Below are 225,698 nucleotides of genomic sequence, written 5' to 3' on the forward strand. Positions count from 1 at the left end.
GATGCCTCGACCGACATGTGCAGGGTCAGCTTGCCGGTCGCGGCGTCGCGGACATGCAGCCCGCTCTCGGTCAGCAGCAGCTGGCGTTCGCCGTCGATGGTGGCGATGGCACTGGCCATCTGGGCGAGCTGGTGGATGCGCGTCGGCCCGCCCGACAGCTTCCGTTCCAGCATCCGGCTGGCCAGGATGTCGAACCAGTAGAGCGTGTCGGTGGCCGGATCGTAGGTCGGCCCCTCGCCAAGCTCGCACACCTCGTCGGACAGGATGGTGGCCGCCATGTCACCCTGCCTTGCCGATGGCATCCCAGCCGGCGACGGCGGCATGGGCACGTTCGCCGACCTCGGCAGCGTTCATGCCGGGCTTGTAGAGGCTGGAGCCGAGGCCGAACAGCTGCACGCCGACCTTGGCATAGGCGGCGAAATCGACCTCCGACACGCCGCCGACGACACCAACCTGCGTCTCCCTGGGCAGCACGGCGCGGATCGCAGAAATGCCACCCGGACCGAGCACGCTGGCAGGGAAGAACTTCAGCGCCGAAGCCCCCAGGCGCAGCGCCAGGAAGGCATCGGTCGGCGTGAACACGCCGGGCATTGTCACCATCTTGTGCACACCAGCGCGGCCCATCACCTCGGCGTCAATGTTGGGGCTGACAAGGAGCCGCCCGCCGGCGTCGTTGAGCCGGTCGACATCCTTGGCCCATACCACCGTGCCGCCGCCGACAAGTGCCGCGGGCAGCGCCCGGGCCAGGATCTCGATGGAGCGGAACGGATCGGGCGAATTGAGCGGCACCTCGATCGCCTCGATGCCGGCATCGAAGACGGCGCGGCCAACCTCGAGCGCTTCCTCAGGCTTCAGTCCGCGCAGGATGGCGACCAGCCCACGGCCAAGCTCAGGGAATGGTGCGGTCGCGCTCATGAGGCCACTCCTTCGGCCAGCATCCTGTTGCGGCGGGCAGCCGCCACCAGCCCGGCCAGCACGGCTTCATCGGCATCGGCGACAGTCACCGCGATGCCGTCGAGGCGCATTGCCTCGGCATAGAGTGCACCCAGCGCACCGGAAACGACGAGCACGACGGGTGAGCCACGCCGTCCGAAGCGCCGGACAGCCGAGGCGATCTCGGCGCCGATCAGCAGGCCGGAAAGCGCCGCCGCCGCATCGTCCTGGCCGAGCCCGGAAAGCAGGCCTGAGGCACGGATGCCGAACAGCCGCGAAGCGATGTCGCCGTCGAACAGCGCCTCCTGGCACCAGTCGCGGAACACCTGGCTGTCGGGCGAAACCACCGCCGGCTTGTCGCCGATCGAGTGGCGCAGGATCGAATGCTCAGACAGCACCGAAAACATCTCACCGGTCGGCCAGGTGCCGAAGCCTGAAATCGCGCCGCCCTCGGCGATCACCCATTTCGAATGCGTGCCGGGCATGCAGACGAGATGGCTGCCCGATCCGATCAGCTTGGCTGTGCCGGCAAGCTGGGTTTCCTCGCCACGCATGACATCGGGCGTACGCGGATTGCGCTGGGCCAGCCCCGGCACGATGCGGACGTCGCGGTCCGTACCCGGAACCGGCACGGCGGCACCGAGAATGTCGCTGAGCGACGCCGGCACATCGACATAGGGCGCCTCGACCCAGCCCTGGCGGGCGCCGGCCATGCCGCAGACGATCGCCGGCAGGTCTTTGCCGGCACCCATGTCCTGGAGATGCCGGTCGAGCACATTGGCAAAGCCCTTGTGCTGCGCCGTCAGCAGGCCCTCGTCGCTGCGGCGCTCGTCCAGCACCGCGCCGGTGGCGTCGAGCAGCCAAACGCGCAGGCGCGTGGTGCCCCAGTCGGCGGCAGCGATGGTTGGCGTGGCACTCACAAGATACCTCCATCGACGATCAGCGTCTGTGCCGTCAGCATTTTCGAAGCGTCGGACGCCAGGAACAGCACCGTGCCGACCATGTCCTCCGGCAGCATCATCTTCTTGATGCACTGCCGGGCGATGTGTTCATTGAGCGACGTCTCGCTGACCCACAATTCGCGCTGGCGCTCGGTGATGACCCAGCCCGGCGCCACCGCATTGACCCTGATGTTGTCGGGACCGTAGCGGCCAGCAAGTCCCTTGGTCAGCCCGACGATCGCCGCCTTGGCAGCGGTATAGGCCGGCATGGTGCCGATATTGAGCATGTAGGAGGTCGAGCTAAAATTGATGATCGAGCCACCGCCGGCCTTGACCATGCCTGGCGCCACCGCCTGGATGGTGAAGAAGTGCGGCTTGATGTTCACCGCCTGGTTGTCGTCCCAGCTTTCTGGTGTGACGTCCGATACCTCGTGGCGCACGTCGTTGGCGGCGTTGTTGACCAGCACCGTCACCGAGCCGTGCTCCTCCTCGGCGCGGGCAACCGCACGACGCAATTCGGCGATGTCGCGCAGATCGGCGTGCAGATAGAGCGGCCGGTTGCCAGTCGCCTGCTCGATCTCGTCGCACAGCTCTAGGCTCGGCTTGGAGGCAATGTCGATGAAGGCAACCTTCGCGCCCTGCCGGGCAAAGGCTTCGGTCAGGGCGGCGCCAATGCCGGAGCCGCCGCCGGTGATCAGCACCGACTGGCCCTCGAGATCAGGAAATCGTGCCGATGGCATCATGAACTTTCCCTCGCACCGCGCCCACCACAAACAGGCAGGGTACGCCTCCGTTATTAGAGCATGATGCCCAAAAGTGGGAACCGGTTTTCGGAAAAGATCATGCTCCAGTAAGAAAATGGAGCCCATTCCGCTTCAATAGGAATGGTACAGGCGGAATGGCATAGGCCTCAGCGTGCGAAGGGCAAAGGAGCTCAGACGGCCCGAGCGTAAGGTACGCTGCGATCGCGGAGATAGCCAAGTGTCGCATCGGCGTCGGCGGGACGGCCGAACAGATAGCCCTGCCCGCCGGCACAGCCGAACTGCGTCAGACGTTCTGCCTGCGCTTCCATTTCAATGCCTTCGGCAACGACATCCATACCGAGGCCTTCGCACATCGCCAGGATAGCGCGGATGATATGCTCGGACGGACGATCTTCAAGGATCGAGGCGACGAAGGCGCGGTCGATCTTGAGCTTGTCGAAGCGGAACTCGCGCAGGCGCCCGAGCGACGACTGGCCGGTGCCGAAATCGTCGAGCGAGACGCGGATGCCGACGCGGCGAAGATCCTCAACGATTTTTTCCGCCGAAGCGGGATCGGTCATCAGGCCGGTCTCGGTGATCTCGATCTCGAGGCGGCGCGGGTCGAAGCCGGTACGCTCGAGGATCGACAAGATGTGCAGGCCGGTGTTCTGGTCGACCAGCTGCGACGGCGACAGGTTGAAGGAGAGGAACATCTCCTTGGGCCAGCTGCGCGCCGCTTCTGCCGCCTTGCGCAGCACCAGCTGCGACAGCGGGCCGATGATGCCGCGCTCTTCGGCGATCGGGATGAACACGGCAGGCGACACGAAGCCGAGATCGCGGTCGGTCCAGCGGGCGAGCGCCTCGAAGCCAATGGTGCGGCGGGTGTTGAGATCGACGATCGGCTGGAAATGCGGCGCCACCTCGCCGGCGGCAACGGCACGGCGCAGCGCCTGTTCGATGCGGGTGACGCGCTTTGCCGCCTCTTCCATCTCGCGGGTATAGACCACGACGCGGCCGCGGCCCGAGCGCTTGGCATGGTAGAGTGCGGTCTCGGCCTTGCGCACCAAGCTCTCTGTGGTGTCGTCGGCCGAATGAAACAGCGAGCAGCCGACCGAGGCCGACAGGCGCGCCGTGCGCTCGCCGACATCGTAGGGCGCCGACAGGATCTCGATCAGCATGCGGGCCTTATCGGCTGCAGCATCCTCAGAAAACACCAGCGGGTAAAGAAAGGCGAATTCGTCGGCGCCGATGCGCGCCACCGCCGAATAGCCGTCGCAAGCGGCGCGCAGGCGCATTGCCACCTGGATCAGGATGTCGTCGCCGGCACGGTGGCCAAACAGGTCGTTGATCGGCTTGAAGCCGTCGAGATCGAGAATGCCGACGGTGAAGGGTGCCGGGTCCTCGGCGCGGTCGCCGATCAGCCGTTCGACCTTGTCGAAGAACCGGCGCTGGTTGCCGAGCCCGGTCAAGGCGTCGGTGAAGGCCAGATCCGCCGTATCCCTGTCCGAATGGCTGACGCCGATTGGCATGCTGTGTCTCTGTTCTGCTGATGTTTGAAATCGTTGCAGCACATTGCCAGCAAAGCGTTTAGGAATTGTATTCAATCCGCCCGCTGTCCGGATTTCGACACCGCGTCGAAACCGGTTTCACCGCCAGCCGGTTTCGCCATGACGCGCGCGCATTTTCAACGGCCTGCGACACGCCTTTGGGCCATATAGCGGCGCCTTCAAAGCCACGACGCCGCCGCGCCATTGCATAAGGCCGGCAAATCGCTACATCCTCGTCACCAAAGCGCGGGATCGACTGTCCGGTTGCCGCGCAAACACCATCGACCAGCCGCGCCGGAGACCTCCATGCCGCTCAAGATCGCCGTCCAGATGGACCACATCGCAACCATCTCGATCGCCGGCGACACGTCGTTCGCGCTGTCGCTGGAGGCGCAGCGCCGCGGCCACCAGCTCTACCACTACACGCCGGACCGGCTGTCGATGCGCGACGGCAAGGTCTTCGCCCGCATCGAAAAGCTTGAGGTGCGCGACATCAAGGGCGACCACTTCACCTTGGGCGAACCGGTCCGTACCGACCTCTCTGAGATGGACGTGATCCTGCTGCGCCAGGATCCGCCCTTCGACATGAACTACATCACCACCACCCACATGCTCGAGCGCATCCATCCGAAGACGCTGGTCGTCAACGACCCGGCCTGGGTGCGCAACAGCCCGGAAAAGATCTTCGTCACCGAATTCGCCGACCTGATGCCGGAGACGCTGATCACCAAGGACCCACAAGAGGTAGCGGCCTTCCGCAAGGAGTTCGGCGACATCATCGTCAAGCCGCTCTACGGCAATGGCGGCGCCGGCATCTTCCACCTGCACGAGGTCGACCGCAATTTGTCCTCACTGCTTGAGATGTTCGGCCAGTTGTTCCGCGAGCCCTACATCGTCCAGCGTTACCTCGAGGACGTGCGCAAGGGCGACAAGCGCATAATCCTGATCGACGGCGAACCTGCCGGCGCCATCAACCGCGTGCCGGCCGAGCACGACGCCCGTTCCAACATGCATGCCGGCGGCCGCGCCGAAAAGACAGAACTCACGGCTCGCGAGCGCGAGATCTGCGCCCGCATCGGACCGTCCTTGCGCGAACGCGGTTTCATCCTCGTCGGCATCGACGTCATCGGCGACTACATGACCGAGATCAACGTGACCTCGCCGACCGGCATCCGCGAGGTCAAGAAGTTTGGTGGCGCCGACATCGCCGCGCTGTTCTGGGACGCAGTGGAGAAGAAGCGGGCTTGAGCGGCCCGATCCCACTTTTTGCTAGTGTCTCCCGAGTAGCCTGAGGCCGCCCAGCGTCGCGACAGCCATGCCCGCGCAATATGCTGCAAGCGGCCAAGCCGTGTCGCCGCCGAGCATGACCACCACAAGCGTACCGACGACGCCAACAATCAGGCTCTGGACGCAGAAGTAGAGCGCCACGGCCGTGCCCGCCGCATTCCCGAACTCCTGCAGCGCGCCATTCGCCGTCACCGAACCGGCGAAGACGATGCCTGTTGAAATCACCCACATCGGCACGACGAAGCTTGCGAACGACGGCGCGGCGAAGAACTGCCCGCAAACGAGCAAGGCGGCGCCGACGAGCAGCATGACCATGCCGCGTGCCAAGCTGCCCGCGATGCCCCAGCGCGCCACGAACAGCCTGGCGAACCGCGTGGTCACCATCATCGCCACGGCCGCCGTGGCGAAGGCGAGGCTGAAGCCGAGCTGGGAGAAGCCGGCACGGTCGATCAGCACGCGCGGCGCTGTCGAGAAGAAGACGAAGAACGCCCCCATCGCCGCACTGAAGCCCAGCGTATAGACCCAGAAGGCCGGGCTTTTCAGGATTGGCAGGAACGCCAGCCGGGCCATGCCTCCCGGCGCGGGCCGTGTCTCGTGCCAGCGCGGCAACGCGTTCAGCACGGCAACCACGGCGAGGACGCCGAGCGCGACAAAGATCGCCCGCCAGCCGAAGCCTCTGGCGATCAGCGCGCCGGCGATCGGGCCGAGCGCCGGCACGCACGCCAGCATGGCGCTGAACAGGCCATAGATGACGGCGCCCTCAGCGCGGTCGGCGTAGACATCGCGAACCGTGGCGAATGTCGCGACCAGCGCTGCCGACGCGCCCAGCGCCTGCACCACACGCAAGGCGACAAACAATGCCGCCGACGAGGTGCCAGCGAGCAGGAACGAGGCTGTTGCGAACAGCACTGCGCCTGATATCAGCACCGGCCGACGGCCGATCCTGTCGGAGACCGGGCCGAAGACGACCTGCCCCAACCCGAGCACGATCATGTAGAGGCTCAGCGTCAGCTGGACAATGTCTGATGTCGTGCCGAGGATCGCGGGCATCGCCGGCACGACCGGCAGATAGATATCCATGGCCAGCGAGGCCAGGATGTCGAAAGGCGCCATCAGCAAAAGGGCCGCTGGCAGGGAATAACTCCACGCGGGAGAGTTTCGCTTGGGCATGACAAAGCATCCGCTCAAATGAATTTCATCTGGCGGCGATCTGCCACTTCGTGTCTTGAAGGATGAGGGGCAGGGCGCCGCAACAACGTATCGGTGTCGTTGCGGCCTATCTGTCTGCGGACTTGACTGTGCCCATGTTCATGTCCCGCGAATGCTTATGCCATTGAAGGCTCGCGGGCCCAGTACCAGCCCGAGCCGTCTGGGACAACCCCCTGACATCAGGCAGCACGCGGGTTGCGCATGCCGATCGTGTCGGTCGCCTTGAATATCCGGAACGTGTTGCGCCCCGCGGACTTGGCCTGGTACAGCGCCGTGTCGGCCCGCACCAGAAGTTCCGAAGGCGTGCAGGCTTCAAACGGCGCGATGCCCACCGACGCACCGAGCTTCAGCGGCCGGCCGCCATGGTCGACCGGCTTGCCGAGCTTGTCGATGATGTCGCGCGCCAGTTCCGAAATCGCCGCAAGGTCGAGTTGCATCCCCACCAGCACGGCAAACTCGTCGCCGCCGATGCGCGAGACGAGCTCCACACCAGCGCAGGCGGCCTCGAGGCGCCGGGCCACTTCCTTGAGGCACTCGTCGCCGACAACATGGCCGAAGGTGTCGTTGATCTGCTTGAAGCCGTCGAGGTCGACGAGCAGCAGCGCGCCGAGCGCGGGGCGGTCATTGTCGCACGCCGTCAATCCCGACAGTTTCGACTGGAACTGGCTGCGGTTGGCGAGGCCGGTCATGACGTCGAACTCGGCGAGATAGCGGGTCTGGTCGGCCAGGATCTTCTCTTCGGTGATATCCTGCTTCATGCCGAAGATGCGCACAGCGACGCCATCCTCGCATTCGACGCTGGCGGTGATGCGGATCCAGCGGCGGTTGCCCTTCGCCGTGACGATTTCGGCGTCGAGGCCAAAGCCGGTGCGGTCCTCGATCGCCTTGCTGCGCCTGACCTGCAGTTCCGCTGCCGAGGCGGCCGTATAACACTTGACGATTTCGCCACGGTCGAGCGCTGCATCACGCGGCAGGTCGAAGAGGTCGTAGACCACGTCGGTCCATTGCAGCGCCTGGTCGGCGAGGTTGCATTGCCACACGCCGATGCGGGCGGCCGCCGAGGCGCGGTCGAAGATCTTCTGGCTGTGCGCCAGTGAGGCGGCCTGCTCGCGGATCAGCGCAGCCTGCGCTTCGAGCCTGGCCTCGAACTCGGCAATTGTGGCTGCGTCGCGCCCCCTGAGAACGGCCCGCCGCCCGACCTTTCGCAATGACGGCTTGCGCATCATGTGGATCGATTGCCCCTGTTTGTGGCACCACACTGGCGCACCAGCGCTTAATATTCCCTATCGCTAATGCCGCAGCGGCAATCAGGCCACGCATCAAGGTTAACGCAAGGCGAAGTTGCACCGCACCGGCAACATGTTCCCTAAATGTTCTTGCGTACTCCTACAATCTATGCTTGTCTTGTCGGGTCTTTGACGAACCGATTACGCGGACGAGGGGTAGCGCCCGCCGGATTTCGAAACAAACGTGCATGAATTTGCCACGGTGCAGCCGTGCGTCCTGAAGGACGAGCTGCGCTACAGGGAGGGGCAGCATGGTTTCGCGCGTGCGCACTGTCGCGTTCCAGGGTATCGAGGCGGTTCCCGTCGACGTGCAGGTGATGGTCGCGCCGGGCAAGGTCGGCATGCAGATAGTGAGCCGGATTAATTTCACCTAGCGAATGTCTAAGCGAGGTGATCGAGATCGCCCAAGTTCATGGGCGCCCCCCACTTGGACAGACTATCTCATTAATTTCCAAAGCTCTTTCGGAGCTCGTTTCGATCGTGGAACCACTCAACTGGTGTTCTGACTCGCCTTTGAGCCATCCTCATGTAAGGAATGCAAACTTTCGTCCATGGCTCCTTCCATTGGGACAACCTCTTATCGAGTTCCACCTGTTCGTCGATCAGGGCATCACGCTCCGCAGCGGAAACACTGCTTGCTTCAAGCCTCCGACCAATCCGAGACATCTGGGATGCAAGGCTTTGAAATCGCTCTATCTGTTCGCTCACTTCTGGGCCGAATAGGAACTGGGAATTCGACCACGCCGTTTGAAGCCGCACTTGGCAGTTGAAATGCGTGAGATTGCCGGTGCCTGCGATGAAGTTTCCAACTGCCTCGTTGACCTCTTCAAACACCCGAAGTCGCCTTTCAAAGAGGTCTAGAACAACCTTTTGGTGAGCGGTTCGCCATTGAAGAAATGCAACTAAGGCTGCGATCGAGGCAACAGCCGGGACCGTCAATCCTTGAAGCACTGCGACCCAAGTGGGAATTTGGTTCACTTTTAGAGTCCGCTTGACGGGTAGGGTAGTTTCGCAAAAGCCGCTAGGGCGCTGGGTATCAACCATTGAAGGGCAAGATATACACCCGTGGTTATCCCAATCAGAAGCAGGGCAGCCACAAGCCACAGAATTCGGTTCGGCCAAACCCTTTGTGGCGCCATAATGAGATTCCTCACCTCTCCGCTTTTGGTGCGGACATTCATGATACCGGGTAGGTCGTTGATCGTGTCAATCATTGACAGCGTAAAGCGCTCCCTTCCTGACAATGAGTCGACCATAAGGGCAAAGCGCCCGTCGGGCATGATGACTTCCTCATACTTTCTTGGATCCCAAATCTCATAGTGTTGGGGCTTCCAGTTCAGCACGATCTCAATACCTTCGACAGGCGCACGTCCTAGGTTCTGAAACCATATCTGTTGAGTTCGAACAGGGAAGAAGCCGTCATCGCGAAAGCGGGGCATCCGATAGAAGTGCTGGTGGGAAACAGCCCAAGCCAGCTTTCCGCGCGCCGTCAGCGTTCGGCCTACCGCCGCTGTAATCGCTGCGATTGTGAGCGCCTGTCCAATCCCAGATGAGAAAAAGTACACAACAAGCGAAAGCATGACCCAACTCCCGATGTCACAGGACGATGCCGCAAGGGCAGGGCATACGCAAGTCGGTACTAACCTGACTATTCGGGTATCGTTGGTTGTTCCTTGGATGTTTTTTTCTTCGGCGATCGCGGAGGAACTTTTCTCTTCACCTTGGCGATCTTTTCCGCTGCGGCTTTCTTCCTACTCGGGACAACAAAAGAATCATAGATGAAGCCTTCGAGAGTATCCATCAGCACGTTGAGGTCTTCCGTGGACGGTTTCCAACCACGATGCGCTGAAGCACTTCCGGCATCAACGAGAACATCGAGGTGCTCCCGCTCTGAATCCTTGATCAACTTCTTATCGACCATTTCACCCAGTTTCTTCTGGAAGGGCCGATTCGCGTCTATTCCAAGCACCTCGGCGGCAATATCGAAGCACGTTCGGATGCCAATAGCAGCTAACCTGTCCAAATCGTGATCAAGAGCGCCATATAACTCGAGCAACGCCGCATCGAGATCGTCGATGCCCTTAGTATCAATCGTGATGCCGCCGCTGCTCAGCCATTCTGGCCGTTCACGTTTGGACTTCGCTGGCCAGCTATTGATTGTCTCTTTGTGCTCTGTCTCTGCTTCACCGGCTTCGTTATAGTACTGATGGTAGTCTTCAGAATTGGTGCTGACCGTTTGAGCAAACACATGCTCACAGCCACGGCATACGAGCAGGTACCATTCTGTGTGCCATTGATAATATCCGCCCCCGTCCTCTCCACGTACTGAGTGATATCCCAGTACATCGCAGTTGCGATCACCGCGGCAGTTCGAGCAGTGCGCCTTGAACTTGCTGCCTATCTTTGTTTCCGTCGTCACATTCCCCCCCCATTTACCTGACAGGCGTGAGTCATTCGCTTGAACCAACGCCCGGGGTCACAACTCATCGTGAAGGTTTGAATTTCTGGCAGCCACTTCCAGCCAGGCGCCTAGCTCCGGGAAGTCGATTGTGCAGGTTGCAAGGATGCCATCGAGAAGCTGGTATTGCTCGTCAGGTGACCTGCGGTGTTTTGAACAGGCTAAGTAATAGTTCTTGCCGTCTCGCGGCAGGTAGACCACCCATTCTCCGGTCGCCTTCCCTTCGGCGAAGCGCCTTTCAACAGGCTCAGTCCAGCCAGCAGCAACCAACCGAGAAAGTATCGTTTCTTTCGGCTGACCTTCCGACAGTCGAATCGCTTCCATCACATGATTTACGCGTTCTCGCGTCGAAGCGGCGAGCAAATAATTGCCTGCCAAGAAACGCGCGTCGAAGAAGTGTTTGTGCCAAAGACCTAATAGGGGCGGCCGCTTGAACGGCGCCGCTGGTTTAGTGCGCATATCGTTGCTGTCACGCTCCATATCTCTGATGGTGCGCATGATCGAAGCACCCAGTTTAAAGCGACTTTCGTGAGCCATGATGGACAAGCAGAACGATAGGGATACCCGCGCTGCCAATTCCTCATTACGGAACATCTGACTTCTCAAATGCGTAAGTTCATCGACAGTACAGGAGTACATATCCCCATCACTGAATTGGAAGTGAAGCGTGCCGTTAGTGCGCATAGCCTATCTTGTGGGAGTGGGGGTAAGCTTGCTGGAGAACGAACTCAGCGGTGAGTGCGCCGTTCCGGATCAAAACGCTGCCGCCTAAGTATCAGATATTAGATATCTGCATACGATGGCAAATGGGAAAGTAGATTATGCCCCAAATTCCAGGGGGCCTGATAATGACTCATACTCTCGTTGAGCTTGTACCGAGACCGGTCTAAATAGCTCTCATGGCTTCAGATGCTTCTAAACCGCTGGCATATTCCTACATTCGAATGTCCACCGACATTCAATTGCGAGGCGACAGTCTCCGCAGGCAGGAGCAGGCCTCAAAGCACTATGCTGAGCAGCATGGGCTACAGCTGGTTGAAAACTTCAGGCTTGAGGACATTGGTGTATCGGCATTTAAGGGCGCGAATGTAACATCTGGGTCACTCGGCCGATTTCTAGGTTTGGTGAAAAGCGGTGTGATCGCCAAGGGATCCTACTTTCTGGTGGAGTCGTTGGACCGCATTAGCCGCCAACAGGTGCTCGATTCCGTGCCCGTGTTCTTCGACATAGTGAAGAGCGGGATCAACGTCGTCACCCTAGCTGACAATCACGTCTACAAAGCCGGCGATACTACGGTCGCTGACATCCTCTACTCGGTCCTGGTTCTCAGTCGCGCATATGAGGAGTCCAAAACGAAGAGCGTGCGTGTTGGTGCCGCTTGGGAAAATAAGCGGAAGAATGCAGGCAACAAGAAACTCACCAAGGTTGCACCGGCGTGGCTGTCGTTGCGGGAAGACCACACAAGCTTTGATGTGATCCCTGACCGTGCCGAAATCATCCGCCAGATTTTCCAGATGGCAGATGCAGGGCATGGCTCGTTCACAATTACAAGGCACCTCAATGAGGCAAACGAACCGACGTTCACGAAGTCAAACGGTTGGCACGAGTCCTACATCACCAAGATTCTCAACAGCCAAGCTGTTTTGGGAGAGTTCCAACCCCATCGCTACAATGAGCAGGGGGAACGCATCCCGCATGGCGATCCGATACCCAACTACTTTCCAAAGATCATAGAAGAGGACCAGTTCCTCAGGGTGCAGGCGTCTCGCCGCAAGAGACGGGTCGATGGTGCTGGGCGCAAAGGCCCCGAGTATCGCAACATTTTCACCAAGATTGCTAAGTGCGACTATTGCGGTGCGCCCATGAGGTTTGTCCACAAAGGGCAACCTCCCAAGGGAACGCAATCGCTCAAGTGTACCAATGCCGTACGCAGAATGGGATGCGAAAGCAGCAGTTGGAGATACGCCGATTTCGAGACTTCATTCCTTTATTTCGTCAGGGAGATTGACCTCACCGCCACATTGAAGGCAGCAGCTGAAACGTCGGATCGTGCATCATTTGAACAGCAAATTGCGGTCATTGAAGAGAAGCTGCACCAGCTAAAAGCCAAGCGTGAGAAGATATTCGAACTGCTCACTGAACCAGGGGCATCTACGAATTTCATCAGGGACAAGCTTGACGAGTGTGAACGTCAGATCACCGAATGTCAGGGACACATTGAGGAACTTCGTGCCCAGATGTCGGCGCGTCATACAATGCCAGCGATAACTGCAACCGAACTCGTGGCGTTGATCGAAGGAATTCAGGACATGTCGGCGCCCGACATATTCGAACGCCGCGCAGCCGTAGCAAATCGTCTCCGAACAATGATCAGCTCATTGCGGCTTGCAATAGGAGGTGCACGCCCGAAAATGGTCAAGGTCACCGACTTTCTTGACGACGAGGGGCTCGATCCGCATGAAAGGCAACAGCTCCTCGAAACGATTGATCGATCGAATTTCGAGGCAAAGCGATACAATCGCACCTTCATAGTCGATCTGGTGGATGGAACATCACGAAGGGTGATCATTAAAAACGACGATCCCACCAAGTTCGAGGCTGAGTTTCTCAGGGACGCGAGCGGTGCAATTTCGGGCAGTGACCGGGGAATGCCACTTGGCCCATCCAGTGCGTGGGACGAAGTGTTAAACGAGCCTGCTCCAGCTCAGTGACGAAATTTCTTCGTGGCTGAGGCTGTCGGCCTGTTCTCACGACTAAATAGTCGTGCCGGCTTCGCCGGTCCTTATCCTTAGAACAGCTAGAACCGCTTAGAACCCTTACCCATTTTTCCCTATTACATCGGTATTTGAACCGTACTGACGGCTATCCTCGTACGACTTCCCTTACCCAAATCCAATTTTCACCCGCCAAGCTGGTGGGTTTATATTCCCATGACAGAAGGTCAAAAGTGTTAGAAAGCAGTCACAGAAGCAATCCACGATCAATCACGTCTCAATATGCATGCTGGTTCGATGACAGGATCAATCAGTTCATCTCCGAGCACAAAGACAGGTTCGAGCCGTCACAGCAGTTCAAAAGACGTAACGGGTTTTTCATCACGATCTCGTTCGACCAGAATGCTCGCACCAATCGGCATGAAGATGCCGAAGGTTTCGAACAAAGGGTTGAGAAGTCGGAGCTGGATAGGTTCACGGACCTGTACAACCTAATCTGTCGTCAGATGCTGGGAAGCAATTATCATCGCCCCTCGTTCGATCCTGTTAGACCTCTAGCGATCGGTTGTCTGGATATGAACGGTTCCAGATACTGGAAGTCGATGGGACAGCTTGAAAACCCTCACATTCACTCGATCTGGATTTTGACCAATGAAACCAGTGAGGATTTCGAGAGGCTGATTGCCGACGAGAAACGGCTTCAACCCATCAAGGAACGGCTTTCGATCAGGGATCTAGATATCCAGGCACTGCATGATGATCGTCGAAACTCATCGAGAGCTATTCGTGTCAGCTCGTACACGGCCAAAATGGCAAGCACTGCGCAGATCAAGTGCATTAATAAGAACCCGCGTCTCGACCCCTATCACGCGATCACCCACGTCGGAGGTTTCGTCACATCTCAGTGGAAACTGTCTCTTGATGACGCAATTTCCAAGATCGCGCGGAACGAATGGCAGTTCTATGTCGAGCGGCCCAGGGGAGACCGAGTGTGGGTCAAGGTCGCGGTAAGCCGCTACGGCAACAAGTACCTGAAGACGGAAGAGGACGGGGATGAACCGAATAATCTCCTAAGTCTTCCTGAGTGCCCGTAAGAGGCTCTCTCCATCCTAGATAGCTCATCAACCGTGGCCATCCGCACTTCATTTAGGAGATGCGGGCGGCCTTCGCCCCCTGGTATGAAGGGCGCGCCAGCTGCATCTTGGGGTTGGCGGGATCGACGCAGCTGGCGCTGGGCTCTGTCAACGGCTTGGAGATTGGGCAAATCAAGCGGAGAGCTTGCCGGCAAATTAGTGACGACTAACGTAACGTCAACCAACCTAGGAGTGTCGGTTAAGTCACTTCTTCAACCGAGCATCTAGACGGGGCGAAGCATCGAAAGCGGCACTGCATAGAACGGGTAGCCACCATCAGGATCGAACGTAATCGCGATATGCGGCCTACCGGTCATTCGAGTGTCTGAATCGACCAAGCCATACGTGCCCTGAACGCATTGAAAAACCATAGTGCCCTTAGTCAGGGTCAGCGCTTCTTCGGGAAGCTCGAGCTGCTCGACCAGGACGTAGGCTTGAACGGTCATCCACATCGACACACTCCATTTTTGAGGGCGATGCGATCGCTGATTTTGGCGGTTTCGGCAACGTAGTGCTAGCGGGCCAATTCAGGTTGTAGTCGATATTTTTCGCTTCACTACTGGAAGTTGACGAGCGGCGCACCCATTTGGGGCGAACCAGCAGCCGGGGGGTCTAGTTTGGATATACTGAACGAGCAAACACATCGCCTATTGGTCAATTCAAGCGATCTGCCCGTCTCAGTTTTCAACTCCTTTTGTCGCCTTCTTCCCTCTCTCCGCTTTCTGATAGCCGGAGTCAGAAATGCTCCTGGCCAAAGCTGCCTAGCAGTCACCCTGCTATCCAAGCCTCAATCGATGCTATCCAAGCCTCAATCGATCCCTGCCTAGAGTTTTTGAAGATCCCTTCGCCGCTAATCCAATCGGCTTGGCAGCGACAGCTATCGCTTTCTTTCAAGACAAAGGAGCTGCCTATGGCGGAATGGCTTTCCCAACCCCTTAATGTCTCGATCAACAAAAAGCTAGTTAACAAGAACGACTCGAAAAGCAGCTACAATTACGTTCATTTTTGTCCCGCTATCTTCGATGCAACGGAACTCGCAGAGAGCATAGCGTCCGGATACGCTTACTCATATATTTTTGAAGGTAATTCGCGGGCGAAGAAAAACTTCATCGAAGCTAGTATCGTCTCTGTTGATGTAGACGACGGAATGACGCTCGATGAGGCGATGCAACATGAATTGGTCACCAAGTACGCCACTATCATTTATACGACATGTAGCCACACGGACGACAACAATCGATTTCGTATTATCTTTGTCTTAGAGAACCCTATCGATTCTTACGAGACGATCGAAGCATTGGCATCGTCCCTCGCGAGCCGCTTATCCGGCGATTCTAGAACGACAACCAGTGCCAACCTTTTCTATGGCAACACCAATGCCAACGTGTGGACGTTCAACAATGGGCTACCGGCTTATGTCGTGGATGAGTTGATTGCGGAGGCCGCTGAAGCGAAAACCCATTCCAATGTCCCACTTGGTCATGAGGGACGTTCGCAATCTGCCCCAGGCATTCTGAACCTTGACCAACTCATTCGGACAGCAGAGAGCCAAGAGTTGCCAGCGAGGGATATCATCTCCACGACCTCGATCTTTTGTCCATTTCATGAAGACAAGAACCCGTCGGCGGTTTTCAATGTGACGTCGACCGGCAGACGCAATGTGTACTGCTTTGCTTGCAAGAAGATGTTTACAGAGCGCTGGAACGCACCGAGTTATGATTTCAATGCGTTTGAGAAGGCAGTTCTCCGCCTGAAGGCAGGAGAGGAACTGAAGGTTCCAAACTGGGTATCGGAAACGGCGAAAGCGGCACTTTCGCGCGCAGATATCGATCTGCGGGACAACTACCATCTAGGCGGCATCAAGCCTGGCACAGGCTTGACCTTTGTCAAAAGCCCCAAGTCGTCTGGCAAGACATATTCGTTGGTGGAAATGGCACAAAACGCTCCCAGTGCGCGAATTCTTGTAATTGGCCATCGCCGCTCACTAGTGCGAGCTATGTGTAAGCGTTTGGAGCTGAATTGCTATCTCGACGTCAAGGCAAAGGGCGCGGCTTCAAATCAGGACCGTTTCGGTGTCTGCCTCGACAGCCTAGGCACCATAGATCTGAAAAAGCCATACGATTACGTCTTTATTGATGAGTCGGAGCAGGTCCTAGCGCACTTCTTCTCAGAGACGATGTCGGACAAGCGCCCAGCAATTGTGCGGCAGCTGATAAGCATCGTCAGAAGGGCATCAAATGTCTTGGCACTAGATGCTGATCTCTCCTGGTTATCCTACGCCTTCATGGCCGATTGGTTCAATCGGCACGCGATGCGGCCGATCTCGATTGTGCTCAATCAACACAAACCCGTCGCCCGATCGGTTGAATATTTTCAATCGCTTAATCATCTTGTCGGCGACCTAGTGACAAACCTTAGGGATCAGCAGCGCTGCTACGTCGTCTCAAACAGCAAAGCCTTCATTGACTCCCTATCTGCAGCGGTCGCGGTGAATGACCCAGAGATAAGATTTGTAAGTATCACTGCCGATACGGCGAAAATCAAAGGGGACGCCGCCTCGGCGTTCATAACCGATCCGCTCGCACAATCGCGTCGATATCAGCTCGTGCTGTCGTCGCCGGTGCTTAGCTCTGGTATCGACATACGTTTTGAAAATAGAGAAAAGTATTTTGACATCGTCTATGGGTTCTTTCAGGCCACGACCACGAGCCATCTTGATTGCGATCAGCAGCTCGCGCGCGTTCGAGATCCAGGCCGGATCAAGTTGTATCTGACCCCGCAAACCCAAAAATTAGAGACCGACATCGAGGTAATGAAAGAGGAACTTCGCGAGTCCCCCATATTCTCGTACCTTAAAAACTACGATGACGATGGAATCGTAGATTTTGATCCCGATGATGATCTGCTCAAACTTGCCTTGCCGGTTCACGCCCTGCAGAGAGCTTCCAAGAACCAGCTTCGTCAGAATTTCTTGGAATACAAGCGTCGGTTGGGATGGGAGTTCAATGTAGTTAGGACCAGCAAGGACCTGTCGATTCTTGGATCGGGCTATATCAAAGACGGCAAAGGTGAGACGAACGATCGATACACAGAGAGGTTGATGAATGCACCTCAGCTTAACGACTATGAAATCGGCTTGCTCACGAGCAAGCAGAAATCCGACGAAAAACTGACCCTCTCAGAAACGGATAGCCTTCGTAGGATCTATATCGAGCGCTTCTACCGCAGAGAGATTTTTCCCGGACTAATTGAGCTGGACAGGGAAAAGCGGCTCCGCGACAAGGTACGGATGTTCGAACGTGTCGTCGACACGAGATTCACCGAGGCTGATCGATCAGTTCTGCAAGCGCAACTGGCTTCCGACGGGGAGGCGATGCTCCTCACATCGACCCAAAAATTGAAAGTCTTCCTCCTCAAGGAAGCGCTGTCGCGCACCCCCGTTTTTGATGGGGCCAAATTCAACGCAGACGTCTGGTTTCATAGAAATGAATTGCGGGAGTTTCGAGACTTCGTATTGGGTAATAATGCGGTGTTCGAAGCTCAGTTTGGAAGGACTTTTGGTGATGTCGTCAAAGACAATGAAACCAAGGTTCTATCCGATTTACTCAGGTACGTATTCTTGCCTTTGCAGAAGGACCGTCGAACGGGTCCCAACGGAACTCGTCCCATGTACTACAAATTAGATGACATTAAATTGCACGGCCTGACTGTTCTTTCCCGGATACGTCACCACAATCCCATCAATCATGGAGATGAGATAGAAGTTTCTCGGTGACGGTGACGGATAAGATGTGCCTATATATAAAATAGGCATTTTCCCTATCCCTGACCATACATTCGTAACTCTTTCTCGCATCGATATAATGGGAGGGGAGAGTATTAGAAACTTATATTCTAAAGAAAAAGGGCATATCCCCTATCCCCCAAGCCTCGTTCGGTGTTCGACGTCATGAGCTTGCTCGTTGACCTTCTCGCCGCTGTGACCGGATGACCCTGTTGATCATCAGTAAGGGAGATCACAGATGGCACTCGAAGGTCTAAAGCTCGTTCAAGCTCCGAAGCGCAGTTCCCCTGACCCTGTTACCCAACGCCGGCTTCGGCTCGTTATGCAGGTCGAAAAACAGGTGACCCTGGTCGAATCCCATAAGCAGGGTCGGAAACCCCGTGGCCGTTGGTGGTCCATGGAACCGGATGGCAAGCCGATCCTGGCAATCAAATATGGCAAGGTTCCCTTGGAACTTGCCAAAGGCAAGCATGCGATTGCCTGCGATGACATGGATGATGTGATCGATGCCCTTCACAAGGCCAAGGCAGCGACCATTGATGGGGCGTTCGACGCTCAGCTAACGACTATCTCCGCCGAAGTCAGGAGCAGATTTAAGAAAGGTGCTGCGTCATAAGAAGCAGTTTGAGATCAGGCATCGAGCGCGACGATTGTTGCCTCGATGCCAGTCGCATCTACTGCCGTCTCGCTAACGCTCGAATTTGCTCTATCGCGATTTCAAGGTCCGTGTCGGAAAGCCCCTCAATCAAGAGCCGGGCCTCAGTCTCACTTCTGAACCGATCATCGGACGCCTGGCGTTCGGACCCGTCAAAAAAGGTTGTCACTGATACGTTCAACGCCTCACAGAGACGGATGACCGCGTCGAAATTGGGCGAGTTGATCCCCCTTTCCCACTGAGATATCGCATCAACTGAGCGGCCAGTGATCAAGGCTAGGTCATCCTGCGTCAGGCCTCTAAGCCTTCGCAACTCCTTCAATACGGCACCAAATCGATTGTTCGCTGACATGCAGCAGATGTGCGCTGTCCGCCAAAATCCATGAACCGAGTAAACTACGGTGCAGAGATATTTTACCGTATAAAACTACGGTTTTCGTTGATCCATCCACAAGGGTCCTGTATCCCTACGCTGGGTTGCATCCATCGATGCGCGTGTTCGTTGAGGGGCCTTTTATGGAAGAAGTAGCTACCAGTCAGATCGAGTGTCCGTATTGCTCGGAGCCGATCAATGCCAAATCCAAGAAGTGCAAGCACTGCGGCGAGATTCTCGACCCTCAGATGAGGGAAATCGAGCTTCTCAAGAGCCAGCGAAACAGCCCCCAGGTGTTCATGAACGCAGGCGGTGCAGCTGCCGCTGCTTCATCAAGCAATGGCGGCCCGGTAAAGCGGTTCCCCCACTGGCTGCACATCATCTTGACGATCGTTTCTGGCCTTCTGTGGTTGCCGGTGTACGTCCTGATGTACCTGTTCCGAAACCGCCGCTACTACTACTGACGGCTGGCTCATCAATCTCAACCAAGATTGGAGGAGGCGGATGAGCCTTCGGGAAATCATACAGATCGCGGCTTTGGGAACGATGATCGCCGTTCTCATTTCAGGTTCAGCCTCAGCACAAGGCAAGCCATTGTCAGCGCTGTCCAAGGGCGATGAGCTTTTCATCGAGTCCCAGTTTTCAAAAAGTGTGAAGTGGTGCTTCGATCATTGGCGAACGATGCTGATGGACCCAGCGAACGCTATGCGCACAATGGTCGACGTCGATATGCGGAACGGATCGATCTCGTTCGAGGACAAGGGCATGTCCCGCAAGGTTGTCTGCGAGCAGACCGGTATGCGAACCATCTTCGACGGCAAGGAAGAGTTCGAAAGCTATCCATGAGCGAAGAACGTGGCTATATTGCGCTTCTTCGATGTGGAGTAAAATCCAAGTGCAACAATCGAGGCTCTATTTCTTTATATTGTCGGCACTTCGAATTTCCTTTAGGCGCGAAGCTGGCACGATCAAAATTGTATTGTCTGACGTAGAAAGTATCAAGTCATGGGATGTGTACATAATCACCCCGGTGTTATTAAGAACTGCATCATCAAGGACAACCGTGTCTCTGAACCCTTTGCTATATCGCGTGTAGTGGCCAAAATTAAATCCTAAAAGACCTATAAAAAATGCGATGATTACAGAATCAGACAATATATTCTCAAATGTCATTATTACAGATCTATTTGCAATAGACGCAACCCTTACGGCTAACATAAAGAATGTCACAGCAGTTAATAACTGTATAAAGTGATAAACCCACTGCGGCGATTTAGATGTCCAATCACCGTAAAACTTCCCACCAAACGTCAATATAAGCATAGACGCAACTACAATCGTTGCGATTTTGCTCCGCGTTCCATTGCCGAACGCCGCGTCATAGCCAATCGCAAGATACGCATTGATAGAGATCAGTAATGACAACACAAATACAATAGCAATTAGGCCGATCTTGATAAGGTCTTGGTATTCAATGACCCATATCAGCCGCCAATCGAATACCATCAAATATCCAGTAATAAAAAGCAGCGAGCTGACGAGTCCCATCCCCGCAATCATCACTGTAAATAACGCCATATGTTCATTTGCAAACTTGAAGTAGGCTACAGCCCTAGATTCAGCGGTCTTAATCAATATGCACCCCCGATGACGTATCCTTGATCATGACCTAGCCGTTCTCGAAATTTATGTCTATGGAATAGGTCTAAAGCCAGGAATCAATGGCCATATTCGGTTCAGGAGCCGAATTTACAACAGCCTTCTCTCCAAGGCAGCTATGGTTTCACCAATCCTAACTGAGTCAGCACTATAGAGGCGACGCGTTCCGACTTTCGTCACGGTGACCAAGCCGGCTTCGACCAGGCACTTCATATGGGCCGTCACTGACTCCTGGGATATGCCAAGCTTCCTGGCAATCAGCTTGTTCCAAACACCGTCGACTGCAACGTCAAATCCGTCCTGCGACTCGAAGTGAGCGGCAGGATCTTTCAGGTATTCGAGAATACGGAGCCTGCTTTCGCATGCGATTGCCCTAAGCACTTTGATGTCCATCGCAATCTCCTTGACGGGGACTGGGTCGTCCCGCAAATCCGCGAAACGGGCAACGGAGCTATCAGGCGTAACGGATTTCTTGGCCGACACCGACCGTGCTTGGTAATAGGGGAACGGTGAGACAAGTTTTACTCGCAGTCGGCTTTGAGCTCGGCAATCCACCATCGCAAACGAGGTACACCAAGCTGTCGCTTGACCACGTTTTATGTTGTTTGGCCCTGATGTTAGTCGGAACGATACAAAATCAAGGCGAAGGGGGTAGAAATGGGCCTGACAAACCTGAGGAAGCAGCACGCGGTTGGACAGGGGTTCTTCCACTCAGCGGAGTTGCTTGAGAAGGGGGAACTCCGACTTCGCTATGTCTATGATTGCGGCGCCATGTCCAAATATGCAGGCCCGCGGTCCGATCGCATCAAGGAGTATCTGCATAATGCCGGCGCTCGGTCGAAACTCGACCTCCTCTTTATCTCCCACGTTCATGCCGATCATCTGAATGGTCTGCCGCAATTGCTCCATGCCACGACCGGGCTGCACGTGGACACAATTGTCCTACCCTACTTCAATCTGATGGAGCGCCTCATCGGCTACGCACGGGAGGCAATAGAAGACCCGGCGATGGCACGTGACGAATTCTACCGGGATTTCGTGATGAATCCTATCGAAGCACTGTCAGGTTTTCGCCCCAGGCAAATCCTGCTGGTACAGTCGGCCGGTGATACTAGCCCAGGTGCTCCTAGCTTCGATGACGGACCGGAAGGGCCTGTGCCGGATATAGCAGGGCTCCCTATCGACGGGAAAGGTGTCACCTGGAAGCCTATAGGGCGCGGGGCCTTCTACAATGGCGAGCAAGGCGCTGTGGGAACGCCCGCATCTGAAACGGTGGTTGTTACGGTAGCTGACAGCTTCGGGATCGCGGTGCCGAGTTCAGCCACGGGCGAGGGATTTTGGCTCCTATCTCCCTTCATCGACCCGGCGGTCGAGAGGCACCGAGGCATCTTCAAGGCCGCGCTGCTCAAGGCGCTAAATCACGGCCAGTTGCGAAAGGATCAGATCAAGAAGGCGAATTTTGACGCCTGGCTCGAAAACTCAGAAAATTTGAAGGATCTCGTAGTCAACAAAGTCAGCGACCTGGTACAGGCCTTTTCGGCAGTCGAGAAAAACCTAAACATTTCGTCGATGTGCCTATTCTCAGGGCCACTGCCGGACGGCGAAGCACGCCAACGATATCATGTTGGACGGTTCGGCAAGTGGGGAGCAAAAAGCGAGAGCGGGATCGGCTGGCTTGCGACCGGAGATTCCGATCTGAAAGCCAAGAAACGGCGGGTAGCTTTTCTTCGTCATTACAGCAAGGTGTTGCACGACGTCGCTACAATCACCCTTCCGCACCATGGCTCAGATAGTAATTTTGACGCCGAACTCCTGACGAGTGTAGGTCCCAGCTTCTGTGTGGTTGCAGCAGACACAGTAGGCAAATGGCGGCATCCCGGTACCGAGATCGTGCAAGCTGTAGCCTCATATGGCTGCTTTGTTTCCGTGGTCACCTCCAAGGAGGCTTCGGAGGTTGAAGAACGGGGAAAAAACTACTGAGGAAGCATGGAAACCTCGGATACGGTCCTGGGCGCGAGTGGCCACGAACTCGCGCTGGCTCGGTTCCACAGCTGAATGGATGACAATGGGCAACCCGCAACACTACGGAATTGAATTACCACAGCGCTGTTTGACGCTCATTGATGCACTGTGGGATCAAGCCAATCGAACATTTGGAGGCAGCCGGCCAGACCTGGGGCCTCTCACATCGACATTCCTGCTATCAATGTCGATCCCGATCTTGAATCTGCCTGTCGAGCGTATCGAACGTCAGGTAGCACAGGGGACCAATGAGGGTTACGCAGACGATAGGCACGTAAGTCGTGATGCAGTTGAGGCGTTTAGGAAAACTATTCAGCGCGGAAGATTCGGGCAAGCCCCTTTCTACACGCATGGTGCTTGGCACTTTTTCCAGCATCGCGGAGAAACAACAAATATTGCCCGCGGAGTTCCACCGGATATCGCCGTCGCTCTAGGGCAAAAACAGGCAGTGCTAGGCGCTGAAGCCATGCCCGCGAGCCAGTGGATCAGCATCCTGCGCAACGCCCTCGCGCATGGGGGAGTAGCCTACCTCGATGAGACTGGCCGAAGCAGCGATGACAAGCCGGTTAAGATGTACGCATTTGTGAGCGGGAGTTTTCGTTCGGGCGTCTGTCCCCACTCCCCCGGCTCGGAATGTCGCGGAGAACGACCGTCGTTGGTAGGACTTAATCTCCTCAGGATAACTGAAACCGACTACCGGGACTTCCTGGGGCTATGGGTAACATGGTTGGAGAAATCCGGAATTTCGTCAGTCGCGACGTCGAAGAATCGCGAAGAACCCTCCAGATAAATGTGTAGGCGCTGCAATCATCATTAAGATATGTACCCAAGCATATTCTTGACAGATTGGGGATAGAACTTGCAGCCATTGGCCGTGCGGTGACCGGAGGCATTCAGTTGGCGAGCGACCTCGCTGAACGTCATCGTCTCCCAACCTTCGGGCAGCGTGGACATCATATTGCCCGCGCGCTGTTCAGCGAGACGCCTATTCTCCAGGGCCAAGAAGCGACCGTTTCGACCGAGGACCTGGCCTCGTCGTTTCGCCTGAGCCAGCGCCGCCTTGGTGCGCTCAGAGATCAGCCGGCGTTCCTCTTGGGCAAGAGCGGCGAAGATGTGAAGCTGAAAGTCGGTCGCATGGGGCATCTCGACAACGACTAGGGGCACGCCCTTCTCCATCATCGTCGCAATGAAGCTGACACGCCGAGAGAAGCGATCCAGGCGGGCAATTAATAGCGATGCGCCTGCTTTTTTAGCGTGGCTCATCGCTTTTGCCAGTTCAGAACGTTGATCGTTCCTGCCTGACTCCACCTCAACGAACTCAGCGACCAGCGCCCCATGAGAGCCGGCAAACTCCCGAATCATATGCTGCTGCGCTTCCAGGCCGAGTCCAGACTTGGACTGCTTCTTCGTAGAAACCCTGTAATAGCCGACGTATTTCATGGCCAAGAGCGTCCTACACTTTCGACATTGCAGCAACGCTAGCCACATTAGAAATATCACTTTTCCGCGCAAAGCTGATCGACTCAGACAACGGCCAACGTTAGATTACCAAACGGTACCCCGTCAGAGGGTATTTTGCCCAAGACTCATTTCAACAAATCGTTGCGTAGCAGATGCACATTTGGCCGGAGCAATGACCTTCACACAGAGCTTTCTCGACGTGCTGGGGCGATGGCAGAGAGGCTGGAAGCAGGACCCCAAAAAGCGCACTGCTATTGCTCTTGTCATGTTGAACGAGGCGCGTTTACTTCCATGTCGCTTTCGTCGAAACGACGGCGTTCCTCTCTTTCGGAAGCGTCATCTCTATCGCCGCGAGGATCAGCGCGAGTTAGTCCCGTTGTTCGTCGGCGGAGTTCTTGACGAAGGCAGTCCGACAAGTTGGTCCACAGACATCGCATTTGCTGAGAAATTTGACCAAATATTCGATGAGTTCGACCCTGAGGCGAAGGCCGGGGCGATTTTTAGACACTTACCACAAGATGGCGAAATAGTGCTCAACATCCGGGCGCTGTGGGAAGATCCTGATTTTGTGAAGGCCGCCGAGGAATATCGGCAGTACGGAGGAGTGGGATCCGAAGCGATCTTCCATTTCCGCTATAACCGAGACCAGCATGAAGTAATTCTGCAGGCTCCCCTTCGCCTTGACGAAATCTTCGCCTTGAGCGGGCGAGGTGGAGCGGAAGAACTCTATGCAACGCTTGGGGTTCACAGTGACCACGAGAGAGATACAATCCAAAGTATGCTCGCTGCTGCTGATATCGACTTGGAAAGGCCACGTTTTCTCACACGGGACGCCTCTCATCGTGTCGTGGATGACGTTCTGGAGAAGTTCCGCGCCCGGGTTCAAGCCTGGCTCGCATTGAGGACGCCAGGCACTCAGTGTGGAAACCTTGAGAAGGCATTCGAATTTGGCAAGTCGCATGCAAGGACCGGTGTCCGATTTAAGGGGTGGTCCCGGCTTTTGGGGCGAGAGGGTTTGATGGTCGCCAAATGGTCCGACGGCACAGTCGTATACCGTCGACCCGATGGGGCATACTGGCTCTACTAGACGATGCGTTGCATCAAGCTTCGTTCGCAGAACGACATTTAGGAATTCTCGTCAAACATAAACGCTGGTTTATGTTTTAAGACCATCAGCTTGAATGAGAGTTCGAGACAGCACAGACTTGACATTACACTTCACACAGCGGCCCTGCGATCGCAGGGATAGCCGAAGTGGTTGATAGAGAGGATCAGACAGCAAGGATCGACACTGACTTTGTCACGACGTAGGCCTCGAGCGCTTCCGGTCCGCCTTCCGAACCGTAACCCGAGTCCTTCACGCCACCGAAGGGCATTTCGGCCACCGGCATGGAGGGTTGGTTGACCCACAGCATGCCGAGTTCGAGACGCTGAGCAAGCAGGTGCGCGTTCTTGATCGACTTGGTGAAGGCGTAGCCCGCCAGGCCGAAAGGCAGGCGGTTGGCTTCGGCGACCGCCTCCTCCAGCGTGTCGAAGCCGCGGATCGCGGCGACCGGGCCGAACGGCTCGTTGTTGAACACGTCAGCATCGAGCGGCACATCAGTCAGCACGGTGGGCAAGAAGAAGTTACCGGCACTGCCCACTCGTTCGCCGCCGGTCGCGATCTTGGCGCCCTTAGCGCGCGCGTCGGCCATCACCTTCGCCATCGCCGTGAGGCGGCGCGCATTGGCGAGCGGACCGAGCGTCGTGCCGGCGGCCAGGCCGTCGCCGAGGTTAAGGCCTTCAGCATGTTTGACCAACGCGCGCGAGAACTCCTCGCGCAGGCTGTTATGCACCAAGAAGCGGGTGGGTGAGATGCAGACCTGCCCGGCATTGCGGAACTTGGCGGCGCCTGCCGCCCTAACGGCCAGCGCCACGTCGGCGTCCTCGGCAATGATCACTGGCGCATGGCCACCGAGTTCCATAGTTACCCGCTTCATGTGCGCACCAGCCAGCGCCGCGAGCTGCTTGCCGACCGGAGTCGAGCCAGTGAAGGTGACCTTTCGGATGACCGGGTGCGCGATGAGGTAGCTCGATATTATGGCCGGGTCGCCGAACACCAGGCCCACGGTGCCGGGCGGCACGCCCGCATCGACGAAGGCCTGCAGCAGCGCGGCCGGCGAGGCCGGCGTTTCTTCCGGCGCCTTCACAAGGAAAGAGCAGCCCGTCGCCAGCGCGGCGCCGAGTTTACGAACGATCTGGTTGACCGGGAAGTTCCACGGCGTAAAGGCGGCCACAGGCCCGACCGGCTCCTTCAGCACCAGTTGCTGCACTTCGAGGTCGCTCGAAGGCACGATGCGGCCGTAGACGCGTCGGCCTTCGTCGGCGAACCATTCGATGATCCCGGCCGCAGCGAGCACCTCGCCGCGTGCCTCGGCCAGAGGCTTGCCCTGCTCCTGAGTCAGCAGGACGGCGATGGCATCGGCGCGCTCGCGTATCAACGCCGCGGCCTTACGCATCGTCGTGGCGCGGGTGGGCGCAGGTGTATTCTTCCAGGCTTCGAAGCCGCGCTGGGCGGATGCTAGTGCGCGTTCGAGGTCGGCTATGCCGGCGTGCGCGACCTTGCCGATCGCCTTGCCTGTGGCTGGGTTGATCACGTCGATAGTCTTGCCGCTGGCGGCCTCGGTCCATTGGCCATCGATCAGGAGAAGGGTGTCAATATAGGGGGTGGAAACGGTCATGAAAAACCTCTTCTGGGGGTCTTGGAACAAGACGGCCAGGGATTTGTCGCAAAAGGGGTTGAGCCTCAGCGAGGCTGGCAATCAGCCGACGATAGATAGCGAGACAGCAGAACTGTGATGCACAGCAGACAAAGCTATAACTTTGGAAGGATCCCGTGCCTCTTCTTGATCAGGCACATGATCTCGATCCGCGCCGGAACGCCTTGAATTTCATCTCTTGATCGACGAGCGATGGACAGTGGCGTGTTCGACGAACACACCGCGCTTGGTCATCATCTCTCGGATGTGGCGCAGGCTCAGCTGGTAGGCCGAGTGCCAGTGCACGCAGATCAACATCACTTCCGACTGATAGTACATCCGCTTGAGCACCTTGCATGACACTTCGACCATCAACATCAATCCGTTGCAAACAACAGCAGTTAACGACCAGCATCGGTTTACTGGCCTAGTGCGAAAGAACCTCCGGGTATCGCGCTCACTAGAGTTCGGGTGTATTCATGCTGAGGAGAAAGCAAGACTGCACGAGGTGTGCCCCGTTCGACGATCCTCCCTTGGTGCATGACGATCAGGTCGTCGCAGATCTGGCTAGCCACCCGAAGATCGTGAGTGATGAACACAATTGCCACATCCGTCTTGCGCTTGATGTCATCAAGTAATGCAAGGATACTCGCCTGAATGGAGACGTCGAGTGCGGATACGCACTCGTCCGCAACCAGCACATCAGGCTTTAGCATCAATGCGCGTCCGATCCCCACCCGCTGGCGCTGCCCCCCGGAGAATTCGTGGGGGAAGCGGTTCATGGCACTGGGATCTAGCCCCACGAGGTTCAGCGTCTGCTCAGCATCCCTGATGGCTTCGGCCAAAGGCACACCCTGAGCGAGTGGACCAGCCGTCAGGATGCGCCTGACGGTATGGCGCGGATTCAGGGATCCGAAAGGATCCTGGAATATCATCTGAATCTTTGAGCGCAACGGCCTGAACTCCTTCTCGGAGACTTGCGCGATGTCCTTGCCTTCGAACAATATGTTTCCCGAGGTGCTGTCATCCAGCTTCGTGATGAGGCGTCCAAGCGTTGATTTACCGGACCCCGACTCGCCGACGACACCCAAGGTCTGACCTCTGCGAACCTCGAAGCTGACGCCGTCAAGCGCACGGAAGCTCGAGTAACCCTTAACTAGGTTCATCACTTCGAGAACCTTGGGTGGTCTTGGCGCATCGCCCGGATCGTCGTCACTCGTGCGCAGTCGCGGAACAGCATTTATCAACGCCCGTGTGTACGGATGCGCGGGATTGCGCAGCACCACGTCGGCGTCCCCCTGCTCGACCACCTCGCCATGGCGCATGACCACAATCTTGTCCGCGATCTCCGCTACCACACCGAAATCGTGGGTGATAAAGAGCACGCCGATGTTCTTCCGAGCCTGAATGCTCCGTATCAGGTTCAGGATCTGAGCTTGGGTCGTGACGTCCAGGGCTGTCGTGGGCTCATCGGCAATCAGGATATCCGGGTCCAGTGCAAGCGCCATTGCGATCATCACGCGCTGACGTTGCCCTCCAGAAAGCCTGAAGGGATACTCGTACTGGATCGCTTCTGGAGCAGGCATGCCCACTTCCCGCAGTAGCGCGACAACCTTCTCGCTCCGAGTGGCAGGATCCCCGAAGCTGTGGGTCTCCAATACTTCGAGCACCTGGCGCCCGATCGGCATCAGAGGGTTTAACGCCGAAAGCGGATCCTGAAAGATCATCGCGATCGATTTTCCACGGAGTTTCCTGAGCTGAGTCTCACTCAGTCTCAACAGGTCGCGTTCACGATACTGAATCTCGCCTTGCGTGATCCTTATCTTGGGCGGAAGCAATCCCATAATCGTGTTTGCCGTCACGGATTTACCCGATCCCGACTCTCCCACAACACACAGGATCTCTCCTGGCATCAGATCGAAAGACACGCGGTTTACGGCGAAGCTTCGGTCCATGTTCCTGGGCAACTCAGCCGTCAGGTTCCGTACGGAAAGCAGCGGGGAAACCGCGTCTCTAGATAAATGTTGTAAAGAAGTCATTCCGGTAGGTCTCGCTGTCTGGACCTCATTGATCTGGCCCATTCAGTTGCCGGTGGTCACTCGAGCCGTAACTTCCATTTCGATTTTCAGAGCGGCCGAGGCCAAGGGCGTACACACGACGGTCGCCGTGGGCCGGATATCGGCGAAGAAACCGGAAATCGTTTCCCGCACCTTTGGCAGGTCACTGGCATTAGGGCAGTGCATTACGATTCGCACGATGTCCTTGGGGGAAGCTCCGGCCTTCGCGAGCACATTGGTGATATTCGCCACCATTTGCCGCGCCTGGCCTTCGACGTCATCGTCGATCCGGTTCTCATCGTAGTGATAGCCTGAGGTGTTCGACACAAAAATCCACTCGCCGTCGCGAATAGCGCGTGAGTAGTTCATGCGCTTCTCGGCAGCGGAACCGGCTTCGAGATACTGACGATTGGCATAGCCGGTGCGTGAGGTGATAGGCATTTGTTTTCCTTGTAGTGGAGGTTGGAAGAAGAAGTAAAAAGAAGCTTTTCGGCTCAGTGCGGATCTGTCCGCGGATCGAATGCGTCGCGTAACCCATCGCCGATAAAGGTGATGCTCAATACAGAGAGGGTGATTGCGATGCCGGGAAAATGGCCAGCCATGGTGCCGTTGTAAGGTACTGTTGCGCGCCATTGAGCATGTTTCCCCAGCTTGGCAACGGCGGCTGGATGCCATAGCCGAGGAAGCTGATGTACGCTTCCGCGAGAATGGACCGCGCGACGATTAGGGTGGACGCGACGACGATGGGTGCGACGACGTTCGGGAGGATCTCCGTCAGCATAATTCGCGTTTTCGAGACGCCCATCATGCGGGCTGCAAGTACGAATTCACGTTCCCGCAGTGACTTGACTTCCGGCTCGACGATCCGTGCGACTTCCATCCAACTCACTGCAGAGATGATCAAAACGATCATTAGTGGAGTTGGCTGAACGAAGACGGCCAACGTAAGCAATAGGAAGATTCCAGGGATCGCGAGAAATGCGTCAACGATCCGCATCAGAAAATTTCCCACTCGTCCACCCAGATAGCCAGCCGCGATTCCAACAGATGCCCCGACCATGCTGCTGAGAAACATGGCGACCAGGGCCACCAGCAAAGAGGTTTGCCCAGCAACGAGCAGCCTGACGGCGAGATCCCGTCCGAGCGGATCCGCACCTAGGAGGTGTCCTTGAGACAATGGAGCTGCGAAGCGTGCGCGAACGTCTACCGCCAGAGGATCTAGTCCCAGAAGGTGGGGACCTAAGAAGCAGGTGAGCAGCAGAAGGCACAAGACGGAAGCGCCTAAGATGGCAAGCTTGTGACGGCGGAAGCGCACGGCACCGCGGCCACTCCACCAACTCACGTTGCTCAGTTTAGGTTCGTTTGCTTTCAACACGAGATTCATCACTTGTTCAATCTGATCCGCGGATCGACCAATGCCACCACGATGTCCGCGCACAGGCTGCCGATCACGACAAGTACCGCGGAGAGCATCATTAGACCCATAATTACCGGGTAGTCCTTGTACCCAAGGCTGTCGATGAATAGGCGCCCCATGCCGGGCCAGGTAAAGACGGTCTCCGTCACCAGGGCACCACCGAACAAGGATGGGAGTTGCAGTCCGGCTAGGGGAATCATCGGTAACATTGCATTGCGTCCGATGTGCCGAAGGAGGATCGCGCGTTCCGACAGTCCCTTGGCCTTTGCCGTCTTCACGAAGTCCTGATTCATCACTTCAAGCGTTGCGGAGCGCATGTACCGACTCCACTGCGCGATCTCCACAAGCGCGAGCACCGAGACCGGCAACACGAGATGGTGCAGCAGGCCGACCAACGAGTGGTCCCCTACGGTGTACATGTTCCCGGCGGGAAACCAGCCCAGATTGACGGAGAAGACGAAGATGGCGACCAGCCCGAACCAAAACGTTGGAATCGACAGTGCAACCACTGAGAAGGTCGTCGAGACATTGTCGAACAAGCTTCGATGCCGCATAGCGCTCTTGAGTCCCATCCACACGCCGCAGATGGCCGCCACAGACATAGCAGACCCCATGAGGAGCAGTGTCGCGGGGAGATGACCTCCGATCACCTTCAGGACGGGCTCTCCGTCCCTATAGGAGACGCCCCAGTCCCCCCGCAACATGCGAAAGAGCCACTCGCAATACTGAACTGGAATGGGACGATCTAATCCCATCTGTGCCGAGATGCGAGCAAGATCCTCGCTAGTCATTCCTGGGGAGAACGCAAATACAGCGAGGGGGCTACCGGGAGCGAGCAACAACATTGAAAAGACGATCAGGGACACCAAGAAGAGCAATACGATCCCCTGGACTAACCGCGTAGAAAGGTACTGGATCATGAATACCTTGGACTCCTGTATTCTTTAGAAGCTATTGCCGCCCCCGATGCGTGCAGCACCTACACGAGCTTCCAACTGCCGATGTTCCAGGTGCTCACCGAGGCATTGGGATTGGGGGTGACGCCTTGAAGACGAGAATCGTTGCCATAGACGAAAGCCTGCTGGAACATCGGAAGGAAGGCCAAGTCCTCTCTGATGATCCGCTGCACTTCGTCGTAAATCTCCTTGCGCTTCTCGACGGAAAACGTAGCAACCCCTTCTTCGAGCAACTGGTCGACCTTGGGATTGGAGTACTGTTCAGTGTTCGCCCCGCCGCCGCCTTTGGCCGGTATCGCCTTTGAGTGGTGCTGCTCGGTCGTGTCGGGATCGCCGCCCACGAGAAAGGGTACGCCCGCGATCACAGCGTCGAATTTGGACTGGTAGTAGAACTCACCCCAAATGACCGCCGGCGGAAAGTTCTCGATGCGCATGTCAACACCGATCTCGCGCAGGGATTGCTGAATTAATTGCTGCACCTGTTCTCGAAGTTGATCGCCCGCCGTGGTTGACAATGCGAACGACAGACGGACATCGCCTTTTTGGCGCACACCGTCAGCTCCACGCTTCCATCCCGCCGCGTCCAGTATCTGGTTCGCCTTCTTGATGTCGTACTGGTGGTGGGGCAAGTTGGCGTTGTAGTAGATCAGCCCTTGAGACATGTACGACTCCGTCGACTTCGGAATGCCTTGGTACAACACTTCGATAATCGTCTTCTTGTCGATGGCGGCATAGAGCGCCTGGCGTACTGCGAGCTCGCGGAACTGAGGCCGTTCGTGATTGAGCTTGATCACCTCCACGCTCGCGGTGGACGCGATGGTGATCGTCTTCCCCGGCAGCGTCTTGGCTTCCGCGTAATGTTCCGGCGATATGTACTTGACCCCGACCGCAGTGATGTCTCCAGTCTTGAACTGGGTGTACTGAACCGTCGTGTCAGGAATGTACTTGATGACGACCTTGCTGATGTAAGGGCCCGCGCCAAAATAGGCGGTATTTGCCTCCAGTTCGATGCGATCGCCAGGTATGCGATTCCCCCATTTGAAAGGGCCGGTGCCGAAGGGCTTGCCGTTGAACGGCGCGGTGTTCTTGTCCGCTACTCCATCGAATGCATGTTTCGGGAGGATGAACGTCGAAGCCAGCTTGCGCAAATATGGAGCGTACGGCTTGGTCATCTTCCAAGTGATCTCCGTCGGAGATACCACATTGATGTCTTTCAGCAGGCTGTGCCCGCTGCGGCTGAAACTCCTGAACTTCGGGTCGACAGCGAGTTCGAGCGTGAACTTGACGTCTTCTGCGGTGAATGGCTGTTCGTCGTGCCACTTGACGTCGTTGCGCAGCTTTACACGCCACGATTTCCCATCCTGGGAGATGCCGCCGTTTTCAACTGTTGGAACCTCACTGGCGAGGGACGGGGAAATATTCCCCTCGCCATCGATGGTGAACAACTTGTCGAAGATGGCGAAGTGGACGCCCTTATCGGTCTCGACGCCAGGCATCAGCGGGTTGAAGTTCACGGGTTCCTGTGAAACGCCGATGACGATCTGTCCGCCGGCATGCTCTCCAGTTGCTGCAAGCGCTGACTGGATCCATGTGGGGTTCAAAAAGCCGACGCTACCGGCGGCGGCAAACAACTGCAGGGCGTTACGTCGATTGATACCGCCCAAGTTAGCGTCACAATTCTTTGACATTTTTCGTCCTCCTTACTGGATGTATTCCAATGATGGCGAAGCCGATCCCGGCTCCAGAAACTCTGATTCCGAATGCTTGAAGAACCTGCCTAGGCGGAAATGCGTTGGGTCGACGAGGGGACGGCGACCCATAACGAGATCGGCCGCCAGTGCGCCTGCCGCAGGGGCAGTTCCAAAACCATGCCCGGAGAAGCCACTTGCTAAGAACAGACCTGGAATGCGCCCGACCGGCCCGATCACCGGTAAGGAATCAGGCGTGACATCTATGTAACCAGCCCATCCCTGCACGATTTTGGCGTTTGCGAGAAAAGGAAAGTCCACGGCGATGTCGCGGAGTGCTTTGGCTTGATCGAACCAAAGGGACGGATCAAGCACCCGCTGTTGCTCGAACGGACTCACTTCCTCCGGGTTCCACTTGTTCATTTTAAGCTCGCGGAAGAATCGCCTGCCGAAGGAGAGACTGAGGTCCGGCCGCAACGCCGACGCTGCGAAGCGCTTCAAGTAGCGGAACGAATTGGGGACGATGTCCGCACGTGAGTTGTAGTTGCCCACGGTGTACCCGCCGTCGGCACGCCTACGGAATGCGAACTGCGACGAACCAAAGGTGAAATCAGGCCCATCGAGTGGCGCCGTGTAGACGGCCGCCGACTGGACGTCGAGCAACGGAAAGTCTACGCCGAGTTGGCGGCAGATGCGGTTCGACCACACTCCCCCGGCCACCACCACGGTCGGCGCTGCGACTCGCCCGCGCTCGGTCACCACGCCACTGATCTTGCCGCCTGCAGTTTCGATTTCCCGCACCGCACATTGCGTGATCACGCTAGCCCCCCTGTCACGCGCCGCTTGTGCGACTGCCGGTGCGGCAAGTTGGGGCTCGGCCCTCCCGTCGAAAGGACTGAAGATCGCGCCCGCCGCCTTGTACTTTGTAGTCGGGAAGAAGCGAGAAAGGTCGCTTCCGGACAGCACCTGCGACTGGAATGGAAGATCACGCAAGTGCTTCAACCAGTCGAGCCGAGTAGAGAGCTTCCGCTCGGTCAGTTCACTGAAGACGATTCCACACTTCTTGTAGCCCGTGGATCGGCCAGTCCGCCGGTCCAGATCACTCCACAACCGCAGGGACTCGATCATAAGGGGGATTTCCACGGGGGAGCGTCCCGTTAGTCTGACCCAACCCCAGTTCCGGCTCGACTGCTCAGCACCGATCTGGCCTTTTTCACACAGGACAACCTTCAGCCCGCGTTCGGCGAGTTCCAGCGCAGTGCATGCGCCGACGATTCCGCCGCCGACGACGACCACGTCGGCGGCATTTGGTAGCTTGGTGTCTTGCTCTAAAGCGAGTATCGTAGGTCCAGGCACTCTCTATCCTCTCAGGGATGGGCTTGAGGGCGTTGCGTCGAAAATTGCTGTACACATGCAGCGGAGTTGCCTATGGAAGACCGGCGACTGCCACTCTCATCTGCAATAAGTTTGCGTGAAGAGTGCCCAAAGTTGAATGCTTGAGCGTTCGCCATGCATGTTAGATCGTACGAAAATGGATCACCTTTCAGCCCTTGTTGACCTAGTGGACGCCCAATGCTCCTTGAGCGGCGCGGTCATAGCCAGCGGCGACTGGGGCATTCATCTACCATCTCCACGCTCGCTCAAGCTGCTGGTGATAAAGGCTCGCTTCTGGATTCAAGAAGAGGCCGAGGCGCCGTTCTGTGCGGAGCCCGGAGATATCGTCGTTGTGCAGAGTGGTCGTTCCTTCCTGATGGGGAGTTCTCCGCAGCTGAGGGTCGGCGGTATCGCGCGCATTGCCAGGGATGCCCTGATCGCGAAGGAGGTTTACTCCTCTCCCGAATGCATGGCGCTTTGCTGCCATGTTACCTTGCACACAGAGCGCGGGCGCTCGCTTCTCGCTGCCTTGCCAAACCATATCCTCGTCAGCGGCGGGGGATCGGAAGCCACGATCCTGCGGGCGCTCTACGAACAGCTGGTCACGGAGCTGCGGGAGCCCGGAGCTGGCTCCGAGCTTGCGGTCGACCGGCTAACCCAGCTGATCCTATTGCAGATGCTGCGGGCACACTCCTCTAACGAGGCCGGCAAATGCGCGGTGCCGCCCCAGGACTGGGTCAATGGACTGAAAGATCCTGGCCTGAGCAAAGCACTGAACGCGATGCGCAGGAGTCCTGAGAAGCGATGGACGCTCGATGATCTCACCAGGATCACTTCGATGTCGAGGACATGTTTTGTGGAGCATTTCAGGACGGCTATGGGGGAACCGCCCCTCACCTACTTGCGGAGCATGCGCATGGCGATGGCCGCAAAGGAGCTCAGAGACAGTCCTAAGCCCATCGCATTGATCGGGCGCGACCTTGGCTATGAATCGGAGAGTGCGTTCAGCACAGCGTTCAAAAAGACAATGAAGGTCTCCCCAAAGCACTACCGCGATCAACTGCCTCATAACTGACCTGAGCAGGTGCCGCTTGGGCGGCGACGGCGCGCAGGCGCGCGGTGTACTCGTAGAGACCGTCCTGTCTGTTCTCGACACCCAACTGCCAGATCGGAATGTTGTGGTTGGCCGGTCTTGCGGCGCGGGGATCGCGATCCAACAAGCGCCTCCGGTGGCACCCATAAGGTCAAACTTCAGCGCCATCCACAATGCGTGAAGATTATTCCACCTCAGGATGCAGATTGTCGGCCTGCCTGACAAGGCGGTGGCCGAAAGCCGCGAACGGGTGCAGGCCGCCCTGCACGCGTCCGGCCTGTCGATGCCGGCCAAGAAGGTCACCGTCAATCTCGCCCCCGCCGATCTACCCAAGGAAGGTAGCCATTACGACCTGCCCATCGCGCTCGGCCTGATGGCGGCCTTGGGTGCGTTGCCCGGCGATGCGCTCGACGCCTATGTCGTGCTCGGCGAACTGTCGCTCGACGGCACGATCACCGCAGTGGCAGGCGCACTGCCGGCGGCAATCGGGGCGAATGCGGAAGGCAAGGGGCTGATCTGCCCCGCCGCCAGCGGCCCCGAGGCGGCATGGGCGGGCGCCGATATCGATATCCTGGCGCCGCGCAGCCTGATCGCCATCGCCAACCATTTTCGCGGCACTCAGGTGCTGTCGCGGCCGGAGCCCGGTATTCGCCCGGCGGCGCGCGACCTGCCCGATCTCGCCGACATCAAGGGCCAGGAGAGCGCCAAGCGCGCGCTCGAAGTCGCCGCCGCGGGCGGTCACAACCTGCTGATGGTCGGCCCGCCTGGTGCGGGCAAATCGATGCTGGCGGCGCGGCTGCCGTCGATCCTGCCGCCACTGTCGCCAAAAGAGCTGCTCGAAGTCTCGATGATCGCCTCGGTCGCCGGCGAACTCGCCGAAGGCAAGCTCACCGACCGGCGGCCGTTCCGGGCGCCGCATCACTCGGCCTCGATGGCGGCGATGGTCGGCGGCGGCCTGAGAGCCCGGCCGGGCGAGGTGTCGCTCGCCCATCATGGTGTGCTGTTCCTCGACGAGTTCCCCGAATTCACGCCGCAGGTGCTCGATTCGCTGCGCCAGCCGCTCGAAGCCGGCGAGTGCATGATCGCGCGCGTCAATCACCGCATCACCTATCCGGCCCGGATCCAGCTTGTTGCGGCGATGAACCCGTGCCGTTGCGGCATGGCCGGCGAACCCGGCTATCGCTGCCTGCGCGGCACGCGCTGCCAGTCCGACTACCAGGCGCGCATCTCCGGTCCGCTGCTCGACCGTATCGACCTGCGCATCGAGGTACCGGCGGTCTCGGCTACCGACCTGATCCGCACCGGCAAGTCGGAATCGAGCGCCGATGTCGCCGCGCGTGTTGCCCGGGCGCGCACCATCCAGCGCGAACGGCTCGAACGCCATGGCGTCACCGGCGCCACCACCAACGCCCAATGCGCCGCCGGTCTCATCGAAGACATCGCCACGCCCGATGCGGCTGGACTTTCATTGCTCAGGGACGCCAGCGAAAAGCTCGGCTTTTCCGCCCGCGCCTATCACCGCGTGCTCAAGGTGGCGCGCACGCTGGCCGATCTCGACGGAAGCGAAACCGTCGGCCGTATCCATCTTGCCGAGGCTATTTCATACCGCATCAGTGTCGAGCGCATGGCCCAGGCGGCCTAGAGGAGCGCCGCTAGCCCGGCCAAGGTTCAGCGCTTGCGGGATCGGCGACGAGGCCTGGAAGAGACCTACTTGACCGAACCGACCATCGTTGTCTGGCCTTCGCGGATCGTCACCCAGCGGCCGGTGTTTTCCGCCGACTGGCGCTTGAGATAGTTGTAGCCGGTCTCGTCCCACTGCCGCACGGAGTCTGTCAGGTTGTCGAGCACGAAGTCGCCCTTGGAGGTACGAACAGTCAGCACCGCATGGCCTTCGCCGTCGGGCTTGCGCACCACGGTGATCAGCAGGTCGGACAGCGACACGCCTTCGCGGCTCAAGGTGCGGCGCTTTTCGAGCACATAGTCCTCGCAGTCGCCTTCGCCATTGTCGGGATAGGTCCAGACCTCGTCGCGGCCGTAGATGTCGATGTCGTTCATCGGCTTGATCGCCGCGTTGACGGCGATGTTGACGGCGACGATCTTGCGCCACAAGGCCCCGGTCATCTGGGCGGGGCCGGCATCGCGCTCCTTGATCGAGCATTCGGCCGGGTTGAGGCGACAGAAATCATAATGGCCGATCGGCTGCGAAGTCAGCCCGCCGGTAACCATCGGCTGGGACGCCGCCAAGGCCGTGCCGGCCGACAAGACAACGCCTGCCACCAGTCCGAAAAACACACCGGCACGCCCCGCTGCGCACCGTACGCCTGCTGCGGAAATCATCTGCCCCGCTCGCCCCTTTACATCGTTAATAAAACGTTAAGGTCGAGGGGCGTGCCGAGTCAATCAAAGCTCGCGGCAGATTGCAGACATGGTTACCGCGGCCGCCGCTAAGCGATAATTGTGCAACATAAAGAGCAAGGCCCGGCGTCTTGCGCCGGGCCTTGCTGTGGAAAAGTTGCGACCGCAGAAGTTGGCTGGCCGTCAGGCCTTGCGCACCAGGCGCGGCTTGGCCGCCTTGCGCGCCGATGCACCATAGCTGGTCATGAAGTCGACGATGCGCGGCACGATCTCGGCCCGGAAGCGCGAGCCGTTGAAGACACCGTAGTGGCCGACAGCCGGCTGCATGTAATGCGCCTTCATCTCGTCGGGGACGTTGACGCACAGATCGTGCGCCGCCTGTGTCTGGCCAAGGCCGGAAATGTCGTCATTCTCGCCCTCGACGGTGAACAGCGCGACGTTGCGGATCGCCGCGGTATCGACCGGCTGGCCGCGATGGGTCATCTCGCCCTTGGGCAAGGCGTGGCGCACAAACACCGTGTCGACGGTCTGCAGGTAGAACTCGGCGGTCAGGTCCATCACCGCCAGATATTCGTCATAGAACTCGCGGTGCTTTTCGGCGCCATCACCGTCGTTCTTCACCAGGTGCATGAAGAAGTCCTTGTGGGCGATGATGTGGCGGTCGAGGTTCATGGTCATGAAGCCCGACAGCTGCAGGAAGCCTGGATAGACCTCGCGGGCAAAGCCCGGCGCCGGCCAGGGCACCTGCATGATGACGTTGTCGCGGAACCACTCGATGCTCTTCTTCTCGGCGAGTTCGTTGACGGCGGTCGGGTTGCGGCGGGTGTCGATCGGCCCGCCCATCAGCGTCATCGTCGAGGGCACGAAGCGGTCGCCGCGCGCTTCCATGACGGCAATGGCGGCCAGCACCGGCACCGATGGCTGGCATACCGCCATCACATGGGTATCAGGTCCCAGCGCGTGGAACATGTCGATGACATAGTCGATGTAATCGTCGAGATCGAACTTGCCCTCTGTCACCGGCACCATGCGGGCATCGGTCCAGTCGGTGATGTAGACGTCGGCATGCGGCAGCATCGCCTCGACGGTGCCGCGCAGCAGCGTCGCATAGTGGCCCGACATCGGGGCGACGATCAGCAGCTTGGGGTCGGGGCGGCGGCCCGCCGGCAGGTCGCGTTCGAAATGGATCAGGTTGCAGAATGGCCGCGACCAGGTGACCTTCTCGGTCACCGCCACCGGCTGGAAGTTGACAGCCGTCTTGTCGAGACCGAAGGCAGGCTTGCCGTAGCGACGCGTCGTGCGTTCGAACAGCTCTGCCATCGCGGCAACGGAGCGGCCCAGCGGCATGTGCGAGAACGGGTTCAGCGGATTGGAATAGAACAGCTTGACCGCGTCGGCATAGGCGCGCGCCGGCTGCAGCGCAGCATGGGTCGATTCATAGAGCTGGTAAAACATGATGTCCTCATACGGCCATTCGGGGAGGCGAGCCGGCCGGAGGCCCGTCATGCAATGCAGCGAAGTTAACAAACATCTGCTGCGATGCAACATCTCATTCGGTGCGAAACAGGGTCATTGTTTAGGCCAAGCTGTTGAAAATCCGTTTCCAATGGCGCCGCCGGCTCAGCATCCGCCTGGCTTGACGTTGTGCAGCGCCGCAAGACCCCGAATCAGTCTTGCGCGCATGCGCCAAGCCGCCGCCAGGCCTTGCGGCCTGGAGCGACATGGCAATCGGGCGTAGCTGATGGGTCTTAGATGCCCTCGACCAGCATGATCTCGCCGTCGGCAAACTGTTGGCGGATCGACTTGGCGTGCTGGTACTCGGGCGAGAAGTAGCAGTTGCGCGCGTCTTCCATCGAGGCGAACTCGATGATGACATTGCGCGCGCGTCCCGGTCCCTCGACAGCTTCATGTGCGCCGCCGCGGGCGATGAACTTGGCGCCGAAGCGCTCGAAGGCCGGCTTGGCGGCGGCGACATAACCCTTGTAACCCTCGGGGTCGCGGACATCGACGCGCGCGATCCAATAAGCCTTGGTCATCATTTCCTCCGCGACGAGCCTCTTCAGGCGGCAGCCATTTCGGCCAAGATAGCCTGCGCCGCAGCCTTCCTGTCAACCGCGCCGACGATCGGACGGGCAACGACGAGGTGGCTCGAGCCGTTGCGGATGGCGTCAGCCGGGGTGACGACACGCTTCTGGTCGCCATGGTCGCTGCCGGCGGGGCGGATGCCAGGCGTCACCACGGCCATGTCAGGCCCGACGATGCGGCGCACCGCCGAGGCTTCGCTGGCCGAGCAGACGATGCCGCCCATCTTCGCCTGAAGCGCCTGCTCGGCCCGGCGCAGCACCAGCGTGTGCGGGTCGTATTCGTAGCCCGCGTCGATCATGTCCTTTTCGTCCATCGAGGTCAGCACCGTCACCGCCAGCAGGCACAGGTCGCTGCCTCTGGCGGCTTCCACCGCTGCCTTCATCGCCTTGGGATAGGCATGCAGCGTCAGCATGGTCATGCCCATCTTGACGATGTTTTCGACGCCCTTGGCCACCGTGTTGTCGATGTCCAGCAGCTTCATGTCGAGGAAGACCTTGGTGCCGCCGCTTGCCAACTCGCGGGCGAAATCAAGCCCGCCGGCAAAGGCCAGCTGGTAGCCGATCTTGTAGAAACTGGCGGTCCCTTCGAGGTCGCGCACCGCTCTTTCCGCGTCCTTGACGGTCGGCAGGTCGAGCCCGACGATCAGCCGGTCACGCATTGCTTCGATGCTCATGGTTCTACCCTTAGCGACATCATGATGGCTCGTTCGATCAGCGCCTGGCACAGCCGCTCCATGCCCTTGCGCAGGCGCTCCTCGCGGAAGTCGCCATTGTCGTCGAAAGCCTCGCCGCCACGCGGCACCGAAACCTGCGGCGAAATCACCTCCATCTGGATATGCGACAGCACCGCGCGCAGATGGTTGGCGCTGCGGATGCCGGCGAAATGGCCCTCCGAGGAGGAGCAGATCGCCACCAGCTTGCCGAGGAAGGGCTGCAGCCGCCTGCCGCCGTCGCTGCGCACGCGGCTGACCCAGTCGATGGTGTTCTTGAGCAGCGGCGGCATCGAGCCGTTATATTCGGGCGTGGCGATCAGCAGCGCATCGTGCGTGTCGATCAGGCGGGCGAGCTTGTAGGCGTTTTCCGGCACGCCGTCCCGTTCCTCGAGATCCTCGTCCATGATCGGCAGCGGATAATCGGCAAGCGAGATGCGCGTCACATCAGCGCCCTGCAGCGCCAGCTGCTTCTGCGCGATGTCAGCCGTGCGGCCGCTATAGGCTCCGCTTCTGACGGAGCCGGCAAAAACCAGAATTCGGGGCGTTACCGGCATTTCCCATCCTGTTGCGCGCCCGAAAGCGCGTTCAGTTGCATGGGGGTGGGTATAGGCGATCAGCCGGTCAAATCAAGCAGGCCGCTCAGTGCTTGCCGCGGCGATAGACCCAAAGCTGAGTCGGGGGAATGTTGCGGATGATGAAGTCGAAATGCTCGACGGTGTAGTTGCCCAGCCCCGGCGGGATCGGCGATTTCGGTCCGTAGGTGAGCTGGATCACCGGCCGGCCAGCAGGAATGCGCTTGAGCAGGCCTTCGAGATAGGCGACGCGGTTCGCGACCGGGAAATTGAGCAGCGGCACGCCCGAAACGACCGAGTCGAAGACAAGGTCCTTATTGTCGCCGAGCGTGTTGTCGAGATCGAAGGCGTCGCCTTCGATGACATTGACGCGCGGATAGAGGCGGCGCAGGTGCTGGACGAAATCGGCTGAATATTCAACCGTGTAGAGATCCTCGGGCTTCACGCCATGAGCGAGGATCGCCTTGGTGATGACGCCGGTGCCGGGCCCGACTTCCAGGACCGGCAGGCCCGACTTGGTGTTGACCACCGAAGCCATGCGCTTGGCGGTGACCGAGCTCGTCGGCACGATCGAACCGACGGCCTTGGGCTTGTCGATCCAGCCCTTGAAGAACTTCAGCTCGTCGTCGAACTTGGCCGCAAGGGTTTTGCGCAATCCGGAACCGCGTGGCATCGCTTCGATCTCCTCACCGCTGCTGGGGGAGAAATAACAGCTAAGTGGCTCAGCGCAAGCGGAAAGCTGGCTCAATTTCCGTTACGGCAGAAACATTCTCATTTATCGCCGAAGGACTCGAAAAAGTCCTTCATGCGCGAGAAGAAGCCGCTCGACTGCGGCGAATTCTCGGTCGAGGACAGCTTTTCGAATTCCTCGAGCAGCTCACGCTGGCGCCGCGTCAGGCTCTGCGGCGTCTCGACGGCGGTCTGGATGTAGAGATCGCCGATCTGCGGCTGGCGCAGCACCGGCATGCCCTTGCCCTTGAGGCGGAACTGGCGGCCGTTCTGGGTGCCTTCAGGCACCTTGACGCGCGTCTGGGTACCATCGAGCGTTGCCACCTCGAACGAGCCGCCAAGGGCGGCTGTGGTCATCGAGATCGGCACCTTGCAGTAGAGGTCGGCGCCGTCGCGCTGGAAGAACTCGTGCGGCTTGACCGACAGGAAGATGTAGAGGTCGCCCGACGGGCCGCCGCGCAGCCCGGCTTCGCCTTCATTTGCGAGGCGGATGCGGGTGCCGTCCTCGATACCAGAGGGAATGTTGACCGACAGCGAGCGCTCTTCGGTGACGCGGCCCTGGCCGGCGCATTTGCCGCACGGGTCCTTGATCGTCTGGCCGCGGCCCTGGCACTGCGGGCAGGTGCGTTCGATCGAGAAGAAGCCCTGGCTCGCGCGCACCTTGCCGTGGCCCTGGCACATCGAGCAGGTCACTGGCTGTGTACCGGGCTTGGCGCCCGAACCGGCACATTCGGTGCACAGGATCGAGGTCGGCACGCGGATCTGCGCGGTCTTGCCGGCAAAGGCCTCCTCGAGCGTGATTTCCATGTTGTAGCGCAGGTCGGCACCGCGCTCGCGTCCGCCTGACGAGCGGCGCTGGCGCCCGCCCATCATGTCGCCAAAGATGTCTTCGAAGATGTCGGCGAAGCCGCCGGCGCCAAAGCCCTGGCCGCCGCCATTGCCCATGCCGCCATTTTCGAAGGCGGCGTGGCCGAAACGGTCATAGGCGGCGCGCTTCTGCGGGTCCTTCAGCGTCTCGTAGGCTTCGTTGATTTCCTTGAACTTGTGCTCGCACGCGTCGTCGCCCGGATTGCGGTCGGGGTGGAACTGCATGGCAAGCTTGCGGAAGGCAGACTTCAGCTCCTTCTCGTCAGCGCCCTTCTGGACGCCCAGCGTTTCGTAGAAATCAGCTTTCATATCTTCCCGCTGTCTGGTCACTGCCTCGGCGCGATGCATCGCGTGCGCACCATCGGTGGTAATAGGCCCCGATTTAGTAAACCATGCGCCGGTATGCCATAGGCCGGGCGGCCGAAGCGGCAGTTTTCGCCAGAAAATCGGCTAATTTTGCACTCGTTGTGGCCTGGAGGCCGCTCAGGCGGCGTGACGCTCGCCAGCTTTGGGCTTTCCCGCGCCCAAACGGGCATTGAGATAGCTGCTCATCGGCCCCTCGAAACAGCGGTCCGAGGTCATCGCGACCACCAGCAGCATCACTGCCGGTACGAGCCAGAAGGTGTAGAAACCGACCACGTCAAGCGGCTCGACCAGCTTGCGCCACACCACGGCCAGCAGCAGCATCTCGATGACCGGATGGATCATGTAGATGCCGAACGAAACACGGCCGAGCGGATGCAGCGGCTTGAGATAAAGCGCACCATTGGGATTGTTGCGCTCGGCAAGGGCGGCCAGGAATGTCGCCACCGCCGGCAAAAGCACGATCACATAGGCATTCTGCTGCGTCGCCATGGCAGCGATCGCCAGGGCAAATGTCAGCCAGCCGGGCAGGTGGCTTGAAAGCTTAAGCCTGGAGTCGCGCACCGCCACCGCCACCATCGCGCCGAGCGCGAAATCGGCGAAGGCGCGATAGGCACCCCAGACGACCAGTCGGGCGCATCGAAGCAGCCTACCTGTACTTTCTTTCCTTATGCTTAAACTCGGGGCGCCAGTATTTTGGACAAAAAGAAAGCCCGGCGCGAAGGCCGGGCTTTCCGTTATTCTACAGGTCGATCGGATCAGGCCGACTTCTTCTTGTCGTCGTTGTCGTCGATCTCTTCGAAATCGGCGTCGACCACGTCGCTGTCCTTGGCCGCATCGGCAGCAGCATCGGATTCAGCCGCTTCCTTCTGCGAAGCCTCATACATCGCCTGGCCGAGCTTCATCGAAGCCTCGGCAAGCGCCTGGGCCTTGGCATTGATCGCCTCGGCGTCGTCGCCTTCGGTCGCGGTCTTCAGCGCTGCGATCGCATCGGAAATCGCGGTGCGGTCGGCTTCGGTGACCTTGTCGCCATACTCCTTCAGCGACTTTTCGCTGCTGTTGAGCAGGCTTTCGGCCTGGTTGCGTGCCTCGACCAGCGCACGGCGCTTCTTGTCGGCGTCGGCATTGACCTCGGCGTCCTTGACCATCTTGTCGATGTCGGCGTCGGACAGACCGCCAGATGCCTGAATGCGGATCTGGTGCTCCTTGCCGGTGCCCTTGTCCTTGGCCGAGACGTTGACGATGCCGTTGGCGTCGATGTCGAAGGTCACTTCGATCTGCGGCACGCCGCGCGGTGCGGGCGGAATGCCAACGAGGTCGAACTGGCCGAGCATCTTGTTGTCCTGCGCCATTTCACGCTCGCCCTGGAAGACGCGGATGGTCACTGCCGACTGGCTGTCTTCAGCCGTCGAGAAGACCTGGCTCTTCTTGGTCGGGATCGTGGTGTTGCGCTCGATCAGGCGGGTGAACACGCCGCCCAGCGTCTCGATACCCAGCGACAGCGGCGTCACGTCGAGCAGCAGCACGTCCTTGACGTCGCCCTGCAGCACGCCAGCCTGGATCGCGGCACCCAGTGCAACCACCTCATCGGGGTTGACGCCCTTGTGCGGCTCCTTGCCGAAGAACTGCTTCACGATCTCCTGGATCTTGGGCATGCGGGTCATGCCGCCGACCAGGACCACTTCGTCGATCTCGCCTGCCTTGAGGCCGGCATCCTTGAGTGCTGCCTTGCACGGCTCGATCGTGCGCTGGACGAGGTCGTCGACCAGCTGCTCGAACTTGGCGCGCGAAAGCTTCAGCGTCAGGTGCTTGGGGCCCGTGGCGTCGGCGGTGATGAAAGGCAGGTTGATCTCGGTCTGGGTCGTCGACGACAGCTCGATCTTGGCCTTCTCGGCAGCTTCCTTGAGGCGCTGCAGGGCAAGCTTGTCGTTCTTCAGGTCGATGCCCTGTTCCTTCTTGAACTCGGCCGCCAGGTACTCGACCAGGCGCATGTCGAAGTCTTCGCCGCCGAGGAAGGTGTCGCCATTGGTCGACTTGACCTCGAACACGCCGTCGCCAATCTCGAGCACGGAAATATCGAAGGTGCCGCCGCCAAGGTCATAGACGGCAATGGTCTTGCCTTCGGTCTTGTCGAGGCCATAGGCCAGCGCTGCCGCAGTCGGCTCATTGATGATGCGCAGCACTTCAAGGCCGGCGATCTTGCCGGCGTCCTTGGTCGCCTGGCGCTGGGCGTCGTTGAAATAGGCAGGAACGGTGATGACGGCCTTTTCGACCTTCTCGCCGAGATAGGCTTCCGCCGTTTCCTTCATCTTTTGCAGGATCATCGCCGAGATCTGGCTGGGCGACTGCTTCTTGCCGCCGGCCTCGACCCATGCGTCGCCATTGTCGCCATTGACGATTTCGTAAGGGACAAGCTTCTTGTCCTTTGCGGTGACCGGATCGTCATAGCGGCGGCCGATCAGGCGCTTGACCGCAAAAACCGTGTTTTCAGGATTGGTGACCGCCTGGCGCTTGGCCGGCTGGCCGACGAGACGCTCGCCGTCGCCGCTGAAGGCGACAATGGAAGGGGTCGTGCGCGCGCCTTCCGCGTTCTCGATGACTTTCGCGTCCTTGCCGTCCATGACGGCGACGCAGGAATTGGTCGTTCCCAGGTCGATACCGATAACTTTTGCCATTTTTACGTCTTCTCTCCGCTAAGCAGGCTCTCTGGACCCATAAAGGCGTTCCGACGAAAGCCCCTGTTCACTCGAAATGCCGCTCCGGGTACCGGTTTTCCGGGCCGAAGCGGTGGTGCGGCGTATATAAGAACAGGCTTCTGGCAGCGCAAGCGTTCTGCAACTTTCCGTGCAGGGGACTCGGCAAAAGCCTGTGGCAAGCTCATATTCGGGACATGAGCGAGCTTCACTCCATCAACCTTTTTGAGCACCGGCGCAACCGCGCAGTGAATATGCTGCAAACCTGGCTGCTCGGGGCCGGCAGCCTGCTCCTGCTTGGCGTCACCGCCTGGGTTTTTGCCGGCAGCACCGGCATCCTCTACGCGTTGGTCTTTGGCGCCATCTCGATGTGGGCGGTGCGGCGCATCAGCCCGCAGATGGTGCTGTCGATGTACAAAGCTCGCCAGGTCACCCCTGCCGATTTCCCCGCCGGCTTCCGCATCGTCGAGGAACTCGCCCGCCGCGCCGAGCTGCCGGCGGTGCCCAAGCTCTATGTCATCCCATCCAAGATGATGAACGCCTTCGCCGTCGGCCGCCGCGGCGATGCCGCGATCGCTGTCACCGACGCGCTCGCCCGCAACCTGACGCCGCGCGAACTGGCCGGCGTGCTGGCGCACGAGATCAGCCACATCGCCCATGAGGACGTGAAGGTGATGGCCTTCGCCGACATGGTGTCGCGCTTCACCTCGTTCATGTCGACCGTCGGGTTGGTTTCGCTGTTGTTCAACCTGTTCGGTTTTGCCGGCGGTTTCAGCACCCAGGTGCCGTGGCTGGCAGTGCTGGTGCTGCTGGCCGCGCCGACAGTCGGCGGGCTGCTGCAGATGGCGCTGTCGCGCACCCGTGAGTTCGACGCCGATCTCGGTGCTGCCTCGCTCACCGGCGACCCCGACGGGCTCGCCTCGGCGCTGACCAAGCTGGAGCGCGCCCAGGGCAGGGTATGGGAAAACATCCTGCTGCCCAGCGGCCGCATCCCCGACCCCTCGGTGCTGCGCACGCACCCGCTGACCGCCGACCGTGTCGCCCGGCTCAAGGCGCTGAAGACCGCCGAGATGCCGGACGAACTTGTCGCCGCCGCACCCGGCCTGCCGCGCACGCCACGCCCCTCGATCATCCCGAAGGTCCGTGCCCGTCCCGGCACCTATCTGCCACATGGTGCGCGCGGTTTCATCAACGCCGCCAATAGCGACTTCGCCGACGACTCGCGCCCGGCCTGCGATGCATCGCTCAACCCGCCCGATGGCGGCCGCCCGCGCATCCGCGTGACACGAGGTGGGGTCTGGTGGTGATCTGTTACCTTCGGGACAGGCAGTCCTATCTCCGGCCCTTCGCCGCGGCCGCCGCAGCATTCGCCGCGACCCAGACGACATGCCTTGCACCGCTGCCCTTGGTGCTGGCACGGACCTTGACCTCGTCGGTGACAAAGCCGCTTTCGTGCAGGCGCCGCGAAAACGACTTGCCGGGCCCTTGCGACCAGACCGTCAGCACGCCGCCGGGCTTGAGCGCGGTCTTCGCCGCGTAGAGGCCGGCATAGTTGTAGAGGCTGTCATTGGCGTCGCGCGACAGGCCCTCCGGGCCGTTGTCGACGTCGAGCAGGATGGCGTCATAGGCGCCCGTGCCCTCACCGATGAGCTTGCCGACATCGCCCACCACCACCTCGACGCGTGGGTCGTCGAGGCCGCCGGCGGACAGTTCGGCCATCGGCCCGCGCGCCCAGGCAACGACCTCGGGCACCAGCTCGGCGACGACGATGCGGGCATCCTTGCCGAACAAGGCAAGTGCTGCGCGAAGCGTAAAGCCCATGCCGAGGCCGCCGATCAGGATTTTCGGCTTCGAACGGCCACCGATGCGCTGATGGGCCAGTTTCGCCAGCGCTTCCTCGGAGCCGCTCAGCCGGCTGTTCATCAGCTCGTTGGTGCCGAGCATGATCGAGAATTCGGTGCCGCGCTGCTTGAGGCGCAATTCGCCGCCACCGGGGATCTTCGCGGTATCGAGTACGATCCAGGGAATCATCGGCGCTGGCTTTCGCTGTTGGACATCACGCGGCGCTCCCTAGCGCATCGGCCCGAAAACCGGAATCGGTTTTCGGGAAGCACGATGCGCAGCTTCAACAAGCCAGTGTGCAGCATGAACGACGAAAGCCTTCGCCGGTCGATCGAAGCAACCCTGACGGCCGATAGGCCTAGACCTGCTCCCAGCCATCATGTTCGCCGGCGCGGAAGATGGCGTCGATGACCTTCTGGTTGAGCACCGACTGCTCGAGCGAAAAGACATGGTCTCCACCGCCTTGCGCCGCGCGCACGAAGGTCTCGACCTGGAGCCGGTACTGCTGCGCGCCGGGGAAGCGGAACACCGTAGCTTCATTGTGGCCGGCATTGTGCAGCTCGACACGGTGGTGGTCGTAGAGCCCGGCGTTGAACGGCGAGTGGATCTCGATGAAACCCTTGTCACCGTGGAAGACCATCAGCTGGCGGTTGGCGAGCTGGGTCGAAAGGTAGAAGGAGAGCTCGAAATCGCCGAAATCGGCACGCACGCTCGAATAGATATCGGTGCCGAATTTCGGATCGCGCTCGATGCTTGCCTGCACCCGCACAGGCTCCTTGCCGGTCGAAAACCGCGTCGTGACGGTCGGATAGACGCCGATGTCGGGCAGGGCGCCGCCGCCGAGATCGAGCTGGTTGCGCATGTTGTTGGGGTCGACGTTGTAATAGGAAAACGCGCCCTGGACATGCTTGAGCTTGCCGATGGCGCCGGCGGCGATCAGGTCGCGCACCTTGAGCCACTGCGGATGGTAGGTGACCATGAAGGCCTCAGTGACAACGACCTTCTTGCGGTCGCGGATGGTGATCAGCGGAGCGATGTCCTCGGCCTTCAGCGCCAGCGGCTTTTCGACCAGCACGTGCTTGCCGGCCTCGGCTGCCCTCGCCGCCCATTCGAGATGCTGCGAGGTCGGCAACGGGATATAGACGCCATCGACCGCATCTGAGGCGAGCAGCTCGTCGTAGGAGCCAAAGGCGTGGCGTGCGCCAAAGCGGTCGGCCAGTGCCTTGGCCTTGCCGATGTCGCGGCTGGCGACTGCTGCCACCACGCCGTTGTCGGAATCGGCGATTGCCGGCAGCAGCTGGTCGCGGCCGATCTTGGCTGTCGAAAGTACGCCCCAACGAAACATCTCGTTTGCCTCCGGAAATGGCACGTGGCCCAGCGCCACCTGCCGAAGCTTGGCGGAAGCAGTGGCCAAACGCCAGAGCTTTCCCGGAGATTTCGTTCAGCTGCGGCGACCGTTGAACTCCATGTCGAAGGCGACGATGTTGGAATAGATCGGCGTGCCGACATCCATCTGGTAGCGCGAGCGGAACACATTGCCGCTGACATGGAAGCGGATCTGCCCGCCTTTCATGCCCTGCAGCTCAGCAGTGAATTTTTCGGTGTTGGTGTGGCCACGCGCCGTCAGCAGGCCGGTGATGACGGCCGAGTTGTCGCCGGTGCGCTTCACCGATGTCGAGCGGAAGGTGATCTGGCGCGAATTGACAACGTCGAAGACGGCGTCCGACTTCAGGAACGCATCGATGCGGCCCTGGCCGGTGCCGACGCTGTCGGGGTAGATGGTGATGTCGACCTTCGAACGGCCAATGTCGCCGCCGTCGATGCGGATCGTGCCCTTGAACTGACCGAAGGCGCCATCGAGACCGCCGCCACCGATCTTGCCGATGGCAAAGCGGATGCTCGACCCATCGGACGAAATGGCATAGCGCCCGGCGGCTTCGGACAACGCCACCGCAGAGGCGGTGCCGCCGACAAGGCCAAGCGCAACAAAGCTTACAACGCCAAGAACTCGCAAGGACATCTCATCATACTCCTGATGGCACGGCCCGTCTGAACCGCACACAGAGACAAACGAACGGGCCCCGGCGGCTATTCCGGCTTTCGCCGGCGGCTTGTGAAAAAGGGCGAAACCATCCGGACCAGCACGACATCACGCAGCCAGAAATGGTGCCTGACCGCTGCGAGAATGTGCAGCGCGACCAAGGCGATACCGGCATAAGCCAGCCATTTGTGGCCGAAGAGCCAGAAACGCTCGGCCTGCTCGGAAACGCCGAGCGGCAGATGCGGCATGACGAACAGGTTGAACGGCACCGACGGGATTTCGAGCACCGAGACCGACACCAGCACCCAGCCGGACAGCGGCACGACAAGCTGCGCGGCATAGAGCGCGAAATGAACTGCCGGCGCCATGCGGCGCTCCATCGGCCCGACCTCGTCGGGCAGTTCAGGGCTCAGATTGGCGAGCCGCCAGCCAATGCGGATCAGCACCAGCCCGAGCAGCAGGAAGCCGAAGGATTTGTGCAGCTGGATCAGATCGAAGGCAGTGCGCTGGCTGGCCATGCGAACCATCGTCCAGCCGAGCACGAACTGGCCGATAAAGATCAGCCCGATCAGCCAATGAAGAACGATTGCGGCCCAGCCATATCGGGTCGTGGTGTTGCGCAACATCGACGGCACCTCCGTCCCACAACGAATCTGGGGCGGAATTCGTCCCGGAACAGGTGCCTACCAGTCGAGGACCGTGACCTCCGGCCACATTTGCCTGGCGCGCCGGCCCTTGGCCTCGTGGGTGGCGCGGTTGTCGTTGCGATGGTTGGGCGTAACCCTGAAGGCAAAAATATCGGCGAGGCCGAAAGGCGCCCAGACTTGAGGCGCGCCATCGACAAGGGAGAGGCCGACAGCGTGGGTACACGAGGCGAAGTGTTCGAGCGACTCGGCGCTAGATCCCAGCGGGGCGCGAGCAGAGCCGAAATGGTCCTCGAACCAGAGATGGACGCGGGCCTGGTTGCGGATCTCGACCGGCAGCGGCAGATGCGCGAAGGCGTCGGCGCTACGGCGGATGACAACGTCCTCGGCCTCCCAGGAGAGGTCCGAGCCGTCGAAATAGAACAGGTCGATGTCGCGGGCGGCCGGTCAAATGGTTCCAGACGCTGTTGTAGAGCGCGCCCGAAACCAGCATCCATTGCGGCAGGTCAAGCTTCTCGGCCGCCGCAAGCGCGGGGCGGACGATCGGGTCGGCAAGGAGGATGTCGAGCAGGACCTGCCGCTGATCTTCAAACGGCAGGCCCCTGTAACGAAGATGCTCCATGCAGCTCCCCGAGGACGGTCAGCTCCGCAATGCGCCGCCGGTCTGCTTCTTGACGTTGTCGACGATGCGGGCGGCGAGCGCCTCGAAGTCCTGGTCGGTCAGGGTCTTTTCCTGCGGCTGTATCGAGACCTCGATGGCGATCGACTTCTTGCCTTCGCCGAGCGAAGTACCTTCGAAGATGTCGAACACCGACACGGCAGTGATCAGCTTCTTGTCGGCGGCGAGGGCGGCGCGGGTCAGCGTGCCGGCCTCGACGTCCTTGTCGACGACGAAGGCGAAGTCGCGCTTGACCGCCTGGAAGGCCGACAGTTCGAGCCTTGGCTTGGTCTTGGTCGGCTTGGCCTTGGGCTCGGGGACGGCGTCGACATACACTTCGAAGCCGCAGAGCGGGCCCGACACGTCGAGGCCTTCGAGCGTCTTCGGGTGGAACTCGCCGAAGGTGCCGAGCACAACCTTAGGGCCGAGCTTGATCACGCCGGAACGGCCGGGGTGATACCATTCGGGCGCCCCGGTTTCGATCTGCAGCCGGTCGACGGGTGCACCGCAGGCTTCGAGCGCCGCGATGGCATCGGCCTTGGCGTCGAACACGCCGACATTGCCTGAATTGCCCGACCAGTTGCGACCCGAGCCTTCGAGCTTGGCGGTGCCACGACGGACGCCTGCGGCAACGCGGCGCTGGCCGTCTGCCGTGTCGCTCTCATAGGTGCCTGAGACCTCGAACAAGGCGACATCGCCCAGGCCACGGTCGGCGTTGCGCTGGGCAGCAGCGATCAAGCCCGGCAGCAGCGAGGGCCGCATGTCGGACATGTCTGATGCAATCGGGTTCGACAGCTTGAGGTTTGGCTGGCCGCCACCGAACAGCTCGGCGTGCTTGGCCGGGATGAACGACCAGGTGACCGCCTCCATCATGCCGCGCACGGCGAGCGCGCGCCGCGCCGAACGGGTGCGGATCTGCAGCGTGGTCAGAATCTTGCCATTGACCGCGTCATGGGCGCCGAGTGGCTGCGGCGCGATGTTGTCGACGCCGTGGATGCGCATGACCTCTTCGACCAGGTCGGCCTTGCCGTCGACATCTGGACGCCAGGACGGCACGATGACATCGACCACATCGCCGTCGCCCTTGGGGCCGAAGCCGAGGCGGGTCAGGATGTCGAGGCTTTCGGCCTTCGACACGTCGATACCGGTCAGGCGCTTGATCTCGGACAGCGGCAGGGAGACGACCTTGGCCTTGTGGCCGGCATAGCCGACGACATCGGTTTTCGTCGGCTGACCGCCGCAGAGTTCGAGCACAAGCTTCGTTGCCAGCTCGACGCCCGGCACCATGAACTCGGGGTCGACGCCACGCTCGAAGCGGTAGCGCGCATCGGTGATGATGCCGAGCGCGCGGCCGGTGCGGGCCGTGGTGATCGGGTCCCAAAGTGCCGACTCGATCAGCACGTCAGTGGTGTTTTCGTCACAACCCGAATTCTCGCCGCCCATGATGCCGGCGATCGACTCAACGCCATTGTCGTCCGCGATGACGCACATCTCAGGCGTCGGGGCATATTCGCGTCCGTCGAGCGCCAGCACCTTGTCGCCCTCGCGGCCACGGCGGACGACCAGATTGCCGGCAACCTTTTTGGCGTCGAAGACGTGCAGCGGTCGGCCACGGTCGAAGGTGACATAGTTGGTGATATCGACCAGCGCGTTGATCGGGCGCAGGCCGATGGCGATCAGGCGCTGTTGCATCCATTTCGGCGACGGGCCGTTCTTGACGCCACGAACGAGCCTGAGCGCGAAGCCGGGGCAAAGCTCGGGCGCCTCGATCGTCACCTTGACCGGGCAATCGCCTTCGCCAGCGATCGGCGCAACCGCACCGTTCTTGAGCGTGCCGAGGCCGGACGCCGCAAGATCGCGGGCGATGCCATGGACGCTAGTGGCGTCAGGACGGTTGGGCGTCAGGTTGATTTCGATCATCGGGTCGTCGAGCTTGGCGTAAGCGGCGAACGAGGTGCCGACAGGCGCGTCGGCCGGCAGGTCGATGATGCCGTTGTGTTCGTCAGACAACTGCAGTTCGCGCTCGGAACACATCATGCCGTGGCTCTCGACGCCGCGGATCTTGCCGACGGAAAGTGTGACGTCGATGCCGGGCACGTAGGCGCCGGGAGCGGCGAAGGCACCAACCAGGCCGGCCCGCGCATTGGGCGCGCCGCAGACGACCTGCACCGGCGTGCCGGTGCCGGTGTCGACGGTCAGCACCTGCAGCTTGTCAGCGTCGGGATGCCTGCTTGCCGTCAGCACTTTGGCGATGACGAAGGGCTTGAGTGCTGCCTTGTCGTCGACGGATTCGACTTCGAGGCCGATCGAGGTCAGCCGCTCGACGATCTGTTCGAGCGACGCGTCGGTGTCGAGATGATCCTTGAGCCAGGAGAGGGTGAATTTCATGGGTTCACTCGTTTCGTGTCGTTGCGGTCGAGCACTTCCACCACCCGGAACCGCTCGCAAACCAAAATCATGTCAGGCGAGAAGCCGCCATTGCGGGCGAAATAGGCTTCGTGGGCCTGTCGCCAGTAGTCGTAGGACAGGTCGCCTTCGCCCTCGTCGCGGGCAAAGGCCGCATCGACCTCGTCGAAGCGGCGCTGGATCGCTTCGACGGTCTCGATCACGGCAGCGCGCCGGCCAATCCCGTCGAGTACCACGTCGCGGCGGCCGACTTCGGGCACCGGCTCGTCGCCGCCGTAATCGCGCAGCGCACCACAGGTTGCGGTCTTGCGGCCTGACAGCACCAGCGCCAGCAACTCGTCGGCCAGTTCGGGGCTATCGCCAAAGGCGAAAGTCACCGCATCGGCATACGGGTCGGCTGCTGCACTCATGCGCTCAACCCACCAAACAGCGTCGGCATGTCGAGCGGGCGGAAGCCGTAATGCTGGAGCCAGCGGACATCGGCGTCGAAGAAGGCGCGCAGGTCAGGCATGCCGTATTTCAGCATGGCGATGCGGTCGATGCCCATGCCCCAGGCGAAGCCCTGGTACTCGTCGGGATCGAGACCGCCATGGCGCAGCACGTTGGGATGAACCATGCCGCAGCCGAGGATCTCCATCCAGTCGCTGCCTTCGCCGAAGCGCACTTCGCCCGGCCGCGAACGGTCGCACTGGATGTCGACCTCGAGGCTCGGCTCGGTGAACGGGAAGAAGGACGGGCGGAAGCGCATCTTGACGGACGGCACCTCGAAGAACGCCTTGCAGAACTCCTCCAGCACCCACTTCATGTTGGCGATGTTGGCAGTCTTGTCGATCACCAGGCCCTCGACCTGATGGAACATCGGCGAATGGGTGGCGTCCGAATCCTGGCGATAGGTCTTGCCGGGAATGACTATGCGGATCGGCGGCTTCTGCGTCTCCATGGTGCGGATCTGCACCGGCGAGGTGTGGGTGCGCAAAAGCTTGCGCTCGCCATTCTGGTCGGGCGGGAAGAAGAAGGTGTCGTGCATCTCGCGCGCCGGATGCCCCTCGGGGAAGTTCAGCGCGGTGAAATTGTAGTGGTCGGTCTCGACATCGGGACCTTCGGCGATGGCGAAGCCGAGATCGCCGAAGATCGCCGCGATCTCGTCGATGACCTGGCTGATCGGGTGGATGCGGCCACGCTCGGCCGGTGACTGGCGCACCGGCAAGGTGACATCGACCTTTTCGGCAATCAGGCGCGCGGTAATGGCAACGTCGCGCAGCTCGGTCTTGCGGGCTGACAACGCATCGGTGACGCGGTTCTTCAGGCCGTTGATTACAGGTCCCTTGGCCTGGCGCTCGTCGGCACTCATCGCGCCAAGCGTCTTCAGGAGTTCGGAGACCGAGCCCTTCTTGCCGAGGGCCGAGACGCGCACGGCCTCGATCGCCTGCTCGTCGGAGGCCGAAGCGATGTCGCTCAGCAGCGATTGTTCGAGAGTTTCAAGATCGCTCATGGTCCAGTTCCGTTGCGGCCTTCGTGGCCCTTCGTTGCTGCAAAGAAAAACCCGCGCCAGCCGTGCCAGCGCGGGTTTCCCAAATCAAGTCTGTGATGCTTGGGAAGGCGCTGGTTAAGCAACAGCGCTTTCAAAAGCATTCGGGGTGGTGTTCTTGAGGTACTCAAGAGCAACCTTGGCCTTGGCAACGAGCACGGCGAATGCCTGGGGCTCGTGGATGGCCATGTCGGAGAGGATCTTGCGATCGATCTCGATGTTGGCCTTGTTCAGGCCGTCGATGAAGCGGCCATATGTCAGGCCGTGCTCGCGAACCGCTGCGTTGATACGCTGGACCCACAGGGCGCGGAAGTTGCGCTTGCGGTTCTTGCGGTCGCGGTAAGCGTACTGCTTCGACTTTTCCACCGCCTGCTTGGCAATGCGGATGGTGTTCTTGCGGCGGCCGTAGAAACCCTTGGCCTGCTCGAGAACCTTCTTGTGCTTGGCGTGGGACGTTACGCCCCTTTTTACACGTGCCATGTCATGATCTCCTTATAGCGCTGTCCAGGCCGAGGGCTCAGAGGCCGTTCGGCAGAAAATTCTTGATGACCTTCTTGGCATCCGGTTCAGCAAGAACCATCGTGCCACGGGCATCGCGAATGAACTTGTTGGTGCGCTTGATCATGCCGTGGCGCTTGCCAGCGGCGGCCGCCAGGACTTTGCCAGTCGCGGTGATCTTGAACCGCTTCTTGGCCGCGGATTTGGTCTTCATCTTGGGCATTTTGCTACTCCGTTCTTCAGGATTCCGCAGCCCCCGAAAGTGCCTCGAAATCCCTTCATGTTGTTGTTTTCAGGCCGACCAAAGCCCGAAAAGCAAATGAAACCGCCACGGCATGCCCTGCCGGGCGGTTCTGGGACGCGGCTATATACGCGGAAGCCGCGCAATGCGCAACACCCGCAAATGCCGCAATTACGATGAATCTCAGGGGTTCAGGGTATGCGGAACAGCACCGGCAGCGTGCCGATCACCTGGGCGTGGTCGATCAGCTCGAACACCGGCAGCGCGATGAGAAACACCAGCCCGTCAAGCAATGTGTTGAGCAGCAGCTTCGGACGGAAGCTGGCCGTCTCGCCTTCCTGATAGAGCGAGAGCTTCGGGAAAAAGCGCGGCACCCTGGCTACATAAGCCTGATATGCGGGACCGAATAGCTCGCCGAGGTGCCGCTCCTCACGCAGGATGACGATGTGGAAGGCCGCGGCGCAAAGGGCGGCGAAGCCGATTGTCGCGACGATCGAGCCCATCTGCGCGCCGACGCCGGCTGCGGCCAGCGTCGAAAAGACATAAAGCGGATTGCGGGTGATCGAGTACGGACCGCCGGTGACGACCTCGCCCGATTTGCGCCCGCCGATGTAAAGCGTGCACCACAAGCGGCCGACGATACCGAGGAAGATCAGCAGGATGCCAACCATCTCGACGACCTCGTGAACGGTAGTGTCGGGCGGGAAGGTCGACTGGCCGAACAGCAGCGCCGCGAACATCGCAACGATCATCGCGGCCAGCACGAGCCGGCGCATGCTCTGGTACCGGCCCAGCCCTGATGTGTCTTGTTCGCTCATGCCAGCCCAGCCACTAGCTGCCCCTGCACGGAGCAGGTCAGCCGTTCGGCGCCCTTGAGAAGGAAGAATGTCGCCCCGGCGGACGCCGGGGCATAAGTGCCTCGCGCGTCCCATTGGCCGCGCAAGGACTTTCAATGTGCGCATCGTGCTTTCCGATCATCGAATTCGATTTTCGGGCCGATGCGGCAAGGCATCAACGTGGCGCGAGCACCATCATCATCTGGCGGCCTTCGAGCTTGGGCTCGGCTTCGACCTTGGCGATGGTGGCAGTTTCCTCACGAACCTTGTTGAGGAGTTGCATGCCGAGCTCCATATGCGCCATTTCGCGGCCACGGAAGCGCAATGTCAGCTTGACCTTGTCGCCTTCCTCGAAGAAGCGGCGAACCGCCTTCATCTTGGTCTCGTAGTCGTGGCTGTCGATGTTCGGGCGCATCTTGATCTCCTTGATCTCGATGACCTTCTGGTTCTTGCGCGCCTCGGCCGCCTTCTTCTGGTTGGCGTATTTCAGCTTGCCGAGGTCAAGGATCTTGACGACGGGCGGCGTGGCGTTGGGGGAAATTTCTACGAGATCGAGGCCTGCCTCTTCGGCGGCCAGGAGTGCGTCGTTGATGGAAACATCGCCTCGGTTGGAACCGTCGACGTCGATCAGCTGGACCCGGGGAACCCGGATGTCACGGTTGGAGCGCGGGCCGTCCTTGGTAGGCGCGGCTGCTTTAAAAGGTCTGCGAATGGTCGTGGTCTCCTCGAGCCATTGACGTTGTCATGTTTGCGGACGCGCCAATGTGGGGAGCGCGCGGGCGAAGTCAATAACACAGCAATCGCAACAAATCACCTGCTTGTGCGCATGCGAACTGCCCCAAAAGAACGATTCTTGCGGCACTTTCCGCATCAGGCCGGCTGTGCCACAAGTCCCTGCCGAGGGGATTTGACATGACTGCAAGCGCGCCGGACTTCATTGAGGTGGACAACACCCGCATCGCCGTCAGGCATCAGGATGGGGCAGCGCCCGGCGTGGTCTGGCTCGGCGGCTACAAATCCGACATGCTCGGCACCAAGGCCGAAACGCTGGCCGGCTGGGCCACCGACAAAGGCCTGGGCTTCCTGCGCCACGACTATTCCGGCCATGGCGAGTCCGCTGGCCGCTTTGCCGACGGCACGATCTCGAAGTGGCTCAACGAGAGCCTTGCGGTGTTCCGCCAGTTCACGCGCGGACCGCAGATCCTAGTCGGCTCGTCGATGGGCGCGTGGATAGCGCTGCGCATGAATGCCGAGCTCAACAAGGCGGGTGAGGGCGACTGCGTCGCCGGTCTGGTGCTGCTGGCGCCCGCGCCCGACTTCACCGCCGAACTGGTCGAACCTGATCTCACCGATGCGCAGCGCAAGGACCTTGTCGAGAAGGGCTATTTCGAGGAACCCTCGGAGTACTCACCCGAACCCTATATCTACACGCGCGCGCTGATCGAGGACGGGCGGCAGAACCTGGTCATGACAGGGCCGATCCACACCCATTGCCCGGTGCACATCATCCAGGGACTTGTCGATCCCGACGTGCCGCACAGCCACGCGCTGAAGCTGATGAGCCTGTTGCCGGCCGACGATGCGACGCTGTCGCTGGTGCCGGATGGTGACCACCGCCTGTCACGGCCGCAAGACCTGGAGCTGATGACCCGCGCGGTCGGCGAAATGATTGCGCGAGTGGGTTGAGCCGATGCGCATATCGATCCCCGATTTCGGCATTCGTCGCGGCCATCGTCGGCTTTGGCGGCACGCTGGCCATCATCATCGCCGCCGCTGACGCCGTTGGCGCGACACAAGTGCAGACGGCGAGCTGGGTCACCGCGATCTGCCTCGCCATGGCCTTCGAGACCGCCTGGCTGTCGTGGCGGACGAAGATGCCGATCATCTCCGCCTGGTCGACGCCAGGTGCCGCACTGATCGCCGCCAGCAGCGGCTTCACCATCGGCGAAGCGGTCGGCGCATTCCTGGTCACCGGCGTGCTGCTGGTGCTGACTGGACTGATCAAGCCGCTGACGCAGCTGATCTCACGCATTCCCGCCTCGGTCGCCTCGGCCATGCTGGCCGGTATCGTCGTCACCTTCGCCATCAATGCGGTGAAGACGGTGCCATCCGATCCGTGGCTGATCCTGCCGCTGATCGCGACATTCTTCCTGATCAGGCTCTACAATCCGGCGCTTTCGGTGCTGGTGGTGCTTGTCGGCGGCGGCTCGGCGGCTTTCCTCACAGGCCGCGTTGGTGGGTTGCCCGTGCCGGAACTGTCGACGCTGACACTGATTACGCCCGAATTCACCGCCGCCGCCATTATTGGCCTGGCCGTGCCGCTCTACCTCGTCACCATGGCCTCGCAGAACCTGTCCGGCCTCGCCGTGCTGCGCGCCGCCGGCTATCACCCAGAACCCGGCCCGCTGATCGGCGTCACTGGCCTGTTTTCGGTGCTGTCGGCACCGTTCGGCGCCTCGACCACCAACCTTGCGGCGATCTCGGCGGCGATCTGCACCGGCCCCGATGTGCATCCCGACATGAAGGAACGCTGGAAGACCGGGCCGTTCTACGCACTCGCCTATGTCGTTTTCGCTGCCTTCGGCGCGTCGCTGGTGGCGATCTTCGCCGTGCTGCCATCGAGCCTGATCGTGCTGGTGGCGGGTCTGGCGTTGATGGCCTCGTTGGCCAACGCACTGGCCATCGCGCTCAAGGACGAGCACCAGCGAATGGCCGCAACGACCGCCTTCGTGGTAACGGCTTCGGGGCTGACACTGTTCGGCGTCGGCTCGGCATTCTGGGGCCTGGTCGCCGGCCTGATCGTGCTGGTGCTCGAGAGCCTCAAAAAAGGCTAGGATTTGCAAGGCTTTGTCCGGTTTTGGCCGACACCGCCTTGAATCGCCATTTTTGCTTTCCCATGTCGTTTGCAGCAGCTTTTTCCCTGGCTGCCTCGAACAAAGGAACGGCAATCTACTATGAACACGACTGCACTGATCCGTCCGGCCTGGACGCCGGCAACCATCGCATTGATGGTGATCGGCTTCATGGTGTTCTGGCCGCTCGGCCTCGCCATGCTTGCCTACATCATCTGGGGCGACCGGCTTGACGGTTTCAAGCGCGACGTAAACCGGGCAACCGACGGCATCTTCGCTGGCTGCCGCAAGGCCTCGTACCGGACCAATGCCCATACCGGCAACGTCGCTTTCGACGACTGGCGCGAGAAGGAACTCGAACGCCTGAACGAAGAGCGTCGCAAGCTTGAAGAGATGCGCGAAGAATTCGACGCCTATGCCCGCGAGCTGCGCCGGGCCAAGGACCAGGACGATTTCGACCGCTTCATGGCCAACCGCCACAAGCCGACGGCACCGACAGTTACGCCCAAGAAGGGCGGCAAATCGGGCCTGCTTGACGACTGAGGCCAACCCGAACCGTTGAATGCCAACGGCGCCGTGTATGCGGCGCCGTTTCTATTGCGCCGATGTCACTCGAATCATCTAGTCTCCCACCCCATGTCCTTTGGCTTCTTCCGCAAGCTGACCAAGCCAGCGCCGGCGCCCGTCCTGGAGCGGGATCACGTCGTTGCCGGCCGCACGCTGCCGTTGCGCATCGTCGAAAACGACCGGGCGCGGCGGCTGACGCTGCGCATCGACGCCGGCGGCCGCGGCCTGCGCATCACCGTGCCGCCCGGCCTGCGCCAGGGCGAAGTCGACCGTTTCCTCGACCGTCACCAAGGCTGGCTGGAACAGCGCCTTGCCAAGGTGCCAGATCGCCCGCAGGTCCGCCCCGGCATCAAGATCCCCATTCGCGGCACCCCGCATCTCATCATCCACGAAGGCGGAACACGCGGCACCGTGCGCCAGTCGCAGGACGAAAGCGGCCCGACGCTTCTGGTTTATGGCGACCGGACGCATTTGCCCCGACGCATCGCTGATTTCCTCAAGCGCGAAGCCAAGCGCGACATCGAGGCGATGGTGGCAACGCACTGCCAGGCCGCCGGCCGCCGCGCCAAGGCGATCCGCTTTCGCGACACGACGAGCCGCTGGGGCTCGTGCACGTCAGATGGGGTGCTGTCGTTCTCCTGGCGCATCATGATGGCGCCCACGCCCGTCATCAATTACCTCGTCGCGCATGAGGTGGCGCATTTGCGCGAGATGAACCATGGCCCGAAATTCTGGAAGCTGTGCGAGGAGTTGTGCCCCGACACCGAGCGCTGCAAGGCCTGGCTCAAACGCAATGGCGGGGCGCTGCAGGCGATACAGTTTGAGTGAGGGAGTAGGTAGTAGCTACGGCCGGCCAAGCGTTGGACTCGTCACCGGCACCCCATCGACCCCTCCTACTCACTGTCCGCTATCCGCTCCCTTTGAGCCACTCATCCATGAAATCCAGAAACACCTGCACACGTGGCGAGCGGAAGCGTCCTTTCGGCATCAGGCACCAGAGCGAGATTGTATCCGAGCGGTTGATGTCGGCGAGGATCTCGATAAGCCGCCCCTCGCGGACGGCCTGGCCGACGACGAAATCGGCAAGGCGGACGATGCCATGACCTTCGATCGCCAGGTCGAACAGCATGCCGACATTGTCGCAGGCAAAGCTGCCCTTGGGCAGAAACCGGACGACATCGCCGTCGGTAGCGAGCGGCCAGGTCGTGGGCGAGGCCTGCCCCGAGAGCGCGATGCAATTGTGTTGCGCCAGTTCGTGAGCCGTGTGCGGCGTACCGGCGCGGGCGAGATAGGCTGGAGCCGCGCAGATCAGCCGCCGGCCTTCCGCCAGCTTGCGCACTACAAGGTCGGACGCAGCTGACGGGCTGCCGCGAATGACGATGTCGACCTGCTCGGCGACCGGATCGATCAGGCGGTCGATCAGTGTGAGATTGACTGACACCTCGGGATAGCGCTGCAGAAACGCCGGCACGGCATGCAGCAGCGTTTGCCTGGCAAAGCCAGTGCTGGAGTTGATGCGTAGATGGCCTTTTGGCTTGCTGCGGGTCGACGAGACATCGGCTTCGGTGCGGCCGATAAGTTCGAGAACTTCGCGCGCCCGCTCCAGGAACAGTGATCCCTCCGACGTCAGCGCCAACCGGCGTGTCGTGCGCGTCAGAAGCCGGACACCGAGCCGGTCCTCGAGCCGGGACACCAGCTTCGACAGGGCCGACGGCGTGACGCGCAAATCATCTGCCGCCCTGGCAAAGGAGCCGAGGTCGACGATGCGCACAAAGGCGGTCATGTCATCCGATGTCGCCATAATCATGATCTCAAGTCATGAGTGTGCCTATATTCTAGCTGATTATGTGCGCATCTGGAAATGGTAGTCGAGCGGGTGAATTCTCTACGGAGGTTGTCATGCGCCCCGACACCGCAACACCACGACCAGCCGACCACGAACCGCCGGTGCCGATCGACTATCGCCACTTTCGCGCACTTGCGGTGATCGAGCGCCGGAAGGCCATTGTCGGCTTTCCAGGCGCCGTACGCCGCTGGATCAAGCCGATCTTTCGCAGGCTGTTCTCGACTTTTCGGCCTTTTCGTGCCAATCCCGGCCCATGGCTTTCGACATCAAAATCTGCGGCCTCAAGACCGACGAAGCGCTGACCGCAGCGCTCGACAATGGCGCGAGCCATGTCGGCTTCATTTTCTTCGCCAAGAGCCCGCGCCATGTTTCGCCCGAAGTCGCCGGACGGCTGCGCCAGGCAGCAAAAGGCCGGGCGCAGGCGGTTGCCGTAACAGTTGATGCCGACGACGCCGTCCTCGACGAGATCGTGGCTAAGATGGCGCCCGACATGCTTCAGCTGCACGGCAAGGAAACGCCCGAGCATGTGGCCGAGGTCAAGGCGCGCTACGGCCTGCCCGTGATGAAGGCCTTTTCCATCCGCGAGGCTGCCGATTTCGAGGCAATCGCACCTTATCGCGACGTCGCCGACCGCCTGCTTTTCGACGCCAAGCCGCCCGCCGGTTCGGAATTGCCGGGCGGCAATGGCGTTTCGTTCGACTGGCGGTTGCTCGCGGGCCTTGACGCCTCCGTCGATTACATGCTTTCCGGTGGCTTGAACGCCGCCAATATCGGCGACGCCCTCAGGCTCGCGAACCCGCCCGGCATCGACATTTCCTCGGGCGTGGAAAGCGCACCCGGCGTCAAGGATGCGGCGCTGATCGAAAATTTCTTCAGGGCCGTCCGGGCAGCCAGCGACCGCAGCGCCGCCTGATCAAGCCTCCAGCCGCAAGGAGATCGGCCGTGAACAAGCCGACTGAGCCCAATTCCTTCCGCACCGGACCCGACGAGCAGGGCATGTTCGGCATTTTTGGCGGCCGTTTCGTGGCCGAGACATTGATGCCGCTGATCCTCGAACTGCAGCGTCATTGGGACGAAGCCAAAAACGACCCGGCCTTCAAGGCGGAGCTGAGTGACCTGTCGACCCATTATGCCGGGCGGCCGTCGAAGCTCTATTATGCCGAAGGCCTGACCCGCCATCTCGGCGGCGCGAAGATCTACTTCAAGCGCGAAGACCTCAACCACACCGGCTCGCACAAGATCAACAACTGCCTCGGCCAGATCCTTTTAGCCAAGCGCATGGGCAAGACCCGCATCATCGCCGAGACCGGCGCCGGCCAGCACGGCGTTGCTTCGGCGACCGTCGCCGCGCGCTTCGGCTTTCCATGCTTTGTCTATATGGGCGCCACCGACGTCGAGCGGCAGAAGCCGAATGTGTTCCGCATGAAGCTGCTGGGTGCTGAAGTGCGCCCGGTCAGCGCCGGCCACGGCACGCTGAAGGACGCGATGAACGAGGCGCTGCGCGACTGGGTCACCAACGTGCACGACACCTACTACCTGATCGGCACCGCTGCCGGCCCGCATCCCTATCCGGAGCTGGTGCGCGACTTCCAGTCGGTGATCGGCACCGAGGCACGTGCCCAGATACTCGAACAGGAAGGCCGCCTGCCCGATATGATCGTCGCGGCCGTCGGTGGCGGTTCCAACGCGATCGGCCTGTTCCATCCCTTCCTCGACGACCGCAGCGTCAAGATCGTCGGCATCGAAGCCGGCGGGCGTGGCCTCGACGGCATCGAGCATTGCGCCTCGATGAGCGCCGGCCGCCCCGGCGTGCTGCATGGCAACCGCACCTACCTGCTGCAGAACGACGATGGCCAGATCCTCGACGGCCATTCGATCTCGGCTGGTCTCGATTATCCCGGCGTTGGCCCCGAACATAGCTGGCTGCGCGACAGCGGCCGCGTCGACTATGTGCCGATCCTCGACGACGAGGCGCTCGACGCGTTCCAGCTCACCACCAAGGTTGAAGGCATCATCCCGGCGCTCGAATCCGCGCACGCCATCGCGCATGCGGTCAAGGTCGCGCCGACAATGGGCAAGGACAAGGTGATGATCGTCAACCTGTCCGGCCGCGGCGACAAGGACGTGCATACGGTGGCCAAGATGCTGGGCATGGAGATCTGATCATGACGACCCGCATCGATCGCCGCATGGCGAAACTCAAGGCCGAAGGCCGCCCCGCACTGGTGACCTATTTCATGGGTGGCGACCCCGACTACCAGACGTCGCTGTCGATCATGAAGGCGTTGCCCAAGGCCGGCAGCGACATCATCGAGCTCGGCATGCCGTTCTCCGACCCGATGGCCGACGGCCCGGCCATCCAGGCTGCCGGCCTGCGTGCGCTGAAGGCCGGCCAGACGCTGGCCAAGACGCTTCAGATGGCGCGCGAGTTTCGCCAGGGCGACAACGAAACGCCGATCGTCATGATGGGCTACTACAACCCGATCTACATCTACGGCGTCGACCGCTTCCTCGAAGAAGCAGTCACCTCTGGCATCGACGGGCTGATTGTCGTCGACCTGCCGCCGGAAATGGACGCCGAGCTGTGCATCCCGGCACTCAAGGCCGGCATCAACTTCATCCGCCTGGCGACGCCGACGACCGACGACAAGCGTCTGCCCAAGGTGCTCGAGAACACTTCGGGCTTTGTCTATTATGTGTCGATGACCGGCATCACCGGATCGGCGCTGGCTGACACGTCAAAGGTTGCGGAGGCGGTCCAACGCATCAAAGCACATACCGACTTGCCGGTCTGCGTCGGCTTCGGCGTCAAGACCGCCGAGCAGGCGCGCACCATCGGCGCATCGGCCGACGGCGTGGTTGTCGGCACGGCGATCGTCAATGCGGTCGCCAATGTCATCGGGCCGAAAGGCGAAAAGACCGCCGATCCGGCCGAGGCTGTGGCGACGCTGGTCACCGGCTTGTCCCAGGGCATTCGCGCCGCACGCCTTGCTACCGCCCAATAAATACCCCATGTCCCCGGGACGAAGAGGACCGCTGCCATGAACTGGATTACCAATTACGTCCGCCCCAAGATCAACTCGATGCTTGGCCGCCGCGAAATGCCGGACAATCTCTGGATCAAGGATCCCGAGAGCGGCGAGATGGTGTTCCACAAGGACCTCGAGGAAAACCAGTATGTGATCCCCTCGTCGGGCCATCACATGAAGATTTCGGCCAAGGAGCGGCTACGCTTCTTCTTCGACGACGGCCGTTACGAGCAGATCGACAATCCCAAGGTGATGGTCGATCCGCTGAAATTCCGTGACGAGAAGCGTTATGTCGACCGGCTGAAGGACGCCAAGGCCAAGACCGGCATGGAAGACGCGATCCTGTCGGGAACCGGCAAGATCGAAGGCCTGCCTGTCGTCGTCACCGTGCAGGATTTCGCCTTCATGGGCGGCTCGCTCGGTATGGCCGCGGGCGATGCCATCATCCGCGCCTTCGAGGTTGCGCTCGAGAAGAAGCGCCCGCTGATCCTGTTTGCCGCTTCCGGCGGCGCACGCATGCAGGAAGGTATTTTGTCCCTCATGCAGTTGCCCAGGACGACGGTGGCGGTCGACCGGCTCAAGGAAGCCGGCCTGCCCTACATCGTGGTGCTGACCAACCCGACGACCGGCGGTGTCACCGCTTCTTATGCGATGCTGGGCGACGTGCATATTGCCGAACCCGGCGCGCTGATCGGCTTTGCCGGACCGCGCGTCATCGAGCAGACGATCCGCGAGAAGCTCCCCGAGGGCTTCCAGCGTTCCGAGTACCTGATGGACCACGGCATGGTCGACATGGTGGTGTCACGGCTGGAGCTGAAGTCGACGGTCGCCAACCTGCTCAAGATCCTGACCAGGACACCGGCTGCGGCCAAGGCTGCCGAAGCCGAGATTCTGCCGCCGGTGGTGCCGGTGCCGGAGCGGCGGCCGCAGGCCTGATCGCACAACAGCTGACGACGCCTCAGGGATTGCCATGACCACGCTCGAAGCCGATCTCGAAATCGAGCGCCTGTTGGCGCTGCATCCGAAAGGCTTCGACCTTTCGCTCGACCGCATCTCGCGGCTGCTCGAACGGCTGGGCAATCCGCAGGACCACATGCCGCCGGTGATCCACATCGCCGGCACCAACGGCAAGGGCTCCTGTGCCGCGTTCTCGCGCGCCCTGCTCGAAGCCCAGGGGCTTCTGGTGCATGTGCACACCTCGCCGCATCTGGTGAACTGGCACGAGCGCTACAGGCTTGCCGCCCCCGGCGGCGGCAAGCTTGTCGCCGACGATGTGCTGGCCGATGCCGTGCGCCGCGTCGGCGAGGCCAATGGTGGCGAAACGATCACCGTCTTCGAAATCCTCACCGCCGTCACCTTCGTCTTGTTCTCCGAGCATCCGGCTGACGTCTGCATCATCGAGGTCGGGCTTGGTGGACGTTTCGACGCGACCAACGTGATCAAGAAAGCGGCCTGCTCGGTGATCATGCCGGTGTCGATGGACCACGAGGCCTATCTCGGCGACAAGGTCGAACTGATCGCCGCCGAAAAGGCCGGCATCATCAAGCGCGGCTGCCCGGTCGTCATCGGTGCCCAGGAAACCGAGGCGGCGCAGCAGGTGCTGATCGACACCGCCGAACGGCTCGGCTGTCCGCTCGAAATCTACGGCCAGGATTTTGTCGCTTTCGAAGAAAACGGCCGCATGATCTATCAGGACCAGACCGGGCTGATGGACCTTGCGCCGCCGCGCCTGCCGGGGCGCCACCAGTTCGCCAATGCGGCAGCCGCGATCGCCGCGGTCAAGGCCGCCGGCTTCCCGGTCAACGAGCGTGCCGCCGAGAAGGCGATGGCCTCGGTCACCTGGCCCGGCCGCATGCAGCGCCTGCCGCTAGGCACGTTGACCAGCCTCGCGCCCAAGGGTGCCGAAATCTGGATCGACGGTGGCCATAATCCCGGTGCCGGCACCGTCATCGCCGAGGCGCTGACCGAGCAGGAAGAGAAGTTTCCGCGGCCGCTGTTTCTGATCTCCGGCATGATCAACACCAAGGACCAGACCGGCTATTTCCGTCCGTTCCACGGCATGGCGCGCCATGTCTATACCGTGCCGGTGGCGATGAGCGATGCCGGCGTTCCCAACGAGGAGCTTGCGGTGCGCGCCACCGAAGCCGGCCTGTCGGCGGAACCGGTGAGCTCGGTCGCCAACGCACTGATGTTGCTTCGCGACACCTGGGACGAGAGCGAGACCGCGCCGCGCATCCTGATCGGCGGATCGCTCTATCTGATCGGCGCGGTGCTGGCCGAAAACGGCACACCGCCAACCTGAGACCAGGCCAAGATCTGGATACAAAAAAGCCCGGTCAAGACCGGGCTTTTCCATTTGGAAAGATGCGAGCGATCAAACGTTGCCGCTGATCCAGTGCGACAGCGCCGTCTTGGGCAGCGCACCGACCTTGATGTCGGCGACTTCGCCGTCCTTGAAGATCATCAGCGTCGGGATCGAGCGCACGCCGAACTGGGCAGCGATCTCGGGGTTCTCGTCGATGTTGACCTTGGTGATCTTGACCTTGCCGGCGAGCTCGTTGGAAATCTCTTCGAGCGACGGTCCAATCATCTTGCAGGGGCCGCACCATTCAGCCCAGAAATCGACGACGACGGGCTCCTTGGCCTCGAGCACGCCGGACTTGAAATTGCTGTTGTCGATCTTGACGGTGGCCATGATGCCGATCCTCTTGCGGTTAGCTGTCGCGCCATATGTGGTAGTGCGCGGACCCGTGGTCAAGCAGTTGTTGTGTCACGCCTCGGTGAGTCGAACAAGCGCGGCGTCCATTGCCTCGGCCGGAATGGCGATCAGCAGCGGCGCCTCGGTGAACAGAAGCGCTGCCGAAACAGCCTTGCTGGGATAGAGCGGCTGAAGCAACGCGCGGTAGAGTGCAAGCTGCACGACATAGGCCTGCGGCACCTCGTCAATGGACTTGGGCGGCGGTCGGTTGGTCTTGTAGTCGACGATCAAAACCTCGTTATCGGTGACCGCCAGCCGGTCGATCTTGCCCGACACCGAACGCGGTTTTCCACGGACAGTGAGGCTACCCATGATCGACACCTCGGCGCGCGACGTCGAGGAAAACAGCGGCGCAAAACGCGAATCGTCAAGAATCGACAAAACAGAGGCTGCAGCAGCGGAACGTTCGTGCGTCTGCCAATCCTGTCCGACGCGGGCAAGGTAGCGTTCGGCGGCAGCCGCGCGATCCTCCTGGGCAAGGCGTGGCAGCATCTGCAGCAGGCGATGCAGTGCCGAACCGCGTGCAATGGCAAAGCCCGGCTCGCCATCGGCATCGAGCACCGGCGAGCGGCCGGAAATCAGCGGTTCGTGCGTCTCGTCGATCAAGGCCGAAGCGCCCGACGGCGACAGCGGGCGCGGCAGGTCCTCGAACGGCGGTGGCGCGGCGTAGAGACTTTCCGGCAAGGGCTTGATGGGCGTTTTTTCGCCAGCCTTCGGTTGCGCCGCCGAAAGAGGCGTCTTGGGCATTGGCGTGACACGGAAGCGATGGACGATCCTGTCTGATATGACGGGATGGCCACGCTCCTCGCTCTCTGGTGCCGCCGACAGCGCACGGCTGACGATCGAATGCCAGGTGTTCAGGCCCGGCTGGCGCTTGCCATGATAGCCGCAGACGATCAGCCGGTCTTCGGCGCGCGTCATGCCGACATAAAGCAGCCGCCGGTACTCGTCGTCGGCGAGATCCTTGGCCAAGACGCTGGCGCCTTTGGAAAAGGCGTTGGCGACATCGGCGCCGGCGCGCCAGAGATAGCCCTTGCCCTGCCAATGCCGGTCGCGCGGGACAAACGGCATCAGGCGCGGCAGATGCTGGTCGCTGAACGGAGCCGAGCCGCTATCGACCAGGAAGACGACCGGCGCCTCCAGGCCCTTGGCGGCGTGCACGGTCATGATGCGGACCTCGTCGCGCGTCTGGTCCATCTCGCGCTTGATCTCGGGACCAGCGTTTTCCAGCGTCGACAGGAAAGATTCCAAACCGGGCAGGCCGGTGCGCTCTTCCGCCAGGCAGAAATTCAGGAACTCGTCGAGGATGTCGCCAGCCTCCTGGCCGAGCCGCGAGATCATCTTCTTGCGCACGCCGTCGCGGTTTGGGCCGCCTGACAACACGCCCGAATAGAACTCGAAGATCGGCCGGAATGCGGCTTCGGTGGCCCAGGCTTCAAGCTGGTCCGCAACTGCCTTGAACCCTGCGTCGGTTTCCGCGTGGCCGCGCAGCGAGGCGATCAACGACCGCCCGCTTCCGCGCCCCGCGGCAAGCGCAAACAGCGCGTCTTCCGACAGGCCGAAGACCGGGCTGCGCAGGACAGCGGCCAGCGACAGGTCGTCCTCCGGGTGGATCAGGCAACGTCCGAGCGCGATCAGGTCCTTGACGGCGATGTGGCCAGGCAGGCTCAACCGGTCGGCACCGGCAACGGGAATGTCGCGTCGCTTCAGCGCGCGCGACAGCGCATGCACGAAGCGATCGCGCTTGCGCACCAGCACCATGACGTCGCCGGCGCGCAGGCGCTTGCCGGTACCTTCGATGATTTCGCGCTCGTCGAGCCATTTGCGGATGGTGGCCGCGACCTGTTCGGCGACGACGACGGCGGGCGCATGGGCATGGTCGATGGGCTTGCGCCAATCGTCGGGCTCATCGACCGCATCGGCGCCGACCGAGGGCCAGACCTCGGCATAACCTGCAGCACCGGCGCGGATCGCCTTGTGGTTCGGCGGCTCGGGCGCACGGGTGACGCCACGACGCACGCTCGTATCTTCAAAGACGCGGTCGACAGCCGAGAGCACGTCGTCGGTCGAGCGGAACGACCAGGTCAGCGTGACGTCTTCGAAGCGCGCATTGGCGTCGCGGATGCGGGCGGCGAATTCATGCTTGGAATTGTCGAAGGATTCAGGTGCTGCGCCCTGGAACGAGTAGATCGACTGCTTTTCGTCGCCGACGGCAAAGACGGTGCGGTGGACATTGTCGCGGGCGCTGAAACCGGAGAAGAATTCTTCCGCCAGCCGCTTCACCACTTCCCACTGGTCGGGGCTGGTGTCCTGAGCCTCGTCGAGCAGGATGTGGTCGATGCCCTTGTCGAGCTTGTATTGCACCCATGGCCCGGCGTCGGGCCGCGCCAGCAGGTTGACGGTGCGGGTGATCAGATCGTTGAAATCGAGGAAACCGCGCCCGGTCTTCAGCCGCTCGTAGCGGGCGATCAGCCAGTCGGCGATGGTGAGTGCTGCACAGGTCGCTTCCAGCATGCGGAAATGCGCGAGCCGGTCAGCGGCGTCGATGATTGCGGTTGCTGTCGCCGTGTAGCGCTCGGGCAAATCGGCCAGCCGGTCGAGCAGCGCCTTCTTGAAGGCGCTGGATGGATTGTAGGGGTCGCCATCGGCTTTGAGGAAGGCATCGCCCAGAAGTGCGAGGCGGCGGATCGGGTCGGCTTCGGCGTAGGCGAGGCGGGCATAAGGCAGGATGTTGTTGAGCACGCTGCGCGCGTCCGTCGTTTCAGCGGCCGCGGCGAAGGCGTTGAAAAAGGCCGGTTCGAAACCGGGCAAAGGCCAGATCGAAGCGGCGATGGCTTCGGCACTATCGTCAGGGGTAAAGCCGAACTCCTCATAGAGCCCACCAAAGGGCCAGGAAAAGTCCTGGATCTGGCCAATAAAGGCGCGAAGGCCATCGCGCTTGCGCACGATCTCGGCGAGCAGCGCATCGAGCCCGGCTTCGCCGCCACGCTCCAGCACCTTGGCGAAGGCCTCGGCCAATTCAGGATTGTGCTCGCCAGCACCGGTGACCATGTCGCGCCGGGCGGTGGCGAACAGCGTCGCCTCCATCTGGCTGTCGAGCATCTCGAAATGGGCGGCGATGTTGGCTTCAAGCGGGAACTGGTGCAGTACCGACTCGCAAAAGGCGTGGATGGTCTGGATCTTCAGCCCGCCAGGCGTTTCCAGCGCCTCGGCAAACAGCCGCCGCGCCCGCCGCAATTTGGCAGCATCAGGACGCGCGCCATCAAGTAGCGCGATGCGCTCGCCCAGCTCGGCGTCGGGCAGCATTGTCCACTCGGACAAATTGGCGAAGACGCGGTTCGACATATTGGCGGCGGCGGCGCGCGTATAGGTCAGGCACAGGATCTTCGAGGGATCGGTGCCGCGCAGCAGAAGCCGCATCACGCGTTGCGACAGCACGTGCGTCTTGCCCGAGCCGGCATTGGCCGACACCCAGACCGAATTGGCGGGATCGGAAGCACGCGCCTGGCGTTCGGCGGTCTCGGTGGGGACGAAGAACTTTTTCTTCATTCCTCGCCCTCCGCGCCGCCGTCACCGCCGGCCGACCATTCGAGCACGCGGGCGAGATGGTCGTAGTCGCCATCCGTCTCACCTTCGCGGAAGGGCAGGGCACGCGAGAGATAGCCTGTCGTCGGGTCGTTATAGTGAAGCAACAGCTGTTCCAGCTTTGTCCATGCCTCTTCGGACAGCTCGATGGCCGATTTCGGCTTCCTGTTGTGTTCGAGGATCGATTCCTCGAACACCTCGCCATTGGGTTTCAGCCTGACGAAGGCAAGCTGCGAGGGCTCGCGCTTACCAAGTTCGCGGAAGGCGCCACGGCGGAGCAGCGCACCTTCGAGCGCCAGCTGTGGCGAAATCAGCGTATGCGCCTGCGCCTTGGACGGCGAGGATCCGGTCTTGTAGTCGAGGATGTCGGCCATGCCGCCGGCGAGAATATCGATGCGATCGGCGCGGCCCGAAAGGCTTATGCCGGTGAGGCCGACCTCGACAGCCGAGGCACCTTCTTCGGCGTGGCGGCTGGCAACGGCCTCGGCGCGGCTGCGCTCCCACACCAGGATGTTGACCGCCAGTCGCTCGAAGCGCGGCCACCATACAGCCTCGACATCGGCGGGCAGAGCAGCTTCTGCGAAGCAGTGGCGCCCGGCGGCGATCAGCGCGTCGAACGCATTGGGCGCGCGCGGATCGACGATAGCAGAGGAAAACAGGTGCAGAATGTCGTGGAACAGCGTGCCGCGCTCGGCAGCACCGGGGTCGCGCACCAGCGGGTCGATGGCCGACAGGCCAAGGATACGCCTGGCATAAACGGCATAGGGGTCGCGGCGAAGTGTTTCGATCTCGGTGATGCTGAAGCGGCGCGGCCTGATCTCCACCGGCGGCCTGGGTTCGGGCCGGCCGGCGAAATCGGTCTTTTGGCCGGCATCGAGCGCGCGCGCCCAATGGAGCAGCTTTTCGCCGCGCTTGCGCAAGATCGCGGCATGGTCGGGACCGGTGTAGGTCAACAGCCGCTGCAGCCAGCGCGAGGGCACGGCGGGCGCGTCGCCCGACCGGGCCGAGCGCGACAAAACGACGTTTTTCGCGCCCATCGCCATCTGAAAGTCATGGGCGGCGAGGCCGATGCGGCGTTCCGGCGGCTCAAGGTCGATGCCGGTCTTCATGACGCGCGACATGAAGCGGTCGGCCTCGGCCTTGCGCGGCCAGCTGCCCTCGTTGAGCCCGCCGATAACCAGCGTGTCGACGGTCTGCAGACGGGCTTCGAGCGCACCCCAGATCGCAATGGCGCGGTCGGCACCTTGCGCCGGCTTGACCGCCTCGGGCGCGACCAGCGCGTCCATGACGTCGGGCCACTCGTCGGCGCCGAAGGTGAACGACGCCTGGGCTGCGACCAGCGAGCGCAGTGCTTCGGCGAGCTTGGCACCGGCGTCGCCGTCATAGAGCGTGCCAAGGCCGCCAATTTCGTCACGGCCGAGATTTTCGAGCGCTTCGACCGTGGCGCGGACAATGGCAGAGAGTTCCACCGATGCATCGCCGCGGAAGGTAAACAGAGGTGCCAGACCGGCGACGAGCCTTGTCGCGATGTCGCGGGCTTCTTCGATGCGGCGCACGGTGATGCGGTCGAACCAGAACGGCTTGCGCGCGCCGCCGGCGACATCGGTCATCCTGCTGTCGAAGGTTTCGGCGAGCCCGGCAATGTCGGGACGGCCGACGCCGCCGCGCAGCACGACAAGCTCGATGGTCTCAGCCGCGCGCCTGACGGTGGCGCGGTCGGCGCCAAGCCGCAGCAGCGGATGCTTGAGCAGCGACAGCACCGCCACCGGGTCGCCGGGACGGAAGGCGGCGTCGAGCATGGTACGCAAAAGGGCAGCGGGCGGCGTGTTGGCAAGCGGCATGCCGCCGGAATCGTCGGCCTGGATGCCGAAGCGGCGGAGCTCGGACGCGACACGGCGCGCCAAATTGCGGTCGCCGGTGACCAGAGCCGCGCGATGGCCCGGCTCGGCGACGGACTGGCGCAGGGCGATGGCGATGGCCGCCGCCTCGTCGCGTTCATGCGCTGCTTCGAGCAAGGTGACGCCGGCAAAGGCATCTGCGATCTCGGCATCGTCGACGTCGCCGCGCTTGTCGGCCCAGGCGTCGGTGGTTTCGGCCGGGCGCAGTGCTTCGCCGACGATGGCCGCCCGCCGTACCATGGCCTGGGCCGGCGTTCCGAGCTCGTCGACGTCGCCACGCAAAATGCCGATCTTGTCGATCAGCTTGGCCAAGCCATATTGCGGGTGGCCAAGCACCGACGCTTTCGCGCCGATTTCGGTGATCGTCTCATAGGCGCGCTGGTCCAGCGTGGCGTCCAGCCCCGGCAGCACCACGGCACCGCGCGGCAGGCGCGCGATCGCGGCCAACAGTTCGGCCGTGGCGGGAATCGAGCCGGTGGAGCCGGCGGCGATGACCGGACCGGCGGGCGGGTTGCGCTTCAGCCGTTCAGCCTCGAGGCGGATCAGCGCGCTGCGATGCGCCGCGGGGTTGGACTGGCCGCGCTCCTTCAGCATTTCCGGCCAGGCGCCGGTGACGATGGAGAGGAAGTCGAGGGTGACTTGCCACCAGCCGGACAATTCGCCTGTGACGAGCCCGGCAAGCCGCGACCAGTCGGAGCCCTCGGTCTCGATCTCGTCCATCAACCCGGCGAGGTCGCGCGCCAGCCAGATGGCATCGGCGGCGGAGGCGGGAACGACGATCTCTTCTTCGAACATCGCGGCGACATGGGCCGGCAACCGGCGCTTCCAGGCGCGCACCAGAGGTGCAAGCAACAACAGCCGGTCGGTGGACGAGATGGGGGGGGCAAGATCGAGCGCGCCGCTGCCTTCAGCCTCGAACGCCGCCTCGTCCTCATCGAACTCGCCCAGCGGCTTGATGACAGGCAGGATCGCCGAGCCACCGCCGGCGGCATCGACAAAGACGCTGCGCAGGGCGCGTGCAGCGCGCCGCGTCGGCACGTAGATGGTGACATCGGCAAGCGAGAGCGGATCGCCGGCGTAGCGGAAATCGGGGATCAACCGGCCGTCGAGCAACGCCTGCGCCAGCGTCGGCAGGAAGGGGATGCCGGGCGGTATCGAGTAGACGCGTGGCGACGCGCGGCCGCTCATAACGCTTCCGCCAATGCCCTTTTCACCGCGGCCTCGGCCTGCGGGATGGCGTCGGGCGTGCCGACGGTGATCCAATGGCCGTGCATATGCATGCCGAACAGGCGCCCAGCCGATATGGCCTCGTCGAAGTAGCGGTTGAGCGAGTGCGGCGCTTCGGAAGCATGGGCGAAGAGGCGCGGGTGAATGATCGCCGCCCCAGCGTAGATCAGGCCTTCTGGTGCACCCTTAGCGCGGCTCAAGGCTCCGTCCGGCGCGACCAGAAAGTCGGTGCCACCCGAATGGCCTGTCGCCTGTCCGAGATCCGCGAGCATGATCAGAATATCCATGCGCGACGCATCCCAGGCAAGGGCGAGCCGGGTCAGGTTCGGCGTGCCCTGGTCGATCCAGAAGGTATCGGCATTGATGATGTAGAAGGGGTCGGTACCAAGTTCAGCGCGCGCCTTGACGATGCCGCCGGCGGAGTCGAGCAGACCGTCGCTTTCGTCCGAAATGACAACGCTGGGTTCGTTGCGCCCAGCGACATGGGCGACGATCTGGTCGGGCAGATAGTGGACGTTGACCACCGCCTTTGCGACGCCAATTTCGGTCAGGCTATCGAGCCCCCAGTCGAGCAGCGTCTTGCCGGCGACACGCACCAGCGGCTTTGGCATGGTGTCGGTGATCGGCCGCATGCGCTTGCCGAGACCGGCAGCGAGAACCATGGCGACGGAGGGGATTTTCGCACCACTCACGTGTCGAATTCCTCGAGCAGGCGATTTTTCCGGTAGAAATCGCGCAAGCCGGCGAGTGCCGGATGGGCAAGGGCGCGACCGAGATAGTCGCGGATGCGCGGCAGGTGCGTGAGATATTGCGGCTTGCCGTCGCGGCGGTCGAGGCGAACGAAGATGCCGAGGATCTTCGAGTTCCGCTGCGCCGCCATGATGGCATAGGCCTCGCGGAACGCAGCTTCGTCGAAGCCGCCGGCGGCATGGCGCGCGGCAACATAGGCATCGACAGTCCTGCGTTCGATATCTTCCGGCACGGTAACGCGCGCATCCATGGCGAGCGAAGCGACGTCGTAGGCGATGGGTCCGATCAGCGCATCCTGGAAATCGACGATGCCGAGCCGGTCATGGCCCTGACGATCACCGCGCCAGATGATGTTGGGGGAATGGTAATCGCGCAGGACCAGCCCGTATTGTTTGTCGGCGAGGCGATCGAAGACGGCGTCCCAGGCAGCGCGATAGCCCTGGCGCAGGGCATCGGACGCCGGCGCGCCTGTGACAGCCGGCACATACCAGTCGACCAGCAGATCGACTTCGATCATCAGGGCGTCGCGGTCGAACGGCGGCACGTCATGGAAGACGCCAGGGGCTGCCTCCATATGTTCGGGCCAATGTTTCCCGTGAACCATTGCCAGAAGTTCGGCAGCCGCAACGTAGCGCTCGGCCATCGGTTTGCCATCTTGGTCAAGGAACGCGCCGGTGCCGAGATGCTCGAGCAGCAAGAAACCCTGGTCGAGATCGTGGGCGACGATGCCGGGCACCGAAACGCCGCCAGCGGCGAGCGCGCGGTCGATGGCGACAAAGGCTGCCACCGACTGCGCCGTATGGGCGATCTCGGCATAGGGCTTGCCATCGCGCACCGGCGGGCCGAGCACCAGCCGCGGCGAATTCATCAGTACCAATGGTTCGCTGCCGTCGCGCGTGACGGTCTCGTAGGCGCGGGCCGAGGCGTCGCCCATGAAACGTGCGCGGCTGGCTTCGCCCCATCCAGCGGCAACGAGAAACGCACGCATGGCAAAAGAGCGGGCGACACGGTCGAAGGCGGCGCCGTCGCCCGAAATGGTCACCCGGCGGCCATCGCCCTCATGGTCGAACGCAATGCGCAGGCTTGTATCAGGCATGGCTTCGGCCGCGCGTTGTGGCCATTCGACCAGCGCCACGCCCGAACCGATCGCCTCGTCGAAACCGAGCTCTTCCAGCTCATCAGGCGAGGACAGGCGGTAGAGGTCGAAATGATGTACCGGCAGCGGCGTGTCGTAGCTCTGCACCAGCGTGAAGGTCGGGCTCGGCACCTCGTGCACCGGGTCGCCGGCCAGCGCTCGGATCAGGCCACGCGCCAAGGTGGTCTTGCCGGCACCGAGATCGCCGTCGAGCAAAAGTACGTCGCCCGGCTTGAGCGCCAGCGCCAGATCCTCGCCCAGCCGCGTGGTCGCGACATCATCGGGGAGGAAAAGCTCCAGCGATCTGGCCGTCGTCAAAGGGCTTACTCCGCCGCGACCCGGACGCCGGCGGGCACGTCAGGGAACAGGCAGATGACCGTGGTGCCGAGATCCTTGCCGCTGTCGATGCGGACCGAACCGCCATGCAGTTCGACGAAGCTCTTGACGATCGACAGGCCGAGGCCGGCGCCACGTTTGCGGCCACCGTTGACGCGGGATTCGAAGCGCTGGAACATCGTGTCGAGCACTTCCGGCGGCATGCCGGGACCGTCGTCGTGAACGGAGAATTCGACACCCTCGGCGCGCTGGCGACAGGCGAGCGTGATCGTGCTCGTAGCAGGCGCGTAATTCACCGCATTGCTGAGCAGATTGTAGAGGATCTGGCGGACGCGGGTTTCGTCGCCATTGAAACTCTTGGGCGCGCCCTTGACCTCGATGGCGAGCTTGATCGAGTGCTCCTCAAGCCGGTCGGCGACGAGTTCGGCCGCCGCTTCGATGGCGCGGTCGACATGCACCTCCGATATGTCGAGCTGCATGATGCCGGCGTCGACAGTGGCAAGGTCGAGGATGTCGTTGACGATGGTCAAGAGCACGCCCGACGACGAACCGATATGCTCGACATATTCGCGCTGGCGCGGCGACAGCGGACCGGTGCCGGGCAACGACAACAGCTCGGTGAAGCCGATGATGTTGGTCAGCGGCGAACGCAGCTCGTAGGAAACGTGCTGGACGAACTCGTTCTTGATCTGGTCGGCGCGCTGCAGCGCCTCGTTCTTGTCCTTGAGCGCGCGCTCGACATTGACGCTGTCGGTGACGTCGACAAAGGTCAGCATCACCTGCCCGTTGGGCAGGTGGATGACGGCGTGCTGGAGCACCGAACCGTTCCTGAGCTCCGTCTGGCCGTGGCGGTCGCTGCGCTCGTCGAAGCCGGTGACAGCGGAGACGAAATCGCCCCAAGGGCTCTTTTCGGCACGGGTGTCGCATTCGGCGCGGATGGCCGAGATATGCGTGCTCTGCCGCAGCGCTTCAGGCGAAACGCCCCAGAGCTGGCCGAAAGCCGGGTTGAACAGGCGGATGCGGCCGTCAGGTCCGAAGACAACGACGCCTTCGGCGAGGTTGTCGAGGGTTTCGCCCTGCACGCGCACAGCAGTGGTGTAGCGGCTTTCGAGGTCGATCTTCTCGGTCAGGTTCTCGAACACCCAGGTGACGCCGCCCTTGGGCTGCGGGTTGGCAACCACGCGGATGGTACGGCCGTCGGGCAGGTGCCACAGATGTTCCTGCGGGTCGACGGCGCGATAGGCACTGAGCAGGTTTTCCTTCCAGCGCCGCCATTCCGGCTGCTCCGGCAGCTTGCGCTCGCTGCGCAGGCGGTCGAGCAGCAGCGCATTGTCGGGCGCGCTCGAGATATAGCCGGCGTCGAGATCCCAGAGCTTCTGGAAGGCGTTGTTGTAGAAACGCAGCTTCTGGCCGGCGTCGAAGGTGGCAACCGCGGTCGCGACCTGGTCGAGCGTGTCGGCGTGGCTGCGCACGACCAGGCTGTATTCGTCGCGGATGGCTTCGGCTGCACTCATGTCGGCGGCAATGCCGGCCGAGCCCTCCTTGCCGACTACGTCGGTGACGGCAAACATCTTGCGGTCGCCGTCGATGACGGTCGAAAGCGTCTGCTGGAACAGTGGCCGCGTCTGATGTTGCTGGGCGATTGCCTCGCGCGACTGGGTGCCAAGGAACTCCTTGCCGTCACGGATGGCAGCGGACGAATCCACCGCCTCGACGGCCTTGGCGAAGGCCTTGTTGACCCATTTCAGGCGGCCGTCGGCATCGCGCATCCAGAACGGCATGTCGATGGCATCCATCAGGCCGATCAGCGTTTCATATTCGGCGCTGAGGCGCTGGTTTTCAAGCTTCAGCCGCGCCTGGCCGCGCTGCGCCTCGGAGATCGAGACAAAGCGGACGATGACATGGGCGCCGCTCTTGCGGCCATGGACCTCAAGCGCAGCATTGGCATGGGTCTCGGCGATCAGTTCAAAGGCGGTGCCCTTGTCGCGCAGGGCGGCGATGGCGTTTTCGAGCGCTGCGGCCGAACGCGGCATCAGCCAGCGGCCGAAACCGAGGAAAGCAGCGCGCTCATCAGGCGCACCAGTCTCGATCGGCAACGAACCGACAAGCTCGGGCTTCTTGTTTTCGCTGGCCCAGACGATGACGCGCTGGTCGCGCAGATTGAGCAGCGCCTCGGAACGCTGCAGCGAGGCGTTGAGGTCGGCGACGCGGCCGCGCAGTTCGACATTCTCGGCACCCATACGTCCTTTTTCGCGGATCAGCGCGATGGCGGAGATCAGGGCAGCGCCCATGACGCCGACCAACACGGCGAGCTGGATGACTTCCGCGGTGCTCACGGGCAGGCTGGCAACGGCTGCCTGCTGGGCATGGGCAAAGCCGAAAGGCGTGCAAAGGGCAGTAGCGCCAAGCAGGACAGCGGCAGCGTGGCCGCCGAGCCGACGCATGGTCTGCCACCTGCCACTCGAATGGGCCATCTGCGAATCCTGGTGGCCGCCGGAAACGGCCTGTCCCGCTGGAAGCGGGTATTCCCCCGGCATGTCTTGTTCCTCTCCGCCGCCTGAATGCAAGACCGCCCTGAAGCGCCCCAATAATCCCGCCGAGGACGGGCGCGTGACGAATCACGTCACAATAACCGGTAGGCGAATCGCCGTGAAGCAGGCGTTTGCGCAAAAAGAGAAGCCGGGCGAAAGTCAATCGCCCGGCTTCAATATGTTGTATGTTTATACGCTATGGTTAATAGCGGTAGTGTTCCGGCTTGAACGGACCCTTCGGCGTGACACCGATATAAGAGGCCTGCTCATCGCTCAGCGTGGTCAGCTTGGCGCCAAGCTTGTCGAGATGCAGGCGCGCGACCTTCTCGTCGAGGTGCTTGGGCAGCACATAGACCTCGTTCTTGTACTGGCCGGGCTTGGTCCAGAGTTCGATCTGAGCCAGCGTCTGATTGGTGAACGACGCCGACATGACGAAGCTCGGATGGCCGGTCGCGTTGCCGAGGTTGAGCAGACGGCCTTCCGACAACAGCAGCATGCGCTTGCCATCGGGGAAGGTAACCATGTCGACCTGCGGCTTGACGTTGGTCCACTTGAGGTTGCGCAGAGCCGCGACCTGGATCTCGTTGTCGAAGTGGCCGATGTTGCCGACGATGACCATGTCCTTCATCAGGCGCATATGGTCGAGGGTGATGACGTCCTTGTTGCCGGTCGTGGTGATGACGATGTCGGCGGTGGGCGCAGCATCTTCCAGCGTGACGACTTCAAAGCCGTCCATGGCGGCCTGCAGCGCGCAGATCGGATCAACCTCGGTGACCTTGACGCGCGCGCCAGCACCCTGGAGTGAAGCCGACGAGCCCTTGCCAACGTCGCCGTAACCGCAGACGACGGCGACCTTGCCGGCCATCATGACGTCGGTGCCGCGGCGGATGCCGTCGACCAGCGATTCCTTGCAGCCGTACTTGTTGTCGAACTTCGACTTGGTGACGCTATCGTTGACGTTGATCGCCGGGAAGGGCAGCAGGCCCTTCTTCTGCAGCTGGTAGAGACGGTTGACGCCGGTCGTGGTCTCTTCGGTGACGCCACGGATGGCGGCCTTGTGCTTGGCGAAGAAGCCCGGCGTTGCCGCCATGCGCTTCTTGATCTGGGCGAACAGGATTTCTTCTTCTTCGCTGCCCGGATTGGACAGCACGTCCTCGCCTGCCTCGGCGCGGGCGCCGATCAGGATGTACATGGTGGCGTCGCCGCCATCATCGAGGATCATGTTGGTGGCGCCGCCATCGGTCCACTGGAAGATCTGGTCGGTGTACTGCCAGTACTCCTCGAGCGTCTCGCCCTTAACGGCGAACACCGGGATGCCGGATTCGGCGATCGCCGCGGCAGCGTGATCCTGCGTCGAGAAGATGTTGCACGAGGCCCAGCGGATGTCGGCGCCGAGTTCCTTCAGCGTCTCGATCAGCACTGCCGTCTGAATGGTCATGTGCAGCGAGCCGGAAATGCGCGCGCCCTTGAGCGGCTTTGCTTCGCCGAACTCCTCGCGGCAGGCCATCAGGCCCGGCATTTCAGTTTCAGCGATCTCGATTTCTTTACGACCCCAGCCGGCGAGCGAAATGTCGGCGACCAGATAATCCTTGCTACCCGTCATGGCTTGCTCCGATTCCTGTTTACTGCGCGCCGGCGCGGGAGGCTTGTGAGGGCGCGCGAAAGAACGGCCTGACTACCAGATCAGGCCGATATCGACAATGGGACATAAAGAAATCTTTATTCGTGCATGTCGCTGGGCGGGCAGGGAGCCCATCCGTGCCGCGATCAGCACTCCTCGCCGAAGCGCGCAGCGACCAGTGTGGCAAGCGCTTCCATGGCCTCATTGGCCTCGGGCCCGCTCGCTGTCACCCGGATCGTGCAGCCGGGGCTGGCAGCAAGCATCATCAGGCCCATGATCGAGGTGCCGCCGACCGAAATGCCGTCCTTCTCGACACTGATCGAAGCCTGGAACTCACCGGCAATCTGGACAAACTTGGCCGAAGCGCGGGCGTGCAGACCGCGCTGGTTGACGATGGCAAGGTCGCGGACGATGTGGCCCTGCTCGGGCGAGAAGGGCATTCCGCTCATTTGCCGCTCAACACCTGGCTTGCCACATTGATATATTTGCGGCCAGCCGCCTGCGCCTCGTCGAGCGCACCCGGCATGTTGTCGGCCTTGCGCACGCTGGTCAGCTTGATCAGCATCGGCAGGTTCATGCCGGCGATGACTTCGACACGGCCGGCTTCCATCACCGAGATGGCGAGATTCGACGGCGTGCCGCCGAACATGTCGGTCAGCACGACCACGCCTGTACCGGTATCGGCGCGGGCGACGGCATTGATGATGTCGCTGCGGCGCTGCGCCATATCATCGTCGGCACCGATGGAAACGGTCTCGAAATTCTCCTGCGGTCCGACGACGTGTTCCACCGCGTGGCGGAACTCCTCAGCCAGTTGACCGTGCGTCACAAGCACGAGTCCGATCATTCTGTCATGGCTCCGGTCATGGCCCTTTCACAGCCGCGCAGTACCTTTGCCGCCTCCTTGGGGGCGGGAGCGCTATCTTGTCGACGGCGAGGGCGTTTACAAGCCCCAATTTACGGCACGACATGCCATTTTGACGCAATGCAGCAAAAATGTTGGGCAGCCTCAGCCCAAGAACCCGGCGCCGAGCGAGGCAAGTATGGCGGGCACGGCCGCAATAATTTCGCGCTCCGCGAGCATAACCCTGGGCACCATGCAACCCAGAAGAAGCTCACTTGTGCCCTCGGGCAGCCGATCCACCTCATGCGCAGGAACGAGCCTGACAAGCAGGTCGACCGCGGCCGCGGCCTCGTGTTCGGCAGGTACCGGGCCGAGCCCCCTGACTTCGACGAGGCCGGCAATCGTCGACGGGGCGTGGCACAAGAGTCGTCCTTGGTAGGCAGAAAGAAAAACCTGGTCGTCGGAGACGAGCTTGGCGAACTGGCCGGCTGTGCGGAATTTTTCAACCAGCGCCAGAGCCAGTGACGATTTGCCGGAACCCGACGGTCCGGCAATCAACACGCCGCGCTCGCCGAGTACGATCGCCGTGGCATGCATGTTGATCGGCTGCACGGATCAGCTTTCGGCCGGGAAGGCGACGATGAAACGGGCGCCCTTGAGTTCGCCCGGCTTGGTGCCGGTGATGTTTTCGGCCGTCAGGGTGCCACCATGGGCTTCGACGATCTGGCGGCTGATCGACAGGCCGAGGCCCGAATTCTGGCCGAAGGCTTCGCCCGCCGGACGGTCGGTGTAGAAGCGTTCGAAGATGCGGTCGATGTTTTCGGCGCGGATGCCAGGACCGTTGTCTTCGACTGTGATGACGTTGAACTTGCCGACCCGGGCCAGCGAAATGGCGATGTGGCCATGGTCGTCGGGCACGAAGGAGCGGGCGTTCTCGATCAGATTGGTGATGACCTGGCCGATACGCAGATCGTGACCGGCGACATTGTAGTTCTTCGCACCGGCCGGCAGCTTGGCCGGGTTGAACTCGATCTCGACGGGTTTCTTGTGGCGGCCGGTATCGCGCGACACCGAAACCAGGTCGCCGATGAACTTCCTGAGGTCGACCTTGCTCGCATCTTCGCGGGCCAGTTCGGCATCGAGGCGCGAGGCGTCGGAAATGTCGGTGATCAGCCGGTCGAGACGGCGCACGTCATGCTGGATGACCTCCATCAGGCGCGCACGCGAACTTTCGTTCTTGGCAAGTGGCAAGGTCTCGACGGCGCTGCGCAGTGAGGTCAGCGGGTTCTTGAGCTCATGCGACACGTCGGCGGCAAAACTCTCGATCGCCTCGATGCGGGCGTAGAGAGCATTGGTCATGTCGCGCACGGCGACCGACAGATTGCCGATCTCGTCCTGGCGGTCGGAGAAATCGGGGATCTCCTCGCGGTTCTTGCCGCCGCGCCGCACGCGGTTGGCCGCCGCCGACAAGCGGCGCAGCGGCGTGGCAATTGTCGACGCCAGCAACATCGACAAGATGGCGGTGACCAGCGCTGCGACGCCGAAGACGCGCAGGATGGCCTTCTGCTCGGCAGCGACGATCTTGTCGATGTCGCCGCCTTCAGTCGACAGCATCAGCACGCCGAGCACGGCACGGAAACGCTGGATCGGCACGGCGACCGAAACGATCTGCTCGCCCTGTTCGCTGACCCTGACAATCGTCGCCGGACCGCCGGTCAAAGCCTGCACCACTTCGGGGAAGGCAGCGCCATTGCCACCGGGCAGTTCCTTGTAGACCGGCAATGAGCTGTCGACGAAAAAGTCGAAGACAAACTTCTGCGCCCGTTCGATCAGCGTCGGCTCTTCTTCCTCGACCGGCGGCAGGTCGTAGCGGAGGATCTGGTGGCGCGAGTCGAGCAACAGGTTGGCGTCGCGGTCGTAGATGCGGGCGCGGGTCCGGGTCGGCGAGATCAGGCGGCGCAGCAGCGGTGCCACGCGCTCGGGATTGATCGGGAAGTCGAGGCTGTCGAGCTGGTCGGTGCCAGGCCCGAGGCTCTCGCCGGCCTGCAGCTCCAGCAGCTTTTCGGGGTCGATCCTGATGGCGTCGGTCTCGACCGTTGCCGACGAGGCGATGGCGCCGGCGATGATGCCGCCCTGGGTCATCAGGCTTTCGACGCGCGCCTCGATCAGTGCGCCGCGAAACGCGTTGAGATAGAAGATGCCGGCGACCAGCACAGCCAATCCGGCAAGATTGAGAAACAGGATGCGGCGGGTCAGGCTCGAAAAGAAATAGTGGCCGAGCAGGCGGCTCAGGCGGATCCGGGTCCGGTCGAGAAACAACAAACGCCCGCGCGGCCGCTTGGAAGTGGCCGCCGGCTTCCTGATCTCTGCGTCCATCGCCATGTGATCTCAGCCCTCGCCGATATCACGCTTCGCGGAATCTGTAGCCGACGCCATAGAGGGTTTCGATCATCTCGAAGTCGTCGTCGACAGCCTTGAACTTCTTGCGCAGGCGCTTGATGTGGCTGTCGATGGTGCGGTCGTCGACATAGACCTGCTCATCATAAGCCGAATCCATCAAAGCGTCGCGGCTCTTGACCACGCCGGGGCGCTGCGCCAGCGAGTGCAGGATCAGGAATTCGGTGACGGTGAGTACCACCGGCTCGCCCTTCCAGGTGCAGGTATGGCGCTCCTGGTCCATCACCAGCTGGCCACGCTCGAGCGAACGTGCCTGCTGGGTTGGTGCCTTGGTCGCTGCCTCGCGAGCGCTTGCCCGGCGCAGCACGGCGCGGACCCGCTCGACCAGCAAGCGCTGCGAGAACGGCTTGCGGATGAAATCGTCCGCGCCCATCTTGAGGCCGAACAGTTCGTCGATCTCGTCGTCCTTGGACGTCAGGAAGATCACCGGCAGGTCGGTCTTCTGGCGCAGCCGGCGCAACAGCTCCATGCCGTCCATGCGCGGCATCTTGATGTCGAGGATGGCGAGGTTCGGCGGACGCGCCGCCAGGCCTTCAAGTGCCGAAGCACCGTCGGTGTAGGTCTCGACACGGTAGCCTTCGGATTCAAGCGCGATCGAAACCGATGTCAGAATGTTGCGGTCGTCGTCGACAAGCGCGATCGTTGCCATTTCCTGCTGCTCCCTCATGAGCGGGTGTCCCTTCCTGCTTCGAGCAGGGCTTGTGCAGGACAAATTAGGTACAAAATGTGGCATAGCCCCCGATCGAGGGGAGCGCAACCGCCATGCCTATGTGACTGCCTTATATGGGGCGGCGGTGCCAAAGCTCGAACAAAAAACTGCCGATCTTGCGTGGGCCGCCGCACCGTTCCCCATCTTTTAAACGATTTAGATAAATTTCAAAATTTTTAAATCGATTAATGATTTGAAATCGCTGATCTTTTCTGTTTCAGCCTGCCTCAGTCCCGTTGGGACAGCGGCGTCCGGCCCGTAGACCGGACACAGCGTCAAGGCTACGAGGCTTCACTAGATGACCGAAACCGGTAAGCGAAATCCCGCCTGCGGGATCGAAACGGCAGGGCTCAAAACGTCGGGCACCGTCCGTTACAACTTCGGCGCTGCATTTCTCACGGAAGAAGCGATCCGCCGCGGCGAGGCTCGCCTGACCGCCCACGGCGCACTCGTTGCCGAGACCGGCCAGCACACCGGCCGCTCGCCCAAGGACAAGTTCGTCGTACGCGACGAAAACACCGAAGCGCATGTCTGGTGGGACAACAACAAGCCGATCAGTCGCGCCCAGTTCGATGCGCTGCACGCTGATTTTCTGACCCAGGCTGCTGACAAGGACCTCTACGTCCAGGACCTGATCGGCGGCGCCGACCGTTCGCTGTGCCTGCCGACGCGCGTGGTCACCGAATTCGCCTGGCACTCCCAGTTCATCCGCAACCTGCTTATCCGCCCGACGGAAGGCGAGCTTGCGACTTTCGTGCCCGAGATGACGATCATCGACCTGCCGTCCTTCCGCGCGGATCCGGCCCGCCACGGTACCCGCACCGAAACCGTGATCGCCGTCGACCTGACGCGCATGATCGTACTGATTGGTGGCACCGCCTATGCCGGCGAGATGAAGAAGTCGGTGTTCACCGCGCTTAACTACCTGCTGCCGGCCAAGGGCGTGATGCCGATGCACTGCTCGGCCAATGAAGGACCGAACGGCGACGCCGCCGTGTTCTTCGGCCTGTCGGGTACCGGCAAGACGACGCTGTCGGCTGACCCCAAGCGCACGCTGATCGGCGACGACGAGCATGGCTGGGGCCCGGACGGCATCTTCAACTTCGAAGGTGGCTGCTACGCCAAGACCATCCGCCTGTCGGCCGAGGCCGAGCCGGAAATCTTCGCCACGACCCGTCGCTTCGGCACGGTGCTGGAGAACGTCGTCCTCGACGATAACCGCGTGCCCGACTTCAACGACGGTTCGCTGACGGAAAACACCCGCTGCGCCTATCCGCTCGACTTCATCCCGAACGCCAGTGCCAGCGGCCGCGCCAGCCACCCCAAGAACATCATCATGCTGACGGCCGATGCCTTCGGCGTGATGCCGCCCATCGCCAAGCTGACCCCGGCACAGGCGATGTATCACTTCCTGTCGGGCTACACGGCCAAGGTCGCCGGCACCGAGCGCGGCGTGACCGAGCCGGAAGCGACGTTTTCGACCTGCTTCGGCGCCCCCTTCATGCCCAGGCACCCCAGCGAATATGGCAACCTGCTGCGCCAGCTGATCGCCGACCATGGCGTCGACTGCTGGCTGGTCAACACCGGCTGGACCGGCGGTGCCTATGGCACGGGTTCGCGCATGCCGATCAAGGCGACGCGGGCGCTGCTGTCGGCGGCCCTCGACGGCTCGCTCAATTCGGTCGAGTTCCGCACCGATGCCAATTTCGGCTTCGCCGTTCCGGTCTCGGTGCCTGGCGTCGACGCCAGGATTCTCGACCCGCGTTCGACCTGGGCCGATGCCACCGCCTATGACCGCCAGGCCAGGAAGCTGGTGTCGATGTTCATCGACAATTTCGGCAAGTTCGAAAGCCATGTCGACGCCGCCGTGCTGGGCGCGGCCCCGCAGGTGCGCGAGGCCGCCGAGTAATCCGGCACTACCCAACGACTTCCCGCGAGGCCCGGCCAACAGCCGGGCCTTTTCTTTTTGGCCGCATCACGGCATGACTTGGCGCATGAGCGCCGACGACAAGATTTTCGTAGCCAATGACGTGGTCATCCATCCCGATGATCTCGAGGAGAATTTTATCCGCTCCTCGGGGCCGGGCGGCCAGAACGTCAACAAGGTGGCGACTGCGGTGCAGCTGCGCTTCGATGCCGCCAACGCGCCCGGATTGCCCGAGCGGGTGCGCGAACGCACGATCAAGCTCGCCGGCCAGCGCGCGACCAAGGACGGCGTCATCGTCATCGAGGCCGGACGCTACCGCACCCAAGAGCAGAACCGGGCAGATGCGCGCGCCAGGCTCACGGCACTCGTCGCCAAGGCGGCAGAGCCGCCACCGCCGCCGCGCAAGAAGACCAGACCGACAAAAGGCTCGGTCGAACGACGCCTCAAGACCAAATCCGGACGTTCGACAGTCAAGAAGCTGCGCGGTCGGGTCGACGGCGATTAAACCTCAATCCTGCTTCCAATTTGCTTTTGCAGATGCCAAGCTCGGGCAACTGCCACAGCAAGGGAGACCACGAATGGGCATGTTCGATTTCGTCAAGAATGTCGGCAAGAAGCTTGGTTTCGGCGATGACGAGGCACCGAGCGCCGATACGCTGAAGAAGGAACTCGACTCGCACAAGCTCGGCACCGACAACGTCCAGGTCGTGGTCAAGGGCGACACCGCCGTGCTGACCGGCGTGGTCAAGGATCAGTCGATCTTCGAAAAGGCTGTTATCGCCGTCGGCAACACGCTTGGCGTTTCCAAGGTGCAGGCCGACGAGTTGAAGGTCGTGGCGCCGGATTCGGGCCTCAAGCTCGACGGCAAGGTCGACATGACCGAACTGGTCAAGGCAGCGACCCCGGCCAAGGCGCCGGTGTTCTACACCGTCAAGAAGGGCGACAACCTGTCGAAGATCGCCGAGGCCCAGTACGGCAAGGGCAAGGCGTCGAAATACACCGTCATCTTCGAGGCCAACAAGCCGATGCTGTCGCATCCCGACAAAATCTATCCCGGCCAGGTGCTGCGCATCCCCGATATCGCCACGGCCTGATTCCGGCACATCTGATTTCAATGCGAACGGCGGCTTTCGGGTCGCCGTTTTGCGTTTTGGGTGGCATTGTCGGGTGAGTGAACTCGATCGGATTTGACCGTGCTCGTATTGCCCAAGGGCGTCCGCCATATGCCCGGCTTTCTCTCCCGCGAGGTGCAGGAGGGGCTGGTCGAAAGCATCCGTGAGGTGGTGAAGTCAGCACCACTCTACACGCCCGCAATGCCGAAGACGGGCAAGGAAATGAGCGTGCGCATGACCAATTGCGGCAGCCTCGGCTGGGTCACCGACAAGGAGCGCGGCTACCGCTACCAGGCAGAACATCCGGTGACAGGCGAGCCATGGCCGCCGATCCCTGAAGCATTGCTGGCGCTCTGGCGCGAAGTCTCTGCTTACCCGCACCCGCCGCAAGCCTGCCTGGTCAACTTCTATACCGACGCGGCCAAGATGGGCCTGCACCAGGACCGCGACGAGCGCGAGTTTGCAGCTCCAGTGGTGTCGGTGTCGCTCGGCGATGCCTGCCTGTTCCGGGTCGGCGGTGTCAGGCGCGACGACCGCACGGTGTCATTCAGGCTGGAGAGCGGCGACGTCGTCGTACTTGGCGGCGAGGGCAGGCTCGCTTTCCACGGTGTCGACCGCGTTTACCCGATGACGTCGGCGCTGCTCAAGAATGGCGGGCGGATCAACCTGACGCTGCGCCGGGTGACGCCAGCGTAGATCGCCAACGCCTCAGAGCTTGCGGATCGCCACTTCCTCGACGAGATGGCCAGCACCTTTCTTGAGGATCAGGTCGGCGCGCGGGCGCGTTGGCAGGATGTTCTCGCGCAGGTTCTTCAAATTGATGTTGGCCCACAGCCCCTCGGCGATGGCGCGTGCGGCATCTTCCGACAGCTGCGAATAGCGGTGGAAGAAGGACTGCGGATTGCGGAAGGCGGTTTCGCGCAGCCGCATGAAGCGGTCGATGTACCACTCGTGGATGATCTGCTCGTCGGCGTCGATGTAGATCGAGAAATCGAAGAAGTCGGAGACGAACGGCACAAACTTGCCGTCCTTGGGCAGCTCGCGCGGCTGCAGCACGTTAATGCCCTCGAAGATCAGGATGTCGGGCCGGTCGACGGTGACGAATTCGCCCGGCATGACGTCATAGGTCAGGTGCGAATAGACTGGCGCACGCACATTGGGCTGGCCCGACTTGATGCCCGAGAGGAAGCGCAACAGCGCGCCGACGTCGTAGCTGTCGGGGAAACCCTTGCGCTCCATCAGATTGTCGCGGCGCAGAACCTCGTTGGGGTAGAGGAAGCCGTCGGTGGTGACGAGATCGACCTTCGGGCTCGAGGGCCAGCGGGTGAGCAACTCCTTGAGGATACGCGCGGTGGTCGACTTGCCGACGGCGACCGAGCCAGCCATGCCGATGATGAACGGCGTCTTGGTGCCCTTCTTCTCCGAGTTGAAGAAACGCTGGCGCTGGCGAAACAGCTGCTGGCTGGTCTCGACATGGGCCGAAAGCAATCGCGACAGCGACAGGTAGATGCGCCGGACCTCGTCGAGGTCGATCGGCTCGTACATCGAGCTCAGCCGCGCTACCTCGTCCTGGGTCAGGGTCATCGACATGTCGGCGCCGAAGCCGGCCCAGTGCTCGGCCTTGAAGAACCAGTATGGAGAATACTTCTCCGTCGGCGCGAGTTGATCCATCGAACCTCCCCTGCGGGACCTGACCAGCGGTCAGCCCTCGTTCTTCCGCGCGGCCTTCTCGGCAATCCCGGACTGCGACGTGCGCCGCTCCAGCTCGGCCATCACATCCGCCATCGGAATGCCGGCAACAGCCAGCACGACGAGCCAATGATAAAGGAGATCGGCACTTTCCGAAACGAGGGCGCCATCGTCGCCCTTGACCGCGGCGATGACGGTTTCGACCGCCTCTTCGCCGAGCTTCTTCGCCGCCCGCTCCATGCCGGATTGGTAGAGCTTGGCGGTCCAGGAACTGGTGTCATCCGAACGCGCACGTTCAGCGACGATCTTTTCCAGGTCGGAAAGGGAAAATCCGCTCATCTTGGCCTCGGCTGTCAGGTCAACCAATGGGATCAAGCCGCATCGGCAGACCCGCTTTTGCCATGTGGGCCTTGGCCTCGGCAATGGTGTAGGTGCCGAAATGGAAGATCGAGGCGGCAAGAACGGCCGTGGCGTGGCCCTCGCGGATGCCTGATACCATGTGGTCGAGGTTGCCGACGCCGCCCGAAGCGATGACCGGCGCGCGCACCGCGTCAGCCACGGCACGGGTCAGGGCTATGTCGTAGCCGATCTTGGTGCCGTCGCGGTCCATCGACGTGAGCAGGATTTCACCGGCGCCAAGGTCGACGACCTTGCGGGCGAATTCGACGGCATCGATGCCGGTGCGCTCGCGCCCGCCATGGGTGAAAATCTCCCAGCGATCGGTCTCGTTGGCCGCCGAAACCTTCTTGGCGTCGATGGCGACGACGATGCACTGGTTGCCGAACTTGTCGGCGGCTTCGGCGACGAAGGAGGGGTTCTTCACTGCCGCGGTGTTGATCGACACCTTGTCGGCGCCGGCCAGCAGCAGCTTGCGGATGTCGGCGACCTGACGCACGCCGCCACCGACGGTCAGCGGCATGAAGCACTGCTCGGCGGTGCGGGCGATGACGTCGAAGATGGTCTCGCGATTGTCCGACGACGCGGTGATGTCGAGGAAACAAAGTTCGTCGGCGCCGGCCGCGTCATAGGCCTTGGCCGCTTCGACCGGATCACCGGCGTCGATCAGGTCAACGAACTGGACGCCTTTCACAACGCGGCCGTCCTTGACGTCGAGGCAAGGGATAACACGAGCTTTGAGTGTCAAAGGACGGCCTCCATTTTTGTTTGCGCGTCCTCGCCGCTTCGCGGCTGCGGGCGACGCGGGCTGTCCCTGACGTCGAGGCAGGGGATGACGCGGGCCTTGAGGGTCATGGCCGTTCCTCGAACAGGCCTGCTACAGGCTTCAACTCACCGCGCAGGATCGCCAGCGCCTGAGCCGGATCGATGCGGCCGTCATAGAGCGCGCGGCCGGAGATCGCGCCTTCGAGCTTCTTCGCATCGGGCATGGTCATGCGCACGATGTCGGCGAGCGAGGCGAGGCCGCCCGAGGCGATGACAGGGATCGACACGGCCTCGGCGAGGTCGATGGTCGAATCCCAGTTGATGCCGGCCAAAACGCCGTCGCGGTCGATGTCGGTGTAGATGATGGCGGCGACGCCAGCACCTTCGAACTTCCTGGCCAGTTCGACGACACCGAGGCTGGAGGCTTCGGCCCAGCCTTCGACGGCGACCTTGCCGCCCTTGGCGTCGATGCCGACGGCAACCTTGCCCGGGAATTTCCTGCAGGCTTCCTTGACCAAGTCAGGGTTGCGCACGGCGACGGTACCCAGGATGACGCGGGTCAGACCCTTCGCCAGCCAGGCTTCGATGTGATCGAGCGTACGGATGCCGCCGCCGAGCTGGACCGGGTTCTTCGTGGCCTTGAGGATCGCCTCGACGGCCGCACCATTGACGCTCTCGCCGGCGAAGGCGCCGTTGAGGTCGACCACATGCAGCCACTCGAAACCCTGGTCCTCGAAAGCCCCGGCCTGGGCGCCCGGATCATCGTTGTAGACGGTCGCCTGGTCCATGTCGCCGAGCTTGAGGCGCACGCACTGGCCATCCTTGAGGTCGATGGCGGGGAAAAGGATCATGTTCAGACGCCTTCGACGATGACGAACTTGCCGACGGAGGCGGCGTGGCGAAGCTTCACCACCTCCTGGTATGCGGGTGAATGGTAGCAGGTGATCGCCTGTTCGTAGGATTCGAATTCGACCAGGACATGGCGGTTGCCGGTCGGGCCTTCCGGCTGGTCGTACTGGCCGCCGCGCACCAGAAGCTTGGCGCCATAAGGGGCGATTGCCGCAAGGTTGGCCGCGATGTAGGCCGGATAGGCCTCCGGATCGGTGATCTCGACCATAGCCATCCAGTAGCCCTTTTTCGTCGTCATGGCTTCCACCTCAAGAAATTGGCGATGAGAGCAAGGCCCAGCGCCTGGCTCTTTTCAGGATGAAACTGCGTGCCGACAAGATTGTCGCGCGCGACCGTTGCGGTGACCCGGCCACCATAGTCGGCGGTCGCCAGAACCTGTTTTTCGTCAGTCGCATCGAGATGATAGGAGTGCACGAAATAGGCGTGCAGGCCGGTCGGTCCTGTCGGGATGCCGTCGAACACCGGATGGGCATGTTTCACGTGAATCGTGTTCCAGCCGATCTGCGGAATCTTCAGCGTCGGGTCGCTCGGCGTGATCTCCTTGACGTCGCCCGCAATCCAGCCAAAGCCATTGGTAACGGTCTTTTCCAGCCCGCGTTCCGACATCAGCTGCATGCCGACGCAGATGCCGAGGAAAGGATGCGCCTTGCGGATGGCGACTTCCTCGACGGCGTCCCACATGCCTTCCACCGCACGCAATCCACGCGCGCAGTCGGCATAGGCGCCGACACCGGGCAGGACGATACGGTCGGCGGTGAGAACGCGTCCGGCGTCCGCCGTAAGCTCGATCTCGGCCGAAATGCCGGCCTCGCGGGCGGCGCGTTCGAAGGCCTTGGTCGCCGAGCGCAGATTGCCCGAGCCGTAGTCGATGATGGCAACGCGCATGTCAGTTTCTTCCGGGATAATGCAGCAGGCCGAGGGCTCCGCCTGACGGTTGAGGGCGTGGGGCCGCATGCGAGATAGCCACGGCAGCCGCTGCCGGCTGTTCCTCGTCGGGCTCGCCAGCAAGGAGGTAGCGCGTCTCGGCATCTTCGATGTTGTCGGCTTCGATGACGCCCCACTGGTGCCAGCCGGCGCGGCGAAGGGCGGCTATACGCAAGGCACCGCCTTCGAGCCCGACATAGAGCGAGATCAGCAGCGGCAAAAGTGGTGCCGCGAAGGTCAATCCCGCCGCCTCGCTTGCAATCGCCAGCGCCATTGTCACGGCCAGCGTCACCGCGGCTTCGAGCCAGAGCCGTTGCCACAACAGCCAGAGCAGCGGGACGACAAAGCCGAAGACATAAAAGCCGTCGCGAACGAAGACGGCCGTTTCCGAAGCATTTTTTCCCGCCGAAACAGGCGGCTCCATGACGACATGGATGGCCATGGCTATCCCTTCAGGCTGCCCTTGGTCGAGGGCACTGCGTCTGGCTGGCGCGGATCGCTTTCAAGCGCCATGCGCAGAGCGCGCGCCACTGCCTTGAAGCAGGTTTCGGCGATGTGATGGTTGTTGGCGCCGTAGTGGTTGGTGACGTGCAGCGTGATGCCGGCGTTCTGAGCCAGCGCCTGGAAGAACTCGCGCACCAGCTCGGTGTCGAAGGTGCCGATCTTGGGCGCCGAGAAGGCGACGTTCCAGACCAGGAACGGGCGGCCAGACACGTCGATGGCGGCGCGCGTCAACGTCTCGTCCATGGCAAGGTCGATCGAGGCATAACGCATGATGCCGCGACGCTCGCCCAGAGCCTTGGACAGCGCCTGGCCGATGGCGATGCCGCAATCTTCGACAGTGTGGTGGTCGTCGATGTGCAAGTCGCCCTTGGCCGACACTTTCATGTCGATCAGCGAATGCCTGGAGAGCTGGTCGAGCATGTGGTCGAAGAAGCCAACGCCGGTCGACATTTCCGAACGGCCGGTGCCATCGACATGAACCGAGACGGAGATCTCGGTTTCCTTGGTCTTGCGGCTGACTTCGGCGGAACGGGGGGCCATTGGCGGATCCTTGTCCTCAAAAACGTCAGCCTAATAACAGCATGATCGGCCGATTGCCAATCACCGCGAAAGGGCATTTCGTGATGCGGCGCGTGGATTTGCATTCCTTGCGCCGCGTCATACATAAGACGCCAACTTCCACTCGTAACGCGCAAGCTGCCAAAGAGGGGCCGCGCGCCATCGGAGCAACATATGTCCAATGAACAGAGCATGCACGCCACAACGATTGTGACCGTGCGCAAGGGCAACAAGGTGGTCATCGCCGGCGACGGCCAGGTCAGCCTCGGCCAGACCATCATGAAGGGCAATGCCCGCAAGGTCCGCCGTCTCGGCAAGGGCAACGTGATCGCCGGGTTTGCCGGCGCCACCGCCGACGCTTTCACCTTGCTCGAACGCCTCGAAGCCAAGCTCGAGCAGTATCCCGATCAGCTGACGCGTGCCTGCGTCGAGCTCGCCAAGGACTGGCGTACCGACCGCTACCTGCGCCGCCTCGAAGCGATGATGCTGGTCGCCGACAAGAACGTGTCGCTGGCGCTGACCGGCACCGGCGACGTGCTGGAGCCGGAATTCGGCGTCATGGCCATTGGTTCGGGCGGCAACTATGCGCTCGCCGCGGCCCGGGCGCTGATGGACACCGACAAGGACGCCGAGGAGATCGCTCGCAAGGCGATGCAGATCGCCGCCGACATCTGTGTCTACACCAACCACAGCTTCGTGATTGAAACGCTCGATGCCGAGTGAGGCAGCCGCGCATTACGACTTCCGACCGGTGACGCGGGCCGACCTGCCTGTCATCAAGGCATGGTTGGTCCAGCCGCACGTCGCCGAATGGTGGAGCCACCCCGAAGATGAGATCGCCGCGATCGAAGAGCATATCGACAGCATATCGGTCGAGCCGCTGATCATCGAGTTGAACGGCAAGCCGATCGGCTACCTCCAGAGCTATGACCCGCATATGGAGGACGACCATCCCTACCAGGATCAGCCTTTCGGCACGCTTGGCCTCGACATGACGATCGGCGTGCCGGAACTGGTCAGCAAGGGCCATGGGTCGGCGATCATCCAGCAGTTTGTCGAAGAGCTGTTCGAGGAAGGTGTGCCGCGCGTCATCATCGATCCCAACCCGGCCAACAAACGCGCCATCGGCGCCTATGAAAAGGCCGGCTTCGTGGCTTTCGACACACGAACCTCGATCTACGGTCCGGCGCTGATGATGGCGCGCGACGCCGAAGAGGAGGATTTCGACGCGTGAGCATCGAGCAGGACGCGGCGGCGCAGCGCGAGCGGGTCGGCTGGTGGCTGTTGATTGCAGCGTTGCTCATCGCCGGGCAGGCGGCGGCGCTCTACTGGATGGGGCGGATTCCGATCTGCGAATGCGGCACGGTCAAGCTGTGGCACGGGGTGGTGCAAAGTTCGGAGAACTCCCAGCACATCTCCGACTGGTACACCTTCTCCCACATCATCCATGGCTTCCTGTTTTATGCACTGCTGACCTGGCTTGCGCCGAGGAGTTCGCTCGGTTTCCGCCTGGTGGCAGCGATCGGTGTCGAGGGAGCGTGGGAGCTGATCGAAAACAGCGACTTCATCATCAACCGCTACCGCGAAGGCACCATTTCGCTCGACTATTACGGCGACAGCATCCTGAACTCGGTGTTCGATACACTGGCCATGGTGCTGGGTTTTGTCATGGCAGCGCGGCTTCCCGTCTGGAGCGTCATTGTGCTGGCCATCTTCTTTGAAATCGGCGTCGGTTACGTCATCCGCGATAACCTGACGCTCAACGTCATCATGCTTGTCCATCCGTTCGATGCGATCAAGCAGTGGCAGGCGGGGACCCCATAATGAACAAGCTTTCGATACCGCCGGAAATGCTCGCCATATCACCCGAGGCGCTGCGCACCGCCATAGCAAACGGGCTGGTGACGGCCGATCAGGCACAAGGGTTGCGCGATCTGGAGCGAGCCAGAACGCCCGCTTTCGACGCCGAACCGCAGGACGACGAGAAGTTTCGTTTCATCAGCGGCTTCAGCGACATCTTCGTGACCATAGGGCTTGCGCTGTTCCTGGGCGCCCTCGGCTACTTTTCCGGCGACATGATCGGCAATGCCGGCATGTTTGCCGTCATCGCCGTGGCGAGCTGGCTTCTGGCGGAGTACTTCACCCGCAAACAGCGCATGGCGCTGCCCAGCATCGTGTTGCTTCTGGTCTATGCGGGAGCGGTTTTTGCGGCGATTGCGGAAGCCTTCAATCCGACCCAGAGCCTGGGCATGGGCCTCAGCAACCATGAGGGCTGGCCGTTCGTCGTTGCCGGTCTTGTCACCGCTGGCGCAACCGCGTTGCACTATAGGCGCTTCCGCGTGCCGGTGACCATCGCGGCCGGCGTGGCGGCTCTCGTCGCCTCTGCCGTCGGGGTCCTTTTCATGATGGCACCCGATTTCGCAGTCCAGGCTGCCAGGCCGCTGCTGCTGGCCTGCGGCCTTGCCGTATTCACGCTCGCCATGCGTTTCGACCTGAGCGATCCGCTGCGTCAAACCCGACGCACCGACATCGCGTTCTGGCTGCACATGCTGGCCGCACCGCTGATCGTGCATCCGTTGGTCAGCGGGCTCGTCGGCGAGGGCGGCTCGGACGCTGTCTCGGCCTGGAGCATCCTTGCGATCTTCATCGGACTGGCGCTCGTCGCGCTCGTCGTCGACAGGCGCGCGATCCTCGTCTCGGGCCTGTCTTACGCTGGCTTCGCCTTTGGCGCCCTTGTCGTCAAAGCGGGGCTGTCGGACAGCGTCGTGCCGCTGACCATGCTGGTGCTCGGTGCGCTGGTGCTGCTGCTCAGCGCCGGCTGGCATGCGCTGCGCCGGACCCTTCTGTCACTGCTGCCCGGTGCCCTTGCGCGCCGGCTTCCAGCCCATACATAAGCCCCAACTGAGTATTCGAGAGTATCGACATGTCCACATTCTCTCCCCGTGAGATCGTTTCCGAACTCGACCGCTTCATCATCGGCCAGAAGGACGCCAAGCGCGCCGTGGCAATTGCCCTGCGCAACCGCTGGCGCCGCCAGCAGCTGGAAGGCCAGATGCGCGAAGAGGTCATGCCCAAGAACATCCTGATGATCGGACCCACCGGCGTCGGCAAGACCGAGATTTCGCGCCGCCTCGCCAAGCTGGCGGGCGCGCCCTTCGTCAAGGTCGAGGCGACCAAGTTCACCGAGGTCGGCTATGTCGGCCGCGACGTCGAGCAGATCATCCGCGACCTGGTCGAGATCGCCATCGGCCTGGTGCGCGAAAAGATGCGCGAAGACGTCAAGGCGCGCGCCCATGTCAACGCCGAAGAGCGTGTGCTTGAAGCCCTCGTCGGCAAGACGGCAAGCCCGGCGACGCGCGACAGCTTCCGCAAGAAGCTGCGCGACGGCGAGCTCGACGACAAGGAGATCGAGGTCGATGTTGCCGACACCGGCAATGGCGGCATGCCCGGCTTCGACATTCCCGGCATGCCCGGCGGCAATATCGGCGTGCTCAACATCAACGACATGCTGCAAAAGGCGATGGGCGGCCAGCGCACCAAGACGCGCAAGACCACCGTCAAGGAATCTTACGCGCTTCTGATCGGCGACGAATCCGACAAGCTGCTCGACCAGGACGAGGTCGTGCGTCGGGCGCTTGAGGTGACCGAGAACGAAGGCATCGTCTTCCTCGACGAGATCGACAAGATCGCCCGTGGCGATGTTTCCGGCGGCCCTTCGCGTGAAGGCGTGCAGCGCGATCTGCTGCCGCTTGTCGAGGGCACGACGGTCGCGACCAAATACGGACAGGTGAAGACAGACCACATCCTGTTCATCGCCTCGGGTGCCTTCCACGTCTCCAAGCCCTCGGATCTTCTGCCGGAGCTGCAGGGCCGCCTGCCGATCCGTGTCGAGCTCAGGGCGCTTGAAAAGGACGACTTCCGCCGCATCCTGACGGAGACGGAAGCCAGCCTGATCAAGCAGTACATCGCCCTGATGAACACCGAAGGCGTTGCCCTCGAGTTCACCGACGATGCCATCGATGCGCTCGCCGGCATCGCCGTCGATCTCAACGCCAGTGTCGAAAACATCGGCGCGCGGCGCCTGCAGACAGTGATGGAGCGCGTCCTCGACGAGATCTCCTACGATGCGCCGGATCGCAACGGCACGACGGTGAAGATCGACGCTGCCTATGTGCAGAAGCATGTCGGCGACCTCTCGAGGAACACCGACCTGTCGCGTTTCATCCTTTAAAGGCCTGCGTAGGCCGGCTCGCCAAACGGCCGGCCGGTCGTTGCGACAGAGGCAAGATGTGGCCGAATGGAACCATCCGGCCACCTTTTGCTGTCAGCCGACGACAATATCCTCGACTAAGCGGGGGGCATTTCCTAGTTTGCCCTGACAAAGCTTGGGCAAACAGCAGCACATGAAACGCGTATTTCTCTCGGCATTTTTTCTGGCAGCAGCGTTCGGCGTTCCGCAGGCGTCGGCGGCGACAATTGTCGCGGCCGGCAATGTCCATGCCGAACAACCAGATGTGCCCGGCGCCTCGTCCAAGCGCACCAAGGCCGGCAAGACCACCTTCGATGCCAAATACCGCAAGGTCTACGCACTGCTGCAGAACGACACCGAGCTGCGCGGCAAGATCAAGACCGTGGCGCGCGCCTACGGCATCGACCCGATGCATATCGTCGGCGCCATCGTTGGCGAGCACACCTACAATGTCGACGCCTACGACCGGCTGCAGACCTATTACGTCAAGGCAGTATCCTACCTCTCCAGCAAGCTGAGCTTCGCTTATGAGGGCGAAGACATCTCCGACTTCATCAAACGTCCGGAATTCGCCGATTGTGCTGGAAAATCCGGCAGCTACGACCTGTGGGAGTGCCGCGAGGCGGTGTGGAACCAATCGTTCCGCGGCAAGACTGTCGGCGGCACGAGCTTTCCCAACGACCGCTTCAGCGCCACCTTCTTCCAGCCCTTCTATGCCGGCCAGACCTTCGGCATCGGCCAGCTCAATCCGCTGACCGCGCTGCAGATGAGCGATGTCGTGCACAAGGTGTCGCGCCTGCCCAAGCTCGACGAGGGCGATCCGAACGCCGTCTACAAGACGATCATGGATCCCGATCTGACGTTGCCCTATGTGGCCGCGACGCTGAAGACGTCGATCGACGCCTACAGGAACATCGCTGGCTTCGATATCTCCGGCAATCCTGGCCTCACGGCGACGCTATACAATGTCGGCAGCCCCGAAGCGCGTGCCTATGCGCTGAAAGCCGAAAACGAGCGGCGCCTGGCCGCAGGAGAACCGGCAAAGCTGCCGGAAGAGAACTATTATGGCTGGCTGGTCAATGACCGCCTCAACGAACTCAAGGCGCTGTTCTAGTTCTCGGAACTACCTGCGCTTCTTGCGCATGATCGCCTCGCGGACCTGGGCATTCAGCGCCGCAAGTTCCGCCTCGTTCAGCTCGTCGATCGCTGCAGCCATCAGATTGGCGAGCTCGGTTGCGGCAGGCGAAAGCCCGGCCGTATCGACAACGACGCGTGGATGCGAGCCTTCAGCCAGCTTCTGCAGCTCCTCGGCATCGTCCCAGATGACATTGAAATAGCCGATGATCTTCTGGATCATCGCCCAGGTCGGCACACCCCTATGGCCATGCTCGAGCGCCGAGAGATAGGCGGCGCTGACGCCAATGCTCGCAGCCATGTCCTTCTGGCTGACGCCGCGCTCACGCCTCAGCTCGCGGATGCGCTCGCCGAGCGGGGTCAATGGCCCGTCCTCCGCCGCAGCCGGATGTAGATCGCGCCCGAGCCGCCATGATGGCGGGCGGCATGATCGTGGCTCGACACCAGCATGCGGAAGGACGGCGTGCTCAGCCAGGCCGGAACCATGCGCTTCAGGACGCCGTCGCCGCCTTTGGAGTTGCCTTTGCCGGTGATCACAAGCACGTAGCGGACGCCGCCGGCATGCGCGCGCGCCAGAAAATGCAGCAGCAGCGAATAGGCTTCATCCTGGGTCATGCCATGGAGATCGACCCGGCCTTCGATCGGTAGACGGCCTTTCGACAGCTTGTCGCGTGTCGGCTCGTCAAGCGAATGAGCTACATACTGGCGCTTGGGTGCAGCAGCCGGCGCCGCCACCTGCGCAGCAACGGCCTTGGCAGGTGCCGGATCCGTCTTGGTGGCGACTGGGGCCGGTGGTTCGGGAATTTCAACGGCGCGGCGGCCCTTCAGCGGCGACGTCGTGCGGGCAATGACGTTCCACAGCACGCGTTCTTCGTCGCTCAGTTTGCCGTCGCGGCGTGCGCTCATGATCTGCCACCGGCCAACAGTAGTTTCGGCAGCAAGGCGAAGAAATCGGCATCGTTGCGGACGACTCCGGCAATCTCGCCGGCCTCGAAACCCGACCCCGCAAACAGATCACCGCGCGCCGGACCAGTGATCGCCGAACCGGTGTCCTGCGCGATCATCAGCCGGGCAAACGGTTTGCCATCGAAGGCCTTCAGGCCGGTGGCGGCGATGTAGAACGGCGTGCCGAAGGTGTGCAGCAAACGGTCTACGGCGACCGAACGGCCCGGCGTCAGCGGCACTTTCGCCGCGGCGATCGGCCCAAGTGCCGGATCATCGACCTCGGCGTGCCGGAAGAAGATGTAGGACCGGTTCTGCCGGAGGATCTCATCGACACGGTCAGGATTGGCTTTGAACCAGGCACGGATCGACTGCATCGTCACCTTTTCGAGCGGGATCTCACCAATTTTGGCAAGAATTCCGCCCGGGCCGGTAAAACGTTGGCCGGATTTCGCGGCATAGGTCACACGACGCAGCGACCCATCGGTCATGTTCAGCCGAGCCGCGCCCTGGACATGGACAAAGAACGCATCGACCGGATCGGCAAACCAGGCAATCTCAAGTCCCTTGCCGGATAGCGCACCTTGTTCGATCGCCGGGCGGTCGAAATACTCGACCAGCCCCTCGGGCGTTAGTCTCGCGAAAGCGAGGTAAGGGTCCATGCCGGCGGGGCGGTTCTGGTCGTCGATATCGACCAGGTCGGCCGGCCGCGACAGCAGCGGCACCCGGAAGACCTCTGTCTTGATGGCAGACGCATCGACTTCCGGCTCATAGAAACCGGTGACGAAACCACGCTCCCGGCCTTCGGGCGGAACCAAGGCAGGCTGGAAATGACGTTCGAAGAAGTCGCGGGCCTCAGCGCCATTGACTGCGGGCCGCTCGCGCGCTTCGGCGTAGGCCGGGGCAAAAGCGTCAAAAGCGACGCCAAGGGCGCCGCTGCGATAAGGTCTGGTCAGGACATGAAAGGCAGAGCGCCGGAAGGCATCGAAGGCGGCTAGCTGGTTATCTTCCAGCCAGCCGGGGAGATCGGCGAAACCGACCGGGGCGAATGCGGGCGAGAGCAACACGGGCTTCGCCCGCCACGCGGATCAGTCTTCTTCCTCGGTGGCGACAAGCTTCCAGTTCGGGTCGCGCGAGCGGGTGTCGCGGGCAAAGGTCCAGACATCCTTGACCTCGGCCACGGTCTCCGGATCGCCGTCGATGACCTCGCCGGCCTTGTCGCGCGTCGCCGAGATCAGCTCGCTGACGATGCGCAAGGTGACATGGGCTTCGCCACCCTTCATCTCGGCCGAGACGATGTCGGCCTTGTCGATGCCGACAAAGGAAGACTGGATCTTTTCCGAGCGGCCTTCACGGTCGGCGATCGCGGCAACAAAGCCGTCGAAGACTTCACGGGAGAGCAGGTTCTTGAGCGTTTTGCGATCACCGTCGGCATAGGCCATGACGATCATCTCGTAGGCCATCTTGGCACCTTCGACGAACCCCTTGGGCTCGAAGGAAGCGTCGGCATCCTTGATGGCGCGCAGGCCCTTGTTCAGGTCGGTACCCGGCTTGGCGAAGGCGTCGATCGCGACATAGGCATCTTCAGCCGGCTCGCCGGGCGCACGCTTGCGCTGCGGCAGCGAGACAACGTTCTCGGGCTTGCCATTGGCGTCCTGCGGCTTGTTGCGGGCTGCCGTATAGGGATCGAACGGCGGACGTTCATTGCCAGTGCGGCGTCCAAGCACGTTGCGCAGCTGGAAAAAGATCACCACCGCTGCGATCAGAAAGAAAATCGTGCCGAAATCGAAGAATTCCATATCTTCTGCCGATCCGTCCCTTGTTCGCGGCCGAAGCCAGCTTATGTGCCATTCGCCGGCGCCGCATCTGTGCTGCGCCCGTTAGCCTTGCATATAGAACGCATGCGCCGATCATTCAAATTAAAGGCGCAGCACCCTATCTAAAGATGTATGCACTATGCCTGTGACCGCATCTGGCTGTCACGTCAACTCTAACCGGATCGGATCGACGCTCTTAATGCTGCCCCTCCTTCTCCTTGCCCTGCCTTTGCTCGAGATTGCCGGCTTTGTAGTGGTCGGCAGCGAAATCGGCGTGCTTGCGACCATCGGCCTGATCCTGCTCAGCGGCATCGTCGGCTCGATCCTGCTGCGCGTCCAGGGATTTGGCGTCATGACCCGGATCCGTACCGAGATGGACGCTGGCCGCGACCCCTCCAAGGAACTCGCCAATGGCGCGATGATCGTTCTCGCCGGCATCCTGCTGTTGATCCCCGGTTTCATCAGCGACATTCTGGGCATCCTGCTGTTCCTGCCGCCGGTGCGGGCGCTGGCCTGGCGCTTCCTCAGCAAGCGGGTGCGTTTCAGCACCGATTTCGGCGGCTTTGCCCGCCGTGGCGGCCCAGTTCCCGGCAAGACCATCGACCTCGGCGAGGACGACTTCACCCGCCAGCCCAACCCGAATTCGCCGTGGCGCTCGATCCGCGACGAGTAGTCGAAGGGCTTCCAACGCCGGCAAAACCTTGTCTTGGCATGCCGAGCGTGCTAGCGAACCGCGGATTCCAATCCGGGCCGCGTCGCGGCCGAGCCAAGAGGACATGGGCTAATGGCCACGAATGAAGCGCCGGAAGGCGCCAACGGCAACGGTAACGCACAGCAGCCCACGCTCAACGTGCTGGCGCAGTATGTGAAGGATCTCTCCTTCGAAAGCCCCGGCGCTCCGAATTCGCTGCGCGGCCGCGACAAGGCTCCCGGCATCAACATCAACGTCAACGTCAACGCCAACCCGATGACGGACAAGCAGTTCGACGTCAACCTGACGTTGAGCGCGAAGGCCGCTTTCGACAAGGACGTGCTGTTCAACGTCGAGCTGGTCTATGGTGGTGTGTTCCGCATCGACGGCTTCCCGCAGGAGCACATGCTGCCGCTGCTCTTCATCGAGTGCCCGCGCCTGCTGTTCCCGTTCGCTCGCCAGATCATCGCTGAAGCGACCCGCAACGGTGGCTTCCCGCCGCTGATGCTCGACCCGATCGATTTCGCGCAGATGTTCCAGCAGAAGATCGCCGAGGAACAGGCCGCTTCCAAGGTCAAGGTCAGCTAAGACCGCACCTTAAAGACAGTGATTTGAAAAGCCCGGCCTCAGCGCCGGGCTTTTTTATTGGGCGGGGTTAGTTCGGTTCGGCAGGCGACAGCAGCTTCGCCCAAAGGGCCTTTTCGCCGAGACCGCCGACCAGCTTCTCATGGGCGGCAAGTTCGGCCTCGGTCAGCCGCGCCGGCAATGGCTCTGGCCGTGCGGCGACAATGATCTCGATCTGACGAGTCGAACCACCATTGCCGTTCGACTGGGAAAAGCTGTCCAGCACCAGCGCCGACTGCTTGCCGCCGATCAGCTCGATGTAGATCTCGGCCAAAAGCTCCGAGTCGAGCAGCGCGCCGTGCTTGGTACGGCGGCTGTTGTCGATGCCGTAACGACGGCACAGCGCATCGAGCGAGTTCGGGCCCATCGGGTGCTTGCGGCGGGCCAGCGCCAGCGTATCGATCAGCCGGCCCGGGTCGATTGCCGGCTGGTCAAGCCGCGCAAACTCGGCATTGATGAAGCCAAGGTCGAAGTTGCCGTTGTGGGCGACAAGCTTGGCGCCGTCGATGAAATCGATGAATTCGTCGATGATCTCGGGGAAGGTCGGCTTGCCCTCGAGGTCGGCGTTGGAGATGCCGTGCACGTCCTGGGCATCGGGATGGACCTGGCGCCCCTGCGGATTGATGTATCTGTGGAAGGTGTTGCCGGTCGGGAAGCGGTTGATCATCTCGATCGCGCCGATCTCGATGACGCGGTCCTCGCGTGAATCAAGCCCGGTCGTTTCGGTATCGAAAATGATCTCGCGCACGTGATTCTCCTTGCCGCGAGCATGCTCCAGCGGCTTGCAGCCGGACAAGGCCTAGGTGGACTGCCGTGTCGGCTTTCCCACCGTCAATTCACCGATGATGGCCCGCACCGCCTCACGCGCCGCGGCGAGGCCTTCGCCCGTATCGACTATGTAGTCGGCGCGCTTGCGCTTTTCAGCGTCGGGAACCTGCTTGGCGAGGATCGTTTCAAATTTCTGTTCGGTCATGCCGGGTCGCGCCAGCACTCGTTGGCGCTGCACGTCAGCAGGTGCCGTGACCACCACCACCTTGTCGACGCGGCCTCGACCGTTGGTTTCGAACAAAAGCGGGATATCGAGCACGGCGATCGGCGCGCCGGCGTTACGGCTACGGTCGAGAAAGGCGTTGGCATCGGCCCGGACCAGTGGGTGGATGATGGCCTCGAGCTTCTTCAAGGCGGTTGCATCGCCCAGCACGTGGCGGGAAAGTTCTGTGCGGTCGACGACGCCATCTCTGACCGTTCCGGGGAATGCCGCCTCGATCAAAGGTGCTGCCTCGCCAGCGTAAAGCCGGTGCACGGCTTCGTCGGAATCATGAACCGGTATCCCGGCGTCAGTGAACATCTTCGCCGTCGTCGACTTGCCCATGCCGATCGACCCTGTCAGCCCCAGAACGATCATTTCTTGCTGTCCAGGTCGGCGACGATCAGGTTGCGCAGCTCGGCAGTGACTTCGGGGCGATAGCCGAACCAGCGCTCGAAACCGGGTACGGCTTGATGCAACAGCATGCCCAGCCCGTCGACCGTCTGCAGTCCGCCCGCCTTGGCTGCAGCGAGCAGCGGGGTTTCGAGCGGCACATAGACGATGTCGGTGACGATGGCATGGTCGGGTAGGGTCGACGGGTCGGCCGGCAGGCCCTCATTGCCGTGCATGCCCAGTGCTGTCGTATTGACCAGCAGCGACGCATCACCAAGCAGTTCGGCGGTGGCCGCCTGCGGATGCGCGCTGACGCCTGCGCCGAACTGGTCGGCAAGCTCGCTGGCGCGTGCAAGCGTACGGTTGACGATGCGGATGTCCTTGAAGCCACGCATTCTGAGCGCGTGGATGATCGCCCGCGATGCGCCGCCAGCACCCAGCACGACCGCGACGTCGCCCTTTGCCCAGCCGGGCGCAAGGTGATCGAGATTGGCGGCAAAACCGTAAGCGTCAGTGTTGCCACCCCACAGAATGCCGTCCTCAAACCACAGCGTGTTGACCGCACCGATCTGTTCGGCCGCTTCGTCGCGGCGCTGGACCGCAGCGAATGCGGCTTCCTTGTGCGGGATGGTGACATTGCCGCCGCGCAGGCCTGCTGCCGCAAGCCCTGCGACAAAGGCCGCAAAATCCTCGGGCGCGACATCGATCGCGGTGTAGCTGCCGTCGATTCCGTAGCTCTTCAGCCAATGGCCGTGGATCATAGGCGAACGCGAATGCGCGATCGGGTGGCCGCAAACGAACGCTTTCAGCTCAGCCATCGATGGCCCCAAGCTCGCGCAGCTCGGCCAAAACAGGCAGCAGCGGCAGGCCGACAATGGTGAAATGGTCGCCTTCGACCTTTTCGAACAGCTGGATGCCTTCGCCTTCGATCTGATAGGCACCGACGCTCGACAGCGCCTTCTTGCCGACGTGGGCGAGGTGGCGACCAATGAAGCCCGGATCGAGCTCGCGCATGGTCAGCGAGGCGACCGCCACATGGCGCCACAAGGTCGCGCCGTCGCGTACCAGCACGACGGCGCTGTTAAGCTGGTGGGTCTGGCCGGAAAGCTTGAGCAGGTGGCGGCGCGCGCCTTCCATGTCGGCCGGCTTGTGGAATACCTTGTCGCCTAGCGACAGCGTCTGGTCGCAGCCGAGCACCAGGCGGCCCGGATGTTCTTCGCTGACGGCAACCGCCTTGGCCTCGGCCAACACCAGCGCCACTTCCTCCGGCGACGCCCCGCTTTCGGCCAAGGGTGCTTCGAGTGCCCGCTCATCGAGATCGGCCGGAATGGCCTCTACGGCGATGCCCGCGTTTTCGAGCATAGCTTTGCGAAACGGGCTGCCGGAAGCAAGAATGAGTTTTTCGGTCACGGGCTTTGCCTGAAAACGAACCGCGCGGGCGGTGTTGCTGGGTGTTTCGGGTCCTAGCGGCTCTTGTTGCGCAGGGCAACGATGGCGGCGGCCGTTTCCTCGATCGAGCGGCGGCTGACATCGATCATCGGCCAATTGTGCTTGGTGCAGATCTTGCGGGCATAGGCCAGCTCTTCGGTGATCGATGCGCGGTCGATGTACTCCTGCGCGTCGAACGCCATGGTCGTACCGAGGATCCGGTTCTGGCGCACATGCGAGATGCGCTCCGCGGTGGCGATCAGGCCGACGACCAGCGGCTTTTCTGCCTTGACCAGGCTGTCGGGCACGGGAACGCCGAGCACGATCGGGATGTTGGCGGTCTTGATGCCGCGATTGGCAAGATAGATGCTTGTCGGTGTCTTCGACGTCCTGGAAATGCCGATCAGCACCACGTCAGCCTGTTCCATGTCGGTCGGCAGCTGGCCGTCGTCATGCTCCATGGTGAAATTGAGCGCGTCGATGCGGCGGAAATATTCGGCGTCGAGCACATGCTGGGCGCCGACACGGCGGCCGGCCGGCGCACCGAGATAGGACTGGAACACCGAAAGCACCGGTTCGAGCACCGAAACGCAAGGCAGGCCCATCGTCGCACAACGGCTGTCGATGATGCCAGCAAGGTGCTGGTCGACGACCGTGTAGAGCACGATGCCTGGCTCCTCCTCGATGTCGTCGAACACCTTCATCAGCTGCTTTTCGGTGCGGATAAGCGGGTAGATGTGCTCGATCGCGCGTGCGTCCTTGTATTGCGCCGAGGCCGCACGCCCCGCCGCCAGAAGCGTCTCGCCGGTGGCGTCGGAAATCAGGTGCAGATGGAAGAAGCTTTGGGGTTTGTTCACAGCGGGCGCCTGGGTCTGTGGTCAAATGTGGATAAACGGGCAGTTCGGCCCGAAGCGGTCGGCGCGACTGTATCAGATGCCGACTTGTCCACAATTCGCTCTGCTGTCTGTTTCGATTCAGCGGCGGGGAGTATTGTGGGGATAGTTTTTTAGTCCCCGGCTGTCCACAGAATCAGCACCGCCAATGTGCTCGGCTAGAATCCTGATTCAAATCGACGAATCCGCCTCCTGCCCGAAGTTTTCCCCGCTGGCGAAAACGGCCGCGCGTCACTATGACAAGTGGATATCTTGGGCTGCCTATGGACAGGTCGTAATTCTCGATTCCAACAGACTCTAAGAATTAGAAGAATCCTTCGATATAAATTTTTGTTTATAGAAGGCTCAAGGAAAGGCAGACCTGATGCCCGTGAAACGCGCTCTGCTCCAAGTCCTGAAAGGCGAAAGCCTTGAGGTTCCACCGCTCTGGATGATGCGTCAGGCTGGCCGTTATCTCCCGGAATATCGCGAAGCGCGTAAGAAAGCCGGGAGCTTCCTCGATCTCTGCTACAATCCCGATTTCGCCGTTGAGGTGACGCTGCAGCCAATCCGGCGCTTCGACTTCGACGCCTCGATCCTGTTCTCCGACATTCTGGTCGTTCCGCATGCGCTCGGCCGCGATCTGCGTTTCGAGGAGGGCAAGGGTCCACTGATGACGCCCATTACCGCCGACGGTGTCGCTGCGCTCGACGGTTCAAAGTTTCACGTGAATCTCGAACCCGTCTACGAAACCGTGCGCCGGTTGCGCCGCGAATTGCCCGAGAAGACGACGCTGATCGGCTTCTGCGGCGCGCCCTGGACGGTTGCCACCTACATGATCGCTGGACACGGCACCCCGGACCAAGCACCGGCGCGGCTGTTTGCCTATCGCGAGCCGGAAGCCATGGCGCGGCTGCTGTCGATCCTTGCCAATCATTCGGCTGCTTATCTCATTCGCCAGATCGAAGCCGGCGCTGACGTCGTGCAGATCTTCGATTCCTGGTCGGGCGTGCTCGACGAGGCGACTTTCGAGGCCTGCTGCGTCAAGCCGGTCGCTGAAATCGTGCGCCAGGTTCGAGCGGTCTATTCCGATGTTCCGATCATCGGCTTCCCCAAGGGGGCTGGTGCTCAGCTCGACAGCTACAGGCAGCGCACAGGCGTCACCGGCCTCGGTCTCGACTGGACCGTGCCTTTGTCGCAGGCACAGCGTCTGCAGGCTGGTGGGGCGGTCCAAGGCAATCTCGACCCGCTCCGGCTCGTTGTCGGCGGCAAGGCACTGGAGGAGGGCGTGGACGGCATCCTGAAGGGGCTCGGCGCTGGGCCGCTGATCTTCAATCTTGGCCATGGCATCACGCCCGAGACGCCGGTGGCGCATGTGGAAGCGATGGTTCGCCAGGTGCGAAAGGCAAGCCAGCGATGAGCAGCAACGCCTCAGGACCGTCGAGCGGCGCGACAGCGGCCAAACGGGCCGTTATCGCCATCATTGTCCTGGTTGCGCTGACGGCCTTGCTTTTCTTCGCCGCACCCGACGGCTTCTATCCGTGGGCCAAGGCGATCCATATCATCGCGGTGATCTCGTGGATGGCCGGCATGCTCTATCTGCCGCGCCTGTTTGTTTATCACGCCGAGGCCGAGAAGGGCTCGGTGCAGTCGGAGACCTTCAAGGTGATGGAGCGCCGCCTGCTGCGTGCCATCATCAATCCGGCGATGATCGTTACCTGGGTGTTCGGTCTGTGGCTGGCTTGGAAGGGGTTCGGCTTCGCCGGCGGCTGGCTGCATGCAAAGCTTGGTGCCGTGCTGCTGCTCTCTGGCGTTCACGGCTATCTCTCGGCGTCGGTTCGCCGTTTTGCCGAGGACCGCAACGAAAAACCATCGCGGCACTGGCGCATCGTCAACGAGATTCCGACGGTGCTGATGATCGTCATCGTCATCCTGGTGGTTGTAAAGCCGTTCTGACGTCCTTAAATTTGCAGCACTGCGCCTTGCTCTTTCATTTCGGGAGAGCTAAAAGGCTGTTCTTCCTTCCCGCCATGCGCCGCCCCATTTTCATTCACTGGCCGCGCCCGGCGCTTATCGCAAAATGCCGATAGCCAACCCTCCCCACGCTCAGAGTCCGTCCATGCAGGAAACCAAACTCGCCGAATTCAAGAACAAGAAGCCGCCGGAGCTGATCGCTTACGCCGAATCGCTCGAGGTCGAGAACGCCAGCGTCATGCGCAAGCAGGAACTGATGTTTGCGATCCTCAAGAAGCTGGCCGGCCAGGATATCGAGATCATCGGCGATGGTGTGGTCGAAGTGCTTCAGGACGGCTTCGGCTTCCTGCGCTCGGCCAACGCCAACTATCTTCCGGGTCCGGACGATATCTACATTTCGCCGTCACAGATCCGGCGCTTTTCGCTGAAGACCGGCGATACGGTCGAAGGACCGATCCGCAGCCCCAAGGAAGGCGAGCGCTATTTTGCGCTGCTGAAGGTCAACACGATCAATTTCGACGATCCTGAAAAGATCCGTCACAAGATCCACTTCGACAATCTGACGCCGCTGTACCCAACCTCGCGGCTCAAGATGGAGGTCGAAAATCCGACCACCAAGGATATTTCGCCCCGCGTCATTGACCTGGTCGCGCCACTCGGCAAGGGCCAGCGCGCTCTGATCGTGGCGCAGCCGCGCACCGGCAAGACCGTGTTGCTGCAGAACATCGCGCACTCGATCACCACCAACCATCCCGAATGCTACCTGATCGTGCTTCTGATCGACGAACGTCCGGAAGAAGTGACCGACATGCAGCGTTCGGTGAAAGGCGAGGTCGTTTCCTCGACCTTTGACGAGCCGGCAGTGCGCCACGTCCAGGTCGCTGAGATGGTCATCGAAAAGGCGAAGCGCCTGGTCGAACATGGCCGCGACGTCGTCATCCTGCTCGATTCGATCACCCGCCTTGGCCGCGCCTACAACACCGTCGTGCCGTCATCCGGCAAGGTTTTGACTGGTGGTGTCGACGCCAACGCGTTGCAGCGCCCGAAGCGCTTCTTCGGCGCCGCCCGTAACATCGAAGAGGGTGGTTCGCTGACCATCATCGCGACCGCGCTGATCGATACCGGCAGCCGCATGGACGAAGTCATCTTCGAAGAGTTCAAGGGTACCGGCAACTCGGAAATCGTGCTCGACCGCAAGGTCGCCGACAAGCGCATCTACCCGGCGATGGACATCCTCAAGTCCGGCACGCGTAAGGAAGACCTGCTCGTGCAGCGCCAGGATCTGCAGAAGATCTTCGTGCTGCGCCGTATCCTCGCGCCGATGGGCACCACCGATGCGATCGAGTTCCTCATCGACAAGCTCAAGCAGACCAAGACCAACGCCGACTTCTTCGATTCGATGAACACCTGAGGCAGTCGGATCAACGGCGGCGAAGTGCTTCTTCCAGCTTCGCCGGATCGCTGATCACAGGCAGACAGGTAAGGCCGGTGCACAGATAGGCACCGGTCTTTTTTGTATCCGGGAGGATGTCGCCGGGCAGTTTTGCGCGGGTCGTGTCGTCGCCAAGTGCCAAAAAAATGTCGACGCGACGGGGGTCTGGATTCCGATTCGCTACCGAAACAAGCAATGACTGTGCTGGATCTTCGACAACAATCAGCTTTGACGGTTCAAGCGCCAGCACACAGGCGTTAACGATGCCGGCCTGGCCATATTGCTGGCTCTGGATACGGCCGGAAGCGTGTTCGGCGATCGTCCAGGCGCGTTGCTGAAGCGCGATATCCCCGGTGATGTTCGCCAGCCGCACCACAGCCTCGATGACTTGGCTCGTTGCCGATGGAATCGCCTCGTCGATGTCGCCTCGGATGCGCATCGGCACGTCGGCGCTGTCGGAAGCGGTGAGGTAATGGCCCGTCTTGTCGGCATCCACGTGCCAGCTTTCCAGCATTTTCAGGAAATGCGCGCCATGAAAGAGGTATCTGGCATCCCTGGTCGCTTCGAACAGGGAGATGGCTGCGTTGATCATCGCCGCATAGTCGCTCGACAAGGCCGGATAAAGCCGCTTTTCGCCGAGACTTGAGTGCGGCAGCCGGCCCTCAGGCGTTGCATAAGCCAAAATTGCAGCGAAAGCCGCCGCTGCCGCCGCCACCCAATCGTTGCGACCGAGGCTCCGGCCCGCTTCTGCCAGCGCTACGATGGCCAAACCGTTCCAGTCTGTAAGCGCCTTGTCGTCGCGGCCGGGGCGGATGCGCTCTTCCCGCTTCGAAAGCAGGCGCGATGTCAGGTCGGAAACCAATTCTCGGGCGTCGACCGACTGGTGTGCCTGTACCGCGGTCTGGTTGACAATCGGATCACCTTCCCACGTATCCGGCTTGGTGATTGTGAAGTATTTGAAAAACAACGACGAATCATCGCCTAGGGCGGTCGTGATGCTTTCCTCCGTCCAGGTGTAGAACAGGCCTTCTTCGCCTTCGCTGTCCGCATCGAGGCTGGATGCGAACGCGCCGTCCGGCAGGCGCATTTCGCGCAGCAACCAACCTACCGTGTCTTCGATTCGTATCCGGAACAGTTGATTGCCCGTTGCGGCATAAGCCCAATTGGCCTGACGGATCAGCTGGGCATTGTCGTAAAGCATCTTTTCGAAATGCGGCACGAGCCACTGCGCGTCGGTCGAATAGCGCGCCAAACCCCCACCGACATGGTCATAAATGCCACCGGCAAGCATATTTTGCATGCTGTCAGTGACGGCATCGCGATGATCCTGGTTGTCGGAGCGTAGCCAGGAAAGCCACAGTGTCTGCATGAAAGGCGCGTTGGGAAACTTTGGCGCGCCCCGAAGTCCGCCCAGATCGTGGTCGATCATGTCGTAAATGCCGGATGCCAGTGTCCTCGCCGTGTCGGTCAGGATCCGACCCGGCGCGCTTGTGCCGCCAAGGCGCTTGCCGACATGTTGGGCAAGCTCTGTAGCGCTCTGCAGGATGCTGGCGCGTTTACCGCGCCATGCGGCATCGACCGCATTCAAAACCTGGATGAAGCCGGGTCGCCCGTAGCGCTGTTCGCGCGGAAAATAGGTCCCGCCCCAGAACGGCTTGGCATCCGGCGTCAGGAACATGGTCAGCGGCCAGCCGCCTTGCTCGCCCATGCTGGCCAGTGCAGCCATGTAGATCTGGTCGATATCGGGCCGTTCCTCGCGGTCGACCTTGATATTGACGAAGAGAGCGTTCATGACCGCGGCAACTTCGCTATTTTCGAAGCTTTCGTGGGCCATGACGTGGCACCAGTGGCAGGCGGCATAACCGACCGATAGCAGAATTGGCCGATCAAGTCGCACGGCTTCGGCCAGGGCTGCCGGCGACCACGGGCGCCAATGCACCGGATTGTCGCCATGTTGGCGCAGATAGGGGCTACCCTCGTTGCGAAGCAGGTTGTCTTGCGGAAGCATGCGTCATCGGCCCAAAACAGTGATATCAGGCCCCAACCTAGGGCGCTTCCGAGAGACCGGCAAATGCTATTCACCGATTCGATCGCCGCACTTTCCAGCGGCCATTTGCCATCCGGCGTGGCGATTGTGCGCATTTCGGGACCAAATGTTCGATTCGCACTCGAAACGATCTCTGGATTGCTGCCCAAGCCACGTCAGGCGCACTACGGCGCGCTGCACGCGCCAGATGGCAAGCTCATCGACCATGGCCTGACACTGTTTTTCCCAGGTCCGAACAGCTTCACTGGCGAAGACTGCGGCGAGTTCCAGCTGCATGGCGGCCGCGCTGTGGTGGCTGCCTTGCTCGCTGAGATCGGCAAGCTGCCTGGCTTCAGGCAGGCTGAGGCAGGCGAGTTCACCAAGCGTGCCTTTCTCAATGGCAAGATGGACCTTCTGGAGGCCGAGGCCCTGGCGGATCTGATCAATGCCGAGACGGAAGCGCAGCGGCAGTTTGCCGTACTGAACTCCAGTGGTGCGCAAAGCGAACTCTATCTCGGGTGGCGCAAGCGATTGATTCACGCCCGCGCAATGATCGAAGCCGAGATGGACTTTGCCGACGAGGCTGACGTGCCGGGTTCAGTGTCGTCGCAAGTCTGGCACGACGTCAGCTCGCTCATCGACGAAATTCGGCGACACGTCGACGGCTACAACAAGGCTGAGATGATCCGAGACGGCTTCGATGTTGTCATCCTGGGCGCGCCAAATGCCGGGAAATCGAGCCTCCTCAACGCGCTGTTGCAACGCGAAGCAGCGATTGTCACCGACGAGCCCGGGACGACACGCGACCTGGTCGAAGCCGTTCTTGATCTCGAGGGTTTAAAGGTTCGCATTACCGATACCGCAGGCCTGCGCGAGCCGGCCGGCAAGGTGGAGGCGATCGGCATCGAGCGCGCCAAGGCGCGCGCAAAAGGTGCCGACCTGGTGTTGTTCCTTGAGGACATGTCAATGCCGAGTGAACTGCTCGCACCCGGCGATGTCCCTTTCATCGCCATTGGCACCAAACTTGACCGCCATCAGCTGGCTGCGGTTGATGCACGCTACATACACATGATCTCCACAACGACGGGGCAGGGGATCGACGACCTTCTCAAGATGATTGGTGAGCGCGCGCGCGATGCAGTGGGACAACGTGGCGATATCCTGCCTTCACGCTTGAGGCACGTTGAGCTGCTCAAGGACGCGCAAAACTATCTTGCTGCAGCACTTGAGGCTTCGGATGAGTTACTGGAACTGAAGGCAGAAAACCTGCGACTGGCCAGTAACCGAATCGGGAGACTGGCTGGTGCAGTCGACGTCGAAGACCTGCTTGACGTCGTCTTCTCCCAGTTTTGCATCGGCAAATGATTCACGTGAAACCTTTGGCGGTGGATACGATGATTCACGTGAAACATCGCGATTGACTCGCCATCGCGCGTCCAGGTTGTTTCACGTGAAACCATCAAGCCACCGATTCTCTTGACATGAGACGGAGTTGGAGACATCTGTCTCGGCAAATGTTTCCTGGAGACCGTGATGAGTGAAAGCTACGACGTTGTCGTGGTGGGCGGAGGCCATGCCGGCTGTGAAGCGGCATCTGCTGCTGCGCGCGCTGGCGCAAAGACTGCGCTCGTAACCCTTCGACGCGACACGATCGGGGTGATGTCCTGCAATCCGGCGATCGGCGGGCTCGGCAAGGGGCATCTTGTCCGAGAGATTGATGCACTGGATGGGCTCATGGGCCGCGTGGCAGACGCTGCCGGCATTCAGTTTCGCCTGCTCAATCGCCGTAAAGGTCCAGCGGTACGTGGGCCACGCACCCAGGCCGATCGCAAGCTTTACCGGCTGGCGATGCAAGCCGCCATCGCCGAGCAACCAAACCTCACCGTCGTTGAAGCCGAAGTATCTGATTTTATTATAGATAATGGCCGCTTGAGCGGCGTCGTGCTTGGCGACGGCCGCCAGCTCGCCTGTGCCGCGGTGGTTCTGACCACTGGCACATTCCTGCGCGGCTTGATTCATATTGGCGAACGCAAGTTCCCGGCCGGACGGATGAATGAACAAGCGTCGACGGGCTTGTCCGAAACGCTGAAGCGTGCCGGCCTGCGGCTTGGGCGCCTGAAGACCGGAACGCCGCCGCGGCTCGACGGCCGCACGATCGACTGGGCGTCACTCGAAACGCAGGCAGCGGACGAAGATCCGGTTCCTTTCTCGCGGCTGACCGACAAGATCACCAATCCACAGATTGAATGCGGCATCACGCGCACGACAGCTGCTACACATCAGATCATTCGAGAGAATCTCGGCCGCTCTGCCATGTATTCCGGGTCGATCGAAGGTATCGGGCCACGCTATTGTCCGTCGATCGAAGACAAGATCGTTAAGTTCGGCGATCGCGAAGGGCATCAGATCTTTCTTGAGCCGGAAGGCCTTGATGACGAGACCGTTTATCCGAACGGAATTTCGACCTCGTTGCCCGAGGATGTTCAACTCGATATTCTGAAGTCGATCCCGGGGCTGGAACGTGCCGTCATGTTGCAGCCGGGCTACGCGATCGAGTACGACCATATCGATCCGCTCGAATTGGAGCCGACGCTCGAGACCAAGCGCGTTCGTGGTCTTTTCCTTGCCGGGCAAATAAATGGCACGACGGGTTACGAAGAGGCCGGAGCGCAAGGACTGCTTGCTGGTATCAATGCGGCTCGCCTCGCCGGCAACTGTGAACAGCTGATTCTCAGCAGGACCCAGGCGTATATCGGCGTGATGGTCGACGATCTGACGAGCCGCGGCATCAGCGAGCCGTACCGCATGTTCACGTCACGGGCTGAATTCCGGCTTTCGTTGCGCGCGGACAATGCCGATGAGCGGCTGACGCCTCTGGCATTCGAACTGGGCATCGCTTCTGCGGAACGCGAGCGGCGTTTCAGTGAAATGACGGCTCGCATTGATGCGGCGCGTGCCCTGACGCAATCGGTTGCGCTGTCGCCCAATGAAGCACGCCGTTACGGCATCGAGGTCAATCTCGATGGCATCAAGCGGTCGCTCTATGAGCTTCTGGCTTACCCGAGTATTGACCTCGCCCAACTTGTTAAGATCTTGCCAGAACTGGCGTCGATTGACCGCAAGACGGCGGAAGCCATTGAAACCGAGGCGAAATATGCCGTCTATCTGGATCGCCAGAAGGCGGATGCCGCTTTGATGCTCAAGGAAGAGGAGAGGGTTATCCCGGAAGCGCTTGATTTTGAGTCGGTTCCTGGTCTTTCCAATGAGTTACGGCAAAAGATGCGAGCCCGCCGTCCGCGTTCATTGGCCGAAGCACAGCGTATCGACGGCATGACGCCAGCGGCTTTGGCGATTATTCTCGCGCATGTGCGCAATTCTGAAGCACAGTCACGCAGGGGCGCCGCTTGAAAACAGACGCCTATGCAAGGTTGCAACAAGTCGCGGGTCCCGTTTCACGTGAAACATTTGCCAAGCTGATTGCCTTCGAAACAGTGTTCCGCAAGTGGGCGCAGCGCATCAATCTTGTGGCGCCCTCAACCCTGGACGACACCTGGGAGCGCCACATCCTCGACAGCGCTCAGATTGTGCGCCTGGGCGGCGAAGCCAAAAACTGGCTCGACATTGGCTCCGGCGGCGGCTTCCCGGGTTTGATCATCGCGTCGATGATCGCGGAGCGCGCAGGGGCGTCCATCGATCTGGTGGAGAGCAACCGCAAAAAGGCTGGATTCCTGCAGGCTGTCGTGGGCGAGCTTCGATTGCCGGCACGGGTCCATGCAAAACGAATCGAAGATGTTCACGGTACGATTCGGGCGCCGGAGATCTTGAGCGCGCGCGCGCTGGCGCCGCTGCCATTGTTGCTGGAGTTGTCTGCACCTTGGCTAAAGGCAGGCACCACGGCGCTTTTCCACAAAGGCCGGGATTACCGCCAGGAAATCGAAGATAGCGCTCATCAGTGGGGATTCGATCTGGTAGAACACCCAAGCCTGACCGACGCGCAGGGAGTCATCCTCGAGATTCGGAACCTGCGCCGCATTTAGTGCGGCGCCATGTGACGAGACGGAAAACAGCAGTCGAGCCATGAAGATCACACCTAGAATCATCACAGTCGCCAATCAGAAAGGCGGCGTCGGCAAGACGACCACCGCCATCAATCTGGCGACAGCACTTGCGGCCATCGGCGAGCGCGTGCTCATCATCGATCTTGACCCGCAAGGTAATGCCAGTACCGGCCTCGGCATCGACCGCAAGGATCGCAGCGTGTCGTCTTATGACGTGCTGACGGGCGAGCTGGAGATTGAACAGGCTGCGATGGAAACGGCCGTGCCGGGACTGTCGATCATCCCGTCGACACTCGATCTCCTTGGAATCGAAATGGAAATCGCTTCAGCGCCAGATCGCGTGCTGAAGCTGCGCAACGCTTTGCGGGCATCCTCGGAGCGGGCCGCTGGCTACAGCTATGTGTTGATCGATTGCCCACCGTCGCTCAACCTGCTGACGTTGAACTCGATGGCTGCGGCAGATTCGGTTCTGGTGCCGCTGCAGTGCGAGTTCTTTGCGCTCGAGGGTTTGAGCCAGTTGCTTGAGACCGTGGATCAGGTGCGCCGATCGATCAATCCGGAGCTGACGATCCAGGGCATCGTTTTGACGATGTTTGATGGCCGTAACAATCTGGCCAACCAGGTGGTCGAAGACGTGCGCGCCCATATGGGCGAAAAGGTCTACGACACGGTGATCCCGCGCAACGTGCGGATCTCGGAAGCACCGTCCTACGGCAAGCCGGCGATCCTCTATGATCTGAAGTGCTCTGGCAGCCAAGCCTATCTGCAGCTCGCCTCGGAAGTCATCAGGCGCGAACGTAAACTCCGGGCCGCGTAAATCGATTCGGACTCGAAACAAGCTGGACTAGACATGAACGAAGACCTTTCCAGAAAGCGCCTAGGCCGTGGACTTGCCGCCCTGATCGGCGAAATGGACAAGCCGGTTGCACCCGAAAAGCCGGCGGCCCCGGCAGACGGACGCGTGCCGATCGAGTTCGTCAGTCCGAACCCACGCAACCCGCGCCGCCATTTCGGCGAAGCCGAACTCGCCGATCTGGCGCAGTCGATCCGCGAGCATGGGCTGGTGCAGCCGGTTGTCGTCAGGCCTGCCGCCCAGGCGGGCCGCTACGAGATCATCGCTGGCGAAAGACGTTGGCGCGCCGCGCAGCGCGCAGGGGTCAACGAGATCCCCGTCATCGTTCGCGATGTCAATGACCGTACCGCGCTCGAACTTGCCATCATCGAAAACGTCCAGCGCTCCGATCTCAACGCCATTGAAGAGGCGATGGGGTATCAACAGCTGATCGACGATCACAACTATACCCAGGCCGATCTCGGCCAGGTCATCGGCAAAAGCCGCAGCCATGTGGCCAACACGCTGCGGCTGCTCAAGCTGCCGGATGTGGTTCGCGACATGCTGATCAATGGTGACTTGTCGGCTGGCCATGCGCGGGCTCTGATCACGGCCCAGGACCCGGCTGGCCTCGCCCAGCGGATCGTCGAAGAAGGCCTGTCCGTACGCCAGGCCGAGGCACTGGCGCAGCTTCCAGCAGACGCGATTGTCGAAAAGCAGTCGTCGCGTGCCGTCGAGAAGGACCCGGATACGATTGCGCTGGAAAAGCTTTTGACTGACGTCGTCGGCATGAAAATCTCGATCGCCCACAAGGAAAAGGGCGGCGAGCTGCGCATCAGCTATCGCTCGCTCGAGCAGCTCGACGATCTTTGCCGCCGCCTGAAGAGCGAACGTATGTAATTGATTCTATTGACTCTTGATTCTGAAAACGCCGGCTTGTTAGCCGGCGTTTTTGTTTCTAACGCCTGCCACCGGCGAGGCGTGCGCCTTCAACGGCAATACCCAGCATCGCCTGCCGGGCCAAGGCAACCGCAAGATCCGGCCTGCGCCGCGTCTGAAGCGTCGTCGACTGTAGCCGCGTCAGTGCGCGGTTGAGAGCGGCTGAACTCCAGCTTGTCAGCGTGCGCTCGACCGCGCGGCGCCGTGCAAAGAACACCGGCGGCCTGGCGGCCGCTATGATCGCGGCGGCGTTGCGGCTGCCGCTTTCCATCTCGCCACGCATCAAATGAATGTTCTGCAGGTGGCGGGTGGCGGCAGCCAGCAATTGCGCTGCCTGGCTGCCGGTCTGGCACTGTTTGGTGAACGCGGCGTCGAACTCAGCGATGTTGCCGCCAAGGGCCGCGTCGATGGCGTCGTCCAGGGACAGCGCGGAAACGTCGCCGGTCATATCCTTGACGTCGTCGAGGCTGATTTCGCCGCGTCCCATGGCATAAAGCGTCAGTTTCTGGACTTCGCCGCGCGTCGCCAGACGGTCGCCGCCAAGGCTGCGGCGTAGCGCGTTGCGGGCGTCCATCGCCATCGTCAGGCCAGCAGCACGCAATTCGTCGTCGATCACCGCCTCGATGTCGCGTGCTTCGTCGCCATAGCAAGGCAGGGCCATGCCGGCAAAAGCGCCTTCGACGATGGTGCGCAAGGGCGCGCCCTTCTTCAGGTCCTGGGCCTCGATCAGGATGATGGCATCGCGCGGCGGCTCGGCAACGAGCGCCTTGACGTCGTCGGCGAGGCTTTTCTGGGCCGCCGCGTTACGGACCCAGATCAGGCGGCGCGGCGAAAACATCGGCACTGTACGGGCTTCATCGACGAGGCGGCCACTGTCGCGTTCGACATCGGCGGCGTCGAGTTTGACCACGGAAAAGGGATCGTCCAGAGGCAGGCCGGTCTTGCCGGCAAAGGCTGTCGCACGCTCGGAAACAAGGCCACGATCAGGGCCATAGATGAGTACGATCACCGCCTCGGCAGCGGGGCGTGCCAGCCAGGAATCGACCTCGTGAGCTTTCTTTTGCGCCATGCCGCTCTGTTAGCACAGGCGTTTGGGTGGCCGCAGCATTTTTGTCCTGTCAGTTCTCTGCAAGCGGCCGGCAGTCCCCGGGCTCCGACGCGGATTGGGAACACTGGAAAGGCTCAGTCGTCGTCGATCAGGATACGCGCCGCGGCGCCGTCCATGTCTTCATACTGGCCGCTGCGCAGCGACCAGAGAAAGGCCGCGAGGCCGAGCCCTCCAAGAAAGAGCGCGATGGGCAGGAGAACCAGTAGGCCACTCATGACGCCATGACCTGCTTGGCCGGGAATGCCTTGGCGACATCCCTTGTCAGGTTGAGCTTGCGGGAGTTGCCAGCGCTGAGCCGCAGCCCGTTGGCGATCACGATCACCGAAGACCCTGACATCGCGAGCGCGGCGATCAGCGGCGTAACGTATCCGAACAGTGCAATTGGTACGGCGATGGCATTGTAGATGATGGCCAGAACCAGGTTATGGCGGATCAGCTTGTTGGCGTCGCACGCGGTCGCCAAGGTGAGCGGAATGGCAGCCAGGCTTTCGCGCAGGAAGACGAAGTCGGAGGCGCTGCGGCCGATATCGGCAGCACTTGCCGGTGCCATCGAGACATGGGCGGCGGCAAGCGCTGGCGCATCGTTGAGGCCGTCGCCGACCATCAGCACCTTGCTGCCCGCCGCCTTGAGTGCGTCCAGCCGCTCGACCTTGCCGCTCGGCAGGACTCCGGCTGAAGACGTCGTGATGCCGAGCGCCCTGGCCACTGCCTCGACCGCTTCGGCCCGATCACCGGAGACGATCTCCACGGCAAGTCCCTTGTGACGCAGTTCAGCCACCGCCTCGGTGGCGCCGGCCCGCAACCGATCCTCGAAGGTAAAGGCAGCCAGTTCCTCGCCGTTCTTCGACAGGGCGGTGCCCGGTGTGGCAGCAGCGTTGCAGATCGCCCAGGCGGCGCGGCCGAGCCGGTAGGTATCGGCGCCCAGCCGTGCCTCGAGGCCGAAGCCGGGCACTTCGTCGATGCTATCGAACCGCCATTCCCTTGCCGGTATTCCAGCCTGGGTTTCAGCCAGCGCCTTCGAGATCGGATGGCGCGAATGCAGGGCGATCGCCGCCGCCAGCGACAGGGTTACGGCCGGCACTTCGTGGGCGTTGGTCAATCGGGGCATGCCGAGAGTCAACGTGCCGGTCTTGTCGAAGACGACGGTGTCGATTTCGGCCAACCGCTCCATCGCTCCGCCGTCCTTGACCATGATGCCGTTCTCGAACAGGCGCCGAGCGGCTGCGACCTGCACGATCGGCACCGCCAGGCCCAGCGCGCAGGGGCAGGTGATGATGAGGACAGCGATGGCGATGGTGATCGCCTGATGCCAGTTGCCATCGGCGATCATCCAGGCAACGAAGGTCAGGAAGGCAGTCAGGTGCAGTATGGGTGCGTAAAGCGCCGCCGCCCGGTCGGCGATACGGCGATAACCGCCGCGACCGCTTTCGGCGGCTTCCATCAGCCGCGTCATCTCGGCCAGGAAGGAATCCTGCGCCCTGGCGGTCGCCTCGATGGTCAGCGGTCCAGTCAGGTTGAGCGTGCCGGCGCGCAAATCGGCACCTGACTCCACGGAAACGGGATCGCTTTCGCCCGACACGATGGCGCAGTCGAGGTCCGAGCGGCCCTTGATCACCTTGGCATCGACAGGCACGCGCTCGCCAGCGGCGAGCAGGATCCGCATGCCGGGCACGATCTCCTGAACCGGCAGATAGGCGCTGGTGCCGTCGGCCCGCAGCACGGTTGCACCACGCGCGGCGAGCCGGGCCAGACCCTTGACGGCGACGCGGGCACGTTCGCGCATGACGTGGTCGAGCGTACGGCCGATCAGCAGGAAAAACAGCAGCGACGCCGAAGCATCGAAATAGGCGTGGGGGCCGCTGTTGGCGGTGTCGTAGAGGCTCATGCCGAAGGCGAGCAGGATGCCGATGGAGATCGGAACGTCCATGTTGGTGCGGCCGCTGCGTAGCGCGCCCCAGGCTGAGCGGAAGAAGATGCGGCCTGAAAAGGCAAGGGCGGGCAGGGCGATCAGCGCCGAAATCCAGTGGAACAGGTCGCGCGTCGCATCCGTCGCGCCCGACCACACCGACACCGACAGCAGCATGATGTTGCCGGCGGCGAAGCCAGCGATGCCAAGGCCGCGGATCAGTTCGGCCAGCGTCTCGTCCCTGTCCTCAGTGCCCTGTTCGAAGAGGTGACTTTCATAGCCAAGCTTCGCCAGCGCTTCGGATAGCGGCGGGGCACCCGCGCGGTCGCGCCAGCGCACCGATACACGCCTGGTCGACAGGTTGACGCGTGCTTGATCGACGCCGCCGAGCTTGCCAAGCGCGGATTCGATGTTGGCAATGCAGGCTCCGCAATGCACGCCCGGTACCGAAAGGTCGACCTGGCGCAAGCCGTCAGGCTGGACACGGCTGGCGAGCGCCAACTCCTCGCTCGAAGGCCCCTTGGCAATAGCTGAGGGGAGGCTGAGAGCGGCATTGACGTCAGGACCGCAGCAGCTCATTTCAGCGCTCCATCGGCAATGACGATCCGGCTGGCCTCACGATAGGGCTCTTTGTCCGCAACCTTCGCTTCCGTGCTGACGATCCAGATGCCGTCGCGGACCGGCGTGAGGATTGAGAAGGTGCCGTCGGCATCGCGCTTCAGCGTCACTTGCCAGTCCTCCGCTTCATAGGCAGGCCGACGGAAGGAGGCCGTCACGCTGTCGATGGCAACGCGTGTTCCCGACACGTCGGCCAGGCTGTACCGGATCTCGCCATTGGAGATTGCCAATTCGCCGTGCCAGCCGAGCGCGGCCTGGGCGCGGGCCTCGGCAATGCGCTCATTGAACTGCTGGCTGGCGACATAGGTGTTCTGCACGACCAGGCCGGTCCAGCTGGTGTTGGCGAAGGTCGCCATGAGCAGATTGACTGTTATGATGACGCCAAAGAACGCGACCATGACGGCCAGCATGTGCCAGCCAGTGAACGGTCTTGTTTGCATGGAGCGAGAGTTCACCTGGCTACCTCCGGAACGTTGAACCTGGCGACGTAGGAGTCCGTTTCGGCGCCCGCCTTGTCGGCGACGACGAACTTGACGCTTTGTCCCTCGGCCAGCTTTTCGCGCGGCTGGCGGACATAGACTCTGATCGACATGAGCTTGTCGGGTTCGGCCTGCACCGTGATGGAACGGCCCTCGGACTGATCCATGCCAACGACGCTCATGACCGCACCGGGCAGGCCTTCGATGCTGAGCTCAAAGCTGCGTGGCTCGGGCACCATGTTGAGCAGCTTGACCGTGTAGCCATTGCGGATCGAGCCGTCGGACAGCCGGACGAATTGCGGGTTGCGGTCGTGCAGCACGTTGACTTCGAGCCGATCGCGGCTGAGCAGCGCGAAGAGCAAGGCAAAGCCGACAAGACTCCAGGCACCGGCGTAAACGAAGGTGCGCGGCCGGAAGATGCGGCCGAGGCGGAAGTGGGCGATTGCAGCATTGAGCCTGCCTTTGTCGTCGCGCACTCGCTTCGGATCGATGGTGGCGGTGACCGGATCGGTGGCGACCGCCATGTTCGACTGATAGTCGGCGAGTGTGGCGTAGGCGATCAAGCCACGCTCCTTGCTGATCTTGTCCATGACGCCGTCGCAGGCGTCGATGCAGAGCGCGCAGGTGATGCATTCCAGCTGCTGGCCATCACGAATGTCGATGCCCATCGGGCAGACCGCCACGCAAGCGTTGCAGTCGACGCAATCGCCGACCGAAAGCCCCTCGGCAGCCGCCTTCTTGGCATGGCGCGATCGCGGCTCGCCGCGCCAGTCATTGTAGGTGACGGTCAGCGAGTTCTCGTCGAGCATGGCGGCCTGGATACGCGGCCACGGGCACATATAGGTGCAGACCTGCTCACGCATCAGCCCGCCGAAGGCATAGGTCGTGGCGGTCAGGATGGCGACGGTGATGTAGGCCACCGGCGCCGCCTGGCCGGTGACGAATGCGCCGAGCAGGGTTGGTGCATCGGCAAAGTAAAAGATCCAGGCACCGCCGGTGGCGACCGCGATGACCAGCCAGATCGCGTGCTTGGCAATGCGCTTGCCCAGCTTGGCAAACGACCATGGCGCGCCATCGAGCTTGATGCGGGCGTTGCGGTCACCTTCGATACCGCGCTCGACGACAAGGAACAGGTCGACCCACACCGTTTGCGGACAGGTGTAGCCGCACCAGGCGCGGCCGACCGTCGATGTGACGAGGAACAGCCCGATGCCGGCCATGACCAGCAAGCCGGCGACATAGAAGAACTCCTGCGGCCAGATCTCGATGGCAAAGAAGTAGAAACGCCGGTTGGCGATATCGAGCAGGACCGCCTGGTCTGGTGCATAGGGACCGCGATCCCAGCGCAGCCACGGCGTCAAATAGTAGATGCCGAGCGTGATCAGCATGACCAGCCATTTGAATTGGCGGAACCGGCCGGAAGCCCGCTTGGGGAAAACCTTCTGGCGCGCGGTGTAGAGCGGTTGGCGGATCCTGGCGGAATTGACCGCCGCGACCTCAAGCCGCTCCACTTCCCTGTCGTCAAGCATTCTCGTCTCCTGCTGGACGCACGCCATCGGTTCGGCAGCGTCGCCATATGCTTTTGACCCGATCGCGCGGGGCCGGCCTTGATTCAGGTCAAGCCGTGCAAAAAAGCCCGGCATTGCTGCCGGGCCTCTCCCCCCACCCTTCGCCCCTGCGACGATGGAGGGTTATTCACCGCCGCCGAGCGAATGGACGAAGATCGCAAGCTCCTTGACCTTCACGTCGCCAAGCCGCGCGTCCCATGCGGGCATGGCGCCGTGCTTGGGATGGCGCACCTGCTGGCCGATCGCTGCCTGCCCCGAGGCATAGAGCGCGATGGCGTCGGTCAGGTCGGGCGCGCCCATCTCCTTGTTGCCCTTGGCATTGTCGCCATGACAGGCGGCGCAGTTGTCGGCAAAGACCTTGGCGCCAGCCGGAACGAGCTCAGGCGTGTCGGCCTGGCCCGAGAGGCTCGCGACATAGGCGGCGACCTCGTTGACCTGCTGCGGCTCGAGGATTTCGGCGAAGGCCGGCATTTCCGAAACATGCGTCGCCTCGTCGCCGTCAAAACGGACGCCGTGCGCGATGGTGGTGTAGATCTGCTCGATATTGCCGCCCCACAGCCACTCGTCGTCATTGAGGTTGGGGAAGCCTGGTGACCCCTGCGCGCCGGAGCCGTGGCACTGGATGCAGTTGACCTTGAAGGCGGCCGAGCCTGCGGCGGTGGCGAACTGGCGCAGCTTGTCGTCGGTCAGGATCTCGCTGACGCTTTTCGACTTCACCGCCTCGACATAGGCGCTCTTGGCTGCTTCGGCGGCGGCGAGTTCATTTTTCACGTCGGCGCGGCTGGAATAGCCCAGCACGCCTATCGTCGCGGTGCTGATCAATGGCCATGCCGGATAGGCGATGGTGTAGGCCAACGCCCAGACGATGGTGGCGTAGAAGGTCCACAGCCACCAGCGCGGCATCGGATTGTTGAGCTCGGTGATGCCGTCCCATTCATGTCCGGTGGTCTCGACGCCGGACAGTTCGTCAATGTGTTTTTCGCCCACAGATCAGTCCTCCTTGAGCGGAATTTGAGCGGCCCGTTCGGCGGCCTGTTTGCTGCCGGGGCGAAGCGCGAACAGAACCGCGCCGATGAAAAAGACGGTCATCGCCAAGAGCCCCCAGCTGTCGGCGAAATGCCGCAACGTCGTGTAGTCCATGGCCGATCTCCTAGCGGTAGCCGGTGGCTGCGTCGTAGGTCGAGAAGTCGACCAGCGTGCCGAGCATTTGCAGGTAGGCGACAAGCGCATCCATCTCGGTCAGTGCTGCCGGGTCGCCGTCGAAGTCGCCGAGCTTGGCCTTGGGATAGCGTGCCACCACGCCCGAGGTGTCGGCGTTCGGGTCGGCCTGTGCCTTGATGTCGGCCTCGGCGCTGGCGATCATCTCGTCGCTATAGGGCACGCCGACACGGCGGTTGGCGATCAGGTCGTAGCTGACGTTCTTCACCTGAAGTGGTGTTTCCTTGAGGAATGCATAACTCGGCATGACCGATTCCGGCACCACGGAGCGCGGCTCGACCAGATGCTGGACATGCCATTCGTTGGAATAGCGGTTGCCGACACGGGCAAGGTCGGGGCCGGTGCGCTTCGATCCCCACTGGAAGGGGTGGTCGTACATCGACTCCGCCGCCAGGCTGTAGTGGCCGTAGCGCTCGACCTCGTCGCGGAACGGCCGGATCATCTGGCTGTGGCAGGTGTAGCAGCCCTCGCGGATGTAGATGTTGCGCCCGGCCAGCTCCAGCGGCGAGTAGGGCCGCATGCCCTCGACCTTTTCGATGGTGTTTTCGAGGTAGAACAGCGGCGTGATCTGGACCAGGCCGCCGATGCTGACGACCAGCAGCGTGCCGACCAGAAGCAGCGTCGCGTTCTTCTCGATGGTCTTGTGTTTGTCGAGCAGTGCCATGTCGGGCTCCTTACTGGGCAGGCTGGAGGACGGGGGCTGCCGCGGGCATCGGCTCTTCTTGGCGCACGTGACCGCGGATCGTCATGAAGACGTTCCAGGCCATGACCAGCGCGCCGGCGAGGTACATCAGGCCGCCAATGGTGCGGACGGCGTAGTAGGGCACCATGGCCGCGACGCTTTCGGCGAAGGAATAGACCAGGAAGCCCTGCTCGTCGTATTCGCGCCACATCAGGCCCTGGCTGATGCCGGCGACCCACATGACGGCGGCGTAGACAACGATGCCGAGCGTGGCGAGCCAGAAGTGCCAGGTCACCATGCGCAGCGAATAGAGCCGTTCACGGCCCCACAGGCGCGGCACCAGGAAGTAGATGGCGCCGAAGGTGATCATGCCGTTCCAGCCAAGCGCGCCGGAATGGACATGACCGATGGTCCACTCGGTGTAGTGGCTGAGTGAATTGACCGCCTTGATCGACATCATGGGGCCTTCGAAGGTCGACATGCCGTAGAAGGCGATGGCGACCACCATCATGCGCACGATCGGGTCGGTGCGGATCTTGTCCCAGGCCCCCGACAGCGTCATCAAGCCGTTGATCATGCCGCCCCAGGACGGCATCCACAGCATGATCGAAAACACCATGCCGAGCGTCTGCGCCCAGTCGGGCAAAGCGGTGTAGTGCAGGTGGTGCGGACCGGCCCAGATGTAGAGGAAGATCAGCGACCAGAAGTGGATGATCGAAAGCCGGTAGGAATAAACCGGGCGTTCGACCTGCTTGGGCACGAAATAATACATCATGCCGAGAAAGCCGGCGGTGAGGAAGAAACCGACGGCGTTGTGGCCATACCACCACTGCGTCAGCGCATCCTGCACGCCGGAGAACAGCGAGTAGCTCTTCGAGCCAAGGAACGACGCCGGCACCGCCAGGTTGTTGACGATGTGCAGCATGGCGATGGTGATGATGAAGGCGAGATAGAACCAGTTGGCCACATAGATATGCGGCTCCTTGCGGTTCAGGATGGTGCCGAGGAAGACGATGAGATAGGCGACCCAGACGACGGTCAGGAAGATGTCGACATACCATTCGGGCTCGGCATATTCGCGGCTCTGGGTGATGCCGAGGAGGTAGCCGGTCGCCGCCATGACGATGAACAACTGGTAGCCCCAGAACACGTACCAGGCGAGATTGCCGCCGAAGAGCCGCGCCCGCGACGTGCGCTGGACGACGTAGAAGGAGGTGGCGATCAGCGCGTTGCCGCCAAAGGCAAAGACGACAGCCGACGTATGCAGCGGGCGCAGCCGGCCGAAGTTCAGCCAGGGTTCGATGTTGAGGTCGGGGAATGCCAACTGGGCTGCGACGACAACGCCGACCAGAAAGCCGGTGATACCCCAGAACACGGTGGCGATGACGCCGTAGCGTATCGGCCCATCCATGTAGGGCGACTTGTCCTCGGCGAGGATTTCGACCGGCGTGTAGTTGCTGGTGCGCAAACGCACGATGGCGCCTGCAACCAGGGCGAAGAACAGCACCCACATATGGGCGCCGAACTGGCTGTCCTGCGCGAAGGCGGCGCCGAGCAGGGCGGCAAAGGCCGCCAATGCCAGCAGGACGATTTCGTTTCCGTATTTCATGAGCGATCCCCGACGATGGTCGCGCGCCGGTGGTTCGCCCGGCGCCAGACCGCACACATCCATGACATCGGCGGCCCGCGCCTTGATCTGGATCAAGGTCAAGCCGGCCGTGTCAGCCCAGCCTTGGTGTCAAAGGGGAACTTCGAAAGACAATGACTGCGCCCAACGACACGCAGACCGGTTGGCAGGATGTGGCGGTGCGCGATGCCGTTGCGATCATGCGGCACGCGCATGTCGCCGAGCTCGCTTTATGCGACCGGCTGGAAGAGATCGCCGAATTCGCTGCCCAATGGTCTCGACCGCCGCAACTGCCTTTTGACGGCACGGGCGCTTGGCCCGACCATGGCGAAGATCCACCGGTTCGAGGAGCGGCGGATCTTTCCGCACTTTTGCGTGCGCCTGGGGCACAGCGCCAAGGCGGACAAGACCGTCGAGAGGCTGAAGAACGAACATCTTGAAGATGAAGGCTCTGCTGCAGAGCTGCGCGACGCATTGCGGTTCGCCGCCCGGCACGGCGTGGCTGATAACCCCGAGATGCTCGGCTTCATGCTTCGAGGTTATTTCGGCGCGGTACGCCGGCACGTCGCCTTCGAACGCGACCATGTTATCGCGTTGCTGGCACCGCCTGGGTGAAGCCACTTAGACGTTGGCGCGGCGTTCCAGCTTGTCGACGTCGAAGACGGTGACGTGGCGGTTGTTTTCGACCGCGATCAGCCCGTCCTTGCGCAGCTTGGTCAGCTGGCGGCTGACGGTTTCGATGGTCAGGCCGAGGAAGTCGGCGATGTCAGCGCGGGTCAGCGGCAGGTCGAAGCTGATCTCGCCGTCGCTTTCCGCCTCGGGGTCGCTGTGACGGGCGATGAGGTGCAGGAAGGAGGCAACGCGCTCGGCAGCCGTCTTGCGTCCGAGCGTCAGCATCCAGTCGCGCGCCTCGTCGAGTTCGTTGAGTGCCTGCAGGTGCAGCCGGTGACCAAGTTCCGGTGCCTGCCCAATCATCCGGTCGAGCGAGGTCTTGGGGAAGGCGCAGACGCGGACGGCGGTCGCGGCCTCGGCAGTGATCGAGCTCTCCTGCTTGAACGGCCGGCCGATGAAATCAGGCGCGAACTGCAGCCCGACGATCTGCTGGCGGCCATCGGGCAATGTCTTGGTCAGCTTGACGACACCGGCCAGCACGTTGGCGTAGCTGTCGATCGTATCGCTGTCCGATACCAGCACCGTGCCCGCTTCAACCTTGCGCTTGGTGGTATGACGGCTGAGCTCGACCAGCTGTTCCGGTGTCAGCGCGCCGCAGACGCCGCGATGCCGTGCCTCGCAGGAGCGGCACAGCGCAGGGATCTCCGAATTGTGAATGTCCTGGCGAATGGCCATTTCTTCGTCCAGTACTCCGATTTGCCCAATCTAGGGACCGGGTCCGGCAAAAGGAACCGTGTCATTGTGTCCATCGCCCGACACTGCTTGATCCAGGTCAAGGCGATGCCGGCGCCTCCATCGCATCCTCTGTTCGTTGATGGAGACGATCATGGACAGGACCCTCATCGAAACATACTCAGCACCGGTGCCGCGCTACACCAGCTATCCGACTGCGCCGCATTTCAATGCGGCGATCTCGGCAACGACCTATGGCAGCTGGCTACGCGCACTGCCCGAGGGCGCGTCGGCATCGCTCTATGTCCACATCCCCTATTGCGACCGGCTGTGCTGGTTCTGCGCCTGCCACACCAAGCAAACGCGTCGCTATGACCCGGTCGAGCGATACCTGAAGGCGTTGAACTGCGAGATAGATACGACAGCCTTGCTGTGCGGAAGCCGGCTAATTATTCGTGCGTTGCACCTTGGCGGCGGCTCGCCAACGATGCTGACGCCGACGGATCTGATGTCACTCGGAGCCAGGCTGCGCGAGAAATTCAGCTTCGCCGGCGATGCCGAGATCAGCGTCGAGATCGATCCCAACGATATGGATGAGGCGCGCTTCGACGCGCTGGCTGCCATCGGCATGACGCGTGCCAGCCTCGGTGTGCAGGATTTCGATGAGCGGGTGCAAAAGGCGATCAACCGCGAACAGAGCTTCGAGCAGACGAAGGCCGTTGTCGACGCGGTCCGCACCCGTGGTGTGCGTTCGGTCAATCTCGACATGCTCTATGGCCTGCCGCACCAGACGCTCGCAAGCATCGTTGCGACGACGCAAAAGCTGCTGTCGTTGCGGCCCGACCGGATCGCGCTGTTCGGCTACGCCCATGTGCCGTGGATGAAAAAGCACCAGACGATGATCGACGAGGCGCGATTGCCCGATGCCGTGGCACGGCTGGAGCAGGCCGCCGCCGCGGCCGAACTCATCCTGGCCGCGGGCTACGAAGCCGTCGGCATGGATCATTTCGCGCTGCCGAGCGACAGCCTCGCCGCCGCAGCGCGTTCCGGCACGTTACGGCGCAATTTCCAGGGCTACACCACCGACCAGGCCGATGCGCTGATCGGGCTTGGAGCGTCGTCGATCGGGCTGTTGCCGCATGGCTACGTCCAGAACATGCCGGCAACAGGCGAATATGAGCGCCGCGTGCATTCAGGCGGCCTGGCTACGGTGCGCGGTTTCGCCCTGTCCAACGCCGACCGCATGCGCGCCTGGGTGATCGAGCGGCTGATGTGCGATTTCGCCTTTTCGCGCTGCGAGTTGCTTTCCCGCTTCGGCGAGCCGGCGCGCGCGGTTATCACCGAGGCCGAATTGCTGGCCGCCGGCGATCGTGACGGCATCTTCGCCCGTTTGGGCAACCGTTTTGTCGTCACCGAACGCGGCAAGCCTTTCGTCCGCTCGATTGCCGCCCATTTCGATGTCTATCTTGGCCGCGGGACCGCACGCCACTCGGTCGCCGTCTGAACTTCTACGCGCTGACAAATTCCTGTATCAAGCGCGTGCAAAGCGTGCGAGCGCGAACGGGACCTTGACCAGATGAATCTGACAGTCTTTGGCATTGGCTATGTTGGTTTGGTGCAGGCTGCGGTGTTGGCCGAGGTTGGGCATGACGTTGTCTGCGTCGATGTCGACGCGGCCAAGGTCGAGCGCCTGAACCAGGGTTTCATCCCGATCTTCGAGCCGGGGCTCGAGGCCCTGGTGCGCGACAACCACGCCGCAGGGCGCATCGTCTTCACCACCGATGCTGCGCTCGCGGTCAGGCATGGCGAGATCCAGATGATCGCGGTCGGCACGCCGCAGGGCGAGGACGGCTCGGCCGACCTCAAATACGTGCTGTCGGTGGCCGATGCCATCGGCCGCGAGATGGCAGCACCCAAGATCGTGGTGACCAAGTCGACAGTGCCGGTCGGCACCGCCGACAAGGTGCGCGAAACCATGCTGGCGGCGCTGAAGGTGCGGGGCCGCGAGGCGCTTGCCTTCGACGTCGTCTCCAATCCGGAGTTTTTGAAGGAAGGCTCGGCTGTCGCCGACTGCATGAAGCCCGACCGCATCATCATCGGCACCGACAGCGAGGCCGCCGAGGCGGTGATGCGCGAGCTCTATGCGCCGTTCAATCGCAACCACGAAAAGATGATCGTGATGGACGTGCGCTCGGCCGAGTTCACCAAATATGCCGCCAACTGCATGCTGGCGACCAAGATCAGCTTCATGAACGAGATGGCCAACCTCGCCGAGCTTTTGGGCGCCGATATCGAGGAGGTGCGCAAGGGCATCGGCTCGGACCCGCGCATCGGCTACCACTTCATCTATCCGGGCCTGGGTTATGGCGGCTCGTGTTTCCCCAAGGATGTGCGCGCCTTGATCCGCACCGCCGGCGATGTCGGCTTCGAGCCGGTGCTTTTGCACTCGGTCGAGGCGCGCAACAACGCCCAGAAAGCGGTGCTGTTCGACAAGCTGAAGGCACATTTCAACGGCGACCTCGCCGGCAAGACCTTTGCTTTGTGGGGACTGGCCTTCAAGCCCAACACCGACGACATGCGCGAGGCACCAGCCCGTGTGCTGATGGAAGCGCTGTGGGCTGCAGGTGCCAAGGTCCAGGCCTACGATCCCGAGGCGATGAACGAGGCGCAGCAGATCTTTGGCCAGCGCGACGATCTGATGCTGTGCGGCACCAAGGAGGCGGCACTGCGCGGGGCGGATGCGCTGCTGATTGCCACCGAATGGAAAAATTTCCGGGCGCCGTCCTTCGAGCTGATCAGGGAGCAACTGACCACGCCGGTCATCTTCGATGGCCGCAACCTCTACGACCCCGCAGTCGTCGCCCGCCACGGCATCAAATACGTCTCCATTGGGCGGAAGGCGGCCTGAAAAACAAAAAGGCCCGCGTGAGCGAGCCTTTTTCGTCTGGTGCGGCGCTTACTGGTTGCGGCGCTTGCCCTCCATCAGGTCGAGCACGGCGCGCGCGGCGTCGAGCACATTGGTGCCGGGGCCGAAGACGGCCGACACGCCATGGTCGAGCAGGTATTGGTAATCCTGGCGCGGGATGACCCCGCCGACCACCACGATGATGTCTTCGGCGCCCTTGGCCTTCAGTGCTGCGACAAGCTGCGGCGCGAGCGTCTTGTGGCCGGCGGCCAGCGATGACATGCCGACGACGTGGACCCTGGACGCAATCGCCGTGTTTGCGGCTTCGCCCGGGGTCTGGAACAGCGGCCCGGCAATGACCTCGAAGCCGATGTCGCCGAAGGCCGAAGCAATGATCTTGGCGCCGCGGTCGTGGCCGTCCTGGCCAAGCTTGGCCACCATGATGCGTGGCTTCTCGCCCAGTGAGCCGGCAAACTGATCGAGGCGCGCAACCAGGGTCTGGAATTCCGGCTCGTCGTCATAGGCCTTGCCATAGACGTTCTCGACGACTTCCGGCACCGCGGCATGGTCGCCGAAGGCACGGCGCATGGCGTCGGAAATCTCGCCGACCGTTGCACGTGCCCGTGATGCCTCGACGGCTGCAGCTAGCATGTTGCCTTCACCGCTGCGCGCCACCTTCTCCAGAGCCGCCAGTGTCGCCTCGACGCGGCTGGGATCGCGCTGGCGCCGGGTGCGCTCGATGCGGGCGATCTGCGACAGGCGCACGGCGGAATTGTCGATCTCGAGGATGTCGAGATGGTCTTCCTGCTCGAGCCGGTACTTGTTGACGCCGACAATGACCTCTTCGCCCTTGTCGACGGCGGCCTGGTGACGTGTCGCCGCTTCCTCGATCATGCGCTTGGGCAGGCCGGTGGCGACAGCCTTGGTCATGCCACCCATGGCTTCGACTTCCTCGATCAGCGCCCAGGCCTTTTCGGCGAGGTCGTTGGTCAGGCTTTCGACATAATAGGAACCGGCGAGCGGATCGACGACCTTGGTGACGCCGGTCTCGTGCTGGAGGATCAGCTGGGTGTTGCGGGCGATGCGCGCCGAAAACTCGGTCGGAAGCGCGATCGCTTCGTCGAAGGAGTTGGTGTGCAGCGACTGCGTGCCACCCAGTGCCGCCGACATCGCCTCGAACGCCGTGCGGACGATGTTGTTGTAGGGATCCTGCTCCTGCAGCGACACGCCAGAGGTCTGGCAGTGGGTGCGCAGCATCAGCGACGACGACTTCTTCGGCTCGAACTCGGCCATGATGCGCGACCACAAAAGGCGCGCGGCGCGCAGCTTGGCCGCTTCCATGAAGAAGTTCATGCCGATGGCGAAGAAGAACGACAGCCGGCCGGCGAACTCGTCGACATTGAGGCCCTTCTTCAGCGCCGCGCGCACATATTCGCGTCCGTCGGCGAGGGTGAAGGCCAGTTCCTGCACCAGCGTCGAGCCGGCCTCCTGCATGTGGTAGCCGGAGATCGAGATCGAGTTGAACTTCGGCATCTCCTTGGCCGTGTATTCGATGATGTCGGCGACGATCCGCATCGAAGGCTCTGGCGGGTAGATGTAGGTATTGCGGACCATGAACTCCTTGAGGATGTCGTTCTGGATGGTCCCCGACAGCTTGTCGCGCGAGACACCTTGCTCCTCGCCGGCGACGATGAAGCTGGCGAGGATCGGGATCACCGCGCCATTCATGGTCATCGACACCGAGATCTGCTCGAGCGGGATGCCGTCGAACAGGATCTTCATATCCTCGACCGAGTCGATCGCGACGCCGGCCTTGCCGACATCGCCTTCGACGCGCGGATGGTCGCTGTCATAGCCGCGATGGGTTGCAAGGTCGAAGGCTACCGACACACCTTGCTGGCCGGCGGCGAGCGCCTTGCGGTAGAAATTGTTGGACGCTTCCGCCGTCGAAAAGCCGGCATATTGCCGGATGGTCCAGGGTCGGCCGGTGTACATGGTGGCGCGCGGTCCGCGCAAGAACGGCGCGAAGCCAGGCATCGAATCGAGATTGTCGATGCCGGAGAGGTCGTCGGCGGTGTAAAGCGGCTTGACGTCGATGCCCTCGGGCGTGTTCCAGACAAGCGTGTCCGGAGACGCCCTGATCTCGCGCTCGGCGAGTTTTTTCCAGGAATCGATTGTTGGTTTGTCGGTCATTGGGGCCTCCTGCAAACGGGCGTCCACCCTCCCCAAAAGGGGGAGAGTGCAAGCGCCCGTGCTGCCATCACTCGAATTCCATGATCAGCTCGTCGACGGCGAGGCTTTCGCCAGCAGTTGCCGCGACGCGCTTGACCGTGCCCTTACGCTCGGCGCGCAGCACGTTTTCCATCTTCATTGCCTCGACAGTCGCCAGAGACTGGCCGGCTTCGACCTCGTCGCCTTGCTTGACCAGGATCGAGGTGACCACGCCCGGCATCGGGCACAGCAGCATCTTCGAGGTGTCAGGCGGCAGCTTTACCGGCATGAGTTTTGCCAGCTCCGCAACGCGCGGGCTGCGCACATGCGCCACCACGTCCATGCCACGCCAGCGCAGGCGCCAGCCAGTGCCGGAGCGCGAAGTCTTGACGCCGATCGAGCTGCCGCCGACGGCGACGTTGGCGTGCAGATGACCAGGCAGCCAATCGCTTGAAACCGCAAGTGCCGTGCCATCGTCGAACGCCACAACCGTGCCGTCGGCACCATCCTTGACGTGCAGCGGCAAGGTGAAGCCGCCAAGCGTCACCACCCAGTCGGCGCCGACAGGACGCTGGTGGTTGGCGAGGGACCCCGAGATCTGGGCACTGCGGCGCTGCACCGATTGATTGATCAGGGCGGCGACAGCGGCAAGCTTCTTGGCGTCTGCCTCAGCCGGTGCGACGCCGGCAAAGCCGTCGGGATACTCTTCGGCGATAAAGGCGGTAGTGATGACGCCCGAGCGGAAGCGGGGATGGTCCATCACCGCCGACAGGAACGGCAAATTGTGGCCGATGCCTTCGACCTCGAAATCGTCGAGTGCGCGTCCCATCACCTCGATTGCCGTAGCGCGATCCGGCGCCCAGGTGCAAAGCTTGGCGATCATCGGATCGTAATACATCGAGATCTCACCGCCTTCGAAGACGCCGGTGTCGTTGCGCACCACCGTGCCGTCGTCGCGCTTGCCTTCCACCGGCGGGCGATAGCGGGTGAGGCGGCCGATCGATGGCAGGAAATTGCGGTAAGGGTCTTCGGCGTAGAGGCGGCTTTCGATCGCCCAACCGTTCAGCTTGACGTCGTCCTGGGTGAAGCGCAGCTTTTCGCCGGCGGCGACGCGGATCATCTCTTCGACGAGGTCGATGCCGGTGATCAGCTCGGTCACAGGATGCTCGACCTGCAGGCGGGTGTTCATCTCGAGGAAGTAGAAGTTCCTGTTACCATCGACGATGAACTCGACCGTGCCGGCCGAGAAATAGCCGACCGCCTTGCCCAGCGCCACGGCCTGCTCGCCCATCGCCTTGCGCGTTTCCGCGTCGAGGAAGGGCGAGGGTGCCTCTTCGATGACCTTCTGGTTGCGGCGCTGGATCGAGCATTCGCGCTCGCCGAGATAGAGCAGATTGCCGTGCTGGTCGCCCAGCACCTGGATTTCGATGTGGCGCGGCTGGGTGACGAATTTTTCGATGAAGATGCGGTCGTCGCCGAACGACGATTTCGCCTCGTTCTTCGACGACTGGAAGCCTTCGCGCGCCTCGGCGTCGCTCCAGGCGATGCGCATGCCCTTGCCGCCGCCGCCGGCGGAGGCCTTGATCATGACGGGATAGCCGATCTGGTTGGCGATCTTCACCGCCTCATTGGCATCCTCGATCAGGCCCATATGGCCGGGCACTGTCGACACGCCAGCGGACGCCGCGATCTTCTTCGAGGTGATCTTGTCGCCCATCGCCTCGATCGCGACAGGGGGTGGTCCGATGAAAGCGACGCCCTCGGCCTTCAGCGCCTCGGCGAAGTTCGAGTTCTCCGACAAGAAGCCGTAGCCGGGATGCACCGCATCGGCACCGGTCTGGCGCACCGCGTCGATGATCTTCTGGATGACGATGTAGGACTGGTTCGAGGGCGCCGGGCCGATATGGACGGCCTCGTCGGCCATCTTCACATGCAGCGCTTCACGGTCGGCGTCGGAATAGACCGCGACCGTTGCGATGCCCAGTTTCTGTGCCGTCTTGATGACCCGGCAGGCGATCTCGCCACGATTGGCGATGAGGATTTTCTTGAACATGTCTTGACCTGCTCACAAAGGAATCGTGTCGTGCTTCTTCCACGGCGCTTCGGCCTTCTTGCCGCGCAGGGCGGCGAAGGCGCGGGCGATGCGGCGGCGCGACGAATGCGGCATGATCACCTCGTCGATGAAGCCGCGTTCGGCGGCGACGAAGGGATTGGCGAAGCGTTCTTCATATTCCTTGGTGCGCGCGGCGATCTTTTCGGGATTGCCGAGTTCCGAGCGGTACAGGATTTCGGTCGCGCCTTTGGCGCCCATCACCGCGATTTCGGCCGTCGGCCAGGCATAGTTGATGTCGGCGCCGATATGCTTGGAGGCCATGACGTCATAAGCGCCGCCATAGGCCTTGCGCGTGATCAGCGTGACCATTGGAACGGTCGCCTGCGAATAGGCGAACAGCAACTTGGCGCCGTGCTTGATGACGCCGCCATACTCCTGGGCCGTTCCCGGCAGGAAGCCCGGCACGTCGACCAAAGTCAGGATCGGGATCGAAAACGCGTCGCAGAAGCGTACGAAGCGCGCCGCCTTGCGCGACGAGTCGATGTCTAGGCAGCCGGCCAGCACCATCGGCTGGTTGGCGACGACGCCGACGCTCTGGCCCTCGATGCGCATGAAGCCGGTGATGATGTTTTTGGCGAAGGCTTCCTGGATCTCGAAGAAATCGCTCTCGTCGGCGATGGCGAGGATCAGCTCCTTCATGTCGTAGGGCTTGGCCGCGCTGTCGGGGATCAGCGTGTCGAGACGCTTTTCCAGCCGCGCCGGATCGTCGTGGAACGGCCGGACCGGTGGTTTCTCACGGTTGTTGAGCGGCAGGAAGTCGAACAGCAGCCGAACCTGCTCGAGTGCCTCGACGTCGTTTTCATAAGCGCCGTCGGCGACCGAAGACTTCGAGGTGTGGGTGCGCGCGCCGCCGAGTTCCTCAGCGGTGACGATCTCGTTGGTGACGGTTTTCACCACGTCGGGGCCGGTGACGAACATGTAAGATGAGTCGCGCACCATGAAGATGAAGTCGGTCATGGCAGGCGAATAGACAGCACCGCCGGCGCAGGGGCCCATGATGACCGAGATCTGCGGCACCACGCCCGAGGCGTCGACATTGCGCTTGAACACATCGGCATAACCGGCGAGCGAGGCCACGCCTTCCTGGATGCGGGCGCCGCCGGAATCGTTGAGGCCGATCACAGGGGCGCCGTTGCGCACTGCCATGTCCATGATCTTGCAGATCTTCTGGGCGTGGGTTTCCGACAGCGAACCACCGAGCACGGTGAAGTCCTGGGAGAAGACATAGACCAGGCGGCCATTGATGGTGCCCCAGCCGGTGACGACGCCGTCGCCCGCTACCTTCTGCTCGGCCATGCCGAACTCGGTGGTGCGGTGGGTGACATACATGTCGAACTCTTCGAAGGAGCCTTCGTCGAGCAGGACGTCGATGCGTTCGCGCGCCGTCAGCTTGCCCTTGGCATGCTGGGCGTCGATGCGTTTCTGGCCACCGCCGAGGCGGGCCTCGGCGCGGCGGGCTTCAAGCTGTTCGAGAACGGCGCGCATCAGTTCATGCCCCTTGCGGAAAGCCACTTCCAGGCGGCTGGGAAGGCGATGGCCGCAAGCACGGCCTTGGCGATGTCGCCCGGGATGAAGGGGTAAAGGCCAAAAGCCAGCACTGGCTTGTCGAAGCCGATGACCGAGCCGAGCCAGAGCAGGCCGGGCACGTAGATGACGGCGCCGGCAAGCAGCGCTGCAAGCATTGCGGTAAAGACGTTGCGGTCCCAGCCGCGCTCGGCCAGCCAGCCGGCGAGCCATGCGGCGGGCAGATAACCCAGGAGATAACCACCGGTTGGCCCCATCATGTAGGCGAGGCCGATGCCTTTTTCCGGCGTGCCGGCGAAAACCGGCAGGCCAAGCGCGCCCTGCAGGAGGTAGAGCGCGACCGCGGCAGCACCACGCACCGGACCGAGCGCCAGCCCAAGCCCGATCACCACAAGCGTCTGCATGGTCATCGGCACGGGATAGAACGGCACCTGAACCTTGGCCGACAGCGTCAGAAGCAGCGAAGCTGCGACGACGGCAATGACATCCCTTGATGTGAGCCGGCTGGTTGGTCTGTCGGCGACGGCTTGGTAGAGCGTCATGAGCTTTCTCCCGCGCTACGAGGTTGAAAAACAATGGCCTCTCGCCGCGTCAGCGGCAAGCAGCGAAGTTGGCGCAATAGCCCCATGGCGCGCGCAAGAAAACAGTTGAAAGTGTGCGAAAGCGTAATATACAAATTCGAGAACTGTAAATTGCGAATTTGCAAACATGGCGTCACGCAAACTCTATATCGGCCGCAAGGTGCGCGAACTGCGCGAAGCCAACAAGGCGACGCAGGCGAGCTTCGCCGAACGCATCGGCATCTCGACAAGCTATCTCAATCAGATCGAGAACAACCAGCGCCCGGTTTCGGCCTCGGTGCTGCTGGCGCTCGCCGAAAAATTCCAGATCGACATCACGGAGATTTCGCAAGGCGACGGCGACCGGCTGTTGTCGGCATTGACCGAGGCACTCAGCGATCCGCTGTTTGAGAACTATGCGCCCAATCTGCAGGAGCTCAAGCTGGTGACCCAGAACGCGCCGGGTTTTGCTCGGGCGCTGATCTCGGCCCACCAGGCCTATCGCCGCAACAGCGAGCAACTCGCCAGCCTCGACGACACACTCGGCAAGAGCATCGGCCTGACCGAGCCGACGCCTTATGAGGAGGTGCGCGACTTCTTCCATTTCGTCGACAACTACATCCACAGCCTCGACATCGCCGCCGAGCGGCTGGCCAATGAACTCGGCATAGGCGAGCGCGACAGCTATGCGACGCTCGCCGGGCACCTTGAAAGCCGTCATGGCGTGCGCATCGCCCGTGCCGCCGCCGATGATGACGCGTTGCGGCGCTTCGATCCCAAATCGGGCGTGCTGTTCCTCAACACCTATTCGCCTATAGCCACCCGCAGCTTCCAGATCGCCTTCCAGATTGCCGAGATGGAGATGGAAGCAGAGGTTGCGCAGATTGCACGGACGGCCGATTTCCGCACCAGCGAGGCGCAGGAAATCTGCAAGATGGGCCTGCGCAACTATTTTGCCGGCGCGCTGACCTTGCCCTACCAGGTATTCATGAAGGCGGCAGGCGAGCTGCGCCACGATCTGGAGCTGCTTGCGGCGCATTTCGGCGCCTCGATCGAGCAGGTCGCCCACCGCCTCAGCACCTTGCAGCGGCCGGGCCACAAGGGCGTGCCGATCTTCTTTGCCCGCATCGACCGTGCCGGAAACATCACCAAGCGCCACAGTGCCGCCAAGCTGCAGTTTGCACGCTTTGGCGCGGCGTGCCCGCTGTGGAACGTGCACCAGGCTTTTGAGACACCCGGCCGGATCATCCGCCAGCTCGCCGAGACGCCCGATGGCGCGCGCTATCTCTGCGTTGCCACCGAGATTTCCAAAGGCGGCGGCGGCTTCAATGCGCCGCATCGTCGTTACGCTATCGCGCTTGGCTGCGAGGTCGCCTATGCCCGGGATTTTGTTTATGCCGACGGGCTGGAATTGGGCAGCAAGACCGCCTTCGACCCGATCGGCATTTCATGCCGCATCTGCGAGCGCACCAATTGCCAGCAGCGCGCCGTGCCGCCGCTCAAGCGCAAGCTGGTGATCGACAAGGACGTACGCCACCCGCTGCCTTACAGGATCAGCTAGCCGCGCCTGGAAAACGCCGCGCCAACGGTCAGCATCAGCCAGCCCAGAATCATGCCGGTGCCACCGACGGGCGCAGCGAAGGGAAACAGCCGCTGGCCAAGATATTCGCGGGCCAGCAGGTCGCCGGAAAACAGCAGCACCGCCACCAGCAGAATGGCGGCACCGATGTGGAGAATTCTGCCGCCGGCAACGACCAGCGACAGTACAATCAGCGCAGGGGCATGAAACAGCAGGAAATTCGCCGCCGTCGCGACATTGACGCTGCCGCCATGGCTGGCTGCCGCCGACAGTGCCACGCCCATAGCGCCAAACAGTGCGCCGGCAATAAAAAAGAACCCTGTCAAACTGCATTCGTTCGCTCCCATCCTCGCTTGGCGCTAGCATATAGCTTCGGCTCGGCGAAAGGATCGTGGGCCAAGCGCGCCGATTGCCGCAGGATGGCCGCTTTCCTGTGGACCTTGAACAGGCGCGGCTGATTGGCCGTTTGGCGTTCGGCCCGGCAGTCACTATGTTCGCGCACCCGTTCAACAGGCACCAGGATTCCATGGCTGGCGACAACAGGAAAATCGCTGCGATCATCGCGGCCGAGATCAACGCGAAGCCCGAGCAGGTCATAGCGGCAGTCGGACTGCTCGACGAGGGTGCGACCGTGCCTTTCGTGGCGCGCTACCGCAAGGAAGTCACCGGCGGCCTCGATGACACCCAGCTGCGCGATCTCTCCGAGCGCCTGGCCTATCTGCGCGAGCTTGAGGCGCGGCGCGCGGCGATTGTCGAGTCGATCACCAGCCAGGGCAAGATGACCGACGAGCTGGCGATCCGTATCGCCACCGTCACCACGAAGGCCGAGCTTGAGGACATCTACCTGCCTTACAAGCCCAAGCGCCGCACCAAGGCGGAGATCGCCAGGGAGCGTGGCCTCGGACCGCTCGCCGAAGCCATTCTCGCCGACCGGACCCAGGTGCCGGCGGAGCTCGCGGTCGCCTATGTCGCTGGCGACGTCGCCGATGTGAAGGCAGCGCTCGAAGGCGCGCGCGACATCGTTGCCGAAGGCATCTCGGAAAACGCCGACCTTCTGGGCCGCTTGCGCAATCACATGAAGGAGCGCGCGGTGATGCGCGCCCGTGTCGTCGACGGCAAGCAGGACGCCGGGGCCAAGTTCTCCGACTATTTCGACCATTCCGAGCGCTGGGCCAATGTGCCAAGCCATCGCGCACTCGCCATGCTGCGCGGCCGCAACGAGGACGTGCTGTCGCTCGATCTGGAGATCGACGCCGACGACACCTCGCCGGTCAAGCCAGTCGAACGGATGATCGCCGCCGCCTACCAGATTGGCGCAACGCTTCCGGGCGACCAGTGGCTGATGACCGTCGCCGGCTGGACCTGGCGCGTGAAGCTGTCGCTGTCGCTTTCGCTCGACCTGATGCGCGATCTGCGCGAAGCGGCCGAGGAAGAGGCGATCCGCGTTTTCTCGCGTAACCTGAAAGACCTGCTTTTGGCCGCTCCCGCCGGCTCGCGGGCCACCATGGGTCTCGATCCGGGTATCCGCACCGGCGTCAAGGTGGCGATCATCGATGCCACCGGCAAGGTGCTCGACACCACGACAGTCTATCCGTTCCCGCCGAAAAATGACGTGCGCGGCGCCCAGGCCGAGCTTGCCCGCCTGATCATCCGCCACAAGGTCGAGCTGATCGCCATTGGCAATGGTACTGGTAGCCGCGAGACCGAGCGCCTGGTCGCCGACATGCTCCAGGAAATGCCGGCGCCCAAGCCGACAAAAGTCATCGTCAGCGAGGCCGGCGCTTCGGTCTATTCGGCGTCCGCCACCGCTGCCGCCGAGTTTCCCAATCTCGACGTGTCGCTGCGCGGTGCCGTGTCGATCGCGCGGCGCCTGCAGGACCCGCTCGCCGAGTTGGTCAAGATCGAACCCAAGTCGATCGGCGTTGGCCAGTACCAGCACGACGTCGACCAGTATCGCCTCGGCCGCTCGCTGGAGGCTGTGGTCGAAGACGCGGTGAACGCTGTCGGCGTTGACCTCAACACGGCCTCCGCGCCGCTGTTGGCGCGCGTTTCGGGCCTCGGGCCATCGCTTGCCGAGTCGATCGTTGCCCATCGCGATGCCTCGGGCGCGTTCGCCACGCGCCGTGACCTGCTTGCCGTGCCGCGGCTCGGCCAGCGCGCCTTCGAGCAATGCGCTGGCTTCCTGCGCATCCGCGACGGCAAGGAGCCGCTGGAACTCATCGTCGGTCCACCCCGAAGCCTATGGCGTCGCCAAGAAGATCGTCGCTGCCTGTGGCCGCGACCTGCGTCAGCTGATGGGCGACAGTGCAGCGCTCAAGGCCATCGACCCTCGCGCCTTCGTTGACGAGCGTTTTGGCCTGCCGACTGTGCGCGACATCATCGCCGAGCTGGAAAAGCCGGGCCGCGATCCGCGTCCGGGTTTCAAGACCGCGACCTTTGCCGACGGCGTCGACGACATCAAGGACCTGAAACCCGGCATGCTGCTTGAGGGCACCGTTACCAATGTCGCCGCCTTCGGCGCTTTCGTCGACATCGGCGTGCACCAGGACGGGCTCGTCCATGTCTCACAGCTGGCCGATAAGTTCGTGAAGGACCCGCACGAGGTGGTGAAGGCCGGCGACGTGGTCAAGGTCCGCGTCGTCGAGGTCGATATCCCGCGCAAACGTATCGGGCTGACCATGCGCAAGGACGGCGGCGAGGCAGCACCACGCTCGGCAGCGCCGGCCAAGGCCCGCGACATGAAGTTCGCCTCAGCGAAGCCGCAGCCAAACAAGGCGGACCAGCAAGGCGCGTTCGGCGCGGCCCTGCTCGAGGCTATGAAGCGCAAGTAAGCAAGCCGGGGCGGCCACGCTGCTGTCGCAGCGGCATGATCGCCCTTGCCCGCTTGCCCGTTCGTGCTTAGAAAGCCCCGGAAACGCGGCCTCAGCCGGCCGCTTGAAAAAGGTGCCGTGCTCAAATGTCCAAGTGGAAAGACGTCAAGAAGGTCGTGCTCGCCTATTCCGGCGGCCTCGACACATCGATCATCCTGAAGTGGCTGCAGACCGAACTCAATGCGGAGGTCGTCACCTTCACCGCCGATCTCGGCCAGGGCGAGGAACTCGAGCCGGCGCGCAAGAAGGCCGAGATGCTCGGCATCAAGGAGATCTTCATCGAGGACGTGCGCGAGGAATTCGTCCGCGATTTCGTCTTCCCGATGTTCCGCGCCAATGCCGTTTATGAGGGTGTTTATCTGCTCGGCACCTCGATCGCCCGGCCGCTGATCTCCAAGCATCTCGTCGACATCGCCCGCAAGACTGGCGCTGACGCCATCGCTCATGGCGCCACCGGCAAGGGCAACGACCAGGTCCGCTTCGAGCTGTCGGCCTATGCGCTCAACCCCGACATCAAGATCATCGCGCCGTGGCGCGATTGGGAGTTCAAGTCGCGCACCGACCTGCTCGACTTCGCCGAGAAGCACCAGATCCCGGTCGCCAAGGACAAGAAGGGCGAAGCACCGTTCTCGGTCGACGCCAACCTGCTGCACTCGTCCTCCGAGGGCAAGGTGCTGGAAGATCCGGCCGTCGAGGCGCCCGAATACGTCCACATGCGCACGATTTCGCCTGAGGCAGCACCTGACAAGGCAACTGTTATCAAGATCGGCTTTGAACAGGGCGATGCCGTGTCGATCAACGGCGAGCGCCTGTCGCCCGCCAGCCTGCTCGCCAAGCTCAACGACTATGGCCGCGACAACGGCATCGGCCGCCTCGACCTGGTCGAAAACCGCTTCGTCGGCATGAAGTCGCGCGGTGTCTACGAGACCCCCGGTGGCACGATCCTGCTTCAGGCGCACCGCGCCATCGAGTCGATCACGCTCGACCGTGGTGCCGCGCACCTCAAGGACGAGTTGATGCCGCGCTACGCCGAGCTGATCTATTACGGTTTCTGGTTCTCGCCGGAGCGCCAGATGCTGCAGGCTGCGATCGACCTCAGCCAGAAGGACGTCGAGGGCGAAGTCACGCTCAAGCTCTACAAGGGCAACGTCATGGTCATCGGCCGCGAGAGCGCGAAGTCGCTCTATTCCGACAAGCTGGTGACTTTCGAGGACGACCAGGGCGCCTACGACCAGAAGGACGCCGCCGGCTTCATCAAGCTCAATGCGCTGCGCCTGCGCACGCTGGCGGCCAGGAACCGTCGCTGACCCCATGCGACCGGTGATCGCACAGGCTGCCGCCCTCGGCTTGCTGGCGGCAGCCTTGCCAGCCGCTGCACAGGAGTTCGACCCGGTCACGCTGGACTTGCCGGCGCTGGTCGAGTGTCGGACCGATGTGCCCGCCTACACCAGTTTTGCCCTCTGGCTGGCGGGCGAGCCAGACGCGGCCGGCACGATTGGCTGGCGCGCGGTCGACAGCGGCAATCCCTTCCTGTCGCAATATGAGATGGACAAGCCATTGACCGCCTTTGGCATGGAAACGAAGACCATCGTTTTTACCTCCAGCGGGCCGATGGCCGTGCTCGATGGGCTGAACGCGCCCGACTTCGCCAAAAAGCTTGGCATCGAGCCGATGCTTGCCACACCGCAGAAGTTCCTGAGTGAAAAGGTCGTCTCGGAAAAGACCGAAACCGCTGAGAGCGTCACGCTGGCCACGCGCATCAGCCTCAACGTCTCCACGGTCGAGACACATCCCGGCAAGGTGCTGGCGGGATGTTCCTATGTGCTTGAAATCAAGTAGAGGGCCTGCGCGCTTCCTGGAAAGCCGATGTCGGCTTTCCCTTCGCAGATCGTGAGGGGAAATTACGCCCCGCCTTTGTACAAATCCCCGAGATAGACCCGCTTGGCCACCTCGTCGCGCGCGGAAAACAGATAGCGGCCGAACGCTTCGCGTTCGTGGTTGACTGCCGCGAGCTCCCAGACGCAGAAGGTCGCGCGGTGTGGCCCGGGCAGCGCAAACAGCGAGAAATCGGGCGCCTCTGATGTCTTGGCATAGACCGTCTCCCACATCTCGTTGGCGTTGCGCCACGAACTCACCAGCAGGAAATGAAAGTCGCCGCCGCAGCGGTGCAGGATGACGAAGCCGAGTTCGCCCTTGAGGTTGAGGCGGCCGGTGGCCGTCTCGGCTGCGAGGAAGCGCTGCGCCAGCGCGCTGGTTTCGGGTGTCACCGGCGTCGCTTCTTCTGAAATGTCGTACCATTTCAGCAGGCCGCCGCCGGCAGTGGCTGGCAGCCCCGGCGTCACCGATTTGAGGTAATGGGTGTAGCCTTCGACATTGCCGAAGCGCGAGAGATCGGCGGGCAGGCCGCTCAGGCTGTTCATGACAAGATCCTCGTCCGCATCGAAAAAGCCCGGTGTTGCCACCGGGCTTTGATCATTCTGCGTCCGAGGCTCTGGCTTGGCCAGTGTGTCCCCCAAAGTCTCCTGACAGGGTTGTGTCAGGTCATCCGGCGTCAGTTGCCGTCGATCTCGGCGCCGATGATGGCGATCGCCTGCTGGTAGACGCTGGCCGCGTTCCAGCCCTGCAGCGCGCCGAAATTGGCCTGGCCGGGCTGATAGCCGCCGCCGGCGCTCCAGCCATGGCCGCGCAGGAAGTTGGCGGTCGAGGCCAGTGCGTCGGCCTTGGAGCGGACCATGTCGATCTTGCCGTTGCCGTCGCCGTCAGCACCGTATTTCAGCACGTTGACTGGCAGGAACTGCGTCTGGCCAATCTCGCCATGGGCAGCGCCGATGGCGTTGGGTGCCAGCGTGCCGCTCTGCACGAGCTTGAGAGCGGCGTAAAGCTGGTCGGTGAAGTATTCGGAGCGGCGGCAGTCATAGGCCAGCGTCGCCACGGCCGACAGCGTGTGCTGGTTGCCCATGAAGCCGCCGAAGCCGGTTTCCATACCCCAGATCGCGATCAGCGGACCGGCCGGCACGCCGTAACGAGCCTCGATGCTCTGGAACAGCGCCGCGTTCTGCTTCTTGATGGTCTTGCCCTTGGAGGCAATCGCCTTGCCACCGCGCTTGGCCATGAACTGGTCGAGCGAGAGCTTGAAGCTCTTCTGGTTGCGGTCGGCATAGATGGTCTTGGTGGCGTAGGTCGTCTTGGCGAGCGCACCAAGTGCGTTGCCCTTGATGCCGTTCGCTGCCGCCTGGTCGGCGAACGACGCCTTCCACGCTTCGAAGCCACCCGCGTTGTTGCCACACTCCGCCGCATATGCGCCGCCAGCCATAACCGCCAGCATGGCGGAGGCCGCAGCAAAAGTCTTCACCTTGGCAAATATTGCCATGCCGTTCTCCTGATGCCTGAATCAATGTCCCTGGGAGGGATGTTGCCAGCCCCACGCTCTCTTGTCATCGTTAAGAAGGCGTTTACGTCCCCATCTGCCTGCAATGGCAGGTGGCAAAAAACTCGCATACGATCAAGCAGTGATTATGGCGAGAGCGGGGAAAAACCATGGAAGATGTCGATGTTGTGATCGTCGGCGCTGGGTCCGCAGGTCTTTCAGCGGCAAAAGTGCTTCGCAGGGCAGGACTTAGCTTCAAGGTGCTGGAAGCCATGGATCGCATAGGCGGGCGGGCCTGGACCAGCAACAAACAGTTCGGTGTGCCCTTCGACATCGGTTGCGCCTGGCTGCATGCCGCAGACCGCAACCCCTATTTCTCAGAAGCGCAGGCCGCCGGCTGGACGATGCATCATCACGACATGAACATCGACCATCTCTATTATCGCAACCGCAAGGCGAGTGAGGCCGAGGAGGCAGCGGTCAAGGCGGCCGATGCCGCGATGACCGTTCTGCTTGAAGGCCACAACAACGCCGACGACCGGCTTGGCGCGTTGTTGGCCAAGGGCCGCTCGTCGCGTGCCGCCGCCACCTTCTGCGGGCCGATGGATTTTGGCACCGACGAAGACGAGATCTCCATCGCCGACTTCAGGAATGCCGCCGATCTCGATCCCAATTATTTCACCCGGGAAGGTTATGGCACGCTCGTCGCCCGTTTCGGTGCCGACGTGCCGGTCGAACTTGGCACGCCGGTGCGCCGGATCGACTGGGATGGTGCGGGCGTCAGCTGCCACACCGATCGCGGTGTGCTGCGCGCCAGCGCGGTGATCGTGACCGCATCGCCGGCAGTGTTGGCTTTCGAGGAGATCGCCTTTTCACCGGCTCTGCCAGACAGCTACGCAACTGCCTTCTTCGACCTGCCGATGGGCATGCTGACCAAGCTCCCTGTCGAAATCAAGGGCAGCCGCCTGGGGCTCAAGCCCTTCGACGACCTCCTTATCGAACGTGCCGCGCGCCACGACATCTATTTCCTCAGTTTTCCCTTTGATCTCAACCTGATGGTTGGCTTCGTCGGTGGCGATTTCGCCTGGGAGCTGTCGGCCGCCGGCGAGGCGGCTGGGGTCGACTTTGCCACCGACAGGCTGTGCGAAATCTTTGGCAACGACACGCGCAAGCACGTTGGCCGCGCGATGATGACCAACTGGGGCGGCGAGCGCTATGTCAGGGGTGCCTATGCTGCGGCGCGACCTGGCCGATCCGAGGCGCGGTCGACGCTGATGCAGTCCGTCGGCGAGCGCATCTTCTTTGCCGGTGAGCATCTCGCGGGGCCATTGATCCAGACCTGCGGCGGCGCCCGGTTGTCAGGCGAAGCAGTGGCGCGAGATGTCGTTTCACAGCTGTCGGCGCATTGACGACAGCCACGCCGGCAAGCGTCAGTCTGCTACAATTCGTGAGCGTTTCAGGCCATTTCATCAGGAACTGATAGCTGCCCGCACCGTTCTCGCCCCTTGAGGGACCAAGAAAACGGAGCGAAAAGATGAAAACCAAACTGTTGTTGCCCGCCGTCGCGGGCGCGTTTGTCGCCTTATCAGGCCCGTCCTTTGCCGACGTTGCCGTGCAGGCAGCGACCGATCTCAACGTCCGCGCCGGTCCGGGGCCACAATATCCGGTCATCGGGGTCATCGGCGCAGGACAGGCGACCACGCTGCGCGGCTGCCTTGACAGCAGCAAATGGTGCAGCGTCGCCGACTCCGGCGGCGATGGCTGGGTCTATTCGGATTATCTTGTCGGCGATTTTGGCGGCCAGGAAATCGTGCTTTCGGCGCGCCCGGCCGATTCCGGCGTGGTGGTCGTTGATCCGCCGGCCGCCGGTGGTGCCGGTGACGTCGTCATCGACGGCACGACAGGCGCGATTGTCGCCGGCGAAGCTATGTCGGCCATCGAGCCACCCGGCGCGGTGCGCACCTATGTGACCGATCACCGGATCGAGCCTGTGTATCTTGACGGCGAGGTTGTCGTCGGCGCCGGCCTGCCTGATACAGTCGAGCTGACCGAGATTCCCGACTACGAGTACCGTTATGTCTATGTCAACGGCCAGCCGGTTCTGGTCGAGCCGTCGACGCGGCGCGTGGTCTATGTGATCCGCTAGGTACGTCATGCCGGCCGCTGGGCAGCCTGCCCGGCGGTCGGATTTAAAACCGGATTGCCGGCGTCTTGTCCTTGATCTGCTCGGCCCGCTTCATCAGCTTTTCGAATGCGGCCGGCGGCAGCGCCTTGGAATAGAGGTAACCCTGGCCGATGCGGCAACCCATGGCATAGAGCGCCGCCTCTTGCGCCCTCGTCTCGATGCCTTCGGCAACAACCGACAGCCCCATATCCCTGGCCATGCCGAGCACCGCGCGCACAATCGCTGCGTCCTGCGGGTCCCGCAGCATGTCGCGGACAAAACTGCGGTCGACCTTGAGCACCGTGAGTGGGAAGCGCTTGATGGTGCTGAGCGCGGCGTGGCCGGTGCCGAAATCGTCGAAGGCGAGGCCGACGCCCGCCTTGCCCAGCTTGCGGAACGGTGCCAGCGTGCGCTCTTCATAGTCGAGCGCGATCGTCTCTGTGACTTCGAGCTCCAGCGCGTTGGCCGGCAAGCCGTGACGCAACAGCGTCGATGTCACCGTCTCGGCAAGGTTGCCGGCGTTGACCTGCACGGCGAACAGGTTAATCGCCATTGTGATCGGGGCAAAGCCGCGGGCGCGCCATTCGGCCGACTGCCGGCAGGCCTCGTCGAGGATCCAGCCGCCTACTGTCAGAGCGCCCGAATGCGTTTCGAGCACCGCAAGGAAGTCGGCTGGTGCGAGCAGGCCGCGCGAGGGATGGTTCCAGCGCAGCAGCGCCTCGGCGCCCAGCACCTTGCCGGACTCCAGGCACACTTGCGGCTGGTAATGCAGCGCAAATTCCCTGGCGCTGATGGCGCGCAACAACTCATCCTGCAAGGCGCGGCGAACTGCAATGGCGTTGCGCATGCTCGGTTCGAACATGCGGTAGCTGCCGCCATGCTGCCGTGCCCGGTAAAGCGCCAGGTCGGCGCTGGCCAACAGCTCCTCTGAAACCCCGCCATCGCTGGGCGCCACCGCGCCGCCGATGCTGACGCCGAGCTTGAGCAAATGGTCGCCGATCTCGAAAGGCTTTTCGAAGGAGCGAAGCAGGTTGCTTGCCGCCGCCGCGACTGCTCCGGGCTTGTCGATGCCGCGCAAGAGTACGGCGAACTCGTCGCTGCCAAGCCTGGCCACCATGGCGTTGGCGTCGAGCGCCGCCGGCAGCCGGATAGCAAGCGCCTGCAGCAGCGTGTCGCCGGTGGCGTGGCCGAGCGTGTCGTTGACCTTCTTGAAGCCGTCGAGATCAACCAGCAGCACGCCGGTGGGCTCACCGGCGGCGAGCGCGTCTTCAAGCTGCATGTCGAACTGGAAGCGGTTGGGCAGGCCGGTCAACGTGTCCTGATGGGCGAGGCGATGCAGCCGCGCGTCGCGCTGCCTGCGCTCGGAGATGTCGCGGATGATGCCGCCCATCGAAACGCCGTTCGGTCCCTGCCAGACCGACAGCGACAGCTCGATGGGGAATTCGGAGCCATCGCGCCGCAAGGCTGAGACCTCGACGGTCTTGCCACTCAGCTTCGACGGCTCGCCCGAGCCGACGCGGGCAATTCCGGCGTTGTGGGCGCCGCGCAATCTCGGGGGGATGATCAGGTCGAGCGTGTTGCCGATAAGTTCGGCCCTGTTGTAGCCGAACATGCGCTCGGCCGACTTGTTGACGAAGGAAATGTTGCGGCTGGCATCGATGACTACCAGCGCAAATTCGATGTTTTCGGCAAAGCCGGCAAGCGGCGAGTCGGCCGAGACGCCGACGCTTCCCGGTATAGCTACATGCGAGCCGGCCGCATGATTAGGCATGGTGGTCGAACACCTTGAAATAATGCATACCAACCCCCCGCTGGCAGGCCGCATATTATGTGGCAAAGCTTAACTGGGGCTTATGTTGCCCACAACAGTTCAGTTGCAGCTTGATTAAGCATTCACTGATGGCGTAGGCGGGGGATCATGCGGATAACACTTGTTGCCCCGGCGGGCATTCCAACCAGGGGCTATGGCGGCACGGAGCGCCAGGTCGAGTGGCTGGCGGCGGAGCTTGTCCGGCTAGGTCATGGGGTGACGGTTATCGCCGGGCAGAAGACGGGCGATGCGCCGTTCGAAATCCGCCAGGCGGGCACATTTCAAGACATATCCGACGCAATTCCGGCGGACACCCAGCTCGTCCATTTCCATGGACCGTATCTCGACGTTCCCTTCCCGTCGCTCAACACCTGCCACATTGTCGGGCTGGACATGTCGCGCATCGCCGGGCCGGAGGCGGCGACCTCACCGCGGAACTGGAGCTTCGTCAGCGCCAGCCATGCGCGCAGCTATGGCAGGACGACATTCGTCTACAACGGATTTCCGGTGGACGCCTACCGGCTGGCCGGCCACAAAAACCGGCGGATGCTGTTCCTGGCCGGCATTGCCCGGGCGGGCAAGAACCTCAATCGCGCCGTCGATCTTGCCAGGAAGTACGACCTCGGCCTCGACATCGCGGGCGGGGTGCGCTGGAAGCTTTTGACGCGCAGCCAGGTCCGGCGTGACATGGTGTTCCTCAAGACACTCGCTTCGCGTTACCGCTTCCACGGCATTGTCGATGGCGACATCAAGCTGAAGCTGTTGGGCGAGGCGAGGGCATTCATCAACCCGGTTGCCTGGGAAGAGCCTTTCGGCATGGCGCCTGTCGAGGCGATGCTGTGCGGGACACCCGTTTTGGCGACGCCGCGTGGGGCGATGCACGAAATCATTGACCCGGAGACGGGAAGATTGTTCGAAACAGACGACGAGTTCGCCGCAGCACTTGGTGAGGTCGACGCACTGTCGCCACTCCAGTGCCGCGAAAAGGCGGCCGACAGATTTTCGATCGGAAAGACCGCGCAAGGCTACCTCGACCTGTATGGCCGAATCCTCGATGGCGAATTGCTGCCTTGATAAAGCGGTAGTGGCTGTGTTGTCCGCAAGGGGAGCGACAAAGCTTGACTCCCCAGCCTTTTTCCTGTCTACAGCCCACAAATTCCGCGACGAGTTCCACTCCGAGCGGCCGACCGGGACACCCTAGTGGTACATAACGATCCCGGAGGCCAACACCCGGCAGCGCAGTGCGCCCCCGGGTGCTTTTTGGTTTGGTTCAGGCGCGCAGAGGCATTACCTCTCGGTTCGACACCGGTTGGCTGAGAGAAGGGAAGTCGAATGTTTGAATCGCTGCAAGAGCGGCTTGGATCGATCCTGAACGGCCTGACCGGCCGTGGCGCACTGTCGGAGGCCGACGTCTCGGCAGCCCTGCGTGAGGTTCGTCGTGCCCTGCTCGAGGCCGACGTCGCGCTCGAGGTTGTCCGCTCCTTCACCGACCGCGTCCGCGAAAAGGCCGTCGGTGCCGCGGTCCTGAAGTCGATCAAGCCCGGCCAGATGGTCGTCAAGATCGTCCATGACGAACTGATCGAGATGCTCGGCGCCGAAGGTGTCGCCATCGACCTCAACGCGCCGGCCCCGGTCGTCATCATGATGGTCGGCCTGCAGGGCTCGGGCAAGACCACGACTTCGGCCAAGATCGCCAAGCGCCTTACCGAGCGCCAGGGCAAGAAGGTCCTGATGGCCTCGCTCGATACGCGCCGTCCGGCCGCGCAAGAGCAACTGCGCCAGCTCGGCGAGCAGACCAAGGTCGCGACACTTCCTGTCGTCACTGGCCAGTCGCCGGTCGACATCGCCAAGCGCGCCGTCCAGGCAGCCAAGCTCGGCGGCCACGACGTGGTCATCCTTGACACCGCTGGTCGTACCCATATCGACGAGCCGCTGATGGTCGAGATGGCCGACATCCGCAAGGTGTCGGATCCGCACGAAATCCTGCTCGTCGCCGACTCGCTGACCGGCCAGGACGCGGTCAACCTCGCCAAGAATTTCGACGACCGCGTCGGCATCACCGGTTTGGTGCTCACCCGCATGGACGGCGATGGCCGTGGCGGTGCAGCGCTTTCGATGCGTGCCGTCACCGGCAAGCCGATCAAGCTGATCGGTACCGGCGAAAAGATGGATGCGCTGGAGGAGTTCTATCCCAAGCGCATCGCCGACCGTATCCTCGGCATGGGCGACATCGTCTCGCTGGTCGAAAAGGCTGCCGAAAACATCGACGCGGAAAAGGCCGCGGCGATGGCCAAGAAGATGCAGTCGGGCAAGTTCGATCTGAACGATCTCGCCGACCAGCTTGGCCAGATGCAGAAGATGGGCGGTATGGGCGGCATCATGGGCATGATGCCGGGCATGGGCAAGATGAAGGACCAGATGGCTGCAGCCGGGCTGGACGACAAGATGTTCGGGCGCCAGCTCGCCATCATCTCGTCGATGACCAAGGCCGAGCGCGCCAATCCCGACGTGTTGAAGCATTCGCGCAAGAAGCGAATCGCCGCCGGTTCCGGCACTGATGCGGCCGAAATCAACAAGCTGCTCAAGATGCACCGCCAGATGGCCGACATGATGAAAGCCATGGGCGGCAAGGGCAAGGGGGGTGGCCTGATGCGCGGCATGATGGGCGGTCTCGCCTCCAAGATGGGCCTCGGCGGCATGGGTGGCATGGGTGGCGGCATGCCCGACCTGTCCAAGATGGACCCAAAGCAGCTCGAAGCGCTGCAGAAGCAGGCAGAAGCCGCCGGCCTCGGTGGCGGGCTCAAGGGCCTGCCTGGCGGTGGACTTCCCGGCATGGGTGGCGGTGGTTTGCCGGGCTTGCCCGGCGGCATGAAGCTTCCGGGCCTCGGCGGCGGCCTGCCCGGCCTTGGCAAGAAGAAGTGAGGAGCGCTGAATGACCGATACCAATCCTCAGGCACAGCTCCAGGAACTACGTGCTTCGATCGACAACATCGACGCAGCCCTGATCCATATGCTGGCCGAGCGCTTCCGCTGCACCAAGGCTGTCGGCGTGCTCAAGGCAACCCATGGTTTGCCGCCGGCCGATCCGGCGCGCGAACAGACCCAGATCGCGCGTCTCAGGCGTTTGGCTGACGACGCACATCTCGACCCCGATTTCGCGGAAAAGTTCTTGAACTTCATCATCCGCGAGGTGATCCGACACCACGAAATGCTGGCCGCCGAGCGAAATGGCGGCTCAGACAGGACTACCTCCGCCTGATGGCGGAATAAGCAGAACATACCAAACCCAAGACAGAACTATTCAGGAGTAAGACAATGTCCCTTAAGATCCGCCTGGCCCGCGCCGGCTCCAAGAAGCGCCCCTACTACCACATCGTCATCGCTGACGCCCGCAGCCCGCGCGACGGCCGCTTCATCGAGGCGATCGGCGCCTGGAACCCGCTGCTGCCCAAGGACGGCGACCGCGTCAAGATCGACGGCGACCGCGTCAAGCATTGGCTGGCGAACGGCGCGCTGCCGACCGACCGCGTTGCCCGCTTCCTCGACGAAGCTGGTCTCGTCAAGCGCGAGACTCGCTCGAACCCGACCAAGGGCGAGCCGGGCAAGAAGGCCCAGGAGCGCGCTGCTGCCCTGAAGAAGGCACAGGACGACGCTGCTGCCGCTATCGCAGCCGCGACTGCTGCTCCGGCCGAAGCGTCGGCAGAGTAATTTTCGCCTTTTCCGGCGACACCAGGACGGCGGGCCGAAAGGTCCGCCGTCTTGCGTTTCGGGTTCGGTTCCGAGCCCTTTCGCGACCGTATCCAGGCGTATGACGCCACCGCCCAGCTAAGTTCATGACATTTATATGACATTCCGCTTAAGCAAGCGGTAAGCCGGTGCCAGCTAGGTTGCCGGCGATGGCGCGTGGGCAAAAGTACCGCGCAGGCATGATGCCGCGCCGTCGCGCCGAACCCGCTTCGGCATGTGCTGAAATCGATGTGACGCTGTGTCGACGCCCGACGAAGGTCGGGCCGCCGGGCGCATGGCGTTGCGCCAATGGCAGGTGACGACGTGATGCTGACGGCGATGCGCGCGGGGACGTGGCAAGAAGATAGGACGACGAAGCTGCAAGGCGGCTCCGTCGAGCAGGGCCCGCCACCAAGACCCGCCGAGCTGCCCAGTGGCGTCGACACGGAATTCGACGACGTCAGGCTTGTGCTGCGCCGTTGGCAGGCCGCCTGCATCGATGGCGCGTTGCCGCCTTATGAAGAATTGGCGCTTGGCAGCGTCGGCCGCTTCGCCGACGAGATGGCGGTGGTCCGGCTCCAGCCCGGCAAGGACGGTTTCATCCTGCGTGCCGGGCCGCGTTTCAGTGCCCTAGCCGGCCTGACCGAGCCCGCGGCCGTGCTGTCGGTGCTGCCATTCGCTTTCCAGCGCGCCATATCGGGTGCCATCGACCTTGCCCGGCCGGCAGCGCGACCGCGGCTTGCGCTGTGCCGGTCGATCGTCGACGGCATGGTCTCCACCGTCGAGGTCCTGGCGCTGCCACTTTCGTGCCGCTGGCCCGGCGAGTATTTCCTCGTCTTCGCACGGCCGCGCAAAAGCCAGATCGATCTTGCCCGCCTGCTGATCAACTCGACCGACGAGGGAATTTTGGCGCTCAGCGCGCTTGAATCCGTCGGCGGTGAGGGACGGGATTATCAGATCCTCAGCATCAATAATGCCGCGGCGCGTTTTCTCGGCGTTTCGGCGGAGGACATGCGCTTCCGGTTGTTGTCAGAGGCCAAGGCCGCCACAGGCCTGGCGCGGCTGCTCGACGAATGCGGAGTCGCCCGCGCCCATGGCGTGACCGCACCGTCGCTTGAACTGGAATACCAGCTTGGCGGCGAAGCCGTGTCGCTGCAGGTCGGTGTCGCTGAAACGGGTGGGCTGTTGGCGGTGACGCTCACCGACGTGCGCGAAATCAGGAACCGCGAAACCCTGTTCCGTTCCCTGTTCGACGACAATCCGGTGCCAATGTATGTGCGCCAGGCCGAGGGCGGCGCTTTCCTGAACGTCAACGCCGCAGCACTCAATCTCTACGGCCGTGGCCGCGGTGAATTCCTGGCGCTTGGCATCGCCGATCTCGAACCCGACGCCGGCGACGTGCCGGCGAGCGGCGAGCGTTTTGCCCGCCACCGCACGGCGGCCGGAAGCGATCTCGACGTCATCGAGTATGCCCGCAACATCCGCTTCGGCGCAACGCCTGCGACGCTGTCGACCATCGTCGACATCACCGAGCGCAAGCGCGCCGAGGACCGTATTTCCTTCCTTGCCCACCACGACCCGCTGACCGGCGTCGGTAACCGCACGACGTTTTCGCAGGAGATCGAAGATGCGGTGGCGACTGCAGTCGCCGGGCACCAACCCTTCGTGCTGCTGCTTGTCGACCTCGACGACTTCAAGGCCGTCAACGACACGCTCGGCCACGCGGCGGGAGATTCCCTGCTGATCGAGACAGCCGACCGCATCCGCAAGCTTCTGCGCCGCAGCGACCTTGTCGCCCGGCTTGGCGGCGACGAGTTCGCCATACTGCTGCGTGGCGCGCTCAGCCGCAGCGATGTCGAAACGCTGGCCAAACGTATTATCCAGGCGATCAGCGAGCCGCATGCCTATGAGGGCCACAAGCTGTCGATCGGCGCCAGCCTGGGCGCGGCGATCGCACCGGCAGATGCGCGCGACGCCGGCACCTTGCTCAAATGCGCCGATCTGGCGCTCTACCGCTCGAAGCGCGACGGCAAGGGCGCGTTCCACTTCTTCGAGCCGGAGATGGACGCCGAGATGCGCGACCGCCGCGAGCTCGAATTCGAGTTGCGCTGCGCCGATCTCGACCGTGAACTGGTGCTCCACTACCAGCCGATCATCTCGGTGAAGACGGGCGCCCTGCGCGGCTTCGAAGCGCTGGTGCGCTGGCGCAACCCCAGGCGCGGCATGGTCTCGCCGGCGGAATTCATCCCGCTTGCCGAGGAGACCGGCATGATTGAGGCGATCGGCCGCTGGGTGCTCGACGAGGCCTGCCGCCGCGCCGCAACCTGGCCGCAGGACCTCGTCATCGCCGTCAACGCCTCGGCGGTGCAGTTCCGCCAGGGCCAGTTCGCCGAGACCATCAGCCAGGCCATCGCCAGGTCCGGGCTCGACCCGTCGCGTCTGGAGATCGAGATCACCGAATCCGTGCTTCTGGCTGATACGGGCCCCAATCTCGCCATCCTGCAGCGGCTCAAGGAGATCGGCGTACGCATCGCGCTCGACGATTTCGGCACCGGATATTCCTCGATGAGTTATCTTCGCCGCTTTCCGTTCAGCCGGCTAAAGATTGACCGTTCGTTCGTGCGCGACATCGGCAGCAGCCGGGAATCGATGGCAATCGTGCGCGCCATCATCGGCCTGGGCGCCAATCTTGGCATCGACACGACAGCCGAGGGCGTTGAAACAGGCGCCCAACTCGAACTGCTCAGGCAGGAGCGCTGCGGCGAGATCCAGGGTTTCCTGTTCAGCCCGCCGGTCGACGGCGCCGGGGCAGCGCAGATCATCGCGAGCTATCGTGGCAACAAGGTTCAGGTGGCTTAAGCCTGCCAGCTTGACCCCTCCGCCCGGCCGCGCCACCTATGCTGCAGCGAGGGCCGGAGGAGCAGGTGATGTCCGACAAGATTTCCGCACTCAATGCCGACGGTGTATCCGAACCCTTTGCCGGCGAAACGGCGCCGCTCGAAGCCTTTTCGCAAGGCGAGCGTTTCGGCAGCAGTTTCAGGCACCTGTCCAGCTTTGGCGGCGGCGATCATGTCGGTGTGGCGCTGGAGGAGCTCGCGCCGGGCAAGGAGTCCAATCCGTCGCACTATCACATGCTCGAGGAGGAGCACGTCTATATCCTCGAAGGCGCGCTGACGCTCAGGCTCGGTGCGCGTGCCTATGTCATGAAGGCAGGCGACTATGTCTGCTTTCCGGCGGGCCAGAAGGTCGGGCATTCGCTGTTCAACCACACTGAGGCTGCGTGCCGCTATCTGATCATCGGCGAGCGCAACCCCAGCGATGTCATCGTCTATCCGGAATCCGGTCGCGTCGGCGTCCGCCTGACCGGCGAGGGCTACAGCAAATCGGCGACGATGGACTATTGGGAAGGCATCGATTCGACCGCTGCCGGCGCCCGGGCTCGCGCTCAGGAATAGTAGAAATTCTCCGCCGGCAGCATTGGCGGCGCGGTCTCCCCCAGAGCTTCGAACACCGAGATCTCGCAGACGCGGCACAGGCCGTCGAGCGCGAGGTCGTTGGCCTCCATGCCGAAGGGGTCCTCGAGCTCTTCCGAAAGCGCGTCGAGCCCGAAGAAGGTGTAGGCGATCAGTGCGGTGAACAGCGGTGTCGCCCAGCCGGCGGAAGCCGCCAGCCCGAACGGCAGCAGCAGGCAGAAGATGTAGGCGGTGCGCTGCAAAAGCAGTGTGTAGGCGAAGGGCAGGGGCGTGCCCATGATGCGCTCGCAGCCCGCCTGCAATGCCGCAATCGCCGACAGCCGTTCGTCGAGGATGCGGTAATCCATTGCCTCCAGCACTTTCGCGCGCTTGAGCTTGCCGAGCCTTGCGCCCAAGCGGCGCATCGCTGCGTCCGGCCTGTTGGCGGCGGCATGAATTTCGTCGACGGCATCGCCGACAAAGGGGCGGGCGGCTTCCCGTGTGTCGACCCGGCGCAGTTCGCCGCGCAGGAAGTGACAGAAGGCCAGCGAATCCATCAGCAGCGGCCTGAGTTCGTCGCGGTCGGAAATCATCGCGGTCGCGGCGCGCGAAAGGTTCCTGATCTCGAAGACGAGCTGGCCCCAAAGCTTGCGCGCCTCCCACCAGCGGTCATAAGCGGCGTTGTTGCGGAAGCCGAGATAGACCGACAGTGCAACACCGAGCAGCGCGAATGGAGCGACGCCGGCATCGCCGAGTTCGAGCTTGAGCAGCTTGATCGCGGCCACCACCGCAGCGCCATAGGCCGCGAAGCCAAAGATCTGCGGCAGGATGCGCGGTACCACTGATCCGCGCATGACGAAGAACAGTTTCAGCAGGCCGGTGCGGGGGCGAACGATCATCTGGCCTGATACCTCTTTCCACCGTGGAGAGATCGGCATTGTGTCCCCAGGGAGACCGGAGAGTCACCCTCCAATCGCGACATCGGTTGCGATTTCGTCGAATTATTTCAGGCGTTTGTCGTTGTCACGCTGACCTGTCGACAGAATCCATCCTTCCAGATGAGCGACATCTCACCCAGTTGGGTAGGCAAGGCCGAGATCGTCCGGGCGGGTGTAAAGGATATCCGGAAGGCCTTCTTCGTTGGCGGACCCGTCGCCGAAGGATTCAGCGACAAAACCGTGGCGCTCATAGAAACGCCGGGCGCCTGCATTGGCCTGGAAGCAATGAAGTTTCACGTGAGTCATTTTGGCGGTCACGTGATGCAGCAGCTGGCTACCGATGCCGTGCCCGGCCCAGGCCAGGTCGAGATAGAGCTGCTCGATCCAAACGCCCTTGACTGCGGCGAAGCCAACGATGCCGTCGCCGATCGTGGCTACGGTGACAAGCTGCTCGGTCAGGAGGACATGTCGGACAAAGTACAGGTCTTCGTCAGGCGTATGCAGCTGAGGCATCCAGTCGAAGGCGGCGAGTGCCGCCCTCAGGATGCGGGCGATGTCGTCAGGCTGCCTTCTTCTTCGGCGAGATCAGGCCGCGCTCGACAAGAAGCTCGGCGATCTGGACGGCGTTGAGGGCAGCACCCTTGCGCAGATTGTCCGAGACGATCCACATCGACAGGCCATTGTCGATGGTCTGGTCTTCGCGGATGCGCGAGATGTAGGTCGCGTCTTCGCCAGCCGAGTCGAGTGGGGTGGCGTAGCCGCCATCCTCGCGCTTGTCGATGACCAGGCAACCCGGTGCCTCGCGCAGGATGTCGCGCGCTTCGTCGGCGGTGATCGGCTTGTCGAACTCGATGTTGACGGCTTCCGAGTGGCCGATGAACACCGGCACGCGCACGCAGGTGGCGGTCAGCTTGATCTTGGGATCGAGCATCTTCTTGGTCTCGGCGACCATCTTCCACTCTTCCTTTGTCGAGCCGTCATCCAGGAAGACGTCGATATGCGGAATGACGTTGAAGGCAATGCGCTTGGTGAACTTCTTGGCTTCGACCGGATCGGCGACGAAGACGGCGCGGGTCTGGGTGAACAACTCGTCCATGCCTTCCTTGCCGGCACCCGAAACGGACTGGTAGGTGGCAACGACGATGCGCTTGATGGTGGCCGCGTCATGCAGCGGCTTGAGCGCCACGACCAACTGGGCGGTCGAGCAGTTCGGGTTGGCGATGATGTTCTTCTTGGTGAAGCCGGCAATCGCGTCGGGATTCACTTCCGGAACGATCAGCGGCACGTCCTGGTCGTAGCGGAAGGCCGACGAGTTATCGATGACGACGCAGCCCTGCTTGCCGATCTTGGGCGACCATTCCTTGGAGATGTTGCCGCCGGCCGACATGATGCAGATGTCGGTGTCCGAGAAGTCGTAGGTGTCGAGAACCTTGACCTTCAGTGTCTTGTCGCCGAACGACACTTCGGTGCCGAGCGAACGGCGCGAGGCCAGGGCGACGATCTCATCGACCGGAAAGCCGCGTTCCTCGAGGATGTTGAGCATTTCCCGGCCGACATTGCCCGTGGCGCCGACGACTGCAACCTTGAAACCCATATCGAAAATCTCCTGTCCCTCTCCGCTCGCTTTTTGGAGAAAACCCGCTGGCCGTTGCGGGCTTCATCCCCCGGGCCGGACCCGGGAGAGGGTGAGCAGGCCAAGGGAAATCACACCGTTTTGGTGGTGGTGGTTTTGGCCATGGTTTTGGTCGAAAGCAGGGACGCGGTTCCCGCGCCCGGCACGATGGTTGGCATCGTGGCCGGGGAAGTCGAATGCGAAAAGCGCCATCAAGAGGCCGCGCATCGGAGGAATCCCTGTTCGCCGCCGCTTTTATCCGGTTTGTATGGAGAGTCAATCGTGCGCGCCGCTTGAAGCTGCGCCCGCCAATATCAAATTAGAGTTGCCTTGCATGTTCGGAGGATTACTCTCGGTGCACTGAGCGACGGGATGAGGCCGATGGACATGCCAGCCGAAGCGAAGGTGCCGGTAGCTGCAGTCATCAACGGTCGCCATGGCAGCCTCCGGCCATTGGGTGCGTCGGATGCTTCGATGCTTTATCGCCATTCGCATGATGACAACGTCGCAACCACCTGGGCCGAGATGAAGGTCGGGCCGTTTGTCGACGAAGCTGCATTTGCCCAGCACATCGACGATCTCGTGTCCGACCCGAAGCGGGCGTTTTTCGGGGTTGTCGATCTCGAGGGCGCCATACTGGGCTGGCTGTGCCTGATGGAGGCCCGGGTGGCGCATCAAGTTGTCGAACTCGGCTACGTGCTCTTTACCAGCGGGATACAACGCACGACGCTGGCCACCGAGGCACTCTATCTCGTCATTCGCCACGTGTTCGAGGAGCTTGGCTATCGCCGTCTCGAATGGACTTGCACTGCCCAAAACAACCGGTCTCGCGTCGCCGCAGACCGGCTCGGTTTCACCTATGAGGGGACGCTGCGCGAAGGCTTGCTGCTCAAGGGGCTGCCGAGAGACATCTGCATGTATTCGATGCTGTCGTCGGAATGGCCATCCCGCCGCACGACGATGGAGCAGTGGCTCGATCCCGCCAATTTCAGCGATGGCAGGCAGTTGCGCTCGATGAACGAAATCAGAGCGGATCTGTAGCCTCCATCAGTCCTGCCAGGCAGCGACGACTTACTTTTCCTTCATCCGGACGCGCGGGAACCGCAGTGGCGGCCATTCTTCGGTCGGCTGGGGCTGGGCGAGCAGCGTGGTGAGTTCGGCCGGCAGGCTGGCCAGTGCCTTCTTCGAGCCGATGCCATCGACGATGCTGAGAATGCTGTCGTAGAATTCGACGCCCATCGCCGACTTGGGCGGCATGGCTTCATGCATGACGCTGATCACCGTCACGCCGGGGCAATTGTCCTTGATCACCTGGTGGAATGCGATCTTGGCCTCAAGATCGAGGGCTGCGGTCGCTTCGTCGAGGAACAGCAGCCCGGGCTGCAAAAGCAGGATGCGGGCGGCCACCAGCTTCTGCTTTTGACCGCCTGACAGAAGCTGGTCCCAGCTTTTGCCCTGGCGGGTTTCGTCGTCGAGATGCTCAATGAAGTCGCCAAGGCCGGCCTTGTGCATGGCGACCGCTACCTTCGCCTCGGAGTGGTTGCCGGGGTGGTCGGGCAGGCAGACGAGCTGCTTGAGCGAGACCTGTGGCAGCTTGACGTCCTGGGTGGCGTAGAACGACCTGGTGCCTTCGGGAAAGACGATGACGCCACGGCCATATGGCCATAGTCCGTTGATCGCCTTGACCAGCGAGGTCTTGCCGCAGCCGGATTGGCCGGACACGAAGGTCCATTCGCCGCGGCGGAAGCGCAGATTGGAGACCGTCAGGAACGGGCTGGCCTCGCGGCCCTGGTGCATCAATTCGAGATTGCGGACCGTCAGGCCGAACAGGGCGTTCTGGCTGCCATAGCTGAACTCGGACTGGCCGGTGGCGGCATAGAATGCCGGCGGCTTCTGGACGTTTTCGATCGCCCTGGCGAGATCGGTGACGCGTTCGCTGTTGGCCCGCAGCGTGGCGATCGCCGGCATCACCTGAATGAACCACGAGCATTGGCTGATCAGCGAATTCACCAGCTCGGCGCCGGTGATGTAGCCCTTCAGGTTGATATGGCCGTGCATATAGGGAACGAGCCCCGGCCCATAGGCAACGATGCGGGCGGCGATGAAACCGTAGATCGATTCAAACGACATGTAGCCGGCATTGACGATGTTGAGGCGCGACCAGGTCTTGTCGATGTCGAGATAAAGCCGGTCATGCATCGAGCGCTGCACGTCTTCGCCGCGCGATGCCGCGACATGGAAGCTGCGCCGCAGCAGGATCGTCAGTTCACCACGATAGCTGCCTTCGGCCTGCTGCATGCGGATGCTGAGGCGTTCCATCACGCCGCCGAGCTTCATCGCGATGATGGTGTTGAGCGGCACGTAGGCGGCAACTGCGGCAAAGGCCAGAACGACGCTGCCATAAACGCCGAGAAACTCCAGTCCCGGCACCACCGTCGAGGTTTCGAGCAGTTTCTGGCCGACAAACAACAATGACGTGGCAACGCCCATCACGCCCATGGCGAGCCCGATCGCGCCGCCGGTCATGCCCTTGATCGAATCCTGGACGCGCTGGTCGATATTGTCGGGCGCCACGCCCAAGCCGTCAGCGCTGCCGGCATTGTGCTGGACATGGAAATGGGTGTGATTGGGATCGAGCAGGGCGGCGTTGAAGCGATTGTTCAGCCAGCCACGCCACTTGCGGTGCAAGGTGGTGGAGAAGAGGTGCCGGATGCCGATGAAGCCTGCATCCTTGATCACAACGAGAAGAAGCAATGTTCCGGCACTGGTCAGCAGCGACGCCAGGGGCGCCATGTTGGCCGGGTCGTGGAAGAAAGCGATCGAATTGACCAACTCGCCAGAAGCTTCGGCCATCCACACGCTGGCCTTGCTGGAAAGTGCGGTGAGGAGGGCGATCACCAGCGTCAGCCCCCAGGCTTCCTTCCAGCGATCCGAGAACCAGTAGGCCCGCATCAGGCCCCAGAAGCTTCGCATCGCTGAAACCGGCGTCAGCGGAGGCGGCCTAGCGGCGCCGCGACGCCATCTGTTCAGCGATGGATCTCGAGGTCTGTCGACCCGAATCACAGTTCCTTACCCCATGCCCTTTGCCTATCGAAAGGGTAACACGAGTTGAGCATTTCACAGTCAACATATGGTTACCGGCTAATCAACGCGCCGCGAGCGTTGCGTGAGGGCAACGCTCTCACGCAAGCTCCGATAGCCCGCACAGACGCCACTGGAGCTTGCGGCGCAGGGGAACTTGGAACACTGTCTGGCTCGCGATTCACGGGGGCGACAGATGCGCGGGGAAGTGCTGCACTACGATCAGGCTCAGGGTTTCGGCTTCATCGCCGGGACTGACGGCAACCGCTACACCTTTGCCCGTGAGGACCTCAGGGGCACGGCAATACCCGGCAAGGGCACCCAGATCGAGTTTCAGCCGAGCGGCAGCCAGGCACGCGACGTGTTTGCGATCCACGCCCCGGTCGCTGTTGCGCAAATGGCTGCGGCGCCGGCGGCGGCAACGTCGGTGCCCCAGTTCGGCCGCCGGGGCGCCGACCAGGCAGTTTCTGCGTTCAGTGGTGCGGTCGCCGCAGGGGAGCCAGCCTCGACCGGGCTGTGGTCATACTTCTGGCGCGCCCTTACCACCAACTATGTCAGCTTCCGCGCACGCGCGCGGCGCAAGGAATATTGGGGCTATTTCCTGTTCTGGGCGATCTCGGCCGTCGCGCTGTCGGCCATCGGCTTCGGCATCGATGGTGCGCTCGGCAATCTCGATGCGGGCATGGAGGAACCAATCGCCGGCTTGGCGCTGCCCGGCCTGTTTGTACTGGCGACGCTCTTGCCCGGCATTGCCGTCACCATCCGCCGCATTCACGACCTCGGCCTGTCGGGATGGTTCTACCTGTTGATCCTGCTGCCCTATGTCGGCGGTCTGATCATCTTGGTGTTCTCGCTGTTGCCGTCGCAGAAGCACGAAAACAAATGGGGTCCGGTGCCGGCGGGGGTGCGGATTCCAGCGCCCTACGTGCCTTCCGCCTAGAGCAAGTCCACAAGCACAAAAGAAAACGGCGCCGCTTGGGCGCCGTTTTCGCTTCATCGACCTGTTATCAGGCGAAGAACTTCGCGATGATGGCGTCGCCCATCGCAGTGGTGCCGACTTCGGTCTTGCCTTCGGACATGATGTCCTTGGTGCGCAGGCCGTCGTCGAGCACGGAAGCGATCGCCGCTTCGAGCCGGTCGGCCTCGGCGACCATGTTGAACGAATAGCGCAGGCACATGGCAAACGACGCGATCATGGCGATCGGGTTGGCGATGCCCTTGCCGGCGATGTCGGGCGCCGAGCCGTGCACCGGCTCGTACAGCGCCTTGCGCTTGCCGGTCACGGCATCCGGCGCGCCAAGCGAAGCCGAAGGCAGCATGCCGAGTGAGCCGGTCAGCATCGCGGCGACGTCCGACAGCATGTCGCCGAACAGATTGTCGGTGACGATGACGTCGAACTGCTTGGGCCAACGGACCAGCTGCATGCCGCCGGCGTCGGCCAGCATGTGGTCGAGCTTGACGTCGGCGTACTTGGCCTTGTGGGTGGCGGTCACCACCTCGTTCCACAGCACGCCCGACTTCATGACATTGCGCTTTTCCATCGACGTCACGCGGTTCTGGCGCGTGCGCGCCAGTTCGAAGGCGACGCCCGAAATGCGCTCGATCTCGAAGGTGTCGTAGACCTGGGTGTCGATGCCGCGCTTCTGGCCATTGCCAAGGTCGATGATCTGCTTGGGTTCGCCGAAATAGACGCCGCCGGTCAGTTCGCGCACGATGAGGATGTCGAGGCCCTCGACCACTTCCTGCCGGAGCGAGGACGACGAGGCGAGCGCGGGATAGCAGATCGCCGGACGCAGGTTGGCGAACAGCTCCATGTCCTTGCGCAGGCGCAAAAGGCCAGCCTCGGGGCGCACCTCGTAGGGCACGGCATCCCACTTCGGGCCGCCGACGGCGCCGAACAGCACGGCGTCCGCCGCCATCGCCTTGGCCATGTCGGCATCGGAGATCGCCTGGCCGTGCGCGTCATAGGCCGAGCCGCCGACAAGGCCTTCCTCGGTGGCGAAGCCGGTGCCGAGCTTCTCGTTCATTGCGGTAATCAGCTTGCGGACCTCGGCCATGGCCTCGGGGCCAATGCCGTCGCCGGGCAGGAGAAGAAGATTGCGCGTCGCCATGGAAAGCCTTTCCGAAAGATGCGTGAACCGCGGTCTTGCTAGCCTTGGCGGGGCGTCGGTGCAAGCAAGAAAGGCGTGGATTTCTTGAATCTCGGGTGCGGGACTATCCGATCTCCAGCAACAGGGCACGGTGGTCGGAGACCTCGGGCGCGGCTACGACCTCGAAGCTGCGCACGTCGACATTGTCGCTGACCAGCACGTAGTCGGCGAAGCGCGGCGTCTTGCGATAGAACGACGTCCGGGTGTCGGTGAAGCCGCGCGTGGTCACCAGCTCGGTCAGCCCGATGTCGCGCAGGGTCGCGAGCATCCGGCTTTCGGGCAGCACGTTGAAATCGCCGCACACCACCAGTCGGTCGTCCTTGTTGCGTATCCTGCCGATCAGTTCGATCAGCCTGGACGTCTGAGCATCGCGGGCCGGTGTGTCGCCCTTGCCGTCGAGTTCGCGCAGGCCATGGAGGTGGACAATCACTGTCGTTCTCCGCGTGGCATAGTCGTGCAGCCTGAGTGCATGGGCGTTGCGCGAGCGTGGATGTGCTCCGAAGTCATCGGCCGAGAAGACGCCGTGGATGAAATCCTGCGCCTGGCCGACAATGGGGAGCGTGTTACGCACGAAGGTCGCCAGCCCCCATTCCGACAGTATCGCCCGCTCGCCGTCATAGAGCGGGCCGCGGGCGGCGGGGCAGAAGAAGGCTTGAAAGCAGGGCAATGCCTCGGCCACCTCGCCAAACAGGTTCGCCCGCTGCGGAAGCTCGGCGCCGCCGTCGCGATAGATCAGCCATGGCAACGTGGCATCAGGCGTGTTCGTCACTTCCTGCAGGCAGAGCACATCGGGGTCGGCGTCCCTGACGTAGGACACCAGTTCCTCGCCGAGCCTGCCGCCCCAGCCATTCAGCGATAGGATGCGCAAGCGGATCTCCCCAAATCCGGTTGGTCACGTGCGCTTCAGCGCCGTCACCTCGATCTCGATCTTCATCTCGGGCTTGTTGAGCTGGCAGACGATCATCGTTGCCGCCGGGCGGATGTCGCCGAAGGTCTCGCCCAGGATCGGGAACACCGCATCCACATAGGCCTGGTCGGCAATGTAGTAATGCGCTCGGACAACGTCGGCCATCTCGAAACCGCCGTCGGCAAGCGCCTTGGCAATGGTTGTCAGGCAGTTGCGCGCCTGCGCCTCGATGCTCTCCGGCATGGTCATCGTGGCATAGTCGTAGCCTGTGGTGCCTGAGACAAAGCACCAGTCGCCCTGGACCACGGCGCGCGAATAGCCCGCGGTCTTCTCGAAAGGCGAACCTGTCGAAATGAGCTTGCGCATGAGTTGATCCCTTATAGTTGCGGCGCGAAAGCCTTGGTCATGGCGTCCTTGAACTCGGCTGGCCATTTGGCCAGTGCCGGCCACGCCTTTGGCTCGGGCGTGTCGGTCTCCTGCGCGAAATAGAGCTTCCTGGCCTTCGCATCGATTGCCATGAAACCGTTGCCGCCGCCGCAGGCATGCGGGATGCAGCCGCTGGCGTAGAAGGCGCCCGACGGCAGCTTTTCCGTGCCGCCGCTGACCAGCAGGCTGGTGGCGAATTCAGACATGCCGTCGCCGAGCAACTGTTGCGCAGCCTTGTAGACCGCCTCGTTCTTGAAGGCCGTGACGATACCGTCCTCGAACTTCTTCACATCGAGATCGGCCCAGTCGGTGCCGGGCTGCGGCGCATAGGCGAGGTTGCCATGGAGCAAGAGGCCGCTTTCCGGCGACCACGCCCGCACCGGCAGCGTCTCGCCTGGCAGCGGATAGGGCACGAAGAAGATGTTGTCATTTGTTACGGCCGCCGGCGGCGCGCCGCATTCACCATCACCGACGACCGTCGACTGGATGCCGGCCTCGGTCTTCCATGCCAGCACGGTTTCTGGGCCGCAGGCATTGCCGCCGTCGCCGAGCGCGAAGATCGCCACCTGGGTGTCGCTCACTTCCACCGTGCGGTCGTGGAAGGCGACATAGTTCCTGGCGATTTCCTTGCCTTCGTAGGCGACGACCTTTTCACCTTCGGCGTTCTCGACGATGGTGAAGTTGCCGCCTTCAAACGGGATCGTCTGCGGTTCACTGTCTTGGGCCTGCGCCGAAGACGCGGCGGTCAACGCCAGCGCGAATGTGGCAAGAAGGGCGGATGATTTCATTGTCTGCTCCTGGAGATCGACAGGCGATGTCACGCAGCGTGTCTGGTCGCGCGCCCCGAATCCCGAGGCGCGACCATGGCATGGAGCCGCAAGCCTGTCAGCCGCAGCCTGTTGTTCCAGCAAAAAGCCCCGCCGCGATGCTATCGGGCAGGGCTTTTCAGAATTTCAGCCTGAGGCTGACCGGCTACCGGAGATCAGGCCCAGGGGCGGTTCTCGGCAGCCTTCTTCTCGTAGCTGTCGATCGACTTCGCCTTTTCCATGGTCAGACCGATGTCGTCGAGGCCGTTGAGCAGGCAGTGGCGACGGAAATCGTCGAGGTCGAAGGCGACCACGCCGCCGTCAGGGCCGCGGATTTCCTTGGCTTCGAGATCGACCGACACGGTGGCGTTGGCGCCGCGCGAAGCGTCGTCCATCAGCTTGTCGAGGTCTTCCTGGCTGACGGTGATCGGCAGGATGCCGTTCTTGAAGCAGTTGTTGTAGAAAATGTCGGCGAACGACGTCGAGATCACGCAGCGGATGCCGAAGTCGAGCAGCGCCCACGGCGCATGTTCACGCGACGAGCCGCAGCCGAAATTGTCACCGGCGACCAGAATCTGCGCCTTGCGGTAGGCTGGCTTGTTGAGCACGAAATCGGGGTTTTCCGAACCGTCCTCATTGAAGCGCATTTCGGCGAAAAGCCCGGAGCCAAGGCCAGTGCGCTTGATCGTCTTGAGATAATCCTTGGGGATGATCATGTCGGTGTCGACATTGACGATCGGCAGCGGCGCTGCGACGCCGGTGAGCTTGGTGAATTTTTCCATGGCTTGGTGCCCGTCTGGCTGTTGCGGGGATTTCGGCTTGCCTCGCTTTACACAAGCTTGGCCGGGAATCAAAGCGTTTCGACGCTGCGGAAGCTTCGGTGCGCCTATATGCCGGACGGTGCACCAGCGCCCGCTGTGCATCCCGAACTGCAATTCGTCGCCGCGCTTCGGAGCGACCCCGCAAGCCCGAGCCCGCTATCTGCTACCGCAGATAACGGTCGCCACCCTGCCGCGAACCCCGTTCGGGGGCTTGCCGCACCGCGCATTTGCAACCGCGGCTTGTCACCGGGGGCGTCCTCGCGCTTTAACGGGCGGTGGGGGCTGAAAACCGACGCGCAACCCGGACAATTGGCGAGGACCGAATGAGAATGATCAAGGCAGTGCTTGCCGTGCTGCTGGTTGTAGCCGCCGCAATCGTTGTCGCCCGCCTACTGTTTCCGTTGCCGTCGATCAAGGATCGGCCTGTCGAAGCCGCCTTGCCGCCTGTCACCGACAGCACGCTTGCCAGGATGGTCGCGCAAGGCAGCGCCGAAAATCCCGGCAAGAGCGGCGTCCTGCCGATCGCCGCAGGCCATGATGCGATTGCCAGCCGCCTGTTCCTCGCCGGCATCGCCCAGCGCTCGATCGATGTGCAGTATTACATCTGGCACGACGACACTTCCGGCCGGCTGCTGCTCCGGGCGCTTTATGAGGCATCGAAGCGCGGTGTTCGCGTCCGGCTTCTGCTCGACGACAACGGCATTCCCGGGCTCGACCCGACGGTGGCCGCGCTCGACGCGCAGCCCAATTTCGACATCCGCCTGTTTAATCCCTCGATGGTCCGATCGCCCAAGCTGCTCGGCTATTCGTTCGATTTCTTCCGCATGAACCGGCGCATGCACAACAAGTCGTTCATCGTCGATGGCGTCGCAGCCATCGTTGGCGGGCGCAACATCGGCGACGAATATTTCAAGGTTGGCGACGGCACGTTCTATCTCGACCTCGACGTGCTTGGCGCCGGTGCCGTGGTCGAGGACACGTCGAAGGCCTTCGATCTCTACTGGAACAGCGGCTCTGTCTTTGCTTCCGACCAGATCGTCGATCCGTCCGCCGGCACGCTGGCGGCATTCCTGGAGGGAACGGACGAAGCAGCGTCGCGTCCTGCCGCAGCGAACTTCGTCCGGCCCGATGCGCCGGCCTACAACAAGCTGCGCAGCGGCGGGCTCGGCCTCGAATGGGTCGACGTCAAGCTGGTGGTCGACGATCCGGTCAAGGGTGAAGGCAAGGCCAGCAAGAACCAGCTCATGATCAGCCGGCTCGCCGAGGTGGTCGGGCCGGTGCGGCAGCGCCTCGACCTCGTTTCCGCCTATTTCGTGCCGGGCAAGGCTGGCGTCGATTACTTTGCCAATCTGGTGAAGGGCGGCGCCAAGGTGCGGATCCTGACCAATGCGCTCGAGACCACCGATGTCGCGATGGTGCATGCCGGCTATTCGAAATATCGTCGGGAAATGCTCGAAGACGGCATCGAGCTGTTCGAGCTCAAGCCAATGGCCGATGCCGCCCAGGGCGAGGAGGAGCTGAGCCTGACCGGTTCCTCGGGCGCCAGCCTGCATGCCAAGACTTTCGCCGCCGATGGCGATCGCGTCTTCATCGGCTCGTTCAATTTCGACCCGCGCTCGGCGCTGCTCAATTGCGAGATGGGCTTCCTCATCGGCAGCCCGCCGATGGCGCAGGCAATGTCGCAAGGCTTCGACACCAAGGTCGCGGCCGGCTCGTATCGGGTCTCGCTGGGCCCGGACGGCGCGATGCAGTGGTCGGAGAACGGACCCGGCAAGCCTGTCGTCACCTTCGACGACGAGCCGAACGCCTCGGTGGTCAAGCGGCTGATGGTAACGGCGTTCGGCTGGCTGCCCATCGAATGGCTGCTCTAGCTAGCCCAGTGCGTATGATGGAGAGGAGCCAGGAATGAGCAATCGGCAGGTGATCAGGCTGGTGTTGCTGGCTGCCGGAGTCGGTCTGCTCGCCGGCATATCAGCCGCGCTGACGCTGTGGCTGATGCAGAAGGTCAGCCATGCCGTCTGGTCGGTCAGCGATGCCATCTGGTACATCCCGCTGGTGACGGTCGCAGGCGGCGCCCTGATTGGCCTGACCCGCCTGCACGGCCCCAATCCCGACCTCGACCAGCAGATCGCGGCCGCCCAGGATCCCGCCCATCTCCACCGGCGCAACGCGCTGTTCATCGCGCTTGCCGCCATCGTCGCTGTTGGCTTCGGCGGCGCCATCGGGCCGGAGGCCGGATTGCTGGCCGTCGTCGCCGAATTGACCTCCGCGATCGCCATCGTCCTTGGCCGCAGCCATGCCGAACAGCGCGTCATCGGCGAGGCCGGCGTTTCGGGCGCGTTGTCGGGCCTGTTTGGCTCGCCGCTGGGGGCCGCCGCCTATGCCGACGACAAGCCGCAGGCGCCGCGCGCCTTGCTGGTGCTGGCAGCCCTTTGCGGCCTGCTCGGCTTTCTCCTCGCCAGCCGGTTCCTGTTCGACGGCGGGCTCCATCGCCTTGCCCTGCCGTCCTATGCGCCGGCCGGCGACGGCACCGACCTAGTGATGGCGATCTTCCCGGCGATCCTTGGCGCTGCCATCGGCATGGCCTTCCTGTTTCTGCATCCTGTCCTCAAGCACGCGATCGAAACCCGCGCGCCCTGGCCGTTCTGGCAGCCGGTCGCCGGCGGCATCGTCTTCGGCCTGCTGGCAATGGCGTTCCCGATTCTCAGGTTTTCCGGACACCACGAGATCGAGCCGATGCTGGCCTGGGCCGGTGGCGTCGGCATGGCGGCGCTGCTCCTGCTCGGCTTGCTCAAGGTCCTGGCGCTGAGCATCTGCCTGTCGACCGGCTGGCTCGGCGGGGGCGATGTTCCCGCTGATCTTTGCCGGTGCTGCTGCCGGTGCTGCGGCGCTCGCCGTGGTGCCCGGCATGGAGGTGTCGGTGGCGATCGCCGCGGGCATGGGTGCTGCCACCGCAGCGGGTCTCGGCCGGCCGATCGCCGCCGTGCTGATCATGCTGTTCATCGTCGACCCGGCGCTGTTCGGGCCGCTGTGCGTCGGTGCGCTGTTCGGTTATGCCGGCGGCTTGCTGGCGCCGAAGCCAGTGGCGCACTGAGGCTGTTGCGCTCTATTCGTTTTCGTCATCCGTGACGCGAAAGATGATCTGCTTGGCGACCGATGAGCACAGCACCACGAACAGGCCGATGCCGACCAGGGCGAAGAAGATGGTGAAGAGCTTGCCGAGCGCCGTGTGCGGCGCAAGATCGCCATAACCGACGGTGGCGAGCGTCATGACCGAGAAGTAGATCGCGTCCAGATAGCTCCAGCCCTCGATCCAGACGTAGAAGACGGACGCCACGGCGACAAGCGTCGAGGTAACGACCAGCAGGGTCCGGACCTGCGGATCGGCAAACGCGTCGCGCATGCCACGCGCAAGCGAGGCCAGATGCCATCCCGCGTGGTGCTTCTTGGGGTGCCGGTCCATGGCTTGCCTCCGCCGAGGCGGCCATCAAAGCAACCCGGCAGGTCCGCGTCCAGTCCGGCGACCCGTTACAGCAGCTCGCGCAGACCCGCAAACAGCCGCTCGATGCCCGCTTCGGTGGTGATCGTGCCGGGCGAAAGGCGCAGGATACGGCCGCGGCAATCGGTGAAAACACCACGCTCGCGCAGGCCGTTGACGACCGTCGCCGTGTCGGTCTCCGCAGGCAGGCGCAACATGATGCTGCCGCCACGCCGGCTGTCGTCGCGCGGGCTGGCAAGCGCCAGGCCCATGGCGTCGGCCTGGGCGATGATAGCGGTGCCGAGCTTGCGGTTGTGGGCGAGCAGAGCGACCTTGTCCTGTGCCGCATGCCATTCGAGTGCCGCCACCGAGCCGATGCAGGCCAGCGCCGACGGTGTGCCATGGTCGAAGCGGCGCGCATCGGGGGCATAGGCGAAGGCGTCGAGGTCCCAGGAGAAGATGTTGTCCTGGCTGAACCAACCGCGCAGTTCCGGCCGGCATTCGCTGAGCAGCGGCTCAGCGATATGGATGATGCCGGCGCCCGGCGTGCCGCACAGCCATTTCAGCGTCGTCGACACGGTGAAATCGACGGCCGGCGCGTCGACCCTGTAGGGGATCAGCCCGACGCCCTGGGTGATGTCGACGCCGACGAGGCTGCCCATCTGGCGGCCATGGGCCACCAGCCGGTCAAGGTCGCAGCGATGCGAGGCGGTCGACGTCACCTGGGTCAAAAGCGCCAGGCCGACATCCGCGCCCCATAACGCGATGACATCGTCGTCGTGGACCCAGCTTGCGCCCTCGCGCAACGGCACTGTGTCGAGTGTGAAGCCGAGGCGCGGCGCAAGCCCGGCGAGCAGGAAGTGCAGGCTCGGAAAGCAGTCGGCGGTCACCAGCACGCGGCGGCCGGCAAGATGGTGGCCAGGCAGCGCGCCGATCAGGCTGTAGAGTGCGGTGGTGACGTTCTCGGCCGAGGTCAACGTGCCCTTGGGCGCGCCGATCAGCTCGCTCCACAGCTCAATGAAACGCTGGCGTTTGCCGAGTGTCCGCATCCACTGGCCGTCGTCGAAGGCGCCCCAGCTCGACGCGAAGTCGGATAGCCCTGCCGCCATGGCTTCGGCCTTGCCGGGATACATGCCGATCGAGTGGTAAAGGAAATAGGCGGAGCCGTCAGGGGTGGTCATCGTGCAGAATTCCGTGTGGCTGTCAGGGGCTCAGCGCGCCGTCATCTGGCGCTTGCCGCGTTCTTCGAGAAAGCTCACCAGCCGAACCAGCGGCAGCAGGAAGACCAGATACATGGCGGCGGCGCCGATCAGCGGCGTCGGGTTGGCCATCAGCGCTTGGGCGTCGGTCGCCTGCTTCAACAGGTCGGGCATGGCAACGACCGAGGCGAGTGCTGTGTCCTTGAAGATCGAAACGCAGTTGCTGGTCAGCGGCGGGATGATGACGCGCAGCGCCTGCGGCAGGATCACCGTGCGCATCGTCGTCCAGAAGCCTATGCCCAGCGCCGAGGCTGCCTCGAACTGGCCCTTGGGCACGTTTTCGATTCCGGCGCGGCAGACCTCGGCGGTGAAGGCCGACAGCACCAGCGACAGCGCCAAGGTCGCTGCGGTGAAGGACGAAAAGCGGATGCCGACGAAGGGCAGCGCGTAATAGATCAGGATCAGCAGCACCAGGATCGGCATCGCCCTGAGGAAATCGACATAGGCGATGGCGAACAGCCGTACCGGTTTTCGGCCCGTAGAGCCGCATCAGGCAGACGAGCAGTCCGGCCGCGCCGCCGAAGATGATGCTGGCGACGCCGAGAAGAATGGTGTTGCCGACCCCGCGCATCAGCATCGGAAAACTGCGGACCAGTATGTCCCAGTTGAAGAAGGTGGTGATCAGGTCCATGGCGGGGTCCGGGAGCAGGACGCCGCGGCCTTGGGTGGCCGCAGCGTCGTTTCATCGGTTTGCGGATAGAGCCGTTGGCTCACTCGGCTTTCGGCAGCGGCATCTCGGTGGTCGTGCTGGTGCCGGCGTCCGGATCCGCGCCGAACCACTTCTTGTGGATCGCGGCCATCGTCCCGTCAGCCTTCATCTTGGAGACAGCGTCGTTGGCGGCAACGATCGCCGGATGGTCCTTGCGCGCCATCATGGCGAAACGCTCGCCGGTCGGGATTCGCACCAGTACCTTGAAGCCCGGCGTCTTGGTCATGGCATATTGGAAGCCGGCGAGTTCGCCGGCGCCACCGTCGACACGCTGGGCCTGGATGTCGAGCAGCAGGTCCTGCTGGGCGTTGTAGCTACGCACCTCGGCCAAGCCGAGCTTTTCGGTGTTTTCCTTGGCCCAGGCTTCGCCAGTGGTGCCGGCGACGACGCCAATGACCTTGCCCTTCAGGCCGTCGAGGCCGGTGATGTCGGACGCCTCGCGTCCGATGACCGTGCCGTCGCCGTCATAATAAGGCTGGGTGAACGACTGGTTCTGCAGGCGCTCGTTGTTGACCGAGATCGACGACACGGCGAAGTCGATGCGGCCCGAGCTGGAGGCGGCGAAGAGCGCCTGGAAGCCCATGTCCTGGAATTCGACCGGGCGGCCGAGGCGCTTGGCGACTTCGGTCGCGACGTCGATTTCGAAGCCTTCGAAGCTGCCGCTCTCGGTCTTGAACTCCCATGGCGGGTTGGCCGGGTAGGCGCCGACGACGAGCTTTTCCTGGGCGACGACTGGTGCCGACAGCGCAAGCGTGAAGGCCATGGCGATGCCGGCCGCGAGTTTAGACAATGTCAATTTCTTCCTCCCTTTGAACGATTGGCTAGACAGGCGACGCAGTTGGCGGTCGCATGCCATAGCTCGGTGCTTCTTCAAGCATATAAGTATGCATCAGCATAATGCGGCGGTGGTCCAGGGCGTTACCGACACAGCTGCGATATCTGTCGCTCGTCGTCCCGGCTGTGGCCGGGTTCGACAACCTGTGCCTTGCCTTGCATGCGTATGAGGGCTCCGGCACGTGTTCCAGGCAAGCCATCGTTGCCGATGCGCGAGCATGCAATTTCGATCCTACCCTTTGGGTCTCCTCCGTCCTCCTCAGGTAGATATTTGCATATGCATTTAATTTCGTCCAGATGGTTGTTGGCATGATGCCCTGGGGGGAGGCGGCGTCGGCTTTGCGCTGCCGCCGCGCGATGGACAGCCTTGGCCCAAACGAAAACGGCCGCGGATCGCTTTGACGATCCACGGCCGCTTGATGCGGGAGGGTGCTGGACGTCAGGCGCGGTTGAGCGCCATCACGCCTGTTTCGGTGCCGGTCAGGCGGCGCGAGCGGCCGTCGGCACCGACGACCATCTGGATGCGGCGTCGCTCCGACGAAAACAGCTTCGACGTTGATACGTCCACCGGCGGGTTGAAGGCGATGGTGACGCGCCACAGATCCGGCTTGATCGTCTCCTCGAGGCCGATGACGCGCCCCTTGGCCGGATTGCCGTTGAAGGTGCCCGACACCGTTTCACCGACGGCGAAGGGTACGCCACCGGCGGCCTGTTCAGCCCAGGTGTCGTTGGGACGCGCGGCCAGCGTGTTCCAGTCGCGCACGCCTTGCTGGCGGGCGACGAGTTCAAGCGCCTTGGCGTGGCTGATGGCGATGCCTTCGCCAGCGAGCGCGTCGCGCAGCCTGCGGGCATTGGTTTTGTAGTCTTGACCTGTGGTCATGGTTTCGCTCCTTCGCGATGCGCGAACGGCGTGGTGAAAGTCGGGAGCCCGCATTGCCGCTTCGGCCGTCGCATCGACAGGGAAACGAATATTTTGAAGGGAAGCTTCACCGTGCCTTGCGGCTGCGGGCGGCAGGGGCTTCCCGCCCTTGACCGCCATCAGATAGGGAGAAGCCGGCGCGCCGTCAATGAGGGCGCGCCAAAGGCTGGGTCAGGCGGCCTTGTCCCACACCGGCGCCAGCCCACCCGGACTGACGATGCGCCCGCCCGGCACGGCCAGCGCATGGATCGCGGCCATCTCGTCTGCCGACAATTCGAAATCGAAGATGGCGAAATTCTCCGGCAGGCGCGACAGCGTCGCCGTCTTGGTCAGCGCCACCACGCCGTCCTGCTGCGCCAGCCAGCGCAGCACCACTTGTGCCGCCGTCTTGCCGTGGCTGGCGCCGATCTGCGTCAGCACGGGATCGGAAATCACCTTGCCGTCGGCCATGGCGTAGTAGGCGGTAACAGACATGCCGGCCTTGCGTGCCGCTTCGAGCACCGCGGTCTGGTCGAGATAAGGGTGGTACTCGACCTGATTGGTCACCAGCGGCGCTTGGCTCAGTTTCATCGCCTCGGCCATCAGCGCGGTATTGAAGTTGGAGACGCCGATGTGGCGGACCTTGCCGGCCTTGCTGACCTCGTTCAGCGCGCCGATCTGCTCGGTCAGCGGCACTTGGTCGTTCGGCCAATGCAGCAACAACAGGTCGACATGGTCGGTGCGAAGCTTCTTCAGACTGTCGTCGACCGATTTCACAAATGCGCCGTGCTGGTATTTGTCGACCCAGACCTTGGTGGTCAGGAAGATGTCCGACCGGGCCACGCCCGAGCCGGCGATGGCCTGGCCGACCTCGGCCTCGTTGCCATAGATCTGGGCGGTGTCGATGTGACGGAAGCCTTGCCGGATTGCCTCGGGCACCACTTTCAGGACCTCGGCGCCGGGCATGCGGAAGGTGCCGAAGCCCAGGGCAGGAATTGTCGCGCCATTGGCGGTAACGAGTTTCATAGTGTTCTCCTTGAGGGGAAATTGGCGACGGGGGAGGGAAAACGGGCGGGTGGCTCCGCCCTTTAGGTAGGTCGGGAGTAAAGCTGGTCAGTCATCTTCAGCCGGCATCCTAAGCCGGTTGGCACAGCAGTTCCTGGCGCCGGTCGAGCGCGCCGCTCCACACGGTCAGGACAAACGCACCGGCGACCAGAACGGCGCCGACCCAGGGCGTCGCGCCGAGGCCGAGCGGCGAGGCGACAACCACGCCGCCGATCCAGGCGCCCAGTGCGATGCCGAGATTGAAGGCGGCGATGTTCAGCGCCGAAGCGACGTCGACGGCGCCCGGACGATGCTCCTTGGCCAGCTGCACGACATAGAGCTGCAGGCCCGGCACATTGGCGAAGGACAGGAAGCCGAGCCCGGCAAGCGTCGCCGGCGTCCACATCGGCGACACGGCGGTGAACGAAAACAGCACCAGCACCGCGGCCTGCAGCGCAAACAGCACGGTCAGCGCCTTGACCGGGTTGCGGTCGGCGATGCGGCCGCCGGCGATGTTGCCGACGGCAATCGCAAGGCCATAGAGCACCAGGATCAGGCCGACACTCGAGGCCTGGAAGCCGGTGACCTGCTCCAGGATCGAGGCAAGATAGGTGAAGGTGACGAAGGTGCCGCCATAACCGAGCGCGGTCATGGCGAAGACGAGCAGCAGCCGGCCGGAGCCCAGCACGCGGACCTGGTCGAGCAGGCTCGACGGCGCCGCCTTGTTCAGGGTCGAAGGCAGCAGGGCGGCGATGCCGGCGAAGGCAATAACGCCGAGCAACGACACACCCCAGAAGGTGGCACGCCAGCCGAAGGTCTGGCCGATGAAGGTGCCGAGCGGCACGCCGGTGACGATCGCCACCGTCAGACCCATGAACATCATGGCAATTGCCGAGGCGCGGCGGTTTTCCGGCACCAGGTCGGCGGCGATCGTTGCGCCGACCGAGAAGAACACGCCATGCGCGAAGGCCGACAGCACGCGCGCGACCAGCAGCAGCTCGTAGCTGGGGCTCAGCGCAGCTGCCGTGTTGCCAACGACGAACAGCGCCATCAGTCCGAGCAGCAGCGGCTTGCGTTCGATCCGGCCGGTGAGCGCGGTCAGCATCGGCGCGCCGAAGGTGACGCCGAGTGCATAGACGCTGACGATCAAGCCGGCGAGCGGCAGCGTGATGTGGAGATCCTGGGCCACCGTCGGCAAAAGCCCGACGATGACGAATTCGGTCGTGCCGATCGCATAGGCTGCGATGGTGAGCGCGAAAATGGCAAGAGGCATGAGAACACCGTTCCCGCCCGCTGGCAGCGGGTGGACTTTCGGGCGGCTTGGACCGCCGTGTTGATGATCTTCGCCATATGGGGTGAGGGGACTTGCGCAATAATGTCAGATGATGGACCAATGCTTGTGAATTTGATTCACAAGAGGCAAAGACATGGACAATCGTGCCGGTGAGATGGAGGTCTTCGTCCGGGCGGTCTCGCTCAAGAGCTTCTCCGCCGCGGGCCGGCAGCTCGGCCTGTCGCCGTCGGCCGTCAGCAAGCTGATCACCCGCATCGAAGACAGGTTGGGCACGCGGCTGGTGGTGCGCTCGACGCGCAGCCTGCAGCTGACCCCGGAAGGCGAGGTCTATCTCGAGCGCGCAGGCCGCATCCTCGGCGAGATCGAGGAGGCCGAGCGTATTGTCGCCGGTGGCGCCAATGCGGTGCCGCGTGGCCTGCTCCGGGTCAGCGCCTCGGTTGCCTTCGGCGCCAGCCATGTCGTCCCGCACATGGCCGAATTCCTGGCGCTTTACCCCGAGGTCGAGCTCGACCTGTCGCTCACTGACAGCGTCATCGATCTCTACGAGGAGCGGGCCGACGTTGCCATCCGTTCCGGCAAGCTGCGCGATTCATCGCTCAAGGCGCGCAAGATCCTGGAGATTCGACGTGTCGTCGTCGCCTCGCCAGCCTATCTGGAAAAGCACGGCGTGCCCGAGAGACCGGCCGACCTTGCCGGCCACAATTGCCTGCGCTTCAATTTCCTGCGCAACCGCGATGAATGGATTTTTCGCGACCCAGCGACCGGCGAGAACTTCGCCCAGCGCATCGGCGGCAACCTGCTCGCCAACAACGGCCCGAGCCTGCGCCGGCTCTGCCTCGACGGTGTTGGCCTGATCCGCAGCGGGCTCTTCCAGGTCCAGGCCGACATCGACGCCGGCGCGCTGGTGCCGGTGCTCGAAGCCTACAATCCCGAAGACATCGAGATGATCCACGCGGTGTTTGCCGGCCATGGCCATCTCGCCGCGCGCATCCGCGCCTTCATCGATTTCCTCGCCGACAAGACGCGTGTTGGCTGACGCCATTGTTTCGGCGGATATCAGCACTACCTTCGCAAGGTGCGGGTTTTCGCGCGGGAAACGTGCCGATGCGGAATATGACGAGATCGAAACTGGCCTTGATCGTGGCGGGCGTTTTTCTTGCCGGCGCGATGCAGGCTCATGCCATCGATCTGCCCGGACAGCCCGACCGCAACCAGCTTGCCCGCGAAGGCCGGATCAACGAGCTGCAGATCCTGCAGAGCCAGCAGAGCCGCAGCGCCTTCCAGGCCGAACAACAACGCCTGCGCGAACAGGATCGCCAGATCGTGGTGCCGCAGCTGCCGCGGCCCGAAGTGCCCGTAATGAAGTCGAGCTGCCAGATCGAGCTGTTCGGCAACATCTACCGCCGCGTCTGCCGCTGAGTGCTCGCTCGCCCTGAGCCTGAGTGATCCTGAACTGTCGACGCATGAACTTGCCGACCGAAGGCGCCAGCCAGCCCCGGATTACCTCGCCGCGACCCGTTCGGCCAGCACACCGTCGAGCCTGTCGTATCCGGCCTCGACACCCTTGGCCATGCCGATGGCGATCGCGCCGTCCCTGGCCTCGCGCGAACTGTAGAGCACGGTGTTGACCGAAATGGTGCGGCCATTCTCTTCCGTCAGCACCAGGGTCGAGCGCGCCTCGCCGTCGGTCCAATCCATGTCGAACAGCTCGACGCTGACGATCTTCTCGGGCCGGAACACTTCGCGATAGGTGCCGGTCATGCCCATGTCGCGGCCGTCTTCATGACGCCAGACGAAACGATACTGGCCACCGACGCGCAGGTCGATCTGACAAACGGCGAACGACCAGCCGTCGGGCCCGGTCATCCAGCGTTTCAGCAATGCCGGGATCGTCCAGCAATCGAACACCAGGTCGCGCGGTGCGTCGAAGACACGCGTCATGGCGATTTCGCGGTCGCTCGGCGTGGTCACTTCCAGCCTGTGGCTCATCGTCATTCCTCTCCCCTGACTGGCGCTATGCCTTGCCCTGGTTCGCCTGCAGGTCGGCGAGCAGCATATCCAGGCGCTTGTAGTTGCCTTCCCAGACCTTGCGGTATTCGTCGAGCCAGCCGGTCGCCTCGGCCAGCGCCTCTCCCTCGATGCGGCACGGTCTGCGCTGAGCGTCGCGGCCGCGCGAGATCAGCCCGGCGCGCTCCAGCACCTTGAGATGCTTGGAAATCGCCGGCTGGCTCATGGCGAAGGGCTCGGCCAGCTCCATCACCGAAACCTCCCCCGACATCAGCCGTGCCAGGATTGCCCGCCGCGTCGGATCGGACAGTGCGGTGAAGGTTGCGTCGAGACGTTCGGACGGTGTCATTTCAAACCCTCTTAGTCCATAACAAGAAGGTTATATAGGCGATGGGTGCCGGCGTCCAGCTAGGTTCGAAATTGGCTGAAAATGCCGGCGCAACGTTGAGGCCTCCCTCCCCTTGCGGGGAGGGATACGGGGTAGGGGTTTTGCATCGATCGCGTTGAGCAAAGTCCCTTGTGCGGCGCCGGTCGGGCCCTCAGGCGGCCTTGCGTGCCTTCTTGGCATGGACGTTCTGGTTCATGCGGAACAGGTTCTCGGGATCGTATTTGCGCTTCACCTCGAGCAGGCGGGCATAGTTGGCGCCATAGGCGGCTTCCACCCGGTCGGCCTCGTCAGCCGGCATGAAGTTGATGTAGGCCGTACCGACTGCCTGTGGCCGTGTCGCTTCGTAAATGTTGCGGGCCCAATCGATGCAGGCCTTGTCCATCGCTGCCTCGCGCCAGCGGGCGTGCACGTTCATGACAAAATGCGAACTGCGCTGCGGGAAGGCCGTCGCATCGGTCGCCACCCGTCCGGCCGCTCCGCCGACATGGCCGACGAAGATTTCGCATTCGGGCCCTGGCAGGGTGCGGATCGCGCCGTCGAGCACGTCGATGGTCGTGTCGGACAGTTCGATGAAGTCGTGGCTCTTCCAGTAGTTGCGCGCGCCGGGTTGCAGCAGTGGATCGAACGCCATCTGCCATCCGGCGAACGGGTTCGGCCCGACGACGTCGACGATCGGCTGGCCGATGCCGCGCAGGGCGGCGGTCGCTTTTTCGCCGGCCTGGAGATCGCCGCAATAGCACATGGCCAGCACCAGAACCTCCTTGCCATGCCATTGCGCCGGCAGGAACGGCAGCGGCGGCGCTTGCCGCATCACGGTCCAGCAGGTCAGTTCGTCGGGCGCATCCTCGAGCGCCTCGCGATATTGCTTGAGCACCGTCTTGGCCTCGTCGAAAGGATGTACGACGAGCCCCGAAAGCACCTGTGGGCCCAGCTTGTGCAGCTTGAATTCGAAGGCGGTGACAACGCCGAAATTGCCGCCGCCGCCACGTATCGCCCAGAACAGGTCGGGATGCTCGGCGGTGCTTGCCCGCACCAGCTCGCCATCCGCCGTCACCACATCCGCCGACAGCAGATTGTCGATGGTCAGGCCGAGCTTGCGTGTCGTCCAGCCGAAGCCGCCACCCAATGTCAGCCCCGATATGCCTGTCGTCGAGTTGATGCCGGTCGGCACGGCAAGGCCGAATGCCTGGGTTTCCTTGTCGACATCGGCCAGAATCGCGCCCGGCTCGACCCAGGCCCGCCGCGCCACCCGGTCGACGCGCACCGACTTCATCTGGGAAAGATCGATCATCAGGCCGCCGTCGCACACGGCACTACCGGCGATGTTGTGGCCGCCGCCGCGCACGGAGACGAGCAGCTTGTTGTCGCGCGCGAACTTGACCGCGGCGATGACGTCGCTGGCGCCGACGCAACGCACGACAAGGCCTGGACGGCGGTCGATCATGGCGTTCCAGACGGTGCGGGCCTCGTCATAACCGGCATCGCCGGCATTGAGCACATGGCCGCGCAGGCTTGCAGCGAAAGCATCGAGCACAGGCGCGCTGACGGTCGCCAGCCCACCGTCCAGTGTCGTCAGGTTAAGGTCGTTCATGGGGCTTTCCTCCGAACAGAGAAAAGGCCTCCTCTTGCACCGCAAGCCGTCGATTGTGCGCCTCAGCCGTTCGATGGACAAGGACAAGGGCGGGCCGTTGCGGAAAAGTGATGGCTGCGCTCTGTCGTCGACCGAACCGTGCCGGTCGCCCTCGCGCCTTGCCGTGACGAAACCCAGTCGCCATAGTGTCAAACAGCTCAGCTAGTGGAGTGCTTCGAGCGCGGCGAAATCGGGGACCGATCAAACGATGGGGTGCAGGGGCAGCGACATCGACGAAGGGGCGCTGCAGGTTGGTGCTGGTACACAGAAGCTGAATTCCAGGCTGCGGATACGCAGGCTTGTCGGCTGGGCGGGGGCGGGAACGCCGCTGCTTGCAAGTCTTCTCGCCTGCCAGCAGGCGCTTGCGGCGGACGATCGCATGCTGCTCCTCGACCATGACGGGCTGACCATTCGCATGCATCTGCAGGCCGGCCTGAACGTGGTCGCCGAGCACAATGTGTTCTGGAACTACGCCGATACATTCGCGCCGTCGGCCGGCTTTGATTCGAACAAGACCTGGCTCGAAGGCTACATCCTGCCCGGGCTTAGCTTCACCCGGGAGCTTGGCGGGGTGGTGGCCTACGGCAAGGTCTCCGCCGTTGCCTCGGGCACGCTCGGCATCGATGCCTACGCCACCGGCAACACCGGTCGTGTCACGCTGGAAGAGGGTTATCTCGGCCTGCGTTCGGACGAAAACAGCGATCCGTCATTTGACGTCTCGGTCGGGCCGCGCGAGTTCAAGGCCGGCACCGGCATGCTGCTTGCCAATGGCGGGTCCAGCGGTTTCGATCGTGGCGCGCTCAAGCTTGGCCCACGCAAGGCCTGGGAAATGGCGTCGATCGGCCGCTTCGGTTTCGACAATTTCACCGGCACGGCATTTTATCTCGATGCCAACGAGCAGAACGAAAGCGACAGCCACACCAGGATCGTCGGCGGCGATTTCCGCTATGACGGCGAGGCCAACACCTTCGCCGGCATGACCTTCGGCCATGTGCTCAAGTCCGATTCGCCCTACCCGAAGGCCGCGCCCGGCGGCATCGGCGTACCAACGCTGGTTGCCAATGGCCGCGACGGCCTGAACTTCGTCAATGTCTATGGCCGTGCCATTCCATTCGGCGACAGCTTCGAGAACTTGTTCGTCGCCGGCGACTTCGCCTACCAGTGGAACGAAGACGTCGACATGCGGGCATGGGGCGGCCGCGTCCAGGTCGGCTACACTTTTGCCGAATATTCGTGGGCGCCGACGATCGTCTACTCCTATCAGACGTTTTCCGGCGACGATCCGTCGACGTCGCGGCTGGAACGCTTCGACCCGCTTTATTACGAGGGCAGCCCGAGCTCCTGGTCGACCGGCTCGAAGTCGTCGATGGTGTTCATCAACTCCAATGTCAACGCCCACCAGCTCAGCCTGCGCGTCACGCCGACCGAGCGCGATACGCTGACCCTGCGCTACGCCTATATCAGCGCCAACGAATTGCGCAGCCCGATCCAGTTCGGCCAGGGCACGCATCTCGAAATCATCAATGGCGTGCCCAATCCGGTCGCCGGCGTCTCGGCCAAGCATCTCTCCGACGATATCTTCCTCGAATACAACCGCGTGCTGAACCCCAACACCTATCTGACCGCCGGCTTCAGCGTTTCATTTCCGGGTCCCGGATCTGACTCAGTCGTCAGTTCCAATGCACCCGTCTGGACAGGAGGCTTCGTCAATGTCGTCGTCAATTTCTGAGGCCAAAACAGCAACAAGGCGCAACGGCCTCGCGGGCGCCGTGCTGGCCGCGGCAGCTTTTGCCCTGGCGGTGACGTCTTCGATCTCCCATGCGCAGGAGGCAAATGTGCTGTCAGCCGCAGAGTCCGATCCCGTCAAGCTCGGCTGGATGGTCGGTTCGCCGCCGCCGGCCGACAAGATCATCCGCTTTACCGATCCGGACTATTTCAGCTTCCCCAAGATGCGCTGGACGGTCTGCCACTTCCGCCAGCTAATGCCGACGGCCAATGTCAGCCGCGGGCTTGGCGCGCCGGTCCTGCTCGAACGCAAACTGGACGAGACCATCGATGCGGTGAAGTTCACCCCGCTCGGCGGCGATGCCGAGATGACGTGGGCGCAGTCGCTTGATGCCAACTACACCGACGGCATCGTCGTGCTGCATGACGGCAAGATCGTCTACGAGCGCTATTTCGGCTGCCTCGACGATGCCGGCCAGCATGGTGCGATGTCGGTCACCAAGTCGTTTACCGGCCTGCTGGGCGAAATGCTGGTCGCCGAAGGCAAGCTCGACGAAAACGCCAAGGTGGCATCGGTCGTGCCCGAGCTCGCCAACAGCGCGTTTGGCGACGCCACCGTCAAGCAGGTGCTCGAGATGACCACCGGCCTGCGCTACAGCGAAGATTATGCCGACCCCAATGCTGATGTCTGGATCTATTCGGCCGCCGGCAGTCCGCTGCCCAAGCCAGAGGGTTACACCGGGCCGCGTAGCTATTTCGAATACCTCCAGACGGTGCGCAAGGAAGGCGAGCACGGCAATGCCTTCGGCTACAAGACCGTCAACACCGACGCACTTGGCTGGATCATCGCGCGCGTCACAGGCAAGTCGGTCGCCGAGCTGTTGTCGGAACGGATCTGGAGCAAGATGGGCGCCGAGCAGGACGCCTATTACACCGTCGATTCGACCGGCACGCCTTATGCCGGCGGTGGCCTCAATGCCGGCCTGCGCGACATGGCCCGCGTCGGTCAGCTGTTGCTCGACGATGGCGTTGCCAACGGCCAGCGCCTGATACCTGAGGCGGCGATCGCCCGCATCCGTGCCGGCGGCGACAAGGCGGCGTTTGAAAAGGCCGGCTATGCGCTGCTCAAGGGCTGGAGCTATCGCGGCATGTGGTGGATCACCAACAACGACAACGGCGCCTATTCGGCGCGTGGCGTGCATGGCCAGGCGCTCTACATCGATCCCAAGGCGCGTGTCGTCATCGCCCGCTTCTCGTCGCATCCGACGGCCGGCAATGCTGCCAACGACCCGACCTCGCTGCCGGCCTATGAAGCGGTGGCCAAGCATCTGATGAAGTAGCACGGTCAGCCGGCTTTGGCGGCGGGCTGGCCAGCCGTGCCGCTGGCTTTGCGCGCACCGGACAATCTGGCGGCTAGGACGCCGAGCATGATGATGGCGATGCCAGCCAGCTGCAGGGGTTCGGGTGCGGCGTCATTGGCGCAATAGTCGATCAGCAGGCCGGCGACCATTTGGCCGCAGATCACCAGCACCACCGTCCTGATGGCCCCCAGCCTTGGCAACACAAGGCTGTTGGTGGCGACAAACAACGCCCCGAACGTGCCGCCGAGCCAGGCCAGGGCGGGTGCTGCGGACAGGTTTTCCACGCTCCAACCGCCGAGCACGATCAGCACGGCGGCTAGGAACACAAACCCGATGAAGTGATTCCAGAACGAGGCGCGCAGCGGACCGATCGCCAGGCCGAGTTTTCCGTTCAACGCTCGGCTCAAGCCGATCAGCAGGCCGTTGAGCAGCGCGAGGAATATGGAGCCGCTCATCGTTATTGTCCGCCCATAACGAGCAGCACGCTGCCGCTCAGCACCAGCGCGACGACCACGACATCGGTTGCGGCCAGCCGCCTTTTCGCCACCCCGAACAGCCCGGCATAGTCCATTGCCATGCCGAAGATGACCTGCCCGACAAGCATGAAGGCGATGGTGCCGGATAGCGCCAGCGGGCTGTTTGTGGTGATCGCTGCGAGCACCACCGTGAGCGCTCCCGGTATGCCGCCGAGATAAGCCCAGGCCGGTCCCTTTTGTTGCGACCCGGCTTCCTGGCGCCCAAAAGTCCGCGACCATCCGGCGACAAGCACCAAGGCGACCGCAGCACCGGTTCCATGCGCCACCCAGGAGGCAAGCACCGGTGCGCTGTGTTTGGCCAAAAGGCCGTTGCAGGCGATCATCACCGCCAGCAGCGCCCCTGCCGCCAACGCCGAAAGCCAGTCCGCCGAACGTCCGATCATCTTGTTTGCTCTCCGTGTCGTGCCGGCAGCAGATGCCCGGCTTGAAAATAAGCTCCTGCGACGGCAAGAAAATCGGGCTACAATTCCAAACACTCCGGACATTTTGGTCCGCAATGGGCAGGTCACAAACGATGGATAGGCTGGGCGCGCTCGACGTCTTCATCCAGGCGGCGGAAACGCGCAGCTTCGTTGCGGCCGGGCGTCAGCTCGGTGTGTCGCCCTCGGCGGTCGGCAAGGCCATTGCCCGGCTGGAACAGCGTCTTGGCGTCAGCCTTTTCCACCGCAGCACGCGCAGCATGACGCTGACGGCGGAGGGCAGCCTGTTTCTTGAACGCTGCCGGACCATCGTCGGTGAACTGCAGGCGGCCGAGGAGGAGCTGTCCCAGGCTCACGCCGCACCGCGCGGGCCGCTGCGCGTCAGCCTGCCGGTTTCAGGCACACTGTTTCTGCCGGTGCTTGCCGGCTTCATGCGGGCATGGCCGGAGATCAGGCTGGAACTCGACTTCACCGACAGGCTTGTCGATGTCATCGACGAAGGTTTCGATGCGGTCATCCGCACCGGAGCTGCCGCCGATTCCCGGCTGATGAGCCGCAAGCTTGGCGACTTCCGCCACCGGCTCGTCGCCGCGCCGGGATATCTTGCCGGCCACGGCCTGCCCGAGACCCCGCAAGAGCTTCTCGGCCACGCCTGCCTGCACCATCGTCACCCGGTCACCGGCAAGCTGGAGCCATGGCCTTTGTTGCGCGACGAGGCGTTGCTTGAACTCGAGCTGCCTGCAACCCTCGTTGCCAGCACGATCGAGGCGCGCATCTATCTCGCCGAACAGGGTTTTGGCATCGCCTGCCTGCCGGAATATGCCGTCAAACGCCAGATCGCCGAGGGAACGCTTGTCTCGATCCTCGAAGATTTCGTCCGCGATGCTGGTGTCATGCGTGTGCTCTGGCCGGCCAGCCGCTACCTTTCGCCGAAGATTCGGCTGTTTGTCGACTTCCTGGCGGGAAACCTATTCGCCGACTAAGCATCCAGCAATACCACATCCAGCTGCCCCAGCCGGTCCGGATCGGCGATGGCCTCGATGCCGACAATCCTGTCGCCGTCGAGCTTGAGCATCAGCACGACGCGGAGCTTGCCCATCGGTGCGACCAGCAGGCCGATGGCGCCGTCGACAAGCGCTGGCAGCGCGCCCTGCGCCCGACCCTTGAAACTTTGCGCTACGGCCTGCGCGCCGCGCAGCTCGGCCACCGCGCCCAATTGGGCAGCGACGGCGTCGGCGCGGAACACCACATCCGGGTCGAGCACCTTGAGCAGCCCGGCGAAATCGCCGCCGCGGGACGCTGCGAGAAACGCGTCGACCACCTGCCGTTGACGTGTCCGGTCGGGCGCACGTGCCTCGTCGCTGCCTTGAACGCGGCGCCGGGCCCGGCTCGCCAGCTGTCTTGCTGCGACCGGCGTGCGCTCGACGATGGGTGCTATGTCGTCGAAGGACAGGTCGAACATGTCGTGCAGCACAAAGGCGATGCGCTCCGCCGGCGCCAGCTTTTCCAGCACGACAAGAAGCGCCAGCCCGACGGCGTCGGCCATCGCCAGCTCGCGCTCGGGGTCGATGCCGGCGGTATCGTCGGCAACTTCGTCCGGCCCTTCCACCTCGAGCGGGTCCTCGCGCCGCGATTTGCGCTGGCGCAGCATGTCCAGGCAGACGCGCGCCACGACTGTCGTCAGCCAGCCCGAGAGATTGCCGATCTCGCGCGCATCGGAGCGTGCCAGGCGCAGCCAGGTCTCCTGCACCGCGTCTTCGGCTTCGCTCGCCGAGCCCAGCATGCGGTAGGCCACGGCCCGTAAATGACCGCGATTGGCATCAAATCGCTCGGTCAGAAAAATTTCTTCGTTCATCGGTCACATTCCCTGCTGGCGTTCCGTCATGGCCATGACGAGCGAATCCCGGCCGATGTGACACGAGACCGGTTTAGGGGCAGCGGCGTCAAGATCATCTGGCGCAAAGCCGAAAACAGAACGCAAATTTCGAGGAGAATTCCGATGCAAGCTCGTATGACCAACCCCGCCCTGCTGCTTCCCGATGCCATGCAGGCGCTGTTTGCGCTCAACAAGGCGACCGAAAAGGACGGCCTGTCCGAGGTGACGCGCAAGCTGGTCCACCTGCGCGCCAGCCAGATCAACAGCTGCAGCGTCTGCGTGCACATGCACTCGCTCGAACTCAGGAAGCTTGGCGAGAAGGACGACCGCATCTTCGCCGTGGCCGCCTGGCGCGATACGCCCTGGTTCACGCCGGCCGAGCGCGCGGCGCTGGCGCTGACAGAGGCGGTCACCCGCGTCGCCGACAAGTCCGATCCGGTGCCCGACGACGTCTGGGAAGAGGCTGTCAGCCACTACGATGAAAAGGCGATTTCGGCGCTGTTGCTCAGCATCGCGTTGATCAATGTCTGGAACCGCCTTAATGCCGCGGTCCGCCAGGTCGCAGGTGCTGCCTGGAACTGAGCGACGGATCGTGAGCGGTCGCCGTCCGAAGGCGGCGACCGCCTGTTCGCAACTGTCACGCGGTTCACGTCTTGGCCGTGAACCGCGCCGCCTCTTCCGAACCGCGCGTGGCGTCGCCCGCGCTGTAGGAGTGCGCGCCGGCGCCGGCGAGTTTGCCTCCGTCGACGATCAGATACTCCTCGCGGATCGGCCGGCCCTCGAACCAGCACTCAAGAATTCGCGGGTGCCGGCGGCATAACGCGCCTGGGCGGATAGCGACGATCCCGAAATGTGCGGCGTCATGCCGTGATGCGGCATCGAGCGCCACGGGTGGTCCTTGGGCGCCGGCTGCGGGAACCAGACGTCACCGGCATATGCAGCCAGTTGGCCGCTTTCCAGCGCGTCGGCGATCGCGTCACGATTGCAGATCTTGCCGCGCGCCGTGTTCACCAGATAGGCGCCGCGTTTCATCCTGGCGATCATCGCCGCGTCGAAGAGGTTTTCCGTCTCGGGGTGCAGTGGCGCATTGATCGTTACCACGTCGCAGATGGGGACCATTTCGGCTGCGGATTTGTGGAAGGTGAGGCCAAGCTCCTTCTCGACCGCCTCAGGCAGGCGGTGGCGGTCGGTGTAGTGCAGCTTCACCTCGAACGGCTTCAACCGGCGCAGTACGGCGCTGCCGATCCGGCCGGCGCCGACGGTTCCGATCTGCATGCCTTCGACATCGTAGGAGCGTGCGACGCAGTCGGCGATGTTCCAGCCGCCCTTCACCACCCACTCGTAGGAGGGGATATAGTTGCGCACGAGCCCCAGGATCATCATCACCACATGCTCGGAGACGCTGATCGAGTTGCAAAAAGTCACCTCGGCGACGGTGATGCCGCGGTCCATCGCTGCCTGCAGGTCGACATGGTCGGACCCGATGCCGGCGGTGATCGCAAGCTTCAGTTGGCTTGCCTTGGCGATGCGTTCCTCGGTCAGGTAGGCCGGCCAGAACGGCTGCGAGATGACGATTTCGGCGTCCACGAGTTCGCGCTCAAAGACGCTGCCCGGACCATCCTTGTCCGCTGTCACAACCAGGCTGTGCCCGGCGGTTTCGAGAAACTTCCGCAAGCCCAGTTCGCCTGAGACACTGCCGAGCAGCACTCCGGGTTCAAAATCGATAGCTTTCGGGGTCGGCAGTGTCTGCCCGCCGGGATAGCGGTCGAGCTTCGGCAGGCCGTCCCGCGCATATGCTGCCGGATAGCCGTCGACCGGATCGTCATAGAGGACGCAAACGACCTTTGCCATTTTGTATCTCCCTTCGTCTCGTTGCGACGAGGAAGACGTCCTGGGGCGCGCCACGCATTGCCACCTTGGCAGGCTGTCGGCACAGGTTCACGTAACCGGCAGGCTGGCCTTCTGGTGCTTCCTCGTTTGGAAAGATGCGCGCTGCCTGCAAGGTAAATGGACTAGTTCGCTGCGGTTTCAAGTGCAGCGGATGGGGCCGGAGAGACTGTCGTTGTCCTTTCCGCCAAGGGACAACGCATTCCTGCGCTGACGTCTCGTTCACGCGTCGAACACGCTGCCCTCACGCCTGCATGGCAAGCTCACCGGGTCACGTCAGCATACGGGAGGCCGAGATGGCTTACTCAGTGCATTCCAGCCACAGACAGCAGACGGCGGATCTGACGATCCGTTTCCTCCAGGCAACCGGGCGCCGCATCGCGGCAGCCGAGGCGTGGTATCGCCGCGCCCAGAGCCGGCGCATCATCGCCGCACTCAGCCCGGAGCAGCTGAAGGACATCGGCTATCCCGCCGTCGACGACATTGCCAGCCTCGATGTCGAGGCCGGTCTCATGACCAAACTGCAATCGATGCGTTAGCTCAGCCGTCGCAGGCAACACGTCGCGGGGTGCTGGCCGGCATCCCGCGACGGCGACCCCGTCTACGCTACGTCTTGAAGCGCGCCGCCTCTTTCAAACCGCGTGTGGCATCGCCGGCGCTGGAGGAAAGCAGGTGGCTGCGGGTTCCAGACATCGCCGTCATATGGCAGTTGACCGCTTTCAAGCGCGACAGCGTTTTCAACGACGGCGCGGTCCTCTTGCCTTGCCTGCGAATTGAATTCACCCTCGGCTGGGGCTGTTCAACCGAGGGACGGCGACGATGCGCGAAGCCCAGGTCGCGATATTGATCTTTGTCTGCCTTGTCGCCGCCTCGCTTGGCAGCATGCTGATGCATGAGAGGTTGTCGTCCCGGCATCGCCAGGACGACACCACCGGGGTGGTCAGACTTGTCGCAAACATCTTCGTGGTCATGACCTCGCTGGTCATGGGCCTGATGCTCAATTCGGCCCGGAACACCTTCGAGCAGATCGACCACAATGTGCATGATTACGCCACTCAGCTGATCCTTCTCGACCGCGCCCTGCGCGATTATGGCCCCGAAGCCGAGGATGCGCGCCAGCCGCTCATCGCCTATGTCCAGCGCATGGTCGACAACGAGGCGAGGCCCAGCAACGAGCCGGCGACAGTCGCCAACAAGCTGTCCGAACGGCTGATCGGTGAAATCGGCAGCCGGCTGCGCAACCTCAAGCCGGCCAATGCCGAACAGACAGTGCTATGGCAGGACGCGCGCCAAAATCTGCAAAAGGTGATCGAACTGCGCTGGACCCTGATCGAACATTCGGAAGGCACGATCCCACGGCTTTTGATCGTCATGCTGGTTGCCTGGCTGGTGCTGGTGTTTGCCAGCTTCGGCTTCCGCGCGCCGAGAAACGCCGTCGTTGCGACCACCTTCGTCGCCTCGTCGGCGCTGCTCGCCGCATCGCTTTACCTGGTCCTCGACATGGACGTGCCGTTCGACGGACCGATCCAGGTTTCGCCAGCCCCGCTGGAGCGGGCGCTGGCCGAGTTGAAGGGTTAGCCCGGCCGAACCCGAAACCGCTGCCGGTATCGCGCCGGCGTAATGCCGGTATGGCGCCGGAACAGCCGGCGGAAGAACGCCGGATCCTCGTAGCCGACGATCTCGGCGATGGCGTCTGTGGCCTCAGTGGTGGCCTCCAGCATCTGCTTGGCCTCCTCGATGCGCAGGCTTTGGACATAGTCGACAGGCGTGTAGCCGGTCGCCGCCTTGAAGCGGCGCTTGAAGGTGCGCTCGGGCAGCCCGCTTTCGGCGACCATGCGCGTCACCGGGTTGGCGGCGGTGTAATTGTCGGCGATCCAGACCTGGCAGTTGCCGATCGCCGCATCTTCGTGGCGCTTCGGCTTGGCCATCGTGGCGAAGGGCAGCTGGCCGTCGCTGCGGTCGCCGAGCAGGAACACCTTGGCGATGCGTGCCGCTTCCTCCTTGCCGCAGTGGCGGGCGATCAGGTGCAGCGCGAGGTCCTCCCATGACGACGCCCCGCCGGTGGTGATCAGCTGTCCCTCGGGGTCCATGTCGCAGACGATGCGCTCGGGCCGGAACTTCACCAGGGGATAGCGGTCGCGGAAGATGTCGGCGGCGATCCAGTGCGAGGCTGCGTCCTTGCCGTCGAGCAGGCCGGCCTCGGCGAGGAAGATCGAGCCGGTGCAGACCGAGCACACCGTTGCCCCTGCTGCCAGCTGTTCGCGCACCCAGGCCATCTCTTCGCCCCAGCCGCCAGCCGCGCCACCATCGAGCGGCAGCGCCAGGTCGGTGACGATCACCACGTCGGTGCCCACAGTGTCGGCGAAGGACGCATGCGGCTGGATCGGCGTGCCGATGGCGCAGGTGAACGCCTCCTTGCGCCGTGCCACGATCTCGGCTGAGATGCGCCGTGCCCTGGTCTGCTGCCCGGTCAGCCGGTCCCAGATCGAGCCCACCGCCGACAGCACCTCGAACAGCCCGTACACCGCTGCCGGTGTTGTCTGCGGCAAGGCGAGCAGGCTGATGCGGAGAGGTTCGGCTTGCTGGTTCATGTGCCATGAGTGGCACGTATGCCTTGTTTTTGTCCAGTATCGCTCTCGTGAGCCGGCTTCGACGCCCCTAGTGTCCGTTCAAGCCGCCCAGCGGGCGCGAGGAGACCGAAATGTCAAACCACACCACCCCGACCAGCCGGCGCCGCTTCCTGCTTTCCGCAGCAGCGCTCGCCATTGTTGGCGCAACCCTCAGGAGCAAGGCGATGGCCAGCGAAACCACCACCAAAACCGTCCGCGCCAATGGCGTCGAGATCGCCACCGAAGCCTTCGGCGACCCGTCGGCGCCGCCGGTGCTGCTGATCATGGGCGCCATGGCCTCGATGCTGTGGTGGCCGGAAGACTTCTGCCGCCGCATCGCCGCCAGCGGCCGCTATGTCATCCGCTACGACAACCGCGACACCGGCCTGTCGACCAAATTCGCGCCGGGCAAGCCGCCCTATTCGATGGACGACATGGCGAGCGACGCCATCTCCGTGCTCGACGCCTACGGCATCGAAAAGGCCCATGTCGTCGGCATGTCGCTCGGCGGCATGATCGCCCAGATCCTGGCGCTGTCAGCGCCCAGCCGCGTCGCCTCGCTGACCCTGGTGTCGACCACGCCCATCGGCCTCGATCTCGACCTGCCGCCGCCAAATCAGACCTACATGGAGCATGCCGCGACGGGCGAGGGCGTCGACTGGTCCGACCGCGCCCAGGCAACCGGTTTCATCGCCGGCGAGGCCCGCGTGATCGCAAGCACTGCGCATCCGCATGACGCGGCCAAGACTCGCGCCTTCATCGAGCGCGACTACGACCGCTCCGGCGGTTACCTCTCGGCCACCAACCACTTCATGCTGACCGGCGGCGAAGCGGTGAAGGGCAAGCTTCCCGGCCTGAACGTGCCGCTTACCGTCATCCACGGCACCGCCGACCCGATCTTCCAGATCGTCCACGGAAAGGCGATTGCTGACGCGGTCAAGGGCTCGACATATCTCGTCGTCGACGGCGGCGGCCACGAGCTGCATGAGGACGACTGGGGCGTCGTCATCCCGGCCATAGTCAAGAACAGCACAGCGCCGCGCTGAGGCGCAGGCATGTCGCCTTGAAGCGCCCGGTCCGCCGGGCGCGCCTTGGGCCAGACCGCGCCGATCGCGCGGACAGCGGCCACGGCAGGCGCGAAACCCGTTCACGACACCCGTCGGGGCGGCTATAGCAGTGCATCGCCGATGCATTGGAGCCTGCCATGACCGCCACGACCACCGACACCGTGCTCGACCGCTTCCTCCGCTATGTCGTCATCGACACCCAGTCCGATGCGAGCTCTTCGACCCAGCCCTCGACCGAGAAGCAGAAGAACCTCGGCCGCCTGCTCGTCGACGAGTTGCTGGCGATCGGCCTCAGCGACGCCCATCTCGACGAGCATGGTTATGTCTACGCCACGGTGCCCGCCAACACCGACAAGCAGGTGCCGGTCATCTGCTTTTGCTCGCACATGGACACCGCGCCCGATTTCACCGGCACCAACGTCAAGCCGCAGATCCTGCGCAACTATGCCGGCGGCGACATCCAGCTATCAGGCGACCCGCAGCAGGTCATCCGCGTCACTGACCACCCCGAGCTCAAGAACCAGATCGGCAACGACATCGTCACCACCGACGGCACCACGCTGCTCGGCGCCGACGACAAGGCCGGCATCGCCGAGATCATGACGGCAGCACAGTTTCTCATCGCCAATCCCGACATCAAACACGGCGCGGTCAAGCTTTTGTTCACCGCCGACGAGGAAATCGGCCGCGGCGTCGACAAGGTCGACTTCGCCAATCTTGGCGCCACATTCGCCTACACGATGGACGGCGAGACCGCCGGCCATATCGAGGACGAGACCTTTTCGGCCGACGGCGTCGAGATCGCCATTTCGGGCGTCGCCATCCATCCCGGCTTCGCCAAGGGCCGCATGGAAAACGCCATCAAGATCGTCGGCGCCATCGTCGACCGGCTGCCAAAGGATGTAGCGCCCGAAACCACCGAGGGTCGCGAGGGCTTCGTCCACCCCACCGCTTTGTCGGGCTCGATGGAAAAGGCCTCGCTCAGCCTGATCGTCCGCGACTTTACCGAAGCGGGCCTCGCCGCCAAGGAAAAGATGCTCGAAGACATCGTCAAAGACGTGATGAAGGCCTATCCCGGCTCGTCTTACGCCTTCACCGTCAAGGAGCAGTACCGCAACATGAAGGTGGTGCTCGACCGCCACCCCGAGATCGTCGAAAACGCCCTCGAGGCTGTGCGCCGCGCCGGCATGGAGCCGGTGCGCGGCAGCATCCGCGGCGGCACCGACGGCTCGCGCCTGTCCTTCATGGGCCTGCCCTGCCCCAACATCTTCGCCGGCGGCCACGCCTTCCACTCCCCCCTCGAATGGGTCAGCCGCCAGGACATGGAAAGAGCGGTGAAGACGATCGTGGAACTGGCGAAGGTGTGGGAGGAGAGGGCGTAGAGGGCGAGGAGGGGCTTAGCTTGTTTTGCGCCAGATGCGGACGCCCGGTAGCGAGTTATTGAACGTCTCGATTGGGCGAAAGCGAATCGACGGGTTTCGGCAAAATCGTTGCGGAAGCGGACGCCCATTTGCCTGCATTAGCTCAGCGCCTCAATGAGCAGCGCTACTGGACGTTAAAAGCCCGGAACAGGCTGGGTCTTTCCACTCAATCGAGCGCCAAGCGTCAAAGCCGCAGGAAAATTTTTGATCACTGCGCGCATAACCGTCTCGCTGCCAGGCCCAAGAGCTATTCGGGCAATCAAAGCTGCGGCATGCACACGAGTCGAGAATTGCCGACGCCACGCGCTTTGGTAGCGCCGTCCGGCCTCGTCGTGGTCCTCGTGACTTTTGCCCAGTGCAATCAGTTCCCTCGCAAGGAGCCAGCCGGACTGCAGCGCCATCGAAATACCTTCTGCAATTACTGGATGCGACTCACCTGCGATGTTGCCGACGCGGAAGATGCCCTGATCATAGCAAGCTCGAATACCGGGACGAATCGGTCCTGCGGCGAGCCATGGCCCATCCAATTCGGCACCAGCCAGCACAGTTCTAACGCCTCGGCAGGAGGCTAAGACGTGGCGCCACACCGCGTCCGCCGCCGCAATGTTTCCAGAGCGCCGGCGCAGGCCGGATAGAGCATCTCGGCGGATGCAGCAGGAAAGTGAAGCCCGGCCCTGATCAGCTGTTACCATTCCACCGTAGCCGCCCGGGAACACCAGAAGCGGCATCAGGTCGGGCGCCAGTTTGGCGCCGGTAAAATGCGCTTTGAAACCGAAAAGGTCAGAAGCTTCGCTTGTTCTTTCAATCTGGCTTGGGAGTTTCCCGGTTTCCCAGGATCCATGCGCGGCAATTATTATCGGTGCGCTCAAAACCTTTTGTTGCTGTCCATCCTCCACAGACACAAATTGCAAATCATCGCGGCGACGAATGGCGACAGCCTTGCAAGGCTGGAGAATTTCGACACCTGCACGTTCGGCGGCCTGTAACAGGACGTAGTCCAAACGATCGCGGCCGAGCGCGCGGCCGAGACCTGTCTTGGCGCTCGGCATTGGCGCTTCGACCGACACATCGCCCGAAAAGAACCCGACGCGACGTATTTCCGGGCCGGCTTCCGCCCGCCAACTCTCGCCGACGCCCAATTGGTCGAGCAATGCAAGGCTGGTACCGGACATGAATTCGCCGCAGACCTTTCGGCGAGGAAACACGACCTTCTCGACCATTGCCACCGACCAACCATGCTGGGCTAGCGCAATGGCGGTAGAACTGCCGGCAGGGCCAGCACCGATGACAATTGCGTCGTGCATCATCTGCTGCCGGGCATGCTGGCCCCGACAAAACCTTGAGTGAATAGGCCTTTGCGGCCCTCTATCACGGGCGTTCCACCTGACAGTTGCCACAATTGTGAAAGTTCCGCTCCGCGAAAACCGGCGCGGACACTTTGTGTCGCGTCGTTTTGTGTTACAGCGCAGGCGCCGATCAGCCGCAGGAACCGCGTCGCGACAAATGGCACCTTGGCCCTAAGCGGCTCCGTCGCGACGAGCATCGGAGCCATCGTCATGATTCGAGGAAATAGCTGCAAGAGCCGCGTGTCGTCGAAGTGATGGAGGATAAGGTTAGCGCAAACAAGATCGAAGGGCCTGTGAAGCGCTTCGTCTGCCCATTCGAATATGTCGGCAGTGACAGGTTGGGCCTTCCAACCAAATGCGGCGAAAGAGTTGCACAAGTCCTTGCCCATCAGGTCGACCCTGTCGACCAGGACGATTTCCACGTTGGACCAACATCCCGCCGCCATTAGCCGCGCGACTGTCAGCATAAATTTTCCGTCGCCGGCGCCTATTTCAAGGATACGCAAAGGTGGCGTCTGCACGTTCGCTCGTAAGAGCGATGCCATGATCCTGGCCTGGAACATCAATGCATTGATGCGAACGAGATCACGACGGGACGCGATCGCACGGGGATCACCGGCTGGGAGGCCGTCGAGAAGTTCTGGCTCCAGATGCCGGTTGTTTAGATCGGCCATGCGATGGACCGGAATTTTAGAGCTTCAGTCTGCAGTCGGGCAAATAGAATTCGGTCGTACTTCAACGGCGCAAATCCAAGAGATGCTCCTTACGGGTAGCTCCTCATACGACATGGGAGGCTATGGAGGCTGGTATCATATCATAGTGCTGAGTTTACCGATGAGAGATATGAGAGCCGCGCAACAAAATGCTCATAGCGGCGTTTAACCTTTGGGAAAGCCCTCCCTGATTCCAGACGTCCTATTAGACCCGACTGGGCGCAGACTCGGAGCAAATTTGTCCCCTCAGGCGCATCTGAACCGCATTGCTACGTCTGTCCCAGAATACGACGTGCATCAATTCTTCCTCCGCTACGGGGCTTGGCTGCTTGCAAACGACGCCCAGCGCCTTGCGCTCTTCGAGCGAATGGTCGGTCTGGCCGGCATCGATCATCGCTATTCCTGCTTTGCTCCTGCCGACGATCCGCGCGATGGGGCAATCGACCGCGACGGCACGTCAGTCAGGGGATCATTCGCCAGCACCGCAAGCCGTATGGTGCTGTTCGAAACCGCCGCGCCGGAGCTCGCGCAAAAGGCGGTCGACAAGCTTCTGGTCAACGAAGACCGCTCGCTGATTACGCATTTGATAGTGACGACCTGCACCGGCTTTTCCTCGCCTGGCATCGACCTCGAGCTGATGCAGCGATGCGGCTTGGCGACGTCGGTCGAACGCACCATCGTGGGGTTCATGGGATGCCATGCCGCCATCAACGCCTTGAAGCTGTCACGCCATATTGTGCGCTCCGACCCGAAAGCCCGCGTGCTGATCGTCAACATCGAATTGTGCACGCTGCATCTCAGGGAAGCCACCGAACTTGAGAAGCTGATCTCGTTTTGCCTGTGGGGCGACGGTTGCGCTGCCTCGCTGGTAACGGCCGAACCGCACGGCATCCTGCTCGAAAGCTTCCACGCCATCGTCGCGGCGGAGGGTAAAGAGCTGATGAGCTGGCATATCCGCGACGACGGCTTTGACATGGTGCTGTCCGGCCAGGTTCCCGGCGCGGTGCGAGAGACGCTGCGCAACGACTATCCGGCCATCCTCGGCGGCAGGCCCGTCAAGGCGATCGATTTATGGGCGGTGCATCCCGGCGGCCGCTCCGTGCTCGACGCGGTCGAGCGGGCACTCAAACTGCAGCCGACCGCGCTCGCCGCATCGCGCGAAGTACTCCGGCGATACGGCAACATGTCATCGGCAACCGTGATGTTCGTGATGGCTGAAATGCTGAAGGAGCCTTCGGGCTTGCTCGGGTGCGGCATGGCGTTCGGGCCGGGATTGACCACTGAGACCATGATGTTCCGGACTGCCTGATGACGGCACTGCACAAAAACATATCGCTGCGGCGCCTCGTGCGCGAGATTCTCGATGGTCTGGCGGTCGACGATTCCGCAGACCGCGCATTCTGGACTCGCTCCGAAGCGTCGACGGTGACTTCGACGATTTGAACTCTGAACCTATGGATCACAAGTTCCTTGATGATGCCATCGAACAACGTCCGACACCGCATCCGAGCTTTCGCAGCCCGTCGGCTGGTGCCCTATTTGCCGTATCCGCACTTTATGTGCGTGGCGCCTCTTGACGCCGTGCTGCGCATCCTATGGCGCGCGGAGATCCCTCCCGCTTACTGGCCGCGCTTGGTGTTGCTGCTCCTGCTTTCGGGGATCAACACGGTCGCCTCCCTGCCGGAGCGCTTGATCCTTGGAGCATGGCTGCGGCTGCGACCTCCCCGGATAGAGCGGGATAACGCCCCTGTGTTCGTTCTCGGCTACTTCCGATCCGGGACAACGTTTTTGCAGAACCTGCTGGCAGCCGACCCAGGCCTAAGATCACCGAGCTGGCCGCAGGTCCTGGCCCCTCAGACATTCGTCCTTGGCTGGGTTCTCCTCCGCTACCTTTTCGTACCCTTGCTACCGTTGACGCGCCTCAACGCAGTCGTACCGGTGGGCGCCAAGCTGCCCGCGGAGGACGATTTCGCGTTGAACAATCTGGGTGGGATGTCGGTCCTCGCCGGACGCGCCATGCTTCCCCGCCGGCAAGCCTTCTTCAATCGATTTCACGATCTCGACGCGCTTTCGAAGGAGGAGTTGAGCCGCTGGCGCTCATATCAGTTCGCATTCCTCCAGAAGCTTACTCTCGTTGCAGGTGGGCGGCGACTTCTGCTGAAGTCGCCGAGCCATACGGCGCGCGTCCGCTACCTTTTGGAACTGTTTCCTGGCGCCAAGTTTGTCCACATCTCCCGTTCGCCGGAAGTCGTGTTCCGGTCCAACCTCCTTCTGGCGCGCGAATTGCAGCGTGCATTCGCCCTGCAGCCGCCACTGCCCGAGGACGAGCAAGAGGAGATCATCACCTGCGAATATCTCGCGACAGAGATGCACTATCTGGCAGATAGAGCTCTGATTCCAGCTGCCGACCTCGCAGAAGTGCGGCTGGAGGATCTCACTGCCGACCCCTTAGGCGAGATGAAGCGGATTTACCGTGAACTGGGCCTGCCATTTTCCCGCGGCTGCGAGGCGCGGATGCCGCAGATCGCCGCGACGTTCGGCAAGCAGGTGCCTAACAGCTATCCGAACCTGACGGAAAGGCAGAAAGCGCGCGTAGCTCGCCTCGAACCGCTGGCTGCCACTTTTGGGCATGCGCCTGCGCTGCACCGACGTGCGCGGGATGCTGCTGAGACGCTCGATATTGACAGCCAACCGCGCATTGGATGACATTGGATCATGACAGCACGCCTTTGGTCGCACACAAGCTGGGCAGCTTTGACCCGGCTTTTTCTCGTCCCTCTGTTGCTCGCGATCTACGCCCCATCGCTTTCGGAAGCTGCGGATGAGCAGAGTGGTGCGGTCGAGTTGATTGAGACCGTGCGCCAGGCGGCCATTGTGCTCGGGCACGGTGGACCTGCCGAGCCACAGCTCCGCTCGATCTCCGCGGCCTTCGATGGGAGGGGAATCGCCCAAGCCGTGCTGGGGACGCATTGGCGCAACGCGAGTGCAGACGACCGCGCTGCGGTGGTCGATGCGCTCTTGTATGCTATCGCCCACAGGCTGGCCGACAGGCTGGAGCGGACGCGGGACACGAATTTCGCCGTGCTCGGCACAAGGGCCCTGGCTAACGGCGACATCCTGGTGCGCAGCGAATTCCGCCGGCCGCTCCACCGCCCAACTTCCGTGGAGTGGCGTGTCCGCCACTGCCGCGGAAAACTCTGCATCGGCGATGTCTTTATCGACGGCGGCTCCGTAACCGTGCAGCAGCGGGACCGCATTGCCCAGATGCTCGCCGGCAACGGCGGCTCGATCCCCGCGCTTGTCGTCGATCTCAGGAAAGGCCGGGTATGACCGCTCGCTCGTGCTCATGTCCTCCCTCGTCGAATTGAGCAACGTCGGCCGCGACTTTGACGGCGGCCGCATTGTCGCTGTCGACGATGTGTCGCTCGCAATCGAAGATGACGAGACCGTCGCCATTGTCGGCCGGAGCGGGAGCGGCAAGTCTACGATCCTGAACCTGGTCTGTGGGCTCGACCGGCCGACGCGCGGCGAAGTTCGGTTCGAAGGGCGGGCAGTCAACGGGAGGGCTGCATGGGCGGCCGTCCGGGCCAGTAAGATCGGCATCGTTTTCCAGAACTTCTTCCTGCTCCAGTCTTTATCGGCGCGCGAGAACATCGAGGTGGCCTTGTTGGGAAACCTCGGCGGAGCGCGGCAGCGTCGCGTTCGCGCGCTGGAACTTCTGGCACATTTCGGTCTTGTCGAGCGCGCTACGCTCCGGCCGGCCGAACTTTCGGGCGGCGAGCGCCAGCGGCTTGCCATTGCGCGGGCGCTTGCTAACCGTCCGAAGCTTCTCGTTGCGGACGAGCCGACAGGAAGCCTCGACGTGCAGACGAGCCAATCGGTGATGGCCATCATTGGCAACGCGCATCGGGAGTTCGGTACTGCAGTGATCGTAGTGACCCATGACGAGGACGTGGCCGCACTGTGCGGTCGGCGCGTCGAGATCTCCGACGGCCGCATCCGTTCGGACAGCCGAATGGCGGCGATGTCGACGCCCGCGCCGGCGTCGCGGATCCGCTAACCCATGACAGAGCTGACCCTTCCCTTGCGCGGCCTCATTGCACGTCCGCTTCGCACCCTTCTCACGGTTCTCGGCATCGCTTTGGCGGTCGCGGGGTTTGTGGCACTTACAGGCCTGACTGCTGGCGTGCAGCACTCGTTTGCTTCGGGAATCGATGAGAACGGCGCAGACCTGGTGGTAAGCCAGCGCAGCGCGTTCAACCTCGTGAGCAGCACCGTGCCCAAGTCGCTGGGCTTGGCGCTTTCTGCGGTGCCAAACGTCGAGGTCGTGTCGGGCATTCTCCTGAACATCACCACCGCTGACGACGCCGCGAATATTGTCATGGCCGGCTGGCCGAGCGGCAGCTTCCTATGGAAAGACATGCACCTCCTAGCGGGGCGAATCCCAGCACCGGCGGACCAGTGGTCCGTGATCCTTGGCGAGTCGATCGCCAGCGCATTGGACAAGCGGGTCGGTGATACTGTCGAGCTCCAGTTCCAGCCCTACCAGGTTGTCGGCATCGCGTCGTTCTCGTCCATGCTGAACCAGAACAGCGCGATCGTTCCGCTCGAAGGGCTGCAGCAACTCCTGTCGCGGGAGGACGTGTTTACCTTGTACGAGGTGAGGTTGAAGCGCCCTCTCGACAAGAACGACATCGCTGCTGCCCGAGCCCGGCTTATCGCCGCCGCTCCGGGGTTCGAGGTAGGCAACACCGAGCAGTTTGCGAACAGCATCCGCATCTTCGATCTGCTTCAAGCGATTGCCCGGACAATTTCACTGGTTGTTATGGCGATGGCCTCCGTCGCCATTGCCAATACACTTCTGATGGCCGTGAACGAGCGGACGTTCGAAATTGGAGTTCTCGCAGCGCTTGGCTGGTCACCGCGGCGGATTCTTCGGCTCATTCTCATCGAAGGCATGTTCATGAGCGCTGCCGGCGGGGTCATAGGAATCATTCTTGGCGCCCTTACAATGGAGATGGCGGCGAAGACAAAGTTCGCGGCTGGTCTGATCGTACCTTACCTCTCGGGCTGGTCGATCGGGCAGGCAATGCTCTTCGTCTTCATCGCGGGGCCCCTAGGCGCCCTCTACCCGGCTTGGCGCGCCACGCGCCTTCTCCCCGCTGAGGCGCTCCGCAGGATCTGACGCTGGAGTATTTGTTGACCAAGCGGATCATTTAGAGGACCCGGAGCGCGGTGACCGGCGATGTCTGCTTTCAGGAAACAGCAAAGCGCTTCTCAACGACCGAAATGAGGGGCGCATTGCTGTCATTCGAAATGGCTGGAGGGCAAAGAGCCCCCAGACCGGAGGCCCCGCCGGCCGACGCGAAAATGCGTCTAACGGCACGAGGGCGGAGCAAGAGCACCGGCGGACGCATGGTGGCGTACCGCAATCAGAATACTGAAGAAGGCGCGTCGGCTTCCCCTGACAAATCCGGCTGGTTCGCCAGGCCGGCGAGCAAGCCATCCGTCAACGAAAGGTTTCCGGCATGAAACAGCCGGTGCGGGTGAGGGGCATGCTTGCGCCGAAATGGGCTTCACGACTGTCGCGGCATGGATCCCCGGGATCTCCGCACTCGCTGCGCTCGCACTCCGACCCGAGGATGACGGATGCCTTGGTGCCTCGCGCAAGCGTCACGAGCATCTCCGCTCTCGTGGGCCCTCGCCAATCGCCAACGCTCGCGATTGGCGGCGACGCCCCTTTCCTCGTCATCCTCGTGCCCGAAGCGGCGAAGCCGCGCAGGGTTACGGGGATCCATGCCGCGACGCAGACGAAGTCCATTCAGTGTAGGATATGGAAGCCGACAATGCGGGCTAGTCGAAGGGCGAGGGGCTAAGGAAGCAGCCGCGCCCCCATCCTTCGACAGGCATGGGATGAGGGCGAATGGGCCCGAGTTGAGAGCAGGGGCAAAACCCCTAGATCACGTTCAGCTCGCGGAACGGCCGCCCCTCTGCGATGCGCTGGTAGCCGAAGGCCGAGCAGTCGATGGTGCGGTAGCTGCCATGGATAAGAAGCTCGGCCAGCGCCTTGCCCACCGCCGGCGCCTGCTGCAGGCCGTGGCCGGAAAAGCCGTTGGCGAAGATGAAGTTTGTAACTTCGGGATGCGGGCCGATGACGGCGTTCTGGTCGAGCGCGTTGTAGTCGTAATGCCCGACCCAGGCTTGGGTCGCCTTGATCGCCTCGAAGGCCGGCACGCGGGTGGCCAGCACCGGCCAGATCACCTCTTCGAACAGCCCCCAGTCAGGGTTGAAGTCGTTGACGTCGGCCGCCAGTTCGCCATCCTCGCTCTCGGCCCCGCCCGTGATGTAGACCGAACCCTCGGGCCGGACATAGACGCCGGAGGGATCGACCATCAGCGGCATGTCGGCGAATTTGTCGCGCGCTTCGAAAACGAAGACGTTGCGCTTGCGCGGCTCGACCGGCAGGGCGATGCCGGCCATGGCGGAGACCTTACCGGCGTTCGGCCCGGCGGCGTTGAACAGCGTGCCGGCTTCCAGCCGCTCGCCGCTGGCAAGCGTGACTGCGGTGACGCAGTTGCCCTGACGTTCGATGCCGGTGACCTCTGATGTGATCAGGTCGATGTCCCTGGTCTTCAGCGCCTTGCGGAACAGGCCGAGCATGGCATGCGCGTCGAACCAGCCTTCGCCCGTGCGGCCATAAGCACCGGCGGAGATACCCTCGGTCGAGATCCAGGAAAAGCGCTTTTGCAGCTGTTCGGCGTCCTCGAGCACGATGTCGGCGCCCTCGGCCAGCTGCGCCTTGTGGTTCGCCTTGAGGATCGGCAGGCCGTTGTCGCCGGCGAGGATCAGATAGCCGCCCTCGCGGAAGCCGATGTCGGCGTCGGGGCCGAACTCCTCCTTGAGGCGGCGGAACAGGGAAAGCGTGAACTGCGACAGGCGGATGTTTTCGGGGATCGAGAATTGCTGGCGGATCGAGGCGCAGGACAGCGTGGTCGCGGCATGGGCGAATTGCGGGTCGCGCTCGATCAGCGCGATCGAGCCGGTGAAACCCTCCTCGCGCAGATAATAGGCGATCGAGCTGCCGACGATCGCGCCGCCTGTGATGACCACGTCGTAGCGTGCCATGAAGTGTTCCCGTCTGTCTGCACTGGAGGACAAAAGCAGTTACGCCACCGCCGGGCAAGCCCTTGCAAGGGCCAGCATTGCCGGGCAAGAAGACCAGATGTCACATTCTGTCTCGCGCCCGCGCCGTTCGGTGCTTTATGTGCCCGCCACCAACGAAAAGGCCCTGGCCAAGCTGTCCTCGCTTGCCTGCGACGCCGTCATCCTCGACCTCGAGGACGCGGTGCTGCCGCACGAGAAGGTTGCCGCCCGCGAACGGCTCGGCCAGTTCCTGGCGCAGCGACCTGCGAGCAAACGCGAATACGTCGTTCGCATCAATGCGCTGTCGAGCGAGTGGGGCGCCGACGATCTTGCCGCTGCCAGCGGCTGGAATGCCGATGGCGTGCTGCTGCCCAAGGTCGCGACACCACGCGACATATTGGAGGCCGGCGACGTGCTCGATGACGCTGCCGCACCCGACGAGCTGAAGCTGTGGGCGATGGTCGAGACGCCGCGCGCCCTGATCAACATCGGTGCCATCGCCGAGCTTGGCCGCGATCCGGCCTCGCGGCTCGCTTGCCTGGTTGCCGGCACCAACGACATCGTCAAGGAAACCGGGGTGCTGATGACGCCCGACCGGCGCTATCTGATGCCCTGGCTGATGCAGATGGTGCTTGCGGCGCGCGCCGGCGGGCTCGACATGCTCGACGGCGTGTCCAACGATTTTCGCGATCTTGACGCCTTCGCGCGTGATTGCGCCGAGGCATCCGCCATGGGCTTCGACGGCAAGACCGTCATCTACCCCGCCCAGATCGACGGCGCCAATTCAGCCTTTTCGCCGTCCGCCGAAGCCCTTGCCGAGGCACGCGCCATTGCCGACGCCTTCGCGCTTCCCGACAATGCCTCGCGCGGTGTAATCTCGCTCGGTGGCAAGATGGTTGAGCGGCTGCATCTGGTCCAGGCCGAGAAGGTGCTGGCGCGTGCGGCGATGATCGCTGAGATGACGGGAGACGAAAAATGAAACTCTACCGCTTCCTGACCGGCCCCGACGACGCCACCTTCTGCCACAAGGTCACCGCTGCGGTGAACAAGGGCTGGCACCTGTTCGGCTCGCCGACCTATTCCTTCGACGCCGAGACCAAGACGATGCGCTGCGGCCAGGCCGTGGTGAAGGATGTCGAAGGCCACGACTACGAGGCCGGCGTCACCAAACTCAGCGATTTTTGATCTTTGGGGCGGCTGCCGCTACTCGGCGGCTTCCTCCAGCCTTTCCATGTCCTCGTCGGACAGGCCGAAATGGTGGCCGATCTCATGGATCAGCACATGGGTGACGATGTCGCCCAGGGTCTCCTCGTTCTCGGCCCAATAGTCGAGAATGGCGCGGCGATAGAGCGTGACGCGGTTGGGGCCTTCGCCGGTCTGCGGGTTCCAGCGCTCGGCGATGCCGCGCCCCTCGAACAGCCCAAGCAGGTCGAACGGCGTTTCCAGCGACAGGTCGTCCATGATCTCGTCGGTGGGAAACTCGGCCAGCTGGATGACAACCTCGCCGGTCAGTTGGCGAAACTCCTCCGGCAGATGGGCATAGGCCTCCAGCGACAGAAGCTCCATCTCCTCGATCGAGGGCGAAAGCTGGTCGTGCCAGGCGCGGGTCTTGTAAATGCGGGCCATTCGTCGTCCTTTTGAGGGGCATATAGCCGTTCGCCGCGCCGCTTACGAGGCTTTTGCCGTCCCGATGATAAATAAGCGGCGAGGAGCTGCTTTTGGGGAGAGGAATAAATTCCCCGTGAATCGGCTTGACTCTCAGCGGCGCCTCTGGAATCTATAAGAACATAACAGGAACAATTAGCCGGAGGCATCGACATGGCGACCAGCGCTGTGGCGCGGGACGTCGTTTTTGCCCTGCGCCAGAAGATAGCGAAGATCGAGGGAACCCTGGCCGAAAGGCTGGAGGCTCCGGTCGAGGCGTCTCAACCGTCGGGTCTGCTGGTCCGCCGCAACGGCGTTGCCTCGGCGCGCGACTTCTTCCTGCCGACCGGGGTCGAGCGGCTCGACGAAACCCTGGGCGGCGGCTTGCCGAAAGCCGCGCTGACCGAAATCCACGGCACCCAGACACGCAATGCAGGGGCTGCCGCGGGTCTCGCTCTTTGCCTTGTCAGCCTCATGCTCAAGGCCTGCCAAAAGCCGGGCGCGCTGGTGCTTTGGATCGGCACCGCCGAAATCTTCAGGGAGGCGGGGCTTCCTTATGCGGCTGGTCTGAACTGGCTTTTTGGCCTTGCGCCGGAACGCCTGCTTATTGCCGAGGCGCCCAAGCCGAGCGACGCACTGTGGATCGCCGAAGAGGCCGCGCGCATCGACGAGATTGCTGCCGTCATCGTCGAGTTGCGCGGCAACCCGCGCGGGCTCGATCTCACGGCGACACGGCGGCTGCACCGTCGCGCCCAGGAGGCCGGCCGGCCGGTGCTCCTGCTGCGCCAGTCAGCCGCGCCGGAACCGACCGCAGCCCCCGTCCGCCTCATCGTCACGCCGGCGCCGGCCTCGCTTCGACGCACGATCGCTGGTCCGCTCGCCGGGTCCATCGGACCGCCTGCCGTATCGGTCGAAATCGGCAAGAGCCGCACGGCGCTTCCCGGCAAATTCATTCTGGAATGGAACCCAAATGCACACGTCCTCGAAGAAAGAAGAGACAGCCCAGAGAATCGTGTCGCTGTGGTTTCCCCATCTCGCGGCCGAGCGGATTCTGCGGCGGCGGCTGGGACGGTCCTGGCGTTCAGGCCCGCGACCGATCCAGCCCCTGGTGATCAGCCATCGCGAGAACAACGCCCAGCGCATCGCCGCCCTCGACGAGCAGGCTGAGGCTCTCAGGCTGCGGCCGGGAATGGGCATTGCCGAAGCGCGCGCCATGCATCCATCGATCGACGTCGCCGAGGCCGAACCCGAGGCCGACCGGCGGCTGTTGGAAAGCCTCGCCGACTGGTGCGACCGCTACACGCCGCTTGTCGCGATCGACGGTGAAAACGGGCTGTTCCTCGACATTACCGGCTGTGCCCATCTTTTCGGCGGCGAAAAGGCCCTGCTCGCCGATCTGATGGCTCGTTTCTTCCATCAAGGCTTTGACGTTCGCTCCGGCCTTGCCTCGACGCCGGGCGCGGCATGGGCTGCCGCACGTTTCGCCGCCGGCCAGATTATTGCTCCGGGCAGCGAGCGCAACTTCTTCGCCCGCCTGCCGCTATCGGCGCTGCGCCTTGATCCGAAAACGAAAACCAGCCTTGAAAGCGTCGGGCTGCGCACCGTCGGCGCGATCATGGATGGGCCGCGCGCGCCGCTTGTCCGGCGTTTCGGCGCAACGCTCATTGAGCGGCTCGACCAGGGTCTTGGGCGGCTGGAGGAGGCGATCTCGCCGCGCCTGCCGGTCGCACCGCTTTCGGTCGAGCGCCATCTCGCCGACCCGCTTTCGCTGATCGAGGAGGTCGAACGGCTGGTTGGCCTGCTTGCCGCCACGCTCAAGGTCGATCTCGAGCGCCGCGAGGAGGGTGCACGCATGCTTGAGCTTTTGCTGTTCAGGGTCGACGGCATGGTCAGCCGCATCACGGTCGGCGCCTCGCGCCCAATCCGCGAAGCTGTGCTGATCCGAAAGCTGTTTCACGAACGGCTGACTGCGCTTGGTGAGACCATCGATGCCGGCTGCGGCTTCGATCTGGTGCGGCTGTCGGCACTTTCGACAGCCCGCTTCGATGCGCGGCAGGGCGATCTTGCCGGTGAGGTCGAAGATGATGGCGAAGGGCTGGCGATTTTCGCCGACCGCGTGACGGCTCGGCTCGGCGAGGCCGCCGTCCTCGAACCTGTTCCGGCTGAAAGTCACCTGCCGGAGCGTGCCGCTGCCGTCGTTTCTTTTGCGCAGGAGGAAAACAGGAAGGCATTGGCAGGCAAGGCGCGGCGTAGCCCCGTCAATCAGCCCGGCCGGCTGGAGCGCCCCATTCGCCTGTTCCGCGCGCCTGAACCCATCGACGTTCCGTTGACCGAGGTACCCGAGGGTCCGCCACCGCATTTCCGCTGGCGCCGTGCGCTGCATCGCGTCACCCGCGCCGAGGGGCCGGAACGTATCGCACCCGAATGGTGGCGCGATGGGGCCGAGGCGCCGACGCGGGATTATTACCGCGTCGAAGATGCCGATGGCCGCCGTTACTGGCTCTACCGGCAAGGCCTCTATGGTGCGCAGGCAGCAGCCCCGCGCTGGTTCCTGCATGGGGTCTTCGCATGAACATCGCGGCTGTCACGAGCTATGCCGAATTCGGCATCCAGTCGAATTTTTCCTTTCTGCGCGGTGCTTCCGGGCCGGAAGAACTGGTGATCGCGGCGAAGTTCCTGGGGCTTTCGGCGATCGGCCTAGCCGACTGCAATACAGTGGCAGGCACAGTGCGTGCCTGGAAGATGGCCGAAACGGAAGGGCTTGCCTACCATCCCGGCTGTCGCCTGGTCTTTGCCGACGGCACGCCCGACATGCTCGCCTACCCTAGGGATCGCAAGGGTTGGGGGCATCTGTGCCGCATGCTCACCCAGGCCAACACCCGGGATGAAAGTGAAAAGGGCGCGCCGCTTCTCTACCGCGCCGACCTTTTCGAATGGGGTGATCTGCTGTCGCTTGCCGTGCTGCCCGACGTCATGGCTGCCACTGAAAGCGATGTCGCGCTTCTGCGTAGCCTCAAGGAGCGGTTCGGTGCCGCCCTGTGGCTGGCGGTTGCTCCGAATTTTGGCGGCGATGATCGTTTCAGGATCGAGCAGGCTGCGGCAATGGCGGCAATGACAGGCTTGCCGCTGATGGCGACCAATGATGTGCTCTACCATGCGCCTTCCCAGCGCCCGCTCCATGACGTTCTGACTGCAATCCGTCTCAATGTGCCGGTCACCGAGGCAGGGCTCGAACTGAAGGCGAATGCTGAACGCCATCTGAAGGGCCCTTCTGACATGAGCCGGCTTTTCAGGCGGCATCCGGAGGCCTTGGCCGAGACGCTGCGCTTTGCCGAAAGCCTGCATTTTTCGCTGAAGGAGCTCAAATACAACTATCCCGACGAACCGACGGAATCAGGCCTCGAACCGCAGGCGGAACTGGAAAGGCTGACCTGGGAAGGGGCGAAGGAACGCTATCCGGACGGCGTGCCGGAAAAGGTGCAAGGCATCATCCGGCATGAGCTCGGCATCGTCGAAGAACTCAACTACGCCCGCTATTTCCTCACCGTGCACGACATCGTCCAGTTCGCCCGATCCAGGGATATCCTCTGCCAGGGACGCGGCTCGGCCGCCAATTCCGTCATCTGCTTCTGCATCGGCATCACCGATGTCGGGCCTGATATCGTCGATGTCCTGTTCGAACGCTTCATTTCAGTGGAGCGTGGCGAGCCGCCGGATATCGACGTCGACTTCGAGCATGAGCGGCGCAACGAGGTCATCGAGTTCATCTACCAGAAATACAGCGCCAAGCGCACCGCGCTCGCGGCTTCCGTCGTGACCTATCGCGGCCGCTCGGCCCTGCGTGAGGTCGCCAAGGCGATGGGCCTGTCGGACGATGTCAGGGGCGCGTTGTCCGGGTCCATCTGGGGCTGGTATTCATCTGAGCTTGGCGAGAAGGAGACGACGGCCGGTGGCCTCGACAAGGCCGATCCGGTGACCAGGCACGTGATCGAGCATGCCAACGGCATCATGGGCTTTCCGCGCCACCTGTCCCAGCATGTCGGCGGCTTCGTCATCACCAGGGACCGGCTCGACGAGATCGTGCCGATCGTCAAGACGGCGATGGACGAGCGCAAGATGGTCGAGTGGGACAAGGACGACCTTGATGCCGTCGGCATCTTGAAGGTCGATGTGCTGGCGCTCGGCATGCTGACCTGCCTGCGCAAAGCGTTCAACCTGCTCGAGGCGCATTACGACGAACGCGACCGGCATGGCCGGCCCTACACGCTGGCGACGCTCCCCCCGGAGGACCAAAGGGTCTACGACATGATCTGTCGCGCCGACACGCTCGGCGTTTTCCAGATCGAGAGCCGGGCGCAGATGTCGATGCTGCCACGGCTCAGGCCACGAGAATTCTACGATCTGGTCATCGAGGTGGCGATCGTCCGGCCCGGTCCGATCCAGGGCGACATGGTGCATCCCTATCTCCGCCGCCGGCAGGACAAGGAAAAAAGTCGAGTTCCCTAAAAAGGAACTCGAGGAGATCCTGGGCAAGACGAAGGGGGTACCGCTGTTTCAGGAACAGGCGATGAAGATCGCCATCGTCGCCGGTGGTTTCACGCCTGGCGAGGCCGACCAGCTTCGGCGCGCCATGGCCACTTTCAAACGTACCGGCACGATTGGCAATTACCGTGACAGGATGGTGAAGGGCATGGTCGCGCGCGGCTACGAGCGCGACTTCGCTGAGCGCTGCTTCAAGCAGATCGAGGGGTTTGGCGAGTACGGCTTTCCCGAAAGCCATGCCGCCGCTTTCGCGCTGCTCGTTTATGCCTCGTGCTGGTTCAAGGCCTATTATCCCGATGTCTTCTGCGCAGCGATCCTGAACTCGCAGCCGATGGGTTTTTACCGGCCGGCGCAACTGGTTCGCGACGCCGAGGACCACGGTGTCGAAATCCGTGCCGTCGACATCAACCGCTCCGACTGGGACTGCACGCTCGAACGCTCCGGCTTCGACCCCAGGCGCATCCGTGCCCGCCACGCCGAAATGCGCGACGTCATCAAGACAAGCCGCGCCGTGCGGCTGGGCTTCCGCCAGATCAAGGGGCTTGGCGACAAGAAGATGCAAACCTTCGTCGAGCGGCGCGGCAAGGGTTACGTCTCGGTGCGCGATGTCTGGCTGCGCTCCGGTCTCGACGTCGGCGAGATCGAACTCCTCGCCCAAGCCGATGCCTTCCGCTCGATCGACCTCGACCGGCGCGAGGCGCTATGGGCGGTGCGTGCGCTCGACGGCAAGAGTGCCGCCGAAACGTTGCCTTTGTTCGACCAGCCAGAAGTTCATTTGACTGACAACGAGCCGCAGATGTATCTGCCCGCCATGCCGCTCGGCGAGCATGTCATCCACGACTACCGTTCGCTCGGCCTTTCACTGAAGGCGCATCCGGTGGCCTTCCTCAGGCAACGGCTGGACAAGGCAGGCATCACCCCGAACGGCCGTTTGCCCGAGGTGCCGGATGGCAGGCGTGTCTCGGTGGCCGGGCTGGTGCTGGTTCGCCAGCGACCGGGCAAGGGCAATGCCATCTTCCTCACCTTGGAGGACGAAAATTCGGTCGCCAACATCATCGTCTGGGCACGCGTCTTCGAGCGCTTCCGGCCTGTCATCATGGGGTCGAAGTTCATCCGGGTCACCGGCAAGCTGCAGGCGGAATCGGGCGTGATCCACATCGTTGCCGACAAGATGGAGGATTTGACGCATTGGCTGGCCGCCATGTCGGAAGAGCTGCAGGCATCCGCCGATGAAAAGGCACAATCCACGCCTGCGAGCGGACCCAGGCAAAGCGCTGCAGACAAGGCGGCAAAGGATCCCCGCGTCGTGCAGACGTATGAACGGCTCGCCCGCAAGGCCAGCAGCGTCATGCCAAAGGGGCGCAATTTTCAATGAAGGAGGTGCGGGCTCAGTCCGTCGACGAGGTGTTCTTTGGCGCGACCTCGCTGTCGAGTATCTGCCGCGCCTCGGAGGGCAGCATGACGGGAATGCCGTCCCGGACGGGGTAGGCGAGGCGGGCGAGCCTGGAGACAAGTTCGCCGCGTTCGGCATCCCACCTCAGCGGCCCCTTGGTCAGCGGGCAGGCCAGCAGTTCGAGCAGCTTGACGTCGATGTCGCGCTTGTTGGTTTCGACCATTCCAGCTCTCCTGGCCGCCGCTGCTACTGCAAGCTCGATCCGAAGTCTTCGTTTTCGCGGGCCAGCGCCATCTCGGTGATGGCGATCAGCGTCTCGGCGCGGGTCTTGAGATCGGGAGCTTCGAGCAGTGCCTGCTTTTCGGCAGCTCCATAGGGCGCCATCATCGACAGCGCGTTGACCAGGATGGCGTTGTCGGCGCGGCTGACGCTCTCCCAGTCGGCCTCGAGTTCGTTGGCCTGCAGGTAGGTGCGGAAAGCTTTGAGCAGTGCCGGCCGGTCGACTTCCGCGCCGGCCTTGTCCTCGCCGAGGTCGGCGGCGAACGAGGCAATCTTACACTGCCGGAACGGCGTCTTGACGGCCAGCTCCTGGGTAACGCGGAAGCGGCAGACGCCTTGCAGCGAGATCAGGTAGCGGCCGTCGCCGGTCTCGGCGAGCGAGGTGATGCGGCCGATGCAGCCGACAGGGCAGAGCGCCGGTTCGCCGTCCGGACGCAGATTGCCGTCAAGCGACGGCTGGATCATGCCGATCAGCCGCGAGCCGGCCATCGCGTCATCGATCATCTGGAGGTAGCGCGGCTCGAAAATGTTGAGCGGCATGCGCCCGCCTGGCAAAAGCAGTGCCGCCGTCAGCGGAAACACCGCCAACGTTGTCGGCAGATCGCGGTCGAGCCGGTAATGCGCGTTTCCTGCCTGCATCTTGTCCTCAGTTGCTACTCATCTGGGGTCGCTGCAACCAAACGCAAGGCCGCGGTGTCGTTGCGACTACGAAAACAGCAACGACGACAGCTTGCGCCTTGTGGCCAGCGTCACCTCGTCGGTGAAGCCCCAGGCTTCGAACAGCTTGAGCAGTTGCGCCCGGGCGCCGTCGTCGTTCCAGGTCCGGTCCGCCTTGACGATGGCGAGCAGATTGTCGGCCGCCTCGCTGCGCTGGCCCTTGGCGTTCTGGATCATGGCGAGATCGAAGCGCGCCTGGTGATCGCCGGGATTCTGCGCCAGCTTGCGCTCGAGCTCGGCGGAATCGCCAAGAGCCGCCGCCTCCTGGGCAAGTGCGATCTTGGCGCGGACCGAAACCAGCGCCGGGGTCGATTTCTTGTCTTCCGACGCGCGCGCCAGCACCTCGTTCGCGCCTTCAATGTCGCCGGCCTCGAAGAGGATGTCGGCAAGTGCTGCGATGGCGTCGATATTGTCGGGCGCCTGTTCGAGCACCGCGTCATAAATCTGCGCCGCTGTCTGAAGGTCGCCGGCGTCGCGCGCTTCCGTCGCGGCTGCAAGCGCCTCGGCGACCTGCGGCTGACCACCATCCTTGCCGGCGATCTTGTCGATGAAGTCGCGGATCTGGCTCTCGGGCACAGCACCCATGAAACCGTCGACCGGCTGGCCGTTCTTGAAGGCGATGACCGCAGGGATCGACTGGATGCCGAGCTGGCCGGCAATCGCCGGATGATCGTCGATGTTCATCTTGACCAACTTCACTCGTCCACCGGCGGCCTGGACGACGCGCTCGATAACAGGGGTCAGCTGCTTGCAGGGGCCGCACCACGGCGCCCAGAAGTCGACCAGCACCGGCTGGTTGCGTGATTCCTGGATCACATCGGCAGGGAAGGCCGCGGTCGTCGTGTCCTTGATGAGATCGGCCGCAGGTGCGACACCATTGGCGGGTGCCGTGCCAAACTGCACGTTGGTGGCGTACTGGCTGCTCATGCCGCCGAAGGGATTGCTTTCGTTGCTCATCTTCACTCTTCCGGTGTGTCGTTCTCGCATGCGCCCTGTTCGGCCGCGCGGCTGTCAGCCAACCATGTGGCGATCAGCCCGAGACTTTCAAGATAACAGCATCGTGGCCGGTTGCCTCGACGAATCGCAGCAGATCGGCATTGGCGATGGAGGTCGTCGCCTCGTTGGTCAGCGGGTGGGCGTTGATCACGGCGTTTTCCATCAAGGTGGCATCGAGCACCAGCTTGACCTTGCCAGAGCTGTCGTTGATCAGCCCGAAGACGGTGACAGCACCTGGCACAACGCCGAGCAGCTCCATCAGTGCTTCCGGTTTGCCGAACGAGACCCTGCCTGACGCTCCGATCAGATGATGGATCTGCTTGAGGTCGACGTTCGCCTCCTCATCGACGGTGACCAGGAAGAAGCTGTCCTTCTTGTCCTTGAGGAACAGGTTCTTGGTGTGCCCGCCGGGGATCGCGCCGCGCAGCGCCTGCGAATCCGCGACCGAGTACAGCGGTGGGTGATCGTGCGTCTTAACAGCGATTCCGAGGCTGTCGAGGAAGGCCAAAAGTTCGGCCCTGGTCTTGGGATTCGTCGCGCCGGTCATGCAAGCCTTCGCCAAAAATTGCTGGGTGCCACGGTTTATGGGCAAAGGCCGCGGCCAAGACAAGCCCGCTCCATTCATCCACAGGCGCGGTTTCCGCAGAAATCCGGGCTTTCGCTGGGGTATGAAAAATAGCGGAAAAAGATCGCGCTTTCCCTGTTGCATTCGCCGCGAGCATCGGCCATATAGGCGCCGTTGCGGCGACGAGCCGCGGCGAGCGGGTGTAGCTCAGGGGTAGAGCACAACCTTGCCAAGGTTGGGGTCGAGCGTTCGAATCGCTTCACCCGCTCCAAATATCCCACGAAAAAGGCCGCGGTTCTCCGCGGCCTTCGTCGTTTCTGGGGGATGGTGAACCTGAAGCTTGGAAAAGACGCCCGACCGCGCATGACTGGCTCGGTCAGGCATCCGGTGCAACACGCGCTGTTCCAGCCACGCCGATAACAAAGACCGGAGGCATGCTGGTGATGCCGGGGCACTGCCAAGCCCGGCTGGCTCAAGTTGGTGGGCTTGCGGGCCTCTTCCGCCATCGGATGGTCAGCACGATCATGGCTTCGAAAGCGACGATGAAGCAAGCAGCCCAAAAGCCAACTCGCGCCAGATCGTGCCCACTGCTGCGCAAGGCATAGCCAAGACACAGAAACGGCGTGTTCCACATCAGGCAGCCAAGCAAAGTCGCAGCCAGGAAGGTTCTGGTTTCAAGCTTCAAGGCGCCGGCGGGCAAGGCAAGATAAATCCGAACCGCCGGAATGACCTGCCCCGACAGCGTCACCCAGAAATGATTGCGGCGGTAGGCATCGGTCAGCCTGTCATAGAACGACAGTTTCACGAATACGCATTTGCCATAACGCGCGACAGCCGCGCGCGCCCGTTGCGGCCCAAGCGACCAGCCGATCGCATACCAGCACAGCCCGCCAATCGCCGATCCTGCTGTCGTGACTGCAATCGTCAGGACGAGTGCCGCGCCATCCGGCACGGTCATTCCCAACAGCATCAGCAAGACGTAGGAGGGAAAGAGAGGGACGAACTTTTCGGCAATGGCGAGACAGCCGATGCCGACGAGCCCAAAGCTTATCAGCTCCGCGACAGCGTGCGGCACTTGCATGGTGAACTCAGGCGCCGTCATCGGATCTGCCAATCCGGTATACGGACGCCGGCGGAACATTCCAGACGGTTCGGCCGACACGCGCTGAACTAAGGTTCAGGTGATCCAGAACGGAATCGGGAACCGGACAGCGTGGGCCATAGGTGATCTGATAAAATGCACCGTTGGGCCTCAGATATTTGAAGGCTCCGCTCAGGATGGCAGTGACCTGATTGGGTTGCATTGCGCGAAAGCCTAGTCCGCTGACAACCGCGCCAACTGAAGCGCGATCAAACAGCCTGATTTCGGCAAGCCGTGTCGCATCCATCTTGAGAACGCGGGCTTGAGGGAAACGCGACTTCAAGAGCTGGACAAAATCAGCGCTGAACTCGACGAGCGTTAGATCTTTCTCGCACACGCCACGCCTGAGCAGTGAATAGGTGAAGGCTCCGGTGCCGGGTCCCAGCTCCATGACGGGACCGGTCGCAGCGTCGATTTCCTGGGTCATCAGTGCCGCGACACGGGCGCCTGATGGGGCCACAGCCGCGATGCTGCGCGGATTGCGAAGCCAGGCTAGAAAGAATGGCGGAATATCAGCGATCGACATGCCGGCCATCCAGGATCGAACCATCGACAGAAGGTGTGAGTTGTCGTTCAGCCGCGAGGCTGGCGGAATTGCGGGGCATTGATCTCGTCCTATCCAGTGAGGAGCTGAGAACTCACACGCCCAGATTGAGAAAACCTGTCACGCAAACATTCGTCGATGGATGGAATGGGCGGCGCCGGAATGGGCCAAAAACCTCCTCGCAAAAGCTTGGTTGCAAGGTTTTCTCAATGCAGCCGTGATGGCACCTGGTTAAACCATCCGAGCGAGCGACGGAGCTTACAGAATGCGCGTGCTGTTGGTGGAAGACGAACAGGCGATGGTCGGTGTGCTCCGTAGCGGACTGGTCCGCCACGACATGGTTGTCGACGATGTGGCAAGCTTGGCGGAGGCTGACGCAGCGCTCTACAACGATATTTACGACGTGGTGGTGCTGGACCGCAGATTGCCGGATGGCGACGGGCTTTCGCTGATCAAGTCACTGCGCGCAAGCGGCAATGTGGTGCCGGTGCTGGTTCTGACCGCGAAAGGTGACCTGATCGACCGGGTTGCCGGCCTCGACAGCGGTGCTGACGATTATCTCGGCAAACCATTTGCCTTTGAGGAATTGCTGGCCCGGCTCAGGGCCATCATGCGCCGTCCGGTCAATCTACAGGCTGACATCGTGCGTATCGGCCGCATGTCGTTCGACTTCACGCACCGCGAGGCGCATGTCGACGGGGTTCATCTGCGGATGCCGCGGCGGGAGTTGCTTGTGGTTGAAGCCCTGATGCGGCGAATGGGCCGCATGGTACTGCGCGAAACGCTGATGGAAGCTGTTTTTGGCATGAATGACGATATCGAGTCGAATGCGCTCGATACCCATATTTCGCGGGCCCGCCGTAAGCTCGCGGATGCCAATGCAGGCGTAACGATCAGCGGCATACGTGGGGTGGGCTATCTCCTGAGCGAGACAGCGTGATGCGATCGAAGCCGCGTTCCCTGAAGTGGCTTCTGGTCAGCAGGATCGTAGCGCTGCAGGCGGCAATGATCGCTGCATTCGTGGTGCTGGTCGTTGCAGCACTTTGGAGCACCGGCTATCTCGTCGAAGATTACGAGGGAGGCAGTCTCGACGTGCTCGCGGATGCGGTTGTGCGAGATGCGAGCGGCGGGCTGGCTCTTCGGCCGACCTCCGAACTTGTTCGTCTTCGGTCCGAAGCTCCGGAGCTCTGGTTCGTGATCCGGGATGCCGAGGCACATCGCTTGTCGGAGGGCAACGTGCCGCCGACCTATGCGCCCGTCGTCGGCATACTCGACAAGCTGAACGACGCCCGGCTCGGGCAGGTGGGAGTAGGTGGAAAGCCTGATGCCGTCATCAAGTGGGTCACAACCGCCGCCGGCAAGGTTCAGATCTTGACTGGCACCCAAGGGCGGATGTCCATCCGTCGCCTTGCCATGGGGGTATCCGGGGGATTTGTCTCCGTCATCTTGCCGGTAATCGCCCTGATGGCGCTGGCGACCTTGGTTGCGACACCTGTTGTCGTACGACGGGCGCTGGCAGGGCTGGGCCGGGCGGTGGCGCAAGCGGCCCGCATCGAATTTGACAAGCGCGGGTTGCAGCTGCCGGTGAACGATGTGCCTGTCGAAATCGGTCCGCTTGTCAGCGCGGTCAACGATGCGCTCCGACGTCTCGATGCCGGATACGCACGCCATCAGCACTTTCTTGCCCAGGCAGCACATGAACTGCGCACGCCGATTGCGATACTGAATGCGCGGGTTGCAGCGTTGCCCTCTGGAGCCGACAAGCGAGGTCTGCTCGAGGACGCCGCACGTCTTGCGACGCTTGCAGGCCAGCTTCTCGATCTTCAGCGGCTCGATCAGAAGTCGAACCACTTCCTGCCAGTTAATCTGGTTGGCATGGCCAAACAGGTGGTCTTTGATCTCGGCCCGCTGGCGCTGACGGCAGGCTATGACATGTCATTTGAACCTGATCGGGGCGAAGTCCTGATCGTGGGCGACCAGACCTCGCTCGAAAGGGCCCTGACCAATCTGGTGCAAAACGCCATCGACCATGGTGGCCGCCATGGAACGATCACGGTTCGTGTCGGTGCCGCCGGCTTCGTCGAAGTGTGCGATGAAGGCAAAGGCATTCCGGCCAATGAGCGGAGGCAGATATTCGAACCGTTCAACCGCTTGAAACCTGACGGTCGCGGTGCTGGGCTGGGGCTTAATCTTGTGCAGGAGATCATGCACCTGCACGGTGGCCAGGTTGCTGTCGTTGACGCTGACAAAGGCGCATGCCTGCGGATGCAGTTTCTGACACCTACCAGCTGACGCCTCTCTCCAATGAAGCGTCAGCGGCTGCGGGTCAGGCGCTCGAAGCTGGACAGGATCAGGATGGCGGTTGCGGCGAGGCCGGCGCAAAGGCCCCACCACACGCCCGTCGGGCCAAGCGGATAAGACAGCGCCACGGCGACGGGAAAGCCGACCAGCCAGTAGCCGACAAGGGTCAGGCCAAGCGTTCGCCTGGCGCGACCAAGGCCACGCATCAGGCCGACGCCGACGTTCTGCGAACAGTCGAAGAGCTGCAGGATGGCTGCCATGGCCAGCAATTGGGCGGCGATCCGCATCGTTTCTGTCGTGCCCGACCCGGTGCCGGCGGCAAAGATGGACAGCACCAGCTGTGGCGCCAGGATGTAGCCGACGCCGATAATTGCCATGGCGGCAATCCCGATACCAACGCCGATCGCGCCATAGCGGCGCTTCAACTGGTTTTGCCCGAGCCCTTGCGCCTCGCTGATGGCCACCGACGTGCCATGCGACAGGCCGATGGCCAGCATGAAGGCAATGTAGATGACCTGGTTGACGATGTTGTGGGCGGCAAGGGCGGCTTCGCCGAAGGTGCCCATCAAAAGCGCGATGGCGACGGTGAAGGCGGCCTCGGAACCATAGGCCGCCGACGTCGGCACGCCCAGGGCCAGGGTGCGTCTCCAGGCCTGCGTGTCGATCCGCAGCAAGGCCGGTACGACGCTGGAAGCATCGTAACCCGGGGTGCGCAGCAAATGGATCGAAAGCGCGGCAAGGCTTGCCAAGTGCACCAGCGCGGCGGCGAATGCCACGCCTGGTGCGCCGAGCCGCGGCAAGCCAAAACGGCCGGTGGCGAGGCCATAGGCGAGAATGGCGTTGAGCGCGATGGAGGCGACGGTGATCGCCAGCACCGGCCCGGGCTTGCGCAGGCCGACAGCGAAGCTGCGCAGTGCGTTGAACCACAGGCAGGGCAGAATGCCCCAGCATGTCGCCAGCAGGTAGATGCCGGCGCGGCGCGCGACATCGGCGTCCTGTCCGAACATCAACAGCAGCGGCTCGGCCTGGGTCATGACCGCCATGGCGACAAGTCCGGCGAGCGTCGAGATCTGCAGGCTCGCGGCGGCGTAGCGCGCGATCTTGCCAGCGTCGCCTGTGCTGCGAGCCTCTTCGGCAACGAGATTGGCGGTGCCCACGGCAAGGCCGACGCCCATCGTGCGCAGCAGGTTGAACAGGCCGATCGCAAGCCCGCCGGCGGCGAGTTCGGCCGAACCAAGCAGGCCGAGCACGATGATCGAGGTCGTCGAGATCGCCACCTGGGCAAGCTGGGTCAGTGCCAACGGCACCGCCAGCTCCAATATGTGGCGCGCATCGGCGATAACGCGCGACAGGTTGGAGGATCTCGCCATGTCGCGCGTCAAGCCATTGCTCAGGCGAGGATGCGGCCGGCGATGGCGCGCGGCGTCTCGGCCTTGAAGGTGTCGGGGTAGAGGATCGCCGCGGCCTCGTTGATGACGACACGGCGGGCGATCGGGCCGTGCGACTCGATCCAGTGGTCACCGACGAAATGGACCTTGCCTTGCTGGACCGCGCGCAAGGACGACCAGATCGGGTTGGTTTCGAACGGGCGATCCGGGCCGTAGTCATAGACGATGATGACGTCGGGATCGGCGACCAGCATGGCCTCGAGGTTCATCTCGAAGGCGGTGTTGTCGGGAACCTCCGGTGTCGGGTTCTTGCCGGCGACATTGACCCCGCCGAGTGCGGTCAGGATCGAGGCGGTGACGTCGTCTTCGTAGAAGGTCCAGGGGGCTTCGCCCGAGCCGTAGAAATAGAGGTACTTCACGCCGCGATCCCTAGGCGCCTTGGCCTTCAGCGCGTCGAACTCGGCCTGGAAATCGGCGATGAGTTTCTCGCCTTCGGCCTTCTTGCCCAGCGCTTCGGCGACCAGCAGAAGGTCGCGCTCGGAATCCTCCGAGGTTTCGAGGCGAACCGCCAGATAGGGCGCGATCTCCTCCAGCTTGGCGGCATTGGCTTCGGTGTAGCGTTTGATGGCGACGATCAGGTCGGGCTTTGCCTGGGCCAGGAGCTCCAGGTTGGGACTGGCGCGTTGGCCGATCTTGGCCACGTCAACGAGCCTGTCGAGCAGGTGATCGGGATTGCGGCCCTCGACCATGTAGGTGGTGGCAACCGGGGTGACGCCCAGTGCCAGGGCGACGTCGGCGCCGAAATAGGAGATCGCGGCGACCCTCTTGGCATCGTCGGCAAGCTTGATTTCGACGCCACGGTCGTCGGTGATCGTGTGCGGGGCGGCCCTGGCTGCGGTGGCGAACATCGCCACCATGCCGACGGCGGTGGAGCGGACCAGGAAATCTCTGCGGTTCATGATGTGGTTCCTTTCAGACAGGGGCATGGCGGGAAGGGGCCTTGATCGACCCGGTGGCAATGAAGACGGGCGGGCTGCCGGTGGCACAGGTGATCGAGGCGCTGACGCGGAACGTGTCGGTCAACAGGCGCTCGGTCATGACATCGGCAGGTACGCCCTGGTCGATGATGGTGCCGCGATCGACGGCAACGAGATGGTTGGCGAAGCGGACGGCCTGGTTGAGGTCGTGCAGCGACAGCACCACCGTGATGCCGTGGGCGCGGTTGATGTGCTGCAACAGCTCAAGCACCTCGAACTGGTGGCCGATGTCGAGGAAGGTCGTGGGTTCGTCGAGCAGAAGGATTTCGGCTTCGACGGCGAGCGCCATGGCGATCCAGGCACGGCGGCGTTCACCGCCCGAGAGCGTTGAGACCATGCGGTCGGCGAGGCTGGTCATGTCGGTGGCGGCGATGGCCCGCGCAACGGCTTCGGCATCGCCAGGGGCGACGCGCCCAAGCAGGCCGTGATGCGGGTGCCTGCCATAAGCGATGAGCTCGGCGACAGTGATCTCCGGCGGGTCGACCATCTCCTGCGGCAGAAAGGAAAGCCGTCGTGCCAGCTGCTTGCGCGGCCATGCCGAGAGCTTTCGACCGTCGAGCGCGATCTCACCCGACATCGGGCGCAGCAGTCCGGCCATGGCGCGCAGCAAGGTGCTCTTGCCGCAGCCATTGGCGCCGATCAGCGCAGTGATTTTGCCTGAGGGAACCGACAGGCTGACATTGCGCAGCACCTGATGTGCGCCATAGCCGAGAGAGATGTCCTGGCAGGTCAGGCCGGTCATGTGCGTCGCCCCAGCAGCACGAGGAAAATCGGCACGCCGATCAGCGCGGTGACGGCGCCAACCGGGATTTCGGCAGGCGGGATGGCGATGCGGCCGATAAGATCGCCAAGCGTCACCAAAAGGGCGCCGAGAAGGGCCGAGATCGGCAACGACCTCGCCAGCGACGAGCCGACCAAGCGGCGCGCGGCATGAGGCGTGATGAGGCCGACAAAACCCAGCGGGCCGACGATCGCCACCGCACTCGAAGCCAGCACGGTGGCAAGGGCGATGGCCGAAAACCTGACGGTGCCGACATGGACACCAAGTGTCGCTGCCGCGTCGTCGCCGATCGAAAGCAGGTCGAGCTTGGCGACCATGACCGGCAGGGCCAGCAGCCCGGCGATGGTCCAAGGCAGCAGATGCAGTGCGTGCTCCCAGCCGCGGGCATAAAGGCTGCCCGACAGCCACAGCAGCACCGTCTCCATCCGCGTCGAACCCCAGGCGGCGAAAATGCCGAGGCCCAGCGCCTGGAAGGTGATGCCGATGGCGATGCCGGCCAGCACCAGCCGGAGCGGGGTCGCGCCGGCGTGCCAGGCGACGAGATAGGTCAAGGTCGCCGCGACCAGGCCGCCGAAAAGCGCAACGAACGGCAAGGGTGCGAGCGGATAAGAGGTCAGCTTGCTGCCGTCGGTCTGGCCCCAATAGACGGTGAAAAGCAAAAAGATCATCACCGCGAGCATGGCGCCGCCGGCAATGCCGAGCACGTTGGGGTCGGTCAGCGGGTTGCGTGTCGCGGCCTGCAACAGATGCCCTGATAGGGCGAGATGGACGCCGACAAGGATACCGATGGCGACGCGCGGCAGCCGGATGTCCCACAAGATGGCGGCGTTGTCGCCGGTGCCGAAGAAAAGGGCATCGAGCCCCTGCCGCAGCCCGAGATCGGCAGCGCCATTGAGCGTTGCAACAAAGGCGAAGATGACCAGCGCGCAAAAGGTGACAACGGCGGTGGGCCAGAACGGAAGCCGGGTCATGCCGTCCTCCTCCAGACCATGTGGATCAGGAACGGGCCGCCGACGATTGCGGTGAGAACGCCGATCGGCAATTCGCGCGGGGCGGCCATGGTGCGGGCCAGCGTGTCGGCGGCAAGCAAAGCGATCGCGCCCAGCATGGCAGCGACAGGCATCAGGACCTGATGCCTGATGCCGACGATGCTGCGGGCGATGTGGGGAATGCACAGGCCAAGGAAGCCGATGGGACCGGCGACGGCGACGACGCCGACCGACAGGACGATTGCGGTCGAGGCACCGGCGAGGCGCCAGAAGCCGACATTGAGGCCGAGCGTTGCGGCGGCTTCGTCACCGAGCGCGAGCAGGTCGAGCGGCCTTGCCAGCACCATACAGGCACACAGGCCCGCGATGGCCCAGGGCAGCAGGATGGTGAGATGTTGCCAACCCCGGCCGGCGAGGCCGCCGGTGAGCCAGAAAAACACCGAGGCGACGGTCGGCCCGGCATGAACAAGTGCCGTGGTGATGCCCGCGGCGCAGAAGAAGGCGACGGCCGAACCTGCCAGCGCCAGCCGGACCGGCGACAGCCCACCGGCGGAAGCGATCAGCAGGCTGGTGCCGCCTGCCAGCAATCCGCCGGCGAGGCCGATGAAGGGGTGGGCGATGGCCGCCACCGACGGCACGAAGACGTAGAAGACAACGATGGCAAAGCTGGCGCCGGTCAAAACACCGGTGAGGTCGGGCGAGGCGAGCGGGTTGCGCGCCACGCCCTGCATGACGACGCCTGAACTGGCGAGCGCTGCACCTGCCAGCATGGCCAGAAGTTCGCGCGGGATGCGCAGCTTCCACAGGATCGCTGCTTCAGGGCCGGCGCTGCGCCCCAAAAGCGCATCGATGACCACTGGCACAGGGGTTGCGACGCCGCCGACGAACAGCCCGCCAATGGCCAGGGCGCCAAGCACGACAAGCCCCGCTACGAGCAGACCGGCGACGCGAAGGCTGCTTGTGCAGCGTCCCGCTCCGGTTCGACTGGCTGAGGCGGCGCCCGGAAGCGATGTCATCGCGCGGCGCTGGTGTTGCGGTGAAGGACCATCATTCGTCGTGCCGGCCGCGCCAATTGATGAGAAAACCAATCAAGTTTTCTCGCCAATCGCCTACAGCGCCCGGCTGCGCAATCGAAAACTTCTCATGCTAGCATGCAATTTTCTCATGCCGAATGCGTCCGTACCGCCCATTGATGGCAACGGCCTTAAGATCGGCGCTGGTTTCAATCAGCGCCTTTGGCATGAGCGGAGGCTTGTAGTGCGATACTACACAGCGGCGGCCTTGGCGGCGCGCAGCAGCATGCCGAACAGGTCGCGCGGCTCGTCGGGATCGGCGAGCAGGTCGAGTTCCTCGAACAGGCCGGTGTCGATCAGCTTGTCCCTGACGTAGCGCAGGGCAGAGAAATCCTCGATGGCAAAGCCGACGGAATCGAACAAGGTCACTTGTGCGCTCGAGCTGCGGCCTTGCGCCTTGCCGGCCATGACCTGCCACAGCTCGATGACAGGGTGGTCGGCGGGCAATTGCTGGATCTCGCCCTCGATGCGGGTCTGCGGCGGAAACTCGACGAAGATGTCCGAGCGCAGCAGGATGTCCTTGTGCAGTTCGGTCTTGCCCGGGCAATCGCCGCCGACAGCGTTGATGTGCACGCCGGTGCCGACCATGTTGTCGGTCAGGATCGTCGCGAGCTGCTTGTCGGCGGTGACGGTGGTGATGATCTGAGCACCTTCGACCGCGTCCTGCGCGTTGTCAGAGATGACGATGTCGAAACCCATGCCGGCAAGGTTGTCCCGGCATTTCCGCGAAGCCGAGGCGTCGATGTCGTAGAGCCGCAGCTTGTCGATACCAAGCAGCGCCTTGAACGCTATGGCTTGGAACTCCGACTGGGCGCCATTGCCGATGATTGCCATGGTGTCGGCCCCTTTGGGCGCCAGATATTTGGCCGCCACCGCCGAGGTTGCCGCAGTGCGCAGCGCCGTCAGGATGGTCATCTCGGTCAGCAGCATCGGATAGCCGTTGCCGACATCGGCGAGCACGCCGAAGGCGGTCACGGTCTGGCGGCCGTCGCGGGTGTTCTTGGGATGGCCGTTGACGTATTTGAAGCCGTAGAGATGGCCGTCGCTGGTCGGCATCAGCTCGATGACGCCATCATGGCTGTGCGAGGCGATGCGCGGGGTCTTGTCGAACTGCTCCCAGCGCAGGAAATCCTCTTCGACATAGGCCGCAAGTTCCGTCAGGAAACGCTCGACGCCGATGGCAAGCACCAGCTTCATCATGTGATCGACGCTGACGAACGGAACGACGTTCAGTTTTTCGGTCATGGTCAAAAACTCCGGGTCGGACGGTCCATGATGCGGCGGCCCATCAGGCTCGCCGTCAGGTCGACCATCAGCGTTGCGGTGCGGCCGCGTTCGTCGAGGAACGGGTTCAGTTCAACCAGGTCGAGGCTGGTGACCAGGCCGCTGTCATGCAGCATTTCCATGACCAGATGCGCCTCGCGGAAGGTCGCGCCGCCAGGCACGGTGGTGCCGACGGCCGGTGCGATCGCCGGATCGAGAAAGTCGACGTCGAAGCTGACATGCAGCATGCCGTTTTCGGCCGCGACACGCTCCAGGAAGGCGCGCAGCAGCGGCGCGATGCCATGCTCGTCGATGGCGCGCATGTCGTGGACGTCAACGCCGGCCTCAGCGAGTGCGACCCGCTCGGCCGGATCAACGCTGCGGATGCCAATCGCGCAGATGCGCTGCGGGCTCACCTTGGCCTGAAGCTTGGGGAAATAACCTTCGAAACCGGACAGGCCGCTGGCATAAGCGAGGGGAACGCCATGCAGATTGCCGCTGGTCGTGGTGTCGAGCGTGTGGAAATCCGGATGCGCGTCGAGCCAGAGCACAAACAGCGGCCGGTCGAGTTCCGCCGCGCGCCTGGCGATGCCACTGACGGTGCCCGCCGACATGCTGTGGTCGCCACCGAGGAAGATCGGCAGGGCATCAGCGCTCATCTGGTAGGCGGCTTCGGCCAGGGCGGCGGTCCAGGCGGCGATCGCGGGCAGGGCTTTCAGCGCCTGGTTGGCATGCGTCAGTGCCGGGCCCGGTGTCGGCACCACCTGTCCCATGTCGGTGACGGAGTGGCCGAGTTCCACAAGTGCCTCGACCAGGCCGGCGGTCCTGAGCGAGCTCGGTCCCATGTCGCAGCCCCTTCGGTCGGTGCCTTCCTGGATGGGTGCGCCTACGATCCGGCAATGCATCTTTGTTCTCCTCAGCGGGCCGCGGCCCGATATGGTTTTTCGAATACAGTCTAGCGACGCAACGCAGGAATGTCGCGAGCCGTGGTCCGCATGGCTGTTCGCCCTAAGAGCGGCGTTGCCCGACCCCGGCCGTGCTCTGGTTTTCGCCCTGGTCCTTGAGCCAGATAACGAAGGAATCGGCAACGCGGGAGCGCGCATTCACCACGGCATAATATGCTCCCAGTGTGGCGTCCACTGACGGGCACAGGTGCCGGATGGTGCCGGCTTCAAGGGCCGAGGTCACGAAGGCCGTGTTGGCCTGGGCGACGCCGAGGCCGCTGAGGCAGGCGTCGATGGCGGCCTCGTCGGTGTCGAAGACCATGCTGTCGCCGTTCGGCTGGAAGGCGATGCCCGCTGCCTTGCACCATTGCCGCCACGACCAGCCGTCTGCGGTGTCCTGAAGCACAGCTAGCGAAAGAACACCCTCGGGCGTGATGGCGCTCATGCCATCGACAAGCAGTTCCGGCCGGCACACCGCCGCGGTGCGATCGATCAGGAATATCTCGCCTGATATGTCGTTTCGCTGGGGCGTGCCCCTGACATATTTGATCTCGACATCGGTGCGCTCGCTGGTCGCTGCGCTGATGGTCTGAAACCTCAGATCGACACCGGGATGGCCGCGGCGGAAATGGTCGATCCTGGGGATCAGCCAGCGCTGCGTCAGCGTCAGCGGCGCGCGGATCGTCAGCCTGGCTGTCCGGCCCGAGACCGCGCGCATGCCGGTTCGGATCTGGGCGAGTGCCCCGTTGGCATGGGCGAGGAAAATGCGTCCGGCGTCGGTGAGCTCGATCGCGTTGTGGCTACGGACGAACAACACCGCGTCGAGGCCCTGTTCGAGCTGCTTGACCTGGCGGCTGACGGCGCCAGGCGTCAGGTGCAGTTCGGCCGCGGCAAGGGTCAGGCTGCCCAGACGTGCTGCC

The 225,698-nt window shown here is 62.6% G+C and carries 212 protein-coding genes, 1 tRNA gene and 9 pseudogenes (2 of these 222 cut by a window edge); 85 read left to right on the plus strand and 137 right to left on the minus strand.

The features are described 5' to 3' along the window. From ACHMW7_RS03790 to ACHMW7_RS03810, 5 genes are all read right to left on the minus strand, one after another. A protein-coding gene (locus ACHMW7_RS03790; protein ID WP_395449039.1) for an SMP-30/gluconolactonase/LRE family protein crosses the window boundary here: on the minus strand, positions 1-278 show its start. The gene continues 592 nt to the left of window position 1, outside the view; only the first 278 of its 870 coding nucleotides appear in the window; the start codon lies at positions 276-278; the stop codon falls past the left edge of the window. 1 nt (position 279) lies between these two features. Further along, on the minus strand, positions 280-915 hold the full coding sequence (locus ACHMW7_RS03795; RefSeq protein WP_395449040.1) for a 2-dehydro-3-deoxy-6-phosphogalactonate aldolase: 636 nt from the start codon (positions 913-915) through the stop codon (positions 280-282). After that, positions 912-1,853, minus strand: coding sequence for a 2-dehydro-3-deoxygalactonokinase (locus tag ACHMW7_RS03800; protein WP_395449041.1), 942 nt, complete (start codon positions 1,851-1,853; stop codon positions 912-914). Before ACHMW7_RS03800 ends, ACHMW7_RS03795 begins: the two co-directional genes overlap by 4 nt. Further along, complete coding sequence (locus ACHMW7_RS03805; protein WP_395449042.1) at positions 1,850-2,617, minus strand: SDR family NAD(P)-dependent oxidoreductase; 768 nt, start codon at positions 2,615-2,617, stop codon at positions 1,850-1,852. The genes ACHMW7_RS03800 and ACHMW7_RS03805 overlap by 4 nt, the downstream gene beginning before the upstream one ends. Positions 2,618-2,808: 191 nt before the next feature. Continuing rightward, the gene (locus ACHMW7_RS03810) at positions 2,809-4,146 is read right to left on the minus strand and encodes a putative bifunctional diguanylate cyclase/phosphodiesterase (RefSeq protein WP_395449043.1); all 1,338 of its coding nucleotides are present in this window, start codon (positions 4,144-4,146) and stop codon (positions 2,809-2,811) included. Between the two features lie 324 nt (positions 4,147-4,470). On the opposite strand from ACHMW7_RS03810, the gene gshB reads away from it, so the two are divergent. Next, the gene (gene gshB, locus ACHMW7_RS03815; protein ID WP_395449044.1) at positions 4,471-5,412 is read left to right on the plus strand and encodes a glutathione synthase; all 942 of its coding nucleotides are present in this window, start codon (positions 4,471-4,473) and stop codon (positions 5,410-5,412) included. Between the two features lie 21 nt (positions 5,413-5,433). Here the strand turns inward: gshB and cml are convergent, their stop codons facing one another. Continuing rightward, positions 5,434-6,621 (minus strand): CmlA/FloR family chloramphenicol efflux MFS transporter, encoded by a 1,188-nt coding sequence (gene cml, locus ACHMW7_RS03820; RefSeq protein WP_395449045.1) that lies wholly within the window; start codon positions 6,619-6,621, stop codon positions 5,434-5,436. A gap of 218 nt (positions 6,622-6,839) precedes the next feature. Further along, positions 6,840-7,886 (minus strand): diguanylate cyclase domain-containing protein, encoded by a 1,047-nt coding sequence (locus tag ACHMW7_RS03825; RefSeq protein ID WP_395449046.1) that lies wholly within the window; start codon positions 7,884-7,886, stop codon positions 6,840-6,842. A 311-nt stretch (positions 7,887-8,197) separates the two neighbouring features. Between ACHMW7_RS03825 and ACHMW7_RS03830 the strand changes: the two are divergent. Continuing rightward, positions 8,198-8,299, plus strand: a pseudogene (locus ACHMW7_RS03830) (ATP-binding protein); the annotation flags it as partial. A 91-nt stretch (positions 8,300-8,390) separates the two neighbouring features. Here the strand turns inward: ACHMW7_RS03830 and ACHMW7_RS03835 are convergent. The 4 genes from ACHMW7_RS03835 to ACHMW7_RS03850 form a co-directional block, all read right to left on the minus strand. Continuing rightward, positions 8,391-8,780, minus strand: coding sequence for a hypothetical protein (locus ACHMW7_RS03835; RefSeq protein ID WP_395449047.1), 390 nt, complete (start codon positions 8,778-8,780; stop codon positions 8,391-8,393). Between the two features lie 146 nt (positions 8,781-8,926). Beyond that, complete coding sequence (locus ACHMW7_RS03840; RefSeq protein ID WP_395449048.1) at positions 8,927-9,526, minus strand: hypothetical protein; 600 nt, start codon at positions 9,524-9,526, stop codon at positions 8,927-8,929. 68 nt (positions 9,527-9,594) lie between these two features. Next, complete coding sequence (locus ACHMW7_RS03845; protein ID WP_395449049.1) at positions 9,595-10,365, minus strand: DUF4145 domain-containing protein; 771 nt, start codon at positions 10,363-10,365, stop codon at positions 9,595-9,597. Between the two features lie 57 nt (positions 10,366-10,422). Then, the gene (locus ACHMW7_RS03850; RefSeq protein ID WP_395449050.1) at positions 10,423-10,998 is read right to left on the minus strand and encodes a hypothetical protein; all 576 of its coding nucleotides are present in this window, start codon (positions 10,996-10,998) and stop codon (positions 10,423-10,425) included. A 305-nt stretch (positions 10,999-11,303) separates the two neighbouring features. Between ACHMW7_RS03850 and ACHMW7_RS03855 the strand changes: the two genes are divergently transcribed. Continuing rightward, entirely contained in the window at positions 11,304-13,115 is a 1,812-nt protein-coding gene (locus tag ACHMW7_RS03855; protein ID WP_395449051.1) for a recombinase family protein, read from the plus strand. Positions 13,116-13,351: 236 nt separating this feature from the next. Further along, complete coding sequence (locus ACHMW7_RS03860; protein WP_395449052.1) at positions 13,352-14,212, plus strand: DUF3892 domain-containing protein; 861 nt, start codon at positions 13,352-13,354, stop codon at positions 14,210-14,212. 263 nt (positions 14,213-14,475) lie between these two features. Here the strand turns inward: ACHMW7_RS03860 and ACHMW7_RS03865 are convergent, their stop codons facing one another. Continuing rightward, a complete protein-coding gene (locus ACHMW7_RS03865; RefSeq protein ID WP_395449053.1) occupies positions 14,476-14,703 on the minus strand; it encodes a hypothetical protein in 228 nt (75 codons plus the stop codon). Positions 14,704-15,161: 458 nt separating this feature from the next. On the opposite strand from ACHMW7_RS03865, the gene ACHMW7_RS03870 reads away from it, so the two are divergent. Beyond that, on the plus strand, positions 15,162-18,026 hold the full coding sequence (locus tag ACHMW7_RS03870; RefSeq protein ID WP_395449054.1) for a plasmid replication protein, CyRepA1 family: 2,865 nt from the start codon (positions 15,162-15,164) through the stop codon (positions 18,024-18,026). Positions 18,027-18,273: 247 nt separating this feature from the next. After that, the gene (locus tag ACHMW7_RS03875; protein WP_395449055.1) at positions 18,274-18,651 is read left to right on the plus strand and encodes a DUF6641 family protein; all 378 of its coding nucleotides are present in this window, start codon (positions 18,274-18,276) and stop codon (positions 18,649-18,651) included. Positions 18,652-18,709: 58 nt separating this feature from the next. Here ACHMW7_RS03875 and ACHMW7_RS03880 read toward each other — a convergent pair whose 3' ends face one another. Continuing rightward, positions 18,710-19,042, minus strand: a complete 333-nt coding sequence (locus ACHMW7_RS03880) for a helix-turn-helix domain-containing protein (RefSeq protein WP_395449056.1) — start codon at positions 19,040-19,042, stop codon at positions 18,710-18,712. A 137-nt stretch (positions 19,043-19,179) separates the two neighbouring features. Between ACHMW7_RS03880 and ACHMW7_RS03885 the strand changes: the two genes are divergently transcribed. Both ACHMW7_RS03885 and ACHMW7_RS03890 read left to right on the plus strand, forming a co-directional pair. Continuing rightward, positions 19,180-19,527, plus strand: a complete 348-nt coding sequence (locus ACHMW7_RS03885; RefSeq protein WP_395449057.1) for a hypothetical protein — start codon at positions 19,180-19,182, stop codon at positions 19,525-19,527. 82 nt (positions 19,528-19,609) lie between these two features. Further along, positions 19,610-19,909 carry a hypothetical protein gene (locus tag ACHMW7_RS03890; protein WP_395449058.1) on the plus strand — a complete coding sequence of 100 codons (300 nt, stop codon included), beginning with the start codon at positions 19,610-19,612 and terminating at the stop codon, positions 19,907-19,909. Positions 19,910-19,975: 66 nt separating this feature from the next. On the opposite strand, the gene ACHMW7_RS03895 is transcribed toward ACHMW7_RS03890, so the two are convergent. Next, positions 19,976-20,698, minus strand: a complete 723-nt coding sequence (locus ACHMW7_RS03895; RefSeq protein ID WP_395449059.1) for a hypothetical protein — start codon at positions 20,696-20,698, stop codon at positions 19,976-19,978. 114 nt (positions 20,699-20,812) lie between these two features. After that, complete coding sequence (locus ACHMW7_RS03900) at positions 20,813-21,115, minus strand: ArsR/SmtB family transcription factor (RefSeq protein ID WP_395449060.1); 303 nt, start codon at positions 21,113-21,115, stop codon at positions 20,813-20,815. A gap of 264 nt (positions 21,116-21,379) precedes the next feature. On the opposite strand from ACHMW7_RS03900, the gene ACHMW7_RS03905 reads away from it, so the two are divergent. Continuing rightward, positions 21,380-22,702, plus strand: coding sequence for a hypothetical protein (locus tag ACHMW7_RS03905; protein WP_395449061.1), 1,323 nt, complete (start codon positions 21,380-21,382; stop codon positions 22,700-22,702). A gap of 855 nt (positions 22,703-23,557) precedes the next feature. On the opposite strand, the gene ACHMW7_RS03910 is transcribed toward ACHMW7_RS03905, so the two are convergent. Beyond that, positions 23,558-24,184, minus strand: coding sequence for a recombinase family protein (locus tag ACHMW7_RS03910; RefSeq protein ID WP_395449062.1), 627 nt, complete (start codon positions 24,182-24,184; stop codon positions 23,558-23,560). 193 nt (positions 24,185-24,377) lie between these two features. On the opposite strand from ACHMW7_RS03910, the gene ACHMW7_RS03915 reads away from it, so the two are divergent. Continuing rightward, complete coding sequence (locus tag ACHMW7_RS03915) at positions 24,378-25,292, plus strand: hypothetical protein (protein WP_395449063.1); 915 nt, start codon at positions 24,378-24,380, stop codon at positions 25,290-25,292. 184 nt (positions 25,293-25,476) lie between these two features. Here the strand turns inward: ACHMW7_RS03915 and ACHMW7_RS03920 are convergent, their stop codons facing one another. From ACHMW7_RS03920 to ACHMW7_RS03955, 8 genes and pseudogenes are all read right to left on the minus strand, one after another. Continuing rightward, the gene (locus tag ACHMW7_RS03920; protein WP_395449064.1) at positions 25,477-26,925 is read right to left on the minus strand and encodes an NAD-dependent succinate-semialdehyde dehydrogenase; all 1,449 of its coding nucleotides are present in this window, start codon (positions 26,923-26,925) and stop codon (positions 25,477-25,479) included. A gap of 210 nt (positions 26,926-27,135) precedes the next feature. Continuing rightward, entirely contained in the window at positions 27,136-27,315 is a 180-nt protein-coding gene (locus ACHMW7_RS03925; RefSeq protein WP_395449065.1) for a hypothetical protein, read from the minus strand. 47 nt (positions 27,316-27,362) lie between these two features. Beyond that, a complete protein-coding gene (locus ACHMW7_RS03930) occupies positions 27,363-28,982 on the minus strand; it encodes an ABC transporter ATP-binding protein (RefSeq protein WP_395451256.1) in 1,620 nt (539 codons plus the stop codon). Positions 28,983-29,024: 42 nt separating this feature from the next. Next, positions 29,025-29,441: a Rid family hydrolase gene (locus tag ACHMW7_RS03935; protein WP_395449066.1), complete on the minus strand. Its 417-nt coding sequence runs from the start codon at positions 29,439-29,441 to the stop codon at positions 29,025-29,027. A 53-nt stretch (positions 29,442-29,494) separates the two neighbouring features. Then, a pseudogene (locus ACHMW7_RS03940) lies at positions 29,495-30,384 on the minus strand (ABC transporter permease). After that, positions 30,384-31,337, minus strand: a complete 954-nt coding sequence (locus ACHMW7_RS03945) for an ABC transporter permease (RefSeq protein ID WP_395449067.1) — start codon at positions 31,335-31,337, stop codon at positions 30,384-30,386. Before ACHMW7_RS03945 ends, ACHMW7_RS03940 begins: the two are co-directional and overlap by 1 nt. A 59-nt stretch (positions 31,338-31,396) precedes the next feature. Next, entirely contained in the window at positions 31,397-33,061 is a 1,665-nt protein-coding gene (locus ACHMW7_RS03950; protein WP_395449068.1) for a peptide ABC transporter substrate-binding protein, read from the minus strand. Between the two features lie 12 nt (positions 33,062-33,073). Continuing rightward, entirely contained in the window at positions 33,074-34,417 is a 1,344-nt protein-coding gene (locus tag ACHMW7_RS03955; RefSeq protein WP_395449069.1) for an NAD(P)/FAD-dependent oxidoreductase, read from the minus strand. Between the two features lie 175 nt (positions 34,418-34,592). Here ACHMW7_RS03955 and ACHMW7_RS03960 point away from each other — a divergent pair, with 175 nt between their 5' ends. Together ACHMW7_RS03960 and ACHMW7_RS03965 are read left to right on the plus strand one after the other, a co-directional pair. Then, positions 34,593-35,510 (plus strand): AraC family transcriptional regulator, encoded by a 918-nt coding sequence (locus tag ACHMW7_RS03960; protein WP_395449070.1) that lies wholly within the window; start codon positions 34,593-34,595, stop codon positions 35,508-35,510. A 217-nt stretch (positions 35,511-35,727) separates the two neighbouring features. Next, positions 35,728-37,170: pseudogene (locus ACHMW7_RS03965) on the plus strand (YifB family Mg chelatase-like AAA ATPase); the annotation flags it as partial. A gap of 65 nt (positions 37,171-37,235) precedes the next feature. Here the strand turns inward: ACHMW7_RS03965 and ACHMW7_RS03970 are convergent. The 9 genes from ACHMW7_RS03970 to dnaK form a co-directional block, all read right to left on the minus strand. Further along, positions 37,236-37,865 carry a transglutaminase-like cysteine peptidase gene (locus ACHMW7_RS03970; RefSeq protein ID WP_395449071.1) on the minus strand — a complete coding sequence of 210 codons (630 nt, stop codon included), beginning with the start codon at positions 37,863-37,865 and terminating at the stop codon, positions 37,236-37,238. 201 nt (positions 37,866-38,066) lie between these two features. Beyond that, a complete protein-coding gene (locus ACHMW7_RS03975; protein ID WP_395449072.1) occupies positions 38,067-39,338 on the minus strand; it encodes a polyhydroxyalkanoate depolymerase in 1,272 nt (423 codons plus the stop codon). 293 nt (positions 39,339-39,631) lie between these two features. Further along, positions 39,632-39,919: a DUF1330 domain-containing protein gene (locus ACHMW7_RS03980; RefSeq protein WP_395449073.1), complete on the minus strand. Its 288-nt coding sequence runs from the start codon at positions 39,917-39,919 to the stop codon at positions 39,632-39,634. A gap of 23 nt (positions 39,920-39,942) precedes the next feature. Beyond that, positions 39,943-40,641 carry an orotidine-5'-phosphate decarboxylase gene (gene pyrF, locus ACHMW7_RS03985; RefSeq protein WP_395449074.1) on the minus strand — a complete coding sequence of 233 codons (699 nt, stop codon included), beginning with the start codon at positions 40,639-40,641 and terminating at the stop codon, positions 39,943-39,945. Continuing rightward, positions 40,638-41,234 (minus strand): NADPH-dependent FMN reductase, encoded by a 597-nt coding sequence (locus ACHMW7_RS03990; RefSeq protein ID WP_395449075.1) that lies wholly within the window; start codon positions 41,232-41,234, stop codon positions 40,638-40,640. The genes pyrF and ACHMW7_RS03990 overlap by 4 nt, the downstream gene beginning before the upstream one ends. A gap of 85 nt (positions 41,235-41,319) precedes the next feature. Continuing rightward, complete coding sequence (gene pmtA, locus ACHMW7_RS03995) at positions 41,320-41,925, minus strand: phospholipid N-methyltransferase PmtA (protein ID WP_395449076.1); 606 nt, start codon at positions 41,923-41,925, stop codon at positions 41,320-41,322. A gap of 98 nt (positions 41,926-42,023) precedes the next feature. Further along, entirely contained in the window at positions 42,024-43,157 is a 1,134-nt protein-coding gene (gene dnaJ, locus ACHMW7_RS04000) for a molecular chaperone DnaJ (protein ID WP_395449077.1), read from the minus strand. A gap of 174 nt (positions 43,158-43,331) precedes the next feature. After that, complete coding sequence (locus ACHMW7_RS04005) at positions 43,332-43,775, minus strand: hypothetical protein (RefSeq protein ID WP_395449078.1); 444 nt, start codon at positions 43,773-43,775, stop codon at positions 43,332-43,334. Positions 43,776-43,969: 194 nt separating this feature from the next. Continuing rightward, positions 43,970-45,886 carry a molecular chaperone DnaK gene (dnaK, locus tag ACHMW7_RS04010; RefSeq protein ID WP_395449079.1) on the minus strand — a complete coding sequence of 639 codons (1,917 nt, stop codon included), beginning with the start codon at positions 45,884-45,886 and terminating at the stop codon, positions 43,970-43,972. Positions 45,887-46,158: 272 nt separating this feature from the next. Here dnaK and ACHMW7_RS04015 point away from each other — a divergent pair, with 272 nt between their 5' ends. Next, positions 46,159-47,211, plus strand: coding sequence for a zinc metalloprotease HtpX (locus tag ACHMW7_RS04015; RefSeq protein ID WP_395451257.1), 1,053 nt, complete (start codon positions 46,159-46,161; stop codon positions 47,209-47,211). Positions 47,212-47,236: 25 nt separating this feature from the next. Here ACHMW7_RS04015 and ACHMW7_RS04020 read toward each other — a convergent pair whose 3' ends face one another. From ACHMW7_RS04020 to infC, 12 genes and pseudogenes are all read right to left on the minus strand, one after another. Next, complete coding sequence (locus ACHMW7_RS04020) at positions 47,237-47,935, minus strand: spermidine synthase (RefSeq protein WP_395449080.1); 699 nt, start codon at positions 47,933-47,935, stop codon at positions 47,237-47,239. Positions 47,936-48,104: 169 nt separating this feature from the next. After that, positions 48,105-49,091, minus strand: coding sequence for a Gfo/Idh/MocA family protein (locus tag ACHMW7_RS04025; protein WP_395451258.1), 987 nt, complete (start codon positions 49,089-49,091; stop codon positions 48,105-48,107). A gap of 96 nt (positions 49,092-49,187) precedes the next feature. Continuing rightward, on the minus strand, positions 49,188-49,766 hold the full coding sequence (locus ACHMW7_RS04030) for a YceI family protein (RefSeq protein ID WP_395449081.1): 579 nt from the start codon (positions 49,764-49,766) through the stop codon (positions 49,188-49,190). Between the two features lie 68 nt (positions 49,767-49,834). Then, positions 49,835-50,413, minus strand: coding sequence for a cytochrome b (locus ACHMW7_RS04035; protein ID WP_395449082.1), 579 nt, complete (start codon positions 50,411-50,413; stop codon positions 49,835-49,837). 57 nt (positions 50,414-50,470) lie between these two features. Continuing rightward, positions 50,471-51,053, minus strand: a pseudogene (locus tag ACHMW7_RS04040) (nucleotidyltransferase family protein). Between the two features lie 18 nt (positions 51,054-51,071). Then, the gene (pheT, locus tag ACHMW7_RS04045; RefSeq protein ID WP_395449083.1) at positions 51,072-53,477 is read right to left on the minus strand and encodes a phenylalanine--tRNA ligase subunit beta; all 2,406 of its coding nucleotides are present in this window, start codon (positions 53,475-53,477) and stop codon (positions 51,072-51,074) included. Beyond that, a complete protein-coding gene (locus tag ACHMW7_RS04050; RefSeq protein WP_395449084.1) occupies positions 53,474-53,905 on the minus strand; it encodes an ASCH domain-containing protein in 432 nt (143 codons plus the stop codon). The genes pheT and ACHMW7_RS04050 overlap by 4 nt, the downstream gene beginning before the upstream one ends. Beyond that, on the minus strand, positions 53,902-54,987 hold the full coding sequence (gene pheS, locus ACHMW7_RS04055) for a phenylalanine--tRNA ligase subunit alpha (RefSeq protein ID WP_395449085.1): 1,086 nt from the start codon (positions 54,985-54,987) through the stop codon (positions 53,902-53,904). Before pheS ends, ACHMW7_RS04050 begins: the two co-directional genes overlap by 4 nt. A 114-nt stretch (positions 54,988-55,101) precedes the next feature. Continuing rightward, positions 55,102-55,503 carry a 50S ribosomal protein L20 gene (gene rplT / locus ACHMW7_RS04060; protein WP_214393008.1) on the minus strand — a complete coding sequence of 134 codons (402 nt, stop codon included), beginning with the start codon at positions 55,501-55,503 and terminating at the stop codon, positions 55,102-55,104. 37 nt (positions 55,504-55,540) lie between these two features. After that, the gene (gene rpmI, locus ACHMW7_RS04065; RefSeq protein ID WP_184768437.1) at positions 55,541-55,744 is read right to left on the minus strand and encodes a 50S ribosomal protein L35; all 204 of its coding nucleotides are present in this window, start codon (positions 55,742-55,744) and stop codon (positions 55,541-55,543) included. A 209-nt stretch (positions 55,745-55,953) separates the two neighbouring features. Next, on the minus strand, positions 55,954-56,580 hold the full coding sequence (locus ACHMW7_RS04070) for a methyltransferase family protein (RefSeq protein WP_395449086.1): 627 nt from the start codon (positions 56,578-56,580) through the stop codon (positions 55,954-55,956). A 193-nt stretch (positions 56,581-56,773) separates the two neighbouring features. Next, positions 56,774-57,310, minus strand: a complete 537-nt coding sequence (infC, locus tag ACHMW7_RS04075) for a translation initiation factor IF-3 (protein ID WP_109578358.1) — start codon at positions 57,308-57,310, stop codon at positions 56,774-56,776. A gap of 200 nt (positions 57,311-57,510) precedes the next feature. Between infC and ACHMW7_RS04080 the strand changes: the two genes are divergently transcribed. The 4 genes and pseudogenes from ACHMW7_RS04080 (at position 57,511) to ACHMW7_RS04095 (ending at position 60,845) form a co-directional block, all read left to right on the plus strand. Beyond that, the gene (locus tag ACHMW7_RS04080) at positions 57,511-58,284 is read left to right on the plus strand and encodes an alpha/beta hydrolase (RefSeq protein WP_395449087.1); all 774 of its coding nucleotides are present in this window, start codon (positions 57,511-57,513) and stop codon (positions 58,282-58,284) included. A 4-nt stretch (positions 58,285-58,288) separates the two neighbouring features. Beyond that, positions 58,289-59,432: pseudogene (locus tag ACHMW7_RS04085) on the plus strand (benzoate/H(+) symporter BenE family transporter). A gap of 120 nt (positions 59,433-59,552) precedes the next feature. After that, positions 59,553-59,993, plus strand: a complete 441-nt coding sequence (locus tag ACHMW7_RS04090) for a DUF2852 domain-containing protein (protein ID WP_395449088.1) — start codon at positions 59,553-59,555, stop codon at positions 59,991-59,993. A gap of 93 nt (positions 59,994-60,086) precedes the next feature. Continuing rightward, entirely contained in the window at positions 60,087-60,845 is a 759-nt protein-coding gene (locus ACHMW7_RS04095; RefSeq protein WP_395449089.1) for a M48 family metallopeptidase, read from the plus strand. Between the two features lie 79 nt (positions 60,846-60,924). Here the strand turns inward: ACHMW7_RS04095 and ACHMW7_RS04100 are convergent, their stop codons facing one another. Then, positions 60,925-61,818 carry a LysR family transcriptional regulator gene (locus ACHMW7_RS04100; protein ID WP_395449090.1) on the minus strand — a complete coding sequence of 298 codons (894 nt, stop codon included), beginning with the start codon at positions 61,816-61,818 and terminating at the stop codon, positions 60,925-60,927. A 298-nt stretch (positions 61,819-62,116) separates the two neighbouring features. On the opposite strand from ACHMW7_RS04100, the gene ACHMW7_RS04105 reads away from it, so the two are divergent. Genes ACHMW7_RS04105 through ACHMW7_RS04125 form a run of 5 tightly spaced genes read left to right on the plus strand, consistent with a single transcriptional unit; the run spans position 62,117 to position 67,194 of the window. Further along, positions 62,117-62,776, plus strand: a complete 660-nt coding sequence (locus ACHMW7_RS04105; protein WP_395449091.1) for a phosphoribosylanthranilate isomerase — start codon at positions 62,117-62,119, stop codon at positions 62,774-62,776. 29 nt (positions 62,777-62,805) lie between these two features. Continuing rightward, a complete protein-coding gene (trpB, locus tag ACHMW7_RS04110) occupies positions 62,806-64,026 on the plus strand; it encodes a tryptophan synthase subunit beta (RefSeq protein WP_395449092.1) in 1,221 nt (406 codons plus the stop codon). A gap of 2 nt (positions 64,027-64,028) precedes the next feature. After that, complete coding sequence (gene trpA, locus ACHMW7_RS04115; RefSeq protein WP_395449093.1) at positions 64,029-64,868, plus strand: tryptophan synthase subunit alpha; 840 nt, start codon at positions 64,029-64,031, stop codon at positions 64,866-64,868. Positions 64,869-64,904: 36 nt separating this feature from the next. Then, positions 64,905-65,828, plus strand: coding sequence for an acetyl-CoA carboxylase, carboxyltransferase subunit beta (gene accD / locus ACHMW7_RS04120; protein WP_395449094.1), 924 nt, complete (start codon positions 64,905-64,907; stop codon positions 65,826-65,828). Between the two features lie 34 nt (positions 65,829-65,862). Continuing rightward, positions 65,863-67,194 carry a bifunctional folylpolyglutamate synthase/dihydrofolate synthase gene (locus ACHMW7_RS04125; protein WP_395449095.1) on the plus strand — a complete coding sequence of 444 codons (1,332 nt, stop codon included), beginning with the start codon at positions 65,863-65,865 and terminating at the stop codon, positions 67,192-67,194. A gap of 72 nt (positions 67,195-67,266) precedes the next feature. On the opposite strand, the gene trxA (ACHMW7_RS04130) is transcribed toward ACHMW7_RS04125, so the two are convergent. The 12 genes from trxA (ACHMW7_RS04130) to ACHMW7_RS04185 form a co-directional block, all read right to left on the minus strand. Continuing rightward, entirely contained in the window at positions 67,267-67,587 is a 321-nt protein-coding gene (gene trxA / locus ACHMW7_RS04130) for a thioredoxin (protein ID WP_067955731.1), read from the minus strand. 75 nt (positions 67,588-67,662) lie between these two features. After that, the gene (gene addA / locus ACHMW7_RS04135; RefSeq protein ID WP_395449096.1) at positions 67,663-71,199 is read right to left on the minus strand and encodes a double-strand break repair helicase AddA; all 3,537 of its coding nucleotides are present in this window, start codon (positions 71,197-71,199) and stop codon (positions 67,663-67,665) included. After that, entirely contained in the window at positions 71,196-74,321 is a 3,126-nt protein-coding gene (gene addB / locus ACHMW7_RS04140; RefSeq protein WP_395449097.1) for a double-strand break repair protein AddB, read from the minus strand. The genes addA and addB overlap by 4 nt, the downstream gene beginning before the upstream one ends. Continuing rightward, positions 74,318-75,022 carry a nucleotidyltransferase family protein gene (locus ACHMW7_RS04145; RefSeq protein WP_395451259.1) on the minus strand — a complete coding sequence of 235 codons (705 nt, stop codon included), beginning with the start codon at positions 75,020-75,022 and terminating at the stop codon, positions 74,318-74,320. Before ACHMW7_RS04145 ends, addB begins: the two co-directional genes overlap by 4 nt. Positions 75,023-75,048: 26 nt before the next feature. Further along, positions 75,049-76,563 carry a tRNA (adenosine(37)-N6)-threonylcarbamoyltransferase complex ATPase subunit type 1 TsaE gene (gene tsaE, locus ACHMW7_RS04150; protein ID WP_395449098.1) on the minus strand — a complete coding sequence of 505 codons (1,515 nt, stop codon included), beginning with the start codon at positions 76,561-76,563 and terminating at the stop codon, positions 75,049-75,051. A 5-nt stretch (positions 76,564-76,568) separates the two neighbouring features. Then, positions 76,569-79,118: an ATP-binding protein gene (locus tag ACHMW7_RS04155; protein WP_395449099.1), complete on the minus strand. Its 2,550-nt coding sequence runs from the start codon at positions 79,116-79,118 to the stop codon at positions 76,569-76,571. A 196-nt stretch (positions 79,119-79,314) separates the two neighbouring features. Then, complete coding sequence (ahcY, locus tag ACHMW7_RS04160) at positions 79,315-80,715, minus strand: adenosylhomocysteinase (RefSeq protein ID WP_395449100.1); 1,401 nt, start codon at positions 80,713-80,715, stop codon at positions 79,315-79,317. 164 nt (positions 80,716-80,879) lie between these two features. Further along, positions 80,880-81,182, minus strand: a complete 303-nt coding sequence (locus ACHMW7_RS04165) for an HPr family phosphocarrier protein (RefSeq protein ID WP_395449101.1) — start codon at positions 81,180-81,182, stop codon at positions 80,880-80,882. Next, positions 81,179-81,580, minus strand: coding sequence for a PTS sugar transporter subunit IIA (locus ACHMW7_RS04170; protein ID WP_115729998.1), 402 nt, complete (start codon positions 81,578-81,580; stop codon positions 81,179-81,181). The genes ACHMW7_RS04165 and ACHMW7_RS04170 overlap by 4 nt, the downstream gene beginning before the upstream one ends. 162 nt (positions 81,581-81,742) lie before the next feature. Beyond that, positions 81,743-82,189: an HPr kinase/phosphorylase gene (locus tag ACHMW7_RS04175; protein WP_395449102.1), complete on the minus strand. Its 447-nt coding sequence runs from the start codon at positions 82,187-82,189 to the stop codon at positions 81,743-81,745. A gap of 3 nt (positions 82,190-82,192) precedes the next feature. After that, positions 82,193-83,959: a stimulus-sensing domain-containing protein gene (locus ACHMW7_RS04180; protein ID WP_395449103.1), complete on the minus strand. Its 1,767-nt coding sequence runs from the start codon at positions 83,957-83,959 to the stop codon at positions 82,193-82,195. A gap of 22 nt (positions 83,960-83,981) precedes the next feature. After that, positions 83,982-84,683, minus strand: coding sequence for a response regulator transcription factor (locus tag ACHMW7_RS04185; protein WP_109578295.1), 702 nt, complete (start codon positions 84,681-84,683; stop codon positions 83,982-83,984). Between the two features lie 358 nt (positions 84,684-85,041). On the opposite strand from ACHMW7_RS04185, the gene ACHMW7_RS04190 reads away from it, so the two are divergent. From ACHMW7_RS04190 to ACHMW7_RS04205, 4 genes are all read left to right on the plus strand, one after another. Next, on the plus strand, positions 85,042-86,652 hold the full coding sequence (locus ACHMW7_RS04190; protein WP_395449104.1) for a phosphoenolpyruvate carboxykinase: 1,611 nt from the start codon (positions 85,042-85,044) through the stop codon (positions 86,650-86,652). An 85-nt stretch (positions 86,653-86,737) separates the two neighbouring features. Beyond that, complete coding sequence (gene arfB, locus ACHMW7_RS04195) at positions 86,738-87,175, plus strand: alternative ribosome rescue aminoacyl-tRNA hydrolase ArfB (RefSeq protein ID WP_395449105.1); 438 nt, start codon at positions 86,738-86,740, stop codon at positions 87,173-87,175. A 73-nt stretch (positions 87,176-87,248) separates the two neighbouring features. After that, entirely contained in the window at positions 87,249-87,764 is a 516-nt protein-coding gene (gene lysM / locus ACHMW7_RS04200; RefSeq protein WP_395449106.1) for a peptidoglycan-binding protein LysM, read from the plus strand. Positions 87,765-87,863: 99 nt separating this feature from the next. Beyond that, positions 87,864-88,478: an alpha-ketoglutarate-dependent dioxygenase AlkB family protein gene (locus ACHMW7_RS04205; protein WP_395449107.1), complete on the plus strand. Its 615-nt coding sequence runs from the start codon at positions 87,864-87,866 to the stop codon at positions 88,476-88,478. A gap of 12 nt (positions 88,479-88,490) precedes the next feature. On the opposite strand, the gene coaA is transcribed toward ACHMW7_RS04205, so the two are convergent. The 8 genes from coaA to hisB form a co-directional block, all read right to left on the minus strand. Next, the gene (gene coaA, locus ACHMW7_RS04210) at positions 88,491-89,453 is read right to left on the minus strand and encodes a type I pantothenate kinase (protein WP_395449108.1); all 963 of its coding nucleotides are present in this window, start codon (positions 89,451-89,453) and stop codon (positions 88,491-88,493) included. A 30-nt stretch (positions 89,454-89,483) separates the two neighbouring features. After that, positions 89,484-89,810 carry a phosphoribosyl-ATP diphosphatase gene (locus ACHMW7_RS04215; protein ID WP_395449109.1) on the minus strand — a complete coding sequence of 109 codons (327 nt, stop codon included), beginning with the start codon at positions 89,808-89,810 and terminating at the stop codon, positions 89,484-89,486. Between the two features lie 19 nt (positions 89,811-89,829). Then, positions 89,830-90,615, minus strand: a complete 786-nt coding sequence (gene hisF, locus ACHMW7_RS04220) for an imidazole glycerol phosphate synthase subunit HisF (protein WP_395449110.1) — start codon at positions 90,613-90,615, stop codon at positions 89,830-89,832. A 103-nt stretch (positions 90,616-90,718) separates the two neighbouring features. Beyond that, positions 90,719-91,483 carry a 1-(5-phosphoribosyl)-5-[(5-phosphoribosylamino)methylideneamino]imidazole-4-carboxamide isomerase gene (hisA, locus tag ACHMW7_RS04225; protein ID WP_395449111.1) on the minus strand — a complete coding sequence of 255 codons (765 nt, stop codon included), beginning with the start codon at positions 91,481-91,483 and terminating at the stop codon, positions 90,719-90,721. Positions 91,484-91,485: 2 nt separating this feature from the next. Beyond that, entirely contained in the window at positions 91,486-91,779 is a 294-nt protein-coding gene (locus tag ACHMW7_RS04230) for a DUF1330 domain-containing protein (protein ID WP_395449112.1), read from the minus strand. Continuing rightward, on the minus strand, positions 91,776-92,426 hold the full coding sequence (gene hisH / locus ACHMW7_RS04235; protein ID WP_395449113.1) for an imidazole glycerol phosphate synthase subunit HisH: 651 nt from the start codon (positions 92,424-92,426) through the stop codon (positions 91,776-91,778). Before hisH ends, ACHMW7_RS04230 begins: the two co-directional genes overlap by 4 nt. A gap of 1 nt (position 92,427) precedes the next feature. Next, positions 92,428-92,907 (minus strand): DUF2628 domain-containing protein, encoded by a 480-nt coding sequence (locus ACHMW7_RS04240; protein ID WP_395449114.1) that lies wholly within the window; start codon positions 92,905-92,907, stop codon positions 92,428-92,430. Positions 92,908-92,909: 2 nt separating this feature from the next. Continuing rightward, positions 92,910-93,509 (minus strand): imidazoleglycerol-phosphate dehydratase HisB, encoded by a 600-nt coding sequence (gene hisB / locus ACHMW7_RS04245; RefSeq protein WP_395449115.1) that lies wholly within the window; start codon positions 93,507-93,509, stop codon positions 92,910-92,912. Positions 93,510-93,701: 192 nt separating this feature from the next. On the opposite strand from hisB, the gene hslV reads away from it, so the two are divergent. The 6 genes from hslV (at position 93,702) to ACHMW7_RS04275 (ending at position 98,890) form a co-directional block, all read left to right on the plus strand. Further along, positions 93,702-94,250 (plus strand): ATP-dependent protease subunit HslV, encoded by a 549-nt coding sequence (gene hslV / locus ACHMW7_RS04250; protein ID WP_184768408.1) that lies wholly within the window; start codon positions 93,702-93,704, stop codon positions 94,248-94,250. Beyond that, positions 94,240-94,761 carry a GNAT family N-acetyltransferase gene (locus tag ACHMW7_RS04255; protein WP_395449116.1) on the plus strand — a complete coding sequence of 174 codons (522 nt, stop codon included), beginning with the start codon at positions 94,240-94,242 and terminating at the stop codon, positions 94,759-94,761. Before hslV ends, ACHMW7_RS04255 begins: the two co-directional genes overlap by 11 nt. After that, on the plus strand, positions 94,758-95,351 hold the full coding sequence (locus tag ACHMW7_RS04260; protein WP_395449117.1) for a DUF2585 domain-containing protein: 594 nt from the start codon (positions 94,758-94,760) through the stop codon (positions 95,349-95,351). The genes ACHMW7_RS04255 and ACHMW7_RS04260 overlap by 4 nt, the downstream gene beginning before the upstream one ends. Further along, positions 95,351-96,421 carry a hypothetical protein gene (locus ACHMW7_RS04265; RefSeq protein ID WP_395449118.1) on the plus strand — a complete coding sequence of 357 codons (1,071 nt, stop codon included), beginning with the start codon at positions 95,351-95,353 and terminating at the stop codon, positions 96,419-96,421. Before ACHMW7_RS04260 ends, ACHMW7_RS04265 begins: the two co-directional genes overlap by 1 nt. Before the next feature lie 29 nt (positions 96,422-96,450). Beyond that, positions 96,451-97,758, plus strand: coding sequence for an ATP-dependent protease ATPase subunit HslU (hslU, locus tag ACHMW7_RS04270; protein ID WP_395449119.1), 1,308 nt, complete (start codon positions 96,451-96,453; stop codon positions 97,756-97,758). 172 nt (positions 97,759-97,930) lie between these two features. Further along, entirely contained in the window at positions 97,931-98,890 is a 960-nt protein-coding gene (locus ACHMW7_RS04275) for a DUF1402 family protein (protein ID WP_395449120.1), read from the plus strand. 9 nt (positions 98,891-98,899) lie between these two features. Here the strand turns inward: ACHMW7_RS04275 and ACHMW7_RS04280 are convergent, their stop codons facing one another. The 4 genes from ACHMW7_RS04280 to ACHMW7_RS04295 are packed head-to-tail and all read right to left on the minus strand — an operon-like array spanning position 98,900 to position 101,651. Next, positions 98,900-99,274, minus strand: coding sequence for a helix-turn-helix domain-containing protein (locus ACHMW7_RS04280; protein ID WP_395449121.1), 375 nt, complete (start codon positions 99,272-99,274; stop codon positions 98,900-98,902). Then, on the minus strand, positions 99,271-99,816 hold the full coding sequence (locus ACHMW7_RS04285; RefSeq protein WP_395449122.1) for a Smr/MutS family protein: 546 nt from the start codon (positions 99,814-99,816) through the stop codon (positions 99,271-99,273). The genes ACHMW7_RS04280 and ACHMW7_RS04285 overlap by 4 nt, the downstream gene beginning before the upstream one ends. Further along, positions 99,813-100,919 carry a murein transglycosylase A gene (locus tag ACHMW7_RS04290; RefSeq protein ID WP_395449123.1) on the minus strand — a complete coding sequence of 369 codons (1,107 nt, stop codon included), beginning with the start codon at positions 100,917-100,919 and terminating at the stop codon, positions 99,813-99,815. Before ACHMW7_RS04290 ends, ACHMW7_RS04285 begins: the two co-directional genes overlap by 4 nt. Positions 100,920-100,940: 21 nt before the next feature. Beyond that, positions 100,941-101,651 (minus strand): Tim44/TimA family putative adaptor protein, encoded by a 711-nt coding sequence (locus ACHMW7_RS04295; RefSeq protein ID WP_214392972.1) that lies wholly within the window; start codon positions 101,649-101,651, stop codon positions 100,941-100,943. 217 nt (positions 101,652-101,868) lie between these two features. Between ACHMW7_RS04295 and ACHMW7_RS04300 the strand changes: the two genes are divergently transcribed. Continuing rightward, positions 101,869-102,342 (plus strand): FxsA family protein, encoded by a 474-nt coding sequence (locus ACHMW7_RS04300; protein WP_395449124.1) that lies wholly within the window; start codon positions 101,869-101,871, stop codon positions 102,340-102,342. Positions 102,343-102,453: 111 nt separating this feature from the next. Further along, the gene (secB, locus tag ACHMW7_RS04305) at positions 102,454-102,948 is read left to right on the plus strand and encodes a protein-export chaperone SecB (protein WP_067955790.1); all 495 of its coding nucleotides are present in this window, start codon (positions 102,454-102,456) and stop codon (positions 102,946-102,948) included. 67 nt (positions 102,949-103,015) lie between these two features. On the opposite strand, the gene dnaQ is transcribed toward secB, so the two are convergent. From dnaQ to ACHMW7_RS04330, 5 genes are read right to left on the minus strand one after another with little or no spacing between them, the layout of a single operon-like run. After that, the gene (gene dnaQ, locus ACHMW7_RS04310) at positions 103,016-103,732 is read right to left on the minus strand and encodes a DNA polymerase III subunit epsilon (protein WP_395449125.1); all 717 of its coding nucleotides are present in this window, start codon (positions 103,730-103,732) and stop codon (positions 103,016-103,018) included. Positions 103,733-103,783: 51 nt separating this feature from the next. Further along, positions 103,784-104,389: a dephospho-CoA kinase gene (coaE, locus tag ACHMW7_RS04315; RefSeq protein ID WP_395449126.1), complete on the minus strand. Its 606-nt coding sequence runs from the start codon at positions 104,387-104,389 to the stop codon at positions 103,784-103,786. Continuing rightward, positions 104,386-105,222, minus strand: a complete 837-nt coding sequence (locus ACHMW7_RS04320; RefSeq protein ID WP_395449127.1) for a shikimate dehydrogenase — start codon at positions 105,220-105,222, stop codon at positions 104,386-104,388. Before ACHMW7_RS04320 ends, coaE begins: the two co-directional genes overlap by 4 nt. Then, the gene (locus ACHMW7_RS04325) at positions 105,215-105,814 is read right to left on the minus strand and encodes a Maf-like protein (protein WP_395449128.1); all 600 of its coding nucleotides are present in this window, start codon (positions 105,812-105,814) and stop codon (positions 105,215-105,217) included. The genes ACHMW7_RS04320 and ACHMW7_RS04325 overlap by 8 nt, the downstream gene beginning before the upstream one ends. A 53-nt stretch (positions 105,815-105,867) precedes the next feature. Then, entirely contained in the window at positions 105,868-106,689 is an 822-nt protein-coding gene (locus ACHMW7_RS04330; RefSeq protein ID WP_395449129.1) for a pyruvate, water dikinase regulatory protein, read from the minus strand. Positions 106,690-107,089: 400 nt separating this feature from the next. Here ACHMW7_RS04330 and hemE point away from each other — a divergent pair, with 400 nt between their 5' ends. The 3 genes from hemE (at position 107,090) to rho (ending at position 110,089) form a co-directional block, all read left to right on the plus strand. Beyond that, positions 107,090-108,124 (plus strand): uroporphyrinogen decarboxylase, encoded by a 1,035-nt coding sequence (gene hemE, locus ACHMW7_RS04335; RefSeq protein ID WP_395449130.1) that lies wholly within the window; start codon positions 107,090-107,092, stop codon positions 108,122-108,124. Continuing rightward, entirely contained in the window at positions 108,121-108,660 is a 540-nt protein-coding gene (gene hemJ / locus ACHMW7_RS04340) for a protoporphyrinogen oxidase HemJ (protein ID WP_395449131.1), read from the plus strand. The genes hemE and hemJ overlap by 4 nt, the downstream gene beginning before the upstream one ends. Before the next feature lie 163 nt (positions 108,661-108,823). Beyond that, on the plus strand, positions 108,824-110,089 hold the full coding sequence (gene rho / locus ACHMW7_RS04345; protein ID WP_055981803.1) for a transcription termination factor Rho: 1,266 nt from the start codon (positions 108,824-108,826) through the stop codon (positions 110,087-110,089). A 10-nt stretch (positions 110,090-110,099) separates the two neighbouring features. Here rho and ACHMW7_RS04350 read toward each other — a convergent pair whose 3' ends face one another. Next, positions 110,100-112,118: a thioredoxin domain-containing protein gene (locus tag ACHMW7_RS04350; protein WP_395449132.1), complete on the minus strand. Its 2,019-nt coding sequence runs from the start codon at positions 112,116-112,118 to the stop codon at positions 110,100-110,102. 63 nt (positions 112,119-112,181) lie between these two features. On the opposite strand from ACHMW7_RS04350, the gene mnmE reads away from it, so the two are divergent. From mnmE to ACHMW7_RS04375, 5 genes are all read left to right on the plus strand, one after another. Beyond that, positions 112,182-113,501 carry a tRNA uridine-5-carboxymethylaminomethyl(34) synthesis GTPase MnmE gene (mnmE, locus tag ACHMW7_RS04355; RefSeq protein WP_395449133.1) on the plus strand — a complete coding sequence of 440 codons (1,320 nt, stop codon included), beginning with the start codon at positions 112,182-112,184 and terminating at the stop codon, positions 113,499-113,501. Positions 113,502-113,669: 168 nt separating this feature from the next. Continuing rightward, a complete protein-coding gene (mnmG, locus tag ACHMW7_RS04360; RefSeq protein ID WP_395449134.1) occupies positions 113,670-115,544 on the plus strand; it encodes a tRNA uridine-5-carboxymethylaminomethyl(34) synthesis enzyme MnmG in 1,875 nt (624 codons plus the stop codon). Beyond that, positions 115,541-116,173 (plus strand): 16S rRNA (guanine(527)-N(7))-methyltransferase RsmG, encoded by a 633-nt coding sequence (gene rsmG, locus ACHMW7_RS04365; protein WP_395449135.1) that lies wholly within the window; start codon positions 115,541-115,543, stop codon positions 116,171-116,173. The genes mnmG and rsmG overlap by 4 nt, the downstream gene beginning before the upstream one ends. A gap of 40 nt (positions 116,174-116,213) precedes the next feature. Continuing rightward, positions 116,214-117,011 (plus strand): ParA family protein, encoded by a 798-nt coding sequence (locus tag ACHMW7_RS04370; protein ID WP_184768387.1) that lies wholly within the window; start codon positions 116,214-116,216, stop codon positions 117,009-117,011. 33 nt (positions 117,012-117,044) lie between these two features. Then, a complete protein-coding gene (locus tag ACHMW7_RS04375; RefSeq protein WP_395449136.1) occupies positions 117,045-117,926 on the plus strand; it encodes a ParB/RepB/Spo0J family partition protein in 882 nt (293 codons plus the stop codon). 58 nt (positions 117,927-117,984) lie between these two features. On the opposite strand, the gene holA is transcribed toward ACHMW7_RS04375, so the two are convergent. The 9 genes from holA to ccoN form a co-directional block, all read right to left on the minus strand. Next, entirely contained in the window at positions 117,985-119,034 is a 1,050-nt protein-coding gene (gene holA / locus ACHMW7_RS04380; RefSeq protein ID WP_395449137.1) for a DNA polymerase III subunit delta, read from the minus strand. A gap of 113 nt (positions 119,035-119,147) precedes the next feature. After that, positions 119,148-119,288 (minus strand): cbb3-type cytochrome oxidase assembly protein CcoS, encoded by a 141-nt coding sequence (gene ccoS, locus ACHMW7_RS04385; protein WP_184768384.1) that lies wholly within the window; start codon positions 119,286-119,288, stop codon positions 119,148-119,150. After that, positions 119,285-121,558, minus strand: a complete 2,274-nt coding sequence (locus ACHMW7_RS04390) for a cation-translocating P-type ATPase (RefSeq protein ID WP_395449138.1) — start codon at positions 121,556-121,558, stop codon at positions 119,285-119,287. The genes ccoS and ACHMW7_RS04390 overlap by 4 nt, the downstream gene beginning before the upstream one ends. Beyond that, the gene (locus ACHMW7_RS04395) at positions 121,555-122,052 is read right to left on the minus strand and encodes a FixH family protein (RefSeq protein WP_395449139.1); all 498 of its coding nucleotides are present in this window, start codon (positions 122,050-122,052) and stop codon (positions 121,555-121,557) included. Before ACHMW7_RS04395 ends, ACHMW7_RS04390 begins: the two co-directional genes overlap by 4 nt. Next, positions 122,049-123,605, minus strand: coding sequence for a cytochrome c oxidase accessory protein CcoG (gene ccoG / locus ACHMW7_RS04400; protein WP_395449140.1), 1,557 nt, complete (start codon positions 123,603-123,605; stop codon positions 122,049-122,051). The genes ACHMW7_RS04395 and ccoG overlap by 4 nt, the downstream gene beginning before the upstream one ends. 162 nt (positions 123,606-123,767) lie before the next feature. Beyond that, positions 123,768-124,631 (minus strand): cytochrome-c oxidase, cbb3-type subunit III, encoded by an 864-nt coding sequence (gene ccoP, locus ACHMW7_RS04405; RefSeq protein WP_395449141.1) that lies wholly within the window; start codon positions 124,629-124,631, stop codon positions 123,768-123,770. A 3-nt stretch (positions 124,632-124,634) separates the two neighbouring features. Then, entirely contained in the window at positions 124,635-124,784 is a 150-nt protein-coding gene (locus tag ACHMW7_RS04410; protein ID WP_395449142.1) for a cbb3-type cytochrome oxidase subunit 3, read from the minus strand. Positions 124,785-124,794: 10 nt separating this feature from the next. After that, the gene (ccoO, locus tag ACHMW7_RS04415; RefSeq protein ID WP_395449143.1) at positions 124,795-125,526 is read right to left on the minus strand and encodes a cytochrome-c oxidase, cbb3-type subunit II; all 732 of its coding nucleotides are present in this window, start codon (positions 125,524-125,526) and stop codon (positions 124,795-124,797) included. A 10-nt stretch (positions 125,527-125,536) separates the two neighbouring features. Next, entirely contained in the window at positions 125,537-127,153 is a 1,617-nt protein-coding gene (gene ccoN, locus ACHMW7_RS04420) for a cytochrome-c oxidase, cbb3-type subunit I (protein WP_395449144.1), read from the minus strand. Between the two features lie 342 nt (positions 127,154-127,495). On the opposite strand from ccoN, the gene ACHMW7_RS04425 reads away from it, so the two are divergent. Next, on the plus strand, positions 127,496-127,786 hold the full coding sequence (locus tag ACHMW7_RS04425) for a hemerythrin domain-containing protein (RefSeq protein WP_395449145.1): 291 nt from the start codon (positions 127,496-127,498) through the stop codon (positions 127,784-127,786). Between the two features lie 6 nt (positions 127,787-127,792). Here ACHMW7_RS04425 and ACHMW7_RS04430 read toward each other — a convergent pair whose 3' ends face one another. Beyond that, positions 127,793-128,518: a Crp/Fnr family transcriptional regulator gene (locus tag ACHMW7_RS04430; RefSeq protein ID WP_395449146.1), complete on the minus strand. Its 726-nt coding sequence runs from the start codon at positions 128,516-128,518 to the stop codon at positions 127,793-127,795. A gap of 151 nt (positions 128,519-128,669) precedes the next feature. On the opposite strand from ACHMW7_RS04430, the gene hemN reads away from it, so the two are divergent. Continuing rightward, positions 128,670-130,019 (plus strand): oxygen-independent coproporphyrinogen III oxidase, encoded by a 1,350-nt coding sequence (gene hemN, locus ACHMW7_RS04435; protein ID WP_395449147.1) that lies wholly within the window; start codon positions 128,670-128,672, stop codon positions 130,017-130,019. 72 nt (positions 130,020-130,091) lie between these two features. After that, positions 130,092-131,423, plus strand: a complete 1,332-nt coding sequence (locus ACHMW7_RS04440; RefSeq protein WP_395449148.1) for a UDP-glucose dehydrogenase family protein — start codon at positions 130,092-130,094, stop codon at positions 131,421-131,423. Between the two features lie 48 nt (positions 131,424-131,471). On the opposite strand, the gene scpA is transcribed toward ACHMW7_RS04440, so the two are convergent. The 4 genes from scpA to ACHMW7_RS04460 form a co-directional block, all read right to left on the minus strand. Then, positions 131,472-133,613: a methylmalonyl-CoA mutase gene (scpA, locus tag ACHMW7_RS04445; protein ID WP_395449149.1), complete on the minus strand. Its 2,142-nt coding sequence runs from the start codon at positions 133,611-133,613 to the stop codon at positions 131,472-131,474. Between the two features lie 67 nt (positions 133,614-133,680). Then, complete coding sequence (accC, locus tag ACHMW7_RS04450) at positions 133,681-135,684, minus strand: acetyl-CoA carboxylase biotin carboxylase subunit (RefSeq protein ID WP_395449150.1); 2,004 nt, start codon at positions 135,682-135,684, stop codon at positions 133,681-133,683. A gap of 12 nt (positions 135,685-135,696) precedes the next feature. Beyond that, entirely contained in the window at positions 135,697-137,229 is a 1,533-nt protein-coding gene (locus ACHMW7_RS04455; protein WP_395449151.1) for an acyl-CoA carboxylase subunit beta, read from the minus strand. Further along, positions 137,229-137,810: a biotin transporter BioY gene (locus ACHMW7_RS04460; protein ID WP_395449152.1), complete on the minus strand. Its 582-nt coding sequence runs from the start codon at positions 137,808-137,810 to the stop codon at positions 137,229-137,231. Before ACHMW7_RS04460 ends, ACHMW7_RS04455 begins: the two co-directional genes overlap by 1 nt. Positions 137,811-137,976: 166 nt before the next feature. Between ACHMW7_RS04460 and ACHMW7_RS04465 the strand changes: the two genes are divergently transcribed. Continuing rightward, on the plus strand, positions 137,977-139,389 hold the full coding sequence (locus ACHMW7_RS04465; RefSeq protein ID WP_395449153.1) for a short-chain fatty acyl-CoA regulator family protein: 1,413 nt from the start codon (positions 137,977-137,979) through the stop codon (positions 139,387-139,389). Here ACHMW7_RS04465 and ACHMW7_RS04470 read toward each other — a convergent pair. Continuing rightward, entirely contained in the window at positions 139,386-139,733 is a 348-nt protein-coding gene (locus ACHMW7_RS04470) for a DUF423 domain-containing protein (protein ID WP_395449154.1), read from the minus strand. The two genes, ACHMW7_RS04465 and ACHMW7_RS04470, sit on opposite strands and share 4 nt — an antisense overlap. Before the next feature lie 200 nt (positions 139,734-139,933). Here ACHMW7_RS04470 and ACHMW7_RS04475 point away from each other — a divergent pair. The 3 genes and pseudogenes from ACHMW7_RS04475 (at position 139,934) to ACHMW7_RS04485 (ending at position 144,116) form a co-directional block, all read left to right on the plus strand. Beyond that, positions 139,934-142,238, plus strand: a pseudogene (locus tag ACHMW7_RS04475) (Tex family protein). Positions 142,239-142,363: 125 nt separating this feature from the next. Beyond that, positions 142,364-143,584, plus strand: coding sequence for an argininosuccinate synthase (locus ACHMW7_RS04480; RefSeq protein WP_395449155.1), 1,221 nt, complete (start codon positions 142,364-142,366; stop codon positions 143,582-143,584). A 4-nt stretch (positions 143,585-143,588) separates the two neighbouring features. Further along, positions 143,589-144,116 (plus strand): hypothetical protein, encoded by a 528-nt coding sequence (locus tag ACHMW7_RS04485; protein WP_395449156.1) that lies wholly within the window; start codon positions 143,589-143,591, stop codon positions 144,114-144,116. Between the two features lie 62 nt (positions 144,117-144,178). Here the strand turns inward: ACHMW7_RS04485 and ACHMW7_RS04490 are convergent, their stop codons facing one another. Together ACHMW7_RS04490 and ACHMW7_RS04495 are read right to left on the minus strand one after the other, a co-directional pair. Beyond that, positions 144,179-144,697 carry a hypothetical protein gene (locus tag ACHMW7_RS04490; RefSeq protein WP_395449157.1) on the minus strand — a complete coding sequence of 173 codons (519 nt, stop codon included), beginning with the start codon at positions 144,695-144,697 and terminating at the stop codon, positions 144,179-144,181. A 131-nt stretch (positions 144,698-144,828) separates the two neighbouring features. Continuing rightward, on the minus strand, positions 144,829-145,647 hold the full coding sequence (locus ACHMW7_RS04495; RefSeq protein WP_395449158.1) for a lytic transglycosylase domain-containing protein: 819 nt from the start codon (positions 145,645-145,647) through the stop codon (positions 144,829-144,831). 167 nt (positions 145,648-145,814) lie between these two features. Here ACHMW7_RS04495 and ACHMW7_RS04500 point away from each other — a divergent pair, with 167 nt between their 5' ends. After that, a complete protein-coding gene (locus ACHMW7_RS04500) occupies positions 145,815-147,053 on the plus strand; it encodes a flavin monoamine oxidase family protein (RefSeq protein WP_395449159.1) in 1,239 nt (412 codons plus the stop codon). A 125-nt stretch (positions 147,054-147,178) separates the two neighbouring features. Then, the gene (locus ACHMW7_RS04505; RefSeq protein ID WP_395449160.1) at positions 147,179-147,790 is read left to right on the plus strand and encodes a DUF1236 domain-containing protein; all 612 of its coding nucleotides are present in this window, start codon (positions 147,179-147,181) and stop codon (positions 147,788-147,790) included. 43 nt (positions 147,791-147,833) lie between these two features. Here ACHMW7_RS04505 and ACHMW7_RS04510 read toward each other — a convergent pair whose 3' ends face one another. Then, entirely contained in the window at positions 147,834-149,579 is a 1,746-nt protein-coding gene (locus ACHMW7_RS04510; protein WP_395449161.1) for a putative bifunctional diguanylate cyclase/phosphodiesterase, read from the minus strand. A 147-nt stretch (positions 149,580-149,726) separates the two neighbouring features. Between ACHMW7_RS04510 and ACHMW7_RS04515 the strand changes: the two genes are divergently transcribed. From ACHMW7_RS04515 to ACHMW7_RS04540, 6 genes are all read left to right on the plus strand, one after another. Continuing rightward, positions 149,727-150,692, plus strand: coding sequence for a glycosyltransferase (locus ACHMW7_RS04515; RefSeq protein ID WP_395449162.1), 966 nt, complete (start codon positions 149,727-149,729; stop codon positions 150,690-150,692). Between the two features lie 258 nt (positions 150,693-150,950). Further along, on the plus strand, positions 150,951-152,540 hold the full coding sequence (gene ffh, locus ACHMW7_RS04520) for a signal recognition particle protein (RefSeq protein WP_395449163.1): 1,590 nt from the start codon (positions 150,951-150,953) through the stop codon (positions 152,538-152,540). Positions 152,541-152,550: 10 nt separating this feature from the next. Next, positions 152,551-152,877: a chorismate mutase gene (locus ACHMW7_RS04525; protein WP_214392911.1), complete on the plus strand. Its 327-nt coding sequence runs from the start codon at positions 152,551-152,553 to the stop codon at positions 152,875-152,877. Between the two features lie 56 nt (positions 152,878-152,933). Next, positions 152,934-153,326, plus strand: a complete 393-nt coding sequence (rpsP, locus tag ACHMW7_RS04530; protein WP_395449164.1) for a 30S ribosomal protein S16 — start codon at positions 152,934-152,936, stop codon at positions 153,324-153,326. A gap of 327 nt (positions 153,327-153,653) precedes the next feature. Then, positions 153,654-156,203 carry a putative bifunctional diguanylate cyclase/phosphodiesterase gene (locus tag ACHMW7_RS04535; protein WP_395449165.1) on the plus strand — a complete coding sequence of 850 codons (2,550 nt, stop codon included), beginning with the start codon at positions 153,654-153,656 and terminating at the stop codon, positions 156,201-156,203. Between the two features lie 68 nt (positions 156,204-156,271). Beyond that, the gene (locus ACHMW7_RS04540; RefSeq protein WP_395449166.1) at positions 156,272-156,799 is read left to right on the plus strand and encodes a cupin domain-containing protein; all 528 of its coding nucleotides are present in this window, start codon (positions 156,272-156,274) and stop codon (positions 156,797-156,799) included. Here ACHMW7_RS04540 and ACHMW7_RS04545 read toward each other — a convergent pair. The 3 genes from ACHMW7_RS04545 to ACHMW7_RS04555 all read right to left on the minus strand — a co-directional run bounded on the left by ACHMW7_RS04545 (position 156,790) and on the right by ACHMW7_RS04555 (position 159,328). Next, entirely contained in the window at positions 156,790-157,695 is a 906-nt protein-coding gene (locus ACHMW7_RS04545; RefSeq protein WP_395449167.1) for a bestrophin family protein, read from the minus strand. The two genes, ACHMW7_RS04540 and ACHMW7_RS04545, sit on opposite strands and share 10 nt — an antisense overlap. A 171-nt stretch (positions 157,696-157,866) precedes the next feature. Then, a complete protein-coding gene (locus ACHMW7_RS04550; RefSeq protein ID WP_395449168.1) occupies positions 157,867-158,247 on the minus strand; it encodes a GNAT family N-acetyltransferase in 381 nt (126 codons plus the stop codon). 46 nt (positions 158,248-158,293) lie between these two features. Further along, entirely contained in the window at positions 158,294-159,328 is a 1,035-nt protein-coding gene (locus tag ACHMW7_RS04555; RefSeq protein WP_395449169.1) for an aspartate-semialdehyde dehydrogenase, read from the minus strand. Between the two features lie 399 nt (positions 159,329-159,727). Between ACHMW7_RS04555 and ACHMW7_RS04560 the strand changes: the two genes are divergently transcribed. After that, positions 159,728-160,387, plus strand: coding sequence for a GNAT family N-acetyltransferase (locus ACHMW7_RS04560; protein WP_395449170.1), 660 nt, complete (start codon positions 159,728-159,730; stop codon positions 160,385-160,387). A gap of 30 nt (positions 160,388-160,417) precedes the next feature. Here the strand turns inward: ACHMW7_RS04560 and ACHMW7_RS04565 are convergent, their stop codons facing one another. After that, positions 160,418-162,319: an ABC transporter ATP-binding protein/permease gene (locus tag ACHMW7_RS04565; protein ID WP_395449171.1), complete on the minus strand. Its 1,902-nt coding sequence runs from the start codon at positions 162,317-162,319 to the stop codon at positions 160,418-160,420. Between the two features lie 304 nt (positions 162,320-162,623). Between ACHMW7_RS04565 and ACHMW7_RS04570 the strand changes: the two genes are divergently transcribed. Next, entirely contained in the window at positions 162,624-163,367 is a 744-nt protein-coding gene (locus ACHMW7_RS04570) for a DUF805 domain-containing protein (RefSeq protein ID WP_395449172.1), read from the plus strand. Between the two features lie 67 nt (positions 163,368-163,434). Here the strand turns inward: ACHMW7_RS04570 and leuB are convergent, their stop codons facing one another. The 5 genes from leuB to leuD form a co-directional block, all read right to left on the minus strand. Further along, on the minus strand, positions 163,435-164,538 hold the full coding sequence (gene leuB / locus ACHMW7_RS04575; RefSeq protein WP_395449173.1) for a 3-isopropylmalate dehydrogenase: 1,104 nt from the start codon (positions 164,536-164,538) through the stop codon (positions 163,435-163,437). A gap of 103 nt (positions 164,539-164,641) precedes the next feature. Further along, on the minus strand, positions 164,642-165,445 hold the full coding sequence (locus tag ACHMW7_RS04580; RefSeq protein WP_395449174.1) for an endonuclease/exonuclease/phosphatase family protein: 804 nt from the start codon (positions 165,443-165,445) through the stop codon (positions 164,642-164,644). A 24-nt stretch (positions 165,446-165,469) separates the two neighbouring features. Next, a complete protein-coding gene (locus ACHMW7_RS04585) occupies positions 165,470-165,850 on the minus strand; it encodes a RidA family protein (protein ID WP_395449175.1) in 381 nt (126 codons plus the stop codon). Between the two features lie 11 nt (positions 165,851-165,861). Beyond that, the gene (locus tag ACHMW7_RS04590) at positions 165,862-166,698 is read right to left on the minus strand and encodes a hypothetical protein (RefSeq protein ID WP_395449176.1); all 837 of its coding nucleotides are present in this window, start codon (positions 166,696-166,698) and stop codon (positions 165,862-165,864) included. Positions 166,699-166,892: 194 nt separating this feature from the next. Continuing rightward, on the minus strand, positions 166,893-167,498 hold the full coding sequence (gene leuD / locus ACHMW7_RS04595) for a 3-isopropylmalate dehydratase small subunit (protein ID WP_395449177.1): 606 nt from the start codon (positions 167,496-167,498) through the stop codon (positions 166,893-166,895). A 362-nt stretch (positions 167,499-167,860) separates the two neighbouring features. Here leuD and ACHMW7_RS04600 point away from each other — a divergent pair, with 362 nt between their 5' ends. Then, a complete protein-coding gene (locus ACHMW7_RS04600; protein WP_395449178.1) occupies positions 167,861-169,408 on the plus strand; it encodes a phospholipase D family protein in 1,548 nt (515 codons plus the stop codon). Positions 169,409-169,442: 34 nt separating this feature from the next. Next, on the plus strand, positions 169,443-170,666 hold the full coding sequence (locus ACHMW7_RS04605; protein WP_395449179.1) for a chloride channel protein: 1,224 nt from the start codon (positions 169,443-169,445) through the stop codon (positions 170,664-170,666). Here the strand turns inward: ACHMW7_RS04605 and ACHMW7_RS04610 are convergent. From ACHMW7_RS04610 to ACHMW7_RS04640, 7 genes and pseudogenes are all read right to left on the minus strand, one after another. Then, positions 170,644-171,000, minus strand: a complete 357-nt coding sequence (locus ACHMW7_RS04610; protein ID WP_395449180.1) for a potassium channel family protein — start codon at positions 170,998-171,000, stop codon at positions 170,644-170,646. The genes ACHMW7_RS04605 and ACHMW7_RS04610 overlap by 23 nt on opposite strands. Before the next feature lie 65 nt (positions 171,001-171,065). After that, entirely contained in the window at positions 171,066-172,196 is a 1,131-nt protein-coding gene (locus tag ACHMW7_RS04615) for an aminotransferase class V-fold PLP-dependent enzyme (protein ID WP_395449181.1), read from the minus strand. Positions 172,197-172,226: 30 nt separating this feature from the next. Next, positions 172,227-172,905, minus strand: a pseudogene (locus tag ACHMW7_RS04620) (amino acid ABC transporter permease). A gap of 79 nt (positions 172,906-172,984) precedes the next feature. Next, positions 172,985-173,746 carry an ABC transporter substrate-binding protein gene (locus tag ACHMW7_RS04625; protein ID WP_395451260.1) on the minus strand — a complete coding sequence of 254 codons (762 nt, stop codon included), beginning with the start codon at positions 173,744-173,746 and terminating at the stop codon, positions 172,985-172,987. A gap of 510 nt (positions 173,747-174,256) precedes the next feature. Continuing rightward, positions 174,257-174,697, minus strand: coding sequence for a glyoxalase superfamily protein (locus ACHMW7_RS04630; protein ID WP_395449182.1), 441 nt, complete (start codon positions 174,695-174,697; stop codon positions 174,257-174,259). Between the two features lie 210 nt (positions 174,698-174,907). Continuing rightward, positions 174,908-175,741, minus strand: a complete 834-nt coding sequence (locus ACHMW7_RS04635; protein WP_395449183.1) for an aldo/keto reductase — start codon at positions 175,739-175,741, stop codon at positions 174,908-174,910. A gap of 109 nt (positions 175,742-175,850) precedes the next feature. Next, entirely contained in the window at positions 175,851-177,032 is a 1,182-nt protein-coding gene (locus ACHMW7_RS04640; RefSeq protein ID WP_395449184.1) for an MFS transporter, read from the minus strand. 154 nt (positions 177,033-177,186) lie between these two features. On the opposite strand from ACHMW7_RS04640, the gene ACHMW7_RS04645 reads away from it, so the two are divergent. Both ACHMW7_RS04645 and ACHMW7_RS04650 read left to right on the plus strand, forming a co-directional pair. After that, complete coding sequence (locus ACHMW7_RS04645) at positions 177,187-178,089, plus strand: LysR family transcriptional regulator (protein ID WP_395449185.1); 903 nt, start codon at positions 177,187-177,189, stop codon at positions 178,087-178,089. Positions 178,090-178,166: 77 nt separating this feature from the next. Next, on the plus strand, positions 178,167-178,472 hold the full coding sequence (locus tag ACHMW7_RS04650; RefSeq protein ID WP_395449186.1) for a hypothetical protein: 306 nt from the start codon (positions 178,167-178,169) through the stop codon (positions 178,470-178,472). A gap of 81 nt (positions 178,473-178,553) precedes the next feature. Here the strand turns inward: ACHMW7_RS04650 and ACHMW7_RS04655 are convergent, their stop codons facing one another. The 3 genes from ACHMW7_RS04655 to ACHMW7_RS04665 form a co-directional block, all read right to left on the minus strand. Next, on the minus strand, positions 178,554-179,042 hold the full coding sequence (locus tag ACHMW7_RS04655) for an SRPBCC family protein (RefSeq protein ID WP_395449187.1): 489 nt from the start codon (positions 179,040-179,042) through the stop codon (positions 178,554-178,556). Positions 179,043-179,067: 25 nt separating this feature from the next. Beyond that, the gene (locus tag ACHMW7_RS04660; protein ID WP_395449188.1) at positions 179,068-179,409 is read right to left on the minus strand and encodes an ArsR/SmtB family transcription factor; all 342 of its coding nucleotides are present in this window, start codon (positions 179,407-179,409) and stop codon (positions 179,068-179,070) included. Positions 179,410-179,599: 190 nt separating this feature from the next. Then, a complete protein-coding gene (locus ACHMW7_RS04665; protein WP_395449189.1) occupies positions 179,600-181,039 on the minus strand; it encodes an FAD-binding oxidoreductase in 1,440 nt (479 codons plus the stop codon). Between the two features lie 247 nt (positions 181,040-181,286). On the opposite strand from ACHMW7_RS04665, the gene ACHMW7_RS04670 reads away from it, so the two are divergent. After that, complete coding sequence (locus tag ACHMW7_RS04670; protein ID WP_395449190.1) at positions 181,287-182,807, plus strand: alginate export family protein; 1,521 nt, start codon at positions 181,287-181,289, stop codon at positions 182,805-182,807. A gap of 148 nt (positions 182,808-182,955) precedes the next feature. After that, positions 182,956-184,143, plus strand: coding sequence for a serine hydrolase domain-containing protein (locus ACHMW7_RS04675; RefSeq protein ID WP_395451261.1), 1,188 nt, complete (start codon positions 182,956-182,958; stop codon positions 184,141-184,143). Positions 184,144-184,148: 5 nt separating this feature from the next. Here ACHMW7_RS04675 and ACHMW7_RS04680 read toward each other — a convergent pair whose 3' ends face one another. Both ACHMW7_RS04680 and ACHMW7_RS04685 read right to left on the minus strand, forming a co-directional pair. Next, positions 184,149-184,619, minus strand: a complete 471-nt coding sequence (locus ACHMW7_RS04680; RefSeq protein ID WP_395449191.1) for a DMT family transporter — start codon at positions 184,617-184,619, stop codon at positions 184,149-184,151. 2 nt (positions 184,620-184,621) lie between these two features. Beyond that, the gene (locus tag ACHMW7_RS04685) at positions 184,622-185,083 is read right to left on the minus strand and encodes a DMT family transporter (RefSeq protein WP_395449192.1); all 462 of its coding nucleotides are present in this window, start codon (positions 185,081-185,083) and stop codon (positions 184,622-184,624) included. A gap of 131 nt (positions 185,084-185,214) precedes the next feature. On the opposite strand from ACHMW7_RS04685, the gene ACHMW7_RS04690 reads away from it, so the two are divergent. Continuing rightward, on the plus strand, positions 185,215-186,102 hold the full coding sequence (locus ACHMW7_RS04690) for a LysR family transcriptional regulator (protein ID WP_395449193.1): 888 nt from the start codon (positions 185,215-185,217) through the stop codon (positions 186,100-186,102). Here ACHMW7_RS04690 and ACHMW7_RS04695 read toward each other — a convergent pair. Next, positions 186,099-186,974, minus strand: a complete 876-nt coding sequence (locus ACHMW7_RS04695) for a sigma-70 family RNA polymerase sigma factor (protein WP_395449194.1) — start codon at positions 186,972-186,974, stop codon at positions 186,099-186,101. The two genes, ACHMW7_RS04690 and ACHMW7_RS04695, sit on opposite strands and share 4 nt — an antisense overlap. Positions 186,975-187,118: 144 nt before the next feature. Between ACHMW7_RS04695 and ACHMW7_RS04700 the strand changes: the two genes are divergently transcribed. Further along, entirely contained in the window at positions 187,119-187,577 is a 459-nt protein-coding gene (locus tag ACHMW7_RS04700; protein ID WP_395449195.1) for a carboxymuconolactone decarboxylase family protein, read from the plus strand. A 64-nt stretch (positions 187,578-187,641) separates the two neighbouring features. On the opposite strand, the pseudogene ACHMW7_RS04705 reads toward ACHMW7_RS04700, so the two are convergent. After that, positions 187,642-188,846: pseudogene (locus ACHMW7_RS04705) on the minus strand (NAD-dependent formate dehydrogenase). A 332-nt stretch (positions 188,847-189,178) separates the two neighbouring features. On the opposite strand from ACHMW7_RS04705, the gene ACHMW7_RS04710 reads away from it, so the two are divergent. Then, positions 189,179-189,421 carry a DUF1127 domain-containing protein gene (locus ACHMW7_RS04710; RefSeq protein ID WP_395449196.1) on the plus strand — a complete coding sequence of 81 codons (243 nt, stop codon included), beginning with the start codon at positions 189,179-189,181 and terminating at the stop codon, positions 189,419-189,421. Positions 189,422-189,488: 67 nt separating this feature from the next. Here the strand turns inward: ACHMW7_RS04710 and ACHMW7_RS04715 are convergent, their stop codons facing one another. Continuing rightward, positions 189,489-189,623: a hypothetical protein gene (locus ACHMW7_RS04715; RefSeq protein ID WP_395449197.1), complete on the minus strand. Its 135-nt coding sequence runs from the start codon at positions 189,621-189,623 to the stop codon at positions 189,489-189,491. A gap of 78 nt (positions 189,624-189,701) precedes the next feature. Here ACHMW7_RS04715 and ACHMW7_RS04720 point away from each other — a divergent pair, with 78 nt between their 5' ends. Beyond that, on the plus strand, positions 189,702-190,460 hold the full coding sequence (locus ACHMW7_RS04720; protein ID WP_395449198.1) for a DUF4239 domain-containing protein: 759 nt from the start codon (positions 189,702-189,704) through the stop codon (positions 190,458-190,460). On the opposite strand, the gene ACHMW7_RS04725 is transcribed toward ACHMW7_RS04720, so the two are convergent. Continuing rightward, a complete protein-coding gene (locus ACHMW7_RS04725; RefSeq protein ID WP_395449199.1) occupies positions 190,457-191,473 on the minus strand; it encodes a GlxA family transcriptional regulator in 1,017 nt (338 codons plus the stop codon). The two genes, ACHMW7_RS04720 and ACHMW7_RS04725, sit on opposite strands and share 4 nt — an antisense overlap. Before the next feature lie 203 nt (positions 191,474-191,676). Between ACHMW7_RS04725 and ACHMW7_RS04730 the strand changes: the two genes are divergently transcribed. Next, positions 191,677-192,537, plus strand: coding sequence for an alpha/beta fold hydrolase (locus ACHMW7_RS04730; RefSeq protein ID WP_395451262.1), 861 nt, complete (start codon positions 191,677-191,679; stop codon positions 192,535-192,537). Between the two features lie 158 nt (positions 192,538-192,695). Further along, the gene (gene pepT / locus ACHMW7_RS04735; RefSeq protein ID WP_395449200.1) at positions 192,696-193,940 is read left to right on the plus strand and encodes a peptidase T; all 1,245 of its coding nucleotides are present in this window, start codon (positions 192,696-192,698) and stop codon (positions 193,938-193,940) included. A 173-nt stretch (positions 193,941-194,113) separates the two neighbouring features. Here pepT and ACHMW7_RS04740 read toward each other — a convergent pair whose 3' ends face one another. After that, on the minus strand, positions 194,114-195,286 hold the full coding sequence (locus ACHMW7_RS04740) for an NAD(P)/FAD-dependent oxidoreductase (protein ID WP_395449201.1): 1,173 nt from the start codon (positions 195,284-195,286) through the stop codon (positions 194,114-194,116). Further along, positions 195,283-195,999 (minus strand): methyltransferase domain-containing protein, encoded by a 717-nt coding sequence (locus tag ACHMW7_RS04745; protein ID WP_395449202.1) that lies wholly within the window; start codon positions 195,997-195,999, stop codon positions 195,283-195,285. The genes ACHMW7_RS04740 and ACHMW7_RS04745 overlap by 4 nt, the downstream gene beginning before the upstream one ends. A 331-nt stretch (positions 196,000-196,330) precedes the next feature. Here ACHMW7_RS04745 and ACHMW7_RS04750 point away from each other — a divergent pair, with 331 nt between their 5' ends. From ACHMW7_RS04750 to ACHMW7_RS04775, 6 genes are all read left to right on the plus strand, one after another. Beyond that, on the plus strand, positions 196,331-197,347 hold the full coding sequence (locus ACHMW7_RS04750; protein WP_395449203.1) for a type III polyketide synthase: 1,017 nt from the start codon (positions 196,331-196,333) through the stop codon (positions 197,345-197,347). Beyond that, a complete protein-coding gene (locus ACHMW7_RS04755) occupies positions 197,347-197,481 on the plus strand; it encodes a hypothetical protein (protein WP_395449204.1) in 135 nt (44 codons plus the stop codon). Before ACHMW7_RS04750 ends, ACHMW7_RS04755 begins: the two co-directional genes overlap by 1 nt. Positions 197,482-197,673: 192 nt before the next feature. Continuing rightward, positions 197,674-198,744, plus strand: coding sequence for a sulfotransferase family protein (locus ACHMW7_RS04760; protein WP_395449205.1), 1,071 nt, complete (start codon positions 197,674-197,676; stop codon positions 198,742-198,744). Between the two features lie 9 nt (positions 198,745-198,753). After that, positions 198,754-199,368 (plus strand): ABC transporter substrate-binding protein, encoded by a 615-nt coding sequence (locus ACHMW7_RS04765; RefSeq protein WP_395449206.1) that lies wholly within the window; start codon positions 198,754-198,756, stop codon positions 199,366-199,368. Then, positions 199,337-200,098, plus strand: a complete 762-nt coding sequence (locus tag ACHMW7_RS04770) for an ABC transporter ATP-binding protein (RefSeq protein ID WP_395449207.1) — start codon at positions 199,337-199,339, stop codon at positions 200,096-200,098. Before ACHMW7_RS04765 ends, ACHMW7_RS04770 begins: the two co-directional genes overlap by 32 nt. A gap of 3 nt (positions 200,099-200,101) precedes the next feature. Then, positions 200,102-201,223: an ABC transporter permease gene (locus tag ACHMW7_RS04775; RefSeq protein ID WP_395449208.1), complete on the plus strand. Its 1,122-nt coding sequence runs from the start codon at positions 200,102-200,104 to the stop codon at positions 201,221-201,223. Between the two features lie 770 nt (positions 201,224-201,993). Here the strand turns inward: ACHMW7_RS04775 and ACHMW7_RS04780 are convergent. After that, positions 201,994-203,163, minus strand: a complete 1,170-nt coding sequence (locus tag ACHMW7_RS04780; RefSeq protein WP_395449209.1) for an NAD(P)/FAD-dependent oxidoreductase — start codon at positions 203,161-203,163, stop codon at positions 201,994-201,996. Between the two features lie 97 nt (positions 203,164-203,260). On the opposite strand from ACHMW7_RS04780, the gene ACHMW7_RS04785 reads away from it, so the two are divergent. Together ACHMW7_RS04785 and ACHMW7_RS04790 are read left to right on the plus strand one after the other, a co-directional pair. Next, positions 203,261-204,160 (plus strand): HpcH/HpaI aldolase/citrate lyase family protein, encoded by a 900-nt coding sequence (locus tag ACHMW7_RS04785; protein WP_395449210.1) that lies wholly within the window; start codon positions 203,261-203,263, stop codon positions 204,158-204,160. Beyond that, entirely contained in the window at positions 204,157-204,366 is a 210-nt protein-coding gene (locus tag ACHMW7_RS04790; protein WP_109574120.1) for a DUF1737 domain-containing protein, read from the plus strand. The genes ACHMW7_RS04785 and ACHMW7_RS04790 overlap by 4 nt, the downstream gene beginning before the upstream one ends. An 18-nt stretch (positions 204,367-204,384) precedes the next feature. On the opposite strand, the gene ACHMW7_RS04795 is transcribed toward ACHMW7_RS04790, so the two are convergent. Further along, positions 204,385-204,807, minus strand: coding sequence for a metallopeptidase family protein (locus ACHMW7_RS04795; protein WP_395449211.1), 423 nt, complete (start codon positions 204,805-204,807; stop codon positions 204,385-204,387). A gap of 192 nt (positions 204,808-204,999) precedes the next feature. Here ACHMW7_RS04795 and ACHMW7_RS04800 point away from each other — a divergent pair, with 192 nt between their 5' ends. The 3 genes and pseudogenes from ACHMW7_RS04800 (at position 205,000) to ACHMW7_RS04810 (ending at position 210,742) form a co-directional block, all read left to right on the plus strand. Then, positions 205,000-205,992 (plus strand): ImuA family protein, encoded by a 993-nt coding sequence (locus ACHMW7_RS04800; protein ID WP_395449212.1) that lies wholly within the window; start codon positions 205,000-205,002, stop codon positions 205,990-205,992. Beyond that, the gene (locus ACHMW7_RS04805) at positions 205,934-207,397 is read left to right on the plus strand and encodes a DNA polymerase Y family protein (RefSeq protein ID WP_395449213.1); all 1,464 of its coding nucleotides are present in this window, start codon (positions 205,934-205,936) and stop codon (positions 207,395-207,397) included. Before ACHMW7_RS04800 ends, ACHMW7_RS04805 begins: the two co-directional genes overlap by 59 nt. Continuing rightward, positions 207,394-210,742 (plus strand): annotated as a pseudogene (locus ACHMW7_RS04810) (error-prone DNA polymerase). Before ACHMW7_RS04805 ends, ACHMW7_RS04810 begins: the two are co-directional and overlap by 4 nt. Before the next feature lie 13 nt (positions 210,743-210,755). Here ACHMW7_RS04810 and ACHMW7_RS04815 read toward each other — a convergent pair. The 4 genes from ACHMW7_RS04815 to ACHMW7_RS04830 all read right to left on the minus strand — a co-directional run bounded on the left by ACHMW7_RS04815 (position 210,756) and on the right by ACHMW7_RS04830 (position 213,299). Further along, positions 210,756-210,983 (minus strand): Trm112 family protein, encoded by a 228-nt coding sequence (locus ACHMW7_RS04815; protein WP_395449214.1) that lies wholly within the window; start codon positions 210,981-210,983, stop codon positions 210,756-210,758. A 23-nt stretch (positions 210,984-211,006) separates the two neighbouring features. Next, entirely contained in the window at positions 211,007-211,678 is a 672-nt protein-coding gene (locus ACHMW7_RS04820; protein ID WP_395449215.1) for an LON peptidase substrate-binding domain-containing protein, read from the minus strand. A 66-nt stretch (positions 211,679-211,744) separates the two neighbouring features. Beyond that, positions 211,745-212,713, minus strand: a complete 969-nt coding sequence (gene trxA / locus ACHMW7_RS04825) for a thioredoxin (RefSeq protein ID WP_395449216.1) — start codon at positions 212,711-212,713, stop codon at positions 211,745-211,747. Between the two features lie 73 nt (positions 212,714-212,786). Then, a complete protein-coding gene (locus tag ACHMW7_RS04830; protein WP_395449217.1) occupies positions 212,787-213,299 on the minus strand; it encodes a prolyl-tRNA synthetase associated domain-containing protein in 513 nt (170 codons plus the stop codon). A gap of 214 nt (positions 213,300-213,513) precedes the next feature. Between ACHMW7_RS04830 and ACHMW7_RS04835 the strand changes: the two genes are divergently transcribed. Next, positions 213,514-213,588, plus strand: a tRNA-Gly gene (locus ACHMW7_RS04835). Between the two features lie 201 nt (positions 213,589-213,789). Here ACHMW7_RS04835 and ACHMW7_RS04840 read toward each other — a convergent pair. Both ACHMW7_RS04840 and ACHMW7_RS04845 read right to left on the minus strand, forming a co-directional pair. Next, complete coding sequence (locus tag ACHMW7_RS04840; RefSeq protein ID WP_395449218.1) at positions 213,790-214,419, minus strand: DedA family protein; 630 nt, start codon at positions 214,417-214,419, stop codon at positions 213,790-213,792. Continuing rightward, positions 214,406-214,984 carry a class I SAM-dependent methyltransferase gene (locus ACHMW7_RS04845; RefSeq protein ID WP_395449219.1) on the minus strand — a complete coding sequence of 193 codons (579 nt, stop codon included), beginning with the start codon at positions 214,982-214,984 and terminating at the stop codon, positions 214,406-214,408. Before ACHMW7_RS04845 ends, ACHMW7_RS04840 begins: the two co-directional genes overlap by 14 nt. A gap of 283 nt (positions 214,985-215,267) precedes the next feature. Between ACHMW7_RS04845 and ACHMW7_RS04850 the strand changes: the two genes are divergently transcribed. Together ACHMW7_RS04850 and ACHMW7_RS04855 are read left to right on the plus strand one after the other, a co-directional pair. Continuing rightward, positions 215,268-215,942, plus strand: coding sequence for a response regulator transcription factor (locus ACHMW7_RS04850; protein WP_395449220.1), 675 nt, complete (start codon positions 215,268-215,270; stop codon positions 215,940-215,942). After that, entirely contained in the window at positions 215,942-217,294 is a 1,353-nt protein-coding gene (locus ACHMW7_RS04855; RefSeq protein WP_395449221.1) for a sensor histidine kinase, read from the plus strand. The genes ACHMW7_RS04850 and ACHMW7_RS04855 overlap by 1 nt, the downstream gene beginning before the upstream one ends. Before the next feature lie 20 nt (positions 217,295-217,314). Here ACHMW7_RS04855 and ACHMW7_RS04860 read toward each other — a convergent pair whose 3' ends face one another. From ACHMW7_RS04860 to ACHMW7_RS04895, 8 genes are all read right to left on the minus strand, one after another. After that, positions 217,315-218,673 (minus strand): MATE family efflux transporter, encoded by a 1,359-nt coding sequence (locus tag ACHMW7_RS04860; protein ID WP_395449222.1) that lies wholly within the window; start codon positions 218,671-218,673, stop codon positions 217,315-217,317. A gap of 20 nt (positions 218,674-218,693) precedes the next feature. Continuing rightward, positions 218,694-219,650 carry an ABC transporter substrate-binding protein gene (locus ACHMW7_RS04865; protein ID WP_395449223.1) on the minus strand — a complete coding sequence of 319 codons (957 nt, stop codon included), beginning with the start codon at positions 219,648-219,650 and terminating at the stop codon, positions 218,694-218,696. A gap of 13 nt (positions 219,651-219,663) precedes the next feature. Further along, positions 219,664-220,470 (minus strand): ABC transporter ATP-binding protein, encoded by an 807-nt coding sequence (locus tag ACHMW7_RS04870; RefSeq protein ID WP_395449224.1) that lies wholly within the window; start codon positions 220,468-220,470, stop codon positions 219,664-219,666. Beyond that, positions 220,467-221,480 carry a FecCD family ABC transporter permease gene (locus ACHMW7_RS04875; protein ID WP_395449225.1) on the minus strand — a complete coding sequence of 338 codons (1,014 nt, stop codon included), beginning with the start codon at positions 221,478-221,480 and terminating at the stop codon, positions 220,467-220,469. Before ACHMW7_RS04875 ends, ACHMW7_RS04870 begins: the two co-directional genes overlap by 4 nt. Then, complete coding sequence (locus ACHMW7_RS04880) at positions 221,477-222,514, minus strand: FecCD family ABC transporter permease (RefSeq protein WP_395449226.1); 1,038 nt, start codon at positions 222,512-222,514, stop codon at positions 221,477-221,479. Before ACHMW7_RS04880 ends, ACHMW7_RS04875 begins: the two co-directional genes overlap by 4 nt. A 249-nt stretch (positions 222,515-222,763) precedes the next feature. Continuing rightward, positions 222,764-223,816 (minus strand): ornithine cyclodeaminase, encoded by a 1,053-nt coding sequence (locus ACHMW7_RS04885; RefSeq protein ID WP_395449227.1) that lies wholly within the window; start codon positions 223,814-223,816, stop codon positions 222,764-222,766. Between the two features lie 2 nt (positions 223,817-223,818). Beyond that, entirely contained in the window at positions 223,819-224,739 is a 921-nt protein-coding gene (rocF, locus tag ACHMW7_RS04890) for an arginase (RefSeq protein ID WP_395449228.1), read from the minus strand. Between the two features lie 103 nt (positions 224,740-224,842). Then, positions 224,843-225,698: the 3' portion of a LysR substrate-binding domain-containing protein gene (locus ACHMW7_RS04895; RefSeq protein WP_395449229.1), read on the minus strand. It continues 65 nt past the right edge of the window; the window shows 856 of its 921 coding nt (coding positions 66-921); its start codon lies beyond the right edge, outside the window — the gene reads right to left on this strand; the stop codon is at positions 224,843-224,845.

The organism is Aminobacter sp. UC22_36 (genome assembly GCF_044056035.1).
Lineage (GTDB): Bacteria > Pseudomonadota > Alphaproteobacteria > Rhizobiales > Rhizobiaceae > Aminobacter.

Bases quoted from the DNA above. Each gene is read 5' to 3' on its own strand.
- ACHMW7_RS03795 (WP_395449040.1), bottom strand. From the start codon at position 915: ATGAGCGCGACCGCACCATTCCCTGAGCTTGGCCGTGGGCTGGTCGCC.
- ACHMW7_RS03805 (WP_395449042.1), bottom strand. From the start codon at position 2,617: ATGATGCCATCGGCACGATTTCCTGATCTCGAGGGCCAGTCGGTGCTG.
- ACHMW7_RS03810 (WP_395449043.1), bottom strand. From the start codon at position 4,146: ATGCCAATCGGCGTCAGCCATTCGGACAGGGATACGGCGGATCTGGCC.
- gshB (WP_395449044.1), top strand. From the start codon at position 4,471: ATGCCGCTCAAGATCGCCGTCCAGATGGACCACATCGCAACCATCTCG.
- cml (WP_395449045.1), bottom strand. From the start codon at position 6,621: ATGCCCAAGCGAAACTCTCCCGCGTGGAGTTATTCCCTGCCAGCGGCC.
- ACHMW7_RS03825 (WP_395449046.1), bottom strand. From the start codon at position 7,886: ATGATGCGCAAGCCGTCATTGCGAAAGGTCGGGCGGCGGGCCGTTCTC.
- ACHMW7_RS03840 (WP_395449048.1), bottom strand. From the start codon at position 9,526: ATGCTTTCGCTTGTTGTGTACTTTTTCTCATCTGGGATTGGACAGGCG.
- ACHMW7_RS03850 (WP_395449050.1), bottom strand. From the start codon at position 10,998: ATGTTCCGTAATGAGGAATTGGCAGCGCGGGTATCCCTATCGTTCTGC.
- ACHMW7_RS03855 (WP_395449051.1), top strand. From the start codon at position 11,304: ATGGCTTCAGATGCTTCTAAACCGCTGGCATATTCCTACATTCGAATG.
- ACHMW7_RS03865 (WP_395449053.1), bottom strand. From the start codon at position 14,703: ATGTGGATGACCGTTCAAGCCTACGTCCTGGTCGAGCAGCTCGAGCTT.
- ACHMW7_RS03870 (WP_395449054.1), top strand. From the start codon at position 15,162: ATGGCGGAATGGCTTTCCCAACCCCTTAATGTCTCGATCAACAAAAAG.
- ACHMW7_RS03875 (WP_395449055.1), top strand. From the start codon at position 18,274: ATGGCACTCGAAGGTCTAAAGCTCGTTCAAGCTCCGAAGCGCAGTTCC.
- ACHMW7_RS03880 (WP_395449056.1), bottom strand. From the start codon at position 19,042: ATGTCAGCGAACAATCGATTTGGTGCCGTATTGAAGGAGTTGCGAAGG.
- ACHMW7_RS03885 (WP_395449057.1), top strand. From the start codon at position 19,180: ATGCGCGTGTTCGTTGAGGGGCCTTTTATGGAAGAAGTAGCTACCAGT.
- ACHMW7_RS03890 (WP_395449058.1), top strand. From the start codon at position 19,610: ATGATCGCCGTTCTCATTTCAGGTTCAGCCTCAGCACAAGGCAAGCCA.
- ACHMW7_RS03900 (WP_395449060.1), bottom strand. From the start codon at position 21,115: ATGGACATCAAAGTGCTTAGGGCAATCGCATGCGAAAGCAGGCTCCGT.
- ACHMW7_RS03905 (WP_395449061.1), top strand. From the start codon at position 21,380: ATGGGCCTGACAAACCTGAGGAAGCAGCACGCGGTTGGACAGGGGTTC.
- ACHMW7_RS03910 (WP_395449062.1), bottom strand. From the start codon at position 24,184: ATGAAATACGTCGGCTATTACAGGGTTTCTACGAAGAAGCAGTCCAAG.
- ACHMW7_RS03915 (WP_395449063.1), top strand. From the start codon at position 24,378: ATGACCTTCACACAGAGCTTTCTCGACGTGCTGGGGCGATGGCAGAGA.
- ACHMW7_RS03920 (WP_395449064.1), bottom strand. From the start codon at position 26,925: ATGACCGTTTCCACCCCCTATATTGACACCCTTCTCCTGATCGATGGC.
- ACHMW7_RS03925 (WP_395449065.1), bottom strand. From the start codon at position 27,315: ATGGTCGAAGTGTCATGCAAGGTGCTCAAGCGGATGTACTATCAGTCG.
- ACHMW7_RS03930 (WP_395451256.1), bottom strand. From the start codon at position 28,982: ATGACTTCTTTACAACATTTATCTAGAGACGCGGTTTCCCCGCTGCTT.
- ACHMW7_RS03935 (WP_395449066.1), bottom strand. From the start codon at position 29,441: ATGCCTATCACCTCACGCACCGGCTATGCCAATCGTCAGTATCTCGAA.
- ACHMW7_RS03945 (WP_395449067.1), bottom strand. From the start codon at position 31,337: ATGATCCAGTACCTTTCTACGCGGTTAGTCCAGGGGATCGTATTGCTC.
- ACHMW7_RS03950 (WP_395449068.1), bottom strand. From the start codon at position 33,061: ATGTCAAAGAATTGTGACGCTAACTTGGGCGGTATCAATCGACGTAAC.
- ACHMW7_RS03960 (WP_395449070.1), top strand. From the start codon at position 34,593: ATGGATCACCTTTCAGCCCTTGTTGACCTAGTGGACGCCCAATGCTCC.
- ACHMW7_RS03970 (WP_395449071.1), bottom strand. From the start codon at position 37,865: ATGATTTCCGCAGCAGGCGTACGGTGCGCAGCGGGGCGTGCCGGTGTG.
- ACHMW7_RS03975 (WP_395449072.1), bottom strand. From the start codon at position 39,338: ATGTTTTACCAGCTCTATGAATCGACCCATGCTGCGCTGCAGCCGGCG.
- ACHMW7_RS03980 (WP_395449073.1), bottom strand. From the start codon at position 39,919: ATGACCAAGGCTTATTGGATCGCGCGCGTCGATGTCCGCGACCCCGAG.
- pyrF (WP_395449074.1), bottom strand. From the start codon at position 40,641: ATGAGCATCGAAGCAATGCGTGACCGGCTGATCGTCGGGCTCGACCTG.
- ACHMW7_RS03990 (WP_395449075.1), bottom strand. From the start codon at position 41,234: ATGCCGGTAACGCCCCGAATTCTGGTTTTTGCCGGCTCCGTCAGAAGC.
- pmtA (WP_395449076.1), bottom strand. From the start codon at position 41,925: ATGCCACGCGGTTCCGGATTGCGCAAAACCCTTGCGGCCAAGTTCGAC.
- dnaJ (WP_395449077.1), bottom strand. From the start codon at position 43,157: ATGAAAGCTGATTTCTACGAAACGCTGGGCGTCCAGAAGGGCGCTGAC.
- dnaK (WP_395449079.1), bottom strand. From the start codon at position 45,886: ATGGCAAAAGTTATCGGTATCGACCTGGGAACGACCAATTCCTGCGTC.
- ACHMW7_RS04015 (WP_395451257.1), top strand. From the start codon at position 46,159: ATGCTGCAAACCTGGCTGCTCGGGGCCGGCAGCCTGCTCCTGCTTGGC.
- ACHMW7_RS04020 (WP_395449080.1), bottom strand. From the start codon at position 47,935: ATGATTCCCTGGATCGTACTCGATACCGCGAAGATCCCCGGTGGCGGC.
- ACHMW7_RS04025 (WP_395451258.1), bottom strand. From the start codon at position 49,091: ATGTTTCGTTGGGGCGTACTTTCGACAGCCAAGATCGGCCGCGACCAG.
- ACHMW7_RS04030 (WP_395449081.1), bottom strand. From the start codon at position 49,766: ATGTCCTTGCGAGTTCTTGGCGTTGTAAGCTTTGTTGCGCTTGGCCTT.
- ACHMW7_RS04035 (WP_395449082.1), bottom strand. From the start codon at position 50,413: ATGTTGCGCAACACCACGACCCGATATGGCTGGGCCGCAATCGTTCTT.
- pheT (WP_395449083.1), bottom strand. From the start codon at position 53,477: ATGAAATTCACCCTCTCCTGGCTCAAGGATCATCTCGACACCGACGCG.
- ACHMW7_RS04050 (WP_395449084.1), bottom strand. From the start codon at position 53,905: ATGAGTGCAGCAGCCGACCCGTATGCCGATGCGGTGACTTTCGCCTTT.
- pheS (WP_395449085.1), bottom strand. From the start codon at position 54,987: ATGAGCGATCTTGAAACTCTCGAACAATCGCTGCTGAGCGACATCGCT.
- rplT (WP_214393008.1), bottom strand. From the start codon at position 55,503: ATGGCACGTGTAAAAAGGGGCGTAACGTCCCACGCCAAGCACAAGAAG.
- rpmI (WP_184768437.1), bottom strand. From the start codon at position 55,744: ATGCCCAAGATGAAGACCAAATCCGCGGCCAAGAAGCGGTTCAAGATC.
- ACHMW7_RS04070 (WP_395449086.1), bottom strand. From the start codon at position 56,580: ATGAGCGAACAAGACACATCAGGGCTGGGCCGGTACCAGAGCATGCGC.
- ACHMW7_RS04080 (WP_395449087.1), top strand. From the start codon at position 57,511: ATGACTGCAAGCGCGCCGGACTTCATTGAGGTGGACAACACCCGCATC.
- ACHMW7_RS04090 (WP_395449088.1), top strand. From the start codon at position 59,553: ATGAACACGACTGCACTGATCCGTCCGGCCTGGACGCCGGCAACCATC.
- ACHMW7_RS04095 (WP_395449089.1), top strand. From the start codon at position 60,087: ATGTCCTTTGGCTTCTTCCGCAAGCTGACCAAGCCAGCGCCGGCGCCC.
- ACHMW7_RS04100 (WP_395449090.1), bottom strand. From the start codon at position 61,818: ATGGCGACATCGGATGACATGACCGCCTTTGTGCGCATCGTCGACCTC.
- ACHMW7_RS04105 (WP_395449091.1), top strand. From the start codon at position 62,117: ATGGCTTTCGACATCAAAATCTGCGGCCTCAAGACCGACGAAGCGCTG.
- trpA (WP_395449093.1), top strand. From the start codon at position 64,029: ATGACGACCCGCATCGATCGCCGCATGGCGAAACTCAAGGCCGAAGGC.
- accD (WP_395449094.1), top strand. From the start codon at position 64,905: ATGAACTGGATTACCAATTACGTCCGCCCCAAGATCAACTCGATGCTT.
- ACHMW7_RS04125 (WP_395449095.1), top strand. From the start codon at position 65,863: ATGACCACGCTCGAAGCCGATCTCGAAATCGAGCGCCTGTTGGCGCTG.
- trxA (WP_067955731.1), bottom strand. From the start codon at position 67,587: ATGGCCACCGTCAAGATCGACAACAGCAATTTCAAGTCCGGCGTGCTC.
- addA (WP_395449096.1), bottom strand. From the start codon at position 71,199: ATGAAGAAAAAGTTCTTCGTCCCCACCGAGACCGCCGAACGCCAGGCG.
- addB (WP_395449097.1), bottom strand. From the start codon at position 74,321: ATGAGCGGCCGCGCGTCGCCACGCGTCTACTCGATACCGCCCGGCATC.
- ACHMW7_RS04145 (WP_395451259.1), bottom strand. From the start codon at position 75,022: ATGGTTCTCGCTGCCGGTCTCGGCAAGCGCATGCGGCCGATCACCGAC.
- ACHMW7_RS04155 (WP_395449099.1), bottom strand. From the start codon at position 79,118: ATGCCGGGGGAATACCCGCTTCCAGCGGGACAGGCCGTTTCCGGCGGC.
- ahcY (WP_395449100.1), bottom strand. From the start codon at position 80,715: ATGACGGGTAGCAAGGATTATCTGGTCGCCGACATTTCGCTCGCCGGC.
- ACHMW7_RS04165 (WP_395449101.1), bottom strand. From the start codon at position 81,182: ATGAGCGGAATGCCCTTCTCGCCCGAGCAGGGCCACATCGTCCGCGAC.
- ACHMW7_RS04170 (WP_115729998.1), bottom strand. From the start codon at position 81,580: ATGATCGGACTCGTGCTTGTGACGCACGGTCAACTGGCTGAGGAGTTC.
- ACHMW7_RS04180 (WP_395449103.1), bottom strand. From the start codon at position 83,959: ATGGCGATGGACGCAGAGATCAGGAAGCCGGCGGCCACTTCCAAGCGG.
- ACHMW7_RS04185 (WP_109578295.1), bottom strand. From the start codon at position 84,683: ATGGCAACGATCGCGCTTGTCGACGACGACCGCAACATTCTGACATCG.
- ACHMW7_RS04190 (WP_395449104.1), top strand. From the start codon at position 85,042: ATGACCGAAACCGGTAAGCGAAATCCCGCCTGCGGGATCGAAACGGCA.
- arfB (WP_395449105.1), top strand. From the start codon at position 86,738: ATGAGCGCCGACGACAAGATTTTCGTAGCCAATGACGTGGTCATCCAT.
- lysM (WP_395449106.1), top strand. From the start codon at position 87,249: ATGGGCATGTTCGATTTCGTCAAGAATGTCGGCAAGAAGCTTGGTTTC.
- coaA (WP_395449108.1), bottom strand. From the start codon at position 89,453: ATGGATCAACTCGCGCCGACGGAGAAGTATTCTCCATACTGGTTCTTC.
- ACHMW7_RS04215 (WP_395449109.1), bottom strand. From the start codon at position 89,810: ATGAGCGGATTTTCCCTTTCCGACCTGGAAAAGATCGTCGCTGAACGT.
- hisA (WP_395449111.1), bottom strand. From the start codon at position 91,483: ATGATCCTTTTCCCCGCCATCGACCTCAAGGATGGCCAGTGCGTGCGC.
- ACHMW7_RS04230 (WP_395449112.1), bottom strand. From the start codon at position 91,779: ATGACGACGAAAAAGGGCTACTGGATGGCTATGGTCGAGATCACCGAT.
- hisH (WP_395449113.1), bottom strand. From the start codon at position 92,426: ATGCGCGTTGCCATCATCGACTACGGCTCGGGCAATCTGCGCTCGGCG.
- ACHMW7_RS04240 (WP_395449114.1), bottom strand. From the start codon at position 92,907: ATGGCCATCCATGTCGTCATGGAGCCGCCTGTTTCGGCGGGAAAAAAT.
- hisB (WP_395449115.1), bottom strand. From the start codon at position 93,509: ATGGCCCCCCGTTCCGCCGAAGTCAGCCGCAAGACCAAGGAAACCGAG.
- hslV (WP_184768408.1), top strand. From the start codon at position 93,702: ATGTCCAATGAACAGAGCATGCACGCCACAACGATTGTGACCGTGCGC.
- ACHMW7_RS04255 (WP_395449116.1), top strand. From the start codon at position 94,240: ATGCCGAGTGAGGCAGCCGCGCATTACGACTTCCGACCGGTGACGCGG.
- ACHMW7_RS04265 (WP_395449118.1), top strand. From the start codon at position 95,351: ATGAACAAGCTTTCGATACCGCCGGAAATGCTCGCCATATCACCCGAG.
- hslU (WP_395449119.1), top strand. From the start codon at position 96,451: ATGTCCACATTCTCTCCCCGTGAGATCGTTTCCGAACTCGACCGCTTC.
- ACHMW7_RS04275 (WP_395449120.1), top strand. From the start codon at position 97,931: ATGAAACGCGTATTTCTCTCGGCATTTTTTCTGGCAGCAGCGTTCGGC.
- ACHMW7_RS04285 (WP_395449122.1), bottom strand. From the start codon at position 99,816: ATGAGCGCACGCCGCGACGGCAAACTGAGCGACGAAGAACGCGTGCTG.
- ACHMW7_RS04295 (WP_214392972.1), bottom strand. From the start codon at position 101,651: ATGGAATTCTTCGATTTCGGCACGATTTTCTTTCTGATCGCAGCGGTG.
- ACHMW7_RS04300 (WP_395449124.1), top strand. From the start codon at position 101,869: ATGCTGCCCCTCCTTCTCCTTGCCCTGCCTTTGCTCGAGATTGCCGGC.
- secB (WP_067955790.1), top strand. From the start codon at position 102,454: ATGGCCACGAATGAAGCGCCGGAAGGCGCCAACGGCAACGGTAACGCA.
- coaE (WP_395449126.1), bottom strand. From the start codon at position 104,389: ATGATCGTTCTGGGGCTGACAGGGTCGATCGGCATGGGCAAGTCGACG.
- ACHMW7_RS04320 (WP_395449127.1), bottom strand. From the start codon at position 105,222: ATGGCTGAGCTGAAAGCGTTCGTTTGCGGCCACCCGATCGCGCATTCG.
- hemE (WP_395449130.1), top strand. From the start codon at position 107,090: ATGCCCGTGAAACGCGCTCTGCTCCAAGTCCTGAAAGGCGAAAGCCTT.
- hemJ (WP_395449131.1), top strand. From the start codon at position 108,121: ATGAGCAGCAACGCCTCAGGACCGTCGAGCGGCGCGACAGCGGCCAAA.
- rho (WP_055981803.1), top strand. From the start codon at position 108,824: ATGCAGGAAACCAAACTCGCCGAATTCAAGAACAAGAAGCCGCCGGAG.
- ACHMW7_RS04350 (WP_395449132.1), bottom strand. From the start codon at position 112,118: ATGCTTCCGCAAGACAACCTGCTTCGCAACGAGGGTAGCCCCTATCTG.
- mnmE (WP_395449133.1), top strand. From the start codon at position 112,182: ATGCTATTCACCGATTCGATCGCCGCACTTTCCAGCGGCCATTTGCCA.
- mnmG (WP_395449134.1), top strand. From the start codon at position 113,670: ATGAGTGAAAGCTACGACGTTGTCGTGGTGGGCGGAGGCCATGCCGGC.
- ACHMW7_RS04370 (WP_184768387.1), top strand. From the start codon at position 116,214: ATGAAGATCACACCTAGAATCATCACAGTCGCCAATCAGAAAGGCGGC.
- ACHMW7_RS04375 (WP_395449136.1), top strand. From the start codon at position 117,045: ATGAACGAAGACCTTTCCAGAAAGCGCCTAGGCCGTGGACTTGCCGCC.
- holA (WP_395449137.1), bottom strand. From the start codon at position 119,034: ATGGCGCAAAAGAAAGCTCACGAGGTCGATTCCTGGCTGGCACGCCCC.
- ccoS (WP_184768384.1), bottom strand. From the start codon at position 119,288: ATGAGTGGCCTACTGGTTCTCCTGCCCATCGCGCTCTTTCTTGGAGGG.
- ACHMW7_RS04390 (WP_395449138.1), bottom strand. From the start codon at position 121,558: ATGAGCTGCTGCGGTCCTGACGTCAATGCCGCTCTCAGCCTCCCCTCA.
- ccoG (WP_395449140.1), bottom strand. From the start codon at position 123,605: ATGCTTGACGACAGGGAAGTGGAGCGGCTTGAGGTCGCGGCGGTCAAT.
- ACHMW7_RS04410 (WP_395449142.1), bottom strand. From the start codon at position 124,784: ATGGACTACACGACGTTGCGGCATTTCGCCGACAGCTGGGGGCTCTTG.
- ccoO (WP_395449143.1), bottom strand. From the start codon at position 125,526: ATGGCACTGCTCGACAAACACAAGACCATCGAGAAGAACGCGACGCTG.
- ccoN (WP_395449144.1), bottom strand. From the start codon at position 127,153: ATGAAATACGGAAACGAAATCGTCCTGCTGGCATTGGCGGCCTTTGCC.
- ACHMW7_RS04425 (WP_395449145.1), top strand. From the start codon at position 127,496: ATGGCGAAGATCCACCGGTTCGAGGAGCGGCGGATCTTTCCGCACTTT.
- ACHMW7_RS04430 (WP_395449146.1), bottom strand. From the start codon at position 128,518: ATGGCCATTCGCCAGGACATTCACAATTCGGAGATCCCTGCGCTGTGC.
- hemN (WP_395449147.1), top strand. From the start codon at position 128,670: ATGGACAGGACCCTCATCGAAACATACTCAGCACCGGTGCCGCGCTAC.
- ACHMW7_RS04440 (WP_395449148.1), top strand. From the start codon at position 130,092: ATGAATCTGACAGTCTTTGGCATTGGCTATGTTGGTTTGGTGCAGGCT.
- scpA (WP_395449149.1), bottom strand. From the start codon at position 133,613: ATGACCGACAAACCAACAATCGATTCCTGGAAAAAACTCGCCGAGCGC.
- accC (WP_395449150.1), bottom strand. From the start codon at position 135,684: ATGTTCAAGAAAATCCTCATCGCCAATCGTGGCGAGATCGCCTGCCGG.
- ACHMW7_RS04455 (WP_395449151.1), bottom strand. From the start codon at position 137,229: ATGCGCGCCGTTCTCGAACAGCTTGAAGCCCGCCGCGCCGAGGCCCGC.
- ACHMW7_RS04460 (WP_395449152.1), bottom strand. From the start codon at position 137,810: ATGACGCTCTACCAAGCCGTCGCCGACAGACCAACCAGCCGGCTCACA.
- ACHMW7_RS04465 (WP_395449153.1), top strand. From the start codon at position 137,977: ATGGCGTCACGCAAACTCTATATCGGCCGCAAGGTGCGCGAACTGCGC.
- ACHMW7_RS04480 (WP_395449155.1), top strand. From the start codon at position 142,364: ATGTCCAAGTGGAAAGACGTCAAGAAGGTCGTGCTCGCCTATTCCGGC.
- ACHMW7_RS04485 (WP_395449156.1), top strand. From the start codon at position 143,589: ATGCGACCGGTGATCGCACAGGCTGCCGCCCTCGGCTTGCTGGCGGCA.
- ACHMW7_RS04490 (WP_395449157.1), bottom strand. From the start codon at position 144,697: ATGAACAGCCTGAGCGGCCTGCCCGCCGATCTCTCGCGCTTCGGCAAT.
- ACHMW7_RS04495 (WP_395449158.1), bottom strand. From the start codon at position 145,647: ATGGCAATATTTGCCAAGGTGAAGACTTTTGCTGCGGCCTCCGCCATG.
- ACHMW7_RS04500 (WP_395449159.1), top strand. From the start codon at position 145,815: ATGGAAGATGTCGATGTTGTGATCGTCGGCGCTGGGTCCGCAGGTCTT.
- ACHMW7_RS04505 (WP_395449160.1), top strand. From the start codon at position 147,179: ATGAAAACCAAACTGTTGTTGCCCGCCGTCGCGGGCGCGTTTGTCGCC.
- ACHMW7_RS04510 (WP_395449161.1), bottom strand. From the start codon at position 149,579: ATGCCTAATCATGCGGCCGGCTCGCATGTAGCTATACCGGGAAGCGTC.
- ACHMW7_RS04515 (WP_395449162.1), top strand. From the start codon at position 149,727: ATGCGGATAACACTTGTTGCCCCGGCGGGCATTCCAACCAGGGGCTAT.
- ffh (WP_395449163.1), top strand. From the start codon at position 150,951: ATGTTTGAATCGCTGCAAGAGCGGCTTGGATCGATCCTGAACGGCCTG.
- ACHMW7_RS04525 (WP_214392911.1), top strand. From the start codon at position 152,551: ATGACCGATACCAATCCTCAGGCACAGCTCCAGGAACTACGTGCTTCG.
- rpsP (WP_395449164.1), top strand. From the start codon at position 152,934: ATGTCCCTTAAGATCCGCCTGGCCCGCGCCGGCTCCAAGAAGCGCCCC.
- ACHMW7_RS04535 (WP_395449165.1), top strand. From the start codon at position 153,654: ATGGCAGGTGACGACGTGATGCTGACGGCGATGCGCGCGGGGACGTGG.
- ACHMW7_RS04540 (WP_395449166.1), top strand. From the start codon at position 156,272: ATGTCCGACAAGATTTCCGCACTCAATGCCGACGGTGTATCCGAACCC.
- ACHMW7_RS04545 (WP_395449167.1), bottom strand. From the start codon at position 157,695: ATGATCGTTCGCCCCCGCACCGGCCTGCTGAAACTGTTCTTCGTCATG.
- ACHMW7_RS04550 (WP_395449168.1), bottom strand. From the start codon at position 158,247: ATGCCTCAGCTGCATACGCCTGACGAAGACCTGTACTTTGTCCGACAT.
- ACHMW7_RS04555 (WP_395449169.1), bottom strand. From the start codon at position 159,328: ATGGGTTTCAAGGTTGCAGTCGTCGGCGCCACGGGCAATGTCGGCCGG.
- ACHMW7_RS04560 (WP_395449170.1), top strand. From the start codon at position 159,728: ATGGACATGCCAGCCGAAGCGAAGGTGCCGGTAGCTGCAGTCATCAAC.
- ACHMW7_RS04565 (WP_395449171.1), bottom strand. From the start codon at position 162,319: ATGCGAAGCTTCTGGGGCCTGATGCGGGCCTACTGGTTCTCGGATCGC.
- ACHMW7_RS04570 (WP_395449172.1), top strand. From the start codon at position 162,624: ATGCGCGGGGAAGTGCTGCACTACGATCAGGCTCAGGGTTTCGGCTTC.
- leuB (WP_395449173.1), bottom strand. From the start codon at position 164,538: ATGGCGACGCGCAATCTTCTTCTCCTGCCCGGCGACGGCATTGGCCCC.
- ACHMW7_RS04585 (WP_395449175.1), bottom strand. From the start codon at position 165,850: ATGCGCAAGCTCATTTCGACAGGTTCGCCTTTCGAGAAGACCGCGGGC.
- ACHMW7_RS04590 (WP_395449176.1), bottom strand. From the start codon at position 166,698: ATGAAATCATCCGCCCTTCTTGCCACATTCGCGCTGGCGTTGACCGCC.
- leuD (WP_395449177.1), bottom strand. From the start codon at position 167,498: ATGGAAAAATTCACCAAGCTCACCGGCGTCGCAGCGCCGCTGCCGATC.
- ACHMW7_RS04600 (WP_395449178.1), top strand. From the start codon at position 167,861: ATGAGAATGATCAAGGCAGTGCTTGCCGTGCTGCTGGTTGTAGCCGCC.
- ACHMW7_RS04605 (WP_395449179.1), top strand. From the start codon at position 169,443: ATGAGCAATCGGCAGGTGATCAGGCTGGTGTTGCTGGCTGCCGGAGTC.
- ACHMW7_RS04610 (WP_395449180.1), bottom strand. From the start codon at position 171,000: ATGGACCGGCACCCCAAGAAGCACCACGCGGGATGGCATCTGGCCTCG.
- ACHMW7_RS04615 (WP_395449181.1), bottom strand. From the start codon at position 172,196: ATGACCACCCCTGACGGCTCCGCCTATTTCCTTTACCACTCGATCGGC.
- ACHMW7_RS04625 (WP_395451260.1), bottom strand. From the start codon at position 173,746: ATGGCCTTCACGCTTGCGCTGTCGGCACCAGTCGTCGCCCAGGAAAAG.
- ACHMW7_RS04630 (WP_395449182.1), bottom strand. From the start codon at position 174,697: ATGACCACAGGTCAAGACTACAAAACCAATGCCCGCAGGCTGCGCGAC.
- ACHMW7_RS04635 (WP_395449183.1), bottom strand. From the start codon at position 175,741: ATGAAACTCGTTACCGCCAATGGCGCGACAATTCCTGCCCTGGGCTTC.
- ACHMW7_RS04640 (WP_395449184.1), bottom strand. From the start codon at position 177,032: ATGCCTCTTGCCATTTTCGCGCTCACCATCGCAGCCTATGCGATCGGC.
- ACHMW7_RS04645 (WP_395449185.1), top strand. From the start codon at position 177,187: ATGGACAATCGTGCCGGTGAGATGGAGGTCTTCGTCCGGGCGGTCTCG.
- ACHMW7_RS04650 (WP_395449186.1), top strand. From the start codon at position 178,167: ATGACGAGATCGAAACTGGCCTTGATCGTGGCGGGCGTTTTTCTTGCC.
- ACHMW7_RS04655 (WP_395449187.1), bottom strand. From the start codon at position 179,042: ATGAGCCACAGGCTGGAAGTGACCACGCCGAGCGACCGCGAAATCGCC.
- ACHMW7_RS04660 (WP_395449188.1), bottom strand. From the start codon at position 179,409: ATGACACCGTCCGAACGTCTCGACGCAACCTTCACCGCACTGTCCGAT.
- ACHMW7_RS04665 (WP_395449189.1), bottom strand. From the start codon at position 181,039: ATGAACGACCTTAACCTGACGACACTGGACGGTGGGCTGGCGACCGTC.
- ACHMW7_RS04670 (WP_395449190.1), top strand. From the start codon at position 181,287: ATGGGGTGCAGGGGCAGCGACATCGACGAAGGGGCGCTGCAGGTTGGT.
- ACHMW7_RS04675 (WP_395451261.1), top strand. From the start codon at position 182,956: ATGGTCGGTTCGCCGCCGCCGGCCGACAAGATCATCCGCTTTACCGAT.
- ACHMW7_RS04680 (WP_395449191.1), bottom strand. From the start codon at position 184,619: ATGAGCGGCTCCATATTCCTCGCGCTGCTCAACGGCCTGCTGATCGGC.
- ACHMW7_RS04685 (WP_395449192.1), bottom strand. From the start codon at position 185,083: ATGATCGGACGTTCGGCGGACTGGCTTTCGGCGTTGGCGGCAGGGGCG.
- ACHMW7_RS04690 (WP_395449193.1), top strand. From the start codon at position 185,215: ATGGATAGGCTGGGCGCGCTCGACGTCTTCATCCAGGCGGCGGAAACG.
- ACHMW7_RS04695 (WP_395449194.1), bottom strand. From the start codon at position 186,974: ATGAACGAAGAAATTTTTCTGACCGAGCGATTTGATGCCAATCGCGGT.
- ACHMW7_RS04700 (WP_395449195.1), top strand. From the start codon at position 187,119: ATGCAAGCTCGTATGACCAACCCCGCCCTGCTGCTTCCCGATGCCATG.
- ACHMW7_RS04710 (WP_395449196.1), top strand. From the start codon at position 189,179: ATGGCTTACTCAGTGCATTCCAGCCACAGACAGCAGACGGCGGATCTG.
- ACHMW7_RS04720 (WP_395449198.1), top strand. From the start codon at position 189,702: ATGCGCGAAGCCCAGGTCGCGATATTGATCTTTGTCTGCCTTGTCGCC.
- ACHMW7_RS04725 (WP_395449199.1), bottom strand. From the start codon at position 191,473: ATGAACCAGCAAGCCGAACCTCTCCGCATCAGCCTGCTCGCCTTGCCG.
- ACHMW7_RS04730 (WP_395451262.1), top strand. From the start codon at position 191,677: ATGGCCAGCGAAACCACCACCAAAACCGTCCGCGCCAATGGCGTCGAG.
- pepT (WP_395449200.1), top strand. From the start codon at position 192,696: ATGACCGCCACGACCACCGACACCGTGCTCGACCGCTTCCTCCGCTAT.
- ACHMW7_RS04740 (WP_395449201.1), bottom strand. From the start codon at position 195,286: ATGATGCACGACGCAATTGTCATCGGTGCTGGCCCTGCCGGCAGTTCT.
- ACHMW7_RS04745 (WP_395449202.1), bottom strand. From the start codon at position 195,999: ATGGCCGATCTAAACAACCGGCATCTGGAGCCAGAACTTCTCGACGGC.
- ACHMW7_RS04755 (WP_395449204.1), top strand. From the start codon at position 197,347: ATGACGGCACTGCACAAAAACATATCGCTGCGGCGCCTCGTGCGCGAG.
- ACHMW7_RS04765 (WP_395449206.1), top strand. From the start codon at position 198,754: ATGACAGCACGCCTTTGGTCGCACACAAGCTGGGCAGCTTTGACCCGG.
- ACHMW7_RS04775 (WP_395449208.1), top strand. From the start codon at position 200,102: ATGACAGAGCTGACCCTTCCCTTGCGCGGCCTCATTGCACGTCCGCTT.
- ACHMW7_RS04780 (WP_395449209.1), bottom strand. From the start codon at position 203,163: ATGGCACGCTACGACGTGGTCATCACAGGCGGCGCGATCGTCGGCAGC.
- ACHMW7_RS04785 (WP_395449210.1), top strand. From the start codon at position 203,261: ATGTCACATTCTGTCTCGCGCCCGCGCCGTTCGGTGCTTTATGTGCCC.
- ACHMW7_RS04790 (WP_109574120.1), top strand. From the start codon at position 204,157: ATGAAACTCTACCGCTTCCTGACCGGCCCCGACGACGCCACCTTCTGC.
- ACHMW7_RS04795 (WP_395449211.1), bottom strand. From the start codon at position 204,807: ATGGCCCGCATTTACAAGACCCGCGCCTGGCACGACCAGCTTTCGCCC.
- ACHMW7_RS04800 (WP_395449212.1), top strand. From the start codon at position 205,000: ATGGCGACCAGCGCTGTGGCGCGGGACGTCGTTTTTGCCCTGCGCCAG.
- ACHMW7_RS04815 (WP_395449214.1), bottom strand. From the start codon at position 210,983: ATGGTCGAAACCAACAAGCGCGACATCGACGTCAAGCTGCTCGAACTG.
- ACHMW7_RS04820 (WP_395449215.1), bottom strand. From the start codon at position 211,678: ATGCAGGCAGGAAACGCGCATTACCGGCTCGACCGCGATCTGCCGACA.
- trxA (WP_395449216.1), bottom strand. From the start codon at position 212,713: ATGAGCAACGAAAGCAATCCCTTCGGCGGCATGAGCAGCCAGTACGCC.
- ACHMW7_RS04830 (WP_395449217.1), bottom strand. From the start codon at position 213,299: ATGACCGGCGCGACGAATCCCAAGACCAGGGCCGAACTTTTGGCCTTC.
- ACHMW7_RS04840 (WP_395449218.1), bottom strand. From the start codon at position 214,419: ATGACGGCGCCTGAGTTCACCATGCAAGTGCCGCACGCTGTCGCGGAG.
- ACHMW7_RS04845 (WP_395449219.1), bottom strand. From the start codon at position 214,984: ATGTCGATCGCTGATATTCCGCCATTCTTTCTAGCCTGGCTTCGCAAT.
- ACHMW7_RS04850 (WP_395449220.1), top strand. From the start codon at position 215,268: ATGCGCGTGCTGTTGGTGGAAGACGAACAGGCGATGGTCGGTGTGCTC.
- ACHMW7_RS04855 (WP_395449221.1), top strand. From the start codon at position 215,942: ATGCGATCGAAGCCGCGTTCCCTGAAGTGGCTTCTGGTCAGCAGGATC.
- ACHMW7_RS04860 (WP_395449222.1), bottom strand. From the start codon at position 218,673: ATGGCGAGATCCTCCAACCTGTCGCGCGTTATCGCCGATGCGCGCCAC.
- ACHMW7_RS04865 (WP_395449223.1), bottom strand. From the start codon at position 219,650: ATGAACCGCAGAGATTTCCTGGTCCGCTCCACCGCCGTCGGCATGGTG.
- ACHMW7_RS04870 (WP_395449224.1), bottom strand. From the start codon at position 220,470: ATGACCGGCCTGACCTGCCAGGACATCTCTCTCGGCTATGGCGCACAT.
- ACHMW7_RS04875 (WP_395449225.1), bottom strand. From the start codon at position 221,480: ATGACCCGGCTTCCGTTCTGGCCCACCGCCGTTGTCACCTTTTGCGCG.
- ACHMW7_RS04880 (WP_395449226.1), bottom strand. From the start codon at position 222,514: ATGACATCGCTTCCGGGCGCCGCCTCAGCCAGTCGAACCGGAGCGGGA.
- ACHMW7_RS04885 (WP_395449227.1), bottom strand. From the start codon at position 223,816: ATGACCGAAAAACTGAACGTCGTTCCGTTCGTCAGCGTCGATCACATG.
- rocF (WP_395449228.1), bottom strand. From the start codon at position 224,739: ATGCATTGCCGGATCGTAGGCGCACCCATCCAGGAAGGCACCGACCGA.